A 180,472-nucleotide genomic window follows, 5' to 3' on the forward strand; every position below is an offset into this window, starting at 1 on the left:
TTAGCCTTGCATTGAATTCTTCTTGTTTGTCTGGATTGAACATTTCCGCCACCCCTTCGGCAATTTCTGGCAATGCTGTTTTATTGGAACATAAAACAGGTGTTCCGCAAGCCATGGCCTCCAACACAGGCAGCCCAAATCCCTCACCGAAAGAAGGAAACACAAACAACTTTGCACCATTGTAAAGTGATATAAGTTCTGCAATACTTACCTGACCCGTGAAAATAGTTTTTTTATCATCGCAGGTAAAACCACGCCCGGCAATATTAATGCTTTCGTCCACGAACTTGGGATCTTGGGCACCAACAATAACTAAGGATATCTCTTTATTGTTTTGAATTAGATCATTAAAAGCCTTTAACATTCCTGATAAATTTTTTATCGGTGCAGTTCTACCAACGCAAAGTATGTAAGGAGTGTTTATCCCATATTTCTTCAACGTCCGCCTTACAACAATATATTCAATTTTCTTAAACAAAGGCGATACCCCGCATGGTATCACATGGACTTTTTCTGGACTAACACCGTATCTGCTAACAATCTCTTTTTTGGAATATTCCGATATCGTTATAACCTGATCAGCATTACGAGCGCTTCTTCTCACCAACAGCTTCATCTGTAAAGTTCTTAAACGTCCGAAATAATTGGGATATACTTCGTAAAGAATATCATAGATCCCTACCACGGTTGCACACGGCATCATATAAGGCAGAATATAATGGGATTGGAACACATCCAGTTTATCCCGACGGGCCAAAATATTAAAACCGACGAGATAGTTGAATTGGCCGGCATTTGTAAACAGCTCCCGGTGTTGCGCGTAATCTTGCATATGTCTGCCGACTCCGGCATTTTTATGGTACAGGTAATAATGACTATTTTTGATTATCCCTCGGCCGGCAACGATCTGGTTTTCCACGATGGATTTTACACCCTGGTCTATGCCGTCCAAGTAATGGGCATCTATGCCTATGTTCAGAGGAGACGGCATATCACATCGCTATACCAGCATTACGTCTGCGGAATTTTTGCTTTGCAGAATCAACAACGCCAACCAGCTTTGCGCCGGTAGCTTCCCAGGAGTGGTGCTTCTTCGCGAAATTATAGGCATTATGACCGAGAGAACAAATAAGTGCTTTATCGGCCAGGACCTTGATGCAGGCTTCTGCGAAATCAACATCATTGTCTGCTATCATCGCTTCCTTATTATTGGTTATTTTCACCCCAGCGGCACCGGCCGAAGTGACCACTACTGGCATTCCCCGCCCCAATGCTTCCAGGAACTTCATTTTGACCCCGCCTCCAGACCTCATGGGAATGACTACCATGCTGGACTGATTATAATAGGGTTCTACATCTTCGACGAAGCCCGTGACCATGATTCCCGGTAGTTTCGAAAGCTCCCGCACTTTCGAAGCGGGATTGGCCCCGACAATGGTAAATGTTGCCGTCCCCAGGCGTTTCCTTATCCTGGGGAATATGTTACGTGAAAAATAGTTCACAGCATCTATGTTGGGGCCATAAGCCATACTGCCAACGAATAATATGCTGTTGCCAGCCACTTCTTTCCCTTCTTGCTGCATATGACACTCTGTGCCCCTTTCCAACACAGATATTTTGCCAGCATGCTTCTTCGCTGTTTTTGCCACCAATTCCGCTCTGTCTTCATCGGTTATGACTGTTACGTGGTCAAATGCCTCGACCATTCTTTTTTCCCAACCGATCCAGCAGATTTCCTCCCTTTTCCATAAAACCTTTCTGAACCCCGATCTTTCATGCAGCATTTCCCTTTTGGCCAGCCCGGATTCAATATTTTGCATGTTGATGATCTTTGGGACATTTAGGTTCCAAGCCAAATGGACCATATATCCATGCTCAACAAATACAGCTGCGATATTGCATTCCTTCGAAATATTCTCAATTGCCTGCTTCATCTCACCGCTTTTATTCCTGGCCGTTTTATAGGGCAGATTGCCAGACCAACTTTCCATCAAGGCCAAGGCTTTATTTTCGTGGTCCCTGTTAAAGAGCCGTATCTTGACGTTTTCCGGCAATGCTGCTATTTTTTCCACTTCTTTTAAAAGGTTTGAATGGAAGCAAAAGACTTCAATGTCATAGGTTTTTGACAGCTGACGAAAACAATGAGTAAGACTGATTGAGCCCCCGGAGTACAACGTCGGCGGTTCAGGTGCTAGCCAAAGTATCAATTCCCGTGACTTATCTGATATCATTTTTATCTTACCCACCACCTATACCAAAAAGGATTGTTGCGACTAAGATTTTCCCAATTAATTTCCACAGGTGTCAGACCATCCAATAAAAGAAGATGTTTAATATCATCCCCACAATCCATTTTTGCCAGTTCAAAGGACACAACAATGCAATTTGAGTCCGGGAACTCTGGGGTCCGGTCCCACAATGACATATACAATGCGTCATCCTTGATCGCATCGCTACTATCTGATGTCTGCCACACCCACACCACCCCTATTTTGTCTGTGGCCCTGTGCTTGCTGCTGTCATGCGGGCTGCAGTCCAATGTCTCCCGGCCCCTAAATATTGCGCTCTTTTCTGGAATAAGCTTTTTATAATGGCGTTCCTCGATCGAAGTGTCTGAAATAGATCTACAGTTATCTGGCAATAGTTGATAAATCTGGATATGATCGATTAATTCCAACAAATTAGCTTGGTGCAGAACAACTTGATTCTGACACAAAGCAGAATTCACAAATTGGCGCAGTGGGATCACTATAGTTATTATAGCTAAAAGCAGATATTTATATATTTTTGCGGACATACTTTATAAACCTTTTGAAGATAAATAGATAATATATCTGGCGATTGGGGTTGGTTTTCAACCAATGAATGATATTGCAAACGAGCCGCGGAACGAATCTGTCCATCTGGTGTAGGATTCCAATTGTCCTGATATCAACAAAAAAAGAATCACTTGATAATGCATATGGCCCGAGGAGTTTCTCGCATAAAAGGACCCTTGCCTTAATCCGAAAGTGCTGATATGTTTCACGGGCAAGCACAAAACGAGAATGCCAAATATACTTGGGATCTTCTTCTTTTTCAGGGCAAAGATACGTCAATATGTGCTTTTGCAGAGATCGGGACACTTGATCTGAGAATATATTTTGTTCGTTGTATTCCGGTGATATCATGTTATTTGTTGCTTCATTCACAGATTTCATTATTTTTCGAACATTATATGGCATAATCATAAAATTAGATCTGACCCAGTAATTAAAAGAACACCCTCCTATTCTATATTCATCCGGACGCAGAACGAAATATCTCCTCCAATCCCGGTAATTTGAATTATAAATAACGCCTGCAGAGAGATTATATTTCTTCAAAATATAAAACAGATTGCTGTTTAAACATCCTTTGTACTCGTTAATATTTAAGGGATATGAGTCATTGGCAAATATTATTAAATCATATTTTTCATTTCGGCCATCTATCCACTGGACACCCTTTTGCCAGCCACTGAAATCGTAAATAGAATTATCTCCGCCTATTAAAATTGTACCGTCAGCTAAAGTTTCCGGGAACTTGTTTCCTATTTTATTATCGATTATAACAAAACGAAAATCGTGTTGTATTCGATCTAGCATACCACGGAAAAAGGACAGTGAACCATTATGCTTTTCGGGTTCATATTGAACATAAATAACAGCAACAGATAACTTATGCATCTTTTGTTTGTGCTATTTGATTTGTATTGGATATTTGCCGTGGTTGAATAAATAATATTCTATGGCTTTCTTATGTAGGCAATAACTTGATCACCCCGCTCCTCTTTATTTAATAGCCTTGAAAGAGACTTGAATTTACCCATTTGTCGTCGGGTGATAAATGAATTTTTGGGGTTTACCAAATATGAATCCCCTGAATAAAGCGGTACCCTTCTCATGTACTGTTCGCTGCCCCAGAATTGAAATTCAGTCGAGTCATAAATTACGTCATAAATATTCATACCAACATTATTTACAAGTATTCCCAGACTTTTCAAGGAAAAGACATGGACATGCCTTGGGGCATCGATCTGCACCCACTCTGTTCCGTATTTCTCCCAAGCAAAAGTATCTGCCACAGGGGTTCGGATAATAATCACGCCCGTTTCATGCAGTTTATCCTTTGCTTTTAATAGAGCCTCCAGTGGGTCTAATATGTGCTCCAGCGAATGATTGAACATAATTATATCCCAGCAGCACTTCGTTTGCCCAATATCCACCTTTTTGATTTGCAATCCGTTATCATATGTGATATCTCTATTTATAAACGGATCAATTCCGAGAATATTATCCAAACCAATTTCTTTCAACTCATACAAAAGTTTTCCATCACCGCAACCGACATCCAATATCGAAGTATCATTATTTATGGCGACTTCGGATAAAAAAGCAAGCTCTTTATTTGGCACAATATCGTTTATAACTTTACCAATTCCTTTTTTTTTAAACACTGCGCTCTGATTTCTTTTTCTTCTTATGAACCTGCCTATTCTGCCGTGTTTCGCTTTTGAGCTTTGCATGTTATAACTGTAATAATTGGGTGGATACTTAAAATCAAGATCTTTTGTCATCTCGGATATTTGTAAACATTTACAGACTGAACATTGGAAATAATCATATATATCACCCAAACCAAACATCATATCCCGAACATTATATGATGCATTTTTTTGACCATTACCACATATTCTACATTTCATATATCTCCATCGTTAATATATTTATAAGATCAGTAACGATTTATGTTTTCGGTTATCGCCAATATTAAGGGGCATTTATTAATGGGTTAAAAGGTTTTTGCATATTGTTTATGCGCAGCGAATAAATTCGAAATTGAATAACCCAGCCTATGTGCGGGAATGACCATCATAAACATGATTACCATTTCAGTCGAAATGACTACAATTGCAGCGCCATTTAAGTTCCAATAAGGGATTACAATGAACGACAAGATCATGGACACAATACTGCCAGACAACAAGGCTCTCATATACTTGTTTTTGTGCCCAATATTCAAAAGAATCTGAGTCCCAAATATATTGTCTATAAAAACCATTAACGGCATCAAAGACATGATTTTAATTAGGCTTGAAACTTCCGGCAGCCGCTCTCCAGCAATAAGTAACACTAAATAGTCGGACGCGGCCCATAATCCAATCGATAATAAAACAAATGCGACCAAACCAACAAATAGCACCTTGCGCAACAACATGAGCGCTTGTAATTTTGCGGTGTGAAACAACAATCCTACCCTGGGAAATAAAGCTGCCGAAATGGGATTGCACACATTGACTGCTGCGGATATGATTTTTTGGGCGATAGAATAATATCCAACAATTTGATAAGAGGCAAACATTCCAAGTGTTATTATCGGGCTGTTACTATATATTATCATTGATATTTGGGATACAAATACGTGCCAACCGTCAATTAATTGATCCTTTATTTCCCTTACTGTTGGTATCTGCAATTTGATCTGATACTTGGTAACACAATGGACCATAGAAACGATTCCCGGAATAATAATACCGCAAACCTGAATAATTATTGCCAACCTGTAATCACTTTCCCCTCTAATAAATACAAATATCCCGAGCGTGGATAACACCTTTCCAGATAAATTAAATAACGCAATGTACTTCATTTTTTCAATGCCTTGGTAAAACCATTGAGGCAATAATACATTTCCGATGACTGCGCCAAAAGCAATTGAATACAAAAACCAATTTTCATGTAATTTGGGTATTAATAATACCAATAACGCAACGACTATGCCGCAAATAAACATCAACAATGTTTTAACAAACAGCACTTCATTGAATATTTTCAATATCTTTGCCGGATCAGATCTATTAACAGCTATCTGTTTAGTAGCGGTAAGATTAAATCCATAATCTACAATAACCACAAAATAATATATGAATGCAAATACAAATGCCATCAAACCAAAGTTTTTCGGACCCAACATACGCACTAAAAATGGGAACGTTATAAATGGTAACACATAGTTGGCTATCTGGACAACATACAAATAAAAAAGATTCTCGATTAATACTTTCCTCAAGACATCACCACTCCTATCCTTCATTTCCACTTAACGATACCTGTATTATTATCGATTTCACAGTCTATCATTTTATTAAACAATGCATATAATATCCAGAAAATAGCACCGTACGCAAATGAAGTGATCACGATCTCAACCGAACTGTTTATTATTGATAAAAGAAACACCGGCAATAATAAGGAGCCAAAGGGTATAACATCTTTTTTGTTAATTTTACTTCTCCGTGCTATTTTAATAAATGGCAGAAGGAATAGGGTGCATATTGCAGACAACCCTATAACGCCAAATGAAACAGCATATGATAAAAACACATTGTTAGGGTCGGTCTCTTTATAAGAGAATAATTGTTTAAAATAATGTTGGTCCGGGCCAACACCCGTCAACGGGTTATGGAGAAATGTATTTAAGCCATCGCTATACATATAAATACGCACCAGAAAAGATGCGTCTGTCTTCATGTGAATAAAGCGTTCTATCAAGTACAAAACAAAAGCCTTGAAAACAAAATAAAGGGGTACAGTGATAAGTATTGCATAAATAACATAAGATAACTTAAATTCCATCTCCTGCTGAAACGAGTATTTCCTATATATATAATATAATAACAACGCGCCTAAAAATGAGACTATCGGTGCACGGGCCATAATTAGTATAAGAACAACTGCACTTACGCAATAGTCGAAATAAACAAGATTTCTTATTGTTGTTTTTTTGTTCCACAGTTTTCTGGTTCGATATAACAAAAACACGAAAAAGGTCAATACTGCCGAAACAAACACTGACTTGCCCCAACCCAGGTCAAAACCAGTATGAAATTCCATATACGATTTCCCGGTAACAGCCGTTCCTTGATATATGATAAAAATCAGTTGTCCAATTATGTATGTATAGATCAATGGAAAATATAAAGTAAAATACCTCTCCGCCCCTTTTCTTGACACATAACCCGAGTTAAATATAATATAAATTAGCAACGGCAAAATATAAAGTGGCAATGATCCTCGTATGCCTCTATAGAGACTAACCCATTTTGCGAAAGAAGCCACAGATAGAAGGAAGAATAAACTGAAAACAATAACAATAAAATCGATTTTAAAAATCGGTTTGCGTAAAATAATATTTTTAATAAATAAGACTATTGCCAAAAATATTATCATATAAAAATGAATACTAACAGATCTTTCAACTGGTGTAAAAGCCAATATTACGCTTAGAAATATTATTAAATCTGGATATTTAATAGATATAATTATATAAGGTATAATTACTACCAGTGTCGTCAATAAGATTAAAGGGGTCCACAACTGATAAGAGAATAAGCATACATTCAGACAAGATAAAAGATAAAATATGCCCAAAAACCATTTTCTTTTTAATGTGGTTTTACTAATATTTTCCATAATTTATCAAAATTAGTAGTATTTAAGCACGCTTTTAATAACCCAAACTATGCGCAGTTAATGGCACAAAGATTTATTCACTGGAACAAATTTATTAGATTTTTATATTTATCATCTTTACGTATGGCTAATAACCAAGACAGCCAAACCATTGATCCCGCACTCACAATGAAACCAATCAACATACCAAAGATTATTATCAACAAACGTTTCGGCCAGCTCTTCTTCCAGGGCGGACTGGCCCTTTCCAGGAACTGGATCTTAGGCGTGTCCTTGGCCTCCAATATCTTGGCATGCTCCAGTTGTTCCACCAACAGGGCATACACCTCCTGGTGTATCCTCACCGCACGCATCCGGCGGGTCAGCTCGGTACCTATATCCGGCGCCTTGGCAAATGGGATGAACAGCGTTTTGTCCTTACCACCCACCATCAGGTTGTTCAACTGTTGTTCGGCCTTGTCTATCTCGGTGGTTAAAATTTTTATCTGGGAGTTATCCTTGGTATTGTATGATTTAAGGGCCTCCAGCTCTATTCTTTTGGTCATGATGTCCGCCTCTATTTTGGCCGACATCTCTATCAGGGCCTTCATCTCCTCGGTGATGGATACCGTCCGGAAGCGTTTCTGGAACACCCTCAGTGAGTCCTCCATCTCCCTTAACAAAACCTCCTCCTGGGCCACCCGGTTCTCGATGAACTCCCGGGCCCTCTGGCCCTGCGACATGTTGAGCTGGCTGTAGATGCTGTTCAGCACGTCCCCATAGCAATTGGCTATCTCGGCGGCCTTGTCCGGGCTTTTGTCCTCAACCGTGACGGTTATAAAACGCTCATCGGTCACTTTTATGGCGGTGACCTTGTCCAATTTCTTGTTCACGTTGTACAGGGCTTTCCCGGGATCCTTGGCCAGTTGTTTGTCCTTCTTGTAATGCTTCACCAGGCCGCATTGATCGATCACCCGGCCGGTGACAGCCCCGTTCTTAAGCATGAAGGCGAAGACGTCAGACGGGGTCACCATACCGGGCATAAAGCCCACCCCGCCCACTTCGGGATCGGACGGCATGCCGGCCTTGAAGGCCAGGCTCATCAGGCTCATGCTCTGGCTGGCCGGGGGCATCAAGGTGGCGGTGGCCTTGTATTTCTTGGGGATCAGCAAGCTTAAGACCAGGGCGAATACGGTGAACCCGGCCGTGATCCAGATGATGGTCCTGCGGTTCTTGACCAGGATATAAAGCAGGTCATAAAAGCTGTTTATCATTGCGTCACCTTCAAAGGTTTTTATATTGGGCACCAGGTCAATTTATTTTCGGGTGTTTCGCGGGCAATATCCCCGGGAACTGTTTAATTGGCCACCGTCCAGACGATATAGAACATGGTCATCAGCTGGCCGGTGACGGATATGTAATCCCTCCAGCCCTTGATCTGCATCTCGCCCACGATGACCACGTCGCCGGGCTCGATGGGGGTGTCCTCCCTGGCCTTCAGGCTTTTACCGCCCCAGCGGTTGATCTTGATATTGCCGGTGCTGGCCCGCTCGCCGTAGCCGCCGGCCATCCCCAGATAGTAGCTTAAGACCGTGCCCGGTTCAAAAATGAATGTCCCGCCCTTCTGGACCTGTCCCACCACAGTCACCGAGGTGGGGGCGGTGGGGACAGTCACCACATCACCCTCCTTCAAGCTAACGTTCAGGGACTGGTCGCCATCTATAAAAAGTTTTTTATAACTGATGCTCTGAACCACGTCTGGCGTGGCGACGTTCTCGATCTTGATGTCCTCTTTGGTGGCCACCGGAGTGATCCCTCCGGCCATTTCGATGATATCCAGCAATCTCTCCCCCGGCTTGATCTCGAAGATCCCGGGGCGGAAAACCTGTCCCACCACCTTGATGTTGTTACTGTTCACCGGAACGAACAATACATCACCGTCCTCCAGCATCGGGTTCTCGGACTGCCGGTTCTGGTATAGAAAAAGATACATATCCAAAGTATCCACGGCTTGCCCGTCACGGATCAACAGGATACTGCGGGGCGAGCCCTGTTCGTTGGTCCCGCCGGCGGCAGCCAGGGCCGAAGAGACCCGCTCCATAACCGGCAGGGGGTATATGCCCGGGGTGCGGACCTGGCCCAGCACCTGGATCTTCATCATCGGCTGGCTCCGCAGCTGGTATAGATCCCTGCCATCTGTCCGCTGCTGGGCCACCGACACCCCGGCAAACACAGCCAGCAGCGCGGCCAGGATCAATTTGGACTGGTATGACATTCTGCCTCCGTTATATTAATGCATAATAAAATGGCCGGAACGCTTCTATAGACGCCCGGCCAAATTAATTATTAATTTGGGAATACACTATGGGCGCCGTATTAAAACCTGCGGCAAAAAGCAATCAAATAGAACAACCGAAAAGCGCGACTATAATTGATTGACCGGGCCACAAACTTTAATACAGCAACTTGTTTCCCCTCATACTGTTAAACTTTATCGAATTGTATCTCAAAAATCGTTTTTTGTCAAGGAAATTATTCAATAAAAAGATACCCCGGATATCCGGGGTATCTTTTTCAAAGTATTTATTTGCGGCCGATCTTGACCACCTTGCCGCTTTTTATCTTCTTGGTGGCATTCCGGGTGTCCACCACCAGCTTGGCATTCTTGACTATCATATTATAATCATAGACGGTATGATCGGTGGTTATCAGGATACAATCAACCGACTTGATCAGCTGTTGGGTCAGCTTGGTGGATCGCATCTTTTTCCATCCCGTCTCCAGCTCCGGCACGAAGGGATCGTTGTAGATCAGGGTTTTCACCTTGGGGGCCAGCAGTTCGATCACCTTGATGGCCGGGGAGCTGCGGACATCATCGATGTCCCTTTTAAAAGCTACTCCCAGTACCAGTACTTTTGATTTTGAGGCGGCCATTCCCTTGTCGCTTAAGGCGGCGATCACCTTGTTGACCACGTGGTACGGCATGTTCTCATTGGTCTCGGCCGCCAGTTCGATGAAATCGGTGTGAAAATCGTACTCCTTGGCTTTCCAGGCCAGGTAGTAGGGATCGATGGGAATGCAGTGCCCCCCCAGCCCCGGCCCGGGATAGAAGGGCATGAATCCGTAGGGTTTGGTGGCGGCGGCATCCACCACCTCCCACATGTCAACCCGGTCCATCCTTTCGCACAAACAGGCCAGCTCGTTGACCAGGGCGATGTTGACGCTGCGAAAGATGTTCTCCAGCAGCTTGGTCATTTCGGCGGTGGACGGCGAGGAGACCATCACTATCTTCTCGATGATCTGTCCGTACATCAATTTGGCCAACTGGCCGCAGGCCGGGGTGTAGCCGCCGACCACGGTGGGGGTGGTGGCGGTGGTGAATTTCTGGTTGCCGGGATCTATCCGCTCCGGGGAGAAGGCCAGGTAAAAATCCTTGCCGGCTTTAAGGCCGGTCTTCTCCAGTATCGGTTTTACCACCTTGGTGGTGGTCTCCGGATAGGTGGTGCTTTTCAGGATGACCAGCATTCCCTTGTGAAGGTGTTTGGCAATGCCCTGGGTCGAGTTGACTATGTAGCTGATATCGGGATCCTTGGTGGCGGTGAACGGCGTGGGAACGCAGATGTGGACGGCATCGCATTTTTTAAGGAGGCCGTAATCGGTGGTGGCCTTAAGCTTGCCTTGGGAGATCACCTCCTTAAGTTGTTTGTCATCGACGTCGATTATGTAATTCTTTCCCTTATTGATGTTGGCAACCTTCCTGGGGTCCAGATCAATGCCGATCACCTCAAAGCCCGCCCTGGCAAATTCCACCGCCAGAGGCAACCCTACGTAACCCAATCCTATCACTGCCACCCTGGCCTGGCGGGTCTGGATTTTTTGCTTAAGTTCCATGTTAGAACACCTTAAAATGTATTTTGCTGTTTATTGTTATCTCTCCTTGTACCAGCGGTCCTTGAAATCCTTGAACTCCCGTTTGCCTTCTTTGATATTGCGCCACCACGCTTCGTTCTCCCTATACCATTTGATGGTCTCCTTGATGGCCGCATCAAAAGTGTGCCGGGGCTTCCAGCCCAGCTTCTTTATCTTGGAGATATCCAATGAGTATCGCCTATCGTGTCCCGGCCGGTCCTTGACGTATTTTTTGAGGCTGGCCGGCTTGTTCAACTCTTTCAGGATGATATCGGTGATCTGGATATTCTCCATCTCCTGCCCGCCCCCGATATTATAGATATTCCCGGCCTGCCCGTGGTGCAGGATGAAATCTATGGCCTGGCAGTGATCCTCCACATACAGCCAGTCCCGGACATTCTTGCCGTCGCCATATACCGGAAGCTCCTTGTCCTCCAAGGCATTGGTGACGAAGAACGGAATGAGTTTTTCGGGAAATTGATAAGGTCCGTAATTGTTGGTGCAGCGGGTGACCCGGACATCCATCCCGAAGGTGGTGTGATAGGAAAGGGCCAGCAGATCCCCGGCCGCCTTGGACGATGAGTAGGGGCTGCGGGGATCAAGAATATCTGTCTCGACCGAAGAACCCGTCTCCACGCTGCCGTAGACCTCGTCGGTCCCTATCTGGATGAACCCCTTCACCCGGTGGCGGCGGGCATATTCCAGCAGGATGTGGGTGCCGATGACGTTGGTCTGGGTGAAGACGAAGGGATCGTCCACCGAGCGGTCCACGTGGGTCTCGGCGGCAAAATTGACCACCCATTCCACCCCCGGCATCAGACCCTCGACCAGTCCGGCATCGCAGATATCGCCCTGGACGAACCGGTAATTCTTGTGGGATCGGATATCCTTGAGGTTCTCCAGGTTTCCGGCATAGGTCAGCTTGTCCAGGTTGATGATATTATGATCGGGGTATTTGCCGAGCATCAAACGGACGAAATTGCTGCCGATGAACCCCGCCCCGCCGGTAATTAAAATTGTTTTGGCCATGATCGATACAGTTGGAAGTTTACAGTTCAGCGTTTTTCGTTCCCCATGATCTGTTCCCTGCACTTAGGTCCCTAAAATCACCCGTCCTTGCGGTCCCATTTATAGGGCACATCGTTCTGGTGGGGGTCGAGCCGGTATTCGTCGGGCTGGGAATAATTGTAGGCCTCGGAGGGGCAGTTGATCACCATGGCCTCCTCGTCGGAGACGCATTTCCATCCGTGGTAGACGCCCCGGGGAACCTGCACCAGCAGGGGATTGTGCTCGCCGATGAAGAATTCGTTGACCTCGCCGCTGGTGGCCGAGCCTTCCCGGTTGTCGAACAGCACCAGCTTCAGCATGCCTTTTACGCAGACGATGTTGTCCGTCTGGACCTTATGATAATGCCACCCCTTGACCACTCCGGGATAGGTGGTGCTCAGATAGACCTGTCCGAACTTTTCAAAGACCTCCTCGTCGCAGCGTAATATCTCCATCAGCCGGCCGCGCTCATCGGGAATGACCTTCAGTTTTTTTGTTTTGACGCCTTCGATCATTTTACTGCTCCCAAACAGATTGTTTTAAATTATGCCCGGTCCAGCCAGTATTGATAAAGATCCTTCAGAGTTTGCTCGATCCCATATTCCGGCTGCCAGCCGGTCTGCTGAGTGATCTTGCTGTTATCGCCCCACAAAATCGGAAGGTCCAGGGGGCGGAACCTCTGGGGGTCGGTCCGGACCTCTATCTTTTTGCCCGATATCTTTATCAATGTCTCCAGAGCCTGTTGAATGGTAATGTTCTTGCCCGAACAGACATTGTAAACCTCCCCAATTTTTCCCGATTCAGCCAGCAGAACGTAGGCTTTCACTATGTCCCTTACGTCCGAGATGTCACGCCGGGCGCTGAGGTTTCCCACCATGACCACCGGATCGCTCCCGTGCTTTGCGATCCCGGCTATCTGCTTGGCAAAACTGGGCAGGGCGAACATCTCCGGCTGCCCGGGACCGGTATGCGGGAAGGCCCTGGCCACTATTGTGTTCATCTGGTAGGTATTGAAATACTGGATGGCCAGCTGCTCCTGGGATATCTTGCTGACGGCATACGGGCTGGCGGCGTTATAGGGATGGTCCTCCTGGACCGGATCGGGGGTGTCGGTCAGGCCGTAGACCTCGCAGGAGCTGACCATCACCAATTTACATTCCGGGGCGGTTCTCCGCACCTCCTCCAGCAGGTTCACCAGGCCAATGACGTTTATCTCGAAAGTATCCACCGGCTTTTTAAATGATACGGCCGGGGAGCTCTGGGCCGCCAGGTGGTACAGGCATTGGGGCCTGACTGTGGTCAGCGCCTGGTGCAGCCCCTGGCCGTTCCGCAGGTCTATCCGGAAAAGGGCGCAGCGGTCTTTGAGATCTCCCACCGCCGGCTCATCGAAATAACTCCCGGAGACCTCATGCCCGGAGGATATCAGACGCCCGGCCAGATGATGGCCCACAAAACCCTCTATGCCGGTGATGAAAACCCTCACTTCATCCGGTTTTTATAGCTTTTTATGTCGGCATCGACCATCATTTTCACCAATTCCTCAAAGGGCACCTTGATCTCCCAATTCAGGGCCTTCTGGGCCTTGGTGGAATCGCCCAACAGCAGGTCCACCTCCGCCGGGCGGACAAATCTCTGATCTGTCTTGACGTAATCGTTGTAATCCAGACCGACATGCGCGAAAGCGATCTGGCAGAAATCCCGCACCGAATGGGTTCGGCCGGTGGCGATCACATAATCGTCGGGCTGCGGCTGCTGCAGCATCAGCCACATGGCCCGCACATAGTCCCCGGCAAAGCCCCAATCCCGTTTGGCGTCCAGGGTCCCCAGCCGAAGCTCCTTCTCCAGGCCCAGCTTGATCCGGGCCACGGCATCGGTGATCTTCTTGGTGACGAACTCCTTGCCCCTTCTGGGTGATTCGTGGTTGAACAGGATGCCGGAACAGGCAAAGATATTGTATGATTCGCGGTAGTTGATGGTGATCCAATGGCCGTAGACCTTGGCCACGCCGTATGGACTGCGGGGATAGAACGGGGTCAGTTCGGTCTGCGGCGTCTCCCGGACCTTGCCGAACATCTCCGAGCTCGAGGCCTGGTAGAATTTTATCTTGGGATTCACCAGCCGGATGGCCTCCAGCATCCGGGTCACCCCCAGGGCGGTGAACTCCCCGGTCAGGACCGGCTGGTCCCAGGAGGTGGGGACGAACGACTGGGCGGCCAGGTTATAGACCTCGTCGGGGTTCGCCTGCTTGATCACGTTGATCATCGAAAGCTGATCCAGCAGATCCGCCTGCACCAGTTGAACCCGGTCCTTGATATGCTCGATCCGTTCAAAATTTTCGGTGGATGCCCGGCGCACCATACCGTAGACCTGGTAACCCTTCTCTAAAAGAAAATCGGCCAGGTACGATCCGTCCTGCCCGGTGATTCCGGTAATCAAAGCTTTCATAAATTACCTGTTTTTATATTTATTGATATTTAAATCTGTCGTTAGTGATATCCATTCCTAAAATTTGGACACCGCCCTGCCGGGGGAAGCCAGTCGTTCAGCTATGCTGGCACGCCGGATGAAGCCTGCTTGATCGGCAGGCCCATGGGGCGAATTCTGGCGGAGAGACTGCCGACTTCGTCAATAAAGCAATAATAACAGCAGACTATGTCGGCCAAGGGGATCTGTTTGATAATAAATGCTTATTGATAAATGCGCGTCCCGAACCACCTTTTAAATATCTTTCAAATGCGAACGCTGCCTCATGATCCTGAAAACAGCAATACCAAACGACTTCAAAAGGGCCTTTATCTTTTGTAAATTCCGATTCCCCCTGATTATGTTCTTCTAATCGGTGATTTAGATTTGTGGTGCACCCTACGTATGACTTCTTCTTTTTAGGATTCTGTAAAATATATACAAAATATTCCATTGTTGTTTATTGCACGGTTATTTTACAGTTTCTGCCTTGTCTGCCAAACGTAAACTAGTAGGTATAAATCCTTTGCCCTGTCCTGGCTTGTCAGACGAAGCCTGCTGTTATTTGAGCCCTCTTGGGCGAAGTCTGCCGACTACATCCTGATGAGCCTTACTAAAAGCAGGGCGGTTTCGTCACCCAAGGGCGGAGAGACAACCTCCTTACCTGGGAAATAAAAGTCTGGCCTGCCAGACGAAGCCTGCTGTTATTTAAGCCCCCTTGGGCGTAGTCTGGCGGAGAGACTGGGATTTTGCACCTTCGGCGCATCCGCCGCCGCTTTGCCTCCCCTTTTCTTGCAGGCGGAGAACCCTTCCGCTCCGCTATCCTGGGTTCAAACTATAATCTGGCGGAGAGACTGGGATTTGAACCCAGGATACCTTGCGGTATACACGCTTTCCAGACGTGCTCCTTCGGCCACTCGGACATCTCTCCGTTAATTTCCTATTATGTTGTATTATCAAAGCCCCGACCATGGGGCATCTTTCCGTTTTGTGTTATCAGCTATAGATATCAGATTTTCCAGATCCCGCCTGTTTTGCCGGGTTATATTTAAGATCAGAATTCGGTGGCCCCGCTGAAATTGAAACTCTCCAGCTTTAAGGCCGGGACCAGTATCCCATTGGCAAAGCGATTGCCATAAGCATTGTCCTCGGTTACCAGGCTGGTCCTCTTGGAGATGGCCGATACCTTCGACAGGGTTTTTAAAACGCTCTCGGTGAACCGAAGGTTCTTGATCGGCTTGGTTATCCGCCCGTCCTCTATCAGGAAGGTCCCATCGCGGGTCATTCCGGTCAGGGACACCTGCATGGGGTCGATCAGGTTGCAGTAATGGAACCGGGTCACATAGATGCCGCGCTCGGTGGTCCTGACCATTTCTTCGATTGATGACTGGCCACCCTTCATCTCCAGGTTCAGGGCCATGGGAAAGTAGGCCGGGGCCGGCAGGGCATGGCCGGTGGATTTCCGGTTCTGTTTGTTGGCGGTGTAGGAATCGTAGACCACGCCACGGGCAACGCCCTTCTCTATAAGGGTCACTTTCTGCTTGGGCACCCCCTCGAAATCGAAGGGAAAGGCAAAGCCTTTTTTATTGTAAGGATCATCTAAAATGGTGATCTTGGGATCGACCACCCGCTGGCCCATGTTCAGGCCGATGAAGCTGCGCCCCTCCTGAACCGCCATGGCCGAGAATCCGGTGTAGTTCATAAACTCCACCAGAGTGTACACCGCCATGTCCTCCAGGATCACCGGATAGCGCCCGGGCTTGATGTCGACCGGGTTCCGGCTGTCCACCGCTTTTTTGACCGCGCTGTCGGCGATGGCGTTGATGTTTATCTTTCCTACGTCGCGGGAGGCCCCCTGGCCGTATCCCGAACCGGTATCGCTCATCACCACGGTGTTGAGATTGGCGTCGGTGGAACAATTGTACCGCATGAGGCCCAGCGAATTGGCGATGCCGATCTCCACGGTTCCGGTGCTGAAAGCCCCGAAAGCCCTGGTCTTATGCTTCTCCGCTTTGCGGCAAATTCTGCCCACCGCTTCGGCCCTTTGGGCCGGAGTGATCTTGGCCGTTTCCTCCACATAAAGATCGGCCGACTGGCGGCCGGCCTTCTCCGGACCGGGCAGGGAGACGAAATCTGGATTATCGTGCTGCAAGCGGGCGATGCGACAGGCCTGCGACGCCGTTTCCCTGATGCTCTGTTCGGTCAGTATGTTGCTGGAGGCCATCCCTATCTTTAGGCCGAATACGGCCCGCACCGATATGGTCCCGTTGCGCTGGGCCACATTCTGATGAATGTAGGAATTGGCAAACCGGGTCAGGGCCGAATCCTCGGCGGTTATGAAGACCTCGGTCTGGTCGGCCCGGGAGGCGGACAGCGCCAGCCGGAGCATCTTTTTTATTTTAGCCTGACCGTACATAAAAATATCTCCCGGATGTAACGAAGAAATGTGATTATATCAATAATTGAATTTAAGGTCAAGTAGAATAAACGAGTTATGGGGAGGTTGGGCTGAAATCATGGCCCAACGGTTCACCATTTGCTGCGGTAGGTGTAGTTCAGCACCGTCTCCCCGTCCCTGGCCACCGGGATGGTGAATTCCACGGTGGCGGCATCCTTCTTGCTGTATTTATGGTTGCTCTGGGTGATCTTCCAGTCGCCGGATAGGTGCTCCACCACCACAATCTCGGCCGATTCATCCTTGTGGTTCCGCAGCTTGACCTCGATGGTCTGCTCCTGGGTGCGGTCGTTTATCCTTTTGTAATCCTTCTGGCTCCTCTCGCCCACCAGATCAAAGGCATTGCCCAGAAATATCCGCAGCTTTTCGTCTTTGGGGGTGTGGCCTATCAGGTCCTCGCCGATGAACTGCTGGGTCCCGTCGCTGTCGAGCTTATAGGTGCGCACCTTGCCGGCCGGCAGGGCCATCCCCAGCCCCGAAGCCTTGTCGTTGCGGAATTCCAGGTTGACCCTGATGTCCCTGGCGTTATAGGCTCCGTCGTATATATAGACCTTTTTGATCTTGACCTCGGCGTTGGGGAACAGCGACACCTGCTTGATCTGGTTGTCGGACACCGTGGCCCGGCGCTGCAGGGTGTACAGGTGATATTCGAAGAAAGCCTTCTCCTCGAACTGCGGGGCGGCTTCGGCCAGCGAACTCTTGGCCATGCGGTCGTAACTCCGCTGAGGCCGGGCCTCCACCCGGTTGACATCGCCGGCTATCAGCTTGATTTTGGCATTTTCGTAGGAGGCCCCGGAGCGGTTGTCCAGCGACACCCAGGCCCCCAGGTTGAGGCTCTTCTCACTCTGGTCCAGCACCGCCACATACTCGGCGTGCCATCTGATCCCGCCGGTCATGTAGGATATCTGGCATTCCTGTTCCTTCGGCCCTCGGTTGTCGGCCAGCCAAACCAGGGTGGGTTTGGTGATCAGGCCCTGGGGCAGGCTGGGGAACTCGATATTCTGCAGGTTGTCGGTCAGCCGCAAGGTGATGATGTTCCCCCCGATGTTGAGCACGATATTGGAGCCGTCATGGGACATCAGGATTCCCTCGTAGGTCTTGCCCAGGGAGGAGATCACCTTTATTTTCTGGTCTATATACCGCTCCATCAATTTGGCCGGGCTGACCAGGTCGAACTGGTAGTTCTGTTCCAGGATGGTGACCTTTTCCGGCGAGGTCAGCGATTTGAAGTGCACCGAGGTGGGGTCGATCTGCGATGGCACGTCGCTTAGCCGGAGTTCCGATTTGCCGCTGCCTATCCTTAGGTTTCTGACCTCGGTGACCAGCCCCAGGTCGCTGTTATATACGGTCAGGCTGATTTCCTTCCTCTCCTGGCCGGCTGCCGGCAGGCAGGCCAGGATTGTCAAACCGGCGATCAATAGCTTCTTCATTATACCCCTTCCTGATTTGATTGTTGGGTTTTAAGTATAGGTTATAAATTTTCATTAGTCAAGGGATATCATTGGCCGTTGGCTTTGCCCAAGCTGCCGTTAGGTCGTTCGTTTTGCCTTGACTTTAAATTATAAAAAACATATACTTAGATGTGAATTTATATCTAACCACCTGATCGGATGTCCAATGCGGCTACCTTCAGAGACCAAACAACAGCTTTTCATCAAGAACCTGTTCTCCGAGAACGGCCTATTGTTCTCGGGCACCGGGATATTCCTGGCGGTGGCCGGGACCCAGACCACGGAACAGGCCTTCTTTCTGGGCAGCATCTGCCTGGCTCTTATACTTGTCAACAGCATCGCCTCCTCCATTGCCGGCGACATATTCCGTTGCCGGATACCCCTGTGGGCCATGGCCCTGGCCTCGGCGGTGATGCTGGCGATCATCAGTTCCGCTTTTGCCGTCAGGCTGTCGCATCTTCCCCAACACACGGTGATCATCATGTATCTTCTGGCCGCCGGCCCGGTGGTATTCTCCCGGGCCCAGGCCTTCTCCCACACCACCTCCCTGGGCCGGGCGGTATTCGACGCCTCCGGCCAGGGCGCCGGCATACTGCTGGTGATGATGGCCGTGGCCTTCGTGCGGGAGCTGATCGGCAGAGGCTATCTGTCAGGCGGCTTGCTTTTCAGCCGTCCCCCCTGGCCCATGCTGGGCATGGCCTTCGGCGGGATGCTGTTTACCGCTCTGGCCATAGTGATCTACCGGATCTCAGTCCCGGGAGGCCGAAAATGACAGCTCATATAGCCATCGCCTTCCTGTCCGGCCTGTTCCTGTATCAGCCGCTGATAAGTTTCGGGTTGATCCCCTCCTCGGCCGAGGGCATGTCTGGCCAGCCCTATCGGGCTCTGGGATACAGCCTGGCCGGCGGGATACTGATAGCCCTCTTCGGCTTCTCATCATGGATCCTGCATTACCTGGTGTTGGGTCCGCTGAAAGCCCTGCCCCTGGAGCTGCCCCTGCTGATGCTGTTGATGTGGGGCTGGCACTATCTGATGAAGCGAACTTTCGGCCGCCGCTCTTTGGTCGGCCGCCACCTGCCGTTCTATTTTTTGAACATTGCCGTGCTGGGCTCCGGCCTGCTGCTGATACACTATACCCCGGACGGAATTCTGTCCGCCCTGAGCCGCGCTATCGGCATCTCCCTGGGCTTCATGATATCCAACCTGCTGATATCTTTCTTCCGGGAAAAATCCGAACGGGGATCGTTCAGCCGGACCCTTCGAGGATGGCCGGTATACCTGCTGCTCTGCTCGGTGGTCTGGCTTTCATATCATGGGATGTCTCTTTTATTTTAGGGAATTGATTCTGCCATGCCTACAAAATTTACCGATAGTTTTTTGAAACTTCTGCCCGGCCTGGACTGCGGGCTTTGCCGGCTGGAGGACGGCTGTCTGGGATATGCCCAAAGGCTGGCCCAAGGCGAGCCCGATATCAGCCTCTGTCTGCCCGGCGGCGAGAACCTCAAGGCCAAACTGGCCGAACTGCAGGCCGAGACGGTGATGCCCAGGGCCAACGTGGCCTCGTTCGTCAACTGCCAGGGATCGGCCGAGAACGCCCGGAACCGTTTCAATTATTTCGGAGTGGACAGCTGCCGGGGGGCCACGCTGTTATATGGAGGGAGCCTGGAGTGCCTCTACGGCTGTCTGCGTCTGGGCGACTGCGTCACGGCCTGCCCTTACGGGGCCATCAGCCTGACGCCCCAGGGCCTGCCCAAGATCGACTACTCCAAATGCACCGGCTGCGGACGCTGCACCAACGCCTGCCCCAAGGGGATCCTGAAACTGGCCCCCAAGACCCAGCAGATATACCTGGCCTGCATCTGCCAGGCCAAATCGGAGGATCTATCCGGGCAGTGCCGGCAGGGCTGCTCCACCTGCGGAGACTGCTTGAAAGAATGCCCCTACGGGGCCATTGCCTGGGACGGCTCCCTGCCAAAAATAGATTATGAGAAGTGCCGTTCCTGCTCCATCTGCGTTTATAAGTGCCCCCAGAGATCATATCTGGACCGCATTCCCAACCGGCCCACCGCCTTCATCGGCCTGCAATGCAACGGCTGTCAGCAGTGCAAATCGGTCTGCCCCACCGACTGCATCATCGGCAAGAAGGGCGAGCACCACAAGGTGATGCGCGGCCAGTGCATCGGCTGCGGTTTGTGCTTCGAGGTCTGCCCCACCAAGGCCATCACCATGCTGGGGGCCCTGGGGCATGTAGACCTCACCCGATTTTAATGGGACACGGATATAACGGATTTAGGCCGATTCACACGGATGACGAATAATCATGATGATCACGAAAATATTTTATTTGGCGCTGTCTTTTTTATTCTGGGGCACACTCGGCAATATAAATGTCAATGCCGAAAGTCTTGATCAGAGGTTGTTCGATCAGATCCATACCCGCTGGCAGCGGGATTGGCTGGACGGCCCCATGCAGTTCTGCACCGATGCCGGCGAGGCCGAGATGGGCATAGCCATCTGCGCCGGAGTGGGCCTGTTCGGAAGCCAAAAGGCCCGGCACAGCGCCAAGCTGGCCCTGACCGCCGACGGCGCCTCGGCCGTCATGACCTACGGGCTGAAGAACCTGGTCAATCGGGACCGGCCGGAGGGCCCCACCGAACGATCCAATTCATCCTTTCCCTCCGGGCATGCCACCGGCGCCTTTGCCCTGGCCACGGTCTTCTCCCATCAATATCCTAAGCTTTCCATACCATTGTATACGGCGGCTGCCGGCGTTGCAGTGTCGCGGATATACCTGGGACGGCACTATCCGTCGGATGTTCTGGCCGGCGCCGCGGTGGGATTTGGCACCGCCAAGCTGACCCTGCACTACAAGGACAAGATACTGGGATTCGAGTTCGATACTTTTTTGCATGACCTGTTCTGCAAGGAGGAGAACCCGGACCCACCCAGTCCCGAGAAAACCGATTTGCAATAGATCTTATCACATTGGCATAAATTCATTTTTGATTTTTGATATTTAATTTTACGTTTTAAAAGGAATCAAATGTCCAAGAGACGCAATGAGACCATCGTGGGCATGGTGGTGCTTTCGGCCATCGCCCTTTTGATAATCGGACTGCTGTGGTTAAACCGGGTGGACATCGGACGCCAGAGCTACCTGGTGAGCGTGGCCTTCGAGGACGCCGGCGGCCTGCGGGGCGGCGACCCGGTGACGGTGTCCGGCTTCGACAAGGGCAAGGTGAAATCCATCGCGCTTAACCCCGCCAAGCCCGGCGTGATAGCGGTGCTGATGGTGGACCACGACGTGGCCTTGAAGAAGGACGCCCGGTTCTGGCTGTCTGACGCCAGTCTGATGGGCGACAAGCGGATCGCGGTCTACCCCGGCAGCTCCAGCCAGCCCTTCGATCCATCGCAGACCGTCGATGGCGACCGCTCCCCCGGTCTGATGGAGACCATGGTCAAGATGGGCTACCTAGGCGAGGAAGCCGCCAAGGTGGTGACCGAGATGCGAAAGAACCTAGCCACCCCGGACAATTACAAGAACGTCTCGCTGGCTTTAAAGAACTTGAACACCGCCACCGCCCAGCTTGCGGCCATGGCCTCCGAGAACCGGGCGGCCTTGAAGGAAACCGTCCGGGACGTCAACCAGTTGGTCTCGCCCAACAAGGACAAGCTGGACAGCACCATCCAGCATCTGGCCAAGGCCAGCGCCAATCTTGATTCCATAGCCGGGAAGATAAACTCCGGTCAGGGCACCGCCGGTCAATTGGTGAACAATAAGGAACTGTACGAGCAGTTGAGCAAGACCAACAAGGACCTGCAGGCGCTGATTGCCGACATAAAGGCCAACCCCAAAAAGTATCTGACGGTGGAGATATTTTAATAAAGGTGAATCAACATGAAAAAATCTTCAATTTTATTGCTTTTCATATTATCCTATGCTACTTGTTTTGCGCAATTAACAGAGATACCATGGAATGATTACATTAGAACATTAAAACCAAGTGTACCACTAATACAAATAATTTCCGGAACCGAAATAATACATGGAACTGGTATTTGCGTTTTTTATAATAATATTCCATTTATTATTACGTGTGAACATGTAGTGGCTAAAAAAGATAGCAATAATATTACAATAGATTATGCTAAAAATATAACATCTTACTTTAATACAAAAGAAAATAAAACAATCAATTTCCCCATGATTTTACTTTACGCAAATGAAAAAGAAGATTTTGCTATTTTAGGATTTTATAATACACCTGATATAACTGATAAATTATCACAATCACAAATACTGTTAATACAGAATGAATTATGGCAAACAATAGATTCACTTGAAGAAGGAGCGAACATTCTCTTTATTGGTTACCCCATGAATCTTTGGGAAGGTAAACAAAATTATCCATTATCTAGAAAAGGAATGATTTCACAAATCATTAAAGATAAAAAACGCATTTTAATAGATGGTTTTGTTCAGCATGGTCATAGTGGGTCACCTGTTTTTTTAATAAGTTCTAACAATAATCTCCCTCCAACATGGTATTATAAATTAATCGGCATTACAACTTCATTTCCAAGTGAATTCGGTGAAATATACAAAACCAAATACAGCAAAGTTGATAGTTTGATACCTTTATTAAATCCTGGTTTTACAATCGTTACACCTATGGACGAAATTATTATAGCTTTTGATGATGTTATAAATAAAGAATTGAAGAAAATCAAGAAGAAAAAGTAAAACCAACTTCATCTGCCAGTCCTGCGGGGTTTGACCGCCCCGACCCCTGGGGGTCTTGACCGCCCCCCTACCCCCCTCCGCTGCGGAGGGGGAATCCCAAAACCCCTTCCCCAATGGGGAAGGGGCAGGGGTTAGGTCGGCAATAAAATTAATTACGAGTAAATGAAAAACAAACTGATCCCCAAAACCAACTTCGTCTGCCAGTCCTGCGGGTTCGAAAGCTCCAAGTGGCTGGGCAAATGCCCGTCCTGCGGAGGCTGGAACACCTTGGTGGAGGAGATCAAGCGGGCCGACCTCCGGCCGGGCAAGAACAAGGCCTCCCGCCAATCCGCCCCCACCCTGCCCCAGACCCTCAAGGAGATCGAGATCCGGGACGACCAGCGTTTGATGTCCGGCATCTCCGAGTTCGACCGGGTCACCGGCGGCGGCCTGGTATCGGGCTCGCTCACCCTGATCGGCGGCGACCCGGGGATCGGCAAATCCACCCTCACCCTGCAGTTGGTCGACCGGCTGGCCGCCTCCGGCCAAAAGGTCCTTTACGTTTCCGGCGAGGAATCGCCGGCCCAGATCAAACTGAGAGCCCAGCGTTTGCAGGTCAACTCGGATAACCTATTATTGCTGTCCGAGACCATATTGGAGAACGTCCTGGAGACGGTGCACAAATTAAAGCCCGACATCCTGGTGATGGATTCCATCCAGACCATCTATCGCACCGATCTGGAATCCGCCCCCGGTTCGGTGGGACAGGTGCGGGAATGCGGGGCCGAGCTGATGCGGCTGGCCAAGACCGACAACCTGGCCACCATACTGATCGGACACGTCACCAAGGAGGGCGTCATCGCCGGGCCCCGGACCCTGGAGCATATGGTGGACACCGTGCTGTATCTGGAGGGGGAGCGGCACCACGCCTATAGGATTTTGCGATCGGTCAAGAACCGCTTCGGCTCCACCAACGAGATCGGCGTCTTCGAGATGCAGGAGTCCGGCATGGTCGAGGTGGCCAATCCCTCCCAGGTGTTCCTGTCGGAACGGACCAGAGAGATACCGGGCTCCACCGTGGTCTGTTCGCTGGAGGGCACCCGTCCCCTGCTGGTGGAGATCCAGGCCCTGGTGGCCCCGGCCTCATACGGCAACCCCCAGCGGGTGCCCACCGGATTCAACCATCGCCGCCTTTCGATGCTGCTGGCGGTGCTGGAACGCCGGGCCGGTTTGAATCTGGGAATGCACGATGTCTTCGTCAACATCGCCGGGGGATTAAAGCTGGATGAACCGGCCATAGACCTGGGCATCGCCGCGGCGGTGGCCTCGGCCTTCAAGAACCAGAATGCCGACCCGGACACCGCGGTGGTGGGCGAGATCGGCCTGGGCGGGGAGATCCGCAGCGTGGGACAGCTGGACAAACGGATAAACGAAGCCCAAAAGCTGGGTTTTAAAAGGATGATCATCCCGGCTCATAATATCAAGGACCGATATTCGGACAAGATCAAGCTGGTTGAGGTCCGCTACCTGTCCGATGCCCTCCAGTCTTTGATATTTTAAGCACTGGCAAAACGAGCGGTCTCAATTTCTGATTTTAGACATCTTGGTGTCTTTGTGGTTTACAGTTCAAGGAAAGGAATTCATATGAAGATCCGAAAACTCACCATAAAAGATTATCCGGAGCTGATGAAGCTCTGGTCCCGGGCCAAACTGCCGGCCAAGCCCAAAGGGCGCGACAGCCGGGCTCATATCGCCAAGGAGATGAAACAGAACCCCGATTTTTTCATCGGGGCCTTCGACAAGGACCTGATGATCGGATCTGTCATCGCCTCGCACGACGGGCGCAAGGGCTGGCTCAACCGGGTGGCGGTGGGCCCGGACTACCGGGGCCAGGGCGTGGCCCAGGCCCTGACAGTGGCCGGAGAAAAGGCCTTAAGGAAGCACGGCATCAAGATATTCGGGCTTTTGATACATGAATACAATCAGGCCTCACTCAATCTGGCCAAGAAGATGGGCTACCTGGTCCATACCGACATACTATACCTGACCAAACGCGACGGGGATCATATTTAACCATTTCGCACAGATGGCCCCGATGATTTAACGAATACCTTTATTGATAATGGAATGGACATAGAAAACAAAATCTCCTATGATATAAGGGGCGCAGCTTTTAAGATTAACAAATTTAATGCTCCGTCACTAAAAAACAGTATCGTCAGGGTTGTAAATTAAAAGACATTAATATCACCGTTTTAATCTGTGTAATCTGTGAGAAAAACCTTATGTTCGTTTCCTGCATCATAGTGGCCGCCGGCAGCGGTCTCAGACTGGGAGCCAAGATCCCCAAGGCTTTCGTCAAGATCAATGGCAAACCAATGCTGGAATATTCACTTGAAGCATATCAGGATTGCAAGCATATAAAGGAGATCATCCTGGTCAAGCCTCCCTCCCATCAGTTCAAGGGCCTGAAATATTTCGACCGGTTCTCCAAGCTGGCCGCCATAGTCTCCGGAGGCAAAGAAAGGCTGGACTCGGTCAGGGCCGGGCTCAATTCCGTCTCTCCCCAAGCCGATATGGTGATGATCCACGATGCCGCCAGACCACTCATCAGGCCAGAACAGATACATTCGGTGATATCGGCCGTAAAAAAGCACGGCGCGGCCATACTGGCCTCGCCGGTGACCGACACCATCAAGAGTGCCGACAAGCATATCATCAAAAGAACAGTCGATCGTGCCGGATTATGGAAAGCTCAAACCCCGCAGGGGTTCAGAAAAGAGATCCTGGAAAGGTCGCATTTTGATCAGAGGATAAGATCCGTGACCGACGACAGCCAGTTGGTGGAGATGATAAAAGGAAAAGTTTTCATCGTCCCCGGAGACGATAGCAACATTAAAATAACCACCCCCATAGACCTGGAGATAGCTTCATGCCTGTTAAAAAAGAAAAGATCCGCGTAGGCTTCGGCTACGACATCCACCGCCTGGCAAAGGGCCGCCGCCTGATCCTGGGCGGGGAGACTATCCCCTTCCATCTGGGACTGCTGGGCCACTCCGACGCCGACGTGCTGTGCCACGCCATTGCCGACAGCCTGCTGGGAGCGGTGGCCGCCGGAGATATCGGAATGCATTTCCCCAACACCGATCCCGGGTTCAAAAACATCTCCAGCCTGCTGCTGCTGAAGAGAACGGCGGCCATAATCAAAAAAGCCGGCTACCGGGTGGCCAATATCGACGCCATGTTGATCGCCCAGGCCCCCAAGCTGGCGCCGTACATCGAGGACATGAGAAAAAATATCGCCCTGGCCCTGGGGATCGATGGAACGAAAGTATCGGTAAAAGCCACCACCAATGAAGGGCTGGGGGACATCGGAAGAGGCAAGGGCATCTGCGCTTTTGCCAATGCGCTGGTAGAGAGGATAAAATGAATCTGGACCTGGAGGGGATCACCAAGTCATTCGCCGCCCAGGGCGGGCTGTGGGCCTACCTGACGGTTTTCGCCACCACCTTCATCGAGGGCATCTTCCCGATCATCCCCAGCGACGTGGTGGTGCTGTTCTGCGCCCTGCTGGTGGCTAAAGGAACCCTCCATTGGCTGCCGCTATTCCTTTCGGCTTTTGTGGGCGGGGCTTTGGGAGCCTTGTTGGTCTACTGGATCGGGGTCAGCAAAGGCCGGGAATTCTTTCTGGCCAAGCCCCGGTTTTTCCTCTCCCCCAAAAGATTGCTGGAGATGGAGGGCCATTTTAAGAAATACGGCAACATCATCCTGGCCCTCAACCGGGCGGTGATCGGCGGCCGATCATTCGGGTTCCTGATCGCCGGCCTGACCGATTACCAGTTCAGGAAAGTGGTTATCTACGGCACCCCCGGCATCTTACTATGGTATGCCCTGGTGATCGCCCTGGGCATATACTTCGGAGAGCGGGCCAAGCAGATGGTAAACGGGATCATCATGGTGGTGATGATCATAATGGCCCTTTCGGCGCTGTCCCTGCTGGTCACCAAGAAACTCTTTAAATAATGACGGTTCTTTCCCCGGTAAAATAAAAAGGGTCTTGTATCATCCGATACAAGACCCTAACTTTTCCAACGATAATTACCTTACGGTGTCTTTCAGCTCTTTGCCAGGCTTGAAGGCGGGGACCTTCTTGGCGGCGATCTTGATTTCCTTGCCAGTCTGCGGATTCCTTCCGATTCTGGCTTTTCTCTTCTTGACGCTGAAGGTACCGAAACCAACCAGGGTAACGGAGTCGCCCTTCTTCAAAGCTTTGGCAATGTTGTCGATCACGGCGTTAACCGCGTTGCCAGCCTCTGCCTTGGTGCAGGTAACCTTGGCCACTGCTTCGATCAATTCGGCTTTGTTCACTACTTTATCCCTCCTTTCGTTTAATGAAATATAAGAATGTTATTTCAAACTTAACGATAGTATAGCATTTGCAGGCATTACCGTCAAGTATTTTTTTTAAATATTTTCTTTACAGCATGTTCACCGGGTCGATGTCTACGGATAATCTTATTTTTTCGTTCCGGCCCGAGGCGATCCCCTCCAAAGCTTTTTTGATCTCCGAAGGCGAACCGGCCTTTAACATCAGCTGCCAGCGGAACCGACCCTTGATCTTGGCCAGCGGAGCCGGGGCGGGACCCAGGACCTCGGCCCGGCCGGCGCCGGATTTTATTTTTTCAGCGACACTATCGGCGAAGTCCTCCAGGTCAGCCTGGCTGCCAGAGGTGAAGGTCAGCAGGGCCAGGTGCCGGTGCGGCGGATAGCCGCACTCCTCCCGGCCCGCCAGTTCATGCTCGGCAAAGGAATAATAATCGTTCTCCCGGCACCATTTGACCACCGGGTTATCGGGCATTCTGGTCTGGATGACCACCTTTCCCGGATGCCGCCCCCTCCCGGCCCGGCCCGCCATCTGCACCATCAGTTGGAAGGCCCGTTCGGCCGCCCGGAAATCGGGCAGTCCCAAAATGTCGTCCAGGTTTATTATCCCCACCAGCGAAACGTTGGGAAAGTGATGCCCTTTGGAAATCATCTGGGTGCCCAGCAGTATCTGCGAACCGCCTGACAGGAAATCCTGCAGTATCCGGTGATGCTCCCCCTTGCGCCCGGTGGTGTCGGCGTCCATCCGGCTGATCCTTCCCTTCGGAAAAACGTTCTTCAACTCCGCCTCCAGCCGCTGAATGGCATAGCCCCGGTGCTCCAGCATCAGGCTGCCGCAGGCCGGGCAGGCTTCCGGCAGTCTGGCCTGGTATCCGCAATAATGACACAGCACCGATTCCCCGCTACGGTGATAGGTGAGGCTGACGCTGCAATTGGGACAGGTTATCAGGCTGCCGCATTTCCCGCACTGAAGATAAGGCGCGAACCCCCGGCGGTTAAGAAGGATCATGGCCTGGCGCCCGGCCTGCAGGCAGGCCCCGATCTCCCGGCCCAGCAGCGGCGAGATCAGGCGGTCCTCCCTGGGCAGTTTTTTAAGATCCACCACCTCCACCATCGGCAGATCGGCTGACCCGACCCGTTTTTCCAGCCGGAACAGCTTGAACTTGCCCATCCTTGCTTTATAGTAACTCTCCACTGAAGGGGTGGCCGATCCCATCAGCACCACGGCGCCGCTCTTCCGGGCCCGAATGATGGCCAGATCCCTGGCATGGTACAGGGGAGCCAGGTCGGATTGCTTGTAGCAGGCGTCGTGCTCCTCGTCTACGACTATCAGACCCAGATCATCAAAGGGGGTGAAGACGGCCGACCTGGTGCCCACCACCACCCGGAAGTCTCCGCGCCTCACCGCTCTCCAGGCATCATAGCGTTCCCCGCTTCCCATTTCGCTGTGCCAGACCGCCACCTGGCCCAGCCGGGACCTTACCCGGTGCAGCATCTGCGAGGTCATCCCTATCTCCGGCACCAGTATCAGCACCTGGCGGCCCTGGGCCAGGGCCCGTTCGGCGGTCTTCAGGTAGATCTCGGTCTTGCCGCTGGAGGTGACCCCGGATATCAGGTTCACCGAAAACATTCGGGAATTGATGTCCCTTGATACCGAATCCAACACTTGCTGTTGTTCGGCATTCAAGGTGACCTCGGCATCCTCCTCGGCCCAGCCCTGCTCCTCCTGGCCCCTGAATTTCTCCCGCCACTCCCAGCCAGCCAGGCCCAGGGCCACCAGCCTGAGGGCCGCAGGCCTTTTGCTTTTGATCGCTGACGGAGGCACTGCCCCCTTCTGCTCAACAAGATCCAATAGTTCGGCCTGTCCTTTGGAGAGCTTCAAGCTTGTTTTATCGGCCGGACTGCGGCCAGACAGCCAGCGTTCCTTTCTGACCGCGATCCTGGCTTTCTGCCACACCGGCTCGGAAAACAGCAGCCCCATCCGGCAGTATTCCTCGATGCCCTTTTCGGCGGAGGGGGCGAACTTCTTTAAAAGATACTGGTGCGACACCGAGCCCTTCTCGATTATATGATCCAGCATAGGTTCGGCCGGGATCTGGCCGGAATAATTTCCGTTGAGCCACACCATCCTCAGCTGTTTGGCATCCATCCCCGGTGGCAGCGCCGCCCGGATGGCCTCCCCCCAGCCACAGCGGTAATATTTGGAGACCCACTCGGTCAGCTCCAACAGCTCGCGGCTGATGACTGGCTTAATATCTATCACCTCCAGAATGGGCTTGACCGGAAAATCGCAGGTTTCTTTCAGATGCACCACATATCCGATGGCCTCCCTTTTGCCCAGGGGAACCCGCACCCTGATCCCCGCGCCATCCACCGTCAGGTGACCGGGGATCAGGTAGGTAAAACAGCGGCCCTGGGGGATGGACAGCGCCACATCAGCGTATTTCAAACTTTTGCTTGACAAATTTGTTTTTTTAAATTAACCTTATGCCTTGAACTAGGATTTATTGAGGGATGAAATGACAGCGAAACATTTCTTCTTGGCGGCTCTATTGGCCCTCGCGGCCGGAGGAACCGCCTGGGCCGACTTCGGCGACGGACCCGGCGAATTCATCTTTCCCAGCGGGATAGCCCTGGACCGGGAGGGGAACATCTATGTCAGCGAGATCGGCAATGACCGCATCCAGAAGTTGGATGCCGACCAGCAAGGGCTGAACAGCTGGGGCCGCTTCGGGCGGGACAGCGCCGACTTTGACGACCCCACAGCGCTGGCCTTCGGTCCCGACGGCAACCTGTATATCGTGGACAGCGGCAACCGGCGGGTGGTGGTCTGCGACACCGCGGGAAATACGCTATGGCACATCCCTCTGCCGGATTCCTCAAAGCCCTGGGGCATTGCTTTCGCTGCCGAATATTTTTATGTTTCGGACCGTCAGAACAACCAGATCTACCTTTTTAACCAGAACCGGAATCTGATCTCGGCGCTGGGACAGAGCGGATCCCTTAACGGCCAGTTCCTTCAGCCCAAGGGCCTGGCGGCGGATGGAAATAAAAGGCTGTATGTGGTGGATGCCGGGAACAACCGGATTCAGGTTTTCTCGCCGGAGGGCATTTTTATCCGCAGCTGGGGCGGCTATGGCGAGGGCGAGGGCGAGTTCGACAATCCGGGGTGCATTTTCAGCGGGCCCTCCGGCCAGCTGATGATCACCGACTCCGGCAACGACCGTTTTCAGGAATTCACCGCCGAGGGTCTCTTTTCCAGCTACGGCGGAGGTCCCGGCACCGAACCCGGCCAGTTCCTGAACCCCAACGGCATCGCCATAGACAGCCGGGGCACCCTCTATATCGTGGACACCGATAACCACCGGATCCAGGTCTTCAGTTCCCAGTGATATTGGCCCGCCTACCAGGACTCGAAGGATTGCCTTATGATCTCGGCCGCCAGGTTTTCGGCGGCTTTTTTCATTCCGGATTCCTCATCGGATTCGCTGACCTGATAGGTGCCCCACCCGGAGAGGCTTGCCGACTCCCATAGAACCTTCCCGGCCGCCGATCTCAGCTTGGCTTTGGCGGCGATGGTGGTCTTGTACTGGTTGACCTGCTCCTGGCTGGTGTATTCAAAAGGAGCCCGGGTATATCCGGTCACCGCCAGTTCCAACACCGCCTCCGCCTTTTCCGGGTCGCTGACCTTGACCCGGCCGTCGTTGTTGACCGCCGTTATCATGGTGGTGGTCATGATCTCCGACAGGCGGTATTCGGCGGTGGTGTTCTCGACCACCGGTATCCCCACCGTCTGAAAATCCAGCCGCCCTCCGCTGAAAGAGTAACATCCGGACAGCATCAAGGCCAGGGCGCCGGCAGCCATAAAAAATATTTTGACGCTGGTCTTCATTTTCTCACCTGGTTAAAATTGCCAGATTCTCTATGTGATAGGTCTGAGGGAACATGTCCGCCAGAAAAAGTTTCTGCAGTTTATATCCCCGGCCGACCAGCAAGGCCGCATCCCTGGCCAGGGTCGAGGGGTTGCAAGACAGATAGGCGATCCGGGCGGGGTTCAGACCGGCGATGGCTTCGATGACCCCGGGGGCGGCCCCCTGCCGCGGCGGGTCCAGCACCAGAGCGTCAGCGGATTTCAGTTTGATCAGCTGGTCCTCCGCCCGGCCGCAAAGGAACTCACAGTTGCCGATGTTGTTAAGCGCGGCGTTGACTCTGGCATCATCCACCGCCGGAGCGAACTCCTCAATGGCCGTCACCCTTTTGGCCTGCCCGGCCAGCTGCAGGGCGATGGACCCCATGCCGGAATACAGGTCGGCCACCTCATCGCCGGGAGACAGCTGCAGACTTTCCTTTATGTTTTGATAAGCCATCTCGCTGGTCCGAAGATTTGACTGCAGGAAAGAGCCGGGCGACAGGCGACAGGTTATATGGCCGATCCGTTCCGACAGATATTCCACCCCGCCCAGGTGGGTCCATTTTTTGCCCAGGATGACGTTGCCCCGGGCGGGATTCACATTCTGCCAGACGGATTTTATATTTGGAACTTCCGCCAGGATCCTCTGGGCTATCTTGTGGAGGTCCGGCTCATATCTGGTGACCAGGACCAGGGACAGGGCCTCTTCGCTTTTGCTGTACCGCAAGATCAGATGGCGCAGGTTTCCACTGTGCCCGGCCGGAGTGCTGCCCTTTAGCCCGCTTTTGTTGATGACCTCCTTCACTTTTCGGAAGGCCTGGGTTATCGGTTCCTCCAGCAGGGGACACTCCTGGATGTCGACCAGATCGTGGCTTTTTAGCCGGTAATATCCCATCCCATTGCCATTTTTTGAAGCCTGGACAGGGTACTGGGCTTTATTGCGGTAATGCCACTCTCCGGCCGGCGGCAAAACGGCTATCTCATCGATCTCGATCTTCCCCAGCCTTTTGAATATCTCCCGGGTTATGTTCGTCTTCTGCTCCAGCTGGTATTGGTAGTCCATCATCTGCCACTGGCAGCTGCCGCAGATCCCGAAATGCCTGCAGGCCGGCTTTACCCGGTGGTCCGACGGCTTTATTATCTCATGGACCTCCCCCCGGCTGTAGGTCTTGTGCGGCTCGATTATTTTTACCTTGAGTTCGTCGCCCGGAACGCCGTAGGGCACGAAGACCGCCTGGCCCTGATGATGCCCCACCGCATCGCCGCCGTAGGCCAGATTCTCCAGAGAGATATTCAGGACCTGCCCGGCCCTCAGCATGAATTCACCGGAACAATATCGGACATCATAACCAATGCATCCTCGTTGTGATAATATTTTTTCCGGATGGCGACCGGCCTGAATCCGAAAGTTTTGTACAATTCGATGGCGGCTTCGTTGGAACTTCTGACCTCCAGGCTGGCCATCCGGCAGCCCAGCCGATATGCCTGTTGCAGGATCTCCTGAAGCAGGCGCCGGCCGCATCCCCACCTTCTTTTTTCGGCAGCCAAGGCGATGTTCCCCAGATGGAACTCGTCCAGCACCACCCAGCCGACGGCATATCCGGAAATCTTCCCGTCGATTTCCAACACCAGAAATATCCGGCGGCCGTCATCCTTCGTCTCCTCCCGGAACATATTCTCCGACCAGGGGTCGGGAAATGAGCGCTTTTCGATATCCAGTATCTCCGGCAGATGCTCCGGCCGCATTTTAAGGATTCTTTGGTTCATTTCTTCAGCTCAGCGTCAGCCGGTCGGACATAGAAAGCGTCCAATTGTTGGGGATCCACTGCCTGATCCTCTTGGTACAACCGGTGGGCCAATCCCGCCAGGCCGGACAGCACCCGGCCCGACGCGAGAAAATCCTCGTCCTGGCGGAACTTTTTGGCGGAGGTCCGGAACAGATCCCGGTAGCTCAACTCTCCGCTACCGAACAGCAGGGCATCCTCCGGCAGCATTGCCAGCCACTTCTCCGGCCCGATAGACAGATAATCGCTTTCCCTGACCGGCTGACCATCTTTCATTTTATATAAGGCGGTGTAGATCTCCTTTTTCTTGGCATCGATCATGGGCGACACATACCCTTCTTTTGATTCCTGCGAGCCGGCCATCGCATCCAGGGTGTTCAGGGAAAGGGCTGGAAGTTTAAGCCCGGCGGCCAGGCCCTTTATAAAAGCTATGCCCACCCGCAATCCGGTGAAAGATCCGGGCCCGGTGGCCGCCGCCAGCAATCCGATATCCGACAACTTGATATCATGGCGTTTAAGCAGTGCCCCCAGTTCAGCCGCCAGAATTTCGGAATGCCCGGTGCCGGCCTCCCGGGAAAGGCCCGCCAGCACCTTCCCCTGGCGGCAGAGGGCGATATTAAGATAGATCCCGCTGGTATCCAGGCATAAATACATCATAAAATATCCCAATCCATTGGAAACCCGCCTATCGGGATCATTTTAAATTCCCTTTCATCCGGTGATCTGATGGTGATGTAAACATCCAATCTGTCCTGGGGAAGCTCACCCCCTGCGTTCTCCGGCCATTCTATCAGCACCAGACCCTCGCCGTAAAGATATTCTTCATACCCGATGTTCAGCAGCTCAGATGGCGATTTCAATCGGTACAGATCGAAATGATAGATGGGATGCTTGGCGGTGTATTCATTTAGCAGGGTGAAGCTGGGGCTGACCACCGGCTCCTGCACCCCCCAGCCCCGGCAGATGCCCTGGGCCAGGCAGGTCTTGCCCGAGCCCAGGTTGCCATAAAGACAAATCACTTGGCCGGGTTTTAAATGGACCGAAAGCTTCTGGCCAAAGTTTTTGGTTTCCACCGCAGAATGAGTAATTAGTTTATTAGTCATCATTATTGCCTGCTATATTATAACCAAGACCCATACTAACATAAGGTTCTTTAGTGTTGTAATAACCTTTATTCCAGGGAATACATATATTGGAATTCAATAAAAATGATTTATATGATACTTTAACACCGAAATTACTTTGTGAACATATGCGTGACATTCGATAAAAAGGATAAAAATCTGTATTTTGACCAGCTGACAAGAAAATATTTTTATTGATTTTATATCCAACCTTTAAATTTGCCAGCCATACAGCAGGTACTACAATGAAAATAATATCATATAAATGTTTTTTACCATCTTCAAGCATAAAACCAGATAAAGCCATAATAGAAGCAATGCCATTCGAAGAAATGTAATAGATATTATCCTGTTTTACAGATGAAACACTAAATGCTTCAATCCCACGATAAAAGCGATTACCTTTAATAACTGTTAATGACGTACGCAGGTTAAACTGTTCTATATATGAAGAAGAAACTGCCATTTCTGTAATCGTTTCAGAAAACGCGTAATTTAATGGCAACAACAAGACAATGCAAATAAATATATATTTATTTATAAACATTTTATAAATCCTCATTTCGGCGTCATCACCGCCACCGGCAGTATCATCTCCTCCATGGAGATCCCGCCGTGCTGGAAGGTGCCTTCGTACCGCTTGCGGTATTCCTCGTATTTGGTGGGGTACACCAGGTAGAAATCCTCCTTGGCGATCAGGTACTGCATTCCCTTATATTCCTCCGGCAGTAGATAATCTGCCGGGTTCTTTATCCACAGCACTTGGCGGTGATCCCCGGAGATATTGTTGCCGGACTTGTAGCGCAGATTGGCGGTGGTGTTCTGCCCGGCCTTGATCTCGCTCCCCCGCCGGCCCTGAATGGAGCCATGGTCTGTCGTTATGATCACCTCCCGTTTCTGGTGGGCGGCCATCTGCAGGATGTGGAAGATGTCGGAATTGGAGAACCAGGTCAGGGTCAGCGAGCGGAAGGCCTTCTCATCCGGGGTTATCTCCTGAAGGACCTGGGAGTCGGCCCGGGAATGCACCAGGATGTCCATGAAGTTCACCACCAGGCTGATCAGTGGGACGTTCTGGTAGGAGCCGAAGTTCTTGCGCACCTCCCGGCTTTCGTCAATGTTGAAGATCTTGATATAGCGGGGATCGGGTGAGGTTTTGCACTTGAGCCGGGCCAGGTTGATGTCCATCAGCTGATGTTCGTAACGGTTGCGGCTGGCTTCGTTGGCCGCATCGCTCTTCTCCCAGTACTGGGGATAGCTCCTGGCGATCTGGGACGGAAAAAGTCCGCTGAATATGGCGTTACGGGAATAAGGGGTGGCGGTGGGCAGCACCGAATAATAATAATCGGTGTGGATGTCGAAATAATTCTTGATCACCGGTTCGATGGTCATCCACTGGTCCAGCCTCATGCAGTCCAGGATAAGGAACAGGCATTTTTTGCCGGCTTTGGCCGGAGGCACCACGTAGCGCTCCACGATGTCGGTGGACAGCAGAGGCCGCGACTGGCCGTGCAGCCAGCCGGAATAGTTCTCCTCCACGAAACGGGAGAACTCCAGATCGGCCTCCCTGAGAGTTCCCTCATGGCTGGCATGGAGGCCGTCGTCCCGCAGCAAAGAGAGCCGCAGGTCCCATTCTATCAGATTGCGATAATGGCGGCACCATTCCTGCCAGTCCAGGGTGCGATAGTCAAAACTGCGCAGGTCCTGGGAGGCCTGAACGTACTCCCTGACCGTCTGCTCCTCCACCAGCTTGCGGCCGTCCAGCACCCGGCGGCAGGAGGCCAGCACCTGGGCCGGATTCAGGGGCTTCAGCAGGAAGTCGTCTATTCTCTGACCCAGGGCCTGCTCCACCAGTTCCTCCCGCTCGCTCTTGGTGGCCATGATCACCGGCAGGTCGGGGTTTATCTGCTTGAGCCGAGACAGGGTCTCCAGCCCGTCCATGCCGGGCATCATCTCATCCAGCAGCACCAGGTCGAAGTTCGATGTCCCGATCTTTTTTACCGCCTCCTCCCCGGAGGCGGCCGGCGTCACCTTGAAGTTCTTACCCTCCAAAAAAATGATCTGCGACTTAAGCAGATCTATCTCGTCGTCGACCCACAGGATCCTGTAGCCCTCATCCATCAAACACCCCTTCTTTCGACGTTACCCTGAAAATCAATGGCCGTGCCTTTTGAGGGGCAGGGTTATCAGAAAGGCCGATCCCTGTCCCGGACGGCTGCCGGCCAGTTTGATCTTCCCCTGGTGGTAATCCTCTATGATCCGCCTGACCAGCGAAAGCCCCAGCCCCCATCCCAGGGTCTTGGTGGTGAAGCCGGGAGAGAAGATCTTTTTCTGGTGACCCGGCTGTATCCCCCGGCCGTTGTCGCTGACGGTGATCTCTATCTTTTTGGCGGCAACCGCGGTGCTTATCGATATCACACCGTCGGGGCCGTCGATGGCGTCGATGGCGTTCTTGATCAGGTTCTCCACCGCCCAGGTGAACAGGTCCCGGTTCAGCAGGACCCCGGGATCGTGGTGGTAGTTTTCCTCAAAGCGGATCTTCTTGCCCATGTTGGCCACCCGGTGGGTGAAATATTCCACCGCCTGATGCAACAGTTGATTGATATCGGCCTCGGCCAGTTTGGGAATGGAGCCCACCTGGTTGAAACGGTTGAGCACCCTCTCCAGGTGGGCCAGGTCGTTCTCCATCTCGGGGATTATCTCCGGCGGGGTCTTGGTGCCGTCCTGGAGCAAGGTCAGCCAGCCCATCAGGGAGGAGATGGGGGTGCCCAGCTGGTGGGCCGCCTCCCGGGCCAGCCCCACCCACACCGCCCGCTCCTCGCCGGCCTTGATGGCCCGGAAACCTATGAACCCTATCCAGACGAACAGGGCGATCATGCCGATCTGGATGAAGGGGACGTAGCCCAGCTCCTTCAATATCTGGGGATTGCCGTAATGCACGTAGCCCACCACCGTGGAGTCGGAGTTGAGCATCATGGGGATGGGCTGGTTCTCGCCGTCCAGTTTCAGGATGGCGGTCTTGATCCCCGTCAGCGGATCGCCGGGCGGCAGCGAGTCCCACTGCTTCATCTGTTCGGTGGTCATGGGGTAGGGCTCGATGCCGATATTCTTCCAGGCCAGGGGAACGCCCTTCCGGTCGGTGACCACCACCGGGAAATTTATCTTCTGGATGATCTCCTCGAAGATGATGCCGGTCTCCGGAACGTCACCCACCACCTCCGGCACCGCCGCCGTCATGCAGAAGCGGGCGAACACCCGGGACATGATCCGGGGCTCCTCCTCCAGCTTGCGGATCAGCAGGGTGGTGTAGATCAGGGAGACCAGCACCAAGCTGGCGGCGCCCACGAACAGGTAGGAGCGCCAGATCCCGGTCCATCTGGAATGCGGTTTGACGAAAGAGACCATAAATGATTTTAATTAATGAAGTTTAATCCTGGACACTAAATTCTAAACCTTAACAACTGTACATTTCAAATATATTATTAGATCTTTACCTGGTTCCGCCCCCCGGCCTTGGCCCGGTACAGGGCCTTGTCCACCTTGTCGATGATCTCGTCCTTCTCGGAGCCGTCATCCGGAAAACCGGAGACCCCCAGGCTGATGGTCACCCGGCCGATATTTTTCGCCCCCTCGGCCTCGAACCGGTTCTTCTCCACCGCCACCCGGATCCGCTCGGCCAGCAGCCGAGCCTCGGACTTCTTGGTCTCGGGCAGCACCAGCATGAACTCCTCGCCGCCGTAACGGGCCACCAGGTCCACGTCGCGGGCCTGCTCCATGAGCAGCCGGGACACCTCTTTCAGGACTATGTCCCCCACCGGATGTCCCAGGGTATCGTTGATCTTCTTGAAATGGTCGATGTCCATCATTATCAGGGACAGCGGATGACTGTACCTCCGGGCCCGGTTGAGCTCCCGGTCAAAGAAAGATTGGAAGAAACGGTGGTTGTTCAATCCGGTCAGGCCGTCGGTCACCGCCAACTGCTCGGTCTCCTCATACAACCGGGCGTTCTCCAGAGCCACCGCCACCTGGCTGGCCAGGGTGGTCAACAGCCGCTGGTCCACCTGGTCGAAGGCGTTGACGTTGTCGCTCTCCACGTTGAGCACCCCCACCACCTGCTGTTTGATCTTCAGCGGCACCGCCAGCTCCGAACGGGTCTTGCCGTCTATGCTTACATAGTGCTGGTTCTGGGCGACGTCCTTGACCATGATCGGCTCGCCGGTGGCCGCCACCATTCCGGTGATGCCCTCCCGGCCTATCTTCAGCCGGCGTCCCATCTCGCCCAGGATGTTCTGGTACCCCAGGCTGGCCTTGAACACCAATTCGTCGGCATTGCGATCCACGATCATTATGGCGATCTTGTTGTAATGGAAGGTATCACTCAGGATGCGGCAGACCTGATCCAGCAGCACATCCAGCTTCAAGGTGGAGCTGACCGTGGTGCCCACATTGTGCAGCGCCGAAAGTTCGCTGATCCGGCGGTTGGCCTCTTCATACAGCCTGGCGTTATCCAGGGCTATTGATACCTGGCTGGCCAGGGTGGTCAGCAGCCTCAGGTCGGACTCGGTGAAGGCGTCGGTCTTGTCATCCTCGATATTGAGCACCCCGACGGTCTTTCCTTCCCGCTTGATGGGCACTGCGATCTCCGAAAGCACCCGGGGATCGATGGCGCTGTAGCGCGGTTCCTGGCGGACGTCGTTGACGATCTGGGGTTCCCCGTGCTCGGCCACCCAGCCCACCACGCTGTTGCCGCCCACCGTGAAATAGAGCATATTCAGCTCCTCGCCGTATCCGGACTGGGCCCCGATGAAGATGCTCTTGCTCTGCGGCTCCACCGTGAAGATGGCCACCTTCAGGTAATGCAGGGTATCCCGGATGACCCCCACCACCTTTTCCAGCAGTTTTTCCCTTTCGATGGCCGAGGAGATCACTATTCCAATATTGTGCAGGGTGGAAAGTTCGGAGATGCGGGCCTGGGCATCGTTATAGAGTGTGGCGTTGGCAATGGCCAGGGCCGCAGTGTTGGCAAAGGCCTCCAGCGATCGCACCTTCCGTTTGTCGGGAACCTTGCCGTCGGTCGGCTTATCTATCTGGATGATGGCCAGCAGCTTCTTCTCCTTGGAATATAGTGGCACTATCAGCAGGTTGCCGGCCTGCCAATCCTCACCCTTGCCTTCTTTATTGGGAGGAGGGCTGTCGCCGTTGCCATCATCTTTGCCGAAAGGCAGAAAAAAGGAATTTCCTATCCTATATTCAGGTTTCATCAGGTTCAGATATTGCTCCAGGCTGGAATGCACCTGCCGGATGTTCTCGAACTCCTCGGGGCTGAAACCGGAGGACGCCTTGTGGGTAAGCAACTGGCCGCCGCCCTCAACCAGACTGATCAGGACCGCCTCGAAACCCAAGCTGCTGTGAATGCCTTCCACGATAACTGACAGGATCTCCTCCAGTTTGAGCGAAGAAAGAATGGTGCTGGACAGGTACTGCAGGGTGGAAAGCTCGGTGTTGACCTCGATCTGCCGTTTTAAGGCCAGATTAAGCCGAGTGTTGGTGTCGGCCAGCTTGTTCTCGCTGTTTCTTATCTCAGAGAACAGGGCCGCATTCTTCCAGGCCACTGCGGCCTGGTTGGTGAACAGCGAAGCCAGTTCGAACTCCCGGTCGGCAAAGCCCCGGGATACTTCCCGCCCTATGACCAATACCGCTTCGGCCCGTTCCTGGACCATCAACGGAAGCACCAGCAACGACTCGGCCTCCGCGGTGGTGCCAGGCACCACCGCGGTCCTCTGGTCCTGGTCGGTATTTTTGATCATCTCCGCCGTCCCGCTCCTGGCGATGGCCCCTGTCAGTCCGGTGTCCACAGAGAATGGCAGGTCGGCCATTATCTCCTGGGCGTTTGGCCCCCTGGCCAGAATGGGGCTAAGCTGCCTTCTCTCCCAATCGGCCCGATATATGGCCAGCCGTTCAAACGGGATCAACTGTTCGATCTGGCCGGCGATCTGCTCCAGCATCTGGTTGACATCCAGTGTCCCCAGCAACAGGGAGCTGGTATCCAGCAGGGCCTTTTGGGCCGTGACCCTTCCATCCAGGGCGGTCACCAGTTCGGCCCTTTCCAGGGCCATGGATAGTGAGTTGCCCAGGGTCAAAGCCAATTCCATATCTTTGCGGCCAAAACGGCGGTGGTTGCCGGAATAGTTGTTGATGTTCAGCACCCCGATCACCCGGTTCTTGGCCATCAGAGGAACGGATATCGTGGAGGCCAGTTTTTCCTCCTGCCCGGTCAGTTTGAAACGCTTGTCCTGGCTCAGGTCGTCGGTAAGCACCGGCTGCATTTTCTCCGCCACCCAGCCGGCCAGCCCCTGCCCTATAGAGAAGGCCGCCTTGGCTGTGGTTGCCGGGGACAGCCCCTTGGAAGCTTTTATTCTCAGCTTTTGGTCGTGGGGATCCACCAGCATTATCGAAAGGGTATCGGCGGTTATCACCTGGGAGATGGTGTCCATCCCCAATTTTAATATCTCACTGGCGTTGGTGAACGAGGTGATGGCCTGGCTGAACTGGTACAGAATGGACAGTTGTTTCAGGCCCTCCACCATATCGTGATACAAACCGGCGTTGTCCAGCACCAGGGCCGCCTGAAAGGCCAGGGCCTCGGCGGAGAGCACATCCTGATCCGAGAAATCCCCGCCATCCTCTTTGTCGGCCGCATAGATCAGCCCGATGATCCGGTTCCGGGTGGAAAGCGGGATGACGATCAGCTTGGATATCTCGAACAGCCTGGCGAAATCCCTCAGGACATACGGGTCGTTGGCCACGTCGTTGCTGTAGTACGAACGGCCCTTCTCGAAGACCGTCGCGGCGATGCCTCCCTGGTCCAGTTTAAAATGGAACTGCCTGGCCAGGGTCTCGATATCCCGGTATTTTTCCCTCTGGACCTTGGACAGAGGCTCGGAATAATGGATCGGGAGTTGGGCCTCGACCTCGTCGCTCTCCTGGTTGTAAAGGCTGATCAGGCATTTCTTTACTGATAGAGCGGAGGCTATCTTCTCCACTATCTTGCCGGTGACCATCCCCAGATCGCTGCTGACCGTAAGGCTCTGGGAGATGCTGTTGATATCGGAGAGCTCCCGGATCCTCTTCTCGGCCAGCTCCTCCAGCCTGATCTTGTTGATGGTCAGGGCGGCCTGCCCGGCAAAATTCTCCAGCAGCCTGACGTCATTTTCGTCGAAAGCATCGACGGCGGGACTTTCGATGTCCAGCACCCCTATCACTTCATCCTTGGACCATAACGGAATAGCCACCTCAGAACGGCATCCCGGGACGCCCTCCAGATATCTCTGGTCCTTCAAAACATCAGGCGCATAAAGGGTCTTGCCGCAAGACGCCGCCCAGCCGCATATACCCTGCTGGCCTATCTTCAGCTTCAGCCCCATCTGTTTTTGAGGATACCCCACGGCCGCCTTGATAAAAAGATTTTGTCCCTTCTCGTCTTTTAACAGGATGGCGCAATTCGGGTATCCCAAAGAATTGCTGATGATCTCCAGAATGGTGTTCAGAACCTGCCCCAGGTTCTGCTGATTTACCGCGGCGTTGGTGACCTGGAAAAGGGTGGACAGTTCCTTGATGTTCTGTTTTGATTCTCCATGCATTTTAGCGTTATATATGGCCCCGGCCGCCTGGTTGGCCAGGATCTCGGACAGCCTCAAGGTATCGCCGGTCAGGGTGTCGTGGTGCTGGTCGTCCCAGATCATCAGGATGCCCAGGCAGAGATTCCCGGCCAGCAACGGCACCCCCAGCCAGGCCTTGGTTTCCGGAGCGGTGGTCTTCAGCCTGCGTTTTCGGCATTCCACTTTATAGTCGTTGCTGAGGATCGGCTCCCTTTTTTCCCAGACATAGGTCGCCAGCCCCTGCCCCAGCGGAAAACTCTCCGGCCTTACTTTCCGGCCGTTTCGGTATTCAAAGATCACCGTGAATATTTTTTTCTCAGGCTCCGCCAGGGCCAGCAGCATGTTCCGGGGTTTGATGAACCTGATGATCCGGCGGTATATCTCCTCAAAGATGCTGTCGGAATCGGCACAGGTGGCGGCGGCCCGGCTGACCTTGACGATGGTGTCCAGCAGGATATCATTGTCGCCGGTTCCTGGAAGGTGGCTGCGGTCCCCGGCCTGGGGTGCCTTGCGCCGGGCGACCCTTTTTTGCAGAGAGCGCTGGTCGCTTTTTTTTGAGATCATTTCAATCGCCCTCCTTGATGCCCGATTCCCGGCGGAACAGCTCGGTGAAGGCGTTGACGATCTTATGATCGAACTGGGTGCCCGCGGCATCCTGCAGCCGCTGCAGCGCAACCTGGAAGCTGAAAGCCTTGCGGTACGGGCGATCGGAGGTCATGGCCTCAAAAGCGTCGGCCACGGCTATGATCCTGGCCTCCAGGGGGATGTCATCGCCTTTTATGCCCCGGGGATATCCCGAACCGTCGTAATACTCGTGATGGCAGTAGATGACCTCCCCGGTATGGCTCAGGGCATCGATCTCCAGCACCAGCCGGCTGCCGATGACCGGATGCAGCTTGACCTCCTGGAACTCGGCGGTGGACAGCACATCCGGCTTGGCCAAAATGTCCTCCCTGATACCCAGCTTGCCGATATCGTGAAGCAGCGAACTGTAATCGACCAGCCTGAGCTTGTCCTCGGACAGTCCGATATGCCTGGCTATCTTCAGAGCGTAATGCCGTACATTCTCGGAATGACCCTTGGTGTAGGGGTCCTTGGCGTCCATGGCGGCCACGAAGGCCTTAAGGGTGTCGTAGTAGCTGCGCTCCAGATCGTTGTACAGCCGGATGTTCTCGATGGCGATGGCCGCCTGATTGGCAAAAAGCTCCAGCAGGTGCACCGTTTCGATGCCGGGGATATTGCCGTCCCAGGGCTCGTCTACCGACAGGTATCCTACGGTGACCCCCTTTATAACCAGGGGGACTATCAGCACGTCATCCCGGTGCCAGGTCCCGTTCGATTGGTAGTTTTGGCTTACGAACCGGGCGGCGAAATTTTTATGGACCTCGGCATCGCCGTGAGGGATAAAATAGGAATTGCTCCTGCGGTATTTATCCAGGAATATCTTGGCCTTGTGTGGGGCGTCGTTGACCGGGGATTTTTCTATATTTTCCACCTCTTCCGCTCGCAGACCGTATTGGGCGATGTGGCTGCGGTACCCGTTGTCCTCCAGCACCATCACCGCCTTATGGAACAGCCGGCAGTCGGCTATGCCCTTGATGGTCAGGTCCAGTTTTTCCTGCAAGGTCTGGGCCCGGGCCACCGACAGGCCGACCTTGAACAGGTGCTCCAGTTTGTCCTTTTCGCCTTTCAGAGAAAGCTCGGCCTTCTTCCGGACGGTGATATCCTCCAGGGTCCCTTCGTAATAAAGGGGCTTGCCGCTTTCATCCTTGACCAGCCTGGCGTTCTCCCTCACCGTTCGAACCGTGCCGTCCCTGCTGCTCAGCTCGGCTTCAAATCCCACTACCTCGCCGTTCTTCTCGATCTGCCTGATAAACCTCTCCCTGGTCTTCTTGTCGAGATAGACGCTATTGTTGAGATCCAGCCCCTGGACGTCCTCCGGGTTTTTATATCCCAGCATCCGGATAAGGGAGGGATTGGCGAAAAGAAGTTTGCCTTCATTGGTGCTGCGGTAGATGCCCTCGGAGATTCCCTCGAATATCTGGCGGTACTTCTCCTCTGAATCCTTCAGGGCATTCTCCATGTTGATCCGGTCGGTAAGATCACGGCACACCCCCATCACTTCCTGGACCGTTCCGCCCTCATCGTTCAGCGGCACCAGCCAGGTCTCCAGCCACATCACCCGGTCCCCCACCGGGGTGGGCAGCTCGTAGTGAGCCGCCCGGCCCTTTTCGAAGACCTCCCTCAGCTGCTCCTGCTGGACCTGGTTGATGTGCTGGGGGAAGAATTCGGTGAGGTTGCGGCCGATGGCCTGTTCTCCGGCCAGGCCCACCAACGACGCCGCCCGGTTGTTGGCGTACTTTATTCTGTCCTGGCGGTCTATCACGAACACCAGGTCCGGCGATGAATCGGCCAGGGCCTTGTACCGCTGCTCGTTCTGTTTGCCGGCAGATTCGGCCTCCTTCTGTTCGGTGATATCCTTGATCAGGGTGATCACCCTGATCACCCGGCCATTCTCCAAGATCGGCACCTTTCTGGTCTCGGTGACGACGGATCTTCCGGCCACCTCATTTTTTTCCTGGGACACGAACACCTTCTGGGTGCGAAAAACCGTTTCATATTCCTCCCTGACCTGCTGGGCCAAGAAGGGACACACCTCGAAGACGTCCTTGTTTATGACCTCAGGGGTCAGCTTCATGTCCCGGCACCACTGTATGAACAACCGGTTGGCTAAAATGATCCTCAGATCGCGATCCACCACATGGATGGCATCCCCCAGCGAATCGATGGTGGTGCGGTACTGATATTCGCTGGCCCTCAGGGCTTCCTCGGCCCGGCTCTTCTCCGTGATATCCTCCACCGTGCCCTCGTAATACAAGGTATTGCCGGAGGGATCCCTTACGGCATGGGCGTTCTCCCTGGAGACCATCAGGCTGCCGTCCTTGCGGCGCCATTCGCTGACCAGATCGGTTACCGCTCCGTCCTTTTCGATCCGGGACAGGAACTGCTGGCGTATCTTCATATCCGCATAACCCTCGCTGGCTATGTCCCGCTGCATCAGCTCCTCTGCCGAGGAGTAGCCCAGCATCCGGACCAGGGCCGGATTGACCATCAGCACTTTCCCCTCCGGGGTGCTGCGGTAAATGCCCTCGGCCACACCGTTGAAGATCTGGCGGTATTTTTCCTCCGACTCCTTGAGGGCGCTTTCCATTCCCTGCCTCTCGGACAGGTCATGAAATATCCCCTGCAGCAGTTTTCGGCCCCTGATATCCACCAGGTTGGCGCTGATCTCCACCGGGATCTGGCGGCCGTCTTTATGTACCACCACCAGATCGGGGAGAATGGCTTTGCCGTCCTTGATATGCTGCCGGAATATTTTCTGGTATTTCTCCCTCTGGTTGGCGGGATGCAGTTCCGCCTGGTTCATTTTCAAAATCTCATCCAGGGTGCGCCCTATCAACTGCTGGGCTTTCAGATTGGCGTCCACCAACCTGCCCGTCTCGGGATCCCCGACGAAGATGGCATCGTTGGCCTGGTCCATCAGTATCCGATATTTCATCTCCGATGAACGCAGTTCATCCTCGGCCAGCTTGCGCTTGCTGATATCCTGATGGAAACCTAGAAAGTATGATTGCTCCCCTATTCGAATGACACTGCATGAAACCTGCAGGGAGAAGGGGTGGCCGTCCTTATGGAAATGCTCCGCCTCGAATTGCAATGACTCGCCGGCTATCATTCTCCGCAAGCGTTCCGGAGCCAGCTTCGCAGACTCTGGAGTGTCCAGGTCCTCCAGACGGATGTGCTCCATCTCCGCCCGGCTGCCGTAACCGTGCATTCGGGCGAATGAGTCGTTGACTATCAGCCGGGAGCCATCGATCGACATGAACATGATGCCGTCCGAGGCCTGATCGAAGAGGGCCCGGTAATTGGCCTCCGATTCTTTCAGTTTCTCCTGGGCCAGCTTGCTCTCGGTGATGTCGATCTCAATGCCGTCCCACGACAGGTGCTTATTGGGCAGCCGCCGGGGCGAGGATATGAAAAGAGACCACCGGACTATACCGGATGGCATCCGCATGCGCACTTCGGCGCTGAAGGAGGACATCTGCTTCACGGCGGCCGCCTCGCGCTCGATAAGCATCTCCCGGTCCTCCTGGACCACCTGCCCGTAAATGGCCTCGGCGTCTTCCATAACCTCCTGGGCAGTGACCCCGTGCAGGTGCTCGACCCCGGCGCTGATGTAGGTGAAATTCCTTTGCTGTCCGTCCACCCCCGAATCTATCTGGTAGACTAAGCCGTTGGGGATATTGTCGCTCAGCGCCACCAGGCGGGTCTCGGTTTCCCGCAGCGCCTCCTGGGCCAGCTTGTTTTCGGTGATATCCCGGACCGCGGTGATGACCCGGACCACTTTGCCGTTCTCTGATATGGGTATCTTCCTGGTCTCGGTGATTATCCGGTTTTTGTTGAAGCTGTTCTCCTCGATGGTCACCATCACCTGGCCGCCCTGGAACACCTTTTGGTATTCCTTCAGCACTTTGTCCTTGGGCAGATAGGGATAGATGTCAAAGATGTTCCGGCCCACCGCTTCGCTGGTCAACCCCATCTTTTTGTTCCAATCCTTGAACACCTGGTTGGTAAGCATGATCGACAGCTTGGCGTCCACCACATGGATGCTGTCCCCCAGGGAGTCGATGGTGGAGCGGTACTGGTACTCCGAGGTATGCAGGGCATCCTCGGCCCTCTTGCGCTCGCTGATATCGCTGATGAACCCCTCCAGAGCCTGCAGGGATCCCTGGTCGTCATAGACCCCCTGGCCCTGCTCCCAGACCCATTTCTCGGTGCCGTCCCGGGCGATTATCCGGTATATCAGCTGGTAGGCTTGCTTCTTCTGGACCGCGTTCTGGATCTCATCCCACACCATCTCCCGATCCTGGGGATGTATCATCTGGGAAAAGGATACGGTCTTATTGGCGATGATTTCGTCCGGCTGGTAGCCGGTCAGCTCCCGGCAGTTTTGGTTGGTTATCTCCATGGGCCAGCCCTTGTCATTGCGGCAGCGGTAGACCATCCCCGGCAGGTTGCCCATCAGGGTCTCCAGCTTGCGCCGGCTCTCCTCCAGCTGCTCATGGGCCAAACGGCTTTCGGTGGCGTCGTCGGCCACCGCCAGCAGGCCCCATTGGGTGGGGTATACCGCTATCTTCAGGTACCGGTTGTTGAATTTTCCCTCGACCTGCTGGGACTGGCCGGTCTCCAGGCATTTCAGGTACGCCTGGTAGGACTTGGTGGCTTTGAAGCTGGGATACGCCTCCAGAAGCTTCTGGCCCACCAGCTCCCGGGTCCGCTTGCCGATGATGTCGAAATATCCTTTGTTGCAGTACAGCACCCGCATGTCCCGGTCCAGCGCCAGGATCGGGGAATGGATGCTGTCCAGCAGCACCCGGTGCTTCTCTTCGCTGTCCTTGAGGGCCGCCTCCATCCGCTTCCGCTCCCCCACGTCCCTGATGGTGCTGACGAAGAAGGCCGAATCGCTGCCGGCCTCCCGCACCAGGCTGATGGTGGCCTCGGTCAGGATCCGGCCGCCCTTCTTCCCGACCAGGATCAAGGACAGGTCCCGGAAAGAGCCGCTCTTCAGGATGTGCTTTTTGATCTCCGAGAACCTTTCCCGGCTGATGTTCTCCACCATGGAGATGATATTGGCCTGGCCCGGCTCCAGCGGCCCCGCCATCCCCAGCATCTTCAGGGCGGCTTGGTTGCAGTCCCGGATGTTGCCGTCCAGGTCGGATACGATCAGGGCGTCGGGGGAGGAATCGAAGATGCTTTTGACGATGTCCCGTTCGTTCACCAGGCGGTCCTCGACCTGCTTGAGGTCGGTGATGTCCACCAGATACCCGATGCCCTCGGAAGGCTGCCCCTGGTTCCCGTAGATCATCCTCATGCCGTCCCGGAGCCACCGGTAGCCTCCGTCCTTGTGGCGCAGCCGGTATTCGAATATGTGATGCCCCTGGCGCAGCAGTATCCTCTCGTCTGACTTGAACTTTTTGATGTCATCGGGATGGATCCGCTCGGTCCAGAAATGGTCCTCCTTCAGGAATTCCTCGGCCCCGTAGCCCAGCACGCTGCTGACGTTCTCGCTGACGTAGGTCACCTGAAAATCCTTCTCGGGGATCACACTGTAGATCACGGCCGGGCTGGCGGTCAGCAGGTGTTTCAGCCTCAGCTGGATCTTTTGCAGCTCTTGGCTGTATGCTTTACTGTCGCTGATGTCGACCACCACCCCCCGGAATCCGTCGAACTTTCCGTTCTTTAGCACCGGGGTGGCATAGATGCTGGCGGAGAACATCCGGCCGTCCTTGGTCAGGGCGGTGTATTCCTGTTCCTCGGCCTCGCCCCCCTGGGCCCGCCGGTTGAAGTTCTCCCGGGCCCTTTTCCGGTCCTCGGGGATGACCATTTGGAATATGTTCAGCCCCCGGTCCAGGTCGGCCCGGGTGTAGTTAAATTTTTCCAGGGCCACCAGGTTGCCGTAGGTCAGGTTCCCGGACCGATCGGTCTCGAAGACCGACTGGGGCAGCGCGTCGGCCAATTCCCGGTATTTCAGCTCGCTTTCCTTAAGGGTGGCCTGGGATAGTTTGAGCTCCAGCTCGTTGTTCTTCCTTTCGGTGATGTTGCGCGAATTTATGACCAGGCCCTTTACCGCAGGATTGTTTAACAGATTGATGCCGGTGGCATCCAGGGTTTGCCAGGATCCGTTTTTATGCTTGAACCTCAGCTCCAGCCTGATTGATTTCCCGGGAGCCAGCAGCTCCTGGTTGAATCTCACTATCAATCCCGGGACATCCCCGGGATGGATGAAATCGAACACATTTTTTCCCACCAACTCCTCGGGCTGGTAGCCCAGCTCGCGGGCGGCCGAGCGGCTCTTGAATTTGATGATCCCGTCCGAATCGAGTATGGTGATGATCTCGGAGGTGTTGTCTATGATAGCTTTGAAGTAATCCTGGGCGAATTTGATATCCTCCTCGGCCCTGACCCTAGCCAGGGCCATGGCCGACTGGTTGACGAAATTCTCTATCAGGTCCTGGCACAGTCCATCGTCCTTCCCCAGTTGGCAGATGATCACGGCCCCCAGGATATGCTGCCCGCAGTAGAGCCCCATCCCGTAGACCTGGGCGATCCCCAGGCCCGAGATCAGGGCATTTATCAGCTTGGCGGGAAACCCGCCGAATGAGGCCTCGGCCAGCCCGCCCTTAAGACTTTGCATCCGCCCCATCCGGAAATTCTTGATGATCCTGGGCGGGATGTCACTGAATTTCAGCCGGCCGGCCTTTTTCCCCAACAGCTCATTGACCTTTTTCAGGCTGGCCGAGGAGCCCCCCAGCTCCCTGACGGTCAGGCTGGAATCCGCGCTGTCGAATGAGCTGACCGCGGTGACGGCATTGCCGGCCAGTTTGCCGATGCCCTGGCTGATCAGCTTGAATATCTGCCCCTCGTCCGTGGTCTTGGCCAGCTGCATGGCGATCTCCGAAATGGCGCCCTTCTCGTGCAGCCGCCGGGTCTCATTCTCCAGGGCCCTTTTGCTCTGGGTTATCTCCCGGCTGACCTCCACCACCGATACTATCTTGCCCTTATCATCCTTTATGGGGTGGCTGCTTACTTGCCATACCCGGCCGTCCTGGGAGGTCATCTCATTTGACTGGGTCTGGCCGGTCTTCCGGGCCAGCACCGTGGGACAATCCTGACAGTCGGAGGAGGTCCTGCCCCAGAGTTTATAGCATTGCTGACCTATGATATCATCGGCTTTCCTGCCCAGAGAGGCAACCGCCGCCGGGTTGGCCCAGGTCACCCTGTTCTGCAGGTCCAGCTGGATGATATTGTCCGAGATATTTTCCAGGACCACATCGGGACAGGGGGCCGCGGCAACGGCTGCTTTCATTTTAGACTTGCCCTTGGCAGGGCTTGTCGCTTTGGGTCTTTTCACTTTGGGGTCTTTTTTGATCATTGCAGGCCCTTTCGACCGATATCCTTGCGGAAATGCATATCCTTGAAATGTATTTTCGACAATGCGCTGTATCCTTTGTCTAGAGATTCTTTCAGGGTTTTCGCCACGGCGGTCAGGCCCAGCACCCGGCCGCCGGAGGTCACTATGTTCCCGTTCCCCCTTTTGGTCCCGGCCTGGAAAAGCACCACAGTATCTTCCTCCCCGGCCTGGTCGAGGCCGCTGACTTCAAACCCTTTTTGATAACTGCCGGGATACCCGCCCGAGGCGGCCACGATGCAGCAGGCGGAATCATTGCTCCATTTGATATCCAATTCGGACAGCCGCCCGTCGATGCAGGCTTTTATTATCTCCAGCAGATCCGTCTCCAGCAGCCGCATATAGCTCTGGGTCTCGGGATCTCCGAACCGGGCGTTGAATTCCAGGACCTTGAAACCCTCTTGGGTATATATCAGCCCCGGATACAGACAGCCGGTGAAGGGGTTGCCGTCGTCGGCCAGGGCCTTGAGGATGGGATCGACTATGCGGGTTTTGATATCGCCTATCATCTCTGCGCTGACCCACGGCACCGGGGCATAGGTCCCCATCCCGCCGGTGTTCGGCCCCTGGTCGCCGTCATAGGCCGCCTTGTGGTCCTGGGCGGTGGGGAACAATTTGGCGGAACGCCCGTCGCAGAAGGCATGGATGGAGACCTCCTGCCCCTGCAAAAATTCCTCGATGATCACTTTGCTGCCGGCTTTGCCGAAACTACCGTCCAGCATCATGGATTTGATCGCCGGTACGGCCTCGTTGGAGGAATGGCAGATGAACACCCCCTTGCCCAGGGCCAGTCCGTCGGCCTTTATCACCAAAGGGTATTTCTGCGAAGCAAGATATTCCAGTGCTTTCTGATGATCGTCGAACTCGGCATATTTCGCCGTGGGAATGCCGGCCTGGGCCATCAGCCGCTTGGCATAGCTTTTGGAGGATTCTATCCGGGCGGCCTTTTGGGTCGGCCCGAATGTTTTCAGCCCGGCCTTTTGGAAGACGTCCACCACCCCGGCGGCCAGGCAATCGTCCGGGCCGATCACGGTGATATCCACCCTCTGTTTCAGGGCAAAATTCCTCAAGGCTTCCAGTTTGTCGGCAGAAATGTCCACGCATTCGGCGATCTGGGCCATGCCGGGATTGCCCGGTGCACAGTATATTTTCTTTATTTTGGGGCTTTGCGACAGCTTCCAGGCCAAGGCATGCTCCCGCCCTCCGGAGCCTATGATTAAAATTTTCATAACATTTTATGATATCACGAATTAAATGGCAATGTCAAACAAAAAAGTCATCGAAAAGCCAACAGAAACGGCGCAGGTTGCCCTGCGCCAATATATCTTTATCCCAAGGTAGACTTCTTTCCTTTTTTAAGTCGCCAAAACAGTACCCTGTTTCTTTTAAATCACATAAAATATTATTTCTTTTTGTTTAAAAATATTAATAAATAACCAATAAATATAAAACCCAACGCAACCAGTGTATTTAAATACCTCCCGTTTATGAAAAACCTAACAGCGGCAATAAATGCCAACAACGAAAGGATCCATCCAGAAAATATAAAACGTTCTTGAATTTCATACCTCTGGTATAATTTTCCCCACCATCTAGAATAACAGATAACGCTTCTTCCTGCGGTGAAACAATATGTTCCTCCCCGCCATCAGATAATATTTTTTCCTTCACCTTTTTGCTTGCTCTTTCCGGCCAAGGCGGGTAGTTTTCTTGTATGTATTTCCACTTTTTGATTATAATATGACTATTATAATAACCGACCGTGAAATAACAACTAAAATTCCAGGCCATGCTTGCAACAATAAACCTACGCCATATGTTTTCATGTGATTTTATAACTTGAAAATAATCACCAACAGGAGATAATGCTATTTTGTCGTATATTATAGAAAAAAGCGGCACCAAAATCATTGGAGCTATAATATGAAATAATGCGCCCTTGACCAATACGACATTTCTTTCATTACTGCTATAGTAGGTTTTTAATCGCTTTAAAGAGTCTGGCAGATCAATGTCCTTTCCCCTATGCCCAAAACCAACCTTCGCAGTCAATCTATCGAATATTACAGCCGGCAGTGTGCCAAAAATACTTAAATACAATATTTGCCATATATCATATTTTTTTACAATTATACTTAACAATGCTAAAATAAAAAAAGGCAAACTTAAAAATACTAACACGGCCTTAGAGCCATTTAATCTAATACTCCCGGGTATTTTGGATATTTTCTTCATTTTGCCTTTAAATCAATATTTAAAATCATAACCTTTGCCAGGCACATATCTATAAACTTGACCGCTTGTTATTTGCCATTGACCTTTTGTTTATTTGCCACTGCCTTCAGTTGCCACGGACTTTATTTGCCACGACCTTTCGCTTATGCTACATATTTGCCTTCCCTTGGAGGCCGTAGCTTCAGCGAAGGCCTCAGGTCGTGGTGGTTGTAAGATGAAAATATGGCTTTAGCCGAAATCATTTTATCTCAAAACTATGCGCCTTTATAAACGCCTCATATTCTTCTGAAAACAACGCTTTTCTATAATGCTCTACCTGGTTTGCAATATACATTCGTACCTTTTCCTCCCCCGATTGGCTGACCGACAGGGCGATATACTCATCCTGCCATTCAAATTTATGTTTCAACAGACCTTGTTTGTTTACCCAAAACGACGATTCGCCTTTTATCAGCATTACCGTTTTAGCAATGGTCTGCTCCGTGCCGAGCGAAACCAGAATATGAATATGGTCCTTTACGCAGTTTATGGCGTTTATGAAAATGCCCTTTTGTCTGCTGTTTTCCTTGATGTGCTGAAGCAACAGGACCCTTAACTGTGGCGTAATGATCGGCTGCCGGTTCTTGGTGGACCAGATCAAGTGTATCATCACTTTGGTGTAGGGCATTTTTTCTCTCTCTTGTTCCTGCGGCTCAGTTCCAGCTTTGGTTTCGGCTTAAGCCGGGGTGATCCCTTTTCCATTGCCACGATCTGAAGATCGTGGCAATTCATTATGGTTTGCCCAGCGGAATCCCCTTATTTTCTATATGCCGCAAGCTATTTGTTAGATGCCACGCATTTACGCCTATAAGCCAGATTTTTCAATTGATGCGCCCCTTTGTTGCCACAACCTAGTTGCCACGACCTTCAGGTCGTGGCAACATTTCTCCTAAATTCCTTTTGGCTTTAGCCAAAGTTCCGTATTACGGCAACCCACCCATTTATTTGTGCAATTGTAATTATCCCGCCTGTTTTTGTCAAGACAAATAAACGCATGGAACATTTAACATTTCCATTGAGTTTCCCCGGCTCCTTATGCTACAATCAGGGTTATGCGAAAACTGAAGATCAAAGCCTACGCCAAGCTCAACCTGACCCTCAAGATCCTGGGGCTTCGCCCCGACGGATATCACGATATCGATTCCGTCTTCCACTGCATATCACTGCATGACGAATTGGCCCTATCTCCCCGAAAGGACGGCAGGATAATCCTCAAATGCAATGACCCCAAACTGCCGACCGATGGTTCCAATCTGGCCTACCGGGCAGCCCTGACACTCAGGACCCTGGCGCTAAAAAAGCATCCTGATAAAAGGGCCCTCGGCGCAACCATCTCACTTAAAAAGAACATTCCGATAGGAGCCGGCCTGGGCGGCGGGTCGTCGGATGCCGCCGCTGTCCTGCTGGGGCTTAAAGAACTGTGGGGACTGGAGGATCTGACCCCGCCTCGCCTGAAGAAAGCAGCCGCATCCCTGGGATCGGACGTCCCCTTCTTTTTAAGGGGAGGCACCGCCCATGTCACCGGAAGGGGCGAAAAGGTCAGGGTCCGGAAATGCCCGAAGGAATACCATTTCGTTTTAGTATATCCGGGATTTCCGGTATCCACCGCCTGGGCTTATAAAAATCACAAAATCACAAAAAACTGGTTGACAAAAGGACCTAAATTTAGTAAAATGTTTGTGGAATCCTGCGGAATGGGAAAACCCGCCATTGACCTCTCCGGTTATTTGAGCAACGATCTGGAACCGGCGGTTATCCCATGTCATCCGCTGATCTCCAGGGTAAAAGCCGATCTGCTGGAAGCCGGAGCTTTGGGCAGCCTGATGTCTGGCAGCGGCTCTTCTGTTTTCGGCCTGTTCCCCGATGCCGATTCGGCCGAAAAAGGTTATAGTAAAATTTCAAAGATCTGGCCCGGCAGTTTTCTGGCCCACAGCGTATCCTCGGGAAAATAATTCGATAGATTTATACCGAACCAATCCAAATAACTCAACTACTAACATCGGCTACGGAAGGTAAAACATCTATGCAGATCACCGAGATCAGGGTATCGCTGCGCCAGGGCGGCAACGACAAGCTGTTGGCTTTTGCCAACGTGACTTTCGACAACGCCTTTGCAGTAAGGGGCATCAAGATCATCCAGGGGAACAACGGGCCGTTCATCGCCATGCCCAGCCGCAAGATGGCCGACGGAACCTACAAGGATGTGGCCCACCCCATCAACGCCGAGACCCGGCAGATGCTGGAAAAGGCCATCCTCGACGAGTATCACAAGACCCTCAAGGAAGCTCCGGCCGCCGCCAGGGAGGAAGTTCCGGTAGACTAAATTCGCTGATCTTTGGATTGAAATAAATTTCCGGACCGGGAAACCGACGGTTGACAGTAGGTCGTCGCGTTCCCTGCTGTTAGGCAGGAAACATCTCCATGCGGCTTACTTATAGCTTGACTATTGCAAGCAACCTGTTGTCAGCTTTTTTATTTCCCCCGGCACGGCTTAACCCTGGTTAAAATATTCAAGACCGGCCAGAGCCGCAAGTTTTTGGACAAAGTAATAGGATAAAAATATTCGGGGGTCGTCCAATTGGCAGGACACCAGCCTTTGGAGCTGAGATACCTTGGGTTCTCCGCCGGCTGAAATGATACAAGTGAAGCGGCGGCGGATCTGCCGTCGCCCTACTGCAAAAACTAACTGCCGGCAGAGAGTCCCTGAAAAATGTCATATTTTGTTTATGTTTTAAAAAGCATCTCAGTTGAAACAAGATATATCGGTTCCAGCGCAGACATCAACGAAAGATTAGTAGCGCATAATAATGGAAAATGCAAATATACCAGAAACCGGCGCCCGTGGGTTTTGGTCTATAGCGAAGAATTTGCCACACTGGCTGATGCCATGAAACGCGAAAGATATTTGAAGACCGGCCAGGGCCGGGAGTTCTTGGATAAAGTAATAAAATAAAAATATTCGGGGGTCGTCCAATTGGCAGGACACCAGCCTTTGGAGCTGAGAACCAGGGTTCGAGTCCCTGCCCCTGAGCCATAATTAAGATATGTTTAGTGAGGATCGAAAAGTGAACGGTGATTTGAAGGTATTCTCCGGGACCGCCAACCCCGACCTGTCGGTGGATATCGGCCGGGAACTGGGCCAGGCCCTGGGCGAATGCACCATCGGAAGGTTCTCCGACGGTGAGATCAGGGTTCAGATCAACGAGAATGTCCGGGGCGCCGATGTGTTCATCCTCCAGCCCACTTTCATGCCCTCCGACAACCTGATGGAACTGCTGATCCTGATGGATGCCGCCCGCCGGGCCTCGGCCAAGCGGATCACCGCCGTCATCCCCTATTTCGGCTATGCCCGGCAGGAACGCAAGGACATGCCCCGGGTGCCCATCTCGGCCAAGCTGGTGGCTAACTTGATAACCGTGGCCGGAGCCCATCGGATTCTGAGCATGGACATGCATACCGAGGCCATCCAGGGGTTCTTTGACATCCCGGTGGACCACCTCTATGCCTCGCCGGTGCTGATCAAACATTTTCAGCAGCTGGGGGTTCAGGATTTCGTAGTGGTGTCCCCCGATACCGGCGGCGTCAACCGGGCCAGGGCCTTTGCCAAGCGGCTGGGAGACCTTCCTCTGGCCTTCATCGACAAGCGTCGGCCGGGGCCCAACAAGATCGAGGTGTTGAATATCATCGGCGAGGTGGCCGACAAGAACTGCCTGATCGTAGATGATGTCATGGACACCGCCCGCACCATCTGCGAAGTGGCCGGCATCTTGAAGCAGAACGGGGCAAAGTCCATCTACGCCACCGCCACCCACGGGGTGCTGTCCGGCCAAGCCATAGTCTCCATCTCCGATTCTCCCATCACCGAAGTAGTGCTGACCAACACCATCCCCCTGCCGCCGGAGAAACGGATAGCCAAGATCAAGGTGCTTTCCATATCCAAACTCCTGGCCGATGCCATCAAGCGGATCCACAACGAAGAGTCCGTCAGCAGCCTTTTCAACTGATCTAAGAAAAACGAGCTTAATAAACTGCCAAACCATTAATATTAGGAAGAAAATCAACCATGCATGAAGTCACTTTAATTGCTCACCGCAGGGAGGAGCAGGGAAAACAGAAGGCCAAGGCCTTAAGGAAGAATGGCAAGATACCGGCCGTGGTCTACGGCCAGGGCAAGCCTGCCATTCCCTTGATGTTCGAGGCCAAGGACCTTCTGCCGCTGTTCAAATACGCCTCCAGCGAGAACGTCATCATCACCCTCAAACTGGCCGAAGAAAAAGGGGAGCTCAAGGCTATCATCAAGGAGGCCCAGACCGAGCCCATCCACAACGTACTGCTGCATCTGGACCTGCAGGAGATCCAGCTCAAGGAGAAGATCCGGGTAAAGATACCCCTGGCCCTGACCGGGATCCCTGACGGTGTCAAAAACGGCGGAGGAATATTGGAGCATATTCTGGACCTGGTGGAGATCTCCTGCCTCCCCACCGATATCCCCGATCAGATAACCCTCGACGTGCAGCACCTCAAGATTGGGCAGTCCCTTCATGTCAGCGACATCAAGCTGGAGAATGGCGAAGTGATCTCCGATCCATCCAAGGTCATCACCACGGTCATCGCCCCGCTGGTGGAAGCCGCGGCGGCCGAGACCCCAGCCACTGCCGAAGCGGCCAAAGAACCCGAGGTGATCGTCAAGGGCAAGAAGGACGAGGAAGCGGCAGAATAGCCTGCTGGCCGCATAAATGCCTAACAGACATCCCGACAGCAACACCTGGTGCATAGCCGGCCTGGGAAACCCGGGCCGGGAATACGGCAGCACCCGCCACAACCTGGGATTCTCGGTGCTTAATCATCTGGCCAGCCAGAACGGCATCACCTGGCGCTATAAAGACAAATTCAGCTACGGCATCAGCCGAACCCCCCGGTTCTTTTTATTGCGCCCCCTGACCTATATGAACTTAAGCGGGCAGGCGGTCAAACAGGTTATGAAGGAACGCAATTTCGGCACCGATCGGCTGCTGGTGGTCTGCGATGACATCAATCTTCCTTTGGGGCAGCTTCGTTTAAGGCTAGCCGGGTCACACGGTGGGCAGAAAGGCCTTAAATCCATCATCGACAGCCTCAAGACCGATAATTTCGCCCGGCTGCGACTGGGAGTGGGGCCCCTTCCCTCCTCCTGGGATGCCAGCGACTTCGTGCTGGGCAAATTCACCGCCCCGGAATACCCGGTGGCCAAAGAGATGACCGCCCGAGCGGCCGACTCGATAATAAAAATAATCAACCTAGGCCTGGAAACGGCCATGAATTCCATAAATCAGAAAACCATTTAGGGAGCAACACCTTGAACGCATACGAAACAGTGATCATTTTAGATCCGGCCACCGACGATGCCGGACTGGAGACCGAGATCCAGAAGGTCTCCGAACTCATCAAGCAACAGGGCGGAGAGACCGTCAACGTGGAGCGTTGGGGCCGCCGGAAGATGGCCTATCCCCTTAACAAACGACATGACGGCAATTATTTGTGCATCCAGTTCAATGCCCCGGCCGGCGCCCCCAAGGCCCTGGACCGGATTTGCCGCCTGAACGAGAACGTGGTGCGGCATCTGATAATCAAGGGGCATATCGCCACCACCACCCCGGTGCCCGTCGAAGCCGTTCCGGTTGAAAGCAAAGCCCCGGCCAAGGGCAGCGAATAATTAGGAGGGTAAAATGCCTGATCTCAAACTTGCCGAATTAAACCGGGTTTTTATCATCGGCCGGCTGACCAAGGATCCGGAGGTCCGCCAAACCTCCAACGGCACCCCGGTCACCAATTTCACCATCGCCATCAACCGCAAATACAAGAGCCTCTCCGGAGAACTCAAGGAGGACACTACCTTTGTGGGCATAGTGGCCTGGCAAAAGCTGGCCGAACTATGCAAGCAGTTTTTGGCCAAAGGCCGGGCGGTGCTGGTAGAGGGCAAGATGCAGAACCGTTCTTGGGAGACCGAGGACGGCCAAAAACGCAGCACTTTGGAGATCAGGGCCGACCGGATAGAATTCCTGGACCGCGAGCCCCGGGCCGCCGGAAGCTCCGCCCCCTCACCGGACGGCGGCAGTCCCGAGGGACAGCCCAACGGGCCAGAGATCTCCCCGGATAAAAGCGACGACGATCTCCCCTTTTGATTTAAGAGGAAAGTAATATGAGTGAACTACGCGTTCCCACCCTTAACCGGGTCCTGCTGTCGGGCCGGCTGACCCGTGACCCGGAGTTGAGATATACCCCCAACGGAAGTGCGGTCTGCAATTTCTCGCTGGCGGTCAACCGGAGGCATAAGGACCAGTCCGGGCGCTGGCAGGATGACACCACCTTCATCAATGTGGTGGCCTGGCAGGCCATAGCCGAGAACGTGAACAAGTATCTGCATAAAGGCAGCCCGGTGATGGTGGAGGGCCGGCTGGAAAGCCGTTCCTGGGAAACCGAAACCGGCCAGAAAAGGACCGTCATCGAGATCCGGGCCGACAGCGTCCGCTTTTTGGAAAAAAGCGAAACCGGCCAGGACTCGGCGCCCGAGGCCGATTGACAGCGTCCGGCCGACCTTAAGAAAAACTCAATCTAACATATATTTAAGGAAGACATTCAAATCATGTTGAAAAGAGAAACCAAAGACAACCCCCGCAATCCCAAAGAACGCAGGGTGTTTCACCGCAAGGACTGCAAGTTCTGTTTGGATAAGGCCGTCCACATCAACTATAAGGACGACAAAAAGCTCCGCCACTTCATGACCGAACGCGGCAAGATAGTCCCCCGCCGGGTCTCCGGCAACTGCGCCAAGCATCAGCGGATGCTGACCACCGCCATCAAAAGAGCCCGCCATTTGGCGCTGCTCCCGTTCATTTCCGAACACCGTTAATCAAGCATTTTAGGAGTAACAATATGAAGGTCATACTGACCCAGGATATTCCCTCCCTGGGCAAAAAAACCGAAGCTGTGGAGGTCAAGCCGGGCTACGCCAGGAATTACCTGATCCCCCAGGGCAAGGCCCTTCCGGCCAACGAAAACAGCCTGAAGCAGCTGCAGATCAAGATCAAGAAAGAGGAACTGCACCTCAGCAAAAAGAAGCAGGAGGCCGAAGAATTGGCCAAGAAGCTCAACGAGGTATCCTGCACCGCCACCGTTCAGGCCGGCGAGGATGACAAGCTCTATGGATCGGTCAGCATCCCCGATATCGTGAAGCTCTTGGGCGACCAGGGGGTGGATATCGATAAAAACAAGATCATACTGGAGGAGCCGATCAAGGCCCTGGGGGTATACAACATACCGATCAAGCTCCATCCGGAAGTGGAGGCCACGATAAAATTATGGGTAGTGCGTCAGTAAAAATATCGTCCTTGCTCAAGGCGGAACGGATTCACCTGAACCTCAAGGCCGCCGGGCGGGATTCCGCCCTCAAAGAGCTGGTGGGCCGGACCGGGCTGGAAGAGAAAGAGCAGAAGATCCTTCTGGTCAGCCTCAAACAGCGGGAGGAACTGGGCTCCACCGGGATCGGAAAGTCCGTGGCCATCCCCCACTGCCGCTCCCTGCTGCTTAATTCCCTGACCCTGATCGTGGGACGGTCAAAAGCCGGGGTGGATTTCGACTCCATCGATAAAAAGCCGGCCAAGCTTTTTTTCCTGATCATAGCCCCGCCCCACGACCCCCAGAACCAGTACCTGATCACCTTGGGCAGGATCGCCCAGCTGGCCAAGGAGCTGTCCCCGGCTGATGCGCTGTTCACTGCTGACCAGCCGGCTGAATTCATCTCCCGGATAACGGAATTAGAAAAAAATATTTAACGATGAGGTCATCATGCATCCCCAAATGGAATTATTGGTTACGCTGCACGACCTGGAGCTAATGATCAAGGAGACCACCGAAGACGCCGCCAAGGAGAAAGCCATGGGATTCAAGATCGACAGCCTGGAGCACCTCACCAAGGCCCAGTCCGACGTGGCCAAGCAGGTGGACAAGGATATCTTCTCCCGTTACCAGAAGCTCAAGATCAGATACGGCCGCCCGGTGGTCCCGGTGATCAACGGGGTGTGCTGCGGCTGTTACATCAGAATGCCGACCGCCCAGGCCACCAAGGTGGGCAAAAACCAGTCTCTGACCACCTGCGGCAATTGCGGCCGTTTTCTTTACTGGCTTTCCGAATAAAATAATCACGAAAGGAGCATACATTGTCTCAAATATGCAATATCTGCGGCAAAGGGGTGGACTTCGGCCATACCATCAGCCATGCCCATAACGTGGGACCCCGCCGCTGGAATCCCAATATTCAAAAGGTCCGGGTCCTGACCGACGGAAAGGTAAAGCGCATTTCCGTCTGCACCCGCTGCATTCGTTCCGGCAAGGTTCAAAAGGCCAAATAGCACCATCACCTTTGGGCTGCAAGGATGATAACTTGCAGCCCTTTCACATCATTTTTCAGGAACACCATAGCGGCTTATGAAATATAAATTCTGTCCCCTCTGCAAATCGCCCCTTAAGCATAAAAAGATCGATGCCCATAAACGGCAGGTCTGTCTGGACTGCGGTTTCATCTATTACCAGAACCCCACCCCGGCGGCCGCCGCCATCATTTTGATCGACGGGAAGCTGGTGCTGGTCAAGAGGAAATACGAGCCTTTCGCCGGATTATGGTCCCTGCCCTCCGGTTTCATGGAATACGGCGAGAGTGCCCAGGAATGCGCCGTCCGGGAGTCCAAGGAGGAGACCAACCTCAAAATAAAGCCCGGCCCCCTGGTGGGCGTATACAGCGGGGTCGACGATCCCCGGTGCCACGTCATCCTGGTGGTCTATCAGGGACAGGCCATGACCGGTAATATGATGGCCGGGGACGATGCCAGCCAGATCGAGCTGTTCAATCCCAAAAACCTCCCCCGGGACATCGCTTTCAAGGCCCACCGCTATGCCATCCGGGACTTCCTGTCCCGCCAGAAATGAGAGGCCGGATCCTGGGCCTGGACCTGGGGCGGCGCCGGGTGGGCCTGGCCCTTACCGACGAATTGCTGATCACCGCCCAGCCCCTCCCTCCCCTGGAGATCAGGGGGATTCCCGACCTGATGAAACAACTGCTTCCCATAATAACTCAGAACAATGTCACCGAGGTTGTAATGGGAAGACCGACCGGGCTGGACGGCAGCGACACCCACCTGACCGGCTTGGTGGATAAAGTCAGGTCCCGGCTGGAGGATGAATTCAAGCTGCCGGTGCATCTGTACGACGAACGGTTCACCAGCAAGATCGCCCAGCGATCGATCCATCTGGCCGGAAAAAAATTAAAGGATAACAAGAAAGCCCTGGACAGCATTTCCGCATCCTTGATATTAAGCGATTTTTTAAAACTTCATGCTGAAAAAAACAGCGATTAAAATAACACTGGCGGCCTTGTCGGGCCTTTTTATTTATCTGCTGGCGATAACCTTCGGCACCAGATCCATCGACCGGGACTGGCAGACCAAAATTATTACCGTCAGGCGCGGGGCTTCGGCCGGGCAGATAGGCAACCTGCTGCATCGCAACGGCGTCATCGAGCATCCGGCCGTATTCAAATACCTGGCCCTGGCCGGCGGACTGAACCGCAGGCTGAAGGCCGGGCGCTACCGTTTTGACTACCCCCTTTCGGCCTGGGAGGCATTGGACAAGATCCATAGCGGTGCGGTGGTCTACCACCAGGTCACCATCCCCGAGGGCCTGACCATGGCCCGGATCGCCGGCATCCTGGCCAACGAAGCCGGGGCCGACAGCCTGGAAATGATCCGGGCCTTCCGGGACACGGCGCTGATGGGTACCTACGGAATAAAGGCCGCCTGGCTGGAGGGCTACCTTTTTCCGGAGACCTATGATTTTGAGTGGGGGTCTTCGGCCGATCTGGTCGCCCGGAGGCTGGTGGAGAGCTTCTTTGCCAATTTCAAAGCGGAATGGATGGATGATATCCAGAGGCAGAAACGGGACCTGCACCAGACGGTGATCATGGCCTCGCTGGTGGAGCGGGAGGCCCAGGTGGATTCGGAGAGGCCGGTGGTGGCCTCGGTGTTCTACAACCGCCTTAAGGCCAGGCGGCCTTTGGAATCATGCGCCACCGTTGAATACGCCCTGCCCCGGCACAAGAACCGCCGGCTGACCTACGACGACCTGGAGATCGACTCCCCCTACAACACCTACCGGCGGCAGGGCCTGCCGCCCGGCCCCATCTGCAACCCAGGCCGAAGATCCCTGGAGGCCGCGGTCTACCCGGCCCAGACCAATTACCTCTATTTCGTTTCCAAGGGGGACGGCAGCCATATTTTCACCAGGACCCTGGAGGAGCATAACCGGGCCAAACGCCTGGTCCAGGAACTGAAAGACCGCCGCTGATCCAGCGGCGGTCTTTCTCTTATCCCAGCCCCAGGTCCCTCAGGTCGCTGTCCCGCGAACGCCATTTCTTCTTGACCTTGACGAACAGCTCCAGGAACACCGGCCGGTCCAAAAACTTCTCTATGTCCCGCCGGGCCGACGAGCCGATGGCCTTCATCTTGTGGCCGCCCTGGCCGATCAGGATGGGCTTTTGTGACTCCTTCTCCACCCAGATGGTGGCCGAGATCACATCCTTGCGGCCGGGCTGCTCCTTGAACTGGTCGATCACCACCGCTGTGGCATAGGGCACCTCGGCCCCGCACAGCTCGAAGATCTTCTCCCGGATGATCTCCGATACGAAGAATTTCTCCGGCTGGTCGGTCAGGGAATCCTGGTCGTAGAAGGCCGGGCCCTCCGGCAGTTTCTCCAGGATGCCCTGGCGCAATTCATCAATGCCGAACCCCTTCAGGGCGGCTATGGGATAGATGTCTTCGATGGCCGTCAGGCGGTGAAACTGCGCTATGGCTTTCAGCACCCCCTCCTTTTCCAGCAGGTCGATCTTGTTCAGGACCCCGATCACCCTGCCCTTCTTGTTTTTTCCCAGGAAGGCCGCATCCTCTTGGGAGATCCCGGCCTGGGCATCGGTCATGAACAGCAGCAGGTCAGCCTCTTCGATGGAGCGGTGGGCGATCCTCAGCATTTTCTCCTGCAGGGCGTAGCCGGGGTCCAGCAGCCCCGGAGTGTCCAGGAATATTATCTGATAGTCCGGACCGTTGTCTATCCCCAGCACCCGCTGCCTGGTGGTCTGGGGCCGGCGACTGACGGCCGAGAGCTTCACCCCTAGAAATTTGTTCAGCAGGGTGGATTTGCCGACGTTGGGCCGGCCGGCGATGGCCACATAGCCTGTCTTCATGCGCGGCTCCGGCAAGGCCGGCCGGAACGCAGCTTTGATCGATCGATCCTCCGGACAGCCGGATTTATACTAAACTTGTTCATTTCTTGTTCGGCAGAAACATTTCGAATATCTCTTTACCGCTGTCCACATCATAGCCGGACAGCCTGATTGAATCGGGCTTGGAATCCCCCTTGGCATAGATGAACATCTTTTCGAAATAGGCCGGCCGGCAATTGATGGTCATCTCGGCCTTGGCCACATTGCCCTTAAGATAGACCGTGATCAGCCGCTCCTTAAAAGGTTTAAGGGTCATTTTGAACATCTTCCCGGTGCTGTCGGGATTGATGTTGTATCCGTAGACCTTGGCCCGCTCGATGAAATTCATGCCCTCGGTGGTCTTCCCGGTGGAATCCTTGGCCCACATGATCCAATAGACCTTGATGGGGTCTTCGGCGTCAATCTTTCCGTCGGCCCCGATCCGGGCCTGGTAGTAAAGCTTGTTGGCGTTCTTGGTCCGCTCGATATGGAACAGGGGCTGGGTGCTTTGGGCCAGAGCCGGGCCGCAAAAGGCGGACAACGCCAGGATTGCTATCATCAACTTTCTCATATAGGCCTCCTTTTATTGTTTTTTATTGGATCGGTCCCATTTTATAGCTTTTACCGGACAATTGCTGAGGCACTGGCCGCAGGCAAAGCAGTCGGCATGAATTTTCCGGTCATTATAGATTCCCTCCATGGCCCGGGTGGGGCATACCCTGACGCAATTCAGGCATTTGATGCATTTTTGGCGGTTTATCCGGGGGGATAACAGGCTGAGCTGTTCCACCAGCCAGCCCGCCAGGCCGAAGGGGCAGAACAGCTGGCACCAGGGCCGGTAGAAAAACAGGCTCAGTATCAGCATCAGCGATATGAAAATCACCCCTCCCAGACCGATATCCGCCAATTCAAGGTTGAACACCTTGAACGGATCGATCAGCCCCACCCAATCCAGGCCCCAGGCAAAAACACCCAGGACGATGCCGGCCAGCACCGCTATCCGGATGCCGTTGGTCAGCCAGAATGGCAGCTTGAATTTTTCGACCGGGCTGAAGCTGACGGCATCCTGTAGGGCCCCGAAGTGGCATCCCCAGCCGCAGATGGATTTGTTGGAAACCAACACCAACACCAGGAATACCGCCAGGGCCGCCATCCGGGGAGGAAAGAGAACCCCTTCTCTCCCATACAGTACGATGGCATCCTTGACAGTGCCCATGGGATTGGGATCGCTGCCCAATATGAATCCGAAGAGGAGAGCCGTGCCGATCATCCATACCAGGCGGATCCGGCCGGTGACCAGTTTTTTTACCAGCATGGTGGTGGCCGCCGTCAAAACGGCTATCCACAGGGCGAACTTTGACAATATCAGCCGCCAGTCCTTAGCCTTCTCGGTGGCTTGCACCACCTTTATTTTACGGATCACCGATGAAGCCTGCTCGGCAGTGCGGCCGGTCTGGGGTAATTTCAGCGATGCGGAGGCCGGCTCCAAGCTCAGTCCCTTGAGCAGTTTGGCCTCCGGGATCCCGTTGGCCCGGGCCATTCCCGATATTGTCATTGTGCTGTCAACCAGTATGCCGCCAATCCTGACCTCCTCGGCAGAGACCACGCCCAAGGACACCAAGATAGAGGCTGCAACAGCCGTCAGTATAAATATTTTACCCTTCATGATATCTACCATCCTTTACAAGATCATCGGACGCCGCCGCTGGCCGATCTCATGACCGCCCTCAGGTTGGTCTGGTATGACCGGTTGCCGGGATCGAGCGTCAGCGCCTGCTCCAGGTATTTTTGGGCGGAATCTGGAAGGTTTCGCCGATAGTAGACGATGCCCAGGTTGTTAAGGGCCTGGTGATCATCCGGCTGGAATTCCAGCATTCGGGTGAAGCTGGTCCCAGCGCGACCCAGGTCGCCGAGCTCCAGATACAGAGTGCCCAAATTCATCCGGGCGTCCCGGAAGGAAGGGGATATCTCCAGGGCCTTGTTGAAGCCGGCCTCCGCTTCCCGGTACCGGCCCTGTGACATCTGGGCTATTCCCAGGTCATTGTAACCGTGAGGATAATCACCCTTCAGAGCGACAACTTTTTTAAAGGCTCTTTCGGCCTCCTTCAGCCGGCCGTTCTGCAGAAAGAGCCGGCCCTGCATATCGTGAACATAATACAGGCTGGGGGAGGACCTGACGGCGTAATCCCAAAAGACATTTTCGTTCTTGAAATCTTCGGCGTGAACCACGGTTTTGACCCCCAGCAGGATCAGGACTATTGAATATATCGCATAGGACACGGCCGGCCTCTGGGCCGCCATCAACCAGATATTCAGTTCCAGGACCATTATGATAAAGCCGATCAGCGGCAGATAAAGGCGATGCTCCATGAAATTGGCATAATCGGTGCTGCTGAAGAAATTGGGGGCCAGGAACAGCAGAAACCAGCCTAAACCTAACAAAAACGACCTTCGGTTCCTGAGGCCCATCAATATCCCGCTTACCAATATCCCGGCTCCGGCCAAAGCTATCACCAGGCTGGTGTCCCGGGGGACCGGGATGGCGGCGAATTTCAACGGGATGACGATCTTGCCGATATAGCCCAGCAGGCCGCTGGCGATATCGGGCAGACTGTTGACCGTGGTCTCCCCCAGTCCCGGGGCGGCCGTCATTTTCATGAACAGCCACAAACTGCCTATGACCAGCCACCCGGCAATCAGCTGGAAATACATCTTAAAGACTGCCTCCCTTTTCCCCAGCCAGGCGAACAACAATAGCAGCGCCGGAAGCAACAACGCCGTCTCCTTGGCAAAGACGGCCAGCAGGCCGGAGGCAAAATGCAGGAACAGCCACAGGACCTTCTTCTTTTCCAGATATCTGTCCCAGAATATGAAAGAAGCCAGGACCCAGACGGTCAAAATAATATCGTTGCGCCCCGGGATCCAGGCCACCGCCTGCACCAGGACCGGGTGGATCGAAAAAATGGATGACGCGATGAAAGAGGCCCTGGCGGAATATTTGAGCGTTACCAGCAGATAGAACAGCAGGCAGCAGCAGGCCGCGTGCAGCAGGATATTGGTCAGGTGATAGCCCCAGGCGTTTTTTCCGCTGTACAGGGAATCCAGTATGAAGGAGACCGTCAGCAGCGGGCGGTACAGGGCGCCGTTGCCCCCATAGGCATCGGCTTTGAAAGCCCCGACAATGTTGCCGATATCGCCTATCAGGCTGTAATTCTCCACTATCAGTCCGTAGTCATCCATCAGGGTGTAGCCGTGCCGCATAACGGGCAGATATACGGCTATGGCAAGAACCGCCACCGCCAGGCAAAGGACCAATCTCCGGCCAGCCCTCGGCTTGGCATTGGTTTTTATTTTATCTGTTTTTCTAGGCAAGGCCCGTTTCAAAGTATTTTGCTGTTAAGATGTGGTCATTCGGCGAAGGCCTTGGCGGCGGCGCTCAAACTATCCAGCAGTTTTTGGTAAGCGGCCAGATCGGTCAATACCTTTTTCTCCCGGTAGGTGATGCCCTGATCGTCGACCCTGACCCCGGGATACTTATTATAAAGGGACAGCAATGTTTGCTGGAACTCGGAGCGCTTTACCAGATACTTGATCTTCATCTCATCCTGGCCGGAGATGTAGACCTTGTTGTCAAGGTCGGGGTTGCCGGTGCTGATGGATTGCTTGCCGAAAATATTTTTGCCCATCTTGGAAAGGAAGTTGCCCACCACGATGTTCAACCCCATTCCCAGTGGTTGGCTGAACAGCAGCTGCACCACCGTAAAGCTCTTCTTGTCCTTCTTCTCGGTCCGGATGATGACCTTATAGCCATGGTATTTTCCGGCCACCCGCCAGGGGGAGAATCCCGACACCACCTTTTTGACCAGCCCCTGGAGGTCGATCCCGGCATCTCTGGGACGATGATAGGCGGGACGGACCGGTTTGCCCTGGCCCATGAATGACAGCGGGTCGGTCTGGCTGAACTCCAGCCCCAGCTTCAGGGCGATATCCCTCATCTTCTCTTTCTGTTTTTTCAGGCTGAAATAGCTTCCGATAAGGGCCACTGCGAATATTATCGAAAAGAGAAGAAAGGGGAACAGATCATTTATCATCCCGGGATCGATCTTCATAAACCACCTCTATTAGGTTATCTCCTTGGTCTGCTCCAGATGTTTTCCCTCCACGCTCTCCAGCCGGTCCTCGAAGCGGAGCAGCCTCTTCTCGGCCTCCTCGTATTTCTTCCAGGCGTTGCCGATATGGGTGCCCACCACGTCGAACTCCCCCCGGAATTTGCCCAGGTCCCCGGCCAGTCGGGACAATGATTCGATTATCTCCTGGGCCCTCTCCTCCACCTTCATGCCCCGCAGGCCCAGGATGATGGCCTGCAGATAGGCATAGAGCGAGTTGGGCGAGACCGGGATAACTTTTTGTTCTATGGCGTAGGTGGAGATGGATTTTTCCTCGCCGAAGTTCTCGTCCTTGATGATGGTCTCGTAATAGACGTTCTCGGCCGGGATGTACATCAGGGCGAAATCGAAGGTCCCCTCGTCCGGCAGGATGTACTTGGAGGCTATGGCGTCGGCGTGTTTCTTGACGTCGGAAACGAATTTCCGGCGCCAGGTCTTGCGCTCCTCGTCGCTCTGGGCCGCCAGCATTTTCTGAAAATTCTCCAGCGGGAACTTGGCATCCACCGGCACCAGCTTGTCGGACAGCCTGACCACGGCGTCCACCTTCTCGCCGGAGCGGAAGGTGTACTGCAGTTCAAAATGGTGGGGCGGCAGGATCTGGGCCAACAGGTCTCCCAAGAAATATTCCCCCATCCCGCCCCGCAGCTTGGGCGACCGGAGGATATCCTGCAACGAAGAGATGTCCTTGCCCATCTCCTGCATGGCGTCGGTGGCCTTGGAGAGCACCCCCAGCTGCTTCTGGACCTCCCCGATCACCCGGGCGGCGCTGTCCAGCCGGTCCCCCACCGTTTTGGTGTTGCCCTCCAGCCGCTGGCTGACCGATTCCATGGAGTTGCCGATCTTGCGGTCCACCTCGGCCAGCCGGGAATCCAGGGTCTGCCGGGTCTCCTGCATGCGCCCGTCCAGGGAGGTTTTGGTGTCCTGCAGCCACTGGCTCATCAGGTTGAGAGACTGGTCATTCTTGGTGGAATCCTTGAGCTCCCGCAGGGCCCGGTCGGTCCTTCTCTGCATCAGGAACATCCCCAGCCCGAATATCACAATAACAGCCGACAATAGAACATACATTACGGTCATCTTACGTCCTGCCCCAAATTGATTTTTTTGTTATCGCAGCACCCCTTCAGCTTGTCGATGTTCTGCCGGGCGGCTTCGTAGCCCACATCGATCAGCTGGACGGCGGTCTTCAGGTCCCAGCTGGATATCTCGCCGGTCTGGCATTTTATCAGCACATCCAGCTCCTGCTCGTAGACCTCCAGGATCTTGTCGTTGGCCAGCATCATGGAGCGGACCCCGATCTCGAAAAGATTGGTGGGCTCGTACTTGCCGGTGGCGAAGGCCACCCCGATCATCAACTCGGGATTATATTTTTTCAGCGGCTTGACCGGCAGGGGATCCTTGATCCCGCCGTCCGACAGCAGCCACCGGCCTATCTTGACCGGGGCGAACACCACCGGCACCGAGCAGGAGGCCCGCACCGCCGGGGCGATAAGGTCGTCGGGGCTGTTGGGGAATATCACCTCGTCCCCCGAGATCAGGTCCACGGTGGACACCGAGAGGGGAAGCTTGAGCTCGCTGAAGCGGCGGTCCTTGCCGATCAGCTCCTCCACCAATTTCTCTATCGGCTCCGAGGAGACCAGCCCCTTGTTGCGGAAGATCATGGTGGGGGTCATCAGCTGGCTCCAGGAGATGTTCTTGGCGATCACCTCCAGCCGGCCGGCGCCTATCCCCGAGGCATACAGGGCCCCGATCAGAGCCCCGCCCGAGGTCCCGGTCAGCACGTCGACCTTGACGTTTTCCTCCTCCAGGGCCTTCAGCACGCCGATATGGGCCAGGCAGTATCCCACCCCTCCGGCCAAAGCCAGGCCGATCTTCGGTTTGTCATTCATAGTTGATTAATTATGTGGTAATTAAAAAATGAATTTTTGATCATGTTTCCGCGTATTCCTTTATTTTTCTCATCACCCAATCACTTTTATTAAGCACTTCCTCATTGCTAAAGCGGATGACCTTGATTCCATACCGATTTATTATCTTTGTCCGCAGTTGATCGCAGTCCTTCTGCTGTTCGTGGATGCCTCCGTCCACTTCCACCACCAGATTGAGTGCTTCACAGTAAAAGTCAGCGATGAAGCCGTGTATGATCTGTTGTCTCCTGAAGTGAAGGCCCATGAACTTATCCGTTTTAACACCATTCCAAAAACAATTCTCGGCTAAGGTCATGTTACTCCGCATCCACTTGGCCAGTTTAAGCTTGTCGGAAGATACTTTTTGTAAACGAATAAGTCCGGTCGGCATGTTTTAAGCTCGTTGTTTTTGACCTAACCCCTGCCCCTTCCCCATAGGGAAGGGGTTAGGCAAAGTCCCTTCCCTTGTGGGGAAGGGATTTAGGGTTAGGTCACTCCCTTATTGCTTTGATCTTTTCGGCGTTCCTGGCCAGTATATCCTCGGCCGCCATCCGACCGACTTTTATCAGGTCGGTCGCGGCCGCCAGGTCCCAGCGGCTGCCCCCGCCGATATGGCTCTCTATCATGATGTCGGCGGCCTTCATGGCATCGTCCACCCTTTCCTGGTTGGCGATCCGCAGGGTGCGCAGGGCCACGTCGAACATGTTCTTGGGCTCGTCCCGGGCTACTTTGAAATCAGCCGCGATCACAAAATCCGCTCCGGCCGCCTTGATCTCGCGCACCGGCAGCGGCACCAGCATCCCGCCGTCCACCAGCAGCCGGTCCTTGTATCGCACCGGGGAAAAGACCAGCGGAAGGCTGCAGGAGGCCCGGACCGGCAAAGAGATGGTCTGCGATTCATCCTCGGGAAACATGATCTTCTGCTCGCTGACCAGGTCCACCGCCGAGACCAGCAGCCGGGTATTCAGATCGGCGAACCGCCGGCCCTTGCCCAGCAGTTCATCCATCAGGTCCTCGATCGGTTTGGAGGAGCCCAGGCCCTTGAAAAGAAAATGGGGGCCCATCAGCTTGTTCCACTTGATGGACTTGGCGATCTCCTCTATCCGGTCCAGCCGGATGCCCGAGGCGTAGAGGGCGCCTATCAGGGCCCCGCCCGATGTTCCGGCGATGATGTCCGGTTTAAGGTTGGAATGCTCCAACGCCTGCAGGACACCGATATGGGTCATGCAGTAGCCCACGCCCCCGGCCAGGGCCAGGCCGATCTTCGGTTTGTTCATGTTAACCTCATCACTTGGGATTCTTTTAAGATTGCAAGAGTTATTTGCTCAATTCCTTTACCCGTTGCTGGTATTCATGCAACGGCGCTTTTTGCAGGATCTCCCGGTACAACTGCAAGGCCTTTTCCCTTTCTCCGGCAGACCCGGTAAGAAGGTATGATTCATAATGCAGGTCGGCCTGCTGGGCCGGATCCCAGCCACCTTGGTCCAGCATTTCCTGAAGCTCCCTGCCCCCTTGGGCCTGCCCGGCCAGCCTGGCCCGCAGCTTGCGGACATTGAACTTCAGTTCCGCAACATTGACCAGTTTGACCAGTTCACTGGCCTGGCCCAGGTATCTCCCGGCGTTTTGGATATCCTTTAACGCCCAAGCCGTCTCCGTTAGCATGGTCAGAAAATAGCCTTTATAATACTTGAGGCCCAGAGTTTCGGCCGCCTCCAATGCCCGCAGATATCCTAGCTCGGCTTTACGGTAATCCCCGTTCAGGTATTCTATCTGGGCCAGCTGGCCCAGAGCCACGCAGCGGTTCTTGTTGTCACCAAAGCGGGCGGCATATTCCAGCCGGATATTTATCAGCTCCGAGGCCGGTTCGAAATCTCCCTCCTGGATCATGATCCCGGCCAGGTTGCCGGTGGTCATGGCATAGGTCTGTATGTCGCCGGTCTTTTTGGCCAGGGCCAGCCCCTCGTTAAGCAGCTGCCTGGCCGAGCTGAAATCATAAACACCCCAGTAAGCCAGGGCCATGTTGCCCAGCAGCTGGGCCAGTTTCACTTCGTTCCCGGATTTTATATATAGCTCCCTAGTCTGCCGATGCAACCGCAAACATTCTTGGTAATCGCCCTTGTCCCAGTGCAGCATGGCCTGGTTATTGAGCGAGCGAGCCAGCTCTTCGCTGTTGCCGCTGCGCCGGGAGATCTCCAGGCTCTGGTCAAAAAAATCCCTGGCTTGGTCATACTCGCCCCGGTTGAGGTGAACGGTCCCCATGGCCGACCAGAAACTGTTGAGCCTGGCCCCATCGTTCATTTTTTTACAACAGGCCTCTCCCCGGCCATAAAGCTCCAGGGCCTTCTGGTAATCGCCCTTTTTAAACCACAGCCAACCGGCCTCCAGCAGTGATTCCGCCAGCTCACCGCCGGGATCCGGCAGGGACTCGGACCATTGCAGGTTGGCCGTCCACAACGACAGCGAGGCATCCCACTTTCCGCCCAGCTTGAGCATGGCGGCCTTCCTAGCCATCACCTGAAAGGGGTGGTATCTTGTTTTTTCCCCGGCAACCTGCCGCTGCCATAGGATTATGCACCTGAATTTATATGCTTTGCGCAAAGGCATCGGCCGGTCAGACCATGGAGGTCTGCTTATTCCCCGAACTCAGCCCCAAATGCCTGTACGCTCTCTCGGTGGCCTCGCGGCCCCGCGGAGTTCTCATCAAAAAGCCCTCCTGGATCAGGTACGGCTCGTAGACCTCCTCCACCGTATCGGATTCCTCGCCCACCGCTACCGCCAGGGTGTTCAGGCCCACCGGCCCGCCGTTGAACTTCTTGATGATGGCCTCCAGTATTCGCTTGTCCATCTCGTCCAGGCCCACCTCGTCCACCTCCAAACGCAATAATGACCTCTGGGCGATGGCCGCAGTGACATTGCCGTCGCCCTCCACCTGGGCGAAATCGCGAACCCGGCGCAGCAGGCGGTTGGCCACCCGGGGCGTTCCCCGGGAACGCTGGGCTATCTCCCGGGCCCCGCCGGGATCGATACTGACGCCCAGGATCTTGGCCGAGCGCATGATGATCTGCTCCAGATCGCCGTGGGTGTAATAGTCCAGCCGGTTGATCATGCCGAAACGGGCCCGCATGGGGGCCGTTAAAAGCCCGGCCCGGGTGGTGGCGCCGATCAGGGTGAATTTGGGAAGATTGAGCCGCACCGAACGGGCGCTGGGGCCCTTGTCTATCATGATGTCTATGCAATAGTCCTCCATGGCCGGGTAGATGTATTCCTCCACCATCCGGTTGATGCGGTGGATCTCGTCGATGAACAGCACATCGTGTTCGCCCAGGTTGGTCAGTATCCCGGCCAGGTCGGCCGGGCGCTCCAGCACCGGTCCGGTGGTGGCCTTGATCTGGACCCCCATCTCTTTGGCGATGATGTGGGCCAAAGTGGTCTTGCCCAGCCCCGGAGGCCCGCAGAACAGCATGTGGTCTATGGCCTCGCCCCGGCCCTGGGCGGCCTGGATGAAGACCTTGAGGTTGCCCTTGATCTTGTCCTGGCCCACGAAATCGCTGAAAGTCTGGGGCCGGACCGAGCTGTCGAACTCCAGATCGCCCTCCAGGACATCGGGTATGGTGATTTTATCCGTCATATCTTTATAAATATAATTTACCGCAGAAACACAGAGATTGCGTCATTGTACCCATAAGCGACCCTATCTTGTTCTTTCCGGTTCCCCGCCTTCAGCGGTGCTGATCTGTCAAAGGCGGACGCCCGGAATTTGCTGTGAGTTACACTGAATATATTTGCTTGTTCAGCAAATTCAGTCCACCGGCTATTAATGCTTCAGGGCACCGCTGGGCGGTAGAGACTTCTTTGGTTACTTTCTTAGTCATAAGAAAGTAACACTTGTCTCGCGCCAAAGTATTGATGAATTTGCTACTGGCCCAATCTTTCCAGCAGAAGTTTGGCCTCAGCGCTTCCCAGCTGGGCCGCCTTCCGGGCATCGGCCAGGGCCGCCGCCATGTCGCCCCTGATGGCATGCACCCCGGCCCGGTTCAGGTAGCCGTCGCTGAAGGTCGGGTCTATTTCTATCATTTTATTGAAATCAGTTACGGCCTTGGCATAAAGCTTTTGCTGCAGGTAGACCGCTCCCCGGTTGTTGTAGGCCTGAATGTCAGTTGGATCAAGTTTGATTGCCTTACTGTAATCCAATTGAGCCAATTTCCAATTTCCCATTTTTTCATAAGTCAGCGCCCGGTTGAAATAGGTCTTGCTGTTGTCCGGTTTCAGCAGCAGTGAACGGTTGAAATCATTCAGGGCCTGGGTATATTCCTTTAAATGATAATAGGCGATGCCGCGATTGTAATATATCCTGTGATCATTGGCCGATGCTTTAAGCGCCCGGTCATAATCAGGCACGGCCTTTTTATGGTCGTTCAGGCGGGCATAGGCGATGCCGCGGTTGACCAAAGAAATGGCATCGTTGGGATCGGCCTCCAGCGATCGGGTGAAGGCGGTCAGGGCCGTGGTGGCATCGCCCGATTCCAGGGCCGCCAGCCCCTGCTGGGCCGACTGGACCGCCGACAGCTTCTGGGCGCTTTGCAGATATTTTATCTGGTCGGCAAATCTCGAATTATCAGAACTGGCCCTTTCCAAGGCCTTGTTGAGCTTGGCTATCTCGGCCAGGGCTTTTTCGGAGGAGGCCTTCAGGGATTCCAGCTCCCTGGTCTTGGTTTTATCCTCCCTCAGCCGGGCGACCGCAGTTGATACGCTGTCAGGATCGGCCTGTATCTGCGCTTTCAGCCAGTAGGTCTTGCCGTCCCATCTTTGGTCCATGACCTTGGTCTGCACCGCCCCGGCGGTATAGACCGAGATGTCATCCGACACCACCATGCCGTTCTGGACCGTGGTCCCGCTGACCAAATAGGTGCCGATCTCCTCCAGCAGAAGGCGCTTGACCTCGCTCAGGGCTATGGCCTGGCAGGTCAGTCGGCTGTCGTAGTCGCTGGCCTGGTAGGTGTATTCGCGGATGAAGGTCTTGGTTGCAGCCTGACAGGGATTGGCAAAGAAAATTAGGGCCGTAATACTAAAAATAGTTGAGGTGTTTCTCTTTAAGCATGATATAAAATGATTGTCATGCCTGTGAAGACAGGCATCCAGGCCTAGATTCCCGTCTTCGCGGGAATGACAGACCACTTTATTTATTTCCCAACGTGAAATTAAATTCATGATAAAATTTATTTTCCCTTCAGCGCTTCCCTTATCAACTGCTCCACCGGAGCCTTCTCTCCCAATTTGCCCTTGGCCTTCTCCACCGCACTTTTGGCCTCGGCGTAATTCAATCCCAGCGACATCATGGCCTCTATGGCCGGGTCGCTGACCGCCGCTCCCTGTCCCCTGATGGTCGGCAGGCCCTCCACCACCGCCTCGGCGATCTTGCCTTTCAACTCCACCAGCAGTCTCTCGGCGGTCTTCTTGCCCACCCCGGAGATGGCTGTCAGCATGGTCATGTCCTGGTTGGCCACCGCTTGCTCCAGGTCCTCCGGAGCCATGTGCGACAGCACCGTCAGCGCCAGCTTGGGTCCGATGCCGGAGATCCCGATCAGTATCTTGAAGACCTTCCGCTCCTTCTCGCTGGTGAAGCCGAACAGCTGCATGATGTCCTCCTTGACGTGCAGGTAGGTCAGCAGCTTGGCCTGGTTGCCGGCCTCGGGCAGTTTCTCGAAGGTGTTGAGCGAGATGCTTATCTGATACCCCACCCCCCCGGCCTCGATCACCGCCTCGGCCGGAGTTTTATGGATCAATGTCCCCTTGATGTGATGATACATATCTTTTAAAAATTATTTTCTCATTTTCCCTCTCCAAATTTATTTGGAGAGAGCCTGCACTGAGAAGAATTTTATTTTGCCATACGAAGTGGGCCGGGGGTGAGGTCCAATTGTCACCCATTCAACCTGCTTTGCACGCTTGGATTCTCAGGGTGACAAATTTCCCTCTCCGCATCGGGGAAGAGCCTGCACTGAGGAAGCTGTTATATGCCCCCCGAAGTGGGTTGGGGGTTAGGTCCGGGCGATTTATGGATCGCCCCTACAATATCCCTCTCCAAATTTATTTGGAGAGACTGCACTGTGGGAGGCGGATCATTATGCTTTCGAAGCGGGCCGGGGATGATGTCAAACCGTCACCCGTTCAACTTGTCCGACAGGCTTGATTTCTCAGGGTGACAGTCTCCCCTTCCCGCTTCGGGAAGGGGCAGGGGTTAGGTCAGCCTTTTTAACCAATTGCATCAGTGTCCTTCTCTGCAGATGGCATACCGCCACCGCCAAAGCGTCGGCCGCATCCTCCGACGGAGTGGCCCGCAGTCCCAGCATGGCCCGGATCATGAAGCCCACCTGTCCCTTGCCGGCCCGTCCCTGGCCCACCACGGACTTCTTCACCTCCAGCGGCGAGTACTCGAACAGCTGGCACCCGGCCTGCTGCACCGCCAAAAGGCAGACCCCCCGGGCGTGGCCCATCACCAGCGCGCTGTGGACGTTCTTGCCGTAGAAGGTGGCCTCCACCGCCACCTCGTCGGGCTGATACTGCTCCAGGACCCCCTGAAGCCCGGCGTAGATCACCCCCAGCCTGACGGAAAGAGAAACCCCCGGCCGTGCCTTGAGGCATCCGAGGGCTACCACTTTGCGATTTCGGCCGTCGCTTTCCAATACTCCGTATCCGGTGGTCTGGCTTCCGGGATCAATTCCTAAAATGATCATCTCTTTAACCACCAAGACACCAAGTTAATAATTTGATTTTTGCATTTTGAAATTTTCAATGCAGCCTTTTGCCCTGTGCCTTAGTGCCTTTGTGGTTCAGTTATTTATCCAGTTTGGCCAGGATCTCCGGGGCGATGTCGAAGTTGGCATAGACCTTCTGGGTGTCGTCGAAGTCCTCCAGCATGTCCATCAGCTTCAGCATGCTCTCGGCGGTCCGCTCGTCCAGCTGGACGGTGTTCTGCGGGATCTTGTTCATCTCGGCCGAAGTTACCGGGATGCCCTTGGCCTCGACGGCCGACCTCACCGCTTCCAGATTGGAGGGCGCGGTGTAAACCTCGAAGACGCCCTCCTCGGCCTTGACGTCATCGGCCCCGGCCTCCAGCGCCACGTCCATCAGGGTATCCTCGTCGGTCTTGGATGAGTCTATGGTGATGACCCCCTTGGCCTCGAACATCCAGGCCACGCAGCCCTGGGCCCCCATGTTTCCGCCGTATTTGGAGAACAGGTGCCGCAGTTCGGAGGCGGTGCGGTTCTTGTTGTCGGTCACGCAGTCTATCAGCAGGGCCACCCCGCCCGGTCCGTAGCCTTCGTAGGTGATCTCCTCGTAGGTCACGCCCTCCAGCTCGCCGGTGCCCTTTTTGATGGCCCGCTCGATGTTGTCGGCCGGCATATTGCTGGCCTTGGCGATGGCAATGGCCGTGCGAAGACGGGGGTTGCCGTCGGGGTCGCCTCCGCCCTGTCTGGCGGCGATGGAGATCTCCTTTATCACCCGGGTGAAGACCCGGCCCCTGGCGGCGTCTATGCCAGCCTTTTTCCTTTTAATGGTGGCCCATTTTGAATGACCTGACATGCTGAACCTCCTTGGCAAACGGCCATGTCCTATTGAAACATGGCGTATATTTGGGTTGAAAGATTATCAGTTAAAACCTTAATATATATGATTTTACCGTAAAAGGCCCGGGCTTGTCAAGGACTAAGAAATCTTAGGCCTATGACCAGTGATCTTCCATCAAACCGGATATCGGTTCGCTTAAAAGGTCGGCGGTTCTTATTGCCGGCGGCTGCCCCCCCTCCTTGAATTTGGCCGCCAGCAGGCCGAAGGAGATCCTTTCGATCCCGGCCGCTTTCAGCCCCGCCCGGTAGATCTGATAGGTCCGCTGAAAGGTCCCATAATCCCGGGGGCCGGATTTCTGATAGGCCTCCTGCAGGGCATATTCCGCCGCTTCCTTCTCATCGCTGTGCCTGAGGATGAGATTCCGGAAATCCTTTTCCGGCAGATATTTTCCCAGCCATAACAGGATGTCCTTATCCTCGTTGCAGCCCAGGTGCAAAGTGGTCTGGCAGATCCCGCCGTATTCCAGGTGCTCCTTGGCTCCGGCCAGAATATCTTCGACCAACTCCCGCCCGCTGATCCCGCCCTCCCGGTTCCAGGCCTTGACCAGCCCCGGTGCTGAAGGAGGATTGGAGACTATCCGGTCGAATTTATCCTTGCCCGTCGATTGGTACAGGTCACCGCAAACGAACTCCACGTTTCCGATGCCGTTAAGCAGGGCATTGAATTTCGCCAGATCTATAGCCCGGGGGTTGATATCCACCCCGGTCACTTTTTCGGCTGATTTTGACAATATCAGCGACTGCAGGCCGGAACCGCATCCCAGGTCCAGCGCAGCCTTGCACGGAGTTCTGATCAGCCACCGCGACATGATGTTGGAGGTCTTGTCCAGCCGCCACACCAGATTGTCGGATGAAAGGTATTCATTCTTGGCGTAATCATCGACGTTCAAGAAAACCTTGTCGGTGGCTATCAATAGATCCTCGAACGGCAGCAGGGTGAAATTGGCGTGGATATCCTCCTGATCCGTTGTGCAGATTCCGAGGCTGCACAGCAATTCCAGATCGGCGGTTCCCAAAGTCTGTTCGATAATATCCTTTTTACCCGGCAATCCCAAGACGAACAGGCTGGCAAGATGATTCAAAGGAGCACCCTTCTCGGCAAGTCTCTCCACCAACAGCGGAAGAAGGCGGTATTCCAAGGGGTAGAGGTCAGGCAGACCTTCCAAGCCCAGGATTTCCTGGACCTTCCCGGCGGCCAATCCCAAAGATTTTAATTTCCGTCCCAGTTGTCCGATCCCGGCCGGATCGATGTTTTCGTATGATAAGGGTTTTTCGAGGTTCATGGATATACCCCTGATTGGTTTTGTTGATCGAAATCATAATAGGGTTTATTCGGCGAGTTCGTTCCCCTTATGCTTCAGCGTCTTGAATGAGAGTATGTGCCAGGTTACCCCGGCTGCTATCAGAAACAGGATGGCTCTCACTGCCATCAGCTTGATAACAAACCAGGCCGAAAATGCTATGGTGATCCACAAGGCCGAGACCGACAGTATTTTTAGTTTGAGCGGGATGCCCCGGCGGTCCCGGTAGTTTTTTATATAGCTCCCAAACCACCGGTTGGACATCAGCCAGTCATGGAATCTCTGTGAGCTTCTGGCGTAACATACCGCCGCCAATAAAAGGAACGGCGTGGTGGGCAGCAGCGGCAGGAATATTCCAATAACGCCCAGCCCGACAGAGACGGTGCCTGCAATCACCAAGATTATTCTCAAAAATTTGCTATCGGTTTTTTGTTTCATTACGGTGCTTTTTGAACCATATTTTTCGATTTCACTCATCATTTTTTGGGCGATTTCTGCCGGCGAGTCCGCAGAGAATATCTTTATGTCGCCCAGTTCTTTGTATTTAGGATACCTACGATTGAATTTATTTCTTTCCGTTTCCTCCGTATATCCCAGCCCCCGTTCAAGCTGACGTTTAACGACGATATCGGCGCTTTTCTCCAATGATTCCGAAGGAAGCAGTAAAATTGACACCCCCTGCTCTCTCCCGGTTTTAATATGTCCTTCCGCCAGGCCTTCTCCGCTATCGTATGTAAAAAATCCCGAAGACAAGGCGAATACGCAATCCGGGGGGATCTTTTCTAAAATTTCATAAAATAACCGGGAATTTTCCTGACAATATCTTTCGTAGCCCTGTTCATTTATATAATCATCGATATTGCCGAGTTTATTGATGTACTCCTCATCCAGATCGATGGATTCGCATCCCAGCCTATTAGCCAATAACCTGCCGCAGGTAGTTTTACCCACGCCGCCCGGGCCAATGATAAATATTTTCATTTTTATTTGATGTAACCCTTGACTATCGTATCCTCGATCAGCCCTTTGGCATAATCCCACAGTGTTTTTGAGCCTTCACCGATCCGGCTGTTTATTTCCATCACTTTACCCGCCGGCACATTATGTTCCTTCCAGGAATGACCCCGAGAACGACAATTTTGGACCACCGGGCCCAGACGATCCAACGCCATCGCGAACTTCGCTTCCGATGTACCCTGGTTTTCGTACTCTTCCCATAAGGAGATCATTTCATCCCGTTGCTCAGGCGGCAGCAGGCCGAATATCCTTTCGGCAGCTGCTTTTTCGTTTTTGCATTTGGCTTCCTTCAAACTGTCATCATATATGAAGGTATCCCCGGCGTCTATCTCGACGATATCGTGTATCAAACCAATTTTCATGACCTTTAGGATATCTATATCCGGATCATTGGCATGTTCCTTTAGGATCAAGGCCATCATGGCGAAGTGCCAGGAATGCTCGGCGTCATTTTCATAACGGGAGTTGTCCAGTATTTTCGTCCGCCGAAATATGGATTTGAGCTTGTCGATCTCTATTATGAATTCTATCTGCTGTTGCAATTTGTTGTCTGCCATTTTACTCCTATAAATTTTAACAAACGACCCAGGCTCTCGCCTGGGTCATCAAATTATTCCCCGAACTTTTTGGGCCGAACCGTCTGTCCCTTGGGCCCATCCTCCACTACAAAGCCCAGATTCGATATCTTATTTCTCAACCGGTCGGATTCGGCCCAGTTCTTGGCCGCCCGGGCCTCCTGGCGCCTCAGGATCAGATCCTCTATTTCGGCGGGGATGGCCGATCCTTCGGTGGTTTCTGTCAATTTCAGCCCCAAAACCCGGTCGAAATCTTTTATTAGGCCCAATTTCTGGGCTGCATCCAGGCTGTTATCTTTCAGAAGGTCCCAAAGGATGGCCAGCACCTGCGGCATATTCAGGTCGTCATTGATTGCTTCTAAGAATTTCTTTTTTCTTTTTTCCACAGTCTCCCCTCTCCCCTCGGGGGAGGGGCCGGGGGTGGGGTCAAGCCTCTTGACCTCCGATCTCAGATTCTCCAACGCCCGCTGGGCCGCGGTCAAAGATTCGTAGGTAAAGCTCAACTGCGAACGGTAGTGCCCGGTAAAGCAGAAATAACGGTAGGCCAAAGGATCGTATCCCTTGTCCATCAGGGTCTGCAGGGTAAGGAATTCCCCGGAGGACTTGGCCATCTTCTCCTGCCCCAGTTGCAGAAAATACCCGTGCAGCCAGTAATTGGCCAGGTTGGTGCCGTGGCAGGCCTGGGTCTGGGCGATCTCGTTGGTGTGATGCACCGCAATGGCGTCCTCCCCGCCGCAGTGGATGTCGAACAGCGGCCCCAGGTATTTGGCGGCCATGGCCGAGCACTCTATATGCCAGCCGGGAAAACCCTGGCCCCATGGGCTTTCCCACTCCATCTGCCTCTTGACCCCTTCGGGACTGAACTTCCACAGGGCAAAGTCGGTGGGATGCTTCTTCTCGCCCATATCTATCCGGGCGCCGGCCAACAGGTCCTGCACCACTATATTGGTGAGGACCCCGTATTTCTTAAGCTTGGCGGTGTCAAAATATATCCCGTCAGACGTCCGGTAGGTGTAGCCCTTCTGCTCTATGCACCGGATGGTCTCGATCTGCTCCTTTATATGATCGGTGGCCTTGCACCAGATATGCGGCTCCTGGATGTTCAGGTTCCCGAGGTCGCTCTTAAAGGCTTCGGTATATTCCCCGGCGATCTCCCAGGCGGTCTTGCCGGTGCGGCGGGAGCCCTTCTCCATCTTGTCCTCGCCGGAATCGGCGTCGGATTCCAGATGCCCCACGTCGGTGATGTTCATGACATGATTGACCTGCAATCCGTTGTACTCCAGCACCCGTCGCAGAACGTCCTCGAAGACGTAGGTGCGCAGGTTGCCGATATGGGCGTGATCGTAGACCGTCGGACCGCAGGTGTACATGCCCGCCTGGCCGGGCTTTAAGGGAACGAACTCCTCCTTGGCGCGGCTCAATGTGTTGTAAAGTTTTATGGTCATCAATTCCTCCTTGATTGGGATAATTATAGTTTCAAGCCTTGCCCTTTGTCAACCATAAAGATAGATAATTGAACGCGGATTTAAACAGATTTTGACTGATACCTCGGATTCGGGACACCAATGCTTTCCCAAATCAATTCCCTGAATCAGTTCTTATCTCAAAATCAGCCCCATCCCCTTTATCCATTTCAAAACCTATCCGTTTGAATCCGTAAAGATCCGTTCAATCCGTGTTCCATTCCCCTTGTCCGATTTTTTCCGATTTTGGTTGACTTGCCCTATCAAATATGATAATTTTTATGGTTAGTGCTTGCTCATTCCTTTCACCACAAAGCTATGCACTGAGTTTATCGAAGTGACACCAAGGCACCAAGGGTTTTATATCCTTTATTACTTTTACATAAAAGGTATTGATAAAAAGCCGTGTGAATCCGTGTCCTGTTGAAAAACTGCAATCAATTCTAACCCCAAGATAAGGAGGCCCGCCATGCCGGATGCCAGCGATAAAGTAAGGAATTTCATGGAAAAGATGTTCCGGATAGTTCCGGGATACGGCGGCTACGCCGAGAAGGAATCGCGCCGCAATACCGACAAACTATTGCGCCTGCACCTGGCCGGGCAGCTGGACGGGGTCAAGTCGGCCTTCGACCGCTTTATATCTGACATGACCAAGCAAAAGGGGCATCTGGAGCTGATGTCGGACGCCTCATCCGTCACCAAACTGCTGGAGAAGGTGATCGACCGGCTTAAATACGCCGAATACGGCTATTCCGGTTTCTTCGACAGCCCTAAGGTGCTGGAGCCGCAGTTGGACGCCCTCTACCAGTTCGACATCGATCTTTCGCAGAGCATCATGGACCTTAAGAACAAGGTGGCCCAGATCAAGCCGGACTCCTCAATCCTGAAGGCGCTGTTGGAGGACCTGCGGAGATTCGACGACAGGCTGAATGCCAGGCATGAAGCGATAACTGAAAGCCAGAAATAACAGCGTAGCAATCGAGATACAATAGACATGCCATGGACATTCTATTGTATGACAACCGTATAACAATCGTAACAAGGAGACAAAGATGGCCAAGATAATGGAAGTCATAGAATATTTTGACAATACCGGCAATCAGCTGGTGCACCGGGTTCCCGAGGACGGCTCGGGCGAGACCAAGATCGGCTCCCAGCTGGTGGTCCGGGAAAGCCAACAGGCCGTGTTCTTCCGGGACGGCAAGGCCATGGATGTCTTCGGGGCCGGCCGCCATACATTGACCACCATGAACCTGCCGATCCTGACCGGGATGCTCAAGGGGGTATTCGACGGCAAGAGCCCCTTCCGGGTGGAGGTCTATTTCGTCAACTCCAAGGTATTCACCGACCTGAAATGGGGCACCTCGGAGCCCATCCCCTTTCGCGACTCCGAACTGCAGATGATCCGCCTGCGATCCTTCGGCATCTACTCCACCAGGGTCAAGGATCCCCAGCTGTTCGTCAACAAGATGGTGGGCACCCAGGGGTTGTATACCACCGAGCAGATCGACGGGTTCTTGAAGAACGTAATCGTGTCCCGGCTGGCCGATTACTTGGGCGAGAACTACCAGACCATCCTGGATGTGGCCCAGCATTACGATGAGTTGGGCACCGGCCTGAAAGCCAGACTGCAGGAGGATTTCGGCAAGTACGGCCTGGAGATGGTGGACCTGTACATCAGCGCCATCACCCCCCCGCCGGAGGTTCAGGCCCGGATGGACGAGCGGGCCGGGATGGCCGCGGTGGGCGATCTGAACCAGTATATGAAGTTCAAGGCGGCCAACGCCATGGGAGACGCCGCCAAACAGGAAGGCGGCGCAGCCGGAGCCGGCGTGGGCATGGGTGCCGGGATAGGAATGGGCATGATGATGCCCGGCATGCTGCAGCAGGCCATGGCCAGCGGGCCGATGGCCGCCTGCCCCAAGTGCGGCACCCAGAACCAGACCACCGCCAAGTTCTGCTCCAACTGCGGCGGCCCGATGGCGGTGACCCCGGCCACCACCCCCTGCCCCAAGTGCGGCAAACCGGTGGCGTCTGGCAGCAAGTTCTGCAACGACTGCGGAGCGAAGCTGGGTTAACCGAACCACAAAGACACCAAGACACTAAGGCTCAGAGACTTTTTCGTCATTGCGTGAATGACATCGTAGTTTGACTTGCGAAGCAATCTACCGTGTCATTCCTGTGCAGACAGGAATCCAGGTACTATTGAACCACAAAGGGCAAAGAGCACAGAGTCTCTTTTTCTTTTAACTTTGAACTTTCTACTTTAAACTCATATTGCCACAGAGGCACAAAGGTTTTTATTCGTTTTACTTTATACTTGCAGCTTTAAACCTATGAAGGGCAGACCTGCATCAGCCCATCTATCAGCAAAATATTAAAGGAGGTCCCCCATGTTTTTCATATTCACACTGATCGTCGCTTTCGTAGCCGGATACATGTGGTTCTCGGCCGGCAAAAAGACCCAGCAGTTCAACGAAGCCTTTGCCAAGAACAAGGCCGTCTCCGGCATCGTGGCCGTATTCTTTTTGATAGTAGCTGTCTTCCAGATGCTGACCGTCATCCCGGCCGGGTACGTCGGCATAGTGGACTTCTTCGGCAACGTCTCCGCTAAAACCCTCAAATCGGGGATAAATTTGCGCAACCCTCTGGCCCGGATCGTTAAATTCTCCATCAAAACACAGGAAATGTCCGAGGATATGCACGTGCCGTCCAAAGAGGGACTTACCGTTCAGCTGGATGCCACCGTGCTGTTCCACCTTGATCCCGACAAGGCCGCCGAGGTTTATAAAACGGTCGGCCCGGATTACGTCAATATCATCCTGGTGCCGCAATTCCGCTCGGTATGCCGTGGGGTTACCGCCCTATACGAGGCCAAGGCGCTTTATACCTCCCAGCGAGAGGAACTGGCCCGGCTGATTCAAGTGGACCTGGAAAAGATGGTGGCCGCCCGAGGCATTGTGATCGAGACCACTCCCCTGCGACGGGTAACCCTCCCGAACAAAGTGACCGACGCCGTCGAGGAGAAGCTCAAAGCCGAACAGGAAAGCCAGCGGATGGAGTTCATTCTGACCAAGGAAAAGCAAGAGGCCGAACGAAAACGCATCGAGGCCCAGGGCATCTCCGATTTCCAGAACATTGTAGCCAAGGGCATCAGCGAGCCGCTGTTAAGATGGAAAGGCATCGAGGCCACCGAGAAGCTGGCTCAGTCGCCCAACGCCAAGGTCATAGTCATCGGCGCCGGCAAGGACGGCCTGCCGATAATACTGGATACAAAATAGGTCCGTTGACTGTCACCCTGAGAAGACATTTCACCCGCCAGTTTGAATGGGTGACAGCATATTACGATTCAATATGTACCCTTATATCCTGACAATCAGGGCACTAACTTTAACCGGAGAACATCTGTGATCAAAGAATTGGGACTGCTGGCAGGCTTTCTGACCACCCTCAGCTTTCTGCCTCAGGTGGTAAAAAGCCTGAAGACCAAGCACATGGACGATTTCAACATCTGGTTTTTGATATTGATGATCGTCGGCCTCTCCCTGTGGACCGTCTACGGGTTCATGATCAAACAGCTGCCCATCATCATCGCCAATCTGGCCACCATATCATTGAACCTGATGCTGCTGGGGCTCAAGATCAAATATCAAAAACAGAAATAAGGACATCAAGCCGAACAACATGCACAAGATCACCCTTTTCTCCTGCCTGGCCGCCATCACCATACTGACGGCGGGGCTTGACAACGCCGGTCCTAAAGCATCTTATCTTGAAACCGACCAAGGTGAATACTACCGCTACCAGATCGTCAAGCTGAGCCTGAAGCAGGATACCCTGTTTAAGGCAAACCCCGATTCCGCCTCCTTGCAGATATCCTTCCGCCACGGCGACAGCCTGATATCCGGAGTCGGCAATTGCTCGGGGATAAGCCTTAAATATGACAAAACAGACAGCAACTGGCGCGGCACCTGGGCCATGCCCTGGAACCCGCCGCTGGGCGTTTACCGGGCTGTTTTAAATGTTTATTCTGACAAAATCATAACGGACTCTACTAATTTAATACTTTCCGACTCCATTACTTTTATTGTCCGATCCCGCCCCCCCCGCTCCATCCCCGACGGCTTCTGCGCCATGACCATCGAGAGCGCCGGGAATATGCTCAACGCCAAGCTTCCCTCTCCGGTTAAAACCCAGAAGCATTGGACCAATTTTGCCGATTGGGCCAAATATCTGGGGGCCGATGCTGTCTGGTATTCGGTGGGCTGGACCATCGAGGGATATCCCGGGATCAACGACAAAAATCCCTGGGTCAAGGAGAATTTCAAGGTGTTCCCCAAACTGGCCGAGGAATGCCACAAACGGGGCCTCAAGTTCGGCGGGTACGTGGGCAGCTATCTGTTATGGGGCCCCACCCTGCGGAAACTCAAATACGATTATTCATTTGAAGCCAAAAACGGACGGGTGTTCCCCAACCACCACGTCAGCCTGGACGATGCCAAGCGCCGGGCCGATATTGTGAAGATATTGAAGCTGCTGCAGGAAGATCCCAATGTGGACTTCATCGGGCTGGATTACATCCGGCCGGGCGCCGGCGGATACGAAACAGTGGACGAATTCGTGGAGCAGATGAACATCGAAAAACCGGCCGGCTGGAACAGGTGGGGCAAAAAGGACCGGATGCTGTGGGTGGCCCGGCAGGTAAAACCCATGTCCGACAAGCCCATCCGGGCCCGCTGGCAGTGGTGGCAGGCCCACCGTTCGGCCAGCGCGGTGGAAAAGCTGATAGCCGAGGCCGGGGTTAGCAAGCCGGTATGGGGCTTCACCCTGGGCTGGGACAAAGGACACGAACACGGCCAGGACCCGCCGATGATGAACGATGCCGGTCTGGACCTGGACGCCATGATGATCTATGAATCCAACGCCCAGCAGTGTTTCGAGATGACCAACGTCTGGTCGAAATATCTCAAAGGCGATGAGGTCCAGATGATGGCCGGCCAGCAGATAGATTGGATATTATTGCAGAAAAGCACTGTCCCTCCCGCTCCCGAGGAATTCTACTGGCGTTTGACCGATGCCATCAAGGGCACCTCCGACGGCGGCCGGGTCAAGGGGTTGTTCTGGCACGATATGTTCCGAGGCATCCGGGGCCGCAAGGGACCGCACACCAGCCAGGAATGGCTGATCGTGGGAGCCGCGGCCTTCTCGAAGCTCAGGCAGGAGCTGGGGACATTGCCCCTGGATTCAAGGATGATCTCCCAAGCCGGGAAAACCGGGCTTCATATAAAGCTCAACCGGCCCTTGGAAAAGGTTAGCATAGAGCCGTTGACCAATGCCTCACCCGGCAAAATCAGCACTATCCAGCTTGACGATGGCCTGACCGACACCACCATTATCCTGGGAAAATCACCGGCCAGCGGTTTGGCGGCCTACCGCCTGACCTGGGGAAGCGACGACCACCGGGACCAGGTGGTGGTCTTCAGTTATTATCCCCACCCTTATATTGAGAAACCCTTCCGCCCGCTCCAGTCGTTCAGGGCCGGCGGCGATCTGTTGGTCGCTTTGCAGCCCGGCAGGAAAAACCTGGCCAGATCTGTCACCGCCGCCAAGCTAGCCCGGGAGAAGGGCCTGGTGGTCAATAAAACGATGGTGGACAGTCTCTATCCGTCCTTGGGGTATAAATACTCCAAACTGTTGATAATCGCCGGGGATAGCCTGTCGCCATCGGAAAAAACGGCTTTGGATTGTCTCATCTCCCGGTTCCCCGGATTGGCGGTTGCCGCCTGGGGCCAAGGGGACAGTCTGTCTAATCTGCCGGGGGCGAATATGATCCGGCTCAAAGGCGATATCATCGCCGATCCAGCCTATCTGAGTTTTGTCAATAGCCCCGCCCAGGCTCCCATAAGAAACGGCTCCAGTGGGGTGAAATTATCGTTATATCTTGACAAATAAGCTTTTATGAATTATCATTAAATGTTAAAATATGTTAAACTTTTATGATATGTCAATTGTCTAAAGTGATGATACGCAGAACAATTAAAATGGTGGTTTTTTGTTTCTTATCTCTGCCCTTCCCGGCTATGGCCTCAAAATACGCCGGGGAATTTCTGAATGTAGGGCTGGGATCGGCCGCCATGGGTATGGGCGGAGCTTATGTATCTATAGCCAATGACGCTTTTGCCGGCTACTGGAATCCGGCCGGAACCTCATCGGCCAGCCATCAGATAATCTTCGCCCATTCCAATAATTTCGGTTCGCTGGTGGCCCACGATGCTCTGGGATACTCCCGTCCCATGGGACAATATGCCCTGGGGCTGGTATATATCAGATTATCGGTCAAGGACATACCCTACACCAACCAGGCCCTGATCGACCTGAACAACAACGGCATAATGGATTCCGGAGAGAGGCTGGATTACTCCCAGATCATTTATAATGGCGAGGTAGAATCGGCCTTATTGTTGAATTATAGCCGTAAATGTAATCCTGAGACCCGCTGGGGCCTTAATCTGAAATTCGTCAATAAATCAGTGGGGCCCAGTTCGGCCTGGGGATTGGGTCTCGATGCCGGATTGATGACCGTCTGGAAAGAAAAGATAAAACTGGGCCTAAACCTGCAGGATATAACCACCACTTATCTGGCTTGGGATAACGGCACCAGGGAAGTGATCTCTCCCGCCGTAAAGCTGGGGGCGTCCTACCACCCCTCCATCGCCGGGGATAAGCCGCTGGCCCTGGCCCTGGGCGGCGATTTAAGATTCGAGGGGCGGCAATCCGCCGCCAATTACCACCTGGGCAGCCTGAGCCTGGACCTTCATTGGGGCCTGGAATACTGGCTGAAAAAAAGGATCGCTTTAAGATTGGGCGGAGATCAGGGTCGGTTTACCGCCGGGGCCGGACTTAAACTGGGGCGCTTCAATTTCGATTACGCCTATATGGCCCATAAATATCTGGAAAGCTCCACCCGGCTCTCCGGTGCATTCACATTTTGACAATTTGGATATGAGTTCGCCTGATGATCATTCAACGCGAAATACGACGCAAGGCGTTCCACATAATGGCCGGCTTGGCCCTTCCGGCTTTGTACTATGTCTTCATGCTGATCCACCAGACCACCCTGGCCAAATGGATAATCGCCGCCGTCGCCCTGGCTATCCTGGTGGTGGACATCATCCGTCTGAAACACCTGTTTATTAAAATAATTTTTCTGGATATCTTCGGCCCCCTGTTAAGAAAGCACGAGATCTCGGCCCTCACCGGAGCCACTTACCTGATGCTTTCATCCCTGACCTGTTTCGCACTTTTCAGAGACTCCATCGCCATACTGGCCATCTCCTACCTGATAGTCGGAGATTCGCTGGCGGCTTTGGTGGGTCGGAGCGTAGGCCGGATCAAATTCTTTGAAAAATCGTTCGAGGGGGCCGGGGCCGGCCTGGCGGGATGCCTGGCCATCGGACTGATAATAATGCACCTGCCCGGGACCGATATTGGCTTCTGGGAAATGGCCGCCGGGGCGGCCACCGCGGCCGTCGTTGAGATGCTGCCCATCCCGCTGGATGACAATATAAGGATACCTTTGGCCGCGGGGGCGGTAATGCAGCTGTTCTCCCAATAAACATATTTTTTATTACCAATTAACCAATTAAATCTAAACCTAACGAAGGAGCCCACTATGGCCTTTAAGAGAACCTTTACGCTTATTCTGGTACTGGCCTTGAGCGCCGCAGGCACCCTGGTCGCCAAGGACAAAGTCACCAAAGAAGACCCCGAGATGTTACTATCGCAGATGGCCCAGCTGAGCCTGAAATACCAGGACTATCCCCAGGCCGTCTCCGCATATAATAAACTTCTGGAGAGCTACCCCCAGTCGACAAGGGCCAAGGATTATACCTATTATCTGGCCCTGGCCTATGAGCGGTCAAACAATTTCCAGACCTCCGCCGAGAACTACCAGAAGGTGGTCACCGATTATAAAAATGTCAAATCCGCCATACCCGGCATAGACAGTCTATCCCTGGAAGGGGTCGGCCGTTGTTTCAACAAGAATTTTAAGGAATATGCCGCCATCATCAACGGACAGCCCATGACCAAGCTGGAGCTGGATGCCGAGCTGGAGAAGGTTCCCTCCCACTACCGTACCCAGTTCGAAGGCGATGCCGGCCGGAAGAAGTTTCTGGATCAGATCATCGAACGCCAGCTGCTTTACGCCGAGGCCCAGAAACAGGGGATTATCAACAACCCGGAGATCTTTCAGCGCATCAAGGATACCGAGCAGAACCTGCTGATCAGAGGTTTATACGATCAGGAGGTCATACAAAAGGCCCAGCCCTCCGAGAAGGAAGTAAGGGATTACTACAAAAAAAATATCAAGGAGTACCAGACCCCGGAGCAGGTAAGGGCCAGCCAGATCGTGGTTGACAACTATGCCCAGGCCCAGAAGATATACCAGGAATTGAAATCAAAAAAAGGCCAGCCCTTTGACACTTTGGTGGCCAAATACTCCATCGCCCCCAATGCCCGGAGCAACGGCAGCCTGGGATTGATCAACAAGGATCAGAAGCCATCGCCGGAGCCGGTTCTGTTCAAAACCGCCAAAGGCAAATATTCCAAGGTGATACCTGCCCAGCCCCGCTTTGCCGTGGTCAGGTTGGTGAATAAGGAAGGCAAGAAGTTGCATCTTAACTGGATCGTCGCCGGGACCGAGGATGAGGCCAAAAAGATGATTGCCGAGCTCAAGGCAACGCCCGACTCATTCGGGGCCATAGCCGCCAAGAGGTCCCTGGATGCCAGTAAGGACCAGGGCGGGGATCTGGGCTTGGTGAATAAGGACCAAGTGGCCCCCGAGGTTTTCAAAGCTGCCTCCGGCCTGAAAGCCGGCAAATTCACTACCAAACCGGTCAAATATTTTGCCCAATACGCCATTTATCGCATCGATGACAAGATCAAGGCCGGGGTCAGGGATTTTCAGCAGGTCCAGGCCCAGATAAGCGGGCAGCTTCAGAAAGAGCGCCAGCAGGCCCTTTATGACGGACTGCTGAAGAGGTTGAAGGAAGAGGCCAAGATAGAATATCTAATCGAAGTTCCGGAGCCTGCCAAGATGGAAGAAAAACCGGTTGAAAAACCGGAGCCCAAGGGAAAACTCCAAAAGAACGCCAAGCCCAGAAAGTAAGCAAAAGACTTTCCAATAAATAAGAGGCTGGGAGTATATCCAGCCTCTTATTTATTGACTTTGGTAAAAGGATTAGGCTATAATAAACATAATAATTTCAGCAATCAAAATATAATTATGCCTGAATTAAGAAAAGATCCTATCATCGGCCGCTGGGTCATCATCTCCACCGAAAGAGGCAAACGGCCGGTTGATTATGAAGTGGTGCCGGAGCCAGCCAAGAAAGGCGGGTGCCCCTTTTGCTACGGCAACGAGGCACTCACCCCCCCGGAGATAATGGCCGTACGTCCCCCGGGCTCCCCGGCCAACGGTCCGGGTTGGGAACTGCGGGTAGTGCCCAACAAGTTTCCGGCCCTCCGGGTTGAAGGCCAGTTGGATAAATCGGGCGAAGGACTTTACGACAAAATGACCGGCATTGGAGCCCACGAGATTTTTATCGAAAATCCAGTGCACGATCTTCATCTGGCCGATATGAAGACGGACCAAATCGCGGAGCTGCTGCAGGCCTTTGTGGCCAGAATGCAGGATTTGAAGCGCGACATCCGACTCAAATACCTGATGATCTTCAAAAACCAGGGGTTCCGGGCCGGGGCCACCATGGAGCACAGCCATTCCCAGCTTATCGCCACGCCCATAGTCCCCAAGACCATCAAGGAGGAACTGGAAGGCTCACTGGAATATTATAAATACAAAGAACGCTGCGTTTTCTGCGACATCATCAAGCAGGAGATCGAAGATGCCCGCCGGCTGGTCATTGAGAATGACAGATTCATCAGCATCGTACCCTATGCCGCCCGATTTCCTTTCGAGACCTGGATTCTGCCAAAGAAGCATCTGTCCAGCTTTGAGGACAGCGCAGTTCCTGATCTGAAGATGCTGGCCGAGATCCTAAAAGGGACACTGCTGCGCATGAATCGCTCGGTCAACACCCCGCCCTATAATCTGGTCCTCCACACCGCCCCTTGCGATCGGCCCAATATCGACCACTATCACTGGCATATAGAGATCATGCCCCGCTTGACCAGGGTGGCTGGATTTGAAAGGGGCACCGGATTTTATATTAATCCCACCCCCCCGGAGGAGGCGGCTGCATTTTTAAGGGAGGTCGCTATAAGTTGACCGAACGGCCGTTGAACATAATAACCATCGCTTCCGAGATGGTCCCATTCGCCAAAACCGGAGGGCTGGCGGATGTCGCCGGCTCCCTGGCTCAGATGTACCAACAAGCGGGGCACCGGTCCATAGCCATCGTGCCGCATTATCAGGCTAGCGATAAAAATATTCTGCAAGCTGAATCGACCGGCATCGAATTCGAGGTCCCGATTGGCCACGGCACCGAGAAAATAACAGTTTTTAGATCCCGAGCCGTTCCCGGGGTCACCAGCTACCTCATCGATCATCCCTATTTCAACAGCCGGGCCGGACTGTACGGCACCGCCCAGGGCGATTACCAGGACAACGCCCAGAGGTTCATCCTGTTTGCCCGGGCCTCGCTGGAGTTGATCATCCGGCTGGGGGTGAACTTCGATATAGTCCACTGCCACGATTGGCAGTGCGGACTGATCCCGGTGTATCTGAAGAACATATATTACAATGACCCCGTTATCAAGGATACCAAAACGGTCTTCACCATCCATAATTTGGCCTTTCAGGGGTTATTCCCGCCCGAAACCATGCTGGCGGCCGGGCTGCCCTGGTCCCTCTTTCACATTGACGGCCTGGAATTCTACGGCAAGATGAATTTTTTAAAAGGCGGTCTGTCCTTTTCCGACCACATCACCACGGTCAGCCCCAATTATGCCCGGGAGATACTGACCCCGGAGTTCGGCTGCGGTCTGCACGGACTGTTGAACATCCTGCAGCATAAACTTAGCGGGATCATAAACGGAATAGATTATTCCGAGTGGGACCCCGGGACCGACAGGTTTCTGCCGGCCAGATATTACGCAACTGACTTTACCAGCAAACAGACCTCTAAAAGACTTCTTTGCAGGAGATTCGGCCTAAAATACCAGGCCGAAAAACCCCTGCTGGGAATGGTCTCACGGCTGTCCGCTCAAAAGGGCCTGGATATATTGGTCGAATGTCTGCCCCGATTATTCGAAAGCAACCTGGATATCGCAATCCTGGGTACCGGAGATATCGGATACCATGAACTGCTGATCAGCCGGCAGCAGCAGCATCCGGAACGACTCGGGCTGAAGCTGGCCTTTGACAATGAAATGGCCCATCTGACCTATGCCGGCTCGGATATGTTCCTGATGCCCTCCCGATATGAGCCCTGCGGGCTGGGGCAGTTGATAGCGTTAAGATACGGCGCTATACCCATAGTCCGGAATACCGGCGGGCTGGCCGATACCGTGGTCGATTATAACCAGGGACTTCAAAAAGCCAACGGATTCTCTTTCAATGAATACTCCCCGACGGCTTTTTCCGGGGCGATCTCCCGAGCCCTCAACTTGTTCGAGGATCAACCGTCCTGGCAGCAGCTGATGAGCAGCGCCATGTCCTGCGATTATTCCTGGAAGGCATCGGCCCGGAAGTATCTGGATTTATTCTATAAATTATTAGCGGAATGACAGTTTATGGCCCTTATAAATCGAGCCTCCCGTGAGATCAGCTGCAAGATCGTTTATTACGGCCCCGGCCTGGGCGGCAAGACCACCAACCTCCGACAGATCTACCAGAAGGTTGACCCCCAGGCCAAGAGCCAGCTGATATCGCTGGCCACCGAACTGGACCGCACCCTATTCTTCGATTTCATGCCGCTGGACCTGGGAACCATTCAGGGATACAAGACCAAATTCCATTTATACACCGTCCCCGGCCAGGTGTTCTACAATGCCAGCCGCAAGCTGGTGCTGAGGGGCGTCGACGGGATAGTATTTGTGGCCGATTCCCAGCGGGAAAGGTATGAGGACACCCTGGCCAGCTTTGCCAATTTAAAGGAGAACCTGGCCGAGATGTCCCTTTCCATAGAGACCATACCGCTGGTCCTTCAGTATAATAAAAGAGACCTGCCCAATATCGTATCCCTGGACGAACTGAAATCCCAGCTGAACGGCAATAACTTGCCCGACTTCGAGGCCGTAGCCAGCCAAGGCATCGGTGTTTTTGAGACCTTAAAGGAGGTTGCCCGTCAGGTGCTGAGAAATATCGGCAACCGGTCGCTATAGAGTATAATAAGGATTATCAAGACCAATCGAATCGCTTCGGTTGGTCTTGTTTGCAAGAAAATGCCAGAAACAAATATTCAATATTTAAAAGGAGTGGGGCCTAAAAGGGCCCTGCTTTTCAATAAGCTGGGGATAGTTTCAGTGAGGGATCTGTTGTACTATCCTCCCCGGAGATACCTGGATCGCAGCCTGATAAAAAATATCCGGGATATCAGGGTGGGCGATAATGTAACCTTGTTCGGCCAGGTGTCCGACAAGGGGTTAGTCCATACCCGCCGTAATTTCACCATCTTCAATCTGCTAGTGAGCGACGACACCGGCTACCTGCTTTGTAAATGGTTCAACCAGCCCTACTTGAAGGATCGTTTCCAGATAGGCGACCGCATTGTGGTCTCGGGGCTGGTGCTGTCCGACCACGGACTTTCTATGGCCAACCCGGAATATGAGCTGCTGGACAGCGAGGACGCCGAACTGATCCATACCGGACGAATAGTTCCCCTCCACCCCGCCACCGGCGGACTTTCGGCCAAACAGATCAGGCAGGTGATAAAGTCCGCCTTGGAAGGATATCTGCAACAGATCGCAGAACCCCTTCCCCCGGAGCTTATCATGGCAAAAGATCTGATGGGTATACGGCAGGCCATCTCCCAGCTTCATTTTCCCGATGCCCCGGAAATATTGGAGCAGGCTCACCGCCGCCTGGCCTTTGAAGAATTACTATATCTGGAACTGATCCTTTTTCTCAAGAAGAACGCCCTGCAGATACACGGAGTCGGAGCCAAGATTAACTCATCTGACTGGAAAAATGACTTTTCCTCCCTCCTCCCATTTACACTGACCGGGGCCCAAATACGGGTGATCGGAGAGATATCAAATGACATTGGACAAACGAGGCCCATGCACCGTCTGCTTCAGGGCGATGTCGGATCCGGCAAGACCATGGTGGCCCTGGCAGCCATGATACAGGCCGTAAGGGGCGGGACCCAGGCCAGCCTTATGGCCCCCACCGAACTGCTGGCCGAACAGCATTACAATTTCCTGCACCCTTGGTTTGACAGGCTGGGCATGACTTCGGCCCTCCTGACCAGCAAGATTAAAAGTAAGCAACGAGCTGAGATCTACCAGGGGCTTAGCGACGGCAGGCTAAACGTCTGTGTGGGGACCCAGGCATTGGTCCAGGAATCTGTCGAATTTGCCAATCTGGGCCTGGCCATAATCGATGAACAGCACCGCTTCGGAGTAAGACAGCGGGCGGATTTCCGCTTCAAGGGGAAGCACCCCCACACCCTGGTCATGACCGCCACACCAATACCCAGGACCCTGGCCATAACGGTATACGGGGATCTGGACGTCTCCACCATCGATCAGATGCCTCAGGGGAGGCGGAGCATAACCACCAAGTGGACCGCCGAGGCCAACCGTTCCAAAGTATATGATTTCATCGAACAGCAGTTGGAACAAGGAAGGCAGGCTTACGTGGTCTACCCGGTTATCGAGGAATCGGATAAAACCGAGTTGAAGGCCGCCATCAAGATGCACCGCACCCTGTCCCAGGATTATTTCAAGGGCCGCCGGGTGGGCCTGATGCACGGTCAGCTGCCTACCGAGGACCGGCAGGCGGTGATGGAGGACTTTCGGGATCATCGGATCGATATTCTGGTCTCCACCACAGTTATCGAGGTGGGCATAGACGTGCCCAACGCCAATGTTATGTTCATCGAACAGGCCGAAAGATTCGGCCTGTCCCAGTTGCACCAGCTGAGGGGCCGGGTCGGCCGGGGCAGCCACAAATCATACTGCATCTTGATGGCCGGGCCAAAACTGACGCTCGAGGCCAGACTCAGGCTGGACACCATGCAGAGCCTGAGTGACGGCTTTAAAATTGCCGAGAAGGATCTGGAACTGCGGGGTCCGGGAGAATTTTGGAGCACCCGGCAGCACGGCCTCCCGCAGCTGAAAATAGCTGATCTGTCCAGGGATGCCGATTTGATAGCTCCGGCCCGGGAAGAGGCCAAAAATATCCTGGCCGGCGACCCTGATCTTTCTAAAGAAAATCATAGGGGCATCAAGGCCGGGCTTCAGGCTTTTCATCCTGAAGCGGACAAGTTCACCGCCATCGGGTAACAAAAAGCCCCCGCCACAGGCGGGGGCTTTTCAATCATTGAGGTAGGTTTATTAAAATCCTTTCAATTCTATGGCCGCTCCAATGCCGAAACCGGACATATCCAGTTCCCGTTCCCAGCCGCCGTCCTCTTCGCGGGCTACAGTGGTGCCGTTATAAGATGCTTCCAAGAGCAGGGCGCTGCGCAGCCCCATCCCGATCCTGGCTCCGCCCCTGACCCGCCAGCCGAAACCGGTGTAAAAACCGTCATCCGGGCCCTGGGTGATCTTATCGACGGCGATGGTGGTATCCTTGTAATCATAGGAAACCTTGGCCAGTCCCCACCCCAGGTCGCCCCCTACATAGGGTCTTATGGCCCCACCGGCGGGGATGGTGATGTTCAGGCTGGCCCACAAGGGCAGATATGTGACCTTATGCTCGTAAAGCACCTTGACCATGGTAGTGGTGGTTATCCCGGTGGTGCTGGAGGTATCGGCCTCCTGCTTCTCCTCGAAGCTTTTGCCGAAATATTCCAGCCCCAGAGACAAATTGACCATATCATCCACCGCATTGCCGACCCCCAGGCCAAGCAGAAGTCCGCCGCTGCCCTTCACCCCGGAGGGGTTGTAATATCCGCCTTTCAGTATTAGGACATTGTTGGCAAAAGGCAGCATCCCGGCATGGGCTACGGCCGTCAGGCAGAGGACAGCCAGTATAGCTATTGATATCTTTTTCATGTTTACAGCTATTTATTGTTATTAATAATCCTGTTCGGCCAGCACTATGGCGGAAACCGGACAGGCATCCACGCAAGCCCCGCATTCGGTGCAGGCATCGGCCTTGACCACCACCGCCTTGTCCGAGGGCATGTCCAGCACGCTGGTAGGACAGGCCGAAACGCAGGCCCCGCAGCCAATACAGGCCTCAACATCGATCTTGGGATAGGTTTTCTTGGGCATCTTCAACTCCTTGTAAATTATTTCTTCTTATCCATTTTGGCGATATCCTTGAGCACCAGATTCTTTTTCTGGGTCAGGATTCTCTCATGTTTTAATTCCTCGGAAACCAGCTGTTTGAAGAGGCCCTTCACATCGTACTCATACGAATAGGTGGCCTCCCGGGCGTATCTCTCCTGGGCCTGCCTTTCGAACCTGATGGCCATGTCCAGGGCCTTGACCAGTTTATTTGCCAGCTTGAGGTCTTCCATTGGGTCTCCTTAATAATTTATTGATATTTCATTCAACTACTGCAGTGAATATTATCACAAGAAGCGCATTTTAGCAAGAGGCATTTAAAAAAGCTGCGGATTTTCCGCCGCCCCCTCCTCCCTGGCCAGGTAGATGAAGCGGTCTATCAGATTTACATATTCGCTCCAACGTTTGCTGTTGACACCCTCCCGCCTTATTATCCTTTCGTAGGCCGCGGCATGGGCATCCATAAGATCGCAATGGTGCACCACCAGGGCCTCCAGGGTGGCCGGAACCACCGGGGATCCCTTCTCCTTCTCCCCGTGGTGGGAGAGCAGGATGTGTCTGAGCCGCTTGGCCGATTCCCGGGGGAAGTCCTTTATTTTGGCCATCCTCTCCAGAAGCATCTGGTCGCCCAGCACTATATGCCCCATCAGGCGGCCGTCGTCGGAATAATCCACGAAACTGCTCACAGTAAATTCCCTGATCTTGCCGATGTCGTGCAGCAGGCATCCGGTGATCAGGATGTCGGGATCCAGCAGCTGGTAATTTTTCAGGGCCGCCCGGGCCAGCCGGCAGACCGAGACCGTGTGCTCGGCCAACCCGCCTATCCACCCGTGGTGCCACAGCTTGGCTGCCGGCGCCTCCAGGAATTCCCTCATGAATTCTCGATCATCGAAGAACAGTTTCAACAACTTTGCCAAAGCGGGATTCTTGATCCCCGCCATCTCCGCTCTTAGGAACGATTCTAGCTCGCTGCGGGTGAATGCGGAGGAAGCCAATATTTCTGCCAGATCGTACTCGTTTCTTTCACATTTGCGAATATTTTCTATCCTCAGCTGAACGTTGTCCTTGTATCTGCCCACCACCGCCTTGACCTGGACCACATCGCCGGGAGAGATCTGCTTATAGACCGCATCGGCCTCATTCCATAGCACCGCATCCACACGGCCGGTGGCGTCGCCCACCTCCAGGGAAAGGAAGGATTTCCCGTCCGATTCCTTGGTCTTGATCTCCACCTTACGCAAGGCGTAATTTTCTATCAGATCCTTGCCCTGCATCTCCCCATTTTTAAGTTGTTTTATGCTTATTCGGCTCATCTTTGTACTCCATCTGTTCGGTTAATTTTATCCATAAATTCAGATATTGTCAACAAGATAAATAGCCCGTTCTAAATGAACGGGCTATTTATACTCTGGGGGAAATTTATTTCCTCAGCCTTTCCTCAAACAAGACATACAAAGTCGGCACAAAGATCAATGTCAGCAAGGTGGAGGCCGTCAGGCCGCTGATCACCGAAATGGCAAGCGGCGCCGAGGTTTCCGCGCTCTCTCCTATCCCCAGGGCCATAGGCGTCATGCCCACTATGGTGGTCAGAGTGGTCATCAGGATCGGGCGCAGCCGGGTATGTCCCGATTGGATCACCGCCTGATAAAGGCCCAGCCCTTTCCGCCGCAACACATTGGCGTAATCCACCAGCAGGATGGCATTGGAGACCACGATGCCCACCAGCATGATGATGCCGATGAAGGCGATCACCGAAAAATTGTGCCCGGTCAGGAACAGGCCCCAGACCACGCCCACGATGCCCAGCGGCACCGAGAACATGATGACGAAGGGATCCAGCAGCGATTCGAACTGCGAGGCCAGCACCATGTAAACCAGCATGATGGCCAACAGGGTGGCATAAAACAGGTTCTTGAAACTGTCGGCCATGTCCTTGGCCGAGCCGCCCACCTCCACAGTGAAGCCTTCGGGGATGCTCATCTTTCTTATCTTATCGGCCAGTTCGCCGTTGATGGCCCCGATGGCCCGGCCGGTGGCGTTGGCCGTGACGGAGACGATCCGCTGCTGGTTCTTGCGGCTGATATCCACCGGACCAAAGGCCTTTTGGATCCTGGCGATGTTGGAGACCGCCACCAGCTGCCCCATCGGGCTCATTACTTTAAGGTTCTTGATGTCCGGGACCCGGGTGCGGTCATTCTCCTGAAAACGGACCACCACGTCGTATTCCTTGCCGAACTTGCTGTCGCGGAAACGGGTGACGGTCCTGCCCTTGAAGGCCGTCTCCACCGCCGAGGCCACCTGGTAAATGCTCAGGCCCATGGCCCCGGCCTTGTCGCGATCCACGATCACCTGCAGTTCGGGCATTCCTTCCTGGCGGGTGATGTTCACATCCCTGGTGCCGTTGACCGAGGCCATCAGCTGCTTGACCTGCTCCGCCAGCTTCCGGGAGTCTTCCAGGTCGTATCCCTGGATGTCCACCTGGATGGCCCCGCCGGCGCCCATGCTCATGATCTGGGAGATCAGGCTGCCGGAAAGGAACACTACCTGGGCGTCGGGGATGGCCGAGAACCTGGCCCTCAGAATGGTTATGATCTGATCGACGCTTCGGCTCCGCTGGGAGCGCGGACCTATCTTGACCCGCATGGCTCCGATGTTGGGCCCGGTTCCGGCCATGGCCTTGCGCATCCCCTCGCCTTCGCCAAAAGTGGTATAGAGGGTCCGGGTTTCCGGGACCTCGGCTTTAACGACATCCTCCATCCGCTGTATGATGCTTCCGGTCTGCCTGAAGGAGGTGCCCACCGGCATGGTCAGATTAACGGTGAATTCCCCCTCGTCGCTGGAGGGGATGAACTCGGAATCAACCACGGCAAACAGAGACAGGCTGGCCACCACCACTCCCAGGGTGATCCCCATCACCACCTTCTTGTGGGCCAGGGACCAGGTCAGGGCCTTTTGATAGAAACTGTCCATGCCGTCCTGCCATTTGCCTATCTTAGCCATCAGGCTTTTCCACCAGGAAGCGCCGGCCTCGATGACCTCATGCTTTTCCACCTTCAGGAAACGGCTGGTCAGCAGCGGCAGTAGCATCATAGACACGAAGTACGAGCCGATCAGGGAGAACGACACGGTGTAGGCCATGGGCCGGAACAGCACCCCGGCGATGCCGGAGACGAAGGCGATCGGCAGGAAGACCACGATAGTGGTGATGGTGGCCGCCAGCACCGCCATGGACACCTGGTCCGATCCTTTCAGGGCGGCCTCCTCAGGGCTTTGCCCGTCCTCGCGGTGGCGGTAGATGTTCTCCAGCACCACGATGGAATCGTCCACCAGGCGCCCCACTCCCAGGGCCAGCCCGCCCAAGGTCATGATGTTCAGGGTCATGCTCCGGAAATAGAGCAGGACAAAAGTGACGATGATGGAGAACGGTATGGACAGCGAAATGATCAGGGTGCTGGAGAAGTTGCGCAGGAAAAGGATTATGATCAGGATGGCCAGCAGGGATCCGCCGATGGCCTCGGTCTGCAGGGTTTTGACCGATTCCCGGATGAACTCGGCGGAATCAAAGGCCGTCGACAGCTTGATGTCGGATGGCATCTGTTTTTGCATCTCCTTGATCTTGGCCTGGATCTTGTTGCTGACCGCCACGGTGTTGGAACCGGACTGTTTCTGGATGACCAGGGCCACCGAGCGCTGTCCGTTGAGCTTGGTCTCGGTGTCAATTTCGGTAAAACTGTCCTCCACCTTGGCGATATCCCGGAGGTAGAGCGGGGTTCCGCCCCGGTGGCCGATGACGGTGGCCGAGATCTGCTCCACGCTCTTGAACTCGCCCGGGATCCGGATCAGGAAGTCCAGCTGGCCGCTTTTAAGGTGGCCTCCGGGCAGGTTCAGGTTCGAGGTCATCAGGGACTGACCTATCTGATCAAAGGAGAGGCCTAGGGCCTCCATCCTGGTGCGGTCGATGTTGACCTGGATCTGGCGGTCCTGACCACCCTGCACGGTCACCGCAGCCACCCCCGGGATCCGGGCCAGCCGGTCCTTGAGGTTGTCGTCGCAGTACTGGCGAAGTTCGGAGACCCCCCGGGGGCTGGATACCCCCACCACCATCACCGGCATCAGGGCCGGATCGAATTTGACAATGGTGGGATTCTGGACCCCAGCCGGCAGATGTGATTTGACCAGATCTATTTTCTCCCGGACATCTATGGCTGCGGCATCGATATCGGTGCCCCAGTCAAATTCCAGAGTGATCATCGAGGAGCCTTCCTTGGAGGTGGAATGCACATTCTTGACGTTGCGCACCATGCTGACCACGCTCTCCATGGGGCGGCTGACCATGGCCTCCACCTCGGCCGGCCCCACTCCCGGATAATCGGTCATCACCGCCACGATGGGGAAGGACATGTCGGGCAGCAGGTCGATGTTCAGGTTGGCCAGGGCCACCAGTCCGATGATGGTGACGCCGATGAATATCATGAAGACCGTCACCGGGCGCTTGATCCCGAATTCAGAAAGCATCATGATTATTTGCCTCCCACGATCTCCACCGCCGATCCCTGGGCCACGGTGTGCTGGCCGGCCACGATCAGTTTATCCCCGAAAGACAGGCCGGACTTGACGGAACTGGTTTCGCCCATGTCCAGTTCGACAACGATCTGCCGGGCTGCCGCCTGGCCGTTCTCCGCCACGAATACCATGGCGCCGGTTTCACGCTCGATGATGGCGGTGGTGGGTATGACCATGGCCTTGAGGTGGCGTTTGATTTTTATGCTGGCCCGGGCGTACATCCCCGGACGTATCTTCATGCCGGGATTCTTGATGGCGATCTCGGCCTTGACCGTGCGGCTTAGGTAATCCACCGTGGGCGACATCTGGCTGACCGAACCGTAAAATGTCTGGTCCGGCCAGGCATCTATCGATATCTGGGCGCCCGCTCCGGTCCTGATCCGTGATATCTCCGCCTCGGGGACCTGGATCACCAATTTGACCTGGTGATAATCGGCGATCTGGAATAAGGGCATGCCCGGGGTCACGTGGCCGCCGGTGTCAAGATACTTTTTGGTAAGCCAGCCCGAAATAGGGGCTTCCAACCAGGCCTCCTTGAACTCCACCCCGATCTCATCGCGGTCTATGGACACCACATTCTGGCCCTTGTCCACCCAGGCCCCTTCTTCCATCAGATATTTTATGATCTTTCCGGAAACCTTGGAAGGGACCTCGGTCTGGTTCTCGGCCATCATGGTTCCGGACAGGTTTATGGTCTCGTCATAGTCAGAGGGAGAAACAGTCAAAACCTCCACTGGAAATTTTTGAGCCTGCTCGGTCACAGCTTTTTTGCCAGCAATCGACCTTATTACTTTGAACCCCAGGAAAAGGGTTATCATTGCGGCTATGGTAATGAGAATTATCTTGCCCTTCATGAAGAACCTGGCTCCTTTTACAGTATATTCTTTGTTTTATGTTATCTACCGGCACTGGGTTTGGTGTTTTATTGCCCTGATCTCCGACAAAACAGATCCCCCGGCTAAGCGCTTTAAATTTTGGATGCCGGTCACAATTTAAAGTCATCCGCCCTATTTGAGAATCGCCCCCACCGCCCTCTCCAGTTTGGCCAGGCTGACCAGGTAGTCATGCAGGGCCTGGATCTTGTTGGTCTTGGCCTGGGTCAGGGCCACTTCGGCATCCAATACATCCAGGTTAGTGGCCTGGCCGTTCTCATAGCGGGTTTGAGCTATATTCAGAGCTTGTTGGGCCTGCTGCACAGCCTTCTCCTGTGAAGAAATGGCCTTTTCATTGGCCTTCATCGTAAGGTAATTGGCCGAAATCTCAAGTTTTATCCCGTCCTCCACCATTTCTTTTGCCAATTTAAGTTGTTGGGCATTGGCCTTGGCTTCCTTGATCTTGCCAAGCCCGGAACCGCCGTCAAACAAGGGCCAGCTGGCGGAGACCCCCACGTCCCAGTTCTTCTGCCATTCGTCCGAACCGGAGAAACCTGATCCCTTGCTGTAGGAATAATCGGCTAGCAGTGCCACGGTAGGCTGGTAGCTGGCATAGGATATCAGCTTGGCCTTATCAACCATTTTTTGCCTGATCAAAATTGATTTATATTCCGGCCTGGCTTGAAAAGCCCGCCCTACAAGCAGAGCGCTGTCCGCCTCCACCATATGAAATACCATAGAATCACTCAAAACCACCGGTGCATTCAGCTCCCGATTTAGGACCATATTGAATGAGTGCCGGGAAAGCTCCGCCGCATTCTGCATGCGAATAAGCGGAGGCTGCATATTAGAAAGCTGGACCTCGGCCCGCAATAAATCGTAACGGGAGACCATCCCCTTTTGATATAAAGTCTGCACCCGTGCCAAGTGTTTTTCTATGGACGATACTGCCTCTTGGGTGACGGCGTAGGCGCTTTGGGCCAGCAGCAGCCCGTAATAGGCCTGTTTGACCGCATAGATCACCCCGGCCCTGGCGCTGTCGTAAGATTCCCCGGCGGCCTGGCGGTTCAGCCGGCTTATCTGATAGCCCTGCCATATTTTTCCGCCGGTGTAGACCGGCCAACTAGCGGACAATTTACCGGTATAGGTGTTACCGATCTTATCCGAGACTATCGAAGCACTGGACATGCGCACCACATCTCCGGTAGGAATATAATTGCTGTCAAGCACAGGAGGAAAGTAGGATTGCCCGACTTTCATGTCAATCAGACTGTTCAGCCTAACTATGCTGCCGGATGCCGAAAGTTGGGGAACCAGATATCCCCTGGCCGTCATCAATTGACCGTCGGCGGCGCTGACCTTGTATCGGGCGATTTTCAGGGCGGCGTTTTGCTTCAGGGCCAGATCTATGGCTTGGTTTAATGACATATCCTCCGCCGCCGCAAAGGATGCAAAAAGGATCGCTACGGCAACTGCTGTTCTCATTTTATTTAGTTCCTTTGGTATCATATTTGGTTATGCCGCTTAAATAGAAATTAACCAGGAATTTTAAATCTTCTTTATTATTTATTTTCTGCTGATGCCAAAAGGAGTTCATCGCATTTCCGTGTATCAGGTTAAAAAATGCGGCGGCGGCTTTTTCGGTGTCGATTTTATCAAAAAATCCCTGGTGGATGCCTTCCTGAAGCACCCCGGAGACCGATAGTATCAGGCTCCTGAAATGAACCTTCATTTTTTCCTGCATTTTATGCATCAACACCCCGGGCTGATTGCGGGTCATCAACTGCATCAGATCCACATTCTCCTCAAACAGCCGCAGTATGGTTTTTATCATTATAGATATTTTCTCGGGCGGGGGAAGGCCGCTGCTGCTGGTTTCCTTAATGACCTTTTCTAAGTTATGAATTGTCTCCTCCAGAACCGAAAAGAAAAGATCCTCCTTACTCTCAAAATAGCCGTATAAGGTGCCCTTGGCCAGCTCCGCCTTCTCGGCGATCTCGTCCAAGGTGGTTTCGTGAAGCCCTTTTTCAGCGAATATAACCCTGGCGGCATGAAGGATCTCCGTCCGACGGACAAGTCTTTCCCGTTCCTTGCGCGGCAGTTTTCCCTGGGTATTCTCTTTCATTTCAGACATCTTCCTTTAAAATATGCTAACGCCAAGGTATTTCTTGGGATTGGCTTTCATATCCTTTATCAGTTGGTTCAGTTCATCGGAAGATCCCTTGAGTTTCTGGTACAGCTCTTCGTCCTTGGATAGCTTGCCCAAAGTGCCCTCCCCTTTTTCGATCCTGCTTATTATAACACTGAGTTTCTGCGAAGTAGAGTCAAGGGAATTGTAAAGGTCCGGCTCCCGCAGCAACCTGCCCAGACTGCCCTGGCCCCGCTTGAGGCTGTCGGAGATGATGTTGAGGCTAGACATGGACTGATTGAGGTTGTCATACAGGGAGGGGTCGTTCATCAGCTTGCCGATGGTCCCCTTGTTGCCCTTGATCAGCAGTATCAGATGGTTCATGCTGACCATGACCGAATCAAGGTTGGTATACAATCGGGGATCATCTATCATTTTGCCCAGGGTGCCGGTGCCCTTTTCAATCTTCTTCATGATCACATTGAGCGAGATCGCCGTGGAATTCAGGGTGTCCGATATTTCGGCCACTTTGCCCATTATCTCCTCGGGTGCCATCACTGCTATAGTGGGCAGTTCATCGTCGTTTTCCATCATCGGCCGGTCCATCGATGCCGGCACTATCTCCACCAATTTATCGCCCAACAGCCCCATGCTGCTGATCCTGGCCAGGGAACCCTGGCGGATCCTGGGCTGGGCCTGCTTTTCTATCCTTAAGCGGGCCTCCACTTTTTGGTGGCCGCCGACCTCCACCAGGGCGATCTTATTGACCACCCCCACCTGGAACCCGGAGACCCTCACCGGGGCGCCTTCCTGCAGGCCGCTGACGTCGTCAAACCGGGCGTTCAGGAAATAACGCTGTTTTAAAAAACCCTGGCGTTCTCCCACCGAAAGCACCGCCACCAGGCCCACTGCCAGGCCCACGGTTATCAGCAGGCCCACCTTGAATTCGTGGGACAGTTTATTGATTGGCATTTTCGATCGTTCCCCCTTTAATGAAATCCTGGACGAATTTTAATTTTGAGCCCTTGAGTTCGCTGGAGGTGCCGGAGAAAAGTATCTCCCCGTCCTTGATCACCTCGAAGCGGTCGGCCACCTTAAAGGCGTTGGCTATCTCGTGGGTCACCACTATTGAACCCACCTTGAGTTCATCCTTCAGTTTGTTTATCAGCTCGTTGATCTTGCGGGAGGTCAGGGGATCCAGGCCGGTGGTGGGCTCATCATAGAACATGTAGCGCGGTTCCAGCACTATGGCCCGGGCCAGGGCCACCCTTTTTTTCATGCCGCCGGAAAGCTCCGAGGGCATCAGCCGTTCGCTGCCGGCAAGCTCCACAAAGCTCAGGGCCTGGGCCACTTTTTGGGAGATCTCATCTTCCGACAGTTTCAGATGTTCCCGCAAGGGGTAAGCCACGTTCTCCTTGACGTTCATGGAATCGAACAACGCCGCCCCCTGGAAAAGCATCCCGATCTTTTTCCGCAAGGGCAGCATCTGCCCCTCGGTATAACCAGTGGTGTCCTCGCCGTCGATCATTATCCGTCCCTGGTCCTGTTTGAGCAGCCGGAGGATTATCTTCAGGGTCACGCTCTTGCCGCAGCCGGAACGGCCCAGTATCGCCAGGGTTTCGCCCTGATCTATCCTGAGGTTGACCCCTTTTAAGACCGGTTTGCCCTCAAAGGATTTATGGATGTCGAACAACTCAATCATCAGATTTTTTACGTTTATTGTTTACAGTTCATTGATTGCTGATAATATCACAAACCCCTATCATCAAAACCCAAATTCCTGTCACATTCCCAGCAGAAACAGCACCTTGGTGATGAAAGCATCCAGCAGAAAGACCAGCACCGAAGAAACCACCACCGTGCGGGTCACCGCGTCGCCCACCCCCTTGGTGCCGCCCCGGGCGGTAAGGCCGAAGTAGCAGGCCACGATGGAGACCATCCCCCCGAACACTATGGGTTTTATGAATCCGCTGATCAGGTCGTTGAAGACCAGGGAATTGATCACCGAGGTCCGGTAAAAATTGGCGGTCAGCCCCAGGTTCATCACGCTGACCAGCATCCCGCCCAGGATCCCGATCAGGTCGCCCACCACCACCAGGATGGGCAGCATGATCACCGCCGCAAAGAACCTGGTCAGCACCAGCTTCCGGATGGGGTCGGTGGCCAGGGCCCGCATGGCGTCTATCTGTTCCGAGACCTGCATCGAACCCAGCTCGGCGGTGATGCCCGCCCCCACCCGCCCGGCGAAGACCAGGGATATCAAAACCGGACCCAGCTCCCGAACCAGGGAAACAGAGACTATGCCTCCCACATAGAGCTTGGCCCCAAAGCGCATCAGGGCGTAGCCGATCTGGAAGGCCAGCACGAATCCGGTGAAGAACGAGGTCAGCACCACGATCGGCAGGGAACCCACTCCCACCCGGTCCATCTGCTCCCAGATCAATTTCGGATAATAGGGCGGCCGGACCAGTCTTTTGGCCACCTCCCAGTGGAAGGCAAAAAACCGGTATACCTCCGAAAGGACCCCGGATATTTTATTGATGAGGTATCTATTCATTATACTTGTAGTTCATTTATTGACTGACCAGTCAGTCGGATTATATCAATATGACCCGGATTTGTCAATAGGGCCGTAAATAAATAAAACGCCCGGACGAACCGGGCGTTTTAAAGGGCCTCTGGTCTATTCAAGAAAAAGGCTCAACGATGCCATATAGATCTTCTGCCTGGCCCCGTCGGCCGAAGCCTTCTGATCCATGCTGGCGGCATCCACCAAGATCCTTTTGTAAATATAACCCAGCCCCAGGGACCAGTCGTATTCGCCGTCCGGGGCTTTTCTATATTGGCTGGCCCCGGCCCGGAAAACCACGGCCCCGTAGCCCGGTATATTATGTTTGTATTCACCTCCCGCCATATATTTAAGTTCCGGTACCCCCTTCCCCCAGAACTTTTCGGCGCTGGCTGTGATCTTGGGCAACTTGCCATTGAACCAGGAGATCCCCCCGGATATCTTGGGTTTCAGCTTGTCGTCGCCAAAATCCTTCCAATAGACCTTGCCGGCCAGATTTTGGATAGTGATGCCGACCTTCAACGGTTCCCGGCCTCCGTGAAAGCCAAGGTCCAGGCCGTACCCGATCCCGCTTTCATCGATGATCTCAGCCCGGCTCCATAGGGTGTCCAACTTTTTCTGCTTGACCTCTGTCATCCTGGCCGAGATCAGCTTGGCCGATAATCCCAAAGACATTGACTGATGCAAGTCATCCTTCTTGGAGATGGCAAAGGCAAACTCATCAACTCCGTATTTCAAATAATTATTTACCGAGTCTGATCCTTCTAAGGTAAATTCTGACCCGATAGAGCGGGCCACCGAGCGCCAGGATATTCCTATGCCCTTCCCGGCAAAAACGATATAGTTGAGCCGCTTGGGGCCGGAAAAGATCGGTTCGAAAAACAGCCCCCGGGAATGCAGATAGCTGCAGGAGGCCATTGACCAGTTGATATTGCCCAGTCCGGCCGGGTTCCAAAAGGTTAGGTTGGGGTCGCTATCGTCGGCAACGATGCTGCCGGAAAGGGCCGCCGCCCTGGCCCCCACCGCCGGCCCCTGGTAGGTCAGCCAATCTATGGGCGAAGCCGACAGAAAAGAAGCGGCAAAAAGAGCCATACTCAACAAGATTGTTTTCTTCTGCATTTCCCCGTCTTAATATTTGAATTTCATTCTGATGCCCAAGTTTATTTTTGGTTCTTCGCTGTTCTCATCCTTGGAGCGCTGGATGAACAGGGCGCTCCTTTTGCCGAACAGGTATTCGGCCCGGAACTCATCGCTAAGGTCAGCGGCAAAACCCCGGGTGTAACTGACGAAAACATTCCGGGTGACGTACTTGCCCAGCGTCACCTGGGCGCCCTTTTCCTGGCCGGTATAGGTCTTCATCTTCACCACATCCACCAGCCCAGTCTTTTTCTGGATCAGGCCGCCCAGCATATTGCTCAGGTAATCCGCTCCCCGGTTTATAAACTGTTCGGTCAGGTCACCGTTGCCTTCTCCCTCAAGCTTCATCCCCGCTGACATCATGGTCAGGATGTCCTGCTCGGACATCGAGGGATCGGAACTGAAGGACAGCTTGGGCTGCAAAGCCGAGCCGCCCACCTTCAGAAAAACCTTGGTTCGGGCCTCATCGCTCAGCTCGGTCTGGGCCGATAAATTCAGCTCCGGGTTGATGACCGCCGCATTGGTGAAGGTTAGCTGGCCTTCGGTGATGTCAAATCTCCGGTCCAGGAAACGATACTCTCCGCGGATGGTCTCCAGGCGGCCCGAAAGGAACAGCACGTTCTGCTGCATGCGGACGTTAAGATTCTCTATCTTCAGTTCGATGTCGGCGTCGGCGTTCCTGAGCCAGATCCCCTGGGAGCCGGTGATCGACAGGTCCAGGTCCATCGGTTTGGACCCGCCCTCCGGCGGCGGGGGCTCCTCGGCCGGCGCGAAGGGCAGGGTGATCAGGGCCGAATTGGCAAACACCTCCCCTTTGATCTTGGGGTAATTGACCGTCCCGCCGATCTCGATCCGGGCGTTGACATTCCCCTCGATGAAGGGGATGTTCCTGACCGGGGCCTTGTCCACCACGATCAGGAAGTACATGGTGGTGGGGATGAATTTGCTCAGGATGATCTCGCCGCGTTTTATCTCCACCTTGCCCTGGTTTTCGGTGCTGGCGGTGATGTTGTCTATCACCAGGCTGTCGGCATTGAAATGGGCGAAGGCCTGAACCTTGTGCAGGTACATACCGAAGGGACGAAGCACCATTTTGGCGTTGGCGATGGTCATCTCGCCGCTCAACAGGGGCTTGACTGGCGTGCCGGAGAGCTTGACGCTCAGGTCCACCTTTCCCTCGTAGACGCTTAACAGCTCGGCCATGGGAAAGAAGGCCCAGGTTCCGATATCCCTGAGTGTTATCTCTCCGGACATCGGTTTGTCCAGCAGCTTGCCAGCCCCGGGGCCCATCCCCAGGTTTATGGGAATGCTGAGGGTGATCTCAGATAGCTGGCCGTAACGGGTGACGGTCAGTTTGCTCAGATTGAAGACCTGATCGACATAGCGGCAATCGATCGCTACCCGATCGGCGGTGAATTGCTCAAATCGCGCATTATTAAGAGTAAGGCTGGCCGCCATCTCCGGAGCATTAAGGCTGCCTGCTATTTTTATGTCAAAATCCAACAGGCCGTGGACTGTTTTTTTGAGATTGAGCAGTTCCACTATCCTGCGGCTGTCAATGGCATCACCATTAAGCTCAAGGTAGATGCTTTTATCGCTGTGGTAAAATCCCTCCAGCGCTAAAGACCCCCGCCCGGCAATAAGTTTGGTGGGTTCCAGCTTTATGTTGGATCCTTCAATGGACAGATGTATCGGCTGGCTGTTGACCACCGTCTGATCACCGAAATTATAGAACAGCTTGCTGATGGCCAGGTTTATCTGTTTTCCTTTAATTTCGACCATCCCGGTGGCCAGGGCCTCGGTGATGGAATCCTTGACCACGTGCAGCGAAAGCCCCCCCCAGTCCAGGCCCCGCAGTTCGGTCAGCAGCTCCACCCGTTCAATGTCCTGACCGCCGATGGACAGGCCGGTGGCCACGAATTTGCCGTCCCCCTGCGGTTTGGACACCACCTGCTTCAGGGACATGCTTCCGTCAAAGTAAAGGCAGGAGACATTGGATATTACCGCCTCCTTCAAGCGGAAGGTGCCTATCACATCGGGGTCCTTGGTCAGGCCGGAGATCAGCCCGGTGAAGCGCAGTTTGCCCTGCAGATCTTTCATCCCCAGCAGGGCCCCAAATTGGTCCAGCTCTATTTCATCGGTCTCCACATCCACACTGAGGGCATCTTTGAAGATGTCCCCTTTGACCTTCAGTTTAGCCTGTCCGCTGGCTAGATCAAATTTTTCTATGGAGACGGTCTGATCGGCGTAAACCAGATTGCAGATCAGCTGATCCACCGGAATGGAGTTGACCAGGCTTTTATTCAATATCAGATCGACTGTCGCCCGGGCCTTTGGGGGATCGAATCCCCTGCCCTTTATCCGAAGATCCCCGTTGATCTCCGTTTTCAACGGGGCGCTCCCTTTTGCCAAGGCGGCGCCGAAGTCGCTTTGATTGAACAGCAGAGTAAAATCATAGACCCTGTTCTTCAAATCCACCCGGCCCTGGCCCTCGATATTTCCCTTCCCGGCATTCAAATATAGCTTGGTCAGGGTTACCAGGGTGTCCTTCACCTGAATCTTAACATCTAAGCCGGATAGTTCCAAACCATTTATCTTCAGCTCCCGGGAACGGATCGAAAGGCTGCCCTGCGGAGAGGACAGGCTCCCTTTGAGATTGCCCGAAACGGCAACATTCCCCGACCAGTCCTGCCCCTCCGATCTTATGATCCGGGGGATTTCAGCCATTCCGATATTGAGGTCCAGCTGCGATAGATCGATTTCCTGGGTTCTGGGATTAAATTTCACCGATAAATTTATCCGGCTGTTTCCCGTGTTCAGATCGAAGTTATTCAGCTTGATGGTATCGCCGGATAATGCAAAATCGCCCGATCCCTTGGTCAAATTTATATTGCGGGTTTTATCATAGGCTCTGATTTTTTTAAGGGTGGCCGACAGCTTATCCCCGCCCATCTTCAGACCCAATTGGATGTCGATGTCCTGGACCTGTTGCTTGTTTCCCGGGGTCTCGATGGAGACCGACAGATTCTTGAAAGAGATGTCCTCCACCGACAGCGGGGGGAGGTTCAGTTTGCCCTTGGGTTTGGTGGTGTCGGACTTGAACAGGCCGTCGAAGTTCCAGGCTCCGCTGCTGTCCCGGACCAGGCAGACAACGGCATCGGTCACCTCCACCTTCCCGATGACCAGCCTCCTCCTGGCGGCGGAATACCAGGGGTGGGCCTGAAGCTTTATCCGGGGAGCGCAGAGCAGCTGGCCGCGCACCAAGGAATCCCGGGAGGCGATGGCCACATCGCTTATCAAGACAGTGAAAGGGAAATGAAATTCTACCGCCCCGACGGAAAACTCGCGGCCCAAGACCTCCGACAAGGACCTATTGGTTTCCAGCTTGACCTCATTCTGAAATCTGGGGCTGGGCAGATAAATAACCAGGATCAGCAGACCCAGAAGGATGATCCCGCCCAAAATGGCAATGGTTATGTTACTATGTTTACTTTTCATCAGAAGGCGTGACCCAAGTTGATATAGAACAGACCTTCCTTAAAATCCACGGTCTCCTCAGTCTTGACCGCATAGTCTACCCTGATCGGTCCCACCGGAGTGATGAACCTCAGGCCCAGGCCGGTCCCCCCCTGGTATTGGCTCCACTTCACATCCCCAAAACCGGACCAGACATTCCCGGCATCCACAAAGACGGCCGCCCCGAACATCCAGTATATCGGGATCCGTAGTTCAAAATTTCCGTTGACCAGCATATTGGTGATGCTGGTGGTGTCGGTGGTGATCTCGTCGGTCTTGTAGCCCCTCAGGTTCATGCCCCCGCCCAGCTTCAGCCTCTCCTGGATGGGCACCGGCCCGTTGCGGCCGTAGGTGTATATCCCGGCAGCTCTGACCCTCCAGGCCACCACCAGGCCCCGGCCGATGCCGTGGAACATGGAGATGTCTCCGGAGCTCCTGCGGTAATCGTTGGAGCCGCCCAGCACCGAACCGGCGTTATCCACCCGAAAAGAGGAGTTCACTCCTTTATGGGGGTTGAACATGTCGTCCCGGCTGTCGAAGCTGGCGGTCAGGAATACGTCGCTGGTGGTGTTCTGGGTCTCCTCCAGGAACTCGTATTTGTACCCGATGTAGGCCTGGAGGAATTTGGCCAGGCTTTTACCGATCTTGGCCTCGCCTCCGATGCGGCTGAGCTGCTGCCAGAAGGAACTTTCCTGCCTCTCCCGTTTGTAGTAGACCGAACCGCTGGCCTTGTAAGAGGTGCTTAAAAAGTACGGTTCCAGGTAATCCAGGTAATAGTTATTGGTGTAGGCATGCATCCGGCTCTGGGCATTCCTCTGCAGACCATACGATGCTTCGCTCTTTAGGGTTAACTTCTGCAAGTTCCCGAAGATATTGTCGCTTCCCCATTCCAAGCCGCCCTGGACCCTGTCGGGGGTTTCAAAGCCGAAATTGAAGCCCACCCAGTTGGTCTTATCCTCCTTGACCACCATCCGCAGATCCACCGTATCGCGTTTTTCTTCCATCCCCTCCATTTCGAACTTGGCCTCGGTGAACAGCCCCAGGGCATAGACCCGCTGCTGATTGTAATAGACCTTGGAGGGCATGAATATCTCTCCGGGTTTAAGGGTGAATTCCCGTTCTATCACCCGGTCCCTGACCTTTTTATTACCCTCTATCCGGATCTCCCCCAGCCGGACCTGAGTCCCCTCGGTGATGCTGAACAGAATGTCCGAAGTGTAGGGATCTTCTGTCTCCATTACCGTATCGTTGACAGCGGTATAGATATGCCCCCGCTCGGCGTAGAGGGCCACTATGCCTGAAGAGGTCTGGTTTATGGCCGGGAGGTTCAGCGGATCGCCGGTCTTAACCTTGAGAAGCGATAACAGCAGGGAATCGGACAATATTTGATTGCCGCTAAACCGGAGTTGCCCGATCTTCCTGATGTTGCCTTCCTCAATGGTAAGGATACAGTCCAATTCCTGTCTTTCGGAACGGAAATATTTCTCCGTATTTATGAATTTCGCGTCAAGATAACCTTTCTTGCGGTACATATAGATGATCTTCCGCGTGTCCTGCTCAAAATTATATTCGTCGTAACGCTTACCGGATTCGCTGGTCATTTTGGACCGCAGTTCCTTCTCGGAAAAGGCCGTATTCCCGACGAACGTTACATTACCCAGCTTCAGGCGGGGGCCTCCCTCGTCAACCGGTTCGGCCATCTTATCGACCGCCTTCTTTCCGCAGGCCCCAAACAGCAATGCCAGGGATAGCAGCAAAATATGTACTAAATTTCTTTTCACGGATAATTATATCTTCAATTTGCCTTTTTCCATCAGCAGCTTCCCGTCCACCCAGACGCTGGGATTGCGCACGATGCCGTCCTGGTGGCTGGATACACTTACCTTGCCGCCAAATCCGCTGTTATCGCCAAAGGCGATATGGATGGTGGTCAGGGCCTTCTCATCCTCCAGGATGTTGCCGGTGATCTTGGCCCGAGGGTTTATCCCGATGCCGAACTCGGCCACGTTGAAGGCGTTTTTCCCGTGCCGGGAAAGCATCTCCCACAAATTATCAGCCTCACGCCCGCCTTTCATGCCGACTGCAAAACCACGGGAGATGGCTATCTCAATCGGTTTTTTCAAAATACCGGTATCGCCGATGGAGCCGTCCACCACCAGCCGGCCCTGGGCGGTGCCCTCCACCGGGGCCAGGTAGACCTCGCCGGCCGGCAGGTTGGTGAATCCGCCGGAGTCTGGGATGATGCCGGTATCGGGCTCCGCCCGGCGGCCTTTGATGGAGAATGACAGGCTGGTCCCGCGCTCGGTTTTGATCAAAACCTTATCGGCGTATTGCAATGAACGGCATAGGCGCTCTCCCACTATTTCCATCTTCTTATAGTCAACATCGATGGTTCTGGACATCATATCCAAAGTTATCCCCGGCATGCTGGCTATCCTGGCCCGGGCTTTTGAAGCATTTTTCCTGGCCCGGGTATGGGACAGCGATTTGGTGGTGGCCAGAAAGACGGCGTCGCTTTTCAGCATGGCCGCGGCCACCTGCTCCGGAGGTTCCTGCCCGTTGTTCCCCCTCTCCGGCATTATCATCAGCACCGCATCGCGGCACAGCGGCCGGGCGGCCCGATAAAATACCTGGCCGGATTCAAGATTGCCGTCATCCGTGATCACCAGAACCGTTTCAGTTTTCTTTACCGCCAGACACTGTTCCAAGGCCACCTTGACCGCCCGATCGATCTTGTTCATATTCTCTCTTATACCACGATTGTTAAAATTAAATTTTAAACCGCCATTTTCTGATGCACCCGGCGGATCTTGGCGCCCAGTTTCTTCAGTTTCCGCTCCCATCTCTCATAACCCCTATCCAGATGGTATATGCGGTTGACCTCGGTCTTCCCCTCGGCCTTGAGCCCGGCGATGACCAGGGCCGCCGAAGCCCTCAGGTCGGAGCCCATCACCGGAGCCCCGGTCAACTCGGGCACGCCCTTTATCACGGCGCTTTTGCCCTCAACCTTGATATCGGCCCCCAAACGCTGCAGCTCGGGAACATGCATAAATCGGTTCTCGAAGATGGTCTCGGTTATCACCGAAAGGCCCGAGGCAATGGTCATCAGGGTCATCATCTGGGGCTGCATATCGGTGGGAAATCCGGGATAGGGGGCGATGGTCAGATCTATCGGTCTTACCCGCCGCCGGGCTTCCACGGTCACCATCTCGTCGCCGGCCGCCACTTTGACCCCCATGGCCCTCAGGGCATCGATGACCGCAGCCAGATGGTCCGGCCGGCAGTCCTCGATGGTCAGGCAGCCGCCGCTGATGGCTGCCGCTATCATCAAAGATCCGGTCTCGATGCGGTCGGGGATCATCCTGGTCTCGGCCGGCCTCAAGCCCTCCACCCCGGCGATGGTCATTACCGGAGTGCCGGCGCCGGTGATGTCCGCTCCCATGGATACCAGCATCTGGGCGGTGGATACCACCTCGGGCTCCAGGGCCGCCGATTCGATGACCGTGATCCCTTTGGCCAAAACCGCCGCCATCATCACATTGATGGTGGCCCCCACCGAAACCCCGTGGGTACCGGCCAAAAGCAGCCGGGCCCCTTTAAGCGGCCTGCCTTGGGCCTGGACATAGCCGTGAAGTATCTGAATTTTGGCCCCCAGGGCCTCCATGCCTTTCAAGTGAAGGTCTATTGGACGGGCCCCGATGGAGCACCCCCCCGGCAGGGACACTTTGGCTTTTCCGAACCTGGCCAGCAGGGGCCCCAGCACATAATAGGAGGCCCTCATCTGCTTGACGATCTCATATTCGGCTTCGCACTTAAGCTTGTCAGGAACATCGATGACCATCCGGTTGTCTTCGAAATCCACTTTGGCTCCCAACCGGATAAGCAGGCGCCTCATGGTGCGCACATCCATCACATTGGGAACGTTGGTCAGGACGGACCTTCCCGGTGCCAGCAGGCAGGCCGCCATGGCCGGCAGCACCGCGTTCTTGGCTCCCGAGGCCCGGACCATGCCGGACAGCGGCCGGCCCCCATCGATGACGAATTTATCCACTTCGCTCCCGTTATAAACAATTCATTGTTGTCCAGTTTGGGGTGTATTGATATTCTGTAGAACGATGCAGAAGATGCCCCGGACAAAAGCCCGACGACTTTGAAACGTTTCAAACGTCATTCTTCTGCTCATCGGACAATTCAAACAATGCCCAACAGCATAGACTGGCATCTCAAACCATGATCAATCCTGCTTCTTGCTCCCCTTGATCGGCTGGGCCTCGTCTATCAGCATTACCGGAATATCATCCTTGATATTGTAGCCCAGCTTGCAGGACCAGCACAACAGTTTCTGTTCTTGGGGAAGGTACTCCAGCTGGCCCTTGCATTTGGGGCAGGCCAGAATATCCAGCAATTTCTGATCCAACATAATCACTCCATCCTTTACTAGAATTGGGAGGCCGTTATTTATTATACCTTTATTTTTTTTGTAAATCAACCTTCAGGGGCGGCCTTCCGGCGGGGCCTTCATCTTATCCAGGATGGCCCGATGCAGAAAGTGGGAGATGGTTTTGACGCTCTCTGCCACCGGCCGGCTCATGGGCACTTCCAGCTGGATCTGCCCGGCCTGGATGCCCAGGGCGATGATCCTGGCCCCGGTTATCTTCTCCAGATAGTCGCCCAAAAAAGACAGCGGCATGGTATGGGTGGAGTGCATCATGGAGTGCATATCCTTATGGTTCAGAAAGGCCACCTCCCCCACCGGCCGCCCCATATCGGCGGCATCTATGAATATCACCAGATCGGGTTTTGTGTTCCTGACCAGGCCGGAAAAATTCTCGGGATTGGTCCCGGCCACCAGCACTTGGGCAAAACTTTCGTGATCGCAGTCCTGTAGCATCATCCGCAGTTCCCGGGCCACCAGCGAGCCGGCGGCATCGTCGCCCATCATCTCGTTGCCGATGCCGAAGATCATCAGCCTGACGGAAGTTTCGACGGCCGAAGCCACCGGATCGGTCCATTCCATATTTCGCTCCAGTAAATAATTCCCGGGGAAACAGCCGGTGCTCCCGAATTGCGCTGACTGATGTTGTTCAGGCATCTGGCAGATCAGCTTGACTTAATGGGCTGATAAAATCCGGGCCTTGGTCTTTTTGGTGTATTTCGCGGGGAAAGTTTTCTTCAGGCAATTGGTCATGCATAAAATGGCCGGACACGTAATGCCCGACCATCGTTTAAACCGGCGCCGTAATTATTTATAAACGATCTTCAGCGCTCCGCGGTCGAAGGCGGCATCCTCGAACTCGGTATTCATGTGAATGGCCTTCTTGGGACAGACCTCGGCGCACTGGGCGCAGTGGGAACAACGGTCCAGGTAGAAGGTCATGGAGAATCTCTTGGAAACCTTGCCGGCCTCATCGGTGGTCTCGGATTCCTTGTGGATCTCCAGAGCCTCGGAGGGACAGTCCTTGACGCACATCTGGCAGCCGATGCACAGACTGGGGTCCATCACCGGATGGCCCCGAAAGCCCTTGGGCACCCCGATCTTTTGGAAAGGATACTGGACGGTGGCCGGTTTTTTGAACAGGTGCTTTAGCACCTCTGGCAGCATCGCTCCTAATCTTAAACTCATTGCAGATACCCCTTCAAGAATATTACGATTACCAGCTGCAGCAGGGCCAGCGGGGCCAGCCATTTCCAGCTGAAGGAAATCATCTGGTCGATCCGGAGCCGGGCGGTCACCGCTCGCATGGCGGACAAGATGAAGACCACGATCAAGGTCTTGACAATGAACCAGATGAACCCGGGGATCAGCCCTCCCGGGAAGCCGCCCATGAACAGGGCGGCGATCATGCCTGCGCCCACCACCATCTGGATGTCGGCCAGCAGACGGAACATGGCCAGTTTGCGGCCGGAATATTCGGTAAAGGCGCCGCCCACCACCTCGGTCTCGGCATGAGGGATGTCGAACGGCACCCTCTCCAGTTTGGCCTGCAAGGTGATCACCGCCACGGCGAAGGCGAAGATGTTGATCAGCAGATGCCAGGGATTGGCCTGATAGTAGGCGGCGATCTCAGCCATTCTCCAGCTGCCGGCCATCACCGCCGGGGACAGGATGGCCAGGAACATCGGTACTTCGTAGGCGAACAACAAGGTCAGCACCCGGACCCCGCCGATGGCGGCGTACATGCTGGCCGAGGCCCAGCCGGCCAGAAAATAGGCGAAGCTGGGAAGCGACAGCAGGTAGGCAATGACGATGATATCCCCCTGGAAAGAGGTGGCCGACTGGAAGGTAGGGCTGAAATGCCACACCGGCAGCAGCAGCCCGGCGGTCAGCACCGAGGTCAGGGCCAGTATGGGAACGGCATTGAACAGCTTTTTATCGGCCTCCTTGGGAACGATATCCTCCTTGGCCATCAGCTTGACGAAGTCGGCGATGGGCTGCAGGATGCCGTGGCTCCCGGTATGCATGGGGCCCATCCGGTTCTGAAACTTGGCGTATAATTTCCGGTCCACCCACTCCACGAAAGTGGAATATAAGAACAGGAACAGCAGGCCAGGATAGACCAGCAGATAGAGAAATATTTTCAATATATCCATCTTTACCTCTTATTATTATAGCTTGATTCCGCGTTTGCGGTAGAAATCTATCCCGTACTGGCGCAGGGTCTCCCAGTTCCAGACCTTCTGGTTGCCCTTGGGGTCGGTGATGATGGCCATCCGGTCGGTGCATGACAGGCAGGGATCGATGGCCGCCATCACGATGGGGATATCGGCCACATAGCCGCCCCGAAGCATGTACAGGGTGGCCGGCCAGTTGGCCAGGGTGGGGGCCCTGACCTTCACCCGATCCGGCTTGTCGGTGCCGTTGGAGCGGATATAGTGAATGCACTCGCCCCGCTGGGCCTCGGCCCGGCTGACCACCTCGCCCTCGGGAACCTTGCGGGGGGCCTTGACCCGAATATCTCCCGCCGGAAGGTTATTGAGGATGTATTCGCAGATATTGTAAGATTCCATCAGTTCCTTGGCCCGAACCACCACCCTGGCCAGCACATCCCCGCCCTCGTCGGTGACGATATTGAAGGGAATATGCTCACCGAAACCGGCATAGGGATCATCCTGGCGGACGTCGAAATCGACCCCGGAAGCCCGGGTGGTAGGTCCGGCGGCGTTAAGCTCCAGAGCCTTGGCCTTGGGCAATAGGCCTACCCCGGCGATCCTGGCCACCAACGTCGGCTCGGTGGCGCCGATGTTCAGATAATACGGGGTCCGGGCCTTGAGGGCGGCGATGCCGTCCAGGACCTTCTTGATCTGCATCTCGTCCAGGTCCCGGCGCACCCCGCCGAAGGTCTGCATGCCGTAGTTGACCCGGTTGCCCGAGATCATCTCCAGGATGTCCTCAACGATCTCGCGGTCCCGCCAGGTGTACATGAAGAAAGTGTCGAAGCCCACCTCGTGCCCGGCCACCCCCAGCCATAAAAGATGGGAATGGACCCGCTCCAGCTCGCCCATCAGACAGCGGATGAACAGCCCCCGTTTGGGCGGCTCGATGCCCATCAATTTCTCCACCCCCTGGGCGAAGACGGTCATGTGGACGTTGGAGCAGATGCCGCAGACCCTTTCCAGCAGGAAAAGGTCCTGGATATACGTCCGCTCTTCGCAGCCCTTCTCTATGCCCCGGTGGTTATAGCCCAAGCGGAGATCGGCATCGACCACCGTCTCGCCATCCACCAGGAAGCGGAATGAAGTGGGCTCTTTTAAAGCCGGATGCTGCGGGCCTACTGGTAATATAAATGTGCTCATTCTATGACTCCCTTCTCCCGGTTATAGTGCCAATCCTTACGCAAGGGGTAGATGCCCTGGGGCCAGTCATCGGGCAGGACCAGCGGGCGCATATCGGGATGGCCTTCAAAATTTATGCCCACCAGATCGTGGACCTCCCTTTCATAGAAAATCGCCCCGGGATAGACCGCTATGGTTGTGGGCAGCACCGGATTATTTCGATCGGTTTGGAGGCGAAGCATCAGGGCCATGCCGTTCTGGGCGAAGTGATACAGGGCCTCCAGCTTGTCCCCGGTGTCCCGGCCGGTGATGGTGGACAGATGGTAGAACCCGGCCTTCTCCTTTAGCACCCGGCAGGCCTCCACGGCATCGGCCCGGTCCACCCATAAGGTCATCCGGCGGGGGAAGGGATTGATCAGCTCTTTGATCTTGCCCTTCAGGTTTTCCTCCAGGATCTTTTTTATTTCCTCAAAGGTCATTTTTATCTCCTGTATTCTGTATTCTGTATTCTGTATTCTGTATTCTGGGAAACGTCAGCCGTTCTTCAAAGCGCCCAGCAGCTTGGCCACCCCGTCGATGATGGCATCGGGCTTGGCCGCGCAGCCGGGGATATAGGCATTGACCGGGATCACCTGGTCGACCCCCTCCAGCACGCTGTAACAACCCCGGAAAACGTTTCCGGAGCAGGCGCAGGCGCCCACCGCCACCACAAACTTGGGCTCGGCCATCTGCTCGTAGATCCTCTTCAAGCGGGCGGCCTGCTGCCTGGTCACCGCTCCGGTGCATACCAGCACGTCGGCGTGGCGGGGGGTGGATTTAAGCAGCGCCCCGAAGCGCTCCAGATCGAACCGGGGCATCAGGGCGGCCAGGGTTTCGATGTCGCATCCGTTGCAGGCTCCGCTGTTGAAATGGAGCAGCCAGGGAGATGACACCCGGGACCATTTGACCAGTTTTTCTAAAGCCATAATTGTATCCTTAATATTGTAATATTACTTATTCTCAACCGCCAAGGCGCTAAGACACAATCACAATTATTTGGCGTCTTGGAGTCTTGGTGGTTCGGTTCACTTCAGGATCAGGGCGATGATGGAGAACCAGATCATCAGCAGATAGAAGATGCCCAGGATGGCGAAGGCCAGCGACCCGCCGGGGATGGTGGCGATCACCAGGGCCGCCACGTGCATCATGGTGAAGAACAAGGCGGCATGGAAGAACTGGCGGTAGCCCACCTGAAGCTTTTTCCCCAGGAAATCCTCTCCGCAGGCATACTGGCAGAGCTTGGCGCCCTCGTCCTTCAGTTTGGGGGCCATCACGTCTCCCAGCTTGTAGATCAGGTAGGAGACCAAAGCGAAGAGGCCGAACCCGATGAACGGGGTGATCAGTATATTCCACTGGCTGAAAATTGACATGTTGATATCCTCGTTTATTTTTGCTTTAATATCTTCCCCACGAAAAACACGAAATTTTATTATTAGTTTATTTCGCGTGTTCAGCGGGTAAGGTTCCTACCCCTTCAGCCTGGTCAGGCTGCGGACGTCCAGATTCCCGGTGTTCTTATAGGCGTTGATCACCAGGGCCAGGGCCACCGCCACGATGGAGACCTCGATCACGATGAAGGTGATCACCAGGCTCTGGGAGAAGAAGGTCTCCCCCCGGGCATACCCGGCGGTGATGAAGGACAGCACCGCCGACTTGGCCATGATCTCCAGGCCGATCAGCAGTTTGATCATGTTGCGGCTGGTCAGCAGGCAGTACAGCCCGATGAAGAACAGCAGGCCGACGAATATCAGATTGATCATTACCATAGTTTGTGCCCTCCATCCTTGGCTTTTTCGGCCTCTATCTTATCCTGGGCGGTCAGCGGTTTCTCCCGGAACAGGGCCAGCACCCCGAACACTCCTCCGAAGATCACCGCGATCTGCCCGATCAGGTCCATGGAGCGGATGCCCCACAGGGTGGCCCCGAAGCTTTTCTCGGCATTGCCGTATCCGGCCGGAATATTGGAGAACAGCCCCTTCATCACCAGCAGGTCGATGAGGCCGAACAGCACCAGAAACAGCGGGAACAGGTACATCGGCCAGCGTGATTCCTTCACCGCTTCCTCCGTCTTGGTCAGGGCGATGGTGGAGACGAACAGCACCGTGATCAGCCCGGCCACCACCGACAGTTCGAACACCGCGGCATAGGGCGAATCCATCCGGTACAGCACCACCGCCAGCACGGCGCTCATGAAGGCCAGGCTCAGGGCCGCCCGCAGCAGGTCCTTGAAGAACACCGCCATGCAGGCCAGACCGGCCAGCATTATCAGCAGTATAAGATTTATGACATCCATTTTGACTCCAATGTGTATATTTGAAGTTTACAATCGTCTATCAGTAACCCGAACTATTGCCCGAACATTGAAAACCCGTTGGCCCCGATGGAATTGCTCAGGGCGATCATGCCCGGCTGGATCAGCTTGGCGGTGACCCAGGGGTAGAACAGGCCCACCAGCAGGCACAGGGCCGCCAGGCAGAAGGTGGCCAGGGCCATGTAGAAAGGCACTTCCTTGACCTTCTCCAAACCGGCCGCCAGCTTGCCGAAGAAGGCCTTCCGCTGCATCAGCAGGAAGTACCACAGGGTCAGGATGCTGGTGGCTATGGCGATGGCGGCCACCCCGACATGATTGGCCTCCACCAGGGCCACGATGATCAGCAGCTTGCTCCAGAAACCGTTGAAGGGCGGGATCCCGGCGATGGAGAAGGTCCCGATGGTGGTGGTCAGGCTGGTGATGGGCATTTTATGGCCCACCCCGCCCAGCTTGGAGAGGTCCCTGGTGCCGGTGGCGTATTCGGTGGCCCCGGCGTCGAGGAACAGCAGGCTCTTGAAGGTGGCGTGGTTGAACAGGTGGAACAGGGCCCCCATGATCCCCAGCGGGGTTCCCAGCCCCAGGCCCACCACGATGTAGCCGATCTGGCTGATGGACGAATAGGCCAGCATCCGCTTGAAATCGTTCTGGCCCAGGGCGATCAGTGCGCCGATGACCATCGAGGCCACCCCCAGCCAGATCATGGCCTGGGAGACCGAGGCCGGCAGGCCGAAGATGTCGTACACCACCCGGGTCAGGGCGTAGATGCCGGAGACCTTGATCAGCACCCCGGACAGCATGGCCGAGATGGGCGCCGGGGCCGAGGGATGGGCATCCGGCAGCCAGGCATGGAACGGCACCATGGCCGCCTTCAGGCCGAAGCCCATCAGGAACAGGGCCAGGCACAGGCCGATCAGCTTTAGGCTCATGCCGGTTCCCACCATCAGGCCCAGTTCCTTGAAGTTCATGGTGCCGGTCATCAGGTAGATGAAGGACATGGCCAGCAGGATGCCGGTGGTGGCGACTACCGACAGCATCAGGTACTTGAAGGCCGCCTCCACCTCGTCGTGCTTCTGGCCGAAGGCCACCAAAGCGTACGAGGCCACCGCCGCCACCTCCAGGAAGACGTACATGTTGAACAGATCGACGGTCAGCACCAGCCCGTTCATCCCGGCCACCATCAGCAGGAACAGGGCGTAGTACGATCCCTTGGCCCCGTAATGTTCCATGTAATTGATGGAATAGATGCAGGCGAACAGCGAGATCAGGCTGATGGTCAAAAGCAGCAGCAGCGAGAAGCCGTCCAGCATCAGGCCGGCCTTGAGGGGCAGGCCGATGGCCGCGGCATCCCACAGGATGCGGTGCCCGGCCGATATCAGGCGAATCTGGGACAGGCTCAGGGCCAGCAGGGCCGCCATGGTGAGCGTGCCCAGGATGTCGGGCAGTCCTTTCCACAGCCTGGAGACCAGCGGCATCAGGGCTGCCATGGCCAGGGGTATGACTATGAATAAAAGCAACATGTTTACAAGCTCCGCTATATTATATCAGTTGACGTATTTTTACTTGACCAGGACCGCCAGGTACAGCACCAGCAGGGCGAATCCGCCCACCACCCAGGCCAGATAATTGGCATACAGCCCGTTGTGGTATTCCTTGAGCACCCCGGTGGCCACCCCGCCGACGAATACGATCAGCCTCTCGTAGACGGCGTCGATCCCGCGGTCCACCACCTTGAACACCGTCCAGGCGGCGCCTTTGAGCAGGCCGTTCACGAACCACTCGTAGATGTCGAACACCCGGGCCTCGGCCCAGTCATACAATGTATGCATCACCGGCAGGTTGTGAATGGGCTCGGAAGCCAGGTAGGCCTGGCCCTGGCCCTTCTTGACGCCGTATTTATGAAGCAGGAAGGCTATCACCAGGCAGGCCATGGAGACCCACACGATCCAGTTGAGGTGGAATGTCCAGAACTCCATATGCCCGGCGTGGCCCTCCAGGATGGCCCTTCCCTCCAGCACCGGCTGGATCAGGTATTTTAACGGCAGCTTGCTGTAGACCCCGAACAGGATGCAGCCCAGGGCGATCACCAGCATGGGAACGGTCATGGCTAGTCCGGGATCCTTGGGAGCCTTGTTGGGCATCTCGGGACTCTGCTGTCCGAAATAGGTGGCATGGCCCAGCTTTAAGAACGAAGCAAAGGTGAAGATGGCCCCGATCCAGGCGGCGATGGGAAATATCATGATGCCGGTCTCCACCGCCCCGTGGAACACCAGCTCCTTGGAGACGAACCCGTTGAAGGGCGGCACGCCGGAGATGGCGAAGGCCGCCACCCAGAAGGCCACCCCGGTGATGGGCATCAATTTGAAAAGCCCGCCCAGTTTTTTCAGCTCGGTGGTGCCGGCCTGCTTCTCCACCGCCCCGCCGGTCAGGAACAGGGTGCACTTGTACATGGCGTGGTTGAGCATGTGGAACAGCCCGCCCACGATCCCGGCCGGCACCCCGGTGCCGATGCCCAGGATCATATAGCCCACCTGGCTGATGGCGTGGAACGACAGCAGTTTCTTGTAATCCTTCTGGACCAGGGCCATCATCACCGCCAGAACGATGGTGACGGCGCCGATGGTCATCAAAAAGATGGACATGGTGCTGTTCATGTGGATGGTGAACATCTCAAGGCTGATCCGGCCCAGCATGTAGATGCCCAGCAGTTTCTCCAGGGCCGCCGGCAGGTAGGCCATGAACGGCAACGGGGCGTCGATGGCGGCATCCGGGATCCAGGTGTGGAACGGCATGGCGCCGGCCTTGGCCATGGCCCCCAGGCCCATCAGCACGAAGGCGGCCGCCCCCAGGCCCATCGGCTCCAGGTGGATCTCGGACATGGTCAGGGTGCCGGACAGCTGCCAGGCGAAGATGATGCCCAGGATCATGGCGAAATCGGCGATGCCGGAGATCACCAAAGCCTTGGTGGCGGTCTTGAAGGCCTCCTTGTTGCCCACCGAGATCATGCCGTACAGGGTGGCCAGCAGCGACTCCCAGAAGAACAACATCACCACGAAGTTGTTGGCCAGGATGGCCCCGTTGGCCAGTCCGGCGGTCAGCAGAAAGTAGGCGAAATATTCCTTGGAGCGGTTCTTCCCCTCCATGAAGGAGGCGGTGTACAGGGCCAGCAGGATCTCGAAGCCGGCCGCCGCCAAAAGGATGAAGCGCGGGAAATGGTAGGCCCACAGATCGAAGTTTATCCCAAAGCTGGTCCAGGGCACGAATAATCTTAAACCTTCTCCCCCGGCCTTGAAGATGACCGCCGCGTAATACATGGTGATGGCGGTGGCGATCAGGGCCAGGATCTCCTTGCCCCATTTGACGGACTTGGGCAGGATGAAGGTCAGCACCCCGGCGATGATGGGGACCAGGATCGGTATCAGCAGAATGTTCGGATTCATCTCAATACCCCCAATATATCATGAATGGCAGGATTTCCCAGAACGTCGCGGACGGCGATGTTGACCAGGTCCATGGGGTACTTGACCAGGATCCCGGCGGCCAGCGAAAGGACGGCCAGCGAGGCCACCACCCACACCATGGTCGGAGTCCCCTCTTTATGGGCATGGATGCTGTGGTCCCGGGCCTCGCCCAGAAAGACCAGGGTGAACAGCCGCATCAGATAGACCAGGGTCAGCACCGCGGTGAAGATGGCCAGGGCGCCGATGGCGATGTGGTTGGACTTGATGATGCCCTGGATCACCATGAATTTGGAGAAGAAGCCTCCGAAGGGCGGCACCCCCACGATGGAGAAGACGCACATGATGAAGGCCACCGCGGTGATGGGCATGGCCTTGATCAGCCCGCCCATCTTGGTGATGTCCTTGGTGCCGGTGCCGTGCTCGATGACCCCGGCGGCCAAAAAGAGGCCGCCCTTGGCCAGCCCGTGCATCAGGATGAACAGCAGGGCCCCGGCCACCCCGATGGTGTTGAAGGCCGCCAGGCCCATGAAGATGTAGCCGATCTGGCTGACGGTGGACAGGGCCAGGATCCTCTTGATGTTGGTTTCTATCAGGGCCGCGCTGGCCGAGACCATGGCCGAGATCAGGCCCAGGATCATCAGGTAGGTCTGCCAGTCGCCGGGGATGACGAAGGTGTAGTTGAATATCCGGGCGAAGGCGTAGACCCCGATCTTGACCAGCACCGCGGCGTGGAGCAGGGCGGTCACCGGGGTGGGCGCCACGCCGGCGTCAGGCAGCCAGGTGTGGAACGGCAGAGTGGCGCTCTTGGCGAAGATGCCCATGGTGATCAGGGCCACCGCCAGGCCGCCGATGGGGAAGCCCCGCATATCCAGCATGTTGAAGGTACCGGTCTTGGCGTAGACCAGGGCGAAACCCAGCAGCATGAACACCGCCCCCCCGGCCGTGACCAAAAAGGCCTTGTCGGCCTTGATCACCACTTCCCTGTCGCGGAAGAAGCCGATCAGGCGCCAGGAGCAGATGCCGGTGATCTCCCAGAAGACGTACATCAGGATCATGTTGGCCGAGAACACCAGGCCCATCATGGCCCCCAAAAACAAAACCACCATCAGAAAGTATTCCTGCTGATAGTGGTAATCCTTGATATAACCCAGCGAGTAGATGATGATCAGGGTGCTGATCAGGGACGAGGCGATGGCCATGAAGACCGACAGCCCGTCCACCACGAAGGTGGCATCCACTCCCAGACCGATGGCCCGCTGGAAGACGTGGGTCTCCCCCGAGAAGGCCGCCGGCAATAGTGTGACGGCAAAAAAAGTAGTGGCCAGCCCCAGAATCACCGCCCAGGCATTGCGCCCTGGCTTGGAGGCCAGCCCTATCAAAGGCAAGGTAAAGGCCCCGATGATAGGGACCAGTATCGTTGCCAGCAAAGAGAATTCCCACCCCATAAAAACTCCTAATGCTGTATTAAATTGCTAAACTTTGGCAAAGGCCATCTTATTTTTTGCGATGCCATAAATGACATCGCTGGTATTGCCAACAAGGCCGCAAAGCGGCCTTTGTGAAGATGCCCAGCGGTAGCCTTTAGGCTATCGCGCCCCAAGCAAGGCGCCTATAATGGGAATTTGCCAAAGAGTATTAAATTAAATGGAAACAAGATATTTTACAATAAATGGCCCGGCATGTCAAGGGTAAATTATCCGGGCTGTTTAAGGGGTGGATAACAATTAGTGGTATTAATGCGGACCGGGTGGCACTATCTGTAGTGGCGGACTTTGCTTTATAACCCAGCCTTTCGGCTAACTCACCCCGGTCATTCACTTTAGCTCCGAATATAGAGCAATGACCTTCCCCTCTCTTATAAAGAGAGGGGAATAAAAGGGGTGAGTCAACAAGAAACCCCGCCGTAAGGCGGGGCTTTACAAAAATCACTTTAATAATTGAAATTATCTGTTTATTTCTTTTTTAAGCGTTTTTATCGACTCAGAAACAACTTCTCCCAATATCCCATCAGCCCATTTTTGTGTTGCACTTAAAACCGGCAATGCTTTATTATCCCCAAGTCTGCCTAAAAACGCAGCAGCATCTACACATGCTAATTGTTCTTCCGCATTCCTGTTGTAATAAAGTTCTTTATTTGAAACAATATCAATTAGATATTTAAAATTCTCAGAATAATTAATATCATTGTAACAATATATATACGACATTATCACTTTTTCCCGATCTGTAGAGCCAATATAATCTTTAATTACATCACTTGCCCCTTTTTCGGTAATATCTGATAATCCTAAAAGTATTGATATTTTCTTTTCATATGTACAAGAAGATAATATTTTTGATAGCAAGGGAATAGCCATTTCTTTATTTATTAAAAACAAAGCGCACGAAGCTTCGCTTATTGCATTAATACTTTTATTGTTTTCTACTTCTATCGCTGCAATTTTAAAAGAATTTTTCGTTTTAATATTCTGCAGTTTAAGTAATGTCTCTTTCCTTTCACGTAATTTGCCACTTAACATTATTACCTTGTAAGTTGCTAAAGAACTATCTTGACAGGCCATTAAATCAGGTGCCATATTGATAAAGATAGCCGCAAAAAGTAATAGTATTACCATTGGTTTCATTTATTATATCCTCAGTGGTATTTTATTAATAATATCGTTTTATTTATAATAAACTTACCGGGAAATAACTGCATCGGAAGCATACCAAAATCCCTATCCCCCTGTCAACAAGAAACCCCGCCTTTCGGCCCGCCTGCCATAGCAAGCTATGTGCGGCGGACAGGCGGGGTTCCTACTATAATCTCTCAATTGTATATTTAAGAGTTTAATTATCCAATCAGCCATTTGTATTTCAATTTACTCAAGAAACAAGTCTGACGAACTCATCAACGCTTAACCCCGTTTGGCGGATTATGGCTCTCAATGTTCCCCGATCCAATACTTTGTGGTCGGGTACAACTACCTGGCAGAACGGATCGTCCCGCCGCACCACCATATGGCTTCCGTTTTGCCGCTTGAAGTAAAATCCGGCCTTCTGCAGTGCTTTCAGGCACTGTTGGCCGGATACAACCGGCAGCCCGCTCATACCGCCAGAAGCATGGCGTTGAATTTCTCTTTGGGTGCGGGAATATTGTCTTCCTGCAAAGCTGCCAGATAGACTTCTATGGCTTCGCGGGCATTGGCTATGGCTTCTTCCTTGGTTTTACCCTGGGTAATACAACCGGGCAAACTGGGGCATTCGGCCACCCAAAAGCCGTCATCCCCGGCGTAAATAAAAACCTGGCGCATATTATACGGCCTCCTTAAAATCCATGGAAATAATAACACGTTAAATATGAATTGTCAAGAAAGAAACCCCGCCTTTCGGCGGGGTTAGAATTTATTATATTCAGTATTTAGCTATCGCCAATCCAATGAACCGTCGTCGCTCCATTTTTTATATTTTCCTTGTTTCTTACCATCTCTTATATCCGATACCTGCACCGTTGTGGTTATACTTCTTTCCATTGTGCCATCAACCGTCGTCACCCATATTTCATGACCTTGCGCAGGACTAATTGCGGAACGGCAGTACGCAATAAGCTTGCCGTCTGGCGACCACACTGGCGAATTGCAATGAAATCTGCCAGACGTTACCTGCCGCACATTGCCACCGTCCGCGTCCATTATAAAAACATGATCGCCACCGCTCCGCCCGGAAATAAAAGCGATTTGTTTCCCATCAGGTGAAAAGGCAGGATCGGCATCACGTGCCGGATGGCTTGTCAGCTTTTGCAGGTTTGTGCCGTCGTTGTCAATCGTAAAAATATCATGGTTTGCTTGTATACCACGGCCACTAAACCCAAAAAAGACTACTTTCTTGCCATCAGATGCCCATCGGGGTTTGCCGAAATACTCACCTAGAGCTATTGTTTCATACCTTGTTTCAGCGTAGATATCCTTGATCAATAACAATGGCCTTGGTCCCCTCATACTGAGGAGTCGTGCTACTATAGTGGAACCATCTGGCGACAACGACATATCACCCAGGGAATATATTGTGTCGCAATAGTAATTAACCAAGCATTTACGGTCATCACCATCAATGTTCATCATCCAATATGATTGCTTATATTGCGATGGCTTGATATATGTTTCTTGAAGGTAGATTATTTTTTTACCATCCGGCGTCCAGCAGGGGTACATATCTCTGATTACCTTAGCTTCACCGCTATCCATTGTTAAATGCGATGCACTTAACGCTTTTAGCCCAATTCCATTTGCGTCAACCATATAGATTCGTTCTTTTGTTGCGTAGCCTTCCTCACGATCAGAAGAAAATACAATTTTCCCTTTTAGTTCATCAAGTGGTATTAATGGCTTTTTAGGAGTGGGATCCACCATGAACGAGCCACAGCCCGTAGAAATCATTATCAGCAATATTACAACAAATCCGAATTTAATTCTTTTCATGTTTTTACCTTTATCCATAAATATTTATTTGTAAGAAGCATATCAAAATCTTCATCCACCTGTCAACAAGAAACCCCGCCTTTCGGCGGGGTTTCTTCTATCATCTCTTCCTTGTCCCTCTCCTAATGCTTTAGGAGAGGGTAGGGTGAGGTCGTTTAGTACATGTCCCCGTATCCGCCGCCGCCCTGGGGCATCGGCATGGGTTTTTCCTCCTTGGGCTTGTCGGCGATGACGCACTCGGTGGTCAGCAGCAGGCCGGCTATCGAGGCCGCGTTCTGCAGGGCGATCCGGGCCACCTTGGTGGGATCGATCACTCCGGCTTCCACCAGGTCCTCCACCTTGTCCTTGTCGGCATTGTAGCCCACGCTGGGGGTGGCGTTCTTCTTGATCTCGTCCACTATCACGGCGCCTTCCACCCCGGCGTTGTTGGCGATCTGCCTCATCGGCTCTTCCAATGACCGGCGGATGATGTCCACTCCGATCTTGACGTCGCCCTTGGCCTTGATGGAATCCAGGGCCGGTATGGCGCGGATGAAGGCCACCCCGCCGCCGGGGATGATGCCCTCCTCCACCGCGGCTCTGGTGGCATGCAGGGCATCCTCCACCCGGGCCTTCTTTTCCTTCATGGCGGTCTCGGTGGGCGCGCCCACGTTGATCACCGCCACGCCGCCGGCCAGCTTGGCCAGCCGTTCCTGCAGTTTCTCCTTGTCGTAGTCGCTCTTGGTCTCCTCCACCTGGGCCCTTATCTGGCCGATGCGGGCCTGGATGTCCTTGGTCTTCCCGGCGCCTTCCACGATGGTGGTGTTGTCCTTGTCGACGGTGATGCGCTTGGCCCGGCCCAGGTCGCCGATGACGGTGTTCTCCAGCTTGAAGCCCAGCTCCTCGGAGATCACCTTGCCGCCGGTCAGGATCTCGATGTCCTTGAGCATCTCCTTGCGCCTATCGCCGAATCCCGGCGCCTTGACGGCGCAGACCTGCAGGGTGCCCCGCAGCTTGTTGACCACCAGGGTGGCCATGGCCTCGCCCTCCAGGTCCTCGGCGATGATCATCATCGGCTTGCCTACCTGGGCCACTTTCTCCAGGATGGGCAGCAGTTCCTTCATGGCCGAGATCTTCTTGTCGTAGATCAGGATGTAGGCGTCCTCCAGGACGGCTTCCATGCGCTCGGCGTTGGTCACGAAATAGGGGGAGATGTAGCCCCGGTCGAACTGCATGCCCTCCACGGTCTCCAGGGTGGTGTCCATGCCCTTGGCCTCTTCCACCGTGATGACCCCGTCCTTGCCCACCTTCTCCATGGCGTCGGCGATCAGGTCGCCGATGGTGCGGTCGTTGTTGGCGGAGATGGTGGCCACGTTGGAGATCTCGGCCTTGCCCTTGGTGGGCTTGGAGATCTTCTTGATCTCGGCGATCACGGTCTCCACCGCCAGGTCGATGCCCCGCTTGAGGTCCATGGGATTGGCCCCGGCGGTGACGTTCTTGATGCCCTCGCGGCAGATGGCCTGGGCCAGCACGGTGGCGGTGGTGGTGCCGTCGCCGGCGATGTCGGAGGTCTTGGAGGCCACTTCCTTGACCATCTGGGCGCCCATGTTCTCAAAGGGATCCTCCAGCTCGATCTCCTTGGCCACGGTCACGCCGTCCTTGGTCACCAGCGGCGAGCCGAATTTCTTATCCAGGACCACGTTGCGGCCCTTGGGTCCCAGGGTCACCTTGACGGCGTTGGCCAGCTTGTCCACGCCCCTTTTCAGGGCTTCCCGGGCCTTGACATCGTATTCTATCATCTTGCCGTTTGCCATATGATTTTCTCCTTATTCCTCTATATGATTTTTATTTTTTGGCTTTAAGATGCTCTGTCATACCCGCGCAGGCGGGTATCCAGTCTGGATTCCCGTTTTCACGGGAATGACAAAAAGCGTTCTATTTATTTCTCGTGGATGATGGCCATGACGTCGTCGGATGACATGATCAGGTATTCCACATCGTCGATCTTGACCTCGGTGCCGGAGTACTTGCCGTAAAGGACCTTGTCGCCCTTCTTGATGTCCATCTCCATCCTGGTTCCGGAATCGGATATCTTGCCCGGGCCCGCCGCCACCACTTCGCCCTCCATGGGCTTTTCCTTGGCGGTGTCGGGAATGATGATCCCGCCCTTTTTGGTCTCCTTGGCCTCTGCCGGCTTAACCAACACCCTGTCGCCTAATGGCTTGATTTTGGTAACCGTTGACATACCGTCCCTCCTGAATTGTTATGGTTTCTATTATTTTTTTGAATTTGTGAAATTGAACAGCTTATAATTATAATCAAAAATAGACCAAATTTCAAGCCCTATTATCTTTGCCACAGACATCTTTGTGCGATTTTGCAGACTTTATTATTGGCGATGACGGTTCCGTCAGCCGTCAGCGATGGATCTAACATTTTGTTTTGCAAGGGAATACAGATCGATCCTCTCAATATCCACCCGCCCCTTTTCAATGTCCTGGCCGGTAAGGGCATTGACTATCTGCCCGATCTTGGCCCCGCTGACGTTCATTTTTAGCCGGACGATAAAGCCTCCTTCCGCCATAATGACATCCATCACCTGTTTTCTGATATCGGCCTCGATCAGCAGGCTTTTTTTCATTATTTTGACCGGCCAGGCAGGCAGGCCTTCAAGTTTCGACCTTATGGCCGCGGCATCGCCCTGCCATTTGACCATATAATCGGCCGCTTCGGCCAGCTCGGAGATGGACCGGGCGTTGCTCATGATGGGCTTGACGGCCGATATCTCCATTCCCCGGGGCAGATGCGCCTGCAGGGAGCCGATGGCCTCGGAGGCCGCCGGGCGGTCCAGCTGGATGTCCATATACTCCCCCCGGCTGGTGATGCCCAGCGGCAGCGGCGGCCCGAAGGAGACCTTGGGATGGGGGGAAAAACCCTGGGAATAGGCGATGGGCAACCTTGCCCGGCTGATGGCCCTCAGCCAGACCCGGCTTATGTCCAGGTGCGAGATGAATCTTATCTCCGGCCCCTTGCTGTATTTCAAGCGGAAGCGGGTCTTGGCCAGGGGGGCGGCCTGGGGCAGCATCTTCCGCGCCCGCCCGAACCCGTCATCCTCAATATTCCTTTCAACTTTTTGAACCTTTTCAGCCTCTTCAACCTTTCCAACCTCTTGAACCTTTTGATCCTTCACTTGTCCGGCAACCCGGCAACCCACCCCGCACCCGGTGCACTCCCCTGTCCGGCAATCCGGAGTGACTGAACTTTGATAGGCCAGCTCCCTCTCGGCCAGCAGGAATTTTTGATCGACCCCGTAATCGATATGGGCCCAGGCCGGCGGCTGTTTTGGGTCCCTGGCTCCGGTATAAGCAGGGATATCGGTGCCCGATTCGGCCAGGGCCTCCTGCCACTTGGGCCAGGAGAAATGCTCGCTCCACTGGTCGAACTTGCAGCCCTTGCGCCAGGCGGCTTCTATGACCTCCGATAGTTTCCGGTCGCCCCGCGACAATATGCCCTCCAGGGCCGACGATTCGGGATCGTGCCACTTGAATTGCACCCGGGCGCTTTTGAGCCCTTTGTTCAGATGGCCGATCTTGTCTTTGATGGTCTGCAGGTCGTTCTGGGCCTCCCACTGGAAGGGGGTCTGCGGCTTGGGCACGAACGGCGAGACCGCCACCTTGATGCTGATGCCCAACCCGGCCGCCTTCCGGCACAGGGCGATCATGGCGTCCAGGTCTTCATAGGTCTCGGTGGGCAGGCCGATCATGAAATACAGCTTGACCAGCTTCCAGCCGTTTTCTCTGGCCATCTTGATGACATTCAAGAGATCATCGTCCGACAGCCCCTTGTTGATGACATCCCGCAGACGCTGGCTGCCGGCCTCCGGAGCGAAGGTCAGCCCGGATTTCTTGATCTTTTTCAGGGCCAAGGCCATCTCCCGGCTGAAGGAATCCAGCCGCAATGACGGCACCGAGATGGAGACCCGCCGGCTGGCAAAACAGCCGTTGAGCTTGTTGAGCAACCCCGGAAAATCGGGATAATCGTTGGTGGACAGCGACAGCAGGGAGATGTCGTCCCAGCCGCTGGCGGCAATGCCCTCCTTGGCCAGCTTGACAATGTCCTCCTGGGAGCGGGAGCGCACCGGGCGGTAGATCATCCCGGCCTGGCAGAAGCGGCAGCCCCGGGTGCAGCCCCGGGTGATCTCCACCGTCAGGCGGTCGTGGGTCACCTCCACCAGCGGGACTATGGGGGGATGCGGGGCATCCTCCAGCTTCAGGCTTGGGATGGTGCGTTTTTTTATCGTGTCATTTGATGCGTGAACGGCCGGAACATATACCCCCGATATCCTGGCCAGTCTCACGATTATCGATTTTCGATTCTCGTTTTTTTGCTTGGCTTCTCTGACCTGCTCCAATATCTCAACTATGACCTCCTCCCCGTCGCCGATGACCAGACAGTCGAAGAACGGGGCCATGGGCTCGGGATTGGCACAGCAGGAGCCGCCGCCGATGACGATGGGGTGGCCCTCCTGCCGGTCAGCCGATTTGATCGATATCTGCGCCAGGTCGAGCATATTGAGGACATTGGTATAGCCCAGCTCGGTCTGCAGGGTGATGCCCAAAATGTCGAAATCCTTTAACGGGCGCTGGCTCTCCCAGGCCCACAGGGGAATGTTCTGCTCCCGGAGTTTGGCCTCCAGGTCGATATCGGCCGAATAGGAACGCTCGGCCAAGGCATAAGGCAGTTTGTTGACGACGGCGTACAGGATGGCCAGCCCCAGCCCGGACATGCCGATCTCGTACAGGTCGGGAAAGGCCAGCGCCAGGCGCACCTCGGCCCCATCCCAGTCCTTGTGAACGGCGTTGAGCTCGTTGTCGGTATACCGTCCCGGCTTGTTTATCTGGGGCAGGATGCCCTCTATGTGACTTGAATTCTGCATGTTAAGTCGTTATTGTATCACATATAATATGATTATGCAAATGCATTAAAAAACCCGGGCGTTAATGCCCGGGAATTATAAAAAGCTGATCGATCTATGTTTCCAGCTCCTCCATCTTTCTCTTATGATCGATATCCGGGGTCTTTTCGTAAAGCCGGGCATATAATTCCAGGGCCGCCTTCCGGCATTGGCCGTCCTGGGTCAATTTGAACAGCTCATAATTAATGACCGCCTGCTGATCCGGCTGTCCGGACCCGGCCAAAAGCTCCCGGATAAGCCGGACGCCCTCCGCCCGGTCCTTGACTGCGGCCAGCTTGGCCTGGAGCAGGCGGCATTTGAAAATGGTATCCTGCCTGTTTATCGCCCGGGATATCTCCAGCGATTCCCGGCACAGCTCCCCGGCCTCCTGGTATTCTCCCAGCTCGAAATGCGCCTCGCCGGCCTCCTGCAGATACATGGTCAGATAATATTTCAGTCCGACCTCCCGGGCCAGGCCGATGGCCCGGCCATAAGCCTCAATGGCCCGGGGGTAGTCCCGGTTGATGGAGTGAATGCCGGCCAGGTGGCTGTAGCTGAGGCTCAGGCCCTTTTTGTCGCCCAGCTCCCCGGCTATTTTAAGCCGGGCCCGGATGCCCTTCATCCCTTCCTGATGCTGCCCCAGCATCACCTGGACCGCCGCCATGTTGCCCAGGGCGATGCTCAGCGAATGCTTGTCGCCGAAATGTTCCGCCCATCTGGTCAGGTGCTCCCAGCATTCCAGGGCCCGGCGGTGGTCCCCCAGGGACAGGTACACCCACCCCATATTGCCCCTGTCTATGCTGGCGCTCAGCCGGTCGCCGGCCTGCTCGTCGGCTTGGCAGGCTCTTTGGTAATACTCCAGGGATTTGCGGCTGTCGCCCATATCGCCGTGGATATTTCCCAGGTTGTTCATGGCGATGGACATCCCGGCCCGGTCCCGGCAACCCGTCGCCAGCTCCAGGGATCTTTCAAAGCACTCCAGGGCCAATCCGTAATTTCCCTGCTGGCTGTGGCTGTTGCCCATCTTGTTGAGAACCTCGGACAGGCTCCGGGAATCCCCGGTCGACTGGTAATGATCGCGGGCCGCGCCCAGCAGCTCCCTGGCCCGGCCCGATTCGCCCCGGTTGTGCAGCACCTTGCCCAATTTGCTCTGGCTCCGGGCCAGACGATCGGAATCCCCGGCGGAACGGGCCTGCTCCAGGCTCCGGCCGTAGATCGACTCCGCCTCGGCCCAGCGGCCGGTCAGCTCCAGCACCTCCGCCTTCCTCAGGTGGACCTCGAAGGCGTAGTATCCGGCCCGGTTCCCGCCGGACCCCAGCCATAACAGTTTGGTCAGATATTTGCCCATCGCTAAAATATAAATTCAGATCAGAATAAAAAAGCCGTTGGGGATACCCAACGGCTTTTTATTTTATCCCGGATCATCCCAGGTTCTTCAATACCTTCTTGGCCACTTCCTTCAGGGTCTCGAACACCCCATATCCCTGATGGGCCACCGTCTCGAAATCCGGCACCCCCCATTTGTTGAGCTGGGCCCGCAGCTCGTCCACCGAGGCGATGTTGGGCAGGTCCCGCTTGTTGTACTGGATGACGAAGGGGATGTTCTCGATGTTGAATCCGTTCTCGGCCAGGTTGTCCTGCAGGTTGGCTATGGATTCCAGGTTGGCGTCCAGCCGCTCCACCTGGGAGTCGGCCACGAACACCACCCCGTCCACCCCTTTCAGGATCAGCTTGCGGCTGGCATTGTAGAACACCTGCCCCGGAACGGTGTAAAGATGGAACCGGGTCTTGAAGCCCTTGATGCTGCCCAGGTCCAGCGGCATGAAGTCGAAGAACAACGTGCGGTCCAGCTCGGTGGCCAGGGAGATCAGCTTGCCCTTGGCCTCCGGAGACACCTTGGAGTAGATATATTTGATGTTGGTGGTCTTGCCGCACAGCCCGCATCCGTAGTACACGACCTTGCAGTTGATCTCGCGGGATGAGTAGTTGATTAAAGACACGAATTTTCCTCCCGCTCACTTGAAAAGGTTATCAAGCTCGGACTCGGCCTCCGAGGCGAAGTCGCTGCCCAGGGGGGACGGCCCGCCGGATCCCGGTCCGCCATCCAGTTTGGAGAATATGGCCTGGAAAAGCTTGATCAGCTCGGCCACCGTCTGCTTGACCCGTACCCGGACCAGGCCCAAAGTGGTCCGCTGGTCGAACACCACCGCCAGCATCACCCGGGCCTCGATGGAGGCCACGTAGATGTTCTGCTTCTCGCCCTGGTGGAACAGGGTGGCGAATTCCTTCTCCCCCACCAGCATGGCCAGCTGGCTGGTGGCGGCGAAGTCCGCCGCCGACAGCGAGGCGAAGGAGGTGGTGTCCAGCTGGCTGATGTCCCCGGCGGTGGTGATCAGCTGGCCGGCCTTGTCGATCAGCAGCACCGACAGGGCATTGGTGTTCTTGAGAAGCTCGTTCAGCTTCTCGCTGATCGTCCAAAAATCGTCTTCGAAGACATTTACATTTTCCGACACTTTTTAATACCTCATTATAAAAGGTAAATTTTTACAGGGAACATTTCTTGTTCAGGTGATCCCACCGGGCGTCGATGTCCTGCTGGATCTGGGCGATGAGGGCCTGGTGTTCGGGCCTCTTTAAATGGCGGAAGCGCTCCTGCTGGAACATCCATTCATCAATGGGCTTGCGTTCCTTGGGGGTATAGTTCAGCTTGTATTTGCCGTCCTCCACCTCGTACAGCGGCCAGAAATTGGTCTCCACCGCCAGGCGGCCCATTTCGGCGGTCAGCTCCGGCGGATAGCCCCAGCCCAGCCGGCAGGGCTGCAGCACGGCGATGAAAGCCGGGCCGCCCTTGGCCAGGGCCTTCTCCACCTTTTTGGTGAAGTCCGACCAGTTGCCCACCACGCTCTGGGCCACATAGGGTATGCCGTGGGCCGCCATGATCTCGGTCAGGTTCTTGCGGAACTGGACCTTGCCGGGGATCTTCTTGCCGTTGGGGCTGGTGGTGGTGGAGCTGCCCTTGGGGGTGGCCGAGGAGCGCTGGATCCCGGTGTTCATGTAGGCCTGGTTGTCGTAGCAGATGTAGAGCATGTTGTGGCCCCGCTCCATGGCTCCGGACAGGGCCTGCAGCCCGATGTCATAGGTGCCGCCGTCGCCGCCGAAGGCTATGAAACGGATGTCTTCCGTAACGGTGCCCTGGCGCTTCAGCGACTGGTAGGCCGCCTCCACCCCGGAGATGGTGGCCGCCGAGTTCTCGAAGGCGCTGTGGATGAAGGGAACGTCCCAGGCGGTGTAGGGATAGATGGTGGAGACCACCTCCAGACAGCCGGTGGCGCAGGTGGCCACCACCGGCTTGTCGCCGGCCGCCAGCAGTGCCTGGCGGGCCACGATGGTGGCCCCGCACCCGGCGCAGGCCCGGTGCCCGCCGGTGAACTTGTCGCCCCGGGCGGCCAATTCTTTAAGATTTGCCATTTTTATATTCCTTGAATAAATAGTTCTGTATTACTGATAAGCAAAACCAGGATTTTTGATCTTTGATTTTTGCTTTTTAATTTTTGTCTATTCCCTGACCCCCAGATAGCTGACCGAATCGGCCTTGAATTTTCCGTCCTTGAGATCCATGAACAGTTTCTCTATCTGCTCCATGTCTATCTCGCGGCCGCCCAGTCCGTAGACCACGCCCGCGATCTGGGGCTTGTGGGCCGAGCCGTAGAGGGCCGAGCGGACCTCGGTGAACACCGGGCCGCCGAAGCCACCCACCGAATCGGAGCGGTCCAGCACCGCCACCGTCTTGATGTTCTCCAGCGCTTTTACGATCTCTTCGGCGGGGAAGGGCCGGAAGACCCGGATCTTCATCAGTCCGGCCTTGACGCCTTTTCCCCGCAGCTGGTCGATGACCACCTTGGCGGTGCCGCAGGTGGATCCCAGGGCCACGATGGCCACCTCGGCGTCGTCCAATTGATATTTCTCGATCAGGCCGTAATTGGTGTCGAACTTCTGGCCGAACTCGGCCCCCACCTCCTTGATGACCTTGAGGGCATTGTTCTGGGCGTCCACCATGGCCCGGCGGTGCTCGAAGTAATAATCGGTCAGGTTGATGGCCCCGATGGTGAAGGGCTTCTTGACGTCCAGCAGGTGCATCAGGGGATCGTACTTCCCGATGAAGCCCTGGACCTCGGCGTCGGGCAGGGTGTCGATCCGCTCCATGCCGTGGGAGATGATGAAGCCGTCGGTGGTGACCATCACCGGCAGACGGACGTCCTGGTGCTCTGCTATCCGCATCGCCTGGATCATGTTGTCGTAGGCCTCCTGGGCGTTCTCGGAGAAGATGTGGATCCAGCCGGCATCCCGGCAGCCCATGGAGTCGGAGTGGTCGCAATGGATGTTGATGGGGGCCGAAAGGGCCCGGTTGACATTGGCCATCACGATGGGCAGGCGCAGGCCGGCCGCGATGTAGACCATCTCGTACATCAAGGCCAGGCCCTGGGAGCTGGTGCCGGTCATGGTCCGGGCCCCGGCCGCGGCCGATCCGATGCAGGCCGACATGGCCGAATGCTCGGACTCCACCGCCACAAACTCGGTCTTGACCTCGCCGTCGGCCACGTACTGGGAGAATATCTGGACGATCTCGGTGGCCGGGGTGATGGGGTAGGCCGCCACCACGTCGGGGTTGACCTGCTTCATGGCCAGAGCCATGGCCTCGTTTCCGGTCTTGGCCAGAATGATCTTCTGCATGCTACTTGACCTCCTCTTCCATGGTGATGGCCTTGACCTTCTTCTTGCCCGGGCACTCGTGGGCGCAGATTCCGCAGCCCTTGCAGTGCTCCAGGTTGAACCCGGCGACCTGGCCGTCCTTCAGGATCACGGCCGAATCCGGACAGTAGGCCCAGCAGAACAGGCACTGGATGCAGTTCTCGGGATGGTAGATCGGCCGGGAGCTTCTCCAGTCCCCGGTCTTGAAATCGACGGCGGTGCCGCCTTTTTCTATATTGCCGCCCAGGGCCAGTTCCTGGTATTTCTTCAGTTCGCTCATGCCGATTTCACCTCCTGTGCCGCCCGTTTCATGGATTGGATGTTGCCCTCGATCACCTCCGGCCGGTGGGCGAATTTCTTGGCCAGCTTCTTCTGGGTGTCCTCCAGCATGCTGTCAAAATCCAGCATTCCGGTGACCTTGACCAGGGCCGCCAGCATCGGGGTGTTGGGTATCTTCCGGCCGATGGTCTCCTCGGAGATCTTGGAGGCGTCCACCGTGAATATCTTGCCGTCGAATTTGACGCTTTTTTTGATCTCCGCCGCGTCCAGTCCGGTGTTGATGATCAGGGTCCCCTCTTTGCCCAGGCCGGCGGTGACGTTGATCGAGGCCATCAGGGTGGGGTCCAGCACCACCACCACGCTGGGAGATTTGACCGGGCAATGCATCAATATGGGTTTGTCGTCTATTCGGTTGAAGGATTGCACCGGAGCCCCCATCCTCTCCGGTCCGTACTCTGGGAAGGCCTGCACATACTTGCCTACCGCCAGGGCGGCATCGGCAAATAGCAATGCGGCGGTCTTGGCGCCCTGTCCTCCCCGACCGTGCCATCTGATCTCTACCATTGTCGTATATCTAACTCCTGTAATAAGTTTCCAATACCGGGGGCATTTTTTCAAGAATTATTAGTATATTCCAAAACCGGTCAAATGTCAATAAATTTCAGCAGGGGCAATCGGGATTCTGTAGTAGTGGCGTGTCTTAGGCCCGCCTTTATAACATTTAAAAATGTTACAGATCCAATCTGATATGCAGGTCCTTCAACTGCCTCTGGTCCACCTCCGAGGGGCTGCCCTCCATCAGGCCGCTGCCCGAGGTGGTCTTGGGAAAGGCGATCACGTCGCGGATGCTGTCCCCGCCGGTGATCATGGCCAAGATCCGGTCCACCCCGGGAGCGATGCCGCCGTGGGGCGGGGCCCCGTACTCGAAGGCCTCCAGCAGAAAGCCGAATTTTTTGGCGGCCTCTGCGGGGGAGAGCCCCAACACCTTCATCACCTTTTCCTGGATGTCGCGGCGGTGGATACGGATGGAGCCCGAGGCCAACTCGGAGCCGTTGGCCACCAGATCGTACAACTGCCCCAGCACTTTCCCCGGATCGCTGTCCAGGTATTCCAGGTGCTCTTCCTTGGGCATGCTGAACATGTGGTGCTCGGCCTCCCAGCGTTTCTCCTCCTGGTTGTAATGGAACAGCGGGAAATCGGTGATCCAGGCGAAGGCGAACTTGCCCTGGGGGATCAGGTCCATCCGCTTGGCGCACTCGATGCGCAGCGCTCCCAATGCGGCCGCCACCACGGATGGCTGGTCGGCCACGAACAGCATGATATCGCCGTCCTTGGCGGACATGGTCTGCATCAATTCCTGGTCCAGCTCCCCGGCAAAGAACTTGGCGATGGAGCCCTCCAAAGATTCCCCGGAAACTTTGGCCCAGGCCAGCCCCTTGGCCCCGTATATTTTGGCCAACTCGGTCAGCCCATCGATGTCCTTGCGGGACCACTTGCCCCCGCCCGGCACGCAGATGCCCTTCACCTGACCATGGTTCTCCAAGGCCTGCTTGAAGACGGTGAATTCCGACTTGGCGGCCACCGCTGCGATTTCGCACAGCTCCAGACCGAAACGCATGTCCGGCTTGTCCGAGCCGAAGCGGTTCATGGCCTCGGCGTAGGGCAGGCGCGGGAACGGGGTCTGCAAATCTATCTCGGCCACTTCCTTGAATACCTGCTGGAACATCCCCTCGGCCAGGGAGAAGATCTGGTCTTGGGTGGCGAAGCTCATCTCGATGTCTATCTGGGTGTGCTCCGGCTGGCGGTCGGCCCGCAGGTCCTCGTCGCGCAGACAGCGGGCGATCTGGAAATACTTGTCGAATCCGGCCACCATCAGTATCTGCTTGTATATCTGGGGGGACTGGGGCAGGGCATAGAATTTTCCCGGCTGGACCCGGCAGGGTACCAGATAATCCCGGGCCCCTTCAGGCGTGCTGCGGGTCAGCAGCGGGGTCTCGATCTCCAGAAAGTTCTGGGCGCTAAGATAATTGCGCACCGCCAGGATGAAATTGTGGCGCAGGATGATGTTCTGGGCCAGGGCCGGGCGACGCAGGTCCAGATAGCGGAATTTCAGGCGCAGGTCCTCCGAGGCGGTGGTCTGGTCCTCGATCACGAAGGGCGGGACAGCCGAGCTGTTGAGCAGTTTGACCTCGTCGGCCAGCACCTCTATCACCCCGGTGACCATGCCGGGGTTGGTCTGGCCCTGGGGCCGGTTCCGCACCGCGCCCTTGACCGCGATCACGTATTCGGATCTCAGGTCCTTGGCGGCCTCGGTCAGTTCGGCGTTCTGGGCCGGGTCGAACACCACCTGGGTGATGCCGTAGCGGTCCCGCAGGTTGATGAAGATCAGCCCGCCGTGATTGCGGCTGCGGTGCACCCATCCGCAGAGGACGGTCGGTTGGCCGATGTGTTCGGAACGAAGCTCCCCGCAGGTGTGGCTGCGTTCCCAGGCGCCTAAGGTTTCGAGTTTCATAATGCCTTTATTTTATTCAATGGAAATTTATAATCAAGATGTCTATATCTAAATATGTCATCAGGCATAATACAAGACATAGCCCCACGACGAACCATATCTATTTTACCTGTACTAAGGTTAAGTTCTCCGTTATCCCATTTTATTGCCAGATTGCCATCAGGTAGTATTTTTATATAAGCCTCTTTTTTTGTAAATAAGTTTTTACTTTGAGAAAAATTCCCTTGGTATATACTTTTTAATTTTTCCATTTCTTTGAATTTTATTTGACCATACATATTATTAATTGAAGTACCGACACGAATCATCTCAAAGCTATCCTCTTTAGTATAATATGTAAAATATAAGCATATTAACAAACCATTGCCTTTGAAATCATCAATGCACCTTATCCCCGTTTCCCATTTAAATACACATCTTCCCCATAATGTTGAATTATTATTATAATGACCATTTACATATTTATAACTTAATCGTTTTATAGCTTTTGCCTGAACTAAATTGAAATTAGATCTCAAATAACTTTCTCGCAAACCACACACTACCAATTTATTTAGAACTTTATTTTCCAAAAAATCAATGTCGAAAGTATCGATATTAGGCAACCAATTATGAGATATTGTCACCCTGTCATCACAGTTGGTCTCAAGTAATCCCTCTTTGCAGTCAGAAATTAAAAATTTATATTTATAAATATTATGATAAGGGTAACAATCAGCCCTAAGGATCGTATCGTTAGACGACAAGACGATAGAAGTATCTTTTAAAGCCGTTAAACTGTTCGAATGGCCCGGTAAATATCTATAATCTTTCCATGGCAAATTGGATATAAATAATTGTTTCTTATCAATATCCCATATTAAGTTATCCCCATATTTAACAGCATTCAAGCGTCTTTCTTGATTCAATGTTAATAAGCCTAATTGGGCTGTTTTAATATTGTTTTTCTTTACTATCTCAGCAACTGCATCGCAGGATTCTGCTTTTTCGATCAATTTATATATTCTTTTAATTAAAGGAGTGTGGCCTTGTGAACAATTTTCTTTCCGTTTTCCATATCCATCTATTGCGAATGTGAAATTGTAGGTTATGCCGATCTCTGAAGATGCTTTATTTTCACAATTGAAAATCATTTCCTTTACATTACCCATCAATAACCCGATTATATCATTCCTGCCCCTAAATCCTTCCATATCATATTCTATAGATTTTACTTTGCAGTCATATAAACGCCAGGATATTGCAGGGTTTAAATATATCGAATATCTCAATAAAAAAGGTTGCCATAATACTTTAGTAACAATCAAAACAAACGCGAATGACAAACAAAGCAACGCAACACTTTTATATTTATTAATAATTTTCATTCAGCGATTTTGCGCTTTTTGTATATTTCGTGTGTAGTTATTCTCCCTCATCCCACATCTCGTACGCCTTGCGGATATGCGGTATGGTGATGGACCCTCCCACCACCAGCGAGATGTTCATGATCTCGTCAAACTCCGCCTGGGTGACCCCCAGCTTCTTGCACTGGATGACGTGATAGCTGATGCAGTCGTTGCAGCGCAACACGGTGGAGGCGCACAGCCCCAGCATCTCCTTGGTCTTGCCCGGCAGCGCCCCGTCCTGGTAGGCGGCGGTATCCAGGTTGAAGAACCGCTTGATGCCGGTGTGCTCGGCCGCCAGTATCCGGTCGTTCATCTTGGACCGGTAGGCGTTGAATTGTTTTATTTTTTCGGACATAGGAACCTTTCCCGCTAAAAACATTAGAGTGATTACAGTTCTTTTAAACCCATCCCCCGTCCCCTTCCCTCGAGAGCCTGCCCTGAGCTTTGCCTATATATTGACTGCGAAAGGGGGAGGGGTGCAGGGGTTAGGTTTATCCCCCTCCGCATCGGAGGGGGTTGGGGGCGGTCTTCACTCGCACTGGCAGTACTTCGGCACATTGTTCACCAATTCATCGAAAGCCACTTCTGTCTGGCTATGCCCGTCCATGTCCTTCAGGGTCACCACGCCCTTCCTGATCTCGTCCTCGCCGATCAGAGCCACGTAGCGGGCATTGAGCCGGCCGGCCTCGCGCAACTGGGCCTTTAAACTGCGGCCCAAGAGCTCCTGCTCGCAAGCCAAACCCTTTTGCCGCAGCTGGGCGCAAAGCAGGCTTCCCTTCTTCACCGCCTCATCGCCTAATGTTGCGATGTAAACATCGGGCCGCTTTTCCGGGGGCAGATTGACGCCCTGATTTTTGAGCGCCAGAACATAACGTTCCAAACCTGACCCGAAGCCCACCCCCGGGGCCGGATCTCCCCCCAGCTCCTCCATCAGGCCGTCGTAGCGCCCGCCGCCGCCCAGGGCATCCTGGGCCCCCAGATGCTGTGAGACCACCTCAAATGCCGTCCGGGTGTAGTAGTCCAGTCCGCGCACCAGGTTCTTGTCCAGGGTGAACGGGATATCCAGATCCTTAAGCCGGTCCTGAACTGTTTGAAAATGCGTCTTACAGTCGCCGCACAAAAAGTCCTTCATCTCCGGGACATCCTTGAACTTTGCCTGGTCCACCTTGCAGTCCAGTATCCTTAAAGGATTGCGGCCATAGCGGTCCTGGCAGTTGTCGCAGAGCTCCGGCAGCAGGGGCTTGAAATGGTCCATCAGCTTCTGGCGGTAAAGCGGCCGGCATTGGGAACAGCCCAGGCTGTTGAGCCTTAAGCTTAAGCCGCCCAGACCCAGCTTCTGCAGGGTGAAGAACAACAGCGCGATCGCCTCTACATCAGCCACCGGGCTGTCCGTTCCGACGATCTCGGCCCCGAACTGGGTGTGCTGGCGCATCCGGCCGGCCTGGGGCCGCTCGTAGCGGAACATGGGGGCCAGATAAAAGACCTTGACGCAGGGCTGTTCCTTCAGCGAATTATGTTCTATCAATGCCCGTAAAACCGGCGGCGTACCCTCGGGCCGCAGGGTGATGGAACGCTGGCCCTTGTCGGTGAAAGTGTACATCTCCTTCTGGACGATGTCGGTGGTGTCGCCGGTTCCCTTGACGAACAGCGCGGTATCCTCGAAGACCGGGGTCCGGATCTCCTTGAATCCGTATAACCGGGCCTGTTCCCTGATCACCGTTTCGATGTGCTGCCAGATATGGACCTGGTCCGGCATCACGTCATAGGTGCCCTTGCTGGCCTGGAACTTCATGTTTTGACCTCGCCCTTTTCGGCTTCCGTGAAGATATCCATCACCTTCTGGGGATCGTCCGCCGCCAGCAGCCTGGCCCGGATCTCCTCCCGGTTCAGCAGGCGCGACACCAGGGCCAGCGCCTTGACGTGGTCGGCGATGATGCTCTGGGGGGTGGCGATGAAGAAGAATATCTGCACCGGCTGGCCGTCCAGCGAGCCGAAATCTATCTTGCTCCGGCAAAGGCCGAAGGCCCCGGCCATTTTCTTGAGCCCCTTAGCGCGCCCGTGGGGAATGGCCACCCCCTTGCCGATGCCGGTGGACATCAGTCCCTCCCGCTCCATGGCCGAGTCCAGCAGTTCCCGGCCGTCGCTTATCAACCCGTCCTTGACCATCAGGCCGATAAGTTCGGCGATGATGTCATTTTTGTTCTGGCCGGACAGGAAAACGCAGGTGCGCTGTTTGTTTAAGATATCTTCGATCTTCATGACAAAACTCCTTGAACCTGATGTCTTTTTGTTGTTGTCATCCTGAGAAGTTATCGTGCCCTGCTGGCTGAAGGATGACAACCAATTTTAAATATCTATTTTTATCAACCGTCATCCATTCGGCTTGTCAAGCAAGATGCCTGGTTCAGGATGACAAACTTTCAGCAGATCCGCGGCAGGGCCTCTCCCTCCAGCATCATCAGCGGGCGCCTGCTGCCCAGAAAGGTCTTCAGCAGCACCTGGGGCTTGCCGGATTCGACCTGGCCGATGATGGCCGCCTCCCTGCCCAGCGGGTCCTGGCGCATGGCCTTCAGGATGCCTTCGGCCTCCCCGCCGGGCACGATGGCGATCAGCTTGCCCTCGTTGGCCACGTACAGCGGATCCAGCCCCAGCATCTCGCAGGCGCCTTTGACCTCCGGTTTGACCGGTATCTTTTCCTCTTCTATGGCAATGGCAACCTTTGATTGCCGAGAGATCTCATTGAGGGTGGTGGCCAGGCCGCCCCGGGTGGGGTCGCGCAGAACGTGGATGCTCCCCGCCTTCAGCAACGATGACACCAGTCCATTAAGGGAAGCCACGTCGCTAAAAAGATCGCCGCTCAGGCCGAAATTATTCCGGGCGTTTATCACCGCCGTACCGTGATCGCCCACCGAACCGCTGATGATCACCGCGTCCCCCGGTGCGGCTAAAGCTCCGGAGACATTGACGCCCTCCGGTATCTCCCCCACCCCGGAGGTATTGATGAACAGACCGTCGCAGGCGCCCTTGTCCACTACTTTGGTATCCCCGGTGACTATGGATACCCCTGCCTCTTTGGCGGCAAGGGCCATGGAATCGACCACCTTCTCCAGGGTTTCCAGGGAAAGGCCCTCTTCGATGATGAAGCCAACTGAAAGATACAATGGCCTGGCGCCCTTCATGGCCAAGTCGTTGACGGTGCCGCACACCGCCAGCCGCCCGATGTCCCCGCCGGGAAAGAACAGCGGTTTGACCACATAGGTATCGGTAGTGAATGCAATTCTGCATTTTTCATTTTGCAGTTTGCATTCCGCCGCATCATCCCCCTGGTCCAGCATCGGATTGGAGAACCGGGACTTGAAGACCTTCTCTATCAATTCGTGTGAAAGCCGCCCGCCGGAGCCGTGGGCCAGCAGTATTTTATTTGATGTTTCCATAATATTCTATTTATTATCAGCGGGCATTATAAATTGTCAGATGCCTTGTACTATTATCCCAAAAATGGCCACATACCGCACATAAATCACAAGATGAGCTTTTTGGTCTGGATTTTTTGTGTGCCGAAGTTGATCAACAACGCATGCCTGTGCTTAGAGGCACGTAAATAACCCAATACCTGGGCAATATGCTCGTCAGCAATTGATCTGCATGCTTTAAGTTCGATGATCAGTTCCGATTCAACCAGCAAATCCGCAAAGTAATCGCCTAAAACCGTGCCGTCCTCATCATAAACCTTGAGCGGGTATTGTTGTTCAACTTTCAGTCCGGCCATGCGCAAGCGGTGCGCCAACCCGTTTTCGTAAACTTTCTCCAAATGTCCGGATCGCAAGAAGGCATGCAGACCGAAAGCTGATTGTCTTACTTTGCCGCACAGATCCAATATCTCTTTCTCGTCCATTTTGTGTATTCTGTGCCTTTTGTGGCTGAATAGTTTCGATTTTAATTCCCCGTCCCATACTTGTACCAGGCAGCGCAGGCCCCCTCAGAGGACACCATGCAGGGCCCCACCGGGCTTTCCGGCGTGCATTTCTTCCCGAACATCGGACATTCATCCGGCTGATTTAACCCCATCATCACCTGCCCGCAGATGCACCCTTGGGGTTCTATGGCCGGAGGAACTTCGACCTCAAATCGTTTTGAGGCGTCGAAGGAACTGTATTCATCCCTGAAGCAAAGCCCGGTCTCCGGTATGTTTCCAATGGCCCGCCATTCGGCGGTGCAGGGCATCATGACTTTATCTATCATCGATAGGGCATGGGGATTCCCTGCATCGGGCACTCCCCGCCGGTATTCGGTCTGCACGGAGAAAGCCGAGCCGTCTTTTTTATGCGCTTTGATCTGTTCCAACAGCATCACGATCGACTCCAGTATGTCCAGCGGCTCGAACCCGGCGATGACGCAGGGGATCTGGTATTGAGTCGGGATGAATTGATACGGATGGACGCCGATGATGGCCGAAACATGGCCAGGGCAGAGGAACCCGTCTATCCTGGTCTGACCCGATTCCAGTATGGCTTTCAGGGCATGGGGCACGGTTTTGAAGGCCGGATAGACCGAAAAATTCCCAATGCCCTTCTCTTTTGCATCCAGCACCGTGGCTATGATGGTGGGCGATGTGGTCTCGAAACCCACCCCGGCGAAGACCACCTGTTTTTGCGGGTTTTCAACCGCTATCTGCAGGGCGTCCAGCGGGGAATACAGTATCCTGACATCGGCACCCTGGGACTTGGCTTCCCTTAGACTGGAATGTGAACCGGGAACCCGGATCATGTCGCCGAAGGTGGTGAAGATCACGTCCTTCTGTTCGGCGATGGCGATCATCCTGTCTATATCGGACAAGGCGGTGACGCATACCGGACAGCCCGGCCCGGAAAGCAACTTTATGGATTTGGGGATCAGTCCCCTGATGCCGAACTGGGAGATGGCCATGGTATGGGTGCCGCAGACCTCCATGAAGGCCGCCGGGCCGTCGCAAAGGGCTTCGATCCTCTTGACCAGCTTGGCGGCCACCGCCGGATCGCGGAATTTATCGAGATCGATCATTGCCGGCGTCCGTCAGGATATGGTGATGCCGGTGTCTTCCAGCAGCTGGTAGGTTTCCTCGGCCTCCTCCGGATCGATCCGCTGGATGGCGAACCCGGCGTGGACCAGCACGAATTCGCCCACCTTGGCGTCGGGCATCAGTTGCAGGCCGATCTTTCTTTTAAGGCCCCGGATGTCCACCTCGGCCTTGGTGCCTTCGATGGTTTCGATCTTTGCTGGTATGGCTAAACACATATTTTAAAATCGCAATTTGTTAATCGTTAATCGTTTTGGCCTTCTGTTTATTGAGAAAATTTATATACCCATTAACAACTTTAAGAGCATTTTCTATCAATTTCACTCCCTTATTATATTCTTCCTCAGTAATATAATTAAAGTGCAAGCAAGAGATCAGATGGTCCCAAAGTTCATATAATGAGCCCCTTGATTGTCGGCAATATTGGATGTTCTCTTGAAAGTGAAACTGACCATAGCCTTCTGCAATATTGGCCGTTATGGAAATAGCCACTCTTCTTATATCTTCAGTGATGATGAATTTTTCATCCCTTGGTAGCTTCCTTGTAATTTCAAAGAAAAACATCTTCACATCAAAACATCGTTGCCAAGCATCCAAGTCACGGAAACTCACTATCTTTCGGCCTGCATTCTTTTCAGCGAAAGAACCACTTTCCACCGTGTTCCTCCTCTATTCCAAATTTACTTCTATCATTTTCAATCCACTATTTTCGATTTCCTGTTTTCTATTTTAAAAAGGAGGCAAGCACCTGTCCCAATGCAATTCCCCCGTCATTTGCCGGGACCTGCCGGTGCGCCAGAACATCATATCCTTTCCGCTGCAAGCCCTGTGAAATCGCCGTTAAAAGGAAGCGGTTCTGGAATACCCCGCCGGAAAGGGCCACTGTTTTGATGCCGGTTTTTGACCTCAAATTATCGCACATCAGCAAAGTAAAGTCAACGATTGTATTATGGAACTTGGCCGAGCAAACCCCGGCATTTTTTCCCGCCAGGATATCGTCAGACAGCTGTTTCCACAGGTTTTTCACCGACACTAAGGTCATCCCATTTATTTCAGCCAAATCAAACCCATATCTTTCTTTGATCCCTGAAGCCAGGCAGTTCTCCAGTGCCATGGCCGCCTGGGCCTCGAAAGTAATGCTCCGGCAGACGCCTAAAAGAGCGCTGACCGCATCGAACAGTCGCCCCAGGCTGGACGTCCAGGCCAGATTAAAGCCGTTCTCCAGTTGTTTGGCTATCACCTCCAGCTCCGCTGGGCTATCTTTGGGCATCAGTTTTACGGGAATCTGGTTGAGAAGATATTTGCTATAGGCGGCGGCGATCCGGTAGGGTTTTTTTATTGAAATCTCCCCGCCCGGCAGGGGCAGATATTCCAAATGTCCCGCCCTTTCGATGTTTATGCCGTCGAAGACAAAGAACTCCCCGCCCCAGATCTTTCCGTCCTGGCCGTAGCCGGTCCCGTCGAAGGCCACGCCGATGGCCGGTATGACCTTCCCGTTATCGGCCAGGGTGCTTAAGATATGGGCCTTTTGATGCTGAATGGCACGCACAGACACCCCGGCTTGCTCCTTGGCCCATTTGGTGGTCAGGTAATCGGGGTGCAGGTCGTGGACGATAATTCCCGGTTTTATCTTGAACCACCTCTGGTATTTATCCACCATTTCTTCGAAGAATTCCAGGGTGGCAGCGTTGTCCATCTCGCCGATATGCTGGCTGACATAGGCCTTATCGCCAGAGGCCAGGCAAAAGACATTCTTCATCTCCCCTCCCACCGCCAGGGTGGGCGGCACCGGGACCGGGAGATTGATGGGATTGGGGGCGTAGCCCCTGGAATGCCGGACTATCTGGAAATTCCCGGCCTGGGTGTCCCCGGCCGCGGTCCAGAAAACTATGGAATCGTCGTTTCGATTCTCGATCTCCCGATCATTTAACAAAAAATGATCCGCGATCTCCGCCAGTTGGTCCAAAGCCTCCCGATTGCCGATAACGACCGGTTCATCCTGGATATTGCCAGAGGTCATCACTAATGCCACGAATCCGGGGGATATTTTTTTCAGATCTTTGAATAAAAGATGATGAACCGGGGCATAGGGCAGCATCACCCCCAGATAATCATTTCCCGGGGCCACTTTATCCGATAGTCTTCCCGGTTTCCTGTTTCCCATTTCCGATTTTCTAAGCAGGGTTATCGGCGCCTGGCTTGACATCAGCACCTTCGCCTCCTGGTTGTTCACTTCGCAGATGGCCCGCACATCATCCAATGACCCGCACATCAGGGCCAGCGGTTTGTCCGGCCGGTTCTTTCCGTCTCGAAGTTTTTTGACGGCCGAATCACTTCCGGCATCGCAGGCCAGATGAAGCCCGCCGATCCCCTTGATGGCCAGGATCTCCCCGGCTAACAGCAGCCTGGCCGTTTTGTCAACGGCCCCATCCGCTTCGGCAATCATACTTCCATCGCTGCCGCACAGCCGTACTTTAGGCCCGCAGTCCGGGCAGGCATTGGGTTGAGCATGAAACCTGCGGTTCTCGGGGTCATCATATTCCTTTAGACATTTGGGGCACATAACAAAGGCCGACATGGTTGTAAAAGGCCGGTCGTAGGGAGTGTTCTTTATGATGGAGAACCTGGGGCCGCAGTTGGTGCAGTTGATGAAGGGGTATTCGTGGCGGCGATCGGTCGGATCCAGCATCTCCCTCCGGCAGTCGTCGCATAAGGAAATGTCCGGGGAGAGCCGGGTATTGCCTCCGCCGCCAAGGCTCTCCCGGATGGTGAAGTCGGAATAGTCCCCCGGAACTGCCTCGGTAACGGAAATTTGATCGATGGAGGCCTGAGGCGGCAGTTCCCGCGGGATGTCCGTCAAAAAAGCATCGACCCCGGACGATTGGCCCTGGGTCAATATCTCCACCCCCCGGCTGGAATTGAGCACCCAGCCAGAAAGACGGTGGCGTTTTGCCAGCCGGTAGATATAGGGCCGGAATCCCACCCCCTGGACTATGCCGTTGATTATTACTTTTACTGTTCTCATTTTGATAAAACTTTTTAAAAAGGCCGCCCCTGCAGGGACAGCCTTAAGGTATTAACAGGAACTGATATTTGGTTGATCGATGGTTCCCCTCAAGTGAACAGGCCGGATTTTTTATCTATCTGGAGTTCCAGGTCCTCCAGTATCCGTTTCTGCTCGTCGATCTTACGGGACAGTTCGCGCGATTCTTTCTTCAGGTTTTCCATCTCGGACATCTCCATGGAGAGCATCTGGAAACGCTTGAGCAGGGACGCTTCCTCGCTGGTTTTGGCGGCAATGGCCTCCTGCACCGATTTTAGTTTGGCCTGGGCAGACTCGGCCTCTGAAGCCAGATCCCTTATCTCCAGCTGCAGGCTCTCCTTCCTGGTGCTGATGCCGGCCATCTCCATATCGGCCTGGGCGTTCAATTGCTGGTTCCGGTTCTTCAGGTCGGCCAGGGTCTTCTCCAATTCCTCCCGCTGGCGCTCCTTGCTCTCCACCTCCGACACCACTCCTCGCAGTTGATCGCTGATGCCCTCCAGCTTGCGGCTCTTCTCCTCCATTTCCCGCTGGATCTTGTCGACCTGTTCATTGAGCCGCAGTTTCGCGGCTTCGGTATCCTGGGACAGACTCTCCAGTTCGCGGTTCTGCTGCTGCACCTGGTCCTCTAATTCCTTCCGGGTCGCCTCCAGCTGGGCATCCAGATTCTCCTTCTGGGTTCTGATATCGGCCACAGCGGTTGCTAATTCCTCCCGATGGGACTTCAAATCGTCCATTTCCTCCTGCAGGCCGCTTATCCGGCCCGCCACGGCTTGGGATTCATCCCGGCCGGTCTCGATCTGCTGCCTGATCTTATCCAGCTGGCCGCTCAGATCAGCCAGTTCAGATTCGGCGGTCTGGGCGCTTCGGGCCCTTTCCTGCATCAGGCGCTGGTTCTCGGAGTCGATCTCGTCCAGTTCTTTCCTTCCGCGTTCCAGCTGCCGGGACAGTTCCTCCTCCCGGGTGCTCAAACCTTCGACAGCTTCCTTCAGTTTCCTGGACTTGGCCAGCTGTTCCTCAATGGAACTGCCCTGCTGGGTGCGGAAATCCATAGCTTCCTTGATCCACCGTTCCAGACCGGCCCGTTTTTTCTGCAGGGCATCAAGCTGATCATCCAGTTCTTCCTTTTCGGCTGTCAGCCGTCCGATCATCTCCTCTTTTTCAGCCTTTAACTTGCCTGCCAGTATTTTCTGTTGTTCGATATTTTCCGCCAAAAGCTGGTTCTCCCTGCTGTTGGCGTCCAACTGCTCCTGGACATGGTCGTGTTGGCTTTGAACCGATTTGACTTTTGATTCCCAATCCGATAATTCGTTCCGCCTTCTGCCGACTTCGGAGTCCAGATTGGCTTGTTCCTCAAGCATGGCGGAATATCGCTGACGGGCCTCTTCTATCTGCCGGGCGGTCTGGGCCAGCAGTTCGGCCTGGTTATGCTGTTCCTGTTTGGCGCTGGCCAGCCGCTTCTCCAGTTCCTCCTGGCTGGACATGGCCAGGCTGATGGATTCGGATAGATGAAGGTGTTCCTGCTCCCGGCCTTCGATCCGTTCCGACAGCCCTTTCAGCTCGCCCTGCCGGGAGGCAAGTTTCTCCTCCAGTTGGCTGATCTCGGCCTGCCGGGCCTTGATGGTGTTTTCGGCGGAGACGATCTGGGCCTTGTTGGACTCCACCGCCCCGGCGGTATCGTTCTTTTGCTTGCTGAGCTCATCTATCTTCTGGGCCATGGCCAGACCGTTCTGCCGGAGCGATTCTATCTTCTGCTGCAGCTGGATGATTATCTCCTGCTTTTTCTCTATGCTCCCTTTAAGCTCGGCCAGCCCGGCATCCAGGGCGGACACCTGACGGTTCCTTTCCACCAGCAGACTGTTGGAACTGGTCAATTCTATATTCAGGCGGTCCAATTCAGATTCATTCTTCCGGCGCTGTTCCTCGGTCTTCTCCAGCTCCAGCCTGGCCTGGTAGGTCTGCTGATTGAGCTGCACCTTCTGGCTCTCCAGTTCGGAAAGCTCCTGGGCGGTTGAATCCACCCGGGCCTGGTTCTGCTCCACCGTCTGACTCAGCGTTTCTATCTGGCCGGGAAGCTCCTGCAGGGAGGCCTGCTTGGCGGAGAGGTCCTTCTGCAGTTCGGCCGCCACCGTCTCCAACACCGCCACCTGGTGCCGTTTTCCCTCCAGGTTTTTTTCCACCTTGGCGGTGGCCTCCGAGGCCATCACCCCCTGCTGAAGTTTGTCCTGTTTATTCTGTTCGGCATGAATTATCTGGGAGTTCAGGTCCAGCAGGGTATTCTCGTTCTCGGTCCGGCGTTTATCCAGGTCCGCCACTTCGGAGGCAAGGCCATCCACCCTTTGCTGGGACTTCTCCATCAGCTCGTCAAGGGCCTGCTGTTCGTTCTGACGCAGGGCGTAATCGGACGCCGCCCGTTGCAGGCTCTGCTCGGTGTCGGAGATCTCCTGCCGCAGCCGATCCAGCTCCGCCTGGGAGGCCAGGTTGTCCTGGCTCAGTTTTCCCTGGCGAATCGAATCTTTCTCGATCTCCCCCTGCAGCGACAGGCTCTGCTTCTCCAGGGTCTTGACGTCGGCCTCACGGGCCTTCATGGTGGCAATGGTCTCTTTCAGCCGGCCCCGGTATTTGTCCAGGGAATCCAGGATTGATTTGCGTTCCTTTTTACTGCGCCTTATTTTCCTGAGTAATTTGGCCTGGTCCTTGCGGCGCTGTTTTATCTGGCTGTCCAGGAAATTCTTCTCCAGCTTTTTTATCTCCAGCACCTGGTCGATCGGTTTCTCCTGCCGGTGAAATATGCGGGACAGGAGCCCTGGAGAGGGGATGGCGGAATCGGCCGGCGGCTCCTGGCTGGAAATGGGCTCCGGAAGTGTCTCCGGGGATATGGCTGCTCCCTGTTCCCCCTCGGCCCCGGGCTCCAGATATTCCTGCGAATCTTCGTCAGCGGAAGCTGGTTCATGGTTTTCCGGTTCTATTGGTTGCTCCTGGCCGGCGATATTCTCCTCTTCATCACCATCCTCATTCCCGGCCGGTTCCGGGGAGGCCTGATCCGGGGCGGGCGGGGAGGCTTTTTTGAACAAACTGCCCAGCAGCCGGCCGATGACGCCCTCCTTGGGCTCCCGGTCCGGTTCGTCATCCCGGGCCGGGCTCTCATCCTCCGGCTCCGCCCGGGAAGATCCCTCCTGCTCCGGCAGTGCCCCGGGCTCCATGGAGGAGAGAGGTTCTTCCGGAGCCGCGGTTTCCGGTCCGGAAGCCGATTCCTCTTGGAAATGGGCTTCGCTTTCTTCGGAGGATATTGTCTGGGCGAGGCTTTCCGCAGGAGTTTCGTCATCGGCCACCCGGAACTCGTCCTTCACCGACAGGGCCCGGCTGATCCTCTGGGCGGATCGGGCCAATTTTCCGAAAAAGCCGCCCCGGGAAGCTTCCGCGCTACCCGCAGGATGGCCTCCCCCGGACTGCTGGTTGTCCGTCACCCGGCTGCCGTTCTCCTGCTGGTGAAAACCTTTCTGGTCCATAAGTTATTCCTCTCCCGACATTTCTTTTAATTTGGCCAGCCTGTTAAGGGCCTCAATGGGGGTCATGGTCTCGGGCTGCAGATGTTTGATCTCCCGCAGGAGCTCCTGCTCCTCACGGCTGAAAAGCTCCAATCGGTCTTCCTCCTGGCGGATCTGCCCATGCCGGGCCAGGCGGGGCGTGGAATCGGACAGCAGGGCATCCTGTTCCAGGTTTTCTAGGATCTCCCGGGCCCGGGAGATCACTTGGGCCGGAATGCCGGCCAACCGGGCCACCTGCACCCCGTAGCTCTGCCCAGCGCTGCCCTTGACCACCTGCCGCAGGAAGATTATCTCATCGCCCCATTCCTTGACCGCCATGGAATAATTCTGCACCCCCGGCAGCTGGGCGGCCAGCTCGGTCAGCTCATGATAATGGGTGGCGAACAGGGTCCGGCAGCCGATCTGATCGTGCAGATATTCGCTGACCGCCCAGGCGATGGCCAGCCCGTCGAAGGTGCTGGTGCCCCGCCCGATCTCGTCCAGCAGCACCAGGCTCCGGACGGTGGCGTTGTTCAGGATATTTCCGGTCTCGTTCATCTCGGCCATAAAGGTGCTGATTCCCTTGGCCAGGTCGTCGGAGGCCCCGATCCGGGTGAAGACCCGGTCGGTGATCCCGATATGGGCCTCCTTGGCCGGCACGAACGATCCCATCTGGGCCATGATGGTCACCAGTGCTATCTGTCTGAGGTAGGTGGATTTCCCGGCCATGTTGGGGCCGGTCAGGATGATCAGCCTGTGGTCGCTGTCGTTCAGCAGGGCGTCGTTGGCCACGAACTGTCCCAGCTGGAAATTCCGCTCCACCACCGGATGCCGGCCATGGATGATGTGGATCCGGGGAGATTCGTCCACCACCGGTCGGACGTAGCGATTGTTGATGGCAGCCAGGGCCAGGCCGCAAATAACATCGATGGCCGCCACCGACTCGGCGGTCTGCTTGATCCGCTGGCACCAGGATGATATCTCCTGGTGCAGGCCGGCGAAGATCTCCATCTCCAGGGCCTTGATCTTTTCCTCGGCCCCCAGCACCTTGTCCTCGTAGGCCTTCAATTCCGGGGTGACGAACCTCTCGGCATTGCTCAGGGTCTGCTTTCTGATGTAGTCATCAGGGGCCAATGCCAGATTGGTCTTGCTGATCTCGATATGATATCCGAAGACCGAATTATATTTGACCTTCAGCGACTGGATCCCGGTGCGCTCCCGTTCGCTGTTCTGGTAATCGGCGATCCAACTCTTGCTGTCGCGGGCCAGAGAGCGAAGCTCGTCCAGGTCGCCGTTGAACCCATCCCGGATGACCCCGCCTTTGGATAACGACAGCGGAGGGTCATCAGCCAGGGCTTTGGCCAACAGGTCGGTCAAACCACCGAAATCATGCAGGACAGCGGACAGATCCTTCCAGTAGCGCCCCGGCGGCAATCCGGTTTTTATCTGGGGAATTTCGGCCAGTGATTGTCCCAGGGCCAGCAGGTCCCGGGGCCCGGCCCTCTGGCAGGCGATCCGCCCCAGCAGCCTTTCCAGGTCCTGCACCTTCCCGAGATGTCTCCCAAGTTCGTCCCTGGCGGCCCGGCCCTCCAGCAGGCTCTGGACGGCATCCTGCCGCAAGGTTATTTCATTCAGATCCAGCAGCGGGGCCGCCAGCCAGCGTCTTATCAGCCTCCCGCCCATGGCCGTCACCGTATGGTCTATGGTGTTCAGCAGGCTGATGCCCTGGGGATGCCCCTCGGGAAAAAGGTTCAGGTTTCTGATGGTGGCGTTGTCCAGCAGCATCTGACCCTGCAGGGAGTAGGGCACCATTTTTGCTAGGTGGCTGATGGCCGTCTTCTGGTTTTCCTCCAAATAGCCGATGGCCGCCCCGGCCGCCCCGACGGCCAATGTCAGGTCCTGGCAGCCGAAGCCGGCCAGCGAGGCCGTTTTGAAATGCCCCAGCAATTTCTTCAGCGCCGAGCCCTGTTCGAAGTGATGGTCCTCCCGATCGGTCAAAGTGAACCCGGCCAGGGCCGGCCCGATCTTCGGACGGTCGGAGCCGGACACCAGTATCTCGGAAGGCTGGTTGCGCAGCAGCTCGTCGGAAAGTTCCGCCAGGGACATCTCGGCCACCCTTAAATTCCCCGCCGACAGGTCGCACAGGGCCAGCCCGCACCGGTCCTGATGGCAGTTGACCGTGGCCAGCAGGTTCTCCCTTTTCTCATCCAGCAGGGAGGACCGCATCACCGTCCCGGGGGTGATCACCTCGGTGACCTCGCGCCGAACGATGCCCTTGGCCAGCTTGGGGTCCTCCACCTGGTCGCAGATGGCCACCTTGTGCCCGGCCTTGATCAGCCTGGTGACGTAGCGCTCCAAGGCATGGTGCGGGATCCCGGCCAGCGGGACATCGTTTCCCTTGCCGTGATTGCGGGAGGTCAGCACGATCCCCAGCACCTTGGAGGTCAGTACCGCATCCTCGAAAAATGTTTCGTAGAAATCGCCCACCCTGAAAAGTAGGATGGCCTCGGGCTGTTCCTGTTTGATCCGGTGGTACTGGGCGATCATAGGGGTCACTTTCTCCATATCACCTTTCGACCACCATCGTTTTCAGCCCGAATTTGTCCTTCAGGGACTGCTGGGCCTTTTTCAGTTCGGACGAATTCTCGTAGGGGCCGGCCTGCAATTTGTATATCGTGCCCCTGCCTTCCTTGACCTCCTCCACTACGGTATCAAAACCTTCGGCCCGCACCTTCTTGGCCCAGCCGTCCATGATCGCCTTGTTATTGTAGGCTCCTATCTGCAGATAATAAAAACTGAGGGGAGCAGGCTCCTCCGGGGCCGGCGGCTGATCGACATTTGGGGGTTGGGTCATTTCGGCCTGGCGGGACAGATCATTATCGGGTCCGGCCTCCGAAAGGCTCCCGTCATCCTGACTGCCATCCTGATTTTCCTGGGTCAGGGCGGCTATCAAATATTCCCGGGCGCTGCCGGATTCCGGAGTCCCCGGGAAAAGATCCATGATCCTCCTCCAGTGCTCCTTGGCCCTGGCATTATCGCCTTTTTGCTGCCAGTACCCGGCCAGGACGTTCAACAGGGCCGCCCCTCCCGGGGCCCGGGGATACTGGTCCAGATAGGCGTTGACATAGGCCTCGGCTTTGCTCAGGCTGTCGCTGCCCAAGGCCATCAAAGCCAGCTTGGAAAGGCTTTCCCTGCCGGCCGGGGCGCTGCCGTACCTGGAATAGGTGTAGAGGTACCGCTCCCGGGCCTGGGCGGCCGATCCCACGTTATGCAGGTACTGGGCCGTGGCGTAGGACGCCTGGGAGGCCAAAGAATGTGCCGGGTAATTGTCCAAGATGAACTGGTAATGGCCGAAGGCGTTGTTCCCGCTGGTCTCGATACGGGCCAGGGTGAACCTGGCCTCGGGGATGAATTTCCCCCGGGGATGGCGGGAAAGGTATTTTTTATAAGCCTCGGCGGCCTGGGGATATTTTCCGGTTTGGCACAACTGCCAGGCCGCTTCATATTCCTTCTCCTCGCTGATCCCGAAACAAAAAGAACCTTTCAACAGCAGGAGCACGATCAATGGCCGGGCCGATCTCACTGCCGGACCAAATATTCTCTTTATGTCATGACCTTTATAGTGCATTTAACTTTAATATAGGTTCCGGTTATTGGCCACGGTCTGCAGCACCCATTGGAAGCCGATGGTCACATACCCTGCGCTCTCGCTTCTAGAGACCGCAGTTACTCTGGCGTAGTGTACCACGTTATCGGTTTTGACAAAATAGCTGTAGCCATCGGTCACCGTCGATGAAGTGCTGTATCCGGTGTCTGGCGCTGTGGTCCCAGAGCCCTGCACGATACCGTTGGCTTCGAAATTTACCGCCGGGTAAGCATAACAGACAAGGGCAATCTTGCCGTAATTGATCCCGCCGCTGACAAAGGAGTATGAATCCCGGTTATCCCCGGAGGAAACGGACAGTTGGGCGGTCCCGGTGATCACCGTGGTGGTCGGAGCCTCGGTCGGTTTGGGGGTGCAGCCTTCAAAAGACATGATGAAGGCCAGGGTTATCGCCAGTAATGGCAACAACCATAAAAGGGTGTATTTTCTTTTATCCATAACTGTTCATTCTATCGCATTAAGAGAATAAATTCAACAAAAAACTGTCCTTAAATATTTAATTCAAGGACAGTTACGGCGTGAGCCGGTCAGGGTGGACTGGGTGGCCTTATTTACTGTTACTTTGACGATATCTCCGGGGCTGACGCCCGATGCGCAGTCAAAGGCCACCGGTTTGTTCCCGGGGCTGCGCCCCATCATCTGCCCCCTTTTGGGAACGGCTTTTTCCACCAGCACGATAAAAGTTTTTCCGATATCGGCCTGGTTGGATTCCTGCGAAATTTTCTGCTGAAGCGATATCATTCTCGCCAGGCGATCCTGCCTGACATCTTCGGCCAGCTGCCCCGGCATCTGGGCCGCCTTGGTGCCAGGCCGGATGGAATACTTATAGGTGAAGGCCGAGTCGAACCTGATGTCCTGCATGACATCCAGGGTCATCTTAAAATCCTCTTCGGACTCTCCGGGGAACCCGGCTATCAGGTCGCTGGTCAGCACCAGATCGGGCATCAGTTTCCGGGCGGTGGATACGATCTCCCGGTATTGCCCCAGGGTATATTTGCGGTTCATCTGGGCCAACACCCGGTCGCTGCCCGACTGCAGGGGCAGATGCAGGTGCCGACAGATCTTTTGATTCCCGGCCATGGTCTCCAGCAGTTTAATGCCGCAATCCTTGGGATGGGAGGTGATGAAGCGCAGCCTCTCCAGTCCCGGCACATCGGCCGCTTGGGCCAGCAGACCGGGGAAATCCGTGCCAGCGGAGAGGTAGGAGTTCACGTTCTGGCCCACTAAAGTGATCTCCTTGATGCCCCTCTCGGCCAGGCATTTTATTTCGCCCAGGATGTCACCGGACGTTCGGGAATACTCCCGCCCCCGGACATAGGGAACTATGCAGTAACTGCAGAAATTGTCGCAGCCCCGCATCACCGCCAAAAAGGCGCCGACCTGCTTTTCGAACCTCGGGATGATGCTTAAATCAGGGCCGGCTTTCTCCAATCCGGTGATGGCGGCCCTGGCCCCTGTTTTCAGAAGACTCTGGAGATGCGGCACGATCTCCCGATACCTCTCGGTTCCCAGGACCAGATCCAACTGGCGAAAGCGGTCCAATAAATTCTGGCCATTCTCCTGGCCCACGCAGCCCATCAGTATCATCAGACGGCCGGGGCTTCTCCTCTTCCAGGATTTCAATTCGCCCACCCGCCCCAGCACCCGCTCCTCGGCATGCCCCCGGACCGCACAGCTGTTGATCACCACCAGCTGGGCCTGCTCCGGATCTTCCGTTTCCCGGCAGCCGGCCTGGTCCAGCAGGGTCCTTACCGCCGCCGAGTCATACAGGTTCATCTGGCAGCCGTAGGTCTCCATGTAATATATCAGGTTCAGCATTGTTTAGGCTGGTCCAAATTGTCGGTCAGCTCCCCCAGGATCCCCTGTTCATAAGGCTGGGATAATTTTACCCGGACCATCTGGTTCTTCAAGTTTTGCTCCGAGCGGAAATAGACCTTATAGTAATGCTCGCCAAACCCGGACCAGAGGCCTCTGTCGGCGGATTCCGCCAGCACCAGCTCGGTCTTCCCCGTCAGAGCACTAAAATATTCCTGCTGCAGTTTTTCGTGGATGTCCTTCAGGCGGTGCAGCCGCTCTTTCTTGATCTCCTCCGGGATCTGTCCGGCCATCAGGGCGGCCTTGGTGCCCGGCCTTTTTGAATAGGTGAAGACGTGCAGGTGGGTGAACCCCAGCTCCCGGATGTTCCTGACGCCCTGGCCGAAATGCTCCTCGGTCTCGCCGGGGAATCCCGCGATGATGTCCGATCCGATGGTGATGTCCGGCATGGCCACTCTTAATTTTCCCAGCAGTTCCCGGTAGTAGGCGACGCTGTATGGCCGGTTCATTTTTTTAAGGATGCCGTCGCAGCCGCTCTGCAGCGGCAGGTGAAGGTGCCTGGCCAGCTGGGGGATGCCCTGCATGGTCTCCATCAGGTCGTCGCTCAGGTCGTCTGGCTCCAGGGAGCTCAGGCGTATCCGGTCCAGGCCGGGAATATCCTTCAATGATCTCAACAGAATGCCCAGAGAAGGCTTGAAATCCCCCAGCCGGATCCCGGTGACCACCAGTTCGCGGTGTCCAGAGGCGGCCAGATTTTGGGCTTCGGACAGTATCTCGTCCAGCGGACGGCTGCGGGAAGCCCCCCGGGCCAGCGGCACTATGCAATAGCTGCAGCGGTGGTTGCAGCCGTCCTGGACCTTGATGAAGGCCCGGGTGTGCCCGTGGAACGTCTTGATCCCGCGGGGCAGTTTATCCTGGCTGATGCCCAGCCAGCTGAGTAATTGTCCAGCGGCCTCACTGCTGTGCCGCCCCAGCACCAAACCCACCCCGTCTATTTTAGTCAGGGGCTCTGCCGCCAGCTGCCCGTAACAGCCGATGATGATGATCTTGCCTGACGGATTGTTGCGGATGATCTTCCTGACCGTCTGCCGGGCCTGCTGTTCGGCCGCCGAGGTCACCGAGCAGGTGTTGACCAGAAAAATATCCGCTGTGCCTTCGTTATGGCGCAGGCCGGCGTTCTCCAGGGTGGTCCGCCACAGCTGGGAATCGTACTGGTTGGCCTTGCAGCCGAAGGTGGTCATTTGGAACAAAATATCTGACATAGAGATGAATTATATTACATCGGCCGGATAAATGCAAATAACTAAAAAAGGCGGCCACCAGCCGCCCTTTTTCGAGCATCCTTGTATTATTTAAGTACCACCGTCTTCTTGGTTGCCTTAAAATCGCGAGCTTCCATAAGATAAAAACAAACAACTGTTAACTATCCTTTCTCCATTCTTCTTTTTTTATTTATATATTAATATTTTCTTTGAAGTCCCGCTGTAACTGGCGAAAGCCCAACCCATACGAGGGCTGAGAAATTGTACAGTGGTTATTTGATAATCCGGAAAATCAAGTTTAACCCAAGTCTTTCCGCTGTCCACTGTGTGTATCATAAAAGTAAAACCGCTCATCCAGCCGTAGGCCGGGTCGGCAAATGATGCATCGCTTAAAGCCCCGTAAGCATCGCTCGTTTGAGTTACCCAGGTCGCACCATTATCACGGCTGAACTTGCCTTCAACCCAAACATATCCGGGATAAAGACATTCCAAGGCAACCGTAGGCCAGTCTAAATTATAAAAAATAGGCGGAAAAGCGTTTAAAGCAAGAATCCAACTTATTCCTCCATCCACGGATTTGAACAATTCTCTTGTGGTTCGTGCCCAACAGGTATTTAAATTGAGATATTTAATTTTACGCACACTTTCATCTAAGCTTGTGTCCATTGGTATTCCACCTACGTATGTGATCGCGTCACCGCCATTTATTGTTTTATAAACATACCGTACCGGAACAAGGAAACCAATGTTTCTATCTATAAAATCAATGGGGCCAGTATCGTAGGTATAAATACTTATCCACGAATTACCGCCGTCGGTTGTCCGCATAATACCATCTATACCTCCGGTCCAACCATATTGATTATCCACAAAGTCAATGTATGTAATACTTTCATTAATATTTGGACAGCCGTACTGCATTTGCCAGGTATATCCGCCATCAGATGTATGTATGATTATTCCGAAACCTCCATTCATTCCCATAAAATCCGAATAACCCACTGCCCAACCCTCCAGTTCATTGACAAAGCACATGTCCTTAATGTGTGTCACAGAAATATCCCACGGGGCAGGCAAGGGAACCGCCACTGTTTCCCACTGGCAGGGATAAATCTTTAAATCCAGCGTGGCACTGTCATTTGCCACAACGTTTGCTTTTCCATTATTCAACCGATAATCGGGCTTGTCGGCAACCAGGTTAAAAGCGCCGCCGCCCATGCCAATTAATCTGTAATTACCGTTGTTGTCGGTGGTCGCAGACAAGCCGGTACTCAAGCTTACAACCGTACCAGCCAATGGTTGTCCGGTCAGGCTGTCGGTTATCGTTCCCTTTATCAATGTTTTATCTGCTGGCGGCTGGGTAGGGTTTTTACAGCTGCAACCGGTAAATAATAAAACAACAAACATAAAAAGCCCCGGCCCGCAGCTATTAAAACTACGAACAAAGGCTTTTAAATTATGGACCTCGATGCAAGCAAGCTTAAAGTGTAAGATTTTCTTGCTTTTCATGGTGGAACTGTAGCACAATATAGGGTAAGTTGTCAATCAAATGATTTATGGGGTTTTTATTTAGGGGTGTGTGTTCCATGTCACAGAATCAATATATAAATTAGCTTGAATTTTCCATGTCATATCACTTGCATTTACAACCAAAATAAATTATCCTTATTTTCGTTATGCCTGAAGATAAATATTTAAAAAACCAATCGACAGCACTGCCGGATAAAGAACCGGCCCGCAGCCTGAGGATATCCATCATCGAGGGCTCCTTTGCCTCGGTCCACATCGCCATCACCATCGGGGCGCTGGTGACCGGATATGCCCTGATGCTGGGAGCCAACGATTTCCATCTGGGCCTGCTGGCCGCCCTCAGCGCCCTATCCAACGTGGGGGCGATATTCAGCGCCTATCTGGTCGGCCTTCTGGGGCATCGCAAGAAACTCACCATCTGGGCGGCCACCCTGGGGCGCCTGCTGTGGGCGGCCCTGTGCATACTGCCCTTCCTCAATGTCCTGGCCGGATGGAAATTATTGATATTCTTTCTGGTGATCTTCATCGCCAATACCTCGGTCAATATGGCAAACAATGCCTGGCTTTCCTGGATGACCGACCTGGTGCCGCTGAAGCGCCGGGGTTCATATTTCGGTCTGCGGAGCACCATTCTGGGCGCGGTGACCATGGCCGCCAATTTCGGGGCCGGAAAACTGTACGATGTCATGAAAAGCCAGGCCCTGCAGCAGCAGGCTTTTGCCATCATCTTCGGAGCGGCCGCCTTTACGGCAGTGATCGCCGGGATCATTCTCTCCAAGCAATGGGAGCCACCCCTTACCGGTGAAAAACCCCTGCCCATTTCGCAGCTGTTCCGGCTGCCCTTTGCCAACCGGGATTTCCGCCGCCTGCTGCTGTTCTTCGTCCTGTGGTCCATGGCCACCGCAGTGGCCGGGCCCTTCTTCGCCGCCCACATGATCAAGAATCTCCACATGCCATTCGCAGTGATCGCCTATTACTCCATCATCGCCGGGATCCTTAACTTCGCCTTCCAGCCGTTATGGGGCCGGATCATAGACCGCCTGGGCAACAAGCCGGTGATGATCTTCAATATGCTGGGCATCTTCTCCCTGCCCCTGTTCTGGCTGTTCACCACCCCCGATTTCTACCTGCCGATATGGATCGACGCCTTCATCAGCGGCCTGGTGTGGCCCGGCTTCGCCCTGGCCACCTTCAACCTGCTGCTGGTGACCGCCCCCGAGGAGAACCGCACCGCTTATCTGGCGGTCCAGAGCATGGTCACCGGGCTGGCCATCTTCGCCGCCTCGCTGGTCGGAGGCTGGCTGGCCGACAGCCTGCGCGATTTCAAATTTATCATCTTGGGGCAGACCATCATCAACTTCCACCTGCTGTTCGTGCTGTCCTCCATCTGCCGGATCTCCCTGCTGCCCTTGGCCCTTAAATTGAGGGAGGACCAAGCCCAGTCGGTGGGAACCCTGCTGGACATGGTGGGGGACAAATCCTCCCAGCGTTTCAGCAAGATCCTGGACTCGGGCATAATGGTAATAAGAAGGGTCAGGAGCCAGCTGCAGTGAATATGAAGGGCCCGGCGTTCCGCCGGGCCCTTCAAGTTTGATCGTCCTTTCCGGTCCGGTCCCCCGGCCCCTATCTTATAAGTGTCAGCCTGCCGGTGGCCTTCTGGCTGCCGGTATCCAGCTGGTAGAAATAAACGCCGCTGGGCATCGCCCGGTTCCGGCCGTCCCGGCCGTCCCACCTCAGATCGTAGTCCCCGCTTGACAGACGGGAATCCACCAGGCTCCGGACCAGCTCTCCGGCGATATTGTAGATCTTCAAGGAGGTTCTGGCCCCGGCCCGGAGCTGGAACCGGATGTTGGCCCTGCCGGTGGCGGGATTGGGGTATGATCCCTTCAGCAGACTGGTGGCCGGCAATGATGGGGCCTCCGGCTTCCCGGCCACGCCGGTCTTGTTGTAGGCCATGATCAGCACATCGTCCACATACCACCCGTCGGCGGTGACGCTGCTGTTGCTGTTCATCCGGAAGCGGATCCTCAGGTCGGAAGCGGTCCCGCAGAAGCTGTTGAGGCTTACCGCCCGCTGGCTCCAGGCTGCCTGGGTGCCGCTATAGGAGACCACCAGGGTGGACCAGTTCAAGCCGCCGTTGGTTGAATATTGGGGCTGGCAGTAATCGCCGCCGTTGTCGACAAAATATTTCTCCCACCAATACAGGGTGGCCGAGCCGTATCCGGTCATGTCCAGGCCGGAGGCCATGTGCAGCCAGTGTCCGCTGGAGTTGGGATAGTCCCCCCCCTTGCTGTCGGTGACGCAGTGGTCCGTGGAATAGTGGTCGGCATCGGTGGTGTCCCATTGTGCAAAAGCCCCCACATACCCGGTGTCCCAGTTGCCCAAGCCGCTCTCGAAATCGTCGAAGAAGATGGTGTTGGGCGAACCCACCATGAATCTGACCGAATCGATCACCGTCAGGGTGTCGTTGTACAGCGGACTGTACACCTTCTTGTGGATGTAGACGCTCACCCAATGGCCGTCCGGCATGTTGGCCGACGGCTTGATCCCTATCAGGAAAGGCGATGCCTGATTGTTGAGGGTATCCCCCGCCGCCATGCTGCCGATGTCCCATTGGCCGTTGGTGATGGTGACGAAGGTATCGGGCGAAACGGCGGACACCGCCGCCCCGCTTCCGGGGGCATAGCTGTTCTTCACCTTCACCCACAGGTTCAGCGATTCGTTCGGCTCGTAGAATCCGTCGCCGTCGCCCACCTCGGTAAGGCTGTAGTTTTCCTGGGCCAGGCAGGGGCCGTAAAGATGGCTCCCCTGGATTATCTGCTTATCGGCCCTCTGTATGAAGGCCGCGAACTGGCACTTGCCCAGCACCCAGCCCGGGTCGATGCTGAAGTTCTTCTGGGCCAGCAGGCTGTCCCCGGCCGGTATGTTGATGGCCTGGCCGTTCTCATCCGGCACCATGTCCCGCACCACGAAATCTATCTCCTCCATGCCCTGCCAGACCTCCGGGATGTTCCTTTCCAGCACCACAAAATGCAGGGTGCCAGCCTCCGAAACGGAATTGGTGTTCTTGATCTTTACCTCCACCGTACCGGTGCCGGCGGGAAGGTCATGGGCGGCCATTCCCATGGTCAGCTCGAACGGGCTGGATACTGTTTTATGAGCGTCGAACACCGGCCGGTAATAATCATAGTTGTTGTATGCGGCGCCGGATCCCGCACTGCCGACGATCGAATCCAGGCCATCAAAGATTACCGTCGGATACCCCGGGATCATGTCGCCGTACCAGACGATGCGGTTGTAGGTCTCGGTGGTCTGGTAGGGATCGCCGTAATGGAAGGCCAGCACCACCAGGGAATCGCCAACCTCACTATGCAGCTGGTCCAATCCGTTGGCGGCCGCCGGGCAATATTGGCACCAGGTGCCGGTGAAATCCTCGGCCACCACCACCCTTTGGGAGGCGTATGACGCGCCGGCAAGGGCCGTGATCAGGGCCACTAATCCGAACATTCTCAACCTATCCATAGTACCTTCCTTTTTTATGGTTTACCGTCTAATTCTATATCACTTTGCCCGGTATATCAAGGGGAGCCGGATAATTATTTTATTGACAGCAGAGCCCCGCTGTTCCGGCGGGGCTCTTTCTTCATTTCAACAATCGTAATACAGCTCGAATTCGAAGGGATGGGGCCGCAGGTTGAGGGCCGCCACCTCTTTGGATTTCAGGCCGATCCAGGTCTCGATCAGATCCTTGGTGAATACCCCGCCCTCCAGCAGGAACTTGTGGTCCTTTTCCAGGGACTCCAGGGCGTCGGATAGCGAGGTGGGCAGGGTGGGGATCTTCTCCAGCTCGGCCTTGGGTAGGCTGAAAAGATCCTTGTTCAGCGGCTGTCCGGGATCGATCTTGTGTTTGACCCCGTCCAGTCCGGCCATCAGCATGGCGGCGAAGGCCAGGTAGGGGTTGCAGGTGGCGTCCGGCGGGCGGAACTCGTAACGCATGGTCTTGGGATCTGTCAGGTAGCCGGGGATGCGCACCGCCGCGGTGCGGTTGCCCACCGAATAGCTGGCCCGGACGGGAGCTTCGTATCCCGGAACCAAACGGCGGTAGGAATTGGTGGAGGGGTTGGTGAAGGCCAGCAAAGCCGGGGCATGTTTTAAAAGCCCGCCCAGATAATGCATCGCCAACTGGGACATGTGGGCCAGGCCGTCTTTTTTATAAAATAACGAGTGTCCGTCCTTGGCCAGGTACTGGTGGACATGCATCCCGTTGCCGGGCTCCCCCACCATCGGCTTGGGCATGAAGGTGGCCGTCAGCCCCGCCTTGAAGGCCGCATTATGAACCAAGTATTTCACCAGCATGCTGCGGTCGGCCATCTTGGTCAGGGTGTCGAACATCACCTCTATCTCCAGCTGGCCGGCCCCGCCCACCTCATGATGGTGGTATTTGACCGGCACCCCGCATTTTTCCATGGTCAGGCACAGGGCTGAACGAAAGTCAAACGAGGAGTCGTGGGGAGGTGCGGCGTGATATCCGCCCTTGTGGGGCAGCTTGTATCCCAGGTTGGGATCCTCATCCCGTCCGGTGTTCCAGTCGGCCTCCCGGGAGTCGACCTGGTAGAAGCTGTTCTGGGGAAGATTGGCGTAACGCACCGAATCGAACAGGTAGAACTCGAACTCCGGCCCCCAGTAGCTTTCGGGCGCGGCGCCGGAGGATTTCAGGTATTTCTCGGCCTTCTCGGCCACATACCGGGGGTTGCGTTCGAACTTCTGCCCGGTGGCCACGTCTATCACATCGCCGATGAAGGTCATGGTCGGCAGTTCGGTGAAGGGATCCATGAATCCGGTCTCGGCAATGGGGATCACTATCATGTCCCCGGCCTTGACCTGGGTGAATCCGGCCACGCTGGAACCGTCAAAGCCGATGCCCTTGCCCCTTTCGAAAAGGGATGGGTTAAGCTGGTGGGCCGGAACCGTTATCTGGTGCCACTTCCCCAGCAGATCTACGAACTTTACCGAAACGAACGCCACCTTGTTCTTTTTGGCGAACTCCAATACCTGTTTCATGTTCATGGCCTGTTCTCCAGTTTATTGATTACAAATTTAAATCGGTAATTCTAAAAATGTTTATATCCCTTATCGGGGATCTTGACGTTCTTGAGGTCGGATCCTATCATTCTTACTCCGTTACCTTTGACGACCTGGCCGATGATGGAGCAGGTCGTTCCGGCCCGGCTTAAAATGATCCTGGCCTCTACCGCCTGCCTGGCCGGCAGGGTGAAGAGCAGTTCGTATTCCTCCCCGCCGTACAGACAATGTTCCAGGGGGTCTTTTTTGAGAATATTGGCCGCAGTGACGGCCTCCTCGGCCACCGGCAGGGCCCCCTGGTCTATGATCATGCCCACCCGGCTCTCCCGGGCGATATGATGCAGTTCCGAGGCCAGCCCGTCGGAGATGTCTATCATGCCGTGCAGTTTGAACTTTGATGCCAGCAGCCGGGCTTCTTTGACCCTGGGTTCGGGCCACAGATGCTTCTGAAATATTTTTGATTTTTGATTTTTAATCTTTGATTTTAATATCTCCAGCCCCGCCTGGGACGACCCCAGAGTTCCAGTGACCAGGATCGCGTCTCCGGCTTTGGCCCCGGAGCGGAGCCCGATATTATTTTTCCGGGCTTCGCCGTAAACCGCTATGGTCAATGACAGTTCCCGGCCGGCCACAGTATCCCCGCCGCATACCGCCACCCCGTGTTTTTTCGCCAGCCTACCCATTCCGGCGTATACCTTTGCGATATCTTTACATCCCAGGCCCCGGGGGATGGTGATTGACACCACCGCCAATACCGGCCGGCCGCCCATGGCCGCTATGTCGGAAAGATTGGCCGCCAGGGCCTTGTGGCCCAAGGCCTCAAATGGTGTATAGGCCAGATCGAAATGTATTTTATCCACCAGGGTGTCGATGGTCAAAAGGCCGGACCTGGTTTTATCGACGGCAAATACCGCGGCATCATCCCCAATTCCGACAATCAGGCCTTTGTTGGCGGTTTGATATCGCCTTTTTATGATATCGATCAGCCCGAACTCGCTGATCCCGGCCTTTTGGTCTTTCATTTTTTCACCAGCCGCTCATAATATTCTGGACGACGGTCTTTGAACAGGTCATTCTCCGGGGTGATCCTTTTATTGCCTGCCTCTGCGGTATCTATTTCCACGATGCCCACGCTCTCCTTATCGGCCGGCGCCCGGCTGAGCACCCGGGAATCCGGCCCGGCGATGATGCTCTGTCCGATGAATTTAAGATCGTTGCCGCCCCGGTTCTCCCGGCCGGTGCGGTTGGCGGTGACGGTGAACACCCGGTTCTCCAGGGCCCTTACCGGCATGGAGTCGGGACAGTACGGCAACACCAGGTTGGCCGGATGGCAGATCACCTGCGCCCCCTGCAGGGCCAGGATACGGGCTGCCTCGGGGAAGATCCAGTCGAAGCAGATCATCATTCCGATCTTGACCCGTCCGGCGGCAAAGACCTTGAAGCCGGTATTGCCGGGGGTGAAATATTTTTTCTCGCTGCCGAACAGATGGGTCTTGCGGTAGACATCCGTTTTGCCGTTGGGCCTGACCAATACTGCCGAGTTGTATAACCTGCCGCCGTTCTTTTCGGCAAATCCGGCCACGATATTCATTTTGGTTCGCTGGGATATTTCCCTGAAATGATTGACGGTTTTGCCCTGGGTTGTCTCGGATAAGGCCATGACCTCTTTTTTTGAGATGAAATTATATCCGGTAGTGCACAATTCAGGCAGGACCAGTAGGTCTGCCTTTCTGCTACCTATCAGTCTTTCAATCAGGGACAGGTTTTTATCCACCTGGCCGAAAATGGGATTGAATTGTACGAAGCCGATTTTCATGGCATCCCCGTTGCAAAGGCTCCCAGCCTTTGCCTATGTTCAAAGAAATCACTTACCATTGCTTGTCAATCAAATCATCTTTGATAAGATCTTCATAATATTGCCAACTTGAAAACTTATAATCTTCAATATTATCAACCAACCCTGCTTTCAATGGGTTATTATGAATATATCTTAATTCATTATTTAATTCTTCATGACTGCGTATTAATCTATCATTAAAACCTTTATGCCAAAAGCTACCCTTTTGTTTTAACTCAATATTTATTATTTGAGCAGTGTAGCTTTTATAATCATGTAAAATTGTATTTATTGCATTATGCCCCTGAGGATATATAATCAAATGGACATGATCTGGCATAATGACAAAACCTATAAGTTTAAAATCATGCAGTTTGCGATAAAAAGCCAGATTTTCTATCAAAATAGTCGGAATATTTCCCGTTAACAATATTTTTCTTCGAGCACTGGACACTATTGTAATAAAATGTGGATGTTCTTTATCCTTAGATATTTCTTTGTTGTTCATATTTAAAAAAGTTATAGTGCCTTTATTCGACCGCTAAACTTGGGCAAGGTGCCCAAGTTTACGGCATCACTTTCTACACGTTGAATTTTATATTCAGGATATCCCCGTCCTTGACGATATACTCCTTGCCCTCCAGCCGGACGTACCCCTTCTCCCTGGCCCCGGCATAGCCGCCGGTCTCGATCAGGTGGTCGTAGCTTACCGCCTCCGCCCGGATGAATCCCCGCTCCAGGTCGGAGTGGATGGCCCCGGCCGCCTGGGGGGCCTTGGTATGGGCCGGTATGGTCCAGGCCCGGCATTCGTCCTCGCCCACCGTAAAGAAATTTATCTTGCCCAGCAGACGGAAGGAGGTCCGGATCATCTTGTTCAGGGCCGGCTCCTCTATCTTGAGCTCGCCGAGAAACTCCTTGGCCTCGTCATCGGACATCTGGGCGATGTCCATCTCGATGGATCCGCATAGCGGCGTGATGGTCTCCCCAGTCTGTTTCTCAAACTCAGCGGCCACCGCGGAAGGACCCGCTCCCTCCGGATAATTCAGCACCAGCAGGATCGGCTTTTCGGTCAGCAGCTGAAAACTGCGCAGAGCCTTTGATTCCTCGGAGCTGAGGCCCAGCATCCGGATGGGTTTCTCCCCTTCCAGGTGGACCCGGCATTTATCCAGCAGGGCCAGTTCCTTCTCCAGTTCCGGTTTTTTTATCTTTCCCAGGTCCTTCTTCACCTTCTCTATCCGGCGTTCGATCATGGCCATGTCGGAAAGCAGCAGCTCGGTGGCGATGGTGGTATAATCGTCCAACGGATTGGCTTTGCCCTCGGCTCCGTCAAAGCCCCGCAGGACCAGAATGACCGCCTCCATGCCATGCATCTGGGTCAGGAATTCCGTGCCCAACCCGCCGTGCCCGGAGGCCCCCTTGGACATGCCCCCGATGTCCACATAGGTGATGGTGGCCGGGACCTTTTTCTTGGGATTGAACATGGCGGTCAGCTTTTCCAATCGTGGGTCAGGCATTTTGACCACGCCAATGTGCACCTCGCACCCGGTGGAGTATTCGCCCACCTTGACGCAGGATTTGGTCAGAGCGTTGAAGATGGTGGTCTTGCCCGACTGAGGCAGTCCGATTATTCCTAATTGCATTATTCCCCTTAAATAAACTGATCTATTACTTTAACAGCTTCTTAAATATTTTTTTTGTTGCCTCTTTTATCCGGTCATCTTCAAAGATATTCTCTCCGGTTGTCCTTCGATTCAACACTCTCATACCGTATCTCCCGGTCCAAAGGGTATCCCCCTCACGTCCAAACATAATTCCAACCATCGAGAAGGCCGGAGTGTTGCCATCCCATTTACCCATTGCAGATATATCATAATTCTCAGAATAGCTGTCCCACTTTGCGATAGAATTGTTTACTTCTGCAGTCGTCATCTGGTAGGAAATGCAAAGGATAGCATCAGTCGATAAGCTGTCAAACAGGCTCTTAATAAAATCTTTTTTGTTTATTGTTTTCTTAATTGTGGTGATGGGATTCAATTCTTTCGGAATTTTCATTATTGAAAGCGCAACATCCTTTTTCTCGCTCATATCCAATGAGCTGATTATAGAGTACTTCTTTGAATCATCAAGCTTATGATAAACCAAAGCATCGGTTATCAATGCGATGCTGTCAATGAAAGTTTTATCTTTCAAGATCAGGAATCCTTTGGGGTTGAACATCCCGTATCCGGCCAAACGTTGAAAATCGTAAGAGTTTGCATAGGCATCATTTACTGTTTCGTATATGATATTTTCCGTTGGCATGATAGCCAACGCTTTTACTTTATTGTTTATTTCTTCTTTTGAAATATAGAATTTTTCTTCAGCCCATACTGTTGATGAGAATGAAATTAATAGAACAAAACCAGCAATAATAAACTTACTTTCTTTCATTTTATTATCCTCTTTAATTATTCATCTTCCATGTCGTCGTACAAATGCCGGCCCCGCCAGAAATACAGGACGAACCGGAACAGCCCGTATCCCAGCAGCAGCCCGGTGATCATCCAGAACTTTTCCTGCATGGGGTTGAAATCGTAGAAATATCGCATAACCAAAAATGCCAGGCCCAAAAGAATGATGATGGCGCTGGAGGTGATATTGAACCACCAGCGGATCCTTCGCCTTTTTTTTTCTACATCGTTTATCATGGAAAATATCGTTACGTAATTTCTGTCATTTTTTACCACGGAAACACCGAAATTTGGGATAATAATTATGAGGAAGATCTCTTTTTGTATTTTCAGTAGTTCCGTGTTTCAGTGGTTGGTTTCTCAGGGGTTTCGTTCTTTTTATTGGCTGTAATAGAGTTTTCTCGCTACGGCCCTGTTTGTGGCTCTGTGTGAAATTTTGGGAAACAAGAGAAATCAGGTCGTGGCCCATTTGGGACCACGACCTTTGACTGTTCTATCGTGTTATCTGGCCAGCGATTTCAGGAACGGCGCTATCACCAGGGCCACCACGCTCATCAGCTTGATCAGGATGTTCAGCGACGGGCCGGCGGTGTCCTTGAAGGGATCGCCCACCGTGTCGCCCACCACCGCCGCCATATGGGCGCTGGAGCCCTTGCCCCCGTGCTGTCCGCCCTCGATGTGCTTCTTGGCGTTGTCCCAGGCTCCGCCCGAGTTGGACATGAAGATGGCCAGCAGCACTCCGCTGACCGTCACCCCGGCCAGCAGGCCGCCCAGGGCCTCGATGTTCCACAGCCCGAAGATCACCGGAGAGACCACTGCCAGCAGTCCCGGCAGGATCATCCGCTTGATGGCCGCCGCGGTGGAGATGTCCACGCATTTGGCATAATCGGCTTCGGCCCCCGGCTTTCCTTCCAGCAGGCCGGGTATCTCCTTGAACTGGCGGCGCACCTCGGCCACCATCTCGAAGGCGGCCGCGCCCACCGCCTTTAGCGCCATGGAGCTGAACAGGAAAGGCAGCATGCCGCCCATGAACAGCCCGGCGATGACCTTGGGCTGGGAGATATCGATCTTGTCGATCCCGACCGCCGCCTGAAAGGCCGAGAACAGGGCCAGAGCGGTCAGGGCCGCCGAGCCGATGGCAAAGCCCTTGCCTATGGCAGCGGTGGTGTTGCCCACCGCGTCCAGCTTGTCGGTGCGCTCCCGGACCTCGCCGGGCTGGCAGCTCATCTGGGCGATGCCCCCGGCATTATCGGCTATCGGGCCGTAGGCATCGACCGCCAGCTGAATACCGGTGGTGGAAAGCATTCCCACTGCGGCGATGGCGATGCCGTACAGGCCGGCAAACTGGTAGGCGGCCACTATGGCTATGGAGATGCAGGTCATCGGCAAAGCGGTGGACATCATCCCCAGGGCCAGACCGCCGATGATGGTGGTGGCCGGACCGGTCAAAGCCTGCTTGGCAATATTCCTGGCCGGGCTTCTGGATTCCGAAGTGTAATATTCGGTCAGCAAGCCGATGGCGATGCCGGACACCAGCCCGACCACCACCGCTCCGAAGATCCCCCCGGCGGTCAGGGTGATCAGGGTGCCGGTGGGGTTGACGCTGAAATTGACGGCCTCCGGCACCAGCCATTTTATTACCGGATACATCAAAAGGATGGCCAGCCCTCCGGCCCCGAAGGTTCCCAGATTCAGGGCCTTCTGAGGATCGCCGTTGTCCTTCATTCGGACCACAAAGGTTCCCAGGATGGATACTCCGATGCCCAGGGCGGCCAGCACCAAGGGCAGCATCACCAAATTGATGCTGTAGAAAACCCCCAGCACCATGGCCCCCACGATGGCCCCCACGTAGGACTCGAAAAGGTCTGCCCCCATGCCGGCCACGTCGCCCACGTTGTCGCCCACATTGTCGGCGATCACCGCCGGATTGCGGGGGTCGTCCTCCGGGATCCCGGCCTCCACCTTGCCCACCAGATCGGCCCCCACGTCGGCCGCCTTGGTGTAGATGCCCCCGCCCACCCGGGCGAACAGGGCGATGGACGAGGCGCCCAGCGAAAATCCCGAGATCACCGAAAGCAGCCGGGCCAGTTGAAATTCGTCGCCGGTGCCGAAACCCAAGACCTTGGTATACAGCAGAAAAAGGATCGTCAAACCGGCCAGGCCCAGGCCCACCACCGACATGCCCATCACCGTTCCGCCGGAGAAGGCAACCATCAGTGCTTTGGGCAGCCCGGTCTTGGCGCCCTGGGTGGTGCGGACGTTGGCCTTGGTGGCCACCTTCATTCCGAAGTAGCCGGCCAATCCGCTGCAGAAGGCGCCCACCACGAAGGACAGCGCCACCAGGATACTGGAGCCCTCCTGCTTCATATTGATCAGCCCCAGAATGATGGCCACCACCACCACAAAAATGGCCAGCACCTTGTATTCGCGGTTGAGAAAGGCCATGGCCCCCTCGCGGATATGCCCGGCTATCACTTTCATTTTATCATCCCCGGGATCCTGGCGGTTCACCCAGGAAGCCTTGAAAAATGCAAATACCAGGGCGGCCGCCCCGCCCGCCAGTGAAAGGATCAAGAATTTATCCATATGAAAACACCCTTCGCTGTTGTTAATTGCCGAGCCGTATTATTGCGGCCCCAGTTTAATGATTGGACCTGTTATTTTACCAAAGAACCGGCCCTTTTTTCAATGTTTTTATTGCCTGCCTCCAGGCTTTGACATTCCCAGACCATCTGCGCAATAAAACCCGGGTGCCTGGGCACCCGGGTTACCGCTAGATTTTTATTAGCTGCCCGTCCACTATGGTCATGACCGCTTTGCCCTTAATCTTCCATCCCTTGAACGGAGTGTTCCGGCTTTTGGATCTGAACTTTGACGGATCCACTTCCCATTCGGCCTTGGGATCAAATATGGTCAGATTAGCCGGGGCTTTAGGCTCTATTGAGTTTTGGATCTTTAATATCCTGGCCGGATTGACGGCCATCTTCTCCACCAGTTGCGAGACCGTCAGGATATTCTTCTCCACCAGGTGGGTCCAGCACAGTCCCAATGATGTCTCCAGCCCCAGCATCCCGCAGGGGGCTTGGTCGAACTCCACCTCCTTCTCCTCGGACGAATGGGGGGCATGGTCGGTGGCTATGCAGTCGATGGTGCCGTCCTTGAGAGCGTCGATGATGGTCATCAGGTCGGCCTTGCTGCGCAGCGGGGGATTGACCCGCATCATGGAATCGTAGCCGATCACCGCCTCTTGGCTTAGCATGAAGTACTGGGGGCAGGTCTCGGCGGTCACTTTGATCCCCGCCCGCTTGGCCCGGCGGATGATGTCCACCGTCTCGGCGCAGGAGACATGGGCGATATGGACCCGGCCCCCGGTCAGGTCAGCCAGCATCACGTCCCGGGCGGCCATGGCGGCCTCGGCGGCATTGGGGATCCCCCGCAGCCCCAGTTTGGTGGCCAGGGCTCCCTCGTTCATGGCGCCGTCGGCCGACAAGAACTTGTCCTCGCAGTGGGAGATCACCGGGATGTCGAACATCCGGCAGTAATCCAGGGCCCGGCGCATCAGATTGGAATTGGTAACCGGCTTGCCGTCGTCGGATATGCCTACGATGCCGGATTGATACATATCGCCGATCTCGGCCAGCTCCTCGCCCAGCGATCCCTTGGTGATGGCGCCCACCGGATAGATCCGGCATTCGGGGATCTGCCGGGATTTTATGAACTGCACCAGTCCCTGGCTGTCTATCACCGGCTGGGTGTTGGGCATGCAGGCGATGGCGGTAAAACCGCCGGCTGCCGCTGCCCGGGAACCGGAGGTGATGGTCTCCTCGTCCTCCCGCCCGGGTTCGCGCAGGTGGACATGCATGTCCACCAGGCCGGGAAAGACATACTGGCCGTTAATGTCGATGACTTCGGCCTTGGGGTTGTCTATCTTGGCCTCCAGCCCTGCGATCCGGCCGTCCTCGATCAGGATGTCCAGAACCTCGTCCCGGTGGTTCTGGGGGTCGATCACCCGGCCGCCTTTGATAATAATTCTTAATTCTGAATTATGAATTCTGGAATTGCTCATTGTTATGCCTCCTTCTTTATGGCTTCGGCCAGGGGTGCATCGCCGCCCGACAGCAAGTAGAGCACCGCCATCCTGACGGCCACCCCGTTGGTCACCTGGTCCAGTATCACCGAACGTTCACCGTCGGCCACATCAGGGTCTATCTCTATGCCCCGGTTCATCGGCCCGGGGTGCATGATGGTCACATCCCCCTTGGCCTTGGCCATCCGTTCCTTGTCCAAACAGAAGTGCAGTGAATATTCCCGCAGCGAAGGCAGCAGGCCCTTCTTCTGTCTCTCCAGCTGAAGGCGGAGGACGTTGATGACGTCAGCCTGGGGGATGGCCTCATCCAGGTTGTAATACACCTTGACCCCCAGCTGTTCGATCCCGATTGGGATCAGGGTGGATGGACCGCATACCGAGACCTGGGCCCCCAGCTTCAGCAGTCCGTTGATGTTGGAGCGGGCCACCCGGGAATGGGTAACGTCGCCCACTATCAGCACCTTCAGCCCCTCGAAACCGCCGCGTTTTTCCTTGATGGTGAACATGTCCAGCAGGCCCTGGGTGGGGTGGGCGTGCTGTCCGTCGCCGGCGTTGATCACTCCGGCCTTGATGCGGCTGGCCAGAAAATGCGGGGCGCCCGAGGAGGCGTGCCGCATCACCACCAGATCGATCTTCATGGCCTCCAGGTTGCGGGCGGTATCCAGCAGGGTCTCCCCTTTTTGGACGGCTGAGGTCTTGGGCGAAATGTTGACGGTGTCGGCCATCAGCCGTTTGGCGGCCATGTCGAAGGAGGCCGAGGTGCGGGTGGAGGGTTCGAAGAACATATTGACGATGGTCTTGCCCCTGAGGATGGGCACCTTCTTGATGGGCCGGTTGAGCACCTCCCGGAAGCTTTTGGCGGTGTCCAGGATCATGTTCATCTCCTCGGCCGAAAGCGATTCCAGGTCCAGCAGGTCCTTTTTATTCCACTTCATCGCTCAGCTCCTTTATGATCACCTTCTCCTCACCGTCCTCCTCCTGGGTGCGGACCGCGATTATCTCCTTGTGCGAGGTGGGGACGTTCTTGCCCACGTAGTTGGCCCTGATGGGCAGCTCCCGGTGGCCCCGGTCTATCAGCACCGCCAGTTCGATGCTCCTGGGACGCCCGAAATCAAGGATCTCGTCTATGGCCGCCCGGACCGTGCGCCCGGTATATAATACATCGTCCACCAAGATCACTGTCTTGCCGGTGACGTCCAGGTGCAGGTCGGTCTGATTGACCACCGGCTGGTGGGCGATGGTCTGCAGGTCATCCCGGTAGAAGGTGATGTCGATGGCCCCGTAGGGGATCTCCACTTTTTCGATGTCGCTTATCAGCTTGGCTATCCGCTTGCCCAGGGTGTCGCCCCGCCGCTTGATGCCGATGATGATCAGGTCCTTGGTGCCCATATTCTGCTCCACGATCTCATGGGCGATCCTGACCATGGCCCGTTCCACCTGCTTGGCGTCCATTATGACTGCTTTCTGTTTGGTCATACTGCCTCCGTATATATTATTGATATTTTGTCCATTTAACAGGATATACCGAACACGGATTACACAGATTTTTTACTGATTGCACAGATAATTTTACAGATTTTATTCGTGCTGTTTTCTTTTCGCCAGAACAGCGTTTATCATGCCTCTTCGTCATTACGAGGCTTGCTTTCTGCAATGCAGACGAAGTAATCTCCGAACCGTATACCTTTTTATAAGCCTGACAGAGATCGCTTCGGATGCTGAATAAGAGCCGTCTCGCGATGACACTGCATAAGTTGCTAATAGTCCTATAGGATAGCATATCAGCCAAAAGGCCAAAGTCTTGATGTGCCCTGAAAATGATCGACAAACAGGCATAAAAAAACCTCCATCCCTGTCATCCAGGGCTGGAGGCTGAAAATTCTTTTGGGATTTTCATAAATAATTCCTTTCTGACCTCACGGGATCAGTTTAAAGGGTAAGCTTAATCTATGGTGTAATGATACATCATTTCCGGATAAAAGTCAAGGGGTAAAAGCGACAGGGGTAAAAGCGATACGGTACGTGCAAAAAGAAGGCCGGTTACTAAACCGGCCTTTGTTGTTTGAATAACGAGTTTTGGGTTGGTTATTTCAATATCACCATTTTCTTGGTGGCGTCAAACTCTCCGGAATTAATGCGGTAGAAATAAACGCCATTGGACACTTTTTTGCCTTGCGTATCCTTGCCGTCCCAGTTGACGCTGTATACGCCCGGCTGTTGGTAAGCGTCCACGATGGTCTTTACCGCCTGCCCCAAAGTATTGTAAACCTTAAATGTGGTCTTGCCAGATTGGGCTAATTGATACCTGAAAGTGGTTTGGCCCCTGGCGGGATTGGGCGAATTCGGCATAAGTTCATAATGGTAAGGAACCGGTTTGGTTTCGCTTAAAGCAGCCTGTGCCCCGCCATCCTTGGCGTTGTCGCAGTCCTTCTCGTATTCCTCGATGGATAAAATCGCACAGACGGCATATTCGCCCTTCTGCTTGTCTATTGTGATGTCAATCTGCCCGTCGCTGTAAAGTTTGGGCATCAGCCAGCGTTTGAACTCGACCTTTTCCTCGGGCTTGAGGTTGGCCACATCGAACTGCTGGCCGTCAATCTTCATCTTCTGCTGAATGCGGTCATAAGATTCGTGGTAGTACACGGCCTTCAACATGTAGGTCCTGGATGGATCAAGCCCGGAGAAAGAGTATTTAAGCTGGTTGGGATGGTAATCAACCGTCAAGTCCGGGGTTTGGCCGTAGGTTAAAGTTCCCGCTTTCTGAGTGGTGTAAACCGCGGCTTCCTCGGTGCCAAGATCGGCGTAGTAATAGGGCACCGGCTCGATTGATTGGGCATAGATTTTTACCGGTTTTTGAATGATGGCTTTGGCGTCCGGCAAGTCTTCGGTCCAAAGTATATACAGCTTGGATTTGGGCCATAATTGTCTGACGCAAGCCGATGGATATTTTGACAACCCGCCGGAAGCGTAGGAAATATTCCGTTCGTATTGCGTCCAGCCG

166 protein-coding genes, 2 tRNA genes and 1 other annotated feature (1 of these 169 running past the window's edge) are annotated in these 180,472 nt (G+C 54.5%); of the genes, 43 read left to right on the forward strand and 125 right to left on the reverse strand.

Annotated features, from left to right (window positions below; translation table 11 throughout):
• The 17 genes from A2273_07610 to A2273_07690 all read right to left on the reverse strand — a co-directional run.
• Nucleotides 1-991, reverse strand: the 5' portion of a protein-coding gene (locus tag A2273_07610; protein OGF08205.1) for a hypothetical protein. 149 nt of this gene lie to the left of the window's left edge; the window shows 991 of its 1,140 coding nt (coding positions 1-991); its start codon is at nt 989-991; the stop codon falls past the left edge of the window.
• Between the two features lies 1 nt (nt 992).
• Nucleotides 993-2,231 carry a hypothetical protein gene (locus A2273_07615; protein ID OGF08206.1) on the reverse strand — a complete coding sequence of 413 codons (1,239 nt, stop codon included), beginning with the start codon at nt 2,229-2,231 and terminating at the stop codon, nt 993-995.
• Nucleotides 2,232-2,233: 2 nt separating this feature from the next.
• Nucleotides 2,234-2,797 (reverse strand): hypothetical protein, encoded by a 564-nt coding sequence (locus A2273_07620; GenBank protein ID OGF08207.1) that lies wholly within the window; start codon nt 2,795-2,797, stop codon nt 2,234-2,236.
• Complete coding sequence (locus A2273_07625) at nt 2,778-3,707, reverse strand: hypothetical protein (protein ID OGF08208.1); 930 nt, start codon at nt 3,705-3,707, stop codon at nt 2,778-2,780. The genes A2273_07620 and A2273_07625 overlap by 20 nt, the downstream gene beginning before the upstream one ends.
• Before the next feature lie 59 nt (nt 3,708-3,766).
• Nucleotides 3,767-4,726: a hypothetical protein gene (locus A2273_07630; GenBank protein ID OGF08209.1), complete on the reverse strand. Its 960-nt coding sequence runs from the start codon at nt 4,724-4,726 to the stop codon at nt 3,767-3,769.
• A gap of 86 nt (nt 4,727-4,812) precedes the next feature.
• The gene (locus A2273_07635; GenBank protein ID OGF08210.1) at nt 4,813-6,114 is read right to left on the reverse strand and encodes a hypothetical protein; all 1,302 of its coding nucleotides are present in this window, start codon (nt 6,112-6,114) and stop codon (nt 4,813-4,815) included.
• A complete protein-coding gene (locus A2273_07640; protein ID OGF08211.1) occupies nt 6,111-7,250 on the reverse strand; it encodes a hypothetical protein in 1,140 nt (379 codons plus the stop codon). The genes A2273_07635 and A2273_07640 overlap by 4 nt, the downstream gene beginning before the upstream one ends.
• A 320-nt stretch (nt 7,251-7,570) precedes the next feature.
• A complete protein-coding gene (locus A2273_07645; protein ID OGF08212.1) occupies nt 7,571-8,746 on the reverse strand; it encodes a hypothetical protein in 1,176 nt (391 codons plus the stop codon).
• A gap of 83 nt (nt 8,747-8,829) precedes the next feature.
• Nucleotides 8,830-9,747, reverse strand: coding sequence for a hypothetical protein (locus tag A2273_07650; protein OGF08213.1), 918 nt, complete (start codon nt 9,745-9,747; stop codon nt 8,830-8,832).
• Between the two features lie 308 nt (nt 9,748-10,055).
• Nucleotides 10,056-11,363, reverse strand: a complete 1,308-nt coding sequence (locus A2273_07655; GenBank protein ID OGF08214.1) for a UDP-N-acetyl-D-glucosamine dehydrogenase — start codon at nt 11,361-11,363, stop codon at nt 10,056-10,058.
• A 36-nt stretch (nt 11,364-11,399) separates the two neighbouring features.
• On the reverse strand, nt 11,400-12,410 hold the full coding sequence (locus A2273_07660; GenBank protein OGF08215.1) for a dTDP-glucose 4,6-dehydratase: 1,011 nt from the start codon (nt 12,408-12,410) through the stop codon (nt 11,400-11,402).
• Nucleotides 12,411-12,487: 77 nt separating this feature from the next.
• Complete coding sequence (locus tag A2273_07665) at nt 12,488-12,943, reverse strand: dTDP-4-dehydrorhamnose 3,5-epimerase (GenBank protein OGF08216.1); 456 nt, start codon at nt 12,941-12,943, stop codon at nt 12,488-12,490.
• A gap of 29 nt (nt 12,944-12,972) precedes the next feature.
• Nucleotides 12,973-13,911 carry a hypothetical protein gene (locus A2273_07670; protein OGF08217.1) on the reverse strand — a complete coding sequence of 313 codons (939 nt, stop codon included), beginning with the start codon at nt 13,909-13,911 and terminating at the stop codon, nt 12,973-12,975.
• Nucleotides 13,908-14,873 (reverse strand): GDP-mannose 4,6-dehydratase, encoded by a 966-nt coding sequence (locus A2273_07675; protein ID OGF08218.1) that lies wholly within the window; start codon nt 14,871-14,873, stop codon nt 13,908-13,910. The genes A2273_07670 and A2273_07675 overlap by 4 nt, the downstream gene beginning before the upstream one ends.
• 861 nt (nt 14,874-15,734) lie before the next feature.
• Nucleotides 15,735-15,822 (reverse strand) — tRNA-Ser (locus A2273_07680).
• Nucleotides 15,823-15,945: 123 nt separating this feature from the next.
• On the reverse strand, nt 15,946-17,307 hold the full coding sequence (locus A2273_07685; GenBank protein OGF08219.1) for a hypothetical protein: 1,362 nt from the start codon (nt 17,305-17,307) through the stop codon (nt 15,946-15,948).
• Nucleotides 17,308-17,420: 113 nt separating this feature from the next.
• The gene (locus A2273_07690; protein ID OGF08220.1) at nt 17,421-18,776 is read right to left on the reverse strand and encodes a hypothetical protein; all 1,356 of its coding nucleotides are present in this window, start codon (nt 18,774-18,776) and stop codon (nt 17,421-17,423) included.
• A gap of 187 nt (nt 18,777-18,963) precedes the next feature.
• Between A2273_07690 and A2273_07695 the strand changes: the two genes are divergently transcribed.
• The 11 genes from A2273_07695 to A2273_07745 all read left to right on the forward strand — a co-directional run bounded on the left by A2273_07695 (nt 18,964) and on the right by A2273_07745 (nt 27,543).
• Nucleotides 18,964-19,569 carry a hypothetical protein gene (locus A2273_07695; protein OGF08221.1) on the forward strand — a complete coding sequence of 202 codons (606 nt, stop codon included), beginning with the start codon at nt 18,964-18,966 and terminating at the stop codon, nt 19,567-19,569.
• Nucleotides 19,566-20,132 (forward strand): hypothetical protein, encoded by a 567-nt coding sequence (locus A2273_07700; GenBank protein OGF08222.1) that lies wholly within the window; start codon nt 19,566-19,568, stop codon nt 20,130-20,132. The genes A2273_07695 and A2273_07700 overlap by 4 nt, the downstream gene beginning before the upstream one ends.
• A gap of 15 nt (nt 20,133-20,147) precedes the next feature.
• Nucleotides 20,148-21,065, forward strand: a complete 918-nt coding sequence (locus A2273_07705; protein ID OGF08223.1) for a hypothetical protein — start codon at nt 20,148-20,150, stop codon at nt 21,063-21,065.
• Between the two features lie 52 nt (nt 21,066-21,117).
• The gene (locus tag A2273_07710; GenBank protein OGF08224.1) at nt 21,118-21,771 is read left to right on the forward strand and encodes a hypothetical protein; all 654 of its coding nucleotides are present in this window, start codon (nt 21,118-21,120) and stop codon (nt 21,769-21,771) included.
• A gap of 69 nt (nt 21,772-21,840) precedes the next feature.
• Complete coding sequence (locus tag A2273_07715) at nt 21,841-22,680, forward strand: hypothetical protein (protein ID OGF08225.1); 840 nt, start codon at nt 21,841-21,843, stop codon at nt 22,678-22,680.
• A gap of 15 nt (nt 22,681-22,695) precedes the next feature.
• Nucleotides 22,696-23,541 (forward strand): hypothetical protein, encoded by an 846-nt coding sequence (locus tag A2273_07720; protein ID OGF08226.1) that lies wholly within the window; start codon nt 22,696-22,698, stop codon nt 23,539-23,541.
• Nucleotides 23,542-23,703: 162 nt separating this feature from the next.
• Entirely contained in the window at nt 23,704-25,080 is a 1,377-nt protein-coding gene (locus A2273_07725; protein ID OGF08227.1) for a DNA repair protein RadA, read from the forward strand.
• A gap of 84 nt (nt 25,081-25,164) precedes the next feature.
• Nucleotides 25,165-25,593 (forward strand): hypothetical protein, encoded by a 429-nt coding sequence (locus tag A2273_07730; protein ID OGF08228.1) that lies wholly within the window; start codon nt 25,165-25,167, stop codon nt 25,591-25,593.
• Between the two features lie 212 nt (nt 25,594-25,805).
• Nucleotides 25,806-26,483: a 2-C-methyl-D-erythritol 4-phosphate cytidylyltransferase gene (locus A2273_07735; protein ID OGF08229.1), complete on the forward strand. Its 678-nt coding sequence runs from the start codon at nt 25,806-25,808 to the stop codon at nt 26,481-26,483.
• Nucleotides 26,474-26,950, forward strand: a complete 477-nt coding sequence (locus A2273_07740) for a 2-C-methyl-D-erythritol 2,4-cyclodiphosphate synthase (GenBank protein OGF08370.1) — start codon at nt 26,474-26,476, stop codon at nt 26,948-26,950. Before A2273_07735 ends, A2273_07740 begins: the two co-directional genes overlap by 10 nt.
• Nucleotides 26,947-27,543 carry a hypothetical protein gene (locus A2273_07745; GenBank protein OGF08230.1) on the forward strand — a complete coding sequence of 199 codons (597 nt, stop codon included), beginning with the start codon at nt 26,947-26,949 and terminating at the stop codon, nt 27,541-27,543. Before A2273_07740 ends, A2273_07745 begins: the two co-directional genes overlap by 4 nt.
• 75 nt (nt 27,544-27,618) lie before the next feature.
• Here A2273_07745 and A2273_07750 read toward each other — a convergent pair whose 3' ends face one another.
• Both A2273_07750 and A2273_07755 read right to left on the reverse strand, forming a co-directional pair.
• Complete coding sequence (locus A2273_07750) at nt 27,619-27,888, reverse strand: DNA-binding protein HU (protein OGF08231.1); 270 nt, start codon at nt 27,886-27,888, stop codon at nt 27,619-27,621.
• A gap of 109 nt (nt 27,889-27,997) precedes the next feature.
• A complete protein-coding gene (locus tag A2273_07755) occupies nt 27,998-30,352 on the reverse strand; it encodes a primosomal protein N' (protein OGF08232.1) in 2,355 nt (784 codons plus the stop codon).
• Between the two features lie 103 nt (nt 30,353-30,455).
• Here A2273_07755 and A2273_07760 point away from each other — a divergent pair, with 103 nt between their 5' ends.
• Entirely contained in the window at nt 30,456-31,295 is an 840-nt protein-coding gene (locus A2273_07760) for a hypothetical protein (GenBank protein ID OGF08233.1), read from the forward strand.
• 11 nt (nt 31,296-31,306) lie between these two features.
• On the opposite strand, the gene A2273_07765 is transcribed toward A2273_07760, so the two are convergent.
• The 13 genes from A2273_07765 to A2273_07825 form a co-directional block, all read right to left on the reverse strand.
• Nucleotides 31,307-31,795, reverse strand: a complete 489-nt coding sequence (locus tag A2273_07765; GenBank protein ID OGF08234.1) for a hypothetical protein — start codon at nt 31,793-31,795, stop codon at nt 31,307-31,309.
• Nucleotides 31,796-31,799: 4 nt separating this feature from the next.
• A complete protein-coding gene (locus A2273_07770) occupies nt 31,800-33,131 on the reverse strand; it encodes a 23S rRNA (uracil-5-)-methyltransferase RumA (GenBank protein ID OGF08235.1) in 1,332 nt (443 codons plus the stop codon).
• Entirely contained in the window at nt 33,125-33,580 is a 456-nt protein-coding gene (locus A2273_07775; GenBank protein ID OGF08236.1) for a ribosomal-protein-alanine N-acetyltransferase, read from the reverse strand. Before A2273_07775 ends, A2273_07770 begins: the two co-directional genes overlap by 7 nt.
• Nucleotides 33,577-34,251, reverse strand: a complete 675-nt coding sequence (locus tag A2273_07780; protein ID OGF08237.1) for a tRNA (adenosine(37)-N6)-threonylcarbamoyltransferase complex dimerization subunit type 1 TsaB — start codon at nt 34,249-34,251, stop codon at nt 33,577-33,579. Before A2273_07780 ends, A2273_07775 begins: the two co-directional genes overlap by 4 nt.
• On the reverse strand, nt 34,251-34,703 hold the full coding sequence (locus A2273_07785) for a tRNA (adenosine(37)-N6)-threonylcarbamoyltransferase complex ATPase subunit type 1 TsaE (protein ID OGF08238.1): 453 nt from the start codon (nt 34,701-34,703) through the stop codon (nt 34,251-34,253). Before A2273_07785 ends, A2273_07780 begins: the two co-directional genes overlap by 1 nt.
• Nucleotides 34,693-35,283: a hypothetical protein gene (locus A2273_07790; GenBank protein ID OGF08239.1), complete on the reverse strand. Its 591-nt coding sequence runs from the start codon at nt 35,281-35,283 to the stop codon at nt 34,693-34,695. Before A2273_07790 ends, A2273_07785 begins: the two co-directional genes overlap by 11 nt.
• Nucleotides 35,280-36,839 carry a hypothetical protein gene (locus A2273_07795; GenBank protein ID OGF08240.1) on the reverse strand — a complete coding sequence of 520 codons (1,560 nt, stop codon included), beginning with the start codon at nt 36,837-36,839 and terminating at the stop codon, nt 35,280-35,282. The genes A2273_07790 and A2273_07795 overlap by 4 nt, the downstream gene beginning before the upstream one ends.
• 33 nt (nt 36,840-36,872) lie before the next feature.
• Nucleotides 36,873-38,123 (reverse strand): hypothetical protein, encoded by a 1,251-nt coding sequence (locus tag A2273_07800; GenBank protein OGF08241.1) that lies wholly within the window; start codon nt 38,121-38,123, stop codon nt 36,873-36,875.
• A 77-nt stretch (nt 38,124-38,200) separates the two neighbouring features.
• Nucleotides 38,201-42,940, reverse strand: coding sequence for a hypothetical protein (locus tag A2273_07805; GenBank protein OGF08242.1), 4,740 nt, complete (start codon nt 42,938-42,940; stop codon nt 38,201-38,203).
• A gap of 1 nt (nt 42,941) precedes the next feature.
• Nucleotides 42,942-50,369 carry a hypothetical protein gene (locus A2273_07810; protein OGF08243.1) on the reverse strand — a complete coding sequence of 2,476 codons (7,428 nt, stop codon included), beginning with the start codon at nt 50,367-50,369 and terminating at the stop codon, nt 42,942-42,944.
• Nucleotides 50,366-51,634, reverse strand: a complete 1,269-nt coding sequence (locus A2273_07815) for a phosphoribosylamine--glycine ligase (protein OGF08244.1) — start codon at nt 51,632-51,634, stop codon at nt 50,366-50,368. Before A2273_07815 ends, A2273_07810 begins: the two co-directional genes overlap by 4 nt.
• Nucleotides 51,635-51,890: 256 nt before the next feature.
• Complete coding sequence (locus A2273_07820) at nt 51,891-52,640, reverse strand: hypothetical protein (GenBank protein OGF08245.1); 750 nt, start codon at nt 52,638-52,640, stop codon at nt 51,891-51,893.
• 238 nt (nt 52,641-52,878) lie between these two features.
• A complete protein-coding gene (locus tag A2273_07825; GenBank protein OGF08246.1) occupies nt 52,879-53,307 on the reverse strand; it encodes a transposase in 429 nt (142 codons plus the stop codon).
• Between the two features lie 424 nt (nt 53,308-53,731).
• Here A2273_07825 and A2273_07830 point away from each other — a divergent pair, with 424 nt between their 5' ends.
• From A2273_07830 to A2273_07915, 18 genes are all read left to right on the forward strand, one after another.
• The gene (locus A2273_07830) at nt 53,732-54,631 is read left to right on the forward strand and encodes a 4-(cytidine 5'-diphospho)-2-C-methyl-D-erythritol kinase (protein OGF08247.1); all 900 of its coding nucleotides are present in this window, start codon (nt 53,732-53,734) and stop codon (nt 54,629-54,631) included.
• Nucleotides 54,632-54,702: 71 nt separating this feature from the next.
• The gene (locus A2273_07835; GenBank protein ID OGF08248.1) at nt 54,703-55,002 is read left to right on the forward strand and encodes a septation protein SpoVG; all 300 of its coding nucleotides are present in this window, start codon (nt 54,703-54,705) and stop codon (nt 55,000-55,002) included.
• Between the two features lie 387 nt (nt 55,003-55,389).
• Complete coding sequence (locus A2273_07840) at nt 55,390-55,632, forward strand: hypothetical protein (GenBank protein OGF08249.1); 243 nt, start codon at nt 55,390-55,392, stop codon at nt 55,630-55,632.
• Between the two features lie 6 nt (nt 55,633-55,638).
• A tRNA-Gln gene (locus A2273_07845) sits at nt 55,639-55,713 on the forward strand.
• A 10-nt stretch (nt 55,714-55,723) separates the two neighbouring features.
• Nucleotides 55,724-56,683 (forward strand): ribose-phosphate pyrophosphokinase, encoded by a 960-nt coding sequence (locus tag A2273_07850; GenBank protein ID OGF08250.1) that lies wholly within the window; start codon nt 55,724-55,726, stop codon nt 56,681-56,683.
• A 59-nt stretch (nt 56,684-56,742) separates the two neighbouring features.
• Nucleotides 56,743-57,399: a hypothetical protein gene (locus A2273_07855; protein ID OGF08251.1), complete on the forward strand. Its 657-nt coding sequence runs from the start codon at nt 56,743-56,745 to the stop codon at nt 57,397-57,399.
• A gap of 16 nt (nt 57,400-57,415) precedes the next feature.
• Nucleotides 57,416-58,003 (forward strand): aminoacyl-tRNA hydrolase, encoded by a 588-nt coding sequence (locus A2273_07860; GenBank protein OGF08252.1) that lies wholly within the window; start codon nt 57,416-57,418, stop codon nt 58,001-58,003.
• An 11-nt stretch (nt 58,004-58,014) separates the two neighbouring features.
• On the forward strand, nt 58,015-58,371 hold the full coding sequence (locus A2273_07865) for a 30S ribosomal protein S6 (GenBank protein ID OGF08253.1): 357 nt from the start codon (nt 58,015-58,017) through the stop codon (nt 58,369-58,371).
• A 13-nt stretch (nt 58,372-58,384) separates the two neighbouring features.
• The gene (locus tag A2273_07870) at nt 58,385-58,840 is read left to right on the forward strand and encodes a hypothetical protein (protein OGF08254.1); all 456 of its coding nucleotides are present in this window, start codon (nt 58,385-58,387) and stop codon (nt 58,838-58,840) included.
• 17 nt (nt 58,841-58,857) lie between these two features.
• The gene (locus A2273_07875; GenBank protein ID OGF08255.1) at nt 58,858-59,238 is read left to right on the forward strand and encodes a hypothetical protein; all 381 of its coding nucleotides are present in this window, start codon (nt 58,858-58,860) and stop codon (nt 59,236-59,238) included.
• 63 nt (nt 59,239-59,301) lie between these two features.
• Nucleotides 59,302-59,568: a 30S ribosomal protein S18 gene (locus A2273_07880; GenBank protein ID OGF08256.1), complete on the forward strand. Its 267-nt coding sequence runs from the start codon at nt 59,302-59,304 to the stop codon at nt 59,566-59,568.
• Nucleotides 59,569-59,591: 23 nt separating this feature from the next.
• Nucleotides 59,592-60,035, forward strand: coding sequence for a 50S ribosomal protein L9 (locus A2273_07885; GenBank protein ID OGF08257.1), 444 nt, complete (start codon nt 59,592-59,594; stop codon nt 60,033-60,035).
• Nucleotides 60,017-60,490 carry a hypothetical protein gene (locus tag A2273_07890; GenBank protein OGF08258.1) on the forward strand — a complete coding sequence of 158 codons (474 nt, stop codon included), beginning with the start codon at nt 60,017-60,019 and terminating at the stop codon, nt 60,488-60,490. Before A2273_07885 ends, A2273_07890 begins: the two co-directional genes overlap by 19 nt.
• Nucleotides 60,491-60,503: 13 nt before the next feature.
• Nucleotides 60,504-60,851 (forward strand): hypothetical protein, encoded by a 348-nt coding sequence (locus tag A2273_07895; protein ID OGF08259.1) that lies wholly within the window; start codon nt 60,504-60,506, stop codon nt 60,849-60,851.
• A 23-nt stretch (nt 60,852-60,874) separates the two neighbouring features.
• Nucleotides 60,875-61,066 carry a 50S ribosomal protein L28 gene (locus tag A2273_07900; GenBank protein OGF08260.1) on the forward strand — a complete coding sequence of 64 codons (192 nt, stop codon included), beginning with the start codon at nt 60,875-60,877 and terminating at the stop codon, nt 61,064-61,066.
• Nucleotides 61,067-61,142: 76 nt separating this feature from the next.
• Nucleotides 61,143-61,640 (forward strand): hypothetical protein, encoded by a 498-nt coding sequence (locus A2273_07905; GenBank protein ID OGF08261.1) that lies wholly within the window; start codon nt 61,143-61,145, stop codon nt 61,638-61,640.
• Nucleotides 61,637-62,068 (forward strand): hypothetical protein, encoded by a 432-nt coding sequence (locus A2273_07910; protein OGF08262.1) that lies wholly within the window; start codon nt 61,637-61,639, stop codon nt 62,066-62,068. Before A2273_07905 ends, A2273_07910 begins: the two co-directional genes overlap by 4 nt.
• Entirely contained in the window at nt 62,046-63,053 is a 1,008-nt protein-coding gene (locus A2273_07915) for a hypothetical protein (protein OGF08263.1), read from the forward strand. Before A2273_07910 ends, A2273_07915 begins: the two co-directional genes overlap by 23 nt.
• 19 nt (nt 63,054-63,072) lie before the next feature.
• On the opposite strand, the gene A2273_07920 is transcribed toward A2273_07915, so the two are convergent.
• The 19 genes from A2273_07920 to A2273_08010 all read right to left on the reverse strand — a co-directional run bounded on the left by A2273_07920 (nt 63,073) and on the right by A2273_08010 (nt 81,999).
• Entirely contained in the window at nt 63,073-63,945 is an 873-nt protein-coding gene (locus A2273_07920; GenBank protein OGF08264.1) for a GTPase Era, read from the reverse strand.
• Nucleotides 63,946-64,024: 79 nt separating this feature from the next.
• Nucleotides 64,025-64,534: a hypothetical protein gene (locus A2273_07925; GenBank protein OGF08265.1), complete on the reverse strand. Its 510-nt coding sequence runs from the start codon at nt 64,532-64,534 to the stop codon at nt 64,025-64,027.
• Between the two features lie 12 nt (nt 64,535-64,546).
• Nucleotides 64,547-65,629, reverse strand: coding sequence for a hypothetical protein (locus A2273_07930; GenBank protein OGF08266.1), 1,083 nt, complete (start codon nt 65,627-65,629; stop codon nt 64,547-64,549).
• Nucleotides 65,630-65,652: 23 nt separating this feature from the next.
• A complete protein-coding gene (locus A2273_07935) occupies nt 65,653-67,278 on the reverse strand; it encodes a hypothetical protein (GenBank protein OGF08267.1) in 1,626 nt (541 codons plus the stop codon).
• A 92-nt stretch (nt 67,279-67,370) separates the two neighbouring features.
• Nucleotides 67,371-68,072, reverse strand: a complete 702-nt coding sequence (locus A2273_07940) for a hypothetical protein (protein ID OGF08268.1) — start codon at nt 68,070-68,072, stop codon at nt 67,371-67,373.
• 12 nt (nt 68,073-68,084) lie between these two features.
• Nucleotides 68,085-69,203, reverse strand: coding sequence for a hypothetical protein (locus A2273_07945; GenBank protein ID OGF08269.1), 1,119 nt, complete (start codon nt 69,201-69,203; stop codon nt 68,085-68,087).
• Nucleotides 69,200-70,015 (reverse strand): hypothetical protein, encoded by an 816-nt coding sequence (locus A2273_07950; GenBank protein OGF08270.1) that lies wholly within the window; start codon nt 70,013-70,015, stop codon nt 69,200-69,202. The genes A2273_07945 and A2273_07950 overlap by 4 nt, the downstream gene beginning before the upstream one ends.
• A 40-nt stretch (nt 70,016-70,055) precedes the next feature.
• On the reverse strand, nt 70,056-70,424 hold the full coding sequence (locus A2273_07955) for a hypothetical protein (protein OGF08271.1): 369 nt from the start codon (nt 70,422-70,424) through the stop codon (nt 70,056-70,058).
• Nucleotides 70,425-70,524: 100 nt separating this feature from the next.
• Complete coding sequence (locus tag A2273_07960) at nt 70,525-71,310, reverse strand: hypothetical protein (protein OGF08272.1); 786 nt, start codon at nt 71,308-71,310, stop codon at nt 70,525-70,527.
• Between the two features lie 40 nt (nt 71,311-71,350).
• Nucleotides 71,351-72,637: a hypothetical protein gene (locus tag A2273_07965; GenBank protein ID OGF08273.1), complete on the reverse strand. Its 1,287-nt coding sequence runs from the start codon at nt 72,635-72,637 to the stop codon at nt 71,351-71,353.
• Between the two features lie 7 nt (nt 72,638-72,644).
• Nucleotides 72,645-73,661 (reverse strand): Holliday junction DNA helicase RuvB, encoded by a 1,017-nt coding sequence (locus tag A2273_07970; GenBank protein OGF08274.1) that lies wholly within the window; start codon nt 73,659-73,661, stop codon nt 72,645-72,647.
• A gap of 287 nt (nt 73,662-73,948) precedes the next feature.
• Complete coding sequence (locus A2273_07975; GenBank protein ID OGF08275.1) at nt 73,949-75,241, reverse strand: hypothetical protein; 1,293 nt, start codon at nt 75,239-75,241, stop codon at nt 73,949-73,951.
• A gap of 8 nt (nt 75,242-75,249) precedes the next feature.
• Nucleotides 75,250-75,840: a Holliday junction DNA helicase RuvA gene (locus tag A2273_07980; GenBank protein OGF08276.1), complete on the reverse strand. Its 591-nt coding sequence runs from the start codon at nt 75,838-75,840 to the stop codon at nt 75,250-75,252.
• Between the two features lie 387 nt (nt 75,841-76,227).
• Nucleotides 76,228-76,767, reverse strand: coding sequence for a crossover junction endodeoxyribonuclease RuvC (locus tag A2273_07985; protein OGF08277.1), 540 nt, complete (start codon nt 76,765-76,767; stop codon nt 76,228-76,230).
• Between the two features lie 100 nt (nt 76,768-76,867).
• Entirely contained in the window at nt 76,868-77,617 is a 750-nt protein-coding gene (locus tag A2273_07990; protein OGF08278.1) for a transcriptional regulator, read from the reverse strand.
• 139 nt (nt 77,618-77,756) lie between these two features.
• A complete protein-coding gene (locus A2273_07995) occupies nt 77,757-78,944 on the reverse strand; it encodes a hypothetical protein (GenBank protein OGF08279.1) in 1,188 nt (395 codons plus the stop codon).
• A gap of 45 nt (nt 78,945-78,989) precedes the next feature.
• A complete protein-coding gene (locus A2273_08000) occupies nt 78,990-79,373 on the reverse strand; it encodes a hypothetical protein (protein OGF08371.1) in 384 nt (127 codons plus the stop codon).
• Nucleotides 79,374-79,945: 572 nt separating this feature from the next.
• On the reverse strand, nt 79,946-80,536 hold the full coding sequence (locus tag A2273_08005) for a phosphohydrolase (protein ID OGF08280.1): 591 nt from the start codon (nt 80,534-80,536) through the stop codon (nt 79,946-79,948).
• A gap of 53 nt (nt 80,537-80,589) precedes the next feature.
• Complete coding sequence (locus A2273_08010; GenBank protein OGF08281.1) at nt 80,590-81,999, reverse strand: cysteine--tRNA ligase; 1,410 nt, start codon at nt 81,997-81,999, stop codon at nt 80,590-80,592.
• Nucleotides 82,000-82,486: 487 nt separating this feature from the next.
• Between A2273_08010 and A2273_08015 the strand changes: the two genes are divergently transcribed.
• The 12 genes from A2273_08015 (at nt 82,487) to A2273_08070 (ending at nt 96,486) form a co-directional block, all read left to right on the forward strand.
• A complete protein-coding gene (locus A2273_08015; protein OGF08282.1) occupies nt 82,487-82,984 on the forward strand; it encodes a hypothetical protein in 498 nt (165 codons plus the stop codon).
• Between the two features lie 85 nt (nt 82,985-83,069).
• Nucleotides 83,070-84,095, forward strand: a complete 1,026-nt coding sequence (locus A2273_08020) for a virion core protein (lumpy skin disease virus) (GenBank protein OGF08283.1) — start codon at nt 83,070-83,072, stop codon at nt 84,093-84,095.
• Between the two features lie 315 nt (nt 84,096-84,410).
• Nucleotides 84,411-85,298, forward strand: a complete 888-nt coding sequence (locus A2273_08025) for a membrane protease subunit, stomatin/prohibitin (protein ID OGF08284.1) — start codon at nt 84,411-84,413, stop codon at nt 85,296-85,298.
• Nucleotides 85,299-85,424: 126 nt separating this feature from the next.
• Entirely contained in the window at nt 85,425-85,682 is a 258-nt protein-coding gene (locus A2273_08030) for a hypothetical protein (GenBank protein ID OGF08285.1), read from the forward strand.
• A 19-nt stretch (nt 85,683-85,701) separates the two neighbouring features.
• Complete coding sequence (locus A2273_08035; protein ID OGF08286.1) at nt 85,702-87,969, forward strand: hypothetical protein; 2,268 nt, start codon at nt 85,702-85,704, stop codon at nt 87,967-87,969.
• A gap of 128 nt (nt 87,970-88,097) precedes the next feature.
• Complete coding sequence (locus A2273_08040) at nt 88,098-89,009, forward strand: hypothetical protein (protein OGF08287.1); 912 nt, start codon at nt 88,098-88,100, stop codon at nt 89,007-89,009.
• A 65-nt stretch (nt 89,010-89,074) separates the two neighbouring features.
• Nucleotides 89,075-89,632, forward strand: coding sequence for a hypothetical protein (locus tag A2273_08045; protein OGF08288.1), 558 nt, complete (start codon nt 89,075-89,077; stop codon nt 89,630-89,632).
• Nucleotides 89,633-89,689: 57 nt separating this feature from the next.
• Nucleotides 89,690-91,186: a hypothetical protein gene (locus tag A2273_08050; GenBank protein OGF08289.1), complete on the forward strand. Its 1,497-nt coding sequence runs from the start codon at nt 89,690-89,692 to the stop codon at nt 91,184-91,186.
• A 117-nt stretch (nt 91,187-91,303) separates the two neighbouring features.
• Nucleotides 91,304-92,305, forward strand: a complete 1,002-nt coding sequence (locus A2273_08055; GenBank protein OGF08372.1) for a galactose-1-phosphate uridylyltransferase — start codon at nt 91,304-91,306, stop codon at nt 92,303-92,305.
• Nucleotides 92,306-92,316: 11 nt separating this feature from the next.
• Nucleotides 92,317-93,765, forward strand: coding sequence for a starch synthase (locus tag A2273_08060; GenBank protein ID OGF08373.1), 1,449 nt, complete (start codon nt 92,317-92,319; stop codon nt 93,763-93,765).
• A 6-nt stretch (nt 93,766-93,771) separates the two neighbouring features.
• Nucleotides 93,772-94,362 (forward strand): gliding-motility protein MglA, encoded by a 591-nt coding sequence (locus tag A2273_08065; protein ID OGF08290.1) that lies wholly within the window; start codon nt 93,772-93,774, stop codon nt 94,360-94,362.
• A 60-nt stretch (nt 94,363-94,422) separates the two neighbouring features.
• Nucleotides 94,423-96,486, forward strand: a complete 2,064-nt coding sequence (locus A2273_08070) for an ATP-dependent DNA helicase RecG (protein ID OGF08291.1) — start codon at nt 94,423-94,425, stop codon at nt 96,484-96,486.
• Between the two features lie 51 nt (nt 96,487-96,537).
• Here A2273_08070 and A2273_08075 read toward each other — a convergent pair whose 3' ends face one another.
• The 61 genes from A2273_08075 to A2273_08375 all read right to left on the reverse strand — a co-directional run bounded on the left by A2273_08075 (nt 96,538) and on the right by A2273_08375 (nt 163,994).
• The gene (locus tag A2273_08075; GenBank protein ID OGF08292.1) at nt 96,538-97,200 is read right to left on the reverse strand and encodes a hypothetical protein; all 663 of its coding nucleotides are present in this window, start codon (nt 97,198-97,200) and stop codon (nt 96,538-96,540) included.
• A gap of 21 nt (nt 97,201-97,221) precedes the next feature.
• Nucleotides 97,222-97,422 (reverse strand): hypothetical protein, encoded by a 201-nt coding sequence (locus A2273_08080; protein ID OGF08293.1) that lies wholly within the window; start codon nt 97,420-97,422, stop codon nt 97,222-97,224.
• Between the two features lie 17 nt (nt 97,423-97,439).
• Nucleotides 97,440-97,670: a hypothetical protein gene (locus A2273_08085; GenBank protein ID OGF08294.1), complete on the reverse strand. Its 231-nt coding sequence runs from the start codon at nt 97,668-97,670 to the stop codon at nt 97,440-97,442.
• An 84-nt stretch (nt 97,671-97,754) separates the two neighbouring features.
• Nucleotides 97,755-98,750: a hypothetical protein gene (locus A2273_08090; GenBank protein OGF08295.1), complete on the reverse strand. Its 996-nt coding sequence runs from the start codon at nt 98,748-98,750 to the stop codon at nt 97,755-97,757.
• A 106-nt stretch (nt 98,751-98,856) separates the two neighbouring features.
• The gene (locus A2273_08095; GenBank protein OGF08296.1) at nt 98,857-101,955 is read right to left on the reverse strand and encodes a hypothetical protein; all 3,099 of its coding nucleotides are present in this window, start codon (nt 101,953-101,955) and stop codon (nt 98,857-98,859) included.
• Between the two features lie 2 nt (nt 101,956-101,957).
• The gene (locus A2273_08100) at nt 101,958-102,854 is read right to left on the reverse strand and encodes a hypothetical protein (protein ID OGF08297.1); all 897 of its coding nucleotides are present in this window, start codon (nt 102,852-102,854) and stop codon (nt 101,958-101,960) included.
• Nucleotides 102,855-103,007: 153 nt separating this feature from the next.
• Nucleotides 103,008-104,300 (reverse strand): hypothetical protein, encoded by a 1,293-nt coding sequence (locus tag A2273_08105; GenBank protein OGF08298.1) that lies wholly within the window; start codon nt 104,298-104,300, stop codon nt 103,008-103,010.
• Between the two features lie 58 nt (nt 104,301-104,358).
• Nucleotides 104,359-104,997 carry a hypothetical protein gene (locus A2273_08110; GenBank protein ID OGF08299.1) on the reverse strand — a complete coding sequence of 213 codons (639 nt, stop codon included), beginning with the start codon at nt 104,995-104,997 and terminating at the stop codon, nt 104,359-104,361.
• 15 nt (nt 104,998-105,012) lie between these two features.
• Nucleotides 105,013-105,972, reverse strand: a complete 960-nt coding sequence (locus A2273_08115; protein OGF08300.1) for a hypothetical protein — start codon at nt 105,970-105,972, stop codon at nt 105,013-105,015.
• Nucleotides 105,959-106,702: an ABC transporter ATP-binding protein gene (locus A2273_08120; protein ID OGF08301.1), complete on the reverse strand. Its 744-nt coding sequence runs from the start codon at nt 106,700-106,702 to the stop codon at nt 105,959-105,961. Before A2273_08120 ends, A2273_08115 begins: the two co-directional genes overlap by 14 nt.
• Before the next feature lie 81 nt (nt 106,703-106,783).
• Nucleotides 106,784-107,557, reverse strand: a complete 774-nt coding sequence (locus A2273_08125) for a hypothetical protein (GenBank protein OGF08302.1) — start codon at nt 107,555-107,557, stop codon at nt 106,784-106,786.
• A gap of 126 nt (nt 107,558-107,683) precedes the next feature.
• The gene (locus tag A2273_08130) at nt 107,684-108,661 is read right to left on the reverse strand and encodes a hypothetical protein (GenBank protein OGF08303.1); all 978 of its coding nucleotides are present in this window, start codon (nt 108,659-108,661) and stop codon (nt 107,684-107,686) included.
• A gap of 36 nt (nt 108,662-108,697) precedes the next feature.
• The gene (locus tag A2273_08135; protein ID OGF08304.1) at nt 108,698-112,204 is read right to left on the reverse strand and encodes a hypothetical protein; all 3,507 of its coding nucleotides are present in this window, start codon (nt 112,202-112,204) and stop codon (nt 108,698-108,700) included.
• Entirely contained in the window at nt 112,204-113,979 is a 1,776-nt protein-coding gene (locus tag A2273_08140) for a hypothetical protein (protein OGF08305.1), read from the reverse strand. The genes A2273_08135 and A2273_08140 overlap by 1 nt, the downstream gene beginning before the upstream one ends.
• Before the next feature lie 30 nt (nt 113,980-114,009).
• Nucleotides 114,010-114,963, reverse strand: coding sequence for a hypothetical protein (locus A2273_08145; GenBank protein OGF08306.1), 954 nt, complete (start codon nt 114,961-114,963; stop codon nt 114,010-114,012).
• Nucleotides 114,964-114,998: 35 nt separating this feature from the next.
• Nucleotides 114,999-116,273, reverse strand: coding sequence for a UDP-N-acetylglucosamine 1-carboxyvinyltransferase (locus tag A2273_08150; GenBank protein OGF08307.1), 1,275 nt, complete (start codon nt 116,271-116,273; stop codon nt 114,999-115,001).
• Nucleotides 116,274-116,456: 183 nt separating this feature from the next.
• Nucleotides 116,457-116,642, reverse strand: a complete 186-nt coding sequence (locus A2273_08155; protein OGF08308.1) for a tetraacyldisaccharide 4'-kinase — start codon at nt 116,640-116,642, stop codon at nt 116,457-116,459.
• A gap of 72 nt (nt 116,643-116,714) precedes the next feature.
• Nucleotides 116,715-117,239, reverse strand: coding sequence for a hydrogenase maturation peptidase HycI (locus A2273_08160; GenBank protein ID OGF08309.1), 525 nt, complete (start codon nt 117,237-117,239; stop codon nt 116,715-116,717).
• 225 nt (nt 117,240-117,464) lie between these two features.
• On the reverse strand, nt 117,465-117,824 hold the full coding sequence (locus tag A2273_08165) for a hypothetical protein (GenBank protein OGF08310.1): 360 nt from the start codon (nt 117,822-117,824) through the stop codon (nt 117,465-117,467).
• 17 nt (nt 117,825-117,841) lie between these two features.
• Nucleotides 117,842-118,813, reverse strand: a complete 972-nt coding sequence (locus A2273_08170) for an NADH dehydrogenase (GenBank protein OGF08311.1) — start codon at nt 118,811-118,813, stop codon at nt 117,842-117,844.
• A 15-nt stretch (nt 118,814-118,828) separates the two neighbouring features.
• Nucleotides 118,829-120,016: an NADH dehydrogenase gene (locus A2273_08175; protein ID OGF08312.1), complete on the reverse strand. Its 1,188-nt coding sequence runs from the start codon at nt 120,014-120,016 to the stop codon at nt 118,829-118,831.
• The gene (locus A2273_08180) at nt 120,013-120,474 is read right to left on the reverse strand and encodes a hypothetical protein (GenBank protein ID OGF08313.1); all 462 of its coding nucleotides are present in this window, start codon (nt 120,472-120,474) and stop codon (nt 120,013-120,015) included. Before A2273_08180 ends, A2273_08175 begins: the two co-directional genes overlap by 4 nt.
• A 54-nt stretch (nt 120,475-120,528) precedes the next feature.
• Entirely contained in the window at nt 120,529-120,960 is a 432-nt protein-coding gene (locus tag A2273_08185) for an NADH-quinone oxidoreductase subunit B (protein OGF08314.1), read from the reverse strand.
• Between the two features lie 99 nt (nt 120,961-121,059).
• Nucleotides 121,060-121,404, reverse strand: coding sequence for a hypothetical protein (locus tag A2273_08190; GenBank protein ID OGF08315.1), 345 nt, complete (start codon nt 121,402-121,404; stop codon nt 121,060-121,062).
• 96 nt (nt 121,405-121,500) lie between these two features.
• Entirely contained in the window at nt 121,501-121,800 is a 300-nt protein-coding gene (locus tag A2273_08195; protein OGF08316.1) for a hypothetical protein, read from the reverse strand.
• Nucleotides 121,794-122,327 carry a hypothetical protein gene (locus A2273_08200; protein OGF08317.1) on the reverse strand — a complete coding sequence of 178 codons (534 nt, stop codon included), beginning with the start codon at nt 122,325-122,327 and terminating at the stop codon, nt 121,794-121,796. Before A2273_08200 ends, A2273_08195 begins: the two co-directional genes overlap by 7 nt.
• A 53-nt stretch (nt 122,328-122,380) precedes the next feature.
• Complete coding sequence (locus A2273_08205; protein ID OGF08318.1) at nt 122,381-123,862, reverse strand: hypothetical protein; 1,482 nt, start codon at nt 123,860-123,862, stop codon at nt 122,381-122,383.
• A gap of 39 nt (nt 123,863-123,901) precedes the next feature.
• Nucleotides 123,902-125,782 (reverse strand): hypothetical protein, encoded by a 1,881-nt coding sequence (locus A2273_08210; protein OGF08319.1) that lies wholly within the window; start codon nt 125,780-125,782, stop codon nt 123,902-123,904.
• The gene (locus A2273_08215; GenBank protein OGF08320.1) at nt 125,779-127,248 is read right to left on the reverse strand and encodes a hypothetical protein; all 1,470 of its coding nucleotides are present in this window, start codon (nt 127,246-127,248) and stop codon (nt 125,779-125,781) included. Before A2273_08215 ends, A2273_08210 begins: the two co-directional genes overlap by 4 nt.
• A 498-nt stretch (nt 127,249-127,746) precedes the next feature.
• Nucleotides 127,747-128,427: a hypothetical protein gene (locus tag A2273_08220; GenBank protein OGF08321.1), complete on the reverse strand. Its 681-nt coding sequence runs from the start codon at nt 128,425-128,427 to the stop codon at nt 127,747-127,749.
• A gap of 241 nt (nt 128,428-128,668) precedes the next feature.
• Nucleotides 128,669-128,893, reverse strand: coding sequence for a hypothetical protein (locus A2273_08225; protein ID OGF08322.1), 225 nt, complete (start codon nt 128,891-128,893; stop codon nt 128,669-128,671).
• A complete protein-coding gene (locus A2273_08230; GenBank protein OGF08323.1) occupies nt 128,890-129,096 on the reverse strand; it encodes a hypothetical protein in 207 nt (68 codons plus the stop codon). The genes A2273_08225 and A2273_08230 overlap by 4 nt, the downstream gene beginning before the upstream one ends.
• 111 nt (nt 129,097-129,207) lie before the next feature.
• Complete coding sequence (locus tag A2273_08235; GenBank protein ID OGF08324.1) at nt 129,208-130,278, reverse strand: hypothetical protein; 1,071 nt, start codon at nt 130,276-130,278, stop codon at nt 129,208-129,210.
• 137 nt (nt 130,279-130,415) lie between these two features.
• Complete coding sequence (locus A2273_08240; GenBank protein OGF08325.1) at nt 130,416-132,053, reverse strand: chaperonin GroL; 1,638 nt, start codon at nt 132,051-132,053, stop codon at nt 130,416-130,418.
• A gap of 125 nt (nt 132,054-132,178) precedes the next feature.
• A complete protein-coding gene (locus A2273_08245; GenBank protein ID OGF08326.1) occupies nt 132,179-132,484 on the reverse strand; it encodes a co-chaperone GroES in 306 nt (101 codons plus the stop codon).
• 165 nt (nt 132,485-132,649) lie between these two features.
• Nucleotides 132,650-135,175, reverse strand: coding sequence for a hypothetical protein (locus A2273_08250; protein OGF08327.1), 2,526 nt, complete (start codon nt 135,173-135,175; stop codon nt 132,650-132,652).
• 94 nt (nt 135,176-135,269) lie between these two features.
• Nucleotides 135,270-136,541, reverse strand: a complete 1,272-nt coding sequence (locus tag A2273_08255) for a hypothetical protein (protein ID OGF08328.1) — start codon at nt 136,539-136,541, stop codon at nt 135,270-135,272.
• A 73-nt stretch (nt 136,542-136,614) separates the two neighbouring features.
• Complete coding sequence (locus A2273_08260) at nt 136,615-137,193, reverse strand: gliding-motility protein MglA (GenBank protein ID OGF08329.1); 579 nt, start codon at nt 137,191-137,193, stop codon at nt 136,615-136,617.
• 15 nt (nt 137,194-137,208) lie between these two features.
• A complete protein-coding gene (locus tag A2273_08265; protein ID OGF08330.1) occupies nt 137,209-137,706 on the reverse strand; it encodes a hypothetical protein in 498 nt (165 codons plus the stop codon).
• 31 nt (nt 137,707-137,737) lie between these two features.
• Complete coding sequence (locus A2273_08270; GenBank protein ID OGF08331.1) at nt 137,738-138,661, reverse strand: pyruvate ferredoxin oxidoreductase; 924 nt, start codon at nt 138,659-138,661, stop codon at nt 137,738-137,740.
• A gap of 87 nt (nt 138,662-138,748) precedes the next feature.
• Entirely contained in the window at nt 138,749-139,924 is a 1,176-nt protein-coding gene (gene porA / locus A2273_08275) for a pyruvate ferredoxin oxidoreductase (GenBank protein ID OGF08332.1), read from the reverse strand.
• A 1-nt stretch (nt 139,925) separates the two neighbouring features.
• Nucleotides 139,926-140,222: a hypothetical protein gene (locus tag A2273_08280; protein ID OGF08333.1), complete on the reverse strand. Its 297-nt coding sequence runs from the start codon at nt 140,220-140,222 to the stop codon at nt 139,926-139,928.
• Nucleotides 140,219-140,785, reverse strand: coding sequence for a pyruvate synthase (locus A2273_08285; GenBank protein ID OGF08334.1), 567 nt, complete (start codon nt 140,783-140,785; stop codon nt 140,219-140,221). The genes A2273_08280 and A2273_08285 overlap by 4 nt, the downstream gene beginning before the upstream one ends.
• Nucleotides 140,786-140,951: 166 nt before the next feature.
• Nucleotides 140,952-142,733, reverse strand: a complete 1,782-nt coding sequence (locus A2273_08290) for an aspartate--tRNA ligase (protein ID OGF08335.1) — start codon at nt 142,731-142,733, stop codon at nt 140,952-140,954.
• Nucleotides 142,730-143,926, reverse strand: coding sequence for a hypothetical protein (locus tag A2273_08295; GenBank protein OGF08336.1), 1,197 nt, complete (start codon nt 143,924-143,926; stop codon nt 142,730-142,732). Before A2273_08295 ends, A2273_08290 begins: the two co-directional genes overlap by 4 nt.
• A 211-nt stretch (nt 143,927-144,137) precedes the next feature.
• Nucleotides 144,138-144,476 (reverse strand): alkylhydroperoxidase, encoded by a 339-nt coding sequence (locus A2273_08300; GenBank protein OGF08337.1) that lies wholly within the window; start codon nt 144,474-144,476, stop codon nt 144,138-144,140.
• A gap of 174 nt (nt 144,477-144,650) precedes the next feature.
• Nucleotides 144,651-145,913: a histidine--tRNA ligase gene (locus A2273_08305; GenBank protein ID OGF08338.1), complete on the reverse strand. Its 1,263-nt coding sequence runs from the start codon at nt 145,911-145,913 to the stop codon at nt 144,651-144,653.
• Entirely contained in the window at nt 145,910-146,380 is a 471-nt protein-coding gene (locus A2273_08310; GenBank protein OGF08339.1) for a hypothetical protein, read from the reverse strand. Before A2273_08310 ends, A2273_08305 begins: the two co-directional genes overlap by 4 nt.
• Before the next feature lie 161 nt (nt 146,381-146,541).
• A complete protein-coding gene (locus tag A2273_08315) occupies nt 146,542-147,555 on the reverse strand; it encodes a hydrogenase expression/formation protein HypE (protein OGF08340.1) in 1,014 nt (337 codons plus the stop codon).
• An 86-nt stretch (nt 147,556-147,641) separates the two neighbouring features.
• Nucleotides 147,642-148,016, reverse strand: coding sequence for a hypothetical protein (locus tag A2273_08320; protein ID OGF08341.1), 375 nt, complete (start codon nt 148,014-148,016; stop codon nt 147,642-147,644).
• Between the two features lie 41 nt (nt 148,017-148,057).
• The gene (locus tag A2273_08325) at nt 148,058-149,161 is read right to left on the reverse strand and encodes a hydrogenase formation protein HypD (GenBank protein OGF08342.1); all 1,104 of its coding nucleotides are present in this window, start codon (nt 149,159-149,161) and stop codon (nt 148,058-148,060) included.
• A gap of 12 nt (nt 149,162-149,173) precedes the next feature.
• Nucleotides 149,174-149,395 (reverse strand): hydrogenase assembly protein HypC, encoded by a 222-nt coding sequence (locus tag A2273_08330; GenBank protein ID OGF08343.1) that lies wholly within the window; start codon nt 149,393-149,395, stop codon nt 149,174-149,176.
• A gap of 19 nt (nt 149,396-149,414) precedes the next feature.
• Nucleotides 149,415-149,741 (reverse strand): hypothetical protein, encoded by a 327-nt coding sequence (locus tag A2273_08335; GenBank protein OGF08374.1) that lies wholly within the window; start codon nt 149,739-149,741, stop codon nt 149,415-149,417.
• Nucleotides 149,627-149,678, reverse strand: a sequence feature (possible 23S ribosomal RNA but 16S or 23S rRNA prediction is too short). Its footprint overlaps the gene before it by 52 nt.
• 160 nt (nt 149,742-149,901) lie before the next feature.
• Nucleotides 149,902-152,202 (reverse strand): carbamoyltransferase HypF, encoded by a 2,301-nt coding sequence (locus tag A2273_08340; GenBank protein OGF08344.1) that lies wholly within the window; start codon nt 152,200-152,202, stop codon nt 149,902-149,904.
• Nucleotides 152,203-152,291: 89 nt separating this feature from the next.
• On the reverse strand, nt 152,292-155,726 hold the full coding sequence (locus A2273_08345; protein ID OGF08345.1) for a hypothetical protein: 3,435 nt from the start codon (nt 155,724-155,726) through the stop codon (nt 152,292-152,294).
• A 3-nt stretch (nt 155,727-155,729) separates the two neighbouring features.
• Nucleotides 155,730-158,309, reverse strand: a complete 2,580-nt coding sequence (locus A2273_08350; GenBank protein ID OGF08346.1) for a DNA mismatch repair protein MutS — start codon at nt 158,307-158,309, stop codon at nt 155,730-155,732.
• A gap of 1 nt (nt 158,310) precedes the next feature.
• Nucleotides 158,311-159,309, reverse strand: a complete 999-nt coding sequence (locus tag A2273_08355) for a hypothetical protein (protein ID OGF08347.1) — start codon at nt 159,307-159,309, stop codon at nt 158,311-158,313.
• A 69-nt stretch (nt 159,310-159,378) separates the two neighbouring features.
• Nucleotides 159,379-159,846 carry a hypothetical protein gene (locus A2273_08360; protein ID OGF08348.1) on the reverse strand — a complete coding sequence of 156 codons (468 nt, stop codon included), beginning with the start codon at nt 159,844-159,846 and terminating at the stop codon, nt 159,379-159,381.
• A 63-nt stretch (nt 159,847-159,909) separates the two neighbouring features.
• Nucleotides 159,910-161,226, reverse strand: a complete 1,317-nt coding sequence (locus tag A2273_08365) for a tRNA (N6-isopentenyl adenosine(37)-C2)-methylthiotransferase MiaB (protein ID OGF08349.1) — start codon at nt 161,224-161,226, stop codon at nt 159,910-159,912.
• Nucleotides 161,220-162,485 carry a tRNA (N(6)-L-threonylcarbamoyladenosine(37)-C(2))-methylthiotransferase MtaB gene (locus tag A2273_08370; protein ID OGF08350.1) on the reverse strand — a complete coding sequence of 422 codons (1,266 nt, stop codon included), beginning with the start codon at nt 162,483-162,485 and terminating at the stop codon, nt 161,220-161,222. The genes A2273_08365 and A2273_08370 overlap by 7 nt, the downstream gene beginning before the upstream one ends.
• Before the next feature lie 186 nt (nt 162,486-162,671).
• The gene (locus A2273_08375; GenBank protein ID OGF08351.1) at nt 162,672-163,994 is read right to left on the reverse strand and encodes a hypothetical protein; all 1,323 of its coding nucleotides are present in this window, start codon (nt 163,992-163,994) and stop codon (nt 162,672-162,674) included.
• A gap of 167 nt (nt 163,995-164,161) precedes the next feature.
• Between A2273_08375 and A2273_08380 the strand changes: the two genes are divergently transcribed.
• On the forward strand, nt 164,162-165,568 hold the full coding sequence (locus A2273_08380) for a hypothetical protein (protein OGF08352.1): 1,407 nt from the start codon (nt 164,162-164,164) through the stop codon (nt 165,566-165,568).
• 70 nt (nt 165,569-165,638) lie between these two features.
• Here the strand turns inward: A2273_08380 and A2273_08385 are convergent, their stop codons facing one another.
• From A2273_08385 to A2273_08445, 13 genes are all read right to left on the reverse strand, one after another.
• Nucleotides 165,639-167,522 (reverse strand): hypothetical protein, encoded by a 1,884-nt coding sequence (locus tag A2273_08385; GenBank protein OGF08353.1) that lies wholly within the window; start codon nt 167,520-167,522, stop codon nt 165,639-165,641.
• A gap of 141 nt (nt 167,523-167,663) precedes the next feature.
• Nucleotides 167,664-169,082 carry a type I glutamate--ammonia ligase gene (locus A2273_08390; GenBank protein OGF08354.1) on the reverse strand — a complete coding sequence of 473 codons (1,419 nt, stop codon included), beginning with the start codon at nt 169,080-169,082 and terminating at the stop codon, nt 167,664-167,666.
• A gap of 44 nt (nt 169,083-169,126) precedes the next feature.
• Nucleotides 169,127-170,119 carry a thiamine-phosphate kinase gene (locus A2273_08395; GenBank protein OGF08355.1) on the reverse strand — a complete coding sequence of 331 codons (993 nt, stop codon included), beginning with the start codon at nt 170,117-170,119 and terminating at the stop codon, nt 169,127-169,129.
• Nucleotides 170,116-170,913 (reverse strand): acyltransferase, encoded by a 798-nt coding sequence (locus A2273_08400; protein ID OGF08356.1) that lies wholly within the window; start codon nt 170,911-170,913, stop codon nt 170,116-170,118. Before A2273_08400 ends, A2273_08395 begins: the two co-directional genes overlap by 4 nt.
• A 52-nt stretch (nt 170,914-170,965) precedes the next feature.
• A complete protein-coding gene (locus A2273_08405) occupies nt 170,966-171,442 on the reverse strand; it encodes a hypothetical protein (GenBank protein OGF08357.1) in 477 nt (158 codons plus the stop codon).
• Nucleotides 171,443-171,515: 73 nt separating this feature from the next.
• Nucleotides 171,516-172,574 carry a redox-regulated ATPase YchF gene (locus tag A2273_08410; protein ID OGF08358.1) on the reverse strand — a complete coding sequence of 353 codons (1,059 nt, stop codon included), beginning with the start codon at nt 172,572-172,574 and terminating at the stop codon, nt 171,516-171,518.
• Between the two features lie 25 nt (nt 172,575-172,599).
• Nucleotides 172,600-173,364 (reverse strand): hypothetical protein, encoded by a 765-nt coding sequence (locus tag A2273_08415; protein ID OGF08359.1) that lies wholly within the window; start codon nt 173,362-173,364, stop codon nt 172,600-172,602.
• A 17-nt stretch (nt 173,365-173,381) separates the two neighbouring features.
• Nucleotides 173,382-173,621, reverse strand: coding sequence for a hypothetical protein (locus tag A2273_08420; protein ID OGF08360.1), 240 nt, complete (start codon nt 173,619-173,621; stop codon nt 173,382-173,384).
• A 264-nt stretch (nt 173,622-173,885) separates the two neighbouring features.
• Nucleotides 173,886-175,970, reverse strand: coding sequence for a sodium-translocating pyrophosphatase (locus A2273_08425; protein OGF08361.1), 2,085 nt, complete (start codon nt 175,968-175,970; stop codon nt 173,886-173,888).
• Between the two features lie 187 nt (nt 175,971-176,157).
• Nucleotides 176,158-177,450: a dihydroorotase gene (locus A2273_08430; GenBank protein OGF08362.1), complete on the reverse strand. Its 1,293-nt coding sequence runs from the start codon at nt 177,448-177,450 to the stop codon at nt 176,158-176,160.
• Nucleotides 177,451-177,452: 2 nt separating this feature from the next.
• Nucleotides 177,453-178,406, reverse strand: a complete 954-nt coding sequence (locus A2273_08435) for an aspartate carbamoyltransferase (protein OGF08363.1) — start codon at nt 178,404-178,406, stop codon at nt 177,453-177,455.
• Entirely contained in the window at nt 178,393-178,947 is a 555-nt protein-coding gene (locus A2273_08440; GenBank protein OGF08364.1) for a bifunctional pyr operon transcriptional regulator/uracil phosphoribosyltransferase, read from the reverse strand. Before A2273_08440 ends, A2273_08435 begins: the two co-directional genes overlap by 14 nt.
• A gap of 609 nt (nt 178,948-179,556) precedes the next feature.
• A complete protein-coding gene (locus A2273_08445) occupies nt 179,557-180,351 on the reverse strand; it encodes a hypothetical protein (protein OGF08365.1) in 795 nt (264 codons plus the stop codon).
• Nucleotides 180,352-180,472: the final 121 nt, after the last annotated feature.

Source organism: Candidatus Edwardsbacteria bacterium RifOxyA12_full_54_48, assembly GCA_001777915.1.
Classification (GTDB): domain Bacteria; phylum Edwardsbacteria; class AC1; order AC1; family EtOH8; genus UBA2226.

Excerpts from the sequence above, each read along its gene's own strand:
- A2273_07615 (OGF08206.1), bottom strand. The coding sequence starts at position 2,231 with ATGATATCAGATAAGTCACGGGAATTGATACTTTGGCTAGCACCTGAA.
- A2273_07620 (OGF08207.1), bottom strand. The coding sequence starts at position 2,797 with ATGTCCGCAAAAATATATAAATATCTGCTTTTAGCTATAATAACTATA.
- A2273_07625 (OGF08208.1), bottom strand. The coding sequence starts at position 3,707 with ATGCATAAGTTATCTGTTGCTGTTATTTATGTTCAATATGAACCCGAA.
- A2273_07630 (OGF08209.1), bottom strand. The coding sequence starts at position 4,726 with ATGAAATGTAGAATATGTGGTAATGGTCAAAAAAATGCATCATATAAT.
- A2273_07635 (OGF08210.1), bottom strand. The coding sequence starts at position 6,114 with ATGAAGGATAGGAGTGGTGATGTCTTGAGGAAAGTATTAATCGAGAAT.
- A2273_07640 (OGF08211.1), bottom strand. The coding sequence starts at position 7,250 with ATGATAATATTTTTGGCAATAGTCTTATTTATTAAAAATATTATTTTA.
- A2273_07645 (OGF08212.1), bottom strand. The coding sequence starts at position 8,746 with ATGATAAACAGCTTTTATGACCTGCTTTATATCCTGGTCAAGAACCGC.
- A2273_07650 (OGF08213.1), bottom strand. The coding sequence starts at position 9,747 with ATGTCATACCAGTCCAAATTGATCCTGGCCGCGCTGCTGGCTGTGTTT.
- A2273_07655 (OGF08214.1), bottom strand. The coding sequence starts at position 11,363 with ATGGAACTTAAGCAAAAAATCCAGACCCGCCAGGCCAGGGTGGCAGTG.
- A2273_07660 (OGF08215.1), bottom strand. The coding sequence starts at position 12,410 with ATGGCCAAAACAATTTTAATTACCGGCGGGGCGGGGTTCATCGGCAGC.
- A2273_07665 (OGF08216.1), bottom strand. The coding sequence starts at position 12,943 with ATGATCGAAGGCGTCAAAACAAAAAAACTGAAGGTCATTCCCGATGAG.
- A2273_07675 (OGF08218.1), bottom strand. The coding sequence starts at position 14,873 with ATGAAAGCTTTGATTACCGGAATCACCGGGCAGGACGGATCGTACCTG.
- A2273_07685 (OGF08219.1), bottom strand. The coding sequence starts at position 17,307 with ATGTACGGTCAGGCTAAAATAAAAAAGATGCTCCGGCTGGCGCTGTCC.
- A2273_07690 (OGF08220.1), bottom strand. The coding sequence starts at position 18,776 with ATGAAGAAGCTATTGATCGCCGGTTTGACAATCCTGGCCTGCCTGCCG.
- A2273_07695 (OGF08221.1), top strand. The coding sequence starts at position 18,964 with ATGCGGCTACCTTCAGAGACCAAACAACAGCTTTTCATCAAGAACCTG.
- A2273_07700 (OGF08222.1), top strand. The coding sequence starts at position 19,566 with ATGACAGCTCATATAGCCATCGCCTTCCTGTCCGGCCTGTTCCTGTAT.
- A2273_07705 (OGF08223.1), top strand. The coding sequence starts at position 20,148 with ATGCCTACAAAATTTACCGATAGTTTTTTGAAACTTCTGCCCGGCCTG.
- A2273_07710 (OGF08224.1), top strand. The coding sequence starts at position 21,118 with ATGATGATCACGAAAATATTTTATTTGGCGCTGTCTTTTTTATTCTGG.
- A2273_07715 (OGF08225.1), top strand. The coding sequence starts at position 21,841 with ATGTCCAAGAGACGCAATGAGACCATCGTGGGCATGGTGGTGCTTTCG.
- A2273_07720 (OGF08226.1), top strand. The coding sequence starts at position 22,696 with ATGAAAAAATCTTCAATTTTATTGCTTTTCATATTATCCTATGCTACT.
- A2273_07725 (OGF08227.1), top strand. The coding sequence starts at position 23,704 with ATGAAAAACAAACTGATCCCCAAAACCAACTTCGTCTGCCAGTCCTGC.
- A2273_07730 (OGF08228.1), top strand. The coding sequence starts at position 25,165 with ATGAAGATCCGAAAACTCACCATAAAAGATTATCCGGAGCTGATGAAG.
- A2273_07735 (OGF08229.1), top strand. The coding sequence starts at position 25,806 with ATGTTCGTTTCCTGCATCATAGTGGCCGCCGGCAGCGGTCTCAGACTG.
- A2273_07745 (OGF08230.1), top strand. The coding sequence starts at position 26,947 with ATGAATCTGGACCTGGAGGGGATCACCAAGTCATTCGCCGCCCAGGGC.
- A2273_07765 (OGF08234.1), bottom strand. The coding sequence starts at position 31,795 with ATGAAGACCAGCGTCAAAATATTTTTTATGGCTGCCGGCGCCCTGGCC.
- A2273_07770 (OGF08235.1), bottom strand. The coding sequence starts at position 33,131 with ATGCTGAGGGCCGGGCAGGTCCTGAATATCTCTCTGGAGAATCTGGCC.
- A2273_07775 (OGF08236.1), bottom strand. The coding sequence starts at position 33,580 with ATGAACCAAAGAATCCTTAAAATGCGGCCGGAGCATCTGCCGGAGATA.
- A2273_07780 (OGF08237.1), bottom strand. The coding sequence starts at position 34,251 with ATGTATTTATGCCTGGATACCAGCGGGATCTATCTTAATATCGCCCTC.
- A2273_07785 (OGF08238.1), bottom strand. The coding sequence starts at position 34,703 with ATGATGACTAATAAACTAATTACTCATTCTGCGGTGGAAACCAAAAAC.
- A2273_07790 (OGF08239.1), bottom strand. The coding sequence starts at position 35,283 with ATGAGGATTTATAAAATGTTTATAAATAAATATATATTTATTTGCATT.
- A2273_07795 (OGF08240.1), bottom strand. The coding sequence starts at position 36,839 with ATGGATGAGGGCTACAGGATCCTGTGGGTCGACGACGAGATAGATCTG.
- A2273_07800 (OGF08241.1), bottom strand. The coding sequence starts at position 38,123 with ATGGTCTCTTTCGTCAAACCGCATTCCAGATGGACCGGGATCTGGCGC.
- A2273_07805 (OGF08242.1), bottom strand. The coding sequence starts at position 42,940 with ATGATCTCAAAAAAAAGCGACCAGCGCTCTCTGCAAAAAAGGGTCGCC.
- A2273_07810 (OGF08243.1), bottom strand. The coding sequence starts at position 50,369 with ATGATCAAAAAAGACCCCAAAGTGAAAAGACCCAAAGCGACAAGCCCT.
- A2273_07815 (OGF08244.1), bottom strand. The coding sequence starts at position 51,634 with ATGAAAATTTTAATCATAGGCTCCGGAGGGCGGGAGCATGCCTTGGCC.
- A2273_07820 (OGF08245.1), bottom strand. The coding sequence starts at position 52,640 with ATGAAGAAAATATCCAAAATACCCGGGAGTATTAGATTAAATGGCTCT.
- A2273_07825 (OGF08246.1), bottom strand. The coding sequence starts at position 53,307 with ATGCCCTACACCAAAGTGATGATACACTTGATCTGGTCCACCAAGAAC.
- A2273_07830 (OGF08247.1), top strand. The coding sequence starts at position 53,732 with ATGCGAAAACTGAAGATCAAAGCCTACGCCAAGCTCAACCTGACCCTC.
- A2273_07835 (OGF08248.1), top strand. The coding sequence starts at position 54,703 with ATGCAGATCACCGAGATCAGGGTATCGCTGCGCCAGGGCGGCAACGAC.
- A2273_07840 (OGF08249.1), top strand. The coding sequence starts at position 55,390 with ATGTCATATTTTGTTTATGTTTTAAAAAGCATCTCAGTTGAAACAAGA.
- A2273_07850 (OGF08250.1), top strand. The coding sequence starts at position 55,724 with ATGTTTAGTGAGGATCGAAAAGTGAACGGTGATTTGAAGGTATTCTCC.
- A2273_07855 (OGF08251.1), top strand. The coding sequence starts at position 56,743 with ATGCATGAAGTCACTTTAATTGCTCACCGCAGGGAGGAGCAGGGAAAA.
- A2273_07860 (OGF08252.1), top strand. The coding sequence starts at position 57,416 with ATGCCTAACAGACATCCCGACAGCAACACCTGGTGCATAGCCGGCCTG.
- A2273_07870 (OGF08254.1), top strand. The coding sequence starts at position 58,385 with ATGCCTGATCTCAAACTTGCCGAATTAAACCGGGTTTTTATCATCGGC.
- A2273_07875 (OGF08255.1), top strand. The coding sequence starts at position 58,858 with ATGAGTGAACTACGCGTTCCCACCCTTAACCGGGTCCTGCTGTCGGGC.
- A2273_07880 (OGF08256.1), top strand. The coding sequence starts at position 59,302 with ATGTTGAAAAGAGAAACCAAAGACAACCCCCGCAATCCCAAAGAACGC.
- A2273_07885 (OGF08257.1), top strand. The coding sequence starts at position 59,592 with ATGAAGGTCATACTGACCCAGGATATTCCCTCCCTGGGCAAAAAAACC.
- A2273_07890 (OGF08258.1), top strand. The coding sequence starts at position 60,017 with ATGGGTAGTGCGTCAGTAAAAATATCGTCCTTGCTCAAGGCGGAACGG.
- A2273_07895 (OGF08259.1), top strand. The coding sequence starts at position 60,504 with ATGCATCCCCAAATGGAATTATTGGTTACGCTGCACGACCTGGAGCTA.
- A2273_07905 (OGF08261.1), top strand. The coding sequence starts at position 61,143 with ATGAAATATAAATTCTGTCCCCTCTGCAAATCGCCCCTTAAGCATAAA.
- A2273_07910 (OGF08262.1), top strand. The coding sequence starts at position 61,637 with ATGAGAGGCCGGATCCTGGGCCTGGACCTGGGGCGGCGCCGGGTGGGC.
- A2273_07915 (OGF08263.1), top strand. The coding sequence starts at position 62,046 with ATGCTGAAAAAAACAGCGATTAAAATAACACTGGCGGCCTTGTCGGGC.
- A2273_07920 (OGF08264.1), bottom strand. The coding sequence starts at position 63,945 with ATGAAGACAGGCTATGTGGCCATCGCCGGCCGGCCCAACGTCGGCAAA.
- A2273_07925 (OGF08265.1), bottom strand. The coding sequence starts at position 64,534 with ATGAGAAAGTTGATGATAGCAATCCTGGCGTTGTCCGCCTTTTGCGGC.
- A2273_07930 (OGF08266.1), bottom strand. The coding sequence starts at position 65,629 with ATGAAGGGTAAAATATTTATACTGACGGCTGTTGCAGCCTCTATCTTG.
- A2273_07940 (OGF08268.1), bottom strand. The coding sequence starts at position 68,072 with ATGAAGATCGATCCCGGGATGATAAATGATCTGTTCCCCTTTCTTCTC.
- A2273_07945 (OGF08269.1), bottom strand. The coding sequence starts at position 69,203 with ATGACCGTAATGTATGTTCTATTGTCGGCTGTTATTGTGATATTCGGG.
- A2273_07950 (OGF08270.1), bottom strand. The coding sequence starts at position 70,015 with ATGAATGACAAACCGAAGATCGGCCTGGCTTTGGCCGGAGGGGTGGGA.
- A2273_07955 (OGF08271.1), bottom strand. The coding sequence starts at position 70,424 with ATGCCGACCGGACTTATTCGTTTACAAAAAGTATCTTCCGACAAGCTT.
- A2273_07960 (OGF08272.1), bottom strand. The coding sequence starts at position 71,310 with ATGAACAAACCGAAGATCGGCCTGGCCCTGGCCGGGGGCGTGGGCTAC.
- A2273_07965 (OGF08273.1), bottom strand. The coding sequence starts at position 72,637 with ATGCCTTTGCGCAAAGCATATAAATTCAGGTGCATAATCCTATGGCAG.
- A2273_07970 (OGF08274.1), bottom strand. The coding sequence starts at position 73,661 with ATGACGGATAAAATCACCATACCCGATGTCCTGGAGGGCGATCTGGAG.
- A2273_07975 (OGF08275.1), bottom strand. The coding sequence starts at position 75,241 with ATGAATTTAATTTCACGTTGGGAAATAAATAAAGTGGTCTGTCATTCC.
- A2273_07980 (OGF08276.1), bottom strand. The coding sequence starts at position 75,840 with ATGTATCATCACATCAAGGGGACATTGATCCATAAAACTCCGGCCGAG.
- A2273_07985 (OGF08277.1), bottom strand. The coding sequence starts at position 76,767 with ATGATCATTTTAGGAATTGATCCCGGAAGCCAGACCACCGGATACGGA.
- A2273_07990 (OGF08278.1), bottom strand. The coding sequence starts at position 77,617 with ATGTCAGGTCATTCAAAATGGGCCACCATTAAAAGGAAAAAGGCTGGC.
- A2273_07995 (OGF08279.1), bottom strand. The coding sequence starts at position 78,944 with ATGAACCTCGAAAAACCCTTATCATACGAAAACATCGATCCGGCCGGG.
- A2273_08005 (OGF08280.1), bottom strand. The coding sequence starts at position 80,536 with ATGGCAGACAACAAATTGCAACAGCAGATAGAATTCATAATAGAGATC.
- A2273_08010 (OGF08281.1), bottom strand. The coding sequence starts at position 81,999 with ATGACCATAAAACTTTACAACACATTGAGCCGCGCCAAGGAGGAGTTC.
- A2273_08015 (OGF08282.1), top strand. The coding sequence starts at position 82,487 with ATGCCGGATGCCAGCGATAAAGTAAGGAATTTCATGGAAAAGATGTTC.
- A2273_08020 (OGF08283.1), top strand. The coding sequence starts at position 83,070 with ATGGCCAAGATAATGGAAGTCATAGAATATTTTGACAATACCGGCAAT.
- A2273_08025 (OGF08284.1), top strand. The coding sequence starts at position 84,411 with ATGTTTTTCATATTCACACTGATCGTCGCTTTCGTAGCCGGATACATG.
- A2273_08035 (OGF08286.1), top strand. The coding sequence starts at position 85,702 with ATGCACAAGATCACCCTTTTCTCCTGCCTGGCCGCCATCACCATACTG.
- A2273_08040 (OGF08287.1), top strand. The coding sequence starts at position 88,098 with ATGGCCTCAAAATACGCCGGGGAATTTCTGAATGTAGGGCTGGGATCG.
- A2273_08045 (OGF08288.1), top strand. The coding sequence starts at position 89,075 with ATGGCCGGCTTGGCCCTTCCGGCTTTGTACTATGTCTTCATGCTGATC.
- A2273_08050 (OGF08289.1), top strand. The coding sequence starts at position 89,690 with ATGGCCTTTAAGAGAACCTTTACGCTTATTCTGGTACTGGCCTTGAGC.
- A2273_08055 (OGF08372.1), top strand. The coding sequence starts at position 91,304 with ATGCCTGAATTAAGAAAAGATCCTATCATCGGCCGCTGGGTCATCATC.
- A2273_08065 (OGF08290.1), top strand. The coding sequence starts at position 93,772 with ATGGCCCTTATAAATCGAGCCTCCCGTGAGATCAGCTGCAAGATCGTT.
- A2273_08070 (OGF08291.1), top strand. The coding sequence starts at position 94,423 with ATGCCAGAAACAAATATTCAATATTTAAAAGGAGTGGGGCCTAAAAGG.
- A2273_08075 (OGF08292.1), bottom strand. The coding sequence starts at position 97,200 with ATGAAAAAGATATCAATAGCTATACTGGCTGTCCTCTGCCTGACGGCC.
- A2273_08080 (OGF08293.1), bottom strand. The coding sequence starts at position 97,422 with ATGCCCAAGAAAACCTATCCCAAGATCGATGTTGAGGCCTGTATTGGC.
- A2273_08085 (OGF08294.1), bottom strand. The coding sequence starts at position 97,670 with ATGGAAGACCTCAAGCTGGCAAATAAACTGGTCAAGGCCCTGGACATG.
- A2273_08090 (OGF08295.1), bottom strand. The coding sequence starts at position 98,750 with ATGAGCCGAATAAGCATAAAACAACTTAAAAATGGGGAGATGCAGGGC.
- A2273_08095 (OGF08296.1), bottom strand. The coding sequence starts at position 101,955 with ATGATGCTTTCTGAATTCGGGATCAAGCGCCCGGTGACGGTCTTCATG.
- A2273_08100 (OGF08297.1), bottom strand. The coding sequence starts at position 102,854 with ATGAAGGGCAAGATAATTCTCATTACCATAGCCGCAATGATAACCCTT.
- A2273_08105 (OGF08298.1), bottom strand. The coding sequence starts at position 104,300 with ATGTCATTAAACCAAGCCATAGATCTGGCCCTGAAGCAAAACGCCGCC.
- A2273_08110 (OGF08299.1), bottom strand. The coding sequence starts at position 104,997 with ATGAAAGAGAATACCCAGGGAAAACTGCCGCGCAAGGAACGGGAAAGA.
- A2273_08115 (OGF08300.1), bottom strand. The coding sequence starts at position 105,972 with ATGCCAATCAATAAACTGTCCCACGAATTCAAGGTGGGCCTGCTGATA.
- A2273_08120 (OGF08301.1), bottom strand. The coding sequence starts at position 106,702 with ATGATTGAGTTGTTCGACATCCATAAATCCTTTGAGGGCAAACCGGTC.
- A2273_08125 (OGF08302.1), bottom strand. The coding sequence starts at position 107,557 with ATGAATAGATACCTCATCAATAAAATATCCGGGGTCCTTTCGGAGGTA.
- A2273_08130 (OGF08303.1), bottom strand. The coding sequence starts at position 108,661 with ATGGCTCTTTTTGCCGCTTCTTTTCTGTCGGCTTCGCCCATAGATTGG.
- A2273_08135 (OGF08304.1), bottom strand. The coding sequence starts at position 112,204 with ATGAAAAGTAAACATAGTAACATAACCATTGCCATTTTGGGCGGGATC.
- A2273_08145 (OGF08306.1), bottom strand. The coding sequence starts at position 114,963 with ATGAACAAGATCGATCGGGCGGTCAAGGTGGCCTTGGAACAGTGTCTG.
- A2273_08155 (OGF08308.1), bottom strand. The coding sequence starts at position 116,642 with ATGTTGGATCAGAAATTGCTGGATATTCTGGCCTGCCCCAAATGCAAG.
- A2273_08160 (OGF08309.1), bottom strand. The coding sequence starts at position 117,239 with ATGGAATGGACCGATCCGGTGGCTTCGGCCGTCGAAACTTCCGTCAGG.
- A2273_08165 (OGF08310.1), bottom strand. The coding sequence starts at position 117,824 with ATGCTGCCAGAGGTGCTAAAGCACCTGTTCAAAAAACCGGCCACCGTC.
- A2273_08170 (OGF08311.1), bottom strand. The coding sequence starts at position 118,813 with ATGGATATATTGAAAATATTTCTCTATCTGCTGGTCTATCCTGGCCTG.
- A2273_08175 (OGF08312.1), bottom strand. The coding sequence starts at position 120,016 with ATGAGCACATTTATATTACCAGTAGGCCCGCAGCATCCGGCTTTAAAA.
- A2273_08180 (OGF08313.1), bottom strand. The coding sequence starts at position 120,474 with ATGACCTTTGAGGAAATAAAAAAGATCCTGGAGGAAAACCTGAAGGGC.
- A2273_08185 (OGF08314.1), bottom strand. The coding sequence starts at position 120,960 with ATGGCTTTAGAAAAACTGGTCAAATGGTCCCGGGTGTCATCTCCCTGG.
- A2273_08190 (OGF08315.1), bottom strand. The coding sequence starts at position 121,404 with ATGTCAATTTTCAGCCAGTGGAATATACTGATCACCCCGTTCATCGGG.
- A2273_08195 (OGF08316.1), bottom strand. The coding sequence starts at position 121,800 with ATGGTAATGATCAATCTGATATTCGTCGGCCTGCTGTTCTTCATCGGG.
- A2273_08200 (OGF08317.1), bottom strand. The coding sequence starts at position 122,327 with ATGGATGTCATAAATCTTATACTGCTGATAATGCTGGCCGGTCTGGCC.
- A2273_08205 (OGF08318.1), bottom strand. The coding sequence starts at position 123,862 with ATGTTGCTTTTATTCATAGTCATACCCCTGGCCATGGCAGCCCTGATG.
- A2273_08210 (OGF08319.1), bottom strand. The coding sequence starts at position 125,782 with ATGAATCCGAACATTCTGCTGATACCGATCCTGGTCCCCATCATCGCC.
- A2273_08215 (OGF08320.1), bottom strand. The coding sequence starts at position 127,248 with ATGGGGTGGGAATTCTCTTTGCTGGCAACGATACTGGTCCCTATCATC.
- A2273_08220 (OGF08321.1), bottom strand. The coding sequence starts at position 128,427 with ATGAAACCAATGGTAATACTATTACTTTTTGCGGCTATCTTTATCAAT.
- A2273_08225 (OGF08322.1), bottom strand. The coding sequence starts at position 128,893 with ATGAGCGGGCTGCCGGTTGTATCCGGCCAACAGTGCCTGAAAGCACTG.
- A2273_08230 (OGF08323.1), bottom strand. The coding sequence starts at position 129,096 with ATGCGCCAGGTTTTTATTTACGCCGGGGATGACGGCTTTTGGGTGGCC.
- A2273_08235 (OGF08324.1), bottom strand. The coding sequence starts at position 130,278 with ATGGATAAAGGTAAAAACATGAAAAGAATTAAATTCGGATTTGTTGTA.
- A2273_08240 (OGF08325.1), bottom strand. The coding sequence starts at position 132,053 with ATGGCAAACGGCAAGATGATAGAATACGATGTCAAGGCCCGGGAAGCC.
- A2273_08245 (OGF08326.1), bottom strand. The coding sequence starts at position 132,484 with ATGTCAACGGTTACCAAAATCAAGCCATTAGGCGACAGGGTGTTGGTT.
- A2273_08250 (OGF08327.1), bottom strand. The coding sequence starts at position 135,175 with ATGCAGAATTCAAGTCACATAGAGGGCATCCTGCCCCAGATAAACAAG.
- A2273_08255 (OGF08328.1), bottom strand. The coding sequence starts at position 136,541 with ATGGGCAAATATCTGACCAAACTGTTATGGCTGGGGTCCGGCGGGAAC.
- A2273_08270 (OGF08331.1), bottom strand. The coding sequence starts at position 138,661 with ATGGCAAATCTTAAAGAATTGGCCGCCCGGGGCGACAAGTTCACCGGC.
- porA (OGF08332.1), bottom strand. The coding sequence starts at position 139,924 with ATGCAGAAGATCATTCTGGCCAAGACCGGAAACGAGGCCATGGCTCTG.
- A2273_08280 (OGF08333.1), bottom strand. The coding sequence starts at position 140,222 with ATGAGCGAACTGAAGAAATACCAGGAACTGGCCCTGGGCGGCAATATA.
- A2273_08285 (OGF08334.1), bottom strand. The coding sequence starts at position 140,785 with ATGGTAGAGATCAGATGGCACGGTCGGGGAGGACAGGGCGCCAAGACC.
- A2273_08290 (OGF08335.1), bottom strand. The coding sequence starts at position 142,733 with ATGAAACTCGAAACCTTAGGCGCCTGGGAACGCAGCCACACCTGCGGG.
- A2273_08295 (OGF08336.1), bottom strand. The coding sequence starts at position 143,926 with ATGGAAGGATTTAGGGGCAGGAATGATATAATCGGGTTATTGATGGGT.
- A2273_08300 (OGF08337.1), bottom strand. The coding sequence starts at position 144,476 with ATGTCCGAAAAAATAAAACAATTCAACGCCTACCGGTCCAAGATGAAC.
- A2273_08305 (OGF08338.1), bottom strand. The coding sequence starts at position 145,913 with ATGAAGTTCCAGGCCAGCAAGGGCACCTATGACGTGATGCCGGACCAG.
- A2273_08310 (OGF08339.1), bottom strand. The coding sequence starts at position 146,380 with ATGAAGATCGAAGATATCTTAAACAAACAGCGCACCTGCGTTTTCCTG.
- A2273_08315 (OGF08340.1), bottom strand. The coding sequence starts at position 147,555 with ATGGAAACATCAAATAAAATACTGCTGGCCCACGGCTCCGGCGGGCGG.
- A2273_08320 (OGF08341.1), bottom strand. The coding sequence starts at position 148,016 with ATGGACGAGAAAGAGATATTGGATCTGTGCGGCAAAGTAAGACAATCA.
- A2273_08325 (OGF08342.1), bottom strand. The coding sequence starts at position 149,161 with ATGATCGATCTCGATAAATTCCGCGATCCGGCGGTGGCCGCCAAGCTG.
- A2273_08330 (OGF08343.1), bottom strand. The coding sequence starts at position 149,395 with ATGTGTTTAGCCATACCAGCAAAGATCGAAACCATCGAAGGCACCAAG.
- A2273_08335 (OGF08374.1), bottom strand. The coding sequence starts at position 149,741 with ATGTTTTTCTTTGAAATTACAAGGAAGCTACCAAGGGATGAAAAATTC.
- A2273_08340 (OGF08344.1), bottom strand. The coding sequence starts at position 152,202 with ATGAGAACAGTAAAAGTAATAATCAACGGCATAGTCCAGGGGGTGGGA.
- A2273_08345 (OGF08345.1), bottom strand. The coding sequence starts at position 155,726 with ATGGACCAGAAAGGTTTTCACCAGCAGGAGAACGGCAGCCGGGTGACG.
- A2273_08350 (OGF08346.1), bottom strand. The coding sequence starts at position 158,309 with ATGGAGAAAGTGACCCCTATGATCGCCCAGTACCACCGGATCAAACAG.
- A2273_08360 (OGF08348.1), bottom strand. The coding sequence starts at position 159,846 with ATGGATAAAAGAAAATACACCCTTTTATGGTTGTTGCCATTACTGGCG.
- A2273_08365 (OGF08349.1), bottom strand. The coding sequence starts at position 161,226 with ATGCTGAACCTGATATATTACATGGAGACCTACGGCTGCCAGATGAAC.
- A2273_08370 (OGF08350.1), bottom strand. The coding sequence starts at position 162,485 with ATGTCAGATATTTTGTTCCAAATGACCACCTTCGGCTGCAAGGCCAAC.
- A2273_08375 (OGF08351.1), bottom strand. The coding sequence starts at position 163,994 with ATGAAAAGCAAGAAAATCTTACACTTTAAGCTTGCTTGCATCGAGGTC.
- A2273_08380 (OGF08352.1), top strand. The coding sequence starts at position 164,162 with ATGCCTGAAGATAAATATTTAAAAAACCAATCGACAGCACTGCCGGAT.
- A2273_08385 (OGF08353.1), bottom strand. The coding sequence starts at position 167,522 with ATGTTCGGATTAGTGGCCCTGATCACGGCCCTTGCCGGCGCGTCATAC.
- A2273_08390 (OGF08354.1), bottom strand. The coding sequence starts at position 169,082 with ATGAACATGAAACAGGTATTGGAGTTCGCCAAAAAGAACAAGGTGGCG.
- A2273_08395 (OGF08355.1), bottom strand. The coding sequence starts at position 170,119 with ATGAAAGACCAAAAGGCCGGGATCAGCGAGTTCGGGCTGATCGATATC.
- A2273_08400 (OGF08356.1), bottom strand. The coding sequence starts at position 170,913 with ATGAAAATCGGCTTCGTACAATTCAATCCCATTTTCGGCCAGGTGGAT.
- A2273_08405 (OGF08357.1), bottom strand. The coding sequence starts at position 171,442 with ATGAACAACAAAGAAATATCTAAGGATAAAGAACATCCACATTTTATT.
- A2273_08410 (OGF08358.1), bottom strand. The coding sequence starts at position 172,574 with ATGCAATTAGGAATAATCGGACTGCCTCAGTCGGGCAAGACCACCATC.
- A2273_08415 (OGF08359.1), bottom strand. The coding sequence starts at position 173,364 with ATGAAAGAAAGTAAGTTTATTATTGCTGGTTTTGTTCTATTAATTTCA.
- A2273_08420 (OGF08360.1), bottom strand. The coding sequence starts at position 173,621 with ATGATAAACGATGTAGAAAAAAAAAGGCGAAGGATCCGCTGGTGGTTC.
- A2273_08425 (OGF08361.1), bottom strand. The coding sequence starts at position 175,970 with ATGGATAAATTCTTGATCCTTTCACTGGCGGGCGGGGCGGCCGCCCTG.
- A2273_08430 (OGF08362.1), bottom strand. The coding sequence starts at position 177,450 with ATGAGCAATTCCAGAATTCATAATTCAGAATTAAGAATTATTATCAAA.
- A2273_08435 (OGF08363.1), bottom strand. The coding sequence starts at position 178,406 with ATGAAGTGGAATAAAAAGGACCTGCTGGACCTGGAATCGCTTTCGGCC.
- A2273_08440 (OGF08364.1), bottom strand. The coding sequence starts at position 178,947 with ATGACCAAACAGAAAGCAGTCATAATGGACGCCAAGCAGGTGGAACGG.